Consider the following 162,083-nt stretch of genomic DNA (forward strand, 5'->3'; position numbering starts at 1 on the left):
TGGAGCGTATCGACAGCGGCTACCGGTCGATGATGAGCGTTCAAAGCTCGCTGGTCATGTACCCGATCCACGCCTATGGCAGCGATGAGCAGCGCAAGAAATACCTGCCCGGTCTGGCGGCAGGGACGCTGATCGGCTGTTTCGGCCTGACCGAACCCGACGCCGGATCGGACCCCGGTGGCATGAAGACGGTCGCCAAGAAAACCGAAGGTGGCTACGTCATCAACGGCGCCAAGATGTGGATTTCGAACAGCCCGATTGCGGATGTGTTTGTCGTCTGGGCCAAGTCCGAAGCGCATGACGGCAAGATCCGGGGATTCGTGCTCGAGAAAGGTATGAAAGGTCTGTCGGCGCCAAAGATCAACGGCAAGCTGTCGCTGCGTGCATCGATCACCGGCGAGATCGTGATGAAGGATGTCGAGGTCGGCGAAGACGCGCTTCTGCCCGGTGTCGAAGGCCTGAAAGGTCCGTTCGGCTGTCTCAACCGTGCGCGCTATGGCATTGCGTGGGGCGTGATGGGGGCCGCCGAAGACAGCTGGCACCGCGCGCGTCAGTATGGCTTGGACCGCACGCAGTTTGGCCGCCCGCTGGCGCAGACTCAGCTGTTTCAAAAGAAACTGGCCGACATGCAGACCGAAATCACACTGGGCCTGCACGCCGCGCTTCAGGTCGGTCGGATGCTGGACGCCGGCACCGCAGCACCCGAGGCGATCAGCCTGATCAAACGCAACAATTGCGGCAAGGCGCTCGATATCGCACGGCACGCCCGTGACATGCATGGCGGCAACGGGATCATGGCGGAGTACCACGTCATGCGCCATGCGCAGAACCTTGAAACGGTCAACACCTACGAGGGCACGCACGACGTACACGCCCTGATCCTTGGCCGCGCGCAGACAGGGTTGCAGGCGTTCTTCTGATGTCTGCCCCACTGGAAGGTCTGAAAGTCCTTGAATTGGCCCGCATCCTTGCCGGGCCGATTGTCGGTCAGACATTGGCCGACCTTGGCGCAACCGTCATCAAGGTGGAAAGCACCACGGGCGACGACACCCGCACCTGGGGTCCACCCTTCATCGACCGCGAGGGCGAGGACACGCCGTCAGCGGCGTATTTCTACAGCTGCAACCGGGGGAAATACTCGGTCACGGCCGACCTCACGACCGAGGAAGGCCGCACCTTTGTGCAAGACCTCGCCCGCGATGCGGATGTGCTGATCGAGAACTTCAAGGTTGGCGGCCTGGCGAAATACGGGTTGGATTATTCCAGCCTGTCCGCCGCAAACCCCGGCCTGATCTATTGTTCGATCACAGGTTTTGGCCAGACCGGCCCCTATGCCGACCGTGCCGGGTATGACTATCTCATTCAGGGCATGTCCGGTCTCATGTCGATCACCGGCGACCCGAATGGCGAGCCGCAAAAGGTCGGTGTCGCCGTAACCGACATTTATACCGGCCTCTATTCGGTGATCGCCATTCAGGCGGCTCTGAGCGCGCGCGGCAAGACCGGGCATGGCCAACATATCGACATGAGCCTGTTGGATGCGGGGACGGGAAGTCTTGCCAATCAGGCGATGAACTTTCTGGCGACCGGGAAGTCGCCCAACCGCATGGGGAACCAACATCCCAATATCGTGCCTTACGAAGTGTTTCCGGTATCAGACGGCGACATCATCATCGCATCGGGGAATGACGCGCAATATCAGCGCCTGTGCGGGGTTCTGAATCGGAGTGACCTTGCCGATCATCCGGACTATCTGAGCAATGCCAGCCGGGTGAAGAACCGGGACATCCTTGTGCCGCTTCTCAAGGCCGAAACCGCGAAATGGACCAAGGCCGGGCTTCTGGATGCGTTGAAGGCGGTCAAGGTGCCGTCATCGCCGATCAATACGGTGGGCGAGGTGTTCGCAGACCCGCAGATCATGCACCGCGACATGCAGATCGCCCCTGAAGGTGTCCCTGGTGTCCGCACCCCCATCACCTTCAGCGCATCGACTCTTGCGTTGGACCGCACGGCACCGTCGCTTGGGGCGCATACCGAAAAGGTGCGGGCGTCCGGATGGGCAATCAAGGACTGACCCCCCGGTCTTACCTTGTTCAGGTCAGCCGCAGCCCGCGATCCCAAGCTGTTTCTCTTTGACGAACCTCTGTCCAACCGCGCCGCCACCTGCGCCAGCTTTTTGTCCTGCGTGCCGATGGAGAACATGCACGGGCGGTTGCCCGCATTGATCGCAGGACGCGCCTGATCCCGCCGACATAATCCGCACCAGCGTTTTTTCCAATGTTGGGCTTGATGTGAGGTATATTCCTCGTATCGCCATCTATCCAATGATTTCAAGGGCGAATGGCGGACCGAGGAGGACTTGAGCTATTATTTAAAATCAGCCACTTAAGAGAATAGTTTCCATTTTTGCGCACAAACTAAATCAATGGCTTACAAAGCAGTTTGGAAACCGATTTTGCGCTGAAACCACCTGTGCGACGCATATCCCGTTACCAAAACCGATGAATCCGCCACGACCGTCTCAGGGATTTGTCTTGCCGCTTCATCCAAACTCTGGTCCAGATCCTCTTGCGGTATCCCCATCACTGAGTTGCCATTCTCGACCAGCAGGTGAACCATCATTGGGGTGATCAGTTGGCCGCCAATTCCACTTTCCGTGAGTCTCAGCCAATCTTTCGGACGTAGAGTAACAGCTTGCATAAACCCCTCACACCAATCCATGGCGATCACATGTCCCTCGGGAGCTTGCCAGAAGATGGGTTCCACCTAGGGGGGATCGCTGCTCAATCCCTCGATGATGTTGAGGAAGATGACGGCAATGCTTTCCAGTGCCCAACTGGGGACATCCTCAGGTGCACCACCCAAGGCCACAGGCATCCATTCCTCGGTTGGGATTGGGACAGGAGAACAGGCAATCCCGTGAAGAAAACCATCCAAGTCCGACTGCATCATACAGTCATCTGGGGACTCATCCGATGACAGATAGGCGTCCAGGTCTTCGAGGTCAGTCATTGTCTGGATGATCTGTCAGCGCGTTGCGAGATAGTCGGCAGAGACATAGCCAGAAACAGATGGCGCTTCGACCAGAGACACCCGACACCACAGCTGGCTTGCTTCGGTAATGCAGTCACGGCGAATGAGTTGTGTTCCATCTGGCAGACCCAAGATCACACGAAAGCCAAGTCCCGGACCTGCACGGAGCTTCAGAAGCTCATCAGCCCCGGCACCCACAACCACTGTGCGACTGCCAAGATTGCTGCTACATCCCGCAACCAGAACAAGAACGAGAAATGCGGATGTGACTGTGCTGCGCATCATGTGATCTCACCACTTTAACAGGCTTGGCAAATAGCAGACTGGCTGCCGTAGGTTAAGAAGGAATGTTCAGCCACACGGAATCCATGTGGTCCAGAATATTTGCAAAAATCAAAGCAAGATTCATGGCATGCAGATCATCTGTGGCTAAGGTCGAGGGTACTTCCCTGACGAGCAACATTCAGCAAGACCCGATCCTTTGTTTGACGGAAGACTGACTGCAGATCGGTCTCTTGGGGCCCTGTGCGCGTCTCACAACCCCTCAAACCAGTCCGCCTGAATGCTCACCTCTTCGATCATCCGAGTTTCGACACCCAGGCGATTGTCCTTGAGAAGCTCGCATAGCCGGTCCCCGTCGATCAGGTCAATCGCGATGGCACCGTCTCTCGTCGCCTCATCGGACGCCTGGCTGGTGAAATGACCGGTCGTGATGAACAGGCCCTTGTCGGCACGCCCTTGCAGCGCTCCCCTGAAGTCTCGGATTTCCTTTGATCCCACACTGCCCTTCCAGCGCTTGCACTGGAAATAGACCTGGAACGAAACAAGGTTGACCCTGAGAACGCCGACGCCATCGATGCCACCATCGCCCGACTTGCCACGTACCTCGACCTTGACGAACCCGGCCTCCCGCAAGAGCCTTTGGGACAGCCGTTCAAACGCATCAGGTGGCATTTTGCCCAGAACACCGAGGAGAAGGGATTTCCAATCCTCTTCGTCCTCCGGGCCATCATCCGCCAAGACCTCGATCTCGCTTACCTGAGTGGTCTCGGCCTGCTTGGCGGCAAGCCGTTTCTGACGGGCCCTCTCACGCTCTTCCAGGGTAACCTGGTCATAGATCGCTCGGGTGCCGCCCAAACTCGAAATCGCTGACCCGGCCTCAGTCAAAGCCCAGACCCCACGGGACGAGTTATCCAGAGCATCGCCGCGCTTGAGGTAAGTTCGCGCCCAAGCGAGGTAGTAGTTCACCCGCGTGCGGTTATCATCACGCGGCATGGTGAAGGCTTGTTCAGCTTCTGTCACGCCTTCCAGTTCGATGACCTTCTCATCGAGTTCCTGGATGGTGGCGGAGCCTCCAAGGTCCTTGAGAGCCTCGACGGTAACCAGCATCATGCCGGGTAGGTCCGGAAGGGTCTCAGCATCAATTTCAAAACGTCTGGTCATACCTTGCCTCACGCCGCATAGCGCCCCTCTTCAACCTTCTCGGCCTGTCCAAGGGCAGCAAGGCTGTCGAGCAGTGGTTGCACCGAATTGGTCCGGGCGCGCATGAAGCGGCGGGCGATCTGTTCCGGGGTGGCCTCGCCCATCTCGGACAGCGCTTCTCGGACAGCGGCGATCTGGTCGGGGAGGGTTTTGGGCCAGGGGGCTTTGTCCAACTTGACGACGAGGCCCACATCGAGTTCGGCCTGTTTGCCCTTGCTTGCCTGTGCGCCGGTGGGGTTCTGGTACTCGGGGCGGAGCCAGCGGATGTGGCCCTGCGCCTCTTCTTCGGCGCGTTCCTTGTTCAGGGCGACGAGGCGAAAGAGGATGTCTTCGTCGCTCAGCTCCACGGGCCAGCCATAGGCCTCTGCCACGGCGACGTCGATCTGGTCGTGCAGGTCCTTGAGGATGCCGATGAGGCCTTGATCGTAAATATCGCGGTCCTTGCCCTCGATGGTGTCCCCGGCGCGGAGCTTTTCCAGCACGTTGTACATCTGAGTCAGGGTCAGTTTGGGGTGGGCGGCCTGCTGACGCTTGCGGTGGGCGTCGAGTTCCTCACCCAAGGCGCGGAGGTGGGTGCGCTGGTCGTCGGTGAGGTCGGGGAAAGGGAAAGGGTTGAAGCACTGAGCGTGATTGTAATTTGCATCATTGCCTACGCCTAACCAAGCTCCAGCGGCGATTGACCACGTCACATGAATACGTGACGAGAGGACAGCGATTGTTTCTGCGCTGTCCAAACAAACTGCGATAAGTTTTGCATCGGGAAGGACATCACCTTCTAGGAATCCGAAGACCCGATGCTTGGCGGTCCGACACGTTCCGATGTAGCGCTGCAAACCCGAAAGCGATTGCCTCATCTTGCTTCGCGGTTCCGCGAATATCCAATAGACCTCCTTGTAACTCAGGCGTTTTTGCTCATCTCGCTTTGGCTTCACCAAGTCCATTATCTGCTGAAACAAGTCTGGATGGTTAGCTTTTGCTTCTTGTTGCGAGAGGCCCCAGAAATCAATGATTAAACCGGGTTCAGTAGCCGCCAAAAACTGCTTGCCGTTAATGTACCTTTTTAGCGTACCGTCGCGCAAAGCGTTCTCGTACTTGGCACTCTCGCTTTGTGCGACTCGAAAACCTTCGCCCAATGGAGTGACGCCTTGATATGCAAGGTCGCTGTTAGCCGCGAGAACTGAAGCGCTGGCAACATCGGCACCTATCTGCAAGTTCGTAAAGATCTTGCCTACTCGATGTTCAAACGTGACCGGTGTTCCATCCGCCTCACTGATTTCTCGTTTTCCCTCGATTGCAACAGTCAGCAGTCGCCCCGCCCTGTTGCCCGCCGCTCCCACGGTCATGGCGATCCGCACGGCAGCGCCGAAAAGCGTATCGACCCAAGGGTGATCGGGGATGGCAAACAGGATCGACAAAGGCTTTTTCGGGTCGTTCAGATGCGGCTCCAGCACGCGGCGGTTGAAGGTCTGGCGCAGAGAATTGGTGGTGATCAGGCCAAAGCGGCGGGTGCCCTTACCCTTCTTTGAGTCATATGCCCGCGCGGCCAGCGCCGCCTTTTCCCACCAGAACATCACCAGATCGGCACTTTGCGGCATCTTGGGGTAGGCGTTCCACAGCGCCTCAACATACCCATCACCCAGATTGTCGCGCATTCGCTTGTTCCCAATAAACGGCGGGTTGCCAACGATGAACTCCGCGCTTGGCCAGACCGTCGGCTTAGGCTTGGCATAGTCATAGACCTGCACGCGAGCCTCGGGGTCCGGCACCTCTTCGCCGGTCACGGGATGGCGCTGGGTGGTCACGCCATCCCAGCGCGTGACCGGGTTGCCGTCCGCATCCATGCGAGGGGTCCGGTCGGACCATTCCAGCACCGCATCGGCGTTGCGGATATTCTTGAAGTCTCTGAGCACGGGTTCGGACGGCGCGGCAGTGCCGTGGGTGCGGTAGTGCCATTGCAGGTACCCGATCCACAAGACCAGCTCGGCCACGTTGGCGGCCCACGGGTTCAGCTCGATACCCAGAAACTGGTGTGGATCAATGGTAATGAAATCGATCTGCTCCTCGCCCAACTCTTTGAGGAGGGCTGTCACTTCACCCTCCAGCCGCTTCATCATCTCCAGTGCGACATAGAGGAAGTTGCCTGATCCACAGGCGGGGTCGAGCACGGTGGTCTCGCAGAGCTGATGGTGGAAGTCGCGGACCAGCTTGAGCGCGTCGTCGGGTTTGCCATCCTCGGTCAGGCGTTGAACGGCGGCCTGCACATCGCGCCAATCCGCCCGCAGCGGGTCCATGATGGTCGGCGTGACCAGCCGCTGCACATAGGCACGCGGTGTATAGTGCGCCCCCAGCTTGTGGCGCTGGCGTTTGTCCAGCGCCCGTTCGAGCAGCGTGCCAAAGATCGCCGGTTCGACCTGTTTCCAGTCCGCCTCGGCGGCCTCGATCAGCAGACCCAACTGCAAGGTGTTGAGCGGCAGGGCGTCGGCTTCGCGGAACAGGCCCCCGTTGAAGCGCTTGAGGTCCTGCATGAGCACCTGGGAGAACCCGCCCGTGTTCATGGTCTCCCACAGCCCCCTGAGCGCCGGTTCGGCATGTTCGGGGTGGCCCCGCAGCTTGCGCAGCAGGTCTGTGAAGCTGCCGCGCGGGATCAGGTCCACATCTTCGGCGAACATCGAGAACAGGCAGCGCATGAGGAACCTAGCCACAGCTTCACTGTCGTGGCCCTGACCCTCGAAGCTCTTGCCCAGCTCGGCGAGATGCGCGGCAATGTCGCGTGTGACCTCAGCGGCCTTGAGCGAGGGGTCGAGACTGTGAGGCTCGGTCCAGATGGTGCGCAGAAGGTCGCGGGTTTCCTCCTTGCGCAGGTCTTCAAGGGGAATGCGGTAGCGGTTGCCATCGGGGAACTGGTTGTAGCCCTGACCCTGTTTCGAGAAATCGGCATAAAGCTCGATCACATGGCCCACGTCCACGATCATCAGGAAGGGTGGCCAGCCATCCTCCTTGGCCACCGCACGGGCGTAATTGTCCGCCTGGTTGCGCGCCTTGAGCATCGTATCGTCGAATCCACGTGTTCCCCGCCGCCCGTGTCCCTGTTGCTTGGGTGCCTGGTCGTCGCCCAGCAGAGACAGCTGGTCGCGGTCTTCACGACCGGGCTTGTGGCTGCCTTGCTTGGCCTCCAGAACGAAACACCCACGCCGGTAAAGGTCGATCCGCCCCCGGCGTTCCCGCCCGGTGTGGGTAAAGGTGACAGGCCGCTCGAAACGGTAGTCGTTGTTCTGACCTTCGGCATCGGCGACTTTGACCGGGTCCACACCCAAAAGCTGCACCAACTCGCTGGCAAAGCTCTGGAAATTTGCCATCTCATTGCCGCCGGATGCCTGCCAGCGGGCTACGAACTCATCCAGGTCTGTCGGCGTGACGCTCATCTATGTCCCGAACCCTACAACTTTTGGGAGAAGCCTAGTTTGGTGCCAGACACATCACAACGGTGTTTTGCCACGAAGCGTTGAAAATCAACGAATTGAACAGCCTGCCCGCCCCGACATCACCTGGCGGGGCACTCAACTGTTTCACCCATCCCCACCCACAGGAGCCACACATGCCTCACCCCCCTGACCAAGGGCCGACGCCCCCTGCCCTGCCGAATGGCCACGACCGTCCCTCGCTGCCGCCTGCTATGCCACTCACGGTCGATGACATGTTGATGGGTGGGCTTGCCATCGATGCCTGGTTGAAAGTGTCCCGGTTCGGCATGACCATCGGTGACGATGCCACCATCTTCGACAGCATTCCGGTCGAGCTGCATTTTGCCGAGGTGCAGTATTGCTTTGGTGTCCGGTACGGCAACCCCGCGATCTATTCTCGGAGCTACGATCATGTCACCGACACACGAGGCCGATACTGGCACGAGGTCCTGCGCCTTGCGCGGGAGGTCGATCCGGAGGCAGCCGAGTTCCCCACCGCAGACGTGCCCTTCGTCTCTTGCCGCGCTCTGCGCGACCGCAGAGGGGACCTCTTGGCGGATGAGGGCGATGTCTTGGGCCATTCCATCTCGATCACCGGCTGGAAGTTCTTCCAGAGGTTCCTGCGCACCGCCCAGCGATCCGGGATCGACATCCACGTCGGTGCGGTTCGGCTTGACCTTGGCTTTGAGGCGCAATCCAACCAGAAAGGCGACTGGGGCGTGCTGACCTTCTCAAACATCCAGAGGCTGAAATGACGACATTCGGTCTGATGGGGGATCCCCACCTCGCAAAAAGCTTTGTCCACGGCGTGCCCCTGCATCGTCGGGGCGACCGGGAGGCCATGATCTGGGAGGCCTTCACAGCCAATCTGGAGTCCGCTGAGGCCGATCTGCATGTCTGCACGGGAGATGTGTTCGACCGCGCCATCGTGCCCTACGACGTCCTCCTGAAGGCCGCAGACATTTATCGAAAGGTGGCGTCCGAGAAGCCCCAGACCCGATTCGTCATCCTGCGTGGCAATCACGATCACCTCAAAGACCTGGAGCGGGCTTCGGCCTTTGATCTCTTCGCCCGATTGGTCTCCGATCTGCCCAACATCACCATCGTCACCGACCCGGTGATGATCGAAGGCTCCCTCTTTGTCGGCTATGATCCGATCATCCCCCTGACGGATCGGATCACCGAGGACCATCGCGGCGCAAAGGCCGCCTTCTTCCATGCCGAGACAGAAGGCTATGGCACTGACTTCAACGTGATTCCGTTCGGGAAGCTGGCTGACCTCAATATCCGAGAGGTCTTCAACGGCCACGAACACAAACCTGCGCGGTTCATCAAACAGGGCGTGGGTGTGACGGTTGTCGGCTCCCTCCAGCCATTTTCCCACGGCGAGGAGAGCGATGATGCGCTCTACGTAACCCTGCCCCTGTCTGACCTGGAGACTGCCGGAGACCTGAGCAACAAATCTGTGCGGGTGTTGCTGGAACCCGGTGAAACGCTGGACCAAGAGATCGACTGTCTGCAGCTGACCATAAAGCGCCGGACCGAGGCTGAAGCAGAGCTTGGCGAGGTCACGCTAGGCGAGTTCGACATCGACGCCCTGTTCAAGCAGGCCTTTTCCGAGGCACATGTCTCCGAAGGTCTGACCGACACCATGCTGCATCGCTTCCATGAGCGCCGCCTGGCCGGGGAGGTGTGAGCATGCTGACATCGATCTCTTACTCTGTCAGTTTTGCCACCACGGGCCGAACCCTGGAAGAGGACATCACCTTCCGTCCTGGCTTCGGTATCCTCACCGGGGCCAATGAGACAGGCAAATCCTTCGCCGTCGAGATGATCCGCTGGTGCCTGTTCGGCTCCGCTGCCCTGAGGGGCAAGATCAGCGACTACAAGAAAGCCACGGCCCGTCTGGCCTTCACCCTGAAAGGTGAGGCCTATGTCGTCGAGCGAACAGCGTCCAACGCGACCTTGTATCGTGGAACGGACGAGATTGCGGTTGGCACCAGCCCAGTCAATCGGAAGATGTGCGAACTCTTTGGCTTCGGTCTCGATGTGTTCGACGCCTCCTGCGTGGCCCTGCAAGGCGAGATCGAGGCGCTGGGGCTGATGAAGCCTGCTGAGCGCAAGAGGCTTGTGGATAGCGTCATTGGGCTGGGGGTGATCGAAGAGCTGGCCAAGTCAGCCGGTGACGAGGCCAACGCCCTGAAGCGCCGCGCCCGCGACCTCTCGGAAAACCTGCGCGATCCCGAGCCGCCGGTCCCGCCCGAGGGTTATCGCCCCTTGGCAGAGCTCGATGGGGAGCTGGCAAAGCTGTCTGCTGCGCGAACCCGACTCGATCACTTGCGCGGTCAGACCGCCGAGGTGCGGGACGCACCTGTCCCCCCGGTCGAGACCATCACGACACCGGCTGTCGATCTGGAACGGCAGGCTGATGAACAGGACCAGCTGCGCGCGCGGCTGCGATCTGCAGAGATGGAGCTGAGCGCCCTGCCCGCCCCCTCGCCATATGGCGAGGAAGAGCTCGCAGAGATGGACGCGCAACATGTCTTGTATCAGCGGTGGTTGGAAAAAGACCGCCTGCTGTCCCGCGCCCCCGATCCGGGTGTGACGGTCAAGACCGTGGAGGCCGCCATCGCCTTCCAGGAGGCCCAACATCTGCGACAGCGGATTGCCGATCTGGACGCCAAGGGGGTACATGTCTGTCCGTCCTGCCAGCATGAATGGCCGATGGAGGCCGCAACAATTGACCAGCTGAAGACCGAGCTTGCACCTCTGGCTGATGTCGAGAAGCCTGCAGGTCTTCCACAGGACAGACGGGCACTGGTGTCACTCCTGCGGGCCGCACAGGCCTGGGAGGACATTCAGGCTGACCTGCAACCGCTTGCGGAGGTCACGCCCTGTGACCGCCCTGTCCTCTCTGCAAACGAGATCGAAAGCCATCGTCACCGGAACGGCTTTGCAGTACGCCGGGACGAACTGACAATGGCGGTCGAACACCTTCAGTCAAGCCTGAAAGACGTGCCGGATTACAGGTCGCTCCTGCGGGAGCGCCAGCGGTTCGAGGACCAGCTCGTCTTGTACGAAACGCAGGTCCGGGCACACGCGACGTGGCTACACGCCTATGAGGTCGCAAAGGCCGAGATTGTGGACTTGTCAGACAGGGTAAAGGACTATGCCCACCTTGCGGAGCTGCGGAATGCCGTGGCAATCCATGACACCCTGCGCAGGCGTTACGAGACCGATCTGAAGGCCTATACGGAAAGCATGGACGCGGTGAGCACCATTCTGGACGAGGCAGAGGATTGGGACCGCGCACGCCAAGCATTGGCAAGCCTGAGGTCCATGGTCAAACAGCACTTGATGCCCTCACTCAACACGGTCGCCAGCCAGTACCTGGCCCAGATGACGGGAGGCGAGCGGTCGGTCATCCATGCGGATGAGGACTTCGCCATCACGGTGGATGGACAGGCGCTCAACACGCTGTCTGGCTCCGGCAAGGCCGTGGCCTGTCTGGCGCTGCGTCTTGGACTCGGGCAGGTTCTCACCCAGGGTGTCTTCCCGGTGTTCATCGGGGACGAGATCGACGCCAGCATGGACCAGAACCGCACGGCCAATACAGCTGCCCTGCTCGACAGCCTCAAGAGCCGGTTGGGCCAGATACTCCTGGTGACACACAAAAGGTCCGAGGCAGATTATGTGGTGGAGATGGGGGAGCGGTAGCGATACGGAGCGAACGGACGGGGGCAGCATGACAATCTTGAAACGGCTTTGGTGGCCCCTTACCCTCTTGGGCGTCATCTGGATGGTTCAGGTCGTGAACCTGATCACAGGTTATGCGCTCAACAGGTGGTTTGGCTTGCTCCCTCGGAGCTTCAGCGGGTTGGACGGGATCCTCTTCATGCCCCTTCTTCACGGCTCAGTGGCCCATGCTGCTGCCAACAGCGTGCCTTTGGCCGTTCTGGGCAGCCTGATGGCGACGACAGCCCACCGGGTTGCCTTGGCATCATCCGCCATGATCGTTGGCATTGGAGGGCTTGGCGTGTGGTTCTTTGGCAATACAGCCATCCATATCGGAGCCTCTGGTCTGATCTTTGGATGGTTCGGCTTCCTCCTGGCACGGGGACTCCTTGAAAAAAGGCCGATCCCGCTGTTGATAGCTGTCGGAGTTGCCGTGGTCTATGGAACCATGCTCTGGGGATTACTTCCGGGCCAGCCAGGTGTGAGTTGGGAAGCCCATTTGTTCGGTACCATAGCGGGTGTGGCTGCCGCGCATCAAACGCGGAGCGTCACCCCACGCAGATAGTGCTGGGGATGGTTGGAACGGCCCTTTGCTGCCATTCACTCGATGATCGGCATGCTGCGGCGCGGCCCGTCAGACCGGACATTCGCCACGAGTTTAATTTGTTTGTGTCGCGAGCTCATGATGCAGGCACTTGGAAGGAAGGTCGCCGGCGTGACTTCAGCACCTAATTTAGCTGGAAGGACGCTGCCCGGCACCATATCTTGCAATCATGAGTACAAATTTTTATCTCCCGCGCACACTCCTAGACGACAAACAAAGCTACAGTGAAGCCCAGCTTCTTGCAGGACAGCGCTTTATCGTCGTTTTGGCGGAACCTGGCGGAGGCAAAACGAGCCTGATGGAAAGCTTGGGAAGGCAAATGAAAACGCCTGTCCTAACAGCTAACCGCTTTATCCATACTGGCGTCGCTGGAAAGGGCGCACCACTTGTCATTGATGCTTACGATGAATTGGCAAAGGTTGACGCCAGCGGCATCGACAAGCTGCTTGCAGCCGCGCTTTCCGCAGCCCCTTCAAAGCTACTAGTTTCCAGTAGATCAAGCGAATGGGACAACTCAGCTAATAGCGTCTTTAAGGACTATTTTGGCGAGACGCCCCTTGTTGTGCGGTTGACTGAATTCACTGAAGATGAACAGAAGAGAATCTTTGAGAACTATATTCCAAGCGAAGATTTTGACGCTTTCCAATCCGAAGTTGCGAAATTTGACCTAGAGGCGCTTCTACCCAATCCGCAATTTCTCAAGCTGTTTGCAGACGCATACATTGAGAGTGGTCGTAAATTTTCCGACAAACGATCAATTTTCCAACAAGCGCTGGAAAGACTGGCCAAAGAAGCCAATGCTAGTGTGAGAAAAACTAGCGGTTCTGTGTCTGCCACCCAGAAGGCGCAAGCAGCATCGGAGGTCTTTGCAAAACTGTTAATGTCAGGTGCAGAAGGCGTGACAACCGGTGAGGCAAGCGAAGACGCTCTTTATCCATTCATGGAAACTCTGGTTGCGGACGTAGGCCGCAAGCAAACGATCCTAGCAACCCGTATGTTCAAACCGGGTGAGACTGTCGACAGTCATCGGCCAGTCCACAAGATCATCGCAGAGTATGCGGCAGCGGACTACCTTACAAAACGAATAGCCGACCCAAGTGACGCGCTTACACTTGAGCGATGCTTGCCAATCATAGCCCCAAACTCAACTGTACGTGATGAACTACGAGGACTTGTTGGATGGATGGCTTCGCTTGGAAATAAGCCCACACAAGACGCTGCCATTGACCTCGACGCTTACGCTGTTCTTGCGAACGGTGATCCATCGCAACTGGCCTCAACATCAAAGCGCCGCCTTGTTCGGCGTTTGAAGGACGTTGAGGACCAAGACCCGTATTTTCGTAGAGGTGACTTCTGGAGGCGTTTTAGTATCTCTGGCTTGTTCAATGCAGAAGTCGTTGATGAGGTTAGACCTCACATTTCCCCGCAATTAGACGGACAGTTTCGCGACCTAATTCTTGAAATGCTGGAAGGCTCGCCAGCGACGTCGCAACTGTCTGTTGAGTTGAGTGCGCTTTGTCTTTCGACCGAAGCAAATGAACATACGCGTGTCATGGCGGCTATGCTGTTGCTGGCAACTCCGGGATTTAGCCATGATGCCAACTTGGCTCAGTTGATCTTCCAAGCCGATCCCGTGCCTATGAAGGTAGCTGCAAAGCTAATCCAACAGTTGGGGGTTTCTCAATTTTCGATCAGCTATCTGACGGGCTATCTACGTGTCTTTGCAAACCTGTACCCACGAGCGAGACGGTCCAGTGAACGTGTGATTGGCGCTAGGTACTTTTTACGTAACCTTATCAAAACACTAGACTACAAGCAGACCACAGACTTGCTTGACTCTCTGTCGGCGGAATTGACGTGTAAATGTGGTCAGACAGCCCATGATTGCCACTGTCGAAATGGGACCAGCAAGATCATCGGGTTATTGTTGGATCATTATTGCGAGGTCAGCGACAAACCGTACGACCCAAAGCGTTTCTGGGGTTGGGTAAAGAACCTAAATTTCCATAGCTCTATGTCGCCAGATCGCTCAGCATCTGTCCGATTGCTGAAGGATGACGACGAACTTCGGCAAGGTATCATGCAAGTCGCCTTGGGCCAAGAGACCGATGCGGAAAGCATTCGAGAAATCCGGCTTGAGCAGTTTGAATGGCAATCCCACTCTGGTTTGCATTTCCAACCCAATGACTGGGAGTTCATGGCTGACCTAGCATTCAACAGCGATAATGTTGCACTGTGGAGTGAGTTTCTTGCCACCCACAACCACCATCGTGAACCTGAGCAACGCGGCCCCGATAAACTCCGCAGCAAAATGCGAATGCAAGCCAAAGAAAAAAGGACTTTTCTGGAGGAGTGGACGAAAAGAAATCGGAATTATCGACAAATGATGCGTGAGCATCGTGCTAGAAGATACTGGTCCGAAAGGAGGTGGAGGAGGCGCGATAAGGCCGTTGCAGATGCGAACCAAGCATCGTTGCTTAAAGATAGGGAGCTGATTGAGAACGGCAGGCACTGGTCATGGCTTTATCGGATTGCAAGCCTCTACCTGATCCAGCCAAATGATCTAGAGGAAGAGCTTGGCGGGCATGTCGATCACGAGAAAGCGTTGAGGAATTGCTTTGACTTTCTCGCTGAGTACGTTCCTTCGCTACAAGATGTCGCGCTTGGCAACTGGCACAATGTGGCTCGCGTGTTGCATGCAGCCTGCCTTGCCGAATTTCGAGCAACAGGGAAAATATCCCACATTTCGAAAGACACCCTAGAGATTGTGAAAACTGACCTTGGTAGTTATCAGGGTATCTCCGAAGAGGAAGCGAACGCTTTTGAGACCACAATCGACGTAGAAATTCTTTCGAATATGGCCGATTTGGAAAGCTTCTTGCGTCGATATGTCGAGCCCCAATTGGCGCAAGGAACCAAAGGCCACACCAACTCAAGCTGGCTTGGATACAAAGAGGAGTTCCACCCACTCCGAGCAAAACTGTCTATTGACTGGCTGGCTCGCTATCGAGCGCTTCCCTTCCACACTTTGGATACGCTATTCAACATCGCGGCAGGGTTTGCGGATCGTGAGCGGCTTAAGGAACTTGTTCTCGAACGCTGCGCCGAATTTATGTTTTTCTGGCCAAATAAGACTGAAGACGAAGAACTTGAGCAAAGGCGAGAGTTTTGGTTCCTGCGTGCGCTGTATTTCATCCCTGCGTTACCGGAAGTCTACTTTGATTGGCTTGCAGCAGACAAAGATACGGTTCTCGCAATCTATGAGCGGAGCGGACGAGGCAATCGCATCGACTATGAAGCGTGGCCAAGCCTGACCTCTTGCAAAGTCGAGGCCATTCTTGATGCGTTCATTGGGGTTTGGCCAAAAGTTCCCTTACCCGGCAGCCATGGCTCGGAAAGTCCAAAGGGTGAAAAAGCTTATCGTTGTCTTGCTGAACTGGTGTGGTCAATTTCCAGCGATCATCCTGACGCAGCAATACCCGTGTTAAAACGCATGATCGCTGATAGTCGTTACGCTGATATGGTCAAAGACCTCAAAAGCATACGCACCGCACAGACGAGAAAGAAGTTTCTTGCAGATTTCACCCCACCGACGCCACGGCAAATTGTGGAAATGCTAGACCACGGCGCGGTTGTAACGGTCGATGGGTTGAGAAAGCTCGTGCTGCACGAACTATCGCAACTTCAAGCTGCAATAGACGGTGGAGAGTTCGATACGGCAAAGCTTTTCTACGCTGGAGATAAGAGGCTAGATGAAGAACCGTGCACCAAGATCATTGCTGAACGGCTAGACCTGATACTGAGGCCTCAAAGCATTACAATAACTCCAGAACACCATCTAAAGCATGATAAGCGCTGCGACTTTACGGCTGGAAAGCTCTTAGGCAGCGAAAGACGTCTGCTTGTCACCGAGGTCAAAGGGCAATGGCATTCAAAGCTGTACGAGGCTGCTTCTGAACAATTGAATAACTTGTATGCGATCCACCCAGATGCAGAAAAACAAGGAATCTATCTTGTCCTTTGGTTTGGCGAGAACGAAAAAGTTGCAGGAAAGAAGAGACACGGCATCAAAAACCCGATCGAGCTAAAACGTAACCTAGTAGCCGAAATCCCGCTAGAGCTTCGAGGCTTACTTGATGTTTTCGTTTTGGATATTTCTAGAAAGTAAGAAGCGCATCGATATATTTTTTTGAAACCTTTTTTTGCGACCATGTGCTATCGGAAATACGCTCCAACTTCCTCCCTACCAAGAATCCCGCTAATGTAGGTCAGCTTCTACGGGTGACCAGGACTGCCCACGTAAATGCAGCGAATGGCCACTTCCCGCCCCGATTCGCAGAATAATGCACCCATAGATGCGTGCGGCTCAACCATTAGCTCATAGCTGACTTCAGGCTTTCCATCTCAAGGTCGCAGCCGCGCTCTTCAGTCTAAAACATCCCGCCAAGGATGCTTCGGTTGGAACCCGACCATTTCCTTGGCCTTCTTGTTTGCAAAGAAAGTTTCATGTGGATGGGGATATACCTGCTGGTCCTATGTGCGGTCTGGCGTCCGTAGGATGCTGGCTTTGTGTGTCCTAGAACCTGATGAAGGGGTCCTAGGCCCTGATGAAGGGGTCCTAGGCCCTAAACCGAATTTAACATAACTAGGGTCTAGATACTACATGTTGTGTGTGGTGTTCTGGAAACTAGGGTCTGGGGCCGAGGACCGGGGCGGGTGGGTTTCAGATCAATAATGTATCAAAACCCTGATACATTCGTGTAAAATCGTATAAAAGAAGGTCAAAATTTAACAGATTTGACACAAATGTATCACGCCAGAGGTTGTTTTGGACCACTTGAAGGGCAGTTTACGGGTCCCCATATACCAGTCATGACGGACCGAAAATCACCCCATTTCGTGATTTTTACCAAGATTGGATTCACTTGAAACAATTTTGATCCGAAATCCCCATACTTTAATAGACTTATTTTTTACCCTCTCTCCATTGCGAAGAGGAAAAACCAGAGGAATAAGAGAATAGCTATAAAGAGAAAGTTGATTTTTATTTCTTGTTCCTAAAATCATTTTTGTATCACTCTCCCAACACACGCTCCGCAGTGGCCCCAAGCCTCATTAAGCTATCCTTGTGGCCCACTACCCCAAGATCGCACTCCACGGTGCCTCCCTGGCTCTCGTTTGGGCCTTCTCGTCCCTTCCCCACCACCTCATGTCGACTCCAGACTGATATATGGCCCGAATTGGCCTCAAACTGTCCGACCATGGCCTGCCCACAGTCTCTGGCTGACCACCCCTATATCTAGGGGTAGTGGTCCCGGCCCCAGGTCCCATGTTTCCCCAGGACCGGGGCCTCTGCCTACCTCCCCAGGACCTAGGCTTACCCATCCCTCCAGACGACTGTACTGTGGCTGAATTACAACATTGTAAATCGGCGTTACTCTAGCAGTACCAAGCAGAAACCCCCTTCAAAACCCGCCCGACAGAGAACCATATCAGCGATATGAGACACAATCAGCATTCCCAACAAAGACTCCTTGCCCTCTGCGAGAAAACCGCAGTCGAGAAGCGGGTAACATTCGCCAAGGCTGTAAAGCTCGTGATGGATGATCCCAAGAACTTCGACCTCATGACCCAGGCAGCTGGCCTGCGCTGGAAGGGGGAGAAGATCAAATCCCCCACAGTGAGATACTGGATCGATCCGGTTCGGAAAGGTTACTTGAAGGCCTATCCCAACATCGAACAATACCAGAAAGACCAGATCGTTGCGTTCCTTCCTGTCAGTGACCGGGACCGCAAGGAGGCGATGAAGAAACAGGCCCGTGAACTCCTTCAACTGGGGTACACCATAACCGCAACTGCCAAGGCACTTGGAACCTCTCGTGCCAAGGTCGCCTCGTGGTCGTTAGAACGTGTCATCCCATGGCATGCAGACGCATTGTCATTGCATTACCACAATGTCTCCGGACGTGAAATTGCCCGGAGACTTGCACTCACTCAACGCCAAGTGGCCTATTTCCTGAAAGGCAAGCCACGCGGCCCACTGTATAATAAACAGTAAGGTGGCTCCGTACCGCAGCCACTTTCGGAATATCTAAAGCCCGGCGCTTCTTAGGCAGCGCTGGGCTTCTTCATTTTATCTTCACACCGACCAGAAAAAGGACCGGCCCAATGACGGGGACCGCATCAAGACCTGATGTCTACACTCACGTAACCAATCACATCATAGATGCCATGGAGCGCGCTGGGGACTTCCAGCTTCCCTGGATCAGCGACGGTGGTGCGAGATGCACCAGACCGGTCAATATCGCCTCAAGACGTTCCTACAATGGGGTAAACGTACTGAGCCTCTGGATCACGGCCATATCGCGGGAGTACACCTCTAACCTCTGGGGGACCTATCGCCAATGGCAGGCTGCGGGATGTCAGGTGCGGAAAGGCGAGAAGGCCTCGGTGATCGTGTTCTATCGCAAGCTGGAGACCGAGAATGACCAGGCCGAACGGTTCATCGCAAAGGCCAGTTGGGTCTTCAACGCGGCGCAGGTGGACGGATACTTGGCAGCAGTGACCGATCTGCCCGATGGTCCCTCCTTTGACCCTCTGGCGCAGGCCGAGGCCTTCGTTACGCATACCGGGGCCAAGGTCGAGGAACGCGGAGACCTGGCCTGCTACATCCCCACTCAGGATATGATCCTGATGCCAGAGCGACGGCGGTTCACAGGGACACGCTCTGCAACGCCCTGTGAGGCCTTTTACAGTACGCTTTGCCATGAGCTGGTCCATTGGTCCGGTTCCGAGACCAGGCTTGATCGTGATCTGACCGGCAGGTTCGGCGATCACGCCTACGCCATGGAAGAGCTGGTCGCTGAACTGGGATCAGCCTTCCTCTGTGCCGACCTCGGGATTTCCAGAACGCCGCGTGACGATCACGCCTCTTATATCAAGTCCTGGCTCGTGGTCCTCAAAGAGGACAAGCGGGCGGTCTTCACAGCAGCGTCCAAGGCCGCTCAGGCGGCGGAGTGGCTCCTATCAAAAGGACAAGGCATGAATCACCAGCCAAGTGATCTCGCTGCATGATTAGAGCCTTGCCAATTTACCTGATCGTTGGACCTACCATCCTTTTTGGAGACCAACGGCCACGCCGCAATCGAGTCAATCAAAAAACCGTTTGGCAAACGAGAAACCTTGACCATCGTCCCGTTCAACTTGGGTCAGGACGTGCAGGGATTTGTCGGAAGTAGAGAATGATCGCATCAATATCTTCCGGCGTCATCCGACTGTAGTAGCCGTAGCCCATGGGAGGCATCATCGGCGACCCGTCCGGCCTAGCACCCATGGTGATCATCTGCCTGACCTCCTCATCACTCCACTTGGCAATACCGTCCTCAGGATGCGGCGTCAGGTTAGACGAAACCGATGTCCCCCACGGTCCGTGAAAGGAAAATCCACCTGCGCCAAGCTGGTTGATCCAATCCGGACCCATCGGGCCCATGGGACTATGACACTCAACACAATGCGCCACCGGACCAGCGAGATATTCTCCATATTCGACGGTCACGCCTTCTTCAGGATGCGCAACCTCGCCAATCGGTGGACCATAGGACGGCGGCAGCGGTATGTTGTAAACACTCTCGCCCGGGTCATTGGCAACCGCTGGAACACTGCGCATATACATGACAATCGACATGACGTCGTCGTCTGACAATTGCCGATACAGGGCTATCGGCATGGGCGGTCCGATCACACGGGTTCCACCTGGGGTCACTCCCTCGCGGATCGCGCGAGCAAATTCCGCATCCGTCCATTCCGCAACACGGCCCCCCGGCGTGATGTTCGGAGCAATTGCAGTAAACCCTGGTGTTTGTTCGACAAGACGCCCTGCTTGGTTCATCTCCATGACAGGACCTTCAGGTCCAAGTGGTGTATGGCAATTGCCACAACCCGCTGGCCCTTCAACAAGGTATTTGCCCCGTTCCAAAGACGGCTCGGCCAACACCGTTGTCCCGGAAAGTATGATCGCGAACGCGTAGACACCATGTTTCATGGTATTTCCTCCCCTTGAGGCCCCAATTCTGACACGGATGCGTGAGTCGTCCCAAGCAGTTTGAACGCCACCAAGGGACATCAAGATGCATGCCCATCGGCGTCGGCCCCAAACGACTGCTCAGAAGGTATTTCCATATCTCGAACCAGTCTGGAGCTGAGACTGAAGGCCATCAAAGCTGGAAACACGGCAGCGCCGAGAAACATGGTTTTCACCCCGAAGACATCGGACACGATACCGGCCAGCGCTGGACCCGAAACGCTACCTGCGGCATAGGCCAGGAGCGCGACCGTGAAGGCCATTGAGGGCAGCGACGGAAACAACCGGTCTGACCAAAATGCGAGCACCGCGCTCGTCATCATCACGGCCATGCCCTGCGCTCCGGCCGATGGAATGAGGGCAATCCACACCTCGGGCCAAAGCACGATAAGCACCATCGACATCGCACCGGTCGCCATCAGCGCCCGCAGCAACCCTACCAAGCCGATCCTGTCTCTCACATATCCCGTTGCAAGCCCGGCCAGTCCGAAAACCCCGTAGATGAGAAACAGCGCTGCAGGACCACTGCCCTCCGGCAACCCCGCGACCGGGCCTCGTTGCCGAACATAGTCAGCTGCAAAGGAAATGTAGATTGCGGAGATCGCGCCCAAGACAAATGCGACGGCATATAAAGGAACAGCTTGCCAGTCGAGCAGTAGGCGTCTGTCATCCTCCGAGACATGGGCTGGAGACGGTTCGACTGCGCGCAGATTGGTCCAGTTTGCAATGGCGGCGAAAGCCGCTGCACCGGCGAAACCTATCCAGCAGACCCGCCAGGACAGGTCAGCAGACTGAGCAGCTAGAGCCGCAGCCGCCGCCAAGAGAATACCGATGCTGGTGCCAGTACTGATCAGCGACAATGCGGTCGGACGCGCGGCATTCTGAATCTTGCGATTGACGGCGTCGTTGAAAGGCGTCCATGCAAACCCGGCACTGGACGAGGTGAGAAAGACCCCAATTGCGAGAAGAGCAATGCTCGTGGTCCCCGCGACGATTGCCATGCCGAAGGCGGCCGATGCGAGACCAGTGACGACGGGTGCTTTCGGACCAAGTCGTGTGAGCATTGTCTGCGCGAGGATGAGAGCGGCAAAGAACCCCAGAAAGCCAAATCCGGAGACAAAACCCACAGTCGAGGCTGACATGTCGAACTCGGCTTTCAGTTCTGGAACGAACAATCCAAAGCCCATGCGCCCTGGCCCATAACTTATCGCGGTTGCGATAAAGCCAGCAGCAGAGAGTGTGCGAAAGTACGTCATTGCCTACCCTGTGGGTAAAACAAGACCTCGCGGCTGCAAGTTCCATTTCAAGAGAATCCGCGGTTGCTAAGCTCGATCATATACCAGATGTATTGACGGGCTTTGCGGCGTTGAGATCGATCAACAGTCGCAGCAATTCGCTCCATTAGGTTGTTGGGGCTGTTAGAGCTTTCCCTCAGACAACATGATCAACCATACAATTCCACCAAACACGGCTGCCATAGCTGCGAGACGGAACAGGAAGGGTAGCAGAACCTGTATTGCCCAATTCAGGAGCCACAGAGCGACGCTCACAGCAAAAAAGCCTCCAAGAACGCCACCACCCAACCGCTGCCAGACTGGTACTCCACTATAATCGGGGTGGGAGAAGGCCACCCAAACACCGCCGCAGACACCTACAATGATGCAGGCCCACATGAATATCGCCCCAAATGTCGTCTCAGGTTCAAATGCATTTGCAGTTGACGACGCCTGAGGCTTGGGGGTGCGCATTGTTTTCGACCGCTTGGGTCGAACTGGATTTGCAGTAGACTGTTGTGCTCTTCGGGCCTCGGCACCCAAAGCGCCATAAACTCCAACACTTCCTTGACCATTCAATCCATTAATATAGTCAAACGCGTCCCTGGTTTTTTCCCATTCTGGCTTGGACATATTACCCCCACAAACGTCAGCATTCGTGACCATACCAGAAAGTAATCAAAATGTCAGGAGCGCCGAGCTTTGCCCCCTGTGGAAGACGCAGTTTGCAAACTGTCGTTTGAACGGTCTGCGTGGTAGCCTTAAGCTTTAAGTAGGAGGATCAACCATGTTCAGGTTCGTCATCGCGCTCGGCTTAGGCCTGTGGGCATCTGAGAGCGACGCGCAGAATTGCAAAGAAATCAAATTCGCACGGGGCAGCTCATCCGGTGTCGTGAACGAAATGATCGGTTTCAACGAGTATCACTGCTATACCTTCCGCAGTGGTGCGGGACAGACAGCCAGGTTGACATTATCTGCAAGTCCCTTTGCCTGCTTCACAGTCCGGGACGTCGTCGACTGCCAGGATGAATACACCTTTACAACCCAAGCTCGATCATACGAAATACTCGTGAGCACCTTTGATCGTCGGGCCGCCTACGGGCCATACGCACTGCAGCTTTCGATCCGCTAAACTCCAGACCAACAATCTCGATGTGGCATTATCATTGGGCTCGTCGGGGCGGCAAGATGTACTCGCGTCGTCGTAAGGGCACTTTCCAGTTCCACCAGGGTCGCGTCAGTTCTGGCAAAGCTACTATGATAGCACTCACAAAACTCCTAAATCGCCCCGATTTTGTGTGACCCCATTTGGCGCAAGACCCTGATTTACCACCCAAAAAAGGGTGTACACCTTCCCTCGACCGAGCGGTCTCCTGCCAACAGAGTAGGTCCATCGAGAGGCACAACCCGCCCCTCGGTGGGGCCACCTGAGGCCCACGCGGAACAAACGCTCGCTAGCTCCCTTGATGGGGCGCTCAGGCCATAGCTCTGCCCTGTTGTAGACAGGGTGAAACAAGCCGGATTGGTGGGGATTGGCGTTCCCCCAATGAGACAGTGCCATAAGGCCTGACCTGCGGGGTCAGGGTGGACAGTTCGGCCAGAGAAAGCGAAGAGACAGACCTCCTGTCAGCTTCTGCAGGCATGTTGCCATCGGTTCCTGACGGTCCGAGGTCAGACAGCCTGTGGCGGGCGGGTGAGGTATCGTCTCGCGACCCAAGCGAGCTTGGGTGGGTCTGACACACCTGCGCGTTCAAAGTCCGGTCTCCCCGGCCATCGACACGGCACATGGCACAACAGTCGATGAAATTCTTCAACGGCAACACCCCCGGTCTACGTTCGGCCAACCGAACCTGAGCCCTGAGCTCTGGGACCTCGGGGTGTTGCCTGACATGGGCCACCAGAAGCGTGACCCATGACGGCAACATCCCCCATTGGAGAACCCCCATGACACGTATCAATTTCACCAAGCTTGCGCTTGCCAACAGCGATGACCAGTTCCTTGCAGCGATTGCCTCGATCCAACGTCGAGGTGAGACCGTCCAGCTCGACATTCACCTGTTCTTGGTGGCGGTCGCCTCCCGATGGGCCAGCACGGGCGATGTCCGACCAGCAGTCAAGATGATCAACAAACTGATCGATGCCCTGCCCCAGGGCATCCGGTCCAATGCCATCAAGGCCTGGGTCGAGACCCATCTCGGGTTTCAGTGGGACCAGTCTGGCATGTTCAAACCCGGCGACCTGAAACATTCGGACCTCGCGATCAAGAAACTCGCCAATGTCCGCTGGTGGGAGTTCAAACCAGAGCCCGACTACAAGCCGATGGATTTCACAGCGTCGGTGCTCACGCTGATCAAGAAGGCCGACGACCGGGTTCGCAAGAACGACCCACGGGACGCGATCAACAGCGACATCCTGAGGGCGGTCAAATTCGCGGCCTCCGGCAAGACGCTTGGCGTGGAAGACCTGCTTGGGGCCATACAGGCTCTGGACCCTCAGGATCTGGCACAGCTCCTTGCTCATCTCTCAGCGCCTCAGGAGCAGCGTCTCGCGGCCTGAAGAGACCCTTTCGCTCCGGGTGGAGGGACCCCTTGTCTTCCGTCCACCCGCCAATCCTACCCCATTTCAGATGCGAGGACAGGACATGCTGAACATGTACTCGGACCACTACAAGCTGAAGGCCCATCACGTCGATGTTGCCAGCCGACGGCGGTTTCGGATCAGACCGAAATGGACGACGCGGAAGCCGAACATGACGGGTGAACAAACTGTAGTACCTAAGGACCCGGATCAGCTTCTGGAACTGCTGGCACAGAGCTGCGCTGAGGCTGAGCGTGTTGCTCTGACCACGGGGTTAGAGAGCCATCAAAGACACGCGCAGACAGCGAGAGATCGACTGGTCGCCTTTCAAGGAAGTTGTGGGACGAAAGCACCCAAAAATCATCTCTAATAAACACATTACAATTTACCATTCCTTTCCACACTGGAAGTTGCGATTACAGAATTGACAAATTCTCATTTCTCCTCCTATTTCTCTTTACTTTCCATTTTCCTTTGAAGTCAGTGTTCTATAAACTTCTTACTCTGATAGAATAAAAGGTCTTTTCTCTACTTTGACATTTTCGCAAAATCCTTTCGATTGTCATTAAAATCCAAAATAGGCACAAGTCGACAGTCACTATAGATGTTACCCTGCTAGAATAAACAAAAAATCTACCCTTGGTTGTTTCCAGGATACTAGGACCCTCTTTAGTAGATTTCACCAGAAGGTACGGCTTGATCTTGTGAAGACGCTCCGCGCAGTGGCTCGTCGGCAAAGTGTGCCAACCGATCAAAGCTAAGAATTACTAACCACAAAATGCCTTACACCAGCAGGGTTGGGCAATTGGTGGCTACAAAGTGGTCTTCGCCCCATCTAACTTGGTCATCAGAGAGCACCGCTCTCGTTATTTCCCGTTTTCTTCGGAGTTGACAAATGAGACCACGTGGTTTGACGGCACGTACTTACTACCGTGCTTTCCTCACCCGCCAGATTGAGATTCACGCAGTCGAGAACCGCCTTACCTTTAATACCGCTGCGAAAGAGGTCACTACACGTAGCGACATGTTCGAAGCCGTTACAATGTCCATGGGCAATCACTGGAAAGCCGCACCTTTGACCAATGCCATGATCCGCGGTTTGAGGGACAAAGCCAAACTCGATCTTGCAAAGCTCTTCCCCAACCTCAGCGACGAACAGTTGATCGAAGCGGCCCCCTACTTGAAGGTCAAACAGCGCCCCAAGGCATTGTTGAATGCGAAGAAGGCAAGGGAGTATCTGAAGGGCTGCAAGACTTATGAGTTCGCTGCCTACCGGCTCGGAGTGTCAATACAAACCGTTTATAGAAGAGCGCCAGTCCATGGTGACCGAACATGGGAAGCAAAAGCTTTGGAATTGCTGCAATCACCACAAAAGCCTTCGATCTCAGAGATCGCCCGCGCTCTTAACGTGTCGTATCGAAAGGTCCGCTACTTCTTGCAAGCCAAAGGCAAGGGCGCAAAAGCTGACAACACATAGACATGAGGCGCCAGAACAAACATTCAACTAACGCCCTATACTAACTGAATTTGAAAAGCTGGTTCCGCCTCCCAAGCTCAAATGTACTGAGACACTGAGACACTGAGACAAAAACCAAGGGGAGGCCAAGCCTCCCCTCTCTCTCTGAATCTCCCAAGGGACGTTTGATCAAGCCGCACGGCTCTGTTGATCCCACTGCCGTGCGAGAAATTGCGGATCAGCCCCAACCCACTGCGAGTCCGCTTTTGCCCAGAACCTATGGCGGCCACTCGACGTACGAATCTGATTTTCGGATGCTTGGACATACCCCAACTTAGTCAAAGTCCTTGTGAACTCACGCATTGACCGATTTGCCGGACCAGAAATCCTCTGCTTTACCTCCCACATCAGATCGTCGAGCTGGAAGATCTCTTCGCTCAAAGGCCATTCCTTGTTGGCAACCATCTCCTCGATTGTGCGTGCGACAGCGGGTTTAGATTCGGAGATGATCCGGCGTTTTGCCGCCGTCATCGGCGGCCGCGCCTTGGGTGCATAGCTTGAAATATCCCGGTTGAGCAAAAGGTGGAGAAACGCAGGGGCTTGCGCAATTCCGTCCGCGAAAAGCCGGAGGTAGTAGGCCTGGTCTTGCTCTTCCGCAGGCGAAACAATGAACATAAACCTACGGTCACTCTCCTCAATCTTGATCGGAAGCTCATGGTTTGAATAACCAATAATCAAGCGCGGTGTGGTTGCAACGTATTGAGGTACGTTCTTTTCGTTCACCATGATTTCTTCTTCGGTGATCCATGGCTTCAATTCATTGTAGGTATCGATCTTGTCAGCCACACTGATCTCTTCCAAGACAAGGACCTGGCGATTGCCCATCGGCGCGTTGAAGTCGGAGGTCAGTTCCTTGTTCTTAACGATGCAGACATTATGGTATCCGAATAAGGCCTGAAGCAATTCCGTAAGAAAGCTCTTACCAATTCCTTGTGAACCAATAATAAAGATGGCGTGGTTGATCTTTACCCACGGCTTCTGAACCGAATGGGCAAGCGAGTCCAACAGGTGACTGCGGTCTACCTCGTTCGGAATGATTTCTGCGATGTGGTTGGTGATGATGGAAGCGTCACCCGGCATGGCGACGAGCTCAGACGACCGCCATAGATTAAATGAGGGGCCGGAATCAGCCTCGATCAAAACGTCGATCCGTCCAGGATAATACCCTGCGGTTTCAACCACACGCATCCGTTTGTCTGACAGCAAAGTCGTTGCCGGGCTTTTCATGTAACGCATGTGCTGGTCGTTGACATTCATCTTGGAAAAACTCTCCTTGTCGCTGACCCGAAAGAACCTCTCCCGCTTGGTAGCGAAGACCATAGTGCTCAAAAGCTCAGCTTGTTCAGTCGAGCAGTCGCCAAAGGCAATTGGCGATCCAACATGGCGGTTAGTTGAATGGACACAGGAGGTGCATTGCGTACAGGCAAGGACCTCTTTGAGGTGGTTGCATGAAGTTGGCCCATTCAAGCTCTCAAAGAGCTTCTGAGTCTCGTCGGCATCATAGCGCGGGTCAGCACTTGAGATTTCATGGAATTTGTTTTCGCCATCCTGACAGTGAACCAATGCCGCGCCCACGGCCAGCCACTCATTGTAGCTGTGCTTGTCAGCGCGCTTGACCAGATCGTCGATAGCGGGACAAGCCGTGCGGATTGCCTCGAATGACGCTTCGCCTTCGGCCCGACGTGCATTGTTTTCCCGAGGACGGTATGCCTTTGAGGGCGCGTTTTGGGAGTTCGCGCCAAACCGAACAAATTCTTGTATGGGCAACCGACGTTCTGGGTGATCTTCAACAAGAGAGACCGGCTTTGGCGGATTTGTTTTATGGTTGAGAGTGCCCGGCATGCGTGTGATCCGTGACAAATCGTACACAGGATCAAGCACCCATCCCCGGCTTTTGAATGCCAAGGCGATCTTCTCATGAAAGGCCTTGGACATCACTTCGAAGCGCAAGCGCGATGCTTGGTCCGGGTATAGAAAGGGTTCGTCGAACAAGAACTGGAAGTAAAAGCCATTTCCAGAGTCAATGATCCTCGGGGGACGAGGAAGCTCAAATTCATCGAAGACTTCAAGGACCTCTTCCAAGCTGGACGGACAACGGTCGTCAGCTGCGTGAATCGACTTGTCGCCCTGCCGAATGTCAACATCCAGAAAAACCCCAATAGATGCGGCGAAGTCTTCCGAGCGACCGCGTCCCGACTCAGGCACTTTACCCAAGAGATGGAAGGAATGATAAGCATTCAAATCTTGCGCTTGGGTCAGGGAGTAGGCTGCGGCCGAGGCCAGTTCTTGAGTGGAGAAGAACTTGGTCTCAGAAAACTTCCGTGTAACCGGATCGATCAAATTCACGGAAATGAAGGCATTCTCGACAAGACCGTAAAGCTTAGTGAGTTCGTCCATCTTCTGCCTCCTCAACGGCACTGTTCAGCGGATGTGTTGAAAACTCCGGTCGGCTGTGTCTCATTGGCCTTCAGCCAGTCGTGGATAGCATCGGGGCGATAGAGCACCTTGCGGCCAACCATGATACGCGCCGGACCCTTGCGAATGGTATGCCAGCGAGCGAGCGTCCGCTCGGACACACCCAACATGTGGGCGGTGTCCTTCGGGGACAGGTAGTCATCTTTGAGAGGCATCGAATAATCTCCTTTGGGTGTTCGATGCAGCTGATGTGTGCGCAATTCCGTGGATTACAAACCATGGCATGATTCAAAATGAACCGTTTTGAATCAATGATTTAGTTGTGTTCGAGAGTTGGTGTTCGAATGATCTCTGCCATCGAACCTTGAGCTCTTTCGACGATCCCATCTTGTGCGCAATGGCAAGAAAACGCCGTGTCGCTCAACTGTCTAACAACATCGAGGATACCCTATGAACGCCCCCACACCTGCCGAGTTTGCCCGCGAACTCGCCACACGGTTCGGGCCGAAACCTGATCCGGCGAACCCATTCTTCCAACCCATCGAGATCGCCACCCACCGGCTGCTGATACAGGCTGTCGCTGAGGTCTTCGGCCCCAAGGACCCGTTTGCCTGCTTTGCGCTGGCCTATGAACGGGCTTACCGGTTGATGGTTCCGCTCCATTGGTCACAGGACAAAGCCGTACGCCTTGAGGCCAGTCTGGAGGTCATGCGGGCTGCCTGGGAGGTGATCGAGCGGGACACGATGCTGACGATTGAGGAGATGCGAGAGTAGGTCGGCAGACCCATTCCACACTATCTCACTTAGTCTAGCAGAATGAGAGATTCAGTAGCTGTTCTCAGCTTGGGGCAGGACCTACATTCAGGGCAGATCAAGTTTCCCTTTTCACTTTTCGGCGAGTCAGAACCCTCAACCCCGCTCGGCGTTTGCCGTCCCTTGGAGAGTGGCCGAATGGCAGTATCTCAACATAGCGTCCACGAGGCATTCTGACATGACTGCCCAACTTTCCGTCATACCGCGACTGCTGAAGGTCTCCACCGCTGCGGAGTACCTCGGCATATCGCCAAGCAAACTGAACTCGCTTCCGATCCCCCGTCGCGTGGCTGGCGGAAACCGTCTCTACGACCGGAAGGACCTCGATGAATGGGCAGATGCCCTCCCATACGAACAGAACAATGGACAGAACACATGCGACCAGGCTTTCGGTTGAAATACATCAAAACTGTGACCAAAGACACTGGAAAACAGTACAAGTACCGGAGCGGCGTGACGGGCCTTGTTCCATTACCTGACTTGCCAGAAAATCACCCAGATTTCCTCGCGGCGTATGTTGCAGCGGGGGAGGCAAAGCCCAAGGCAGGTATAACACCCGCCAAGACAGGGACGATAGCCGCTCTCTGTGACGCCTATATCAAGTCGCGCGAGTTCAAAGCTCTGAGCAAGAGCACCCAACAGGTCCGCAGCCGCATCGTCGCCAAAATCAGAGATGAACGTGGGCAAGGTATGCTAAACGACCTGAAAACAGAACACATACGAAAGGACGTACGTGCGTTGACATCTGGCGCAGCCTCGAACCGGCTCAAGGCATGGAGGGGGTTGTTTGGATTTGGGGTCGATGAGGGGCTGATGGAGTTGGACCCGTCTCGTGAGGTGAAAGCTCCAAAGTCAGATGGAGAGGGTCATCGCCAGTGGTCGAAAGATGAAATCGCTAAGTTCCGCGCATTCTGGCCCAACGGCAGTAAGGAGCGGATCGCTTTCGAAGTGATCTATTGGACCGGTGCTCGCTGTAGCGATGCTGCAACTTTAGGTGATACCATGCTCGACGACAGTGGCTGGTTGACCTTCACTCAAGAGAAAACAAACGGCAAAGTCACTATACCCGTTCACGCCAATCTACCAAAATGGGCGCGGTCACTCGCCTCAGATCGAGACCACCTCCTGATGAACCTGCCGTCAGCTGCAGTATGGATTAAATCGCAATTTGGAAAGCCGCGCTCGGTCAAAGGCCTCTCTCAATGGATGAGCGAACGGGCCACCATGGCCAGTCTTGCAGAAGACTGTACGGCCCATGGGTTGCGCAAAGCACGTGCAGCCGCGCTAGCTGAAGCAGGCGCAACAACCCATCAGATTGCTGCCTGGACAGGCCATATCAGTCTATCTGAAGTCAGTCATTACACACGCCAAGCAGACCTACGGACAATTTTGGCGGGGCATCAAGACGACTGAAGTTTGGAAACTAAAGAAACCAGTTTCCAATTCAGACGCCTAAGGGTCTGAAAGTCATGATAAAAATCTTGAGGTGGCGGACCGAGGAGGATTCGAACCCCCGACCCCTTGATTCGTAGTCAAGTACTCTATCCAGCTGAGCTATCGGTCCACGAGGCGTGAGATAGACGCAGTGCCGAAGTGATGCAAGCGCAAATTCCAAGAAATCTTTGCAGGTGCAACGGGCCGTCTCAGGTCATCTCGCCCATCGGCAGTCGAATGCGGAAGGCGGTGCCGGTTTCGTCGGTTTTCAACAGCGACAGTGATCCGCCATGGCCACGCACAAGCTCTTCCGCGATGGCCAGCCCAAGACCGGACCCACCCTTGCGTGCGCCGCCCTGAAAGGGTTGGAACAGGTGCTCCTTGGCTTTGGGCGGCAGCCCCGGCCCGGTGTCGGTCACGTCGATGAACCATGCATCGTCACTGGCGCGCGCGGCAATGTTGATCTCTCCGGACCGCCCGGCACCGATAATGGCCTGACGCGCGTTTCGCACCAGGTTGGACAAAATGCGGTGCATCTGTTCGGGATCGGCCCGCACCATGAGACTGCCGGGCACCTCTTCGCTCAGGCTGAGGTCGAAATCGCCGATGGCCAACCGCTCGCTGTCCAGAACATCCGACACGATCTCGGCCAGATTGACCAAGGTCAGCACCGGTGCGGGTTCCTCGGCGCGTCCGAATGCCAGCGTGCTTTCACACAGGGACACTGCGCGGGTGATCGAATTCACCAGCTTGGGAGCCATGCGTTTGACCGACGGATCTTCGCTCATCTCGATCCGGTCGGTGAACAATTGCGCCGAGGTCAGGATGTTGCGAAGATCGTGACTGACCCGCGCGACCGCGCCGCCCAGCTGCGCCAGACGTTCTTTCTGCTTGAGCGCCTGCGTCAGCTGCGTCTGCAACGATTGCAGCGCCTCTTCCGCTTCGCGCAATTCCGTCACGCGGGCGGTGGGCGTGATGATGCGCCGCGCGTCTTCGGGGGCTTTGGCATAGCTTTGCATATGCCCCACAACCCCTTTGATCGGCTTGACCAGCAACACCCGCACGGCCAGAAACAAAAGCCCCGCAGTGAACACCGAGATCACCGCAGACAGCGCCAGAATGCGCAGCCCGTAATCAATCATCGCCATCCGCAAGTCGTCGGTATCCAGCGTGATTTCGATCAGCAGACCGCCATCGCGAAACGGGTTGCCGATCACGCGGATGGTTTCGTTCTCGGTCTCTATCAGTCGGCTCATGGCGTCCCGGATCAGGGTCAGCGCCGTCGCCTCGCGAAGATCGAACGTCACGTCCACCTCGCCGGGCATGGGCGACGACAGCACCAACTGCCGCAACTCATCACGGCGCAGCACCACGTTGAACACACCTGCGTTCAGAAGAAGCTCGGCTTCCAGCTCGGAATCGATCATGTCATCCGCCAAAAGCGCCAGCGACGCAATCTGCGCGCGCTCAAGCCGGTTGAGAAGAAAATCCTCCCGGTAGCGCGCGATCGACGGCACAAAGATCAACACTTCGGCCAACATCACAAAGACGGTGGTCAAGATCAGAAATCGGCCAGACAGCGAATTCATCATGAAAACACCCTCTGCCCGATCACATCAGGGAAGCCATTTCTGAACAAAACCGACAACTTTCTTCACAAGGTCACTCTCAAACAGTCGTGGAGAGAAATACGATCCCGCAGCGCGTTTGTTAAGCTCTCCAATCGTTGGGTAAGGTGCAACCATGTTTGCAATCTGGCTCATCTTCATCTTGTTGGCGATGACCAACGCCCAGAGGTTGATCAATTCGCCTGCCTGCTCTCCGGCAATCGACGCACCCACCGGACGCCCCTTGACCACCATCACCTTGATCAGACCCCGCGTCTTGCGTTCGGCAATGGCACGATCATTGTGACTGAAGGGAAAGCGCACAACTTCGAGTTTGGTTCCATACTCTTTCCTGGCCTGGGCCTCGGTCAGACCCACCTGCGCCAGTTCCGGCTGTGTATAGGTCGCCCACGGAATATGCCGTGTCGTCGTCTTGGACGGCAACCCGAACAGCATGGACCGGATGATCACACCGGCATGGTATCCGGCCACATGGGTGAACTGAAGCCCACCAGCCACGTCACCGATGGCGTATACCTTCTTGTTTGTGGTGCGCAGGGTGTCATCGACCTTGATCCCGGTCCGTGTGGTCTTGATCCCGGCCTTGTCCAGATCAAGACCATCGGTGTTGGCCTTGCGCCCGACCGCGACAAGGATATGCGTGCCGGTGAAGACACGGCCATCCTCGGTCTCGACCTCGATCGCGCCCGCTTTGCCGCGCACTTCTTTCGCGTTCGATCCTTCGGCAATCTCAAGCCCTTCCTCGCGCAGGCTGTCCAGCACGATTTCGGCCATTTCCGGATCGTCCTTGCCCAGCGCCTGTGCCCCTTCGATCACCGTAACCCTGGACCCAAGCCGCAGATGCGCCTGCGCCATTTCCATTCCGATGGGCCCGCCACCGATGACAAGCAGATGCTCGGGTTGTTCCCGCACGTCCCACAGCGTTTCGTTCGTGATGTAGGGCAGTTGGTCCAATCCTGGGATCGGCGGCACAAAGGGGGATGACCCGGTCGCGATGACAACACGCCGCGCCTCGATCCGGTGCGCTCCGGCCTCAACCACCGTCGGGGACACAAAACGCCCGAATTCCCGAATCACCCGAACCCCCAGCCCTTCGAACCGTTCCTGGCTGTCCATCGGTTCGATCTGGCTGATGACATCCGCCACATGATCCTTCGCCGCTGCGTAATCCACCTGCGGCGTGACAGGTGCGATTCCATAGCGATCCGCGTGAGACATGGCATACGCGGCTTTGGCAGACGCAATCAGCGCCTTGGACGGAACACACCCGTAGTTGAGGCAATCGCCGCCCATCTTGTGCGCTTCCAGCAGAACCACGCTGGCCCCCATCTGCACCGCACCCGCAGCCACGGACAGGCCACCAGAGCCCGCACCAATGACAAGAACGTCCGTCTTGATCGCTTCCATGCTCACAGACCCTTCTTGCCGCGCACGGCCTTCAGCACGATGGGAAGGGCGGCCAGCACACACAGACCCAGGATCGGCAACAGGATTTGCGGCTCGAAGATGATCCCGAGGTTCGGCGTCTCACCACGGGCAAACACCTCGCCCAGACCCGCTCCAACCGACGTATACACAACCCCGCCCGGAATGATCCCAAGCAAGGTTGAGACAAAAAACCGGTACAGCGGAACGCCAACCAGCGCGGGCACGATGTTCGCCACGAAAAACGGCACCGCCGGCACGAGCCGGATCAGGAACAGCATCGACCACTGGTTCTCGTCGATCCCGTCCTTGATCTTGCGCACCGTGCCTTCGCCCGCCTCCATCTTTGCGGCCAGCTTGTCACCCAACCCGTAGCGCGCCGCGAGGAAGATCACCGTCGCCCCCAAGGTCGCCGCCAAGACGTTGAACACCGCTCCGGGAAAAACCCCGAACAGAAAACCACCCGTGAGCGTGGCGATCGTGGCCCCCGGCAGCGAAAACCCGACAATCGCCACATAGGCCAGCATGAACACACCCGCCGTCAGCACATAATTGGCATCCCGAAACGCCGTCAGGGCCTCGCGGTTGGCCGCCAATGTCTCAAAGCTCAGGTAATCGCGCAGGGTGAAGGCGCCAATCAAGGCCACGGCGCCAATCGCAATCAACGGCGCATACCGTTTCCAGGCCGGAATGTCTCGGGTGTCTGTCATATCTGTCATGTCATACAGCCCGGGTGGGCCGCCTCTTTAAGTGTTGCGTGTCGGTTGCCCAAAACATGCCCCCTGACGCGTCGCAGCAACACCCGCCTCACGCCCGCTTGATCGCCGTCCCCATTTGCGTGAGAAATCGTGCGCTTTACGCCTTGGACTGAAACAATCCCTCTGTCTGCAAAAGCAATTTGTTGCAGTCTGTGTCAGCCAGACACGCCGCCGTGTGGCTTTGTTTCAGACGCGCCCCCTCTGGCTCCGCTCCCTCGCCAGCCGCTTCTCTGGTTCAAAAATATCCTGGGGGAGTCGCTCATAGCGCAACGGGGGCAGCGCCCCCAAACCACATTCCCGTTCAGAGCACGGAAAACCTGCAAAAACCGGCACCACAGTGTTTGACAACGCAAACCCACCTGCCTATAGCACGGGCTTCGAATAACCCCGGCGGACGAATCCGCGCCCCCGGATCGACAAGACGGAGTAGGACGCGATGAAACGCACCTTTCAACCCTCGAACCTCGTGCGCAAGCGGCGCCATGGCTTTCGCTCGCGCATGGCAACCAAAGCCGGCCGCAAGATCCTGAACGCGCGCCGCGCCCGTGGCCGCAAGTCGCTGAGCGCGTAAGCGTCCCGCGACCAGACAGGCAGACTGACATGACACCGCCGGAGGCCTCCTTGGACACAAGGGGAACCACGCCTCCGGCGGTGTTGTCATGTCCACCCGTCACGGTGCTGCGCCACCGCCCCGATTTCCTGCGCGCCGCCCGGGCGCTTCGGCGGGGGACCGACGGCATGCTGGTGCAGGCCCGGGATCGCAATGATGGCGATCCGACGATTCGCGTCGGCTACACATGCTCCAAGAAGATCGGCAACGCCGTCGCCCGCAACCGGGCCAAGCGCCGTCTGCGCGCCGTCGTCGCCGAGGCGCTTTTGCCCGGCGCACAACCCGGCTGGGATTATGTGCTGATCGGCCGCCCCGGCGTCACCATCGACAGGCCTTTTGCCGACCTGACGGGCGATCTGGCCTACGCCCTGCGCAAGCTGCACGCCGCGACATGACTCCTCTCGCCTGGACCCTCGCCCTGCCGGTCAAAGCCTACCGCCTGATCTTCAGCCCGTGGGTCGGCCACAATTGCCGCTATCATCCCACCTGTTCGGCCTATGCCCTGGAAGCCTTGCAAAAACACGGCGGCCTCAAGGGTGGCTGGCTTGCCGTGCGCCGCATTGCCCGCTGTCATCCATGGGGCGGCACGGGCATCGACAACGTCCCCTAGGCCGGTATCAGGCCCGCTGCGGGGGCTCCCCCCCGCACCCACTGCAAGCGCTCAAGCCAACAACTCTGCCTGAACAGCGTCATCCCATCCAAGGTAGAACCGGTTCTGATCCCGAATGACCGGACGCGCCATCACCTTGGGCTGTGCCTCAATCTGTGCCTCGGCGTCCGAATTCTTCAACCAGGTGCTCAGCGCCCGATAGTCATTTGTCGTCCGATCCACCAGGCGGTCGCCAAACTCCACAATCAGCTCCGACAATTCCACCTCACTCAAAGGTTCTGCGCGCACGTCGCGAAAAGTGATGTCACGTCCCTGTCCTTCCAACGCCTTGCGCGCCTTCTGGCACGCGGCGCAGGTACTCAATCCGTAAATCACCATGACATACCCTCTTTGTGGCGCGGTTCAGACACCCGTCCGACTCCCGCAAATCCCAGGTTCCGCTGCAACAGGCCCAACCGAACGCAACACCATCAGGTCTTGTCGCGCGCGGCCTTCTCTTCCTTGGTCAGCGTGTTGTTCCAGACATTCTTGCTCAGACCCAACGCACTTGGCAAAGGCTTGGTCTTGCCGACACTGACAGTGCCACCCTTGTTCAGGTACTCCTGAATAAGCGCCTCGTCGGTGGTTTCCTTGGGGATGTGTTTCATACCTGCCTGCTTAACGGCTTGGGAACCTGCGTGTCACGCACCAACTTCTGGCCAGAGCGGTAGACCGCCCGGCCGATCACCGGAAAAGCCACGACTTTCTGGCACACAGCGTCACACCCCAAGGCAATATCGCATGATCGCCTTCTGCGCATGAAGCCGGTTCTCGGCCTCGTCAAAAATCACCGATTGCGGACCATCCATCACGTCCGACGTCACCTCTTCACCACGATGCGCCGGCAGGCAGTGCATGAACAGGGCGTCCGGTTTCGCCTGCGCCATCAGTTCCTCGTTGACCTGATAGGCCCGCAACATGTTGTGCCGACGTTCCTTGGCCGACTGGGCATCATGCATCGAAACCCAGGTATCCGCCACGATCAGGTCAGCGCCCTCAACCGCCCTTGCCGGATCGCGTTCGATCGACACAGACACGCCAGCATTCCGCGCCAGCCCGACAAACTCCATCTCCGGATCAAGCTGCACCGGCCCGGTGAAGGTGAAGTCGAACCCAAACTGTCCCGCCGCATGCAGAAACGAAGAACACACGTTGTTCCCGTCCCCACACCAGACAACCTTCTTGCCCTTGATCGGCCCGCGATGCTCTTCATAGGTCATCACATCGGCCATGATCTGACAGGGATGCGTCCGATCCGTCAAACCGTTGATCACCGGCACGGTTGCGTATTCGGCCATTTCCTCCAGAACGCTCTCGTCAAACGTCCGGATCATGATCAGGTCGACATACCGGCTCAGAACCCGCGCAGTGTCGGCAATGGTTTCGCCGTGCCCCAGTTGCATGTCGGATCCGGAAAGCACCATCGTCTCTCCCCCCATCTGACGCACTCCGACATCGAACGACACCCGCGTCCGCGTCGACGGCTTTTCAAAGATCAGCGCAACCATGTGTCCCGCCAAGGGCAGGTCATCATCCGGCGCACCCTTGGGGCGTCCGCCACGCGCACCCTTCATCGTGATCGCCTGATCGATCACCTGCCGCAGATCGCCCGCGTCGGTTTTATGAATATCGAGAAAATGTTTCATATCCTGGCCCTCAGCCCATCGCCTCGCGGACCGCGTCCGCTGCGAAATCAAGCCGGTTCACGGCTTCTGAAATCTCGTCTTCCGAAATGTTGAGCGGTGGCAGCAAACGCACCACGTTATCCGCCGCAGGCACCGTGATCACACCACATTCGTACCCCGCCTTGACCACGTCGATCGGGGCTACCTTGCACTTGAGACCGATCATCAAACCAGAGCCCCGGACCGCTTCAAACACATCCGGATGCGCCGCGATCAACCCTTCCAGCTTTTGCCGCAGGAACCCGGCGCGTGCATTGACCGTCTCAAGGAAATCAGGCGTCGCCACGATATCCATCAAGGCACAGCCGACTGCACACCCCAGAGGGTTGCCGCCATAGGTCGATCCATGTGTGCCCGCCGTCATGCCCGATGCGGCCGCCTCCGTGGCCAGCACGGCCCCAAGTGGGAAACCGCCGCCGATCCCCTTCGCCACCATCATGATGTCCGGCGTCACACCGGCCCATTCATGCGCAAACAACTTGCCCGTGCGACCCACGCCGCATTGCACCTCGTCAAGGATCAAAAGGATCCCCTTTTCGTCACAAAGCGCGCGCAACCCCTTGAGACAGGCATCGGGAAGCGGACGAATACCACCTTCCCCCTGCACCGGCTCGATCAGGATCGCCCCGACGCTGTCGTCGATGGCCGCATGCAGCGCGTCGTGATCCCCCCAGCCCACATGTTTGAATCCCTCCAGGATCGGCCCGAACCCCTTGGTCATCTTCTCGGACCCCGCGGCTGCGATCCCGGCCGAGGACCGACCATGGAACGATCCCTCGAAAGCGATGATCGTCGTCTTCTCGGGCTGGCCCGCCTCGTACCAATACTTGCGCGCCATCTTCACCGCGAGCTCGCAGGACTCGGTCCCCGAATTGGTAAAGAACACCGTGTCCGCAAAACTCGCCGCGACCAACTTGTCCGCCAACGCCTGTTGTTGCGGGATCTCGTAAAGGTTCGACACATGCCATAGCTTCTGCGCCTGATCTGTCAGCGCCGTCACCAGGGCAGGATGCGCATGGCCCAGCGCGTTCACTGCAATGCCCGAACCCAGGTCCAGAAAGCGTCGCCCGTCCTCTTCGATCAGCCAGGTGCCTTCGCCCTTCACGAAATGAAGCGGCGCACGGGAATAGGTCGGCAGGACAGAGGGGATCATGGGAAACCTCGTTTAAGAAGCTCAAGCCGTGCCAAGCGGCGCGAGCCAAGTCAACGGAAAGGATGGTAAATTCAGACAAAAGGTGACGGATCGCCCACAATCAGGGGCGGCAGGGCAAGATCAAATGTCTCGTCGGATATCGGTCAGGTTTGTCATGGGACATGGCTGTACTTTGAAACATGGCCGGAAAGCAATCCCAGATCTTCTTCTTTTTCCAAATATTGCCGGGGTTTGGGGCAGAGCCCCAAGCAGATTTTTCCAAAAATCTGCGCCCCCGCGATGCGCCTGGCGCAGCGCAATTCCTGTCAGCCTTGAAACGGATCATCAGGATACCCGACCCCCATCAGGAACAATCCCTTCGGTGGACAGACCGGTCCACAGGCCGCACGGTCCCGCGCCTCAAGGGCCCGGCGCACCTCCTCGGGCTCCCAGGCCCCCGCACCGACCCGCTCCAGAGTCCCGACAAAGCTGCGCACCTGGTTGTGCAGAAAGGACCGCGCGCGCAGGCGGAACTGAAACTCGGCGCCCCAATCGGTCCCGATCCGCGAAATCTCAAGCCCATCCAGCGTCTTCACCGGCGACGCGGCCTGGCACATTGTCGACCGGAACGTGGTGAAATCATGCAGCCCGATCAGGTGCCGCGCCGCCTCCTGCATCGGTTCCAGGTCCAGATCGTGTTTGACGTGCCAGACCTGCCCACCTTCAAGCGTCAGCGGCGCGCGACGCGACACCAGTCGAAAAAGATAGCGCCGCTCCATCGCGGAAAACCGCGCGTGCCAATCCTCTGAAACCAGCGCCGCATCCACAATCGCCACGGGCAGCGGTTTCAGATGATGATTGAGCGCCTCGGACAACCGGAACGGCGACCAGTCCTTGACCAGATCGCAATGACAGACCTGCCCACGCGCATGGACCCCTGCATCGGTGCGCCCGGCGGCGGCAATGGTGTGCTCTCCCGGCTCCAGCTTCGCCAACGCGGCCTCGATCGCACCCTGCACCGACGGCTGATCTGCCTGCCTTTGCCAACCGGCAAACGGCGTACCATCATATTCGACTTTCAGGGCAAATCTTGGCATGCGCCTCGCTTATCCTGACGCTTTGCGCCAAACAATCCCCTCTGACGCGCACTGGTATGTCGCGGCCTGCGCCTCTATCTCTTGCACCTGAGCAAAGAAACGAGGCCCCGACTTGGTCATTTCCGCCATCGCCGACACCCTGACCCGCGGCATCGAGAATGTCACAGACACCGTGTCCGGGACATTTTTCGAACCCGTGATCCGTCTTGGCGTGACCGGGTTGGCGCGGTCGGGAAAGACCGTGTTCATCACGTCGCTGGTGGCCAACCTGATGGATCGCGGGCGCATGCCGGGGCTTCTGGCACAGGGCGAAGGGCGCATCCTGTCCGCCTATCTGCAACCGCAGCCCGACGACACGCTGCCGCGCTTCGATTACGAATCCCATCTGGGCGACCTGACCGCGCGGGATCCGCACTGGCCTGACAGCACCCGCACGATCAGCGAACTGCGATTGTCGCTCAAGGTTCGGCCTTCCGGCCTTTTGTCCGGGCTTCAGGGACCACGGACCATACATCTCGACATCGTGGATTATCCCGGTGAGTGGTTGCTTGATCTTGGGTTGCTCGAAAAAACCTATGCCCAATGGTCTGAAGAAACCCTTAAGCGGATCGAAAACCGCGACACCGCGCAGGCATATCTGACTCTGGCGCGCGCCGAAGACGCAACCGCACCGCTGGATGAACCGCGCGCGCAGAAACTCGCGGCCAGTTTCACCGCCTACCTGACCGCCGCGCGGCAGGCCGGGTTTTCCGACTGCACGCCGGGGCGGTTCCTGCTCCCCGGTGATCTCGCCGGCAGCCCGGTCCTGACCTTTGCGCCGCTGCCACCTCACGCAAGTCCGCCCCGCAAATCGCTTGCCCGCGAGATGGAGCGCCGGTTCGAGGCGTATAAATCCCAGGTCGTCAAACCTTTCTTCCGCGATCATTTCGCCAAGATCGACCGTCAACTGGTGTTGGTCGATGCGCTTGGCGCGATCCATGCAGGCCCGCAGGCAGTCGAGGACATGCGACAGGCGATGGCCGACATCCTGAGCGCCTTTCGCCCCGGCCAGAATGCCTTTCTGAGTCAATTGCTTCTGGGAAAACGGGTCGAGAAAATCCTTTTCGCCGCCACCAAGGCCGACCATCTGCACCACACGCAACACGCGCGCCTGACCGCGATCATGGAGGCGCTGACCCGCGATGCCCGCGACCGCGCACAATTCGCCGGTGCCAAGACCAGCGCCATGTCCATCGCGTCCTTGCGCGCCACGGTCGAGGAAATGCGCCCGCATCAGGGCCGAGAACTTGCCTGCGTTCGCGGCACTCTTCTGGACAGCGGCAAACAGGCCGCATTCTACCCCGGCGAACTGCCGCAGGATCCCACGCATCTCCTTGGTCCGGCGCGCGACGGGGCCGAAACTTGGCTGGATCAGGACTATAAGATCATGCGCTTTGCCCCAGCAAAACTCAGCCTGAAACCCGGCGAAGGCCCGCCGCATATCCGGCTGGATCGCGCGGCGCAGTTCCTGATCGGGGATCGGCTGTGACCCTGCTGCGCCCGGCCACCCCGCTGGACGCCGGCCGTGTCGGGGCGATCCTGTCGGCATGGATCGACGAAACCCCGTGGATGCCCCGCGTCCATACCCGAGCCGAGGATATCGCCCATGCCGACATGATGGTCGCGCGGGGCTGGGTCACTGTTTCCGAAAACGAAACAATCACCGGATTTCTGGCCCGCAACGCAGACGACATCCACGCGCTCTACATCGCGCCGACGGCACGCGGCCAGGGGATCGGATCACAACTGCTGGGCGATGCGATGCTTCACGAAGACAAACTGACACTCTGGACGTTTCAGGCCAACACCCGCGCGCAGACCTTCTACAAACGTCACGGGTTCAGCGAAGTCGACCGCTCCGACGGCGCCGCCAATGACGAAGGCCTGCCCGACATCCGCTACCAATGGCAAAGGACGCCGACATGACCAAAGCCAAAGGCCCGGTCCTTTTCGATCTGGACGAAGACGCCCCGGCCCCAACCCCGGCAGACGCACCGCCGGTGCCCGACACGGTGGAACCCGCGTTGCAGGGACAGGCCATGACCACCGCCGCCGCTCTTGCTGCGCGCCCGGTGTCGCGGTTGGCACGCTGGTTCTGGTCGCTTCTGGTGCTCCTGATCACGACGGTCGCCTCGGTTGCCGCGTGGAATTTCGTCACCGATCTGGTCACCCAGAATGTCTATCTCGGCTATGCCGTCGCCGGGCTTTTTGCGCTGTTCCTCTTGGTGGTGCTGCTGATCGTGATCAAGGAACTGTCCGCTTTCGCCCGCCTTGGGCGCATCGACAAGATCCAGCACGCCTCCGAAGCGGCCTTGGTCAGCGAAGATCTGACCGCTGCGCGCGCCGTCGTCAAAGACCTGACCGCGCTTTATGCGTCGCGCGACGACACCCGCTGGGGCCGCGAAAGGCTCAAGGACCGAGAGGCCGACATGTTCGACGCCTCCGCCCTGATCGCGCTGGCGGATCACGAACTGCTTGGCCCGCTCGACGCCGCGGCACGGCGCGAGGTCGAGGCCGCCGCGCGGCAGGTCGCCACTGTCACCGCCCTTGTGCCACTGGCGCTGGCCGATGTCGTGGCGGCGCTTGGCTCAAACATCCGCATGATCCGTCGCATCGCCGAGATCTATGGCGGGCGGTCCGGCACGTTGGGAAGTTGGCGTCTGACCCGCGCGGTCCTGTCTCACCTTGTCGCAACCGGGGCCGTGGCTGTGGGCGACGACATGCTGGAACCGATCCTTGGCGGCAGCCTCCTTGGCAAGCTCTCGCGTCGCTTCGGCGAAGGCCTCGTGAACGGAGCGCTGACCGCCCGCGTCGGTGTCGCCGCGATCGAGGTTTGCCGCCCGCTGCCCTTTGCCAAGGGCAAACGCCCGTCCGTGCGCTCCATCGTCAAGACATCGCTCAGCGGTCTGGTCACTCAAAAGGGCCGTTAAACCCGTCTTTGATCCAGCGCATGGCGCCCCTTGCGGCACTCCCGGAAACTGCACCCCATGGACAAACACCCAGGCGACCACGGTCACACCCAATCAGAGATCGAGGCACGGATCGCTGCGCCGGACGGGCGTGGCTATCTGCGCGACATCATCTACGGCAGCATTGACGGATCGGTCACGACCTTTGCCATCGTGGCAGGCGTCGCAGGTGCGGGCCTGTCGACCTGGGTGATCATCGCGCTGGGAATCGCCAACGTTCTGGCCGACGGGTTTTCGATGGCGGCAGGCAATTATTCCGGCACCAAAGCCGAGCTCGACGATGCCCGCCGCCTTCGCGAGATCGAGGAACGCCACATCCGCAAATACCCCGAAGGCGAACGCAACGAACTGCGCGAAATCCTGCGCCGCAAGGGATTGTCCGGCGACGCCCTGGAAAGCGCGGTGGACCAGATTTCGCAAAACCGCGAGCAATGGGTCCAACTCATGCTCGAAGGCGAATACGGGCTGGCCTCGGTCGATCCGCACCCGCTCAAGGCGGCGTGGGCCACATTCGCCGCGTTTCTTTCTGCAGGCATGATCCCGTTGTTGCCGTTCCTGCTCGGCCTGGACGACGCGTTCCGCATCTCGACCATCCTGACGCTTGCCACCTTCTTCGCCATCGGGGCCTTCAAATCCAGATGGTCGCTCGCCCCGTGGTGGAAATCCGGCCTCGAGACCCTGATCATCGGGGGCACTGCGGCTGCCATCGCGTATTTCGTAGGAACGCTTTTCGACATCTGAGCCGCGTCACGCGCCACCGAATGTGACGCTTGGCAAAGCGGTGTGCCAAAAACATGACCCCACCCAAGAAAGGCGGGGCCATAAGCCGGTGTACAGACGAAAATATTCGGGCGTAACACACCCGGCGTCGGGATCATTCGCCCTGCGCGGGGGCTGCCGGTGTGGTCGACGGGTCAACGCCGCCTGCCGTGCCATCGCTCGGAATCGATTGCGTTGTGCCGCTTTCCAAGCCCGGTGCGACGGCATCGGGGTCACCCCCGGATGGCAGCAGCACGATCAGTGCAATAAACCCCAGGATCACAATAGCGGCGATCAACAAACCCTTGCCCGAACTGCGGCTTGTCGTAACATCCATCGGATGATGCGGACCCCGTGCCATTCCACCTCCCGCTTTGCGGGCGGCGGCTTCCTGGCGACGACTGTGGTCAGTGGACTCGTAGTGCATGACATTTCCTTTCCAGGTTGCTTTGGCGCGTCAAACCAACGGCCATCTACGCCTCATATTAGGACAATGACGCGTGGCACGATCTGGTTCATCACTTGAATGAACAGAGGCAATTTCCGGCTGTAACCAGCCTGAATCATCAAGGCGCATCGGCAGGTTCCGGTCTTTCTTCCCTTGAGTTTCATGACTGGCGGGAACCTGCCCGAGACTTGACGCCCGACGGGCGGTTTTCGGCTTCCTTTGGTGCCACTGGACGTATGGCTTATGCAGCCCTATAAGCCCCCGCATGACGCAAAGCTTCGCGATCATTCTTCGAATTACATGCCCGGCGCTCTGACGATACGAGCCGCCGGGACAAGGCGTATGGACATCCGCGCCGATCCTCTCACAACTCTCTGATCCGAATTTCGAGGACGCCCCAAATGTGCGCCGAAACACCCGACTACAAAGACACTCTGAATCTGCCGAAAACCGATTTTCCGATGCGCGCGGGACTGCCCAAGCGCGAACCCGAATGGCTTGAGAAATGGGCCAGGATCGGGATCTATGACCGGCTTCGCGACAAGGCCGAGGGCCGCAAACCCTTCACGCTCCACGATGGCCCTCCCTATGCCAACGGCCATCTGCATATCGGTCACGCGCTCAACAAGATCCTCAAGGACATGGTCGTCCGCTCGCAGCAGATGATGGGCCGCGACGCGCGGTATATCCCCGGATGGGACTGCCACGGCCTGCCCATCGAATGGAAGATCGAGGAAAAGTACCGCGCCAAGGGGCTCGACAAGGACAAGGTCGACGTTGTCGAATTCCGCCAGGAATGCCGCGAATTCGCTGAAGGCTGGATCGACATCCAGCGCGACGAGTTCAAACGCCTTGGCATCACCGGCACATGGGACAAGCCCTACCTGACGATGGACTACCGCGCCGAGCGGATCATCGCGGAGGAGTTCCAGAAATTCCTGATGACCGGGACGCTGTACCAGGGGTCCAAGCCGGTGATGTGGTCGCCGGTGGAAAAGACCGCCCTGGCCGAGGCCGAGGTCGAGTATCACGACAAGGAAAGCTTTACCGTCTGGGTCAAGTTCCGCGTGGCGAGCTTTGATCTGCCGGACGTGGACCTGTCCGACGAAGAAGCCACCGACGAAGACCGCGAAGCCGTCATGGCGGCCGTGGCCGAGGCACATGCGGACCTGACCGGCGCCTATGTCGTGATCTGGACCACGACGCCGTGGACCATCCCGTCGAACAAGGCGGTCGTCTATGGTGACGATTTCGATTACGGCCTTTACGAAGTCATCGACACGCCCGAGGAAAGCTGGGTCAAGACCGGCGAGCGCTACATCCTCGCCGACAAGCTGGCTGCGCAGACCTTTACCCGTGCGCGGCTGGACGACAGCCAGTGGCGGCGCGTCCGCAGCGTGTCGCAGGCACAATTGGACGGCATGACGCTGACCCACCCGCTGCACGGCGCGGACGGTGCCAACGGCGAATGGGACCAGCCCCGCGATTTCCGCGCCGCCGATTTCGTCACCGACGAGGAAGGCACCGGTTTCGTGCATTGCGCCCCCAGCCACGGGATGGAGGAATACGAGCTTTACCGCGATCTGGGCATGCTCGAACAGGTCATCACCTATAACGTGCTGGATGACGGGTCATTCCGCCAAGATCTGCCTTTCTTCGGTGGCACGAAAATCCTCAAGCCCAACGGCAAGGAGGGCGATGCCAATACCGCGATCATCAACAAGCTGGTCGAGGTTGGCGGGCTGATGGCGCGCGGCAAGATCAAGCACAGCTATCCGCATTCCTGGCGATCCAAGGCGCCGGTGATCTACCGCAACACGCCGCAATGGTTCGCCGCCATCGACCGCGCCGTGGGCGACGGGCAGGACACCTATGGCAAGACGATCCGCGAACGGGCGCTGACCTCGATCGACCAGTTGGTCAAATGGACGCCGCAGACCGGGCGCAACCGCCTGTATTCGATGATCGAAGCCCGCCCTGACTGGGTGCTGTCGCGCCAGCGTGCCTGGGGTGTGCCGTTGACGTGTTTCGTCAGGAAAGGCGCATTGCCGACGGATGACGATTACTTGTTGCGCGACGAAACGGTCAACAAGCGCGTGCTGGAGGCGTTCGAAGCCGAAGGCGCGGATGCGTGGTACAAGCCCGGCGCGAAAGAGCGGTTCCTGGGCAACGACTACGATCCCAGCGAGTGGGAGCAGGTGTTCGACATTCTCGACGTCTGGTTCGACTCCGGCTCCACCCACGCCTTCGTGCTGCGCGACCGCGACGACGGGTCCGAGGACGGTCTGGCCGATCTCTATCTCGAAGGCACCGACCAGCACCGGGGCTGGTTCCATTCCTCGATGCTGCAAGCCTGCGGCACGATGGGCCGCGCGCCGTATCGCGGCGTGCTGACCCACGGGTTCACGCTCGACGAGAAGGGCAACAAGATGTCCAAATCGCTGGGCAACACCGTGGCCCCCGAGGACGTGACCAAACAATACGGCGCGGACATCCTGCGCCTCTGGGTGGCTCAGGCGGATTACACCGCCGACCTGCGGATCGGGCCGGAGATCCTCAAGGGGGTGGCCGATGGCTACCGCCGGTTGCGCAACACGATGCGGTTCCTCTTGGGTGCGCTGTCGCATTTCGAGGAATCGGACCGGGTTGACGTGTCCGACATGCCTGAACTGGAGCGTTACATTCTGCACCGTGTGGCTGAACTCGACGAAGTTGTGCGCAATGGCTACGACGCCTATGACTTCCAAGGCGTGTTCCAGCAATTGTTCAACTTCTGCACCGTGGAATTGAGTGCGTTCTATTTCGACGTGCGCAAGGACGTGTTGTACTGCGATGGCGACACCCAGCGCCGCCGCGCTGCGCGGACTGTCATGGACATCCTGTTCCACCGCCTGACCACTTGGCTGGCCCCGGTTCTGGTGTTCACGATGGAAGATGTGTGGCTTGACCGTTTCCCCGGCGAGGACAGCTCGATCCACCTTCAGGACATCCCCGAGACACCTGCCGACTGGCGCGACGCGGCGCTTGCTGCGAAATGGGTCAAGGTGCGCCGCGCGCGCAGGGCCGTTACTGCCGCGCTCGAAGTGCAGCGGACGGACAAGGTGATTGGTGCCTCGCTCGAAGCGGCTCCGGTGGTGCATATCGACGATGCCGAGATGCTGGCCGCCCTGAAGTCTGTGAATTTCGATGACCTGTGCATCACCTCGGACATCGTCCTGACGGGCGATCCGGCCCCGGCCGAGGCGTTCCGGTTGCCCGAGATTGATGGTGTCGGCGTGGTCTTCGAAAAGGCCGAGGGCGAGAAATGCCAGTGCTGCTGGAAAATCCTGCCCGATGTCGGCACCCACCAGCATCCGGGCACCTGCCAGCGGTGCAATGACGCCCTCGGATAACGCTATCGCGGATGTCCTTCTGGACCTCGCGCATCAGCGCGGGGTCGGGAAAACCTTCTGCCCCTCCGAGGCTGCGCGGCGGCTGGTGGATGACTGGCGGCCGCTGATGCCCGAGGTGCGCCGGGTGGCGGCAACGCTGGACCTAATGACAACACAGAAAGGCACCCCGGTTGATCCTGTGACTGCCAAAGGCCCGATCCGGTTGGGACTGCCGGGATGAGCCGGTTCGAGCAGTCGGTGACATCACCGCTGGGGCCGCTGACCCTGATCGCGGATGCGGTGGGGATCACGGCGCTCGAATGGCGCGATGGACGGCGGGACGGGACAGCCGTTCTGGAACAGGCCGCAACACAGCTCGACGACTATTTCGCAGGGAAACGGCAGGAGTTCACGGTGCCGATCCGGCTGACCTGTTCGGACTTTCAGCGTGCGGTCTGCGCGGCCATGTCTGCGATCCCGTTTGGCGAAACCCGAACCTATGGCGATCTGGCCGAGCAGCTTGGAGTGCCTGCGCAGGCCATCGGACAGGCGTGTGGGGGCAATCCGCTACCGATCCTGATTCCCTGCCATCGGGTGCTGGGAGCAAATGGGTTGGGCGGCTATTCGGGGGAAGGCGGGATCGAGACCAAGGTCTGGCTGCTGCGGCATGAAGGGGCGGCGGGGTTGTTGATTTGAGGGCGGTGCGTGCAAGCACGCAGCTTACGAAAATGTTTCGCGCGCGAAACATTGGGTCCGATGCGGACCTAACTTTGCAAACCCGGTTAAGGGCGGGTTAAACTTTGCAAACCGTTAAGAAATACTGAATCCGCGAGCAACACGAGGCATCGTCTTTACGCAGCGGCGCTTGTGCCTAAGCACGGATGTGCTACTCGGAACGACCTTTGGCAAACCGGACAGGCGCAGAGTGACATGCTTCGCATCGGAATAAATTGAAGCGCGGCATGACAGAACAAAACCGTGCCATCCTTCTCATGATCGCCGCGATCTTCTGCTTTTCGATCATGGACGCGACGGTCAAGGCCTTGGCCCCGAACGTTGGGGTGCTGCCCGCCTTGTGGGCGCGATATGCCGGGCAGATGCTCTTGGTGTTTGTACTGGTGCTGCCGAGGCTCAAAACCGTGGTGCGCACGAAATACCCTGTCTTCCAGTTCCTGCGTTCCATTCTGCTGATGAGCGCCACGGCCTGTTTCTTTACTGGCCTGAGTTTGATTCCGCTCTCAGATGCCGCCGCATTGATGTCCACGAATCCCATGCTCATAACTCTGGGTGCCGCGATGTTTCTTGGCGAAAAACTTGGGATCCGTCGGATTGCCGGCATCGTTGCCGCCATGATCGGCGCTTTGATCATCATTCGGCCCGGCAGCGATGTTTTCAGTGTCGCCGCGTTGTTCCCTCTGGGTGCCGCCGTCTGCTATTCGGCCTATGCCCTGCTCACCCGCCGCGTGGGTGCGGACGAGGATGTCTGGACATCGCTGTTTTACACAGGATTTGTGGGCACTGTGTTGCTGAGCCTTCTCGTGCCGTTTCAATGGCAATCACCAAGTGCAACGGATGTTGGACTCATGGTGATCGTGGCTGTCGCAGGCACCACAGGTCAACTTGCGCTGATACGGGCGTTTTCCCAGGGCGAAGCCGCGATGCTGGCTCCGTATTCCTATACCGGGCTTGCGTTTGCGGCCTTTTGGGGCGTGATCTTTTTCGCCGAGGTTCCGGACTTCTGGACGGTCGTCGGCAGTCTGGTGATTGCTTCAGCAGGCCTTTATGTCTGGCATCGGGAAACCCGCCTCAAGACAGGGTGACTCAACGCCTTTCCCCAGAACAGTGGTCCAGCGCGGGACAAGATCGCGAAGCAGATCTCAATCCCGGCGCGGGTCACGGGGATAGGTGCCGAGGATGTCGAGCATGTCGGTGAAATAATCCAGTTCCTCAAGGGCGCGGTCAACCGCAGGGTCGTCTGGGTGGCCTTCGATGTCCGCGTAGAACTGCGTCGCGGTGAAAGAGCCGTCGACCATGTATGATTCGAGCTTGGTCATGTTGACGCCATTCGTCGCGAATCCGCCCATCGCCTTGTAAAGCGCGGCAGGAATGTTGCGGACCTGGAAAACGAAGGTGGTCATCATGCCGTGATCACCGCGGCGCGTTTCGTCACCCTGCCGGGCCATCAACAGGAAACGGGTGGTGTTGCTGTCGGTGTCTTCGATGTGACGGGCCAGCACATCGAGGCCGTAGATTTCGCCCGCCAGTTCGCTGGCCAACGCGGCGGCGTGTTTTTCGCCCCGTTCGGCAATCTCGCGGGCGGCGCGGGCGTTGTCGGCGTTCACCCGGCCCCGGATGCCGTGCTGCGTCAGAAATGTCGCGCATTGCGGCAACAAGACCACATGCGAATGCGCCTCGGTCACGTCTTTCAGTTCTGCGCCGGGGACGGCGAGCAGGTTGATGTGGACGCGCACGAAGGCTTCGTCGATGATCTTTAGCCCGCTTTTCGGCAACAGGCGGTGGATGTCAGCGACCCGGCCATAGATCGTATTCTCGACCGGCAGCATCGCCAGATCGGCTTTCCCGGTCTGTACGGCGGCGATCACATCTTCGAAGGTGCGACAGGGCAAGGCGTCCATATCGGGGCGGGCGTCGCGGCAGGCCTCGTGTGAATAGGCTCCGAGTTCTCCCTGAAATGCGATGGCGTTGGTCATGCGGACTCCGACACTTCTGGCCCACCGGGCGTTTGGTCGCGGCTTCTACACCTTGCCTTGCACAAGGGGAAGCAATAGATAGCCGCGCGACACAGATGAAAAACTATCGGACGGGTAGGCACACAATGTTGGATACAATGACCTTCACCAAGATCGTCGGCAGCTTTTGTGGCGCGCTTCTGATCTTCCTTCTGGGCAAGTGGGCCGCAGAGACACTTTATCATGTGGGCGGTGCCCATGGGGAAGAGGTCGCGGTCTATGTGATCGAGACCGGCGAAGAGGACGCACCGGAAGAAGTGGTTGCTGAAGTCGACTTCGACACGATGATCGAAACCGCAAGCGCCGATGCGGGTGAGCGGGTATTTGGCAAGTGCCGCGCCTGTCACAAGCTGGAAGCGGGTGAAAACGCGGCGGGACCGTACCTTTATAACGTGGTCGGCCGCGATGTTGGCGCCGCTCAGGGGTTCAACTATTCCGGTGCCCTGTCAGAGGTGGCGGATGTCTGGACACCCGAGAACCTGTACCACTTCCTTGAGAATCCGCGTGGCTACGCGCCGGGAACATCCATGGGTTTTGCCGGTCTGAACAAATCCGAGGACCGTCAGAACGTGATTGCCTACCTCGCGACATTCGCTGATTGATCCTTCGGTCAGACGCAGACATTCAAAGCCGCTGCCCGGTCGGGCGGCGGTTTTTTCTTTTTCACAATTTCGTTTTTGGCTCGGCATTTGCCGCAGGCTCACGCATTCTCGTCTTGAATGTGGGCGAATTCGTTCTTTACCTTACATGGTAGTGCTAAGACCTGCGACATGAGCAACGGAGACCTGAAGATGCCCAATAGACCCGGCTGGCCATTCACCCCTGACATTGACCGTCGTCAAACGCTGAAGCTGTTGGGAGGGAGTGCTGTCGCGGCCACGGCAGGGGCATCAGGATCACTGGCCTTCGCCCAGAGCGACGGTTCCGACAGCGAGATCATTCGGTCGCACGGCTATTCGTATTTCGGCGATCTGAAATATCCCGCAGGGTTCGAGCATTTCAACTATGTAAATCCCAACGCGCCCAAGGGTGGAGAGATCACGCTGAGCGCGCGCGGCACGTTTGATGGCTTCAACCGGTGGGCGTGGCGCGGCAATCCGCAGACCAATTCGGATGTGGTCGGCGAGTCGCTGTTGGCCGGCGATACCTTCGGGACTGCGGTTCCGGCGGATTCCCTGACGGACCAGTACGGCCTTATTGCACGCGAGATTGAATACCCGACGTCGAAGGAATGGTGCGTGTTCCATCTGCGCGATGACGTGGTGTTCCGCAACGGTGCGCCTTTGCGCGCGCAGGATGCCGCGTTTACCTTCAACCTGTTCATCGAACAGGGCATCCGGTCTTTTTCACGGTCGGTCAGCGAACGGATCGAGAGTGTCGAGGTCATCGACGACCTGACGCTGCGCTACAAGTTCGTCGATGGAATCTCGCGTCGGTCGTTGATCAGCCAGGTCGGTGGCATGATCGTGTTGTCCGAGGAGTGGTACAAGGAAACCGGCGAACGGCTGGACGAACCGTCGGTTCTGTCGCCGATGGGGTCCGGTCCGTATCAGGTCGCGGATTACGAGTTCAACCGGTACGTTGTTTACGAACGGAACCCGAATTACTGGGGATGGGATCACCCGGTGAACGTGGGGCGGCACAATTTCGACCGTATCCGGATCGAGTATTTCGCGGATGCCACCGCCGAGTTCGAGGGCTTCAAGGCCGGGGAATACACGTTCCGGTCCGAAGGGTCGAGCAAACGCTGGGCAACCGGATATGACTTCCCGGCGCTTGATGATGGTCATGTCGTCAAGGAGACACTTCCCGATCAGACGGCACCGTTGAATTCGGGCGTGATCTTCAACACGTTGCGCGCGCCGGTCGACAACCGGAATGTGCGTCACGCGCTGTCATTGGCGTTCAACTTTGAATGGACACGCGAGTCGCTGGAATTCGACCTGACGACACAGCGCAATTCCTTTGCCGAAGGTCAGGAGTGGGAGGCCAAAGGCGCACCCGAGGGTGCAGAGCTGGCGTTCCTGCAATCGTTGGGCGATGTCGTTCCATCCGATATGTTGAGCGAACCGGTTGTGATGCCGCACAGTTCGGACAAGGATTCGACCGTGGATCGGCGCAACAAGCGGACCGGGCTGCGCATCCTTGCGGACGAAGGCTGGACCGTGGACGATCAGGGCCGCATGGTCGACGCAAACGGCGATCAGATGACGCTGGATTTCCTTGTGCTTTCCACCTGGGACGACACACGGCAGGCCACGATCGAGACATATGTGAACACGCTTCGTGACTGGGGTATCCAGGTGAATGCGAACGCCGTGGATTCGGCGCAGGGCCAGCAGCGGTTTCTCGACAAGGATTACGACATGATCCAGACGTCGATGCAGACCTTCTCGACTGTCGGCACGGGGTTGAAGCAATTGTTCGGGTCCGAAACCGCCGAGGTGTCATCGTGGAACCCTTCGGCGCTGCGCAGTCCGGTGGTGGATGCGATCATCGAAGCCGCCCTGAACGCGGAATCGCGCGAAGAAGAGATCACGGCGCTGACGGCGCTTGACCGGGCGCTTCGCCATGAACGGGTCATCGCCCATGCCGGATACGTTCCGGAATACTGGATTGCGTATTACGACATGTTCGAGCGCCCGGAAGACCTGCCGACACTGGGATTGGGTATTCTCGATTTCTGGTGGTTCAACGAAGAGAAATACGAGGCCCTCAAGGCCGCTGGCGCGCTGAGGTAATCGACTTTTGGGAGCCTATATACTTCGACGCCTGTTGCTGATCATTCCGACCCTGTTCGGGATCATGATCATCAACTTTGCTTTGACCCAGTTCGTGCCCGGTGGCCCGATCGAACAGACGCTTGCCCGGTTCCAGGGGGAAGGCGACGTGTTCGCCGGGTTCTCGGGGGATGGTGGCGGCAACCAGAATGTCGAGGAAACATTCGGGTCAGACAGCGACTACATCGGCGCGCGGGGACTGCCGAAAGAATTCATCGAAACGCTGGAGATCGAGTTCGGCTTTGCGCGGATCGTGTGTGAGGACGGCTACACCGGGGAACCGGACCTTGAGGATCCTGCCTGCACCAAGGAAAGCATCGGTGGTGTCGAACGCTTTGGCATCATGATGTGGAACTACCTGCGGCTTGATTTCGGAGAGAGCTATTTCCGGTCTATCGGCGTGATGGAGCTGGTTCTGGAAAAGATGCCCGTGTCGATTTCGCTGGGCCTGTGGTCCACGGTGATTGCCTATCTCGTGTCGATCCCCCTAGGCATTCGCAAGGCGGTCAAGGATGGCACGTCTTTTGACACCTGGACATCCGCCGGGATCATCGTGGCCTATGCCATTCCGGGATTCCTGTTTGCGATCCTGTTGCTGGTACTGTTTGCTGGCGGATCGTATTACCAGATTTTCCCGTTGCGCGGGCTGACCTCGGACAATTTCGAGGATCTGTCGCTGCTGGGCAAGGTGGCGGACTATTTCTGGCACATCGCCCTTCCGGTAATTGCCTCGACCATTTCGGCCTTTGCGACGCTGACGCTTTTGACGAAGAACAGTTTTCTGGACGAGATCAAGAAGCAGTATGTCATCACCGCGCGGGCCAAGGGGCTGGCCGAACGGCAGGTGCTTTATGGTCATGTGTTCCGCAACGCGATGCTGATCGTGATCGCGGGGTTTCCAGCCGTGTTCATCGGGGTGTTCTTTTCCGGCTCGCTCATCATCGAAACCATCTTTTCGCTCGACGGGTTGGGACGACTTGGATTCGAAGCAGCGGTGGCGCGGGATTATCCGGTGATTTTCGGCACGCTGTTCGTGTTTGGCCTGATCGGGTTGCTGGTCGGTATCCTGTCGGATCTGATGTATGTGCTGGTTGACCCACGCATCGACTTTGAAAAGCGGGAGGGCTGACGGATGGCCGCCAATCCCGAACCCGAAGACCGTGATATCGTGACGGAACCCAGCCCGGCGGTGCCTGTTGCCCCGGTGCGCAAACGCTTTACCCTGTCACCGCTGAACCAGCGGCGGTGGAACAACTTCAAGCGCAATCGCCGCGCGTTCTGGTCGCTGATCATCTTCTGCGTGCTGTTCGGGCTGTCCCTGCTGGCCGAGTTCATCGCCAACGACAAACCGATCCTCGTGCAGTATCGCGGCGAATTTTACACACCGATCTTCAACTTCTACGCCGAGACCGATTTCGGCGGGGATTTCCGGACCGAAGCCGCCTATCGCGATCCCGAGGTGCAATGCCTGATCCGCACGGGTGGGCTGGAGGAGTGTTTCGACGATCCCGAAGGCCTGATCCAGCAGGTCGATGACGGCATGGTTCTGGATGGCGATTTCCAGAAAGGCTGGTCGATCTGGCCGCCGATTCCCTATGATTTCCAGACCCCGGTGGACCGACCGGGTGCCGCCCCCCTGCCCCCGAACGAGCAAAACTGGCTGGGCACCGACGATACCAAGCGCGATGTGATGGCGCGGGTGATCTATGGCTTCCGGTTGTCGATCCTGTTCACTCTGATCGTCACCGTGCTTGCCAGCGTGGTGGGGATCGTCGCGGGCGCGTTGCAGGGTTATTTCGGCGGCTGGCTTGACCTGATCTTCCAGCGGATCATCGAGATATGGTCCTCGACCCCGTCACTTTACATCATCATCATTCTCTTCGCGATATTGGGGCGCAGTTTCTGGCTTCTTGTGTTTCTCACAGTGCTGTTCGGCTGGACCGCGCTGGTCGGTGTGGTGCGGGCGGAATTCCTGCGCGCGCGGAACCTTGAATATGTGCGTGCGGCCAAGGCGTTGGGGGTGAGCAACACGACGATCATGTTCCGGCACATGCTGCCCAACGCGATGGTGGCGACGCTGACAATGCTGCCCTTCATCGTGACCGGCACCATCAGCACGCTGGCCGGTCTCGACTTTCTCGGCTTCGGCCTGCCCTCTTCAGCCCCCTCGCTGGGGGAGTTGACGCTTCAGGCCAAGCAGAACCTGCAAGCGCCGTGGCTGGGCTTTACCGCGTTCTTCGTTTTTGCGCTGATGCTGTCGCTTCTGGTGTTCATCTTCGAAGGTGTGCGCGACGCGTTTGACCCGAGAAAGACCTTTTCATGAGCAATATCCTTGAGGTCAGCGATCTGAGCGTCGGGTTCCGGCAGGACGGTCAGACAGTACCCGCGGTGCGTGGTGTGTCCTTTCACATCAAACGCGGCGAGACCGTCGCGCTGGTGGGCGAATCCGGGTCGGGCAAGTCGGTGACGGCCCTGTCCACGGTGTCGCTGCTGGGCGATTCCGCGCGGGTGGCGGGGTCTGTGCTTTACAACGGCGAAGAGATGGTCGGCGCGGATGACGCGCAGTTGCGGCGCATCCGGGGCAATGACATCAGCTTTATCTTTCAGGAGCCGATGACATCGCTCAACCCGCTGCACACTTTGGAAAAGCAGTTGGCCGAATCGCTGGCCTTGCACCAGGGTCTTGCCGGTGATGCGGCGCGGGTGCGGATCATTGAATTGCTGAACAAGGTCGGTATCCGCGACCCCGAAAGCCGTCTTGGGGCGTATCCACACCAGTTGTCCGGTGGTCAGAGACAGCGCGTGATGATCGCGATGGCGCTCGCGAACGGGCCGGAATTGTTGATCGCAGACGAGCCGACAACGGCGCTGGACGTGACGATTCAGGCGCAGATTCTGCAATTGCTGTCCGATCTGAAACAGGCCGAGGACATGAGCCTGCTGTTCATCACTCACGACCTTGGAATCGTGCGCAAGATCGCGGACCGCGTCTGTGTGATGAAGGATGGCGAGATCGTCGAGACAGGGCCGACCAAAGAACTGTTCCGCAATCCGCAGCACCCCTACACACAGATGCTGCTGAGCGCGGAATCCACAGGATCGCCCGATCCGGTCAAGGACGACGCGGAAGAGATTGCGCGCACGGACAACCTCAAGATCTGGTTCCCTATTCAGCAGGGTTTCATGAAACGCACCGTCGGCTATGTGAAAGCCGTCAACGACGCGACCATTGCGGTGCGGGCCGGGGAAACCGTGGGAATCGTGGGCGAGTCCGGTTCAGGAAAAACGACGCTGGCGCTTGCGATCATGCGGCTGATCCAATCCGAGGGCGGGATCACCTATCGCGGCGAAAACGTGCGGGATTGGTCGACGCGGCGGTTGCGGCGGTTGCGCAGCGAGATGCAGATCGTGTTTCAGGATCCCTATGGGTCGCTCAGCCCGCGCATGACGTGTGAGCAGATCATTGCAGAGGGACTTGGCGTTCACGGATCGCCAGACGGGCGGTCAGACAGGGAACTGGTGACCGAGGTGATGGTCGAAGTGGGTCTTGATCCGACGACGATGCACCGCTACCCGCACGAATTTTCCGGCGGTCAGCGGCAGCGTATCGCGATTGCCCGCGCAATGGTGCTGCGTCCCAAGCTGGTGGTGCTGGACGAACCGACATCGGCTTTGGACATGACGGTTCAGGTGCAGATCGTGAACCTGCTGCGGGATCTGCAACGCAAATACGATCTGGCCTACCTGTTCATCAGCCACGACCTGAAAGTTGTACGCGCGATGTCACACAAGGTGATCGTCATGAAAGCGGGTGACGTGGTGGAATACGGCTCTGCGGAAGACGTGTTTACGAATCCGCAGACGGAATACACCAAGACCCTAATGGCCGCAGCGTTCGATCTGGCGAGTTAGATCGCGGAGCTATGCCCCGCTGAGGACAGATCATACGCGTCGAAACTGCGCGCGATGATTCTGGTCAGGGGACGCGCACCCGGTGGCACAAAAAGACCGGTGTCATCGACAACGAGAAGGTCCTCGAACGCGCTGTTTGTGCGTTCGAGAATGCCGCGTATCTCGGTTTCGGTGGTGTTGTAGTCCCGCACCAATTCCGACGTATCCACCCGGAAGTCGCACATCAGCATTTCGATCATCCGCGCGCGCAGCTTGTCCTGTTCGCTAAAGCTATGGCCGCGCACGGTCGAAAACGCGTGGGCGCGAATGGCTTTTGTATAGGCAGACGTGGCGGGCGCATTTTGCGCATAGCCCTGCGGGAAGCGCGAGATCGACGACGCGCCAAGCCCGACAAGCACATCCGAGGTGTCGTCGGTATAACCCTGAAAATTGCGCCGCAGCGTTCCGTTGCGCGCGGCGACAGACAGGCCGTCTTCCTTGGTGGCGAAATGGTCGATGCCGATTTCATCGTAATTGTCCCACACGAACAGCTTGCGCGCTGTTTCGAACAGGTCCAGCCGATCATCCGGACGCGGCAGAGCATCCGAGGGAATCATCTGCTGGCGCTTGGCCATCCACGGCACATGTGCATAGCCGTAAAGGGCAACCCGGTCCGGCGAGAGCGACAGGAGCTTCTGCACCGAATCCACGATCTTGCTGCGCGTCTGATGCGGCAGGCCATACAGAATATCGGCATTGAGGCTTTGGATGCCCCGGTCGCGGATCATGTCGACGGCGCGTTTGGTGGTCTCGAAGCTTTGTTCACGACCGATGGTCTTCTGGATCTCGGGATCAAAATCCTGAACCCCGATCGACGCGCGATTCATCCCGGCCTCGAACAGCGCATCAAGGCGCGCGGCATCAATCTCGTTCGGGTCTATCTCGACCGAGAATTCGTAATTGTCTGCGAAATCCGCAACTTCACGCACCGTTGCGGACAAATCCCGCATGTGGTCGGGTGACAGAAGCGTGGGCGTGCCGCCGCCCCAATGCAGCCGGGACAGACGAACACCGCGCGGCAGATGCCGTTTGAGAAGCGACAGTTCATCCTTGAGCGTCTCGACGTAGGCCGTGACCGGTTCGCCGCTGGCCGTGCCTTGCGTCCGGCAGGCACAGAACCAGCAGAGACGGCGACAAAACGGCACATGCAGGTATAGCGATATGTCCGAGTTTTCCGGAATCGCTTGTATCCAATCCGAGAAATTCGTCGGTGTTACGTCGTTTTTGAAGTGTGGAGACGTCGGATAACTCGTATAACGAGGTACCTTCGCGTCGAATAGTCCCAACCGGGAAAGTTGTGTTCTCGCTACCATATGCATACCATTAGAATCGTTGCGAACACGCAGCTTTGATACAGATCAAGACCGGACACATGTTGAAAGAAGACAGCCTCTCCATCACGCAAGATTGCAATGATTGCCCGATCCGCCACCGCGCTGTTTGCGCGAGATGCGAATCGGACGAACTCGATCGGCTTGAAGAGATCAAGTACTACCGTCGGTTCGAGGCTGGTCAGACCGTGATCTGGTCCGGTGACCGGATGGACTTTGTCGGTTCAGTCGTGTCCGGGATCGCAACGCTTACCCAGACGATGGAAGACGGCCGCACGCAGATGGTCGGCCTGTTGCTGCCCAGCGATTTCGTTGGCCGTCCGGGGCGCGCGATGGCGGCCTATGATGTGGTGGCGACCACAGACATGGTGATGTGCTGCTTCCGCAAGGCTCCGTTCGAGGACCTGATGGAGCGTACGCCGCATATTGCACAGCGTTTGTTGCAGATGACTTTGGATGAACTGGATGCCGCGCGGGAGTGGATGCTGGTCTTGGGGCGTAAGACCGCGCGTGAAAAGATTGCATCGCTGTTGTCGATCATCGCAAGACGCGATGCGTCGCTGAACCTTGGTCGGCTGGTGGGCCCGGTCACGTTTGACCTGCCCCTCACCCGCGAGGCGATGGCGGATTACCTTGGACTGACGCTTGAGACCGTGTCTCGGCAGGTGTCGGCGTTGCGCAAGGACGGGATCATCACGCTTGAAGGCAAGCGCCACATCACCGTACCGGACATGAGCGTGCTTCTCGAAGAGGCCGGGGATGACACGGATGGCGGGATGCTCGTCTGACGATTACTGGTTCATCGCCACAACATAACCAACACCTGCAGCGGCAATCAAACCGACAACCACCGCAAATCCGATTTTCCAGGCCGACCACGGGCGTTCGCCCTGCACGGCACCGGTACGCCCGTTGACGACAAAGCGATAGCTTTTGCCACGGTACTTGTAGGCGGCCAGCCAGACCGGCAGCAGAATGTGTTTGAACGTCACATCCGACACTTGGGTGTCGATGCTGTGAATGCGCTGACGGTCGCCGCCGATGTCGAACTTCACATCCCGCGTGATGACACGATCCATGTAGCCGCGCGCTTCGACGAATCCGTCTTTAAGCTCAACGCTGTAGGCTTCTGCGCGAAACCCGGCAAGAAATTCGGGGTGATATGGTTCAAGCGCGGACAGGTCCCACGGTTCAAGCGCATCCGTATAGCGTTTCGGCAGAGACTGCGATGCGAGCACCAGCACGTCATCAAAAAACCGCGCCACACGGCCCGACGCGGGCCGCCACCGGACCTTGGCCACACGGACGGTTTCGGTCTTGCCATTTCTTTGCACGCGCCGGGTTTCGTAGTAAACTGTGCCGTGTTCACCCCGGTAGGACGATTTGGTGTCGGCATCGAAGGTCCAGTAGGGCACATAGATCCCGGTCATCTTGCGGCCCTTGCGGGCATAGTCCTGTAGTCCGTTCGGCGCGAACCACAGGCGGCCAAGCCAGTCGGTCATCGCGTCCCGCGCCGTTGTCTCGTCCAGCGCAAAAGGCAAGAGTCCCTTGGGTTTGATATGCCTGCTGTTGCCGGTGTCGGCCACCACCGGTGTTGCACAGAACGGGCATTCGGCGGCATGCACGCCGGGGTCGAATTCGACCTGCGCGGCGCAGTTCGGGCATTTGGAAATCCGCGTTTCTTCCATCTCTTGCGAGGAAAGGCGGTTTGCGATGGCCGCGTCGAAGTCGATTTCACGGATGCTTTTGCTGCTCCAGGGCCCGGTGCCAGAGATTTCACCGACGTTGCCGCAATGATCGCACAGCAATTGACCGCGTTCCGGGTCAAATCGGAAATCGGCACCGCATTGGTCGCAGGGGAAGCGGTGTTCTTCCACGGGTGCGGTGAGCGTATCCTCGGACAAGGTAACTGTCCCCTGCTTCTTCTTTTTTCAAATATGCAAACTGGTGCAACCGAAGGTCAGGCACCCGGCGGTGGTGGTGGGAGAACCGTGAAGAGCTGTGCCAGTTCCATCACATCCTCGGCCTTTTTCCAGCCGTCCTGACCGGCGGTCCAGACATAGCTTTCGCGAGTCAGGGCGCCTTCTGTGGCCATTCGGCCCATGGCGGCCTTGGAAAACGGCCCCCGTGTTTCGCCATTCTCGGCGACATGCCAGACATGTTCGACGGGCGGCGGCGGTGGCATCTGGCGCGACACGGGTGCCGCCCCCTGAAGCTGTGGTGCGGTCCCCCAGGGGCCTGATTGCGCTGCGGCGGCGTGGCCGATCTGCATTCCGAGGCCGGCGCCCAAGCCTGCCTGAATGGCGGCGGCTCCTGCCCCGTCTTTTCCCAGTGCTTCGGCAGCCTGAAACTGCATGTATTGGTTCAGGTTTCCGATCACCCCCATGGAGGAGCGTTTGTCGAGGACATCTTCGACAGCCGGGGGCAAAGAGATGTTTTCGATATAGAGTTCGGGCAGTTCCAGACCGTAATCCGCCAGCGTCGGCGCGATTTCCTTGGCCAGCAATTGCCCCAGTTCGCGGGTGTTCGCCGCCATGTCGAGAACCGGGATACCGGCCCGCGCGATGGTGCGAGAGAATTCCTGAACAATGATGTTGCGGATCTGGAAGCTGATCTCGTCCATGGTGAATTCGCCGTCAGTGCCGACGATTTCCGACAGGAACCTTGCCGGGTCGGTGACACGGACCGAATATGTCCCGAAGGCGCGCAGACGCACCGGGCCGAATTCCGGGTCGCGGCAGATGATCGGATTCTTGGTGCCCCATTTCAGATCCTGAAAGCGGGTGGTGTTGACGTAATAGACCTCGGACTTGAAGGGCGACCGAAAGCCGTGATCCCAATGCTGAAGGCTGGTCATGATCGGCATGTTGTTGGTTTCAAGCATGTAGAGCCCCGGCGTAAACACATCCGCCAATTGCCCTTCATGCACAAACACCGCCGCCTGCCCTTCGCGCACGGTCAGCTTTGCGCCGTACTTGATTTCGTGGCCTTCGCGTTCAAACCGCCAAACCATGGTATCGCGCGTGTCATCGGTCCAGTGAATGACGTCGATGAATTGGCCGCTCAGGAAATCGAAAATGGGCATCTGTGGTCTCCGTTAAGTCAACTTGGTCCGCCGCCTGTCAATTCCGCAGCTATGGTCTGTATGATGGGTCGGGCCTCATCGGCAGACATGCCGGGGGTGAGACGGGGGTCGTAGAGGATTTTCAAAAGCAATTCGTCATGCGTGGTCAGAAGCGCGAATTCTTCGTCGTCGTTAAAGATCGACGGGCGCGCGTTCGGGTGGTCATTGGCAAGGCCAAGCCCCTGCGCCACTTCTTCATGGAAACAGGCGCGACGGGTCAGATCAGGGTGTTCCGTCCGCACCAATGCAACGGCCTGACGGTAGGCGCTGCTGGCCGAAGTGCCCGAAAAAGCAACGACAAGGCAGTGAATCGGGCGCGGCAGGTTGAGGAAAATCGCGCGACTAGAGGCCTCCATTCCGGGGGCAATGCGGTCAAGCGTTTCGCGAAGCTGTTCCCTGTCATCTTCGCCCATCACGAGAATGTGGAAGTTTGGCAGTGATGAGACCAGCGAAATGGAATGCCCCGAAACACGCGCCAATCGGCGGGTGTATTCATCAAGCGTCTGGCGATCCTGCGCCTGTTTCTCTTTCGACAGGCTATCGCCGAAGGTGACGCCAACGCGCACCGGGGCAACCCATTTCTTGATCTCGCCCAATGCGCCGCTGGAGGGCTGGAGACCTGCCCCACGGGTGTATTCCTCGGCCAGTGCGATCTGCTCGAAGTTTCGCGAGAGCATGACGTCGGTAAACGGAGTATCGACGCCACCGCCATCCACACGCAAGAGGCCGCGGGTCAGAAGGTCTTGTTGCACGCGCGCGTAATAGCGGCGCAGATCGAGCGCCTGGGCAGACGGTTCTGGCGATTCTGGCGTGGCGTCGACCAGTCGATCCGGTCGCGCCTGGGGTTTGGTGTCTGCCGGGATATTGTCCGTCAGAAACGGATCACATGCCGACAGGGCCGCAAGCGCGGCGCAGGACCACAGGATATGAGACCAGCGCCGGAACATGCGGTCACTGGTCCGGCATCGAAGCGGCTGTTGTGTCGCCGATACCGTCCTTGCGCGCCTTGGCCGAAGCCAGCGTGTCGCGCAGATCTGCTTCCATTTTCTTGAGCTCCTGCTCGGCTGCGGCACGTTTTGCCTTGCCTTCGTCTGCGATTTGCAGACTTTCCTGAATGGTGCCGATCAGATCGGCGTTGGCCTGTTTGACGGCTTCGATATCGAACACGCCTCGCTCCATCTCTTCGCGGATCAGCTTGTTGCTGTCGCGCAGGTTCTTGGCGTTCGAGGTCAGCAGTTCGTTGGTCAGGTCGTTGGCGTCGCGCACCGCAGCGGCCGCTTCGGCAGAGCGCTGAATGGTGACGGCCTGCGCCAGTTGCGTTTCCCAAAGCGGCACGGTGTTGACGAGTGTCGAATTGATCTTGGTGACCAGCGACTTGTCGTTTTCCTGAACCAGACGGATCGACGGCAGCGATTGCATCGTCACCTGGCGGGTCAGCTTGAGATCGTGGACCCGGCGTTCCAGATCGTCCCGCGCCGCGCGCAGATCGCGCAGTTCCTGAGCTTTCATCACCTGATCCGCTTCGGCGGCGGCCTGTACCTCGGCATCCTTGGCCGGAATGTCGTTTGCATCCAGTTCCTGAAGTTTTTCTTCACCCGCGGCAATATAAAGCGCCAATTCATCGTAGAATTGCAGCGTCTTGTCATAAAGCAGGTCAAGCGACTTGATATCCTTGAGCAGCGTATGTTCGTGCTTGAGAAGATCGTCCGTGATCCGGTCGATCTGGCCCTGCACCTTTTCGAATTTCGCGGTGAATTTCGCGAAAGGGGCGGTCCGTCCGAGCAGTTTTTCCCACCAGCTGCGTTCGCGGCGCACATCGAGTTCGGAGACCGAGAACCCCCGGATGGTGCTGACGATGCCACGCAGGCTGTCACCTGCCGGGCCCACATCCTTGTTGCGGACATCCGCCAGCATGGCTTGCGAGATTTCCTGCAATTCGGCCTGCGCGTTCGAGCCGAAAGAGACGATGGACTGGGTGTCGCCCATGTCGATCTCTGCCATGCGGGACCGTATCTCTTGACTGACAACCGGATCGGCCTGCGACAAGGGCACAACGGCATCAACCGCCTTGGGTTCTGGCAGAATGACGGCGTTGACTTCTTCAACCATGGCAAGCGTATCTTGCGCTTTGGCGCGGACTGTTTCAGACATCTGGGTTCCCTCTAAAACTCATTTCTAGTCTATTTCAATGCGCGATCAATTCGAACGCCTTCGCGCTGCAATCGGTCGCGCAGAACATCAATTTCAACTGTCAGATCGGATCGGTCATCCAGAAGCATCTTTCGTGTGCGGGCCGAAAAGTTCTTTTCCAGGTCGTCCAGCAGGGATTCGTAATCGGCGCGGGCCTGCGGGTCGTTTGTCCTGGCATAGACATCCGCGAACTTGATCGTCGCATCGCGCGCGCCCATCAGGTAAACGCTCAGGTACTTTTTTGCCCCGGTAAGATCGCGCGGGTCTTCCTCGACGGTGCGAAACAGGTCTTTTGCCGTGGTTTGAAACCGCTCTACCCGTGAGATCATCCGCCGATCCCCGGATCGCGTGATGGCGTCGCGCATGGCGGCAAGATGGGCTTCGGCCTCGTCCACGGCGCGGGCAACGCGATCTTGCTGAAAGGTGTCGATCCCCTCCATCCCCTTGTCGCGCATCGGGTCGATGCCAAACGCGCCAAGATGCAGTGCCGTCGCGGCCAAGCCGAAGATGACTGGTGCAACAAGCCCCGGTTCATTCGCAAACGCCGCAATCCCGACACCTGTTCCAGCCAGCACAGAGGCCGCGATCTTGCGCGGAAATCCGGGGCGACGGGACACCTTGCGCGCGTTGTACGCTGCTTCGGCCGTAAGCCCCCCGCGCAAGAGCCACGCCCCCAAAAGAAGCGTGCCCGCGCCGACCAGGCCGATGGCCATTCCGATGGCCCCTTCATTGAGCGACGTAAAGGCCAGCACGATCGGCGGAATGAACAGGATGTTGGACCGCGCGCCAACCGGGTCAACCGACGCGCCTTTGAACCCTTTCGAGGTGCTGTCATCTGAAGACGGAGAGGACGTTCCGTCGGGGCTATATTTGCCACCAAATCGCTGGGCCATGTCTACAGACCTCCCAGCCAGCCGCTGGTCACCCCGAACAGCACGACAATGAGCAACGCGTAGCAGATTCGCTGCAGGCCGGCACCGGACATGAAAACCCCTTTCCCAAGTGTCGCAAGAAACTTAGGGGATGTGCCAAGGGCTTACTAGGGGGAAGTCGGCACGGATCCGCTCAGGCTGCGCGATTGCGGTTCATCCGATCAAAAAGCAGATCTGTCTGAAGCTCGAAATTATTGCGCCCCCGTGCGATTCCGATTTTTCGCACACGGACTTCGAAGGCATCGACCAGCGCCTGCATCTTGATGTGGAATTTACGGCGCTGGAAGGCGGTGACCTTGCCGTCTGTTCCATCGACAAGCGCGGTCACTTCGGCTTCCATCTTGGTCAGCACCTTGCAGACGGATGGCGCAATTTTCTGCATTGTCGAAGTTTCGAAATCAATTGTGCCCAACAGGCCCAGCACCTTGTTCGCCGCACTGCGCGTGCGTTCGGCCAAATCATCGTCGTGCAGCGCCTCAAGGGTGAACAACAGCCGGTCAAACCGGTCGTCGAAACCCTGATAGATATCCTGACTGACCAGACGCATCCGCGTTGCAGGGTTGTCCATGCCCTTGTCCCGCATCGGATCGAGCCCGAAAGACACAAGACACAGGATAAAGGTCGATATCGCGATCACCAAAGGGATAGCTGGTGTCGCGATTTTCGTGGTCGCCAACAGCCCAACCACCAGAGCCACGATGCAGCTTCCAATCAACTTGAACGGAATCTTGGGTCGGCTCGCCATCTCGGCAGCGTCATAGGCAAGGTGGTGTTTCTGGCCGACCGACAGGCACACAAGCCCGATCGCAAAAAGCATGATGATCAGCAGCGCAGAGGCAAACCCCGCAACGGTCCCGTCCAGAAGCCACAGGATCAGCGGACAGGTTGCCAGAACCATGAAGCCCACGGGAACGTCTTCAACCGGGGCCGTCTGGCCCAAGGCGGCGCTGCGGTTGAAAGCGACGAGACTGTTCATCTGGACGTCCATCACAAGAACCCCAATGCAAAGATCGTGACCCACAACACGGCAAACGCGACCCAGGATGCCATCGCACCCTGAGAACGGAGACGCTGCATCGCGCCACGAAGGGCTTTCGATGTGTCGTCGGCAACGGTGCCAAGGTTCGACAGAACCAAAAGCACTGACGTCACGAGAACAGCGGAAGTGAGAAACGTTATCAACATTCCGCCAATTTCGTCGCGAATCCGGGCGGAAAATGGGCGCTCAGGGGGAAAGATCAGGGAGTCTTTTTAGCCCGATTTGGACGCGGTTTTCTGCGCACCGCATTTCCCTTTGATTTCATTGGCTTACTGGATTCGGCTTCGGGTGCTTTTTCAAGGCCGAGCTGATCGCGCACAACCTTGCGGCGCAGCTCTTCGACGGCGCCTGATTTCAAGGTGCCAAGCTGGAACGGACCATAAGACACCCGGATCAGCCGATTCACCGTCAGTCCAATGTCGGCCACAGCGCGACGAATCTCTCGATTCTTGCCTTCGCGCAGGCCAATCGTCAGCCATGCGTTTGCGCCCTGCTGCCGGTCCAGAGTGACGGTCATGGGTTGAAACCGCTCTCCGTCGATGACCAGACCTTTGCGCAAGGGCTCAAGGCTTTCTTCGGTCGGCTGTCCTTTGACCCGGACACGGTATTTGCGCAGCCAGCCGGTCGAGGGCAGTTCAAGCTTGCGCTTCACACCGCCATCATTGGTCAGCAAAAGCAGCCCTTCGGAGTTCAGGTCAAGCCGCCCAACGCTCATCACACGCGGCATGTCTTCGGGCAGTTTGTCGAAAATCGTATCGCGCCCCTGTTCGTCCTTGGTGGTTGTCACAAGGCCAACCGGCTTGTGATACAGCCAGATCCGTGGTTCGTCCGGGGTGCCGACAACCTTGCCGTTGACGACAACCTTGTCAGCTGGCGTCACATTGAGCGCCGGGCTGTCGATGGTCTTGCCGTTCACGGACACCCTGCCCTGCAGGATCATCTGTTCCGCTTCGCGGCGGCTGGCAAGGCCCGCGCGGGCAATGACTTTGGCGATGCGATCACCGGGGGGCGTGTTCTGTGTCATGTCCAGCGGCTTAGTCCAATTCCCCCACTTGGGAAAGGTGATTGCGCGGGCTATGACGGGCGTATGGTGTTCCGTTCCAATATGTCGCTTGCCATCGAAGAAGCCCGCGAGGCCGCCGCGCGCGGTGAGGTGCCTGTTGGTGCCGTTGTGGTTGCTCCGGATGGAACGATTGTGGCTGCGGCCGGCAATCGGACCCGCGAACTGAACGATCCCACCGCGCATGCGGAAGTGCTGGCGATCCGGGATGCCTGCGCCCTGTTGGGCGTCGAGCGATTGGGCAATCATGACCTTTACGTCACGTTGGAACCTTGCCCGATGTGCGCCGGAGCCATTTCCAACGCGCGCATCAGGCGGCTTTACTATGGAGCACAGGATGCCAAGTCAGGCGGGGTTGCCCACGGCGCACGGGTGTTTTCCCATCCGCAATGCCATCATGCGCCCGAAATCTATGATGGCGTGAATGCAACCGAATCAGAAGCATTGCTGACCGAGTTTTTCGCGGCGATGCGGGGCTCGCAAGAATGACGCGCATTATCCTGTTCAACAAACCGTTCGACGTGTTGTCGCAATTCACCGACACAGGCACCGAAGGCACATCGCGGCGCACCTTGTCCGAGTTCATCGACGTTCCCGGCGTCTATCCCGCCGGGCGTCTGGACAGGGACAGCGAGGGCTTGATGGTCCTGACCGACAATGGAAAGTTGCAGGCCAAGATCAGCAATCCGAAATTCCGATCCCCCAAGACCTACCTTGCGCAGGTCGAAGGGAGTCCCGACGCGGAACAGCTTGACCAGTTGCGCAGGGGTGTCGTTCTCAAGGATGGGCCAACGCGCCCCGCAGAGGTGTCGCTGATCGACCCGCCAGACCTTTGGCCGCGCACGCCGCCGGTGCGATTCCGCAAGACGGTGCCGGACGGATGGATCAGCGTGACCATCACCGAAGGCCGCAACCGACAGGTGCGCCGGATGACAGCACATGTCGGCCTGCCCTGTCTGAGGCTGGTCAGGTGGTCCGTCGGCGAATGGTCTCTGGACGGCATCGCGCCGGGGACGTGGCGGGACGCGTAACCCTTAGAACCACTTGGCCAAAGGCGGCAGGCTCATGAGAACCGCATTGGCGTCATGGCCGGTTTCCAAACCGAACTTGGTGCCCCGGTCATAGACCAGGTTGTATTCGGCATAGAGACCCCGATGCACAAGCTGCGCGTCCTTGTCGGCGTCTGACCAATCCTGCACGCGGCGCTTTTCCACCAGTGGCACATAAGCGGGCAGGAAGGCGCGGCCAATATCCTGCGTCAGGCTGAAATCCGTTTCCCAGTCGCCGGTGTTGTGGTCGTCCATGAAGATGCCGCCGACACCCCGCGCACGGTTGCGGTGCGGGATGTAGAAATACGCGTCCGCCCATTCCTTGAGTCGCGGGTAATAGTCGCCGCCATGCGGGTCGAGATGCGCCTTTTGCGTGGCGTGAAAATGCTGTGTGTCCTCGGCATACTCGATACAGGGGTTCAGATCGGACCCGCCACCGAACCACCAGGCATGTGGGGTCCAGAACATACGGGTGTTCATGTGAACGGCAGGGCAATGCGGGTTTTGCATGTGGGCAACAAGGCTGATGCCCGAGGCCCAGAAGCGCGGGTCGTCCTTCATGCCGGGAATGCCCTTGCGCGCGGCCATCGCGTTTTGCGCACGTTCACCCAGCGTGCCGTAGACGGTCGAGACATTGACGCCGATCTTTTCGAACACCCGGCCGCCGCGCATGACGCTCATCAATCCGCCACCGGCGTCCGATCCGTCATCGGATGTCCGCTTTGTCTCTGTCACTTCGAAGCGTCCGGGCGCCGCATCGTGCAAAGGCCCGGTGTCGTGACTGTCTTCCAGTCCTTCAAAGGATGCCACGATCTGATCGCGCAATTCGCGGAACCAGACAGAGGCGCGGGCTTTTTCGGTGTCAAAACTGTCCGTCATATCACTGTCCTATCTTGCTGGCAGGACACTACAACGCGGCACGGGAATCACAAGTCACTCCAAGGGCTTGGTTGTGGGAAAGACGGCGATCAGTGCGCCGGAGCATTCACCGGATCAAGCAGGGTGCGGCCGCCGTCAATGGTCATGATCTGACCGGTGACAAAGCCCGCACCTTCGCAGGACAGGAATTGCACGGCCTGGGCCAGCTCTGCGGGGCTGGCAATGCGGGAAAGCGGCGTGTTCTCTTCGATCTCTTCGCGAAACCCGTCGTTTTCCTTCAGGGCTTGCTTGAGGCTGGCCGACATCACCGACCCCAACGCGACCGAATTCACCCGGATGCGGTATTCGGCCAGGGACACGGCAAGCGAGCGGGTCAACTGGTCCAGAGCCGCCATCGAAACCGAGAAGGCCAGCAGTTCGGGCTGGGTGACTCGCGCGGCAATGGATGACAGGTTCACAATCGCACCCGCCTGCCCCTCGTCCTTGTCTGCCGACTGTTTGATCATGCGTTTGGCAACCATCTGCGACAGGCGGAACGTGTTGGTCACGTTCTGCATCATCAACGCCTCAAGCGTTGTGTCGTCCAGATCAATTGGGTCCGAGGGCAAGACCTGACGGCTGCCGTTGATCAAGATATCCACCCGGTCAAACGCGTCGATGGTGGCGGACAACAGATTGGCCAAGGTCAACCGTTCGCGCAAATCGCCGGCAAAGTAGCGTATGTTACCCTCGTCCTCGGAAATCTCGCCGCATTCATGTGACAGGCGGGCCTCGTCCATGTCGGCGAACATGACGTTGGCACCCTGATCGACAAAGTGGCGCGCGATGGCCAGACCGACGCCGTTGGCGGCACCGGTGACGATCGCTGTCTTGCCTTCGATAGAGAATGACATGGGATGGGCCTCCTTCAGCGCCGCTTTGCGCGCCCGGGTTTGTCGGACGTTCTCGGCTGATCGGCTTGCAGGATCTTGAACCGCGTGTCGCCGTCCAGTTCTTGCACATGAACAAAGCTTGCGGCCAGAGTTGTTTCGTAAGGAAGGTGCCGGTTTGCCACCATCACAAGCGTGCCTTTCGGCTTTAACAGGCGTGCGGCAGAGCGGATGAAGTCCTGTCCAAGCGATGCGTCCGGTGTCCGACTGGTGTGAAACGGGGGGTTTGTGACCACCCAGTCAAGGCTGCCCGGAACACCCCATTTGCCGGCATCTGCCCAATGCAGGGCGACGCGGTCATCTTTCAGGTTCAGACCGGCACATGTCAGCGCGCGATGATCTGCCTCGACCAGATCAATCTGTGTGACTTTGGGCAGGTCCAGAAGATATCTGGTCAGGTAGCCCCACCCACCCCCAAGATCGGCACCATGGCCCTTGAGCGATTTCGGCAGCGCAGCGGCAAGCGCCATTGATCCGGCATCCGGGCCATCCGCCGAGAACACACCGGGCTGGGTGATCCAGCCATCGGTGACCGGCGCAGGATCCGGCAAGGCGCAATCGGCAAAAGCCGTGCCCGCCTTGAACCAGAAGATCTTGCCATGCGCTTTGGACATCTGGCCGTCGAGAGTGACGCGGGACTTGTCGAATTTCAACATGGCGTCGATGCCATCGGTCTTGGCCCCGTCGACGATCACAAGGCCATTCGGCGCAATGGCTTCCGCCTGCGCAATCAAGCCACGGGCCAATTCGCGACTGCGCGGAAGTGTGACATGAACAACATCGGCAGGACCGGTGGCAGCAGTCGTGACGCGCGCGCCCATTGCATCAAAGTGATCGAATGACGGTTTGAAGTTGTGCTGAACGGTCACGTCCCGCACCGGCAAGACACCCAGATCCACGTCTGGATTCGGTTCTAGAAGCACGACACGCGGGGTGTCCGACAGGTCAAGAACGCCTGTCTCGAGGGCATGGGCAAGTCTGGCTAACGTCATGGGAGACCCGGGCGGACCCGGTTATTCCTTTTCCATGGTGCATTGCAGCGGGTGCTGGTGGCGACGCGCGAAATCCATCACCTGCCCCACCTTGGTCTCGGCGATCTCGTGGCTGAACACGCCGACGACGGCAACGCCTTTTTTGTGAACTGTCAGCATGATTTCAAAGGCTTGGGCATGTGTCATCCCGAAGAACCGTTCCAGCACATGCACCACGAATTCCATCGGGGTGTAATCGTCGTTCAGCAGCATCACCTTGTAGAGCGGCGGACGTTTCGTCTTTGCACGCGTCTCAACAACGACGCCGGTGTCGTCGTCCTCGTTTGACGGAGGTCCCGCCTTGGGGCGGGATGACATGTTGTTGGCCGACAAGTGTAGCATGCTTGGGACTGTACCTCGGGTTCCATATCCTAGATGGCTCTATATAACCTGTCCTGACTGCGAGAAAAGAGGCGCGTGGCAAGGATATGGCCCGAAAGCTGCAAACAATCGGTTTCGACGCGGATGACACCCTTTGGCACAACGAACGCTTCTTCAAACTGACGCAGGCGCGTTTCGAAGAGCTTTTGTCGGATTATTCGGATAAATCGCTTCTGCATGACCGGCTTGTCGCCGCTGAGCGACGCAATATCGGTCATTATGGATTCGGGGTGAAGGGCTTTGTCCTGTCGATGATCGAAACCGCAATTGACGTCACGGACGGCGCGGTTCCCGGCCATGTGATCCGCAACATTCTGGACGCGGGGCAGGACATGCTGGCCCATCCCATCGAACTGTTGCCGCATGCGGAAGCAACCGTGTCCGCCTTGGCGGACACCTATCGGCTTGTTCTGATCACCAAGGGCGACCTGCTGCATCAGGAACGCAAGCTGGCGCAATCGGGTCTGGGCGAGCTGTTCGATGACGTGGCCATCGTGTCGGACAAGACCGTCGCAACCTATCAGACCGTCTTTGCGCCACATCCCGGAGGCGTTGCTGCGGCGATGATGGTTGGCAATTCCATGCGCTCGGACGTGGTGCCTGCGGTAGAGGCTGGAAGCTGGGGTGTGTTTGTCCCGCACGATCTTGAATGGGACCTCGAGAAAGCCGATGCCCCGGATAATCCGCGCTTTCGCGAGATCGCGGATCTTGGCGACTTGCCGCCGTTGGTGGCCGAGATCGGTTGACCGAATCTGCCTTATTCCTGCCACATTGGCCTCACTAGTAAGCGAAATCGTCAGCCCCCCAATATGTTGCGCTGCAATGCCGCAAAAATGTGCGGAAAAGGCATAAAAATAAGGACTTTATTGGCAACTTCTCATGTGCTAGCTTAGCCTTAATAAAAATGCTGACCGAAAAAATTCGGCAGCGAGAGGCAGAGAAGGCGGACATCGTGACGGGACGGCGTAGAAAGCCGGGTCGAGTAGGCCTGTATTTAATCACCGCAATTTGGTTGGCCGTTCTGGTCCCGATTAGCGCGATGGCGGCGCCGTATGCCGCGATGGTGATGGATGCCCGAAACGGCGAAGTCATCCACACAAGCAATGCGGACACGCGTCTTCACCCGGCATCCCTGACCAAGATGATGACCCTCTACATTGTGTTCGAAGCGGTGCAGAACGGCGAAATCAGCATGGACACCAAGGTGCAGATTTCGAAGAAAGCGGCCTCTGAGCCCCCGTCCAAGTTAGGGTTGCGGGCTGGATCGACCATTCAGCTCAGATACCTTGTCCGCGCCGCCGCCGTGAAATCGGCCAACGACGCGGCGACGGCCCTGGCCGAAGCGATTTCCGGGTCTGAGGCTGCCTTTGCGCGTCGGATGAACCGCACCGCAAAAGCTTTGGGCATGGGGCGCACAACCTTCAAGAACGCGCATGGTCTGACCGAAAGCGGGCACATGTCCACCGCGCGCGACATGACGATCCTCGGGCGGCATGTGCTTTATGACTATCCTCAATATTACAACCTGTTCTCGCGCCGCAGCACGGATGCCGGGATCAAGACCGTGGCCCACACAAACCGGCGGTTTCTGGACAGCTATCGCGGAGCGGACGGGATCAAGACCGGGTACACTCGCGCCGCCGGGTTCAACCTGACCGCAACTGCCGAGCGTGGAGGCGAGCGGATCATCGTGACGGTGTTCGGCGGCAACTCTACCGCATCGCGCAACGCGCAGGTCGCCAAACTCATGGACCTGGGTTTCAACAAGGCGCCCGCCCGCATGGCGCTGCGCACGCCGCGCAAGCCGCCTTATCTTGGGCCGGACACATCCACGGCCACCGAAACGGTCATTGCCAATAGCCAGACCCCTTCGACCCAGACCCGTGCGAAATCCATTCGGGTTGTCGCTGCGGCCGTAAAGACAAGCCTGCGCCCGACCGCACGTCCCGTCGCCCAGCCCATTCTGCCCGATGTTCTGGTGGCCGAACTGAAGAACGACATTCAATCCGTTCTGGCCGAAGTGCAGACGGAAGAGGTGCAGGAAGTTGCCGCAACAGCGGCGCAAGTCGCCCTTGCCACAGCCGCACCGGCAACAGCCCCTGCAAGCCTTGCGCCATCTTTGAAAACCGCACCCAGCGCGTCTGTGAAGCCGGTCGGTCGCCCCAGAACCCTGGTTCTTGCATCGGCCACGACACGGCAGGTTGCACCTGCGGAACCCGTTCAGGCGCGCGAAGCCGAGGTTGTCACCCGCATCTCCACGTCTGGTGGACGGCATTGGGGCATCAATGTCGGGCGGTTCCCAAGCCGGTATGCCGCCGAGAAAGCGCTGCTCAAGACCGCATTGGCGGAGATGGCAACGCTTGACGGGTCGCTGCGCAAAGTGGTGAACGGTGCGCGGGGGTTTGATGCAAACTTCATGGGCCTGTCGCGTGAAAGCGCCGACCTTGCCTGCCGCCGTCTTCAGGCCCGCCAGGTCACCTGCTTCATGATCGGACCAAGCTGATCCAACTTGGGTCAGCTTTTGGGATGGTCGTCGTAATCGTCTGACAGGATACGTTCCGCCGCGCCGTCCGGGTCTTCGTACTGTTTGGACTTCACCGTGAACACAAACGCCACCAGCCCGATCCCGCCAAGGATCAGCGATACAGGGATGAGGTAGGCCAGCACGTTCATCGAAAGCTCCGGTTTATCTCAGGCGCAAGGCGTTGAGCGACACAGTAATCGAAGAGCTCGACATCGCCAATGCGGCGATAAGCGGCGAACACAGTCCCGCCACGGCCAAAGGCACGGCGACGATGTTGTACCATGTCGCGATGGTGAAATTCTGGCGAATACGTTTGATCGCTATCCGCGACGTCGCAAGCGCGTCCGAGATCGGTTCAAGCGAATTGCCCAACAGAACCACATCCGACGCCACACGCGCGGCATCGAGGGCTGTCGCTGGAGAGATCGACGCATGGGCACCGGCAAGGGCGGCCGTGTCATTCAAACCATCGCCCACCATCAGAACATGTTTCCCACCCGCCGTCAGGTCAGCCACCTTTGCCGCCTTGTCTTGTGGCAGGGCCTCGGCAATCCATTTGGCAATTCCCAGACGTGCGGCAAAGGCCTCGACTGCCGGGGTGGTGTCGCCGGACATCAGGATCACGTCAAAGCCATCGTCTTGCAGCCTGGCCACAAGCGCCTCTGCCCCGTCGCGGATCTGATCGGCAAAGCGGAACGGGTCCGCCACCGTGTCACCAACGCGCAGCCATGCAGCGGTGTCCTGGCTTTCGCCACCACCAACCCAGCTGGACCGGCCCAGACGCACTGTCTGCCCTTTCCACAAAGCTTCGGTGCCATGGCCGGGGATTTCGGTGATCTGTGTAACCGTTTCTGCCTGAACCCCCGCGTCGCGGATGGCTTTGGCCAGTGATTGCGACAGCGGATGCGACGACCCTTCCGCAAGGGCAAGCGTGATCCCCAGATCGCGGCGCGAATGATCACCAAGGTTCGTGACCTCGGGCGTGCCAGCGGTCAGCGTTCCGGTCTTGTCGAACACAACCGTATCGACCTGCGCCATGCGTTCCAGCGCGGTGGCGTCCTTGATCAGAAGCCCCTTGCGGAACAACCGTCCAGACGCCGCCGTGGTCACGGCAGGGACCGCAAGTCCCAGCGCACAGGGGCAGGTGATGATCAGAACCGCCGCCGCAATATTGAGGGCGGTGCGCAGATCGAAGGTGTAGAAATACCAGCCCAGAAACGCCAGGGCCGACAGGATATGCACGCCGGGCGCGTAAAGCTTGGCCGCCTTGTCGGCAAGCGACGTGTAACGCGAGCGACCGGATTCCGCGATCGCGACAAGGTCCGCCATGCGGTGCAGCGACGTATCACGCCCAACGGCGTTGGCACGGATGGTCAGCGGGCCGGTCAGATTGACCTCCCCCGCGCTGACGACAGATCCGGGGCCAGCATAAATGGGCCGCGTTTCCCCGGTAAGCAGCGACCGGTCCAGTTCGGACTGACCATCGGTGATTTCCCCATCCACCGGCATTCGGCCACCCGGCCGCACAAGGATCAGATCGCCCACGGCCAAGGCGGACATGGCGATCTGTTCTTCGCCGTTTTCGGTGATCCGAGACACGCGCGGGACTTCCAGGGCGGCAAGCTCTTCGGCGGCGGATCGCGCGGCGGATCGCGTGCGGTGGTCCAGATACCGTCCTGCCAGCAGGAAAAAGGTCAGCGTGATCGCGGCGTCGAAATAGGCGTGTTCCCCCGACAGGGACGTTTCCCAAAGCGACGTCGCAACCGCCAGCGCAATGGCAAGCGAGATCGGAACATCCATGTTGAGCCGCCCTGCCCGTAGCGCGGTCCAGGCATGTTTGAAGAAGGGCTGCGCCGAAAACGCGATGGTCGGCAGCGCGATGGCAGCGGAAATCCAGTGGAACATGTCCCGCGTCGGGCCATCGGCCCCTGACCAGACCGCAACGGACAAAAGCATGATGTTCATTGCCGCGAAACCGGCCACGGCCAGCCGCATCAAAAGATCGCGTCCTGCCTTGTCGGTATCGGTGGCGCGCAGGGCCGTGGTGTCAAGCTCATGCGCCTCGTACCCGGCCTTTTCCAGCACCTTGACCAGATCGTCGGCGGTGAGGTCGGGCGTCGCCTCGACCTGGGCGCGCCTGAGCGTAAGGTTCACCCGCGCGCCCTTTACGCCGTCGGTTGCCCCAAGAATGCGCTCTACCCCGGAAATGCACGCCGCACAGTGGATCGACGGCAGGGACAGAACGATATTGACCTCTTTCGGCAACGCCGCTTCGGCCAGGGCCTCTGCCGCAGGCGCTGCGGAACAGGCCGGACACGCGGACAATTGAGGACGCATCGCAACGGTCATGGATCAACTTTCGACGTGAAGGACAACGCGCTGTTCGAACTGGACCCCGTCCAAGGACGTGGCTTTCATCCGGATATTCCAGTTTCCCGGACGCAGGGATTCGCGCGCCACATAAGCCTGCCCGTCAAAGGCAAATTCCGGACTGCGGTCGTCCTGAACGTGGGTTGCACGCCCCAGAACGGCCTCGAGCGACCCCGTCTGTACCGGGCGTCCGTCAGCGTCCTTGATGCTGAGGATCAGCAAACCACCCTTGGACTCGGCATAGACGCTCCAGCCCAGGGATTCCTGTTCGGCGCGGCGTATATCGAACTCTTGCGATGCGACGTAAGAGTTTTTCACTTCAAGCCCGGGAAAGGTTTTCACCGCCGAATAGGCCAGGACCAGATTGACGGAAATGATGACGGCAAACGCCCCCCCAAAGATCGCCAATGCGTGCCAGCCGGTGAGTTTGAATTCCTTGGTCATCAGTTGCTTCTCCCGTTGAAGATGCTGTCGGTGTAGGCGCGGTCGCCGTTGGTGAGGTCTTCAACCCAGAACCGCAGATCACTGCGTTCGTCCTCAGCCGGATCGGATCCGGGTGCGGCCACAACATAGACACGTTGCAGGTAGGTTTCGTTCGCGGGCACATCGACTGTCTCGTACGGCGTCCCTTCGAGTTGAATGCGCAAGGCCGGGTGACCGGTGACGGACATGCGGAACGGTCGATCCTCGCCGTGTTTGTTCAAGAGACGCACGTCATAGGTGTTGCGGATCGACCCGTCGGAAAGCGTCACGAAGGTCGGGTTGCGTACCGGGGCGACCGTCATGTCGATTTCAGGACGAATGAACAGCGCGAAGACAAGGCCAAAACCGACCAGCGCCCAAAGTCCCGTGTACATCATCGTGCGGATACGGAAGATGTGGAACCAAGCCGTGCGGGGTTTTTCCCCGGCGCGTTCGCGCGGCTCGTCCGACAGGGCAAGATAGTCGATCAGACCCCGCGGCTTGCCCACCTTTTCCATGATGTCGTCACAGGCGTCGATGCACAGGCCGCAGGTGATACATTCCATCTGCTGCCCGTCGCGGATGTCGATGCCCGCCGGGCAGACGTTGACGCAGGCCATGCAGTCGATGCAATCGCCCAGCTGTTCGGAACCTTCGGCCTTGCGATGCTTGCCACGCGGTTCACCACGCCATTCGCGGTAAGCCACAGTGAGCGTATCCTCGTCCATCATCGCGGCCTGGATGCGGGGCCACGGGCAAGCATAGTTGCAGATCTGTTCGCGGGCAAAGCCGCCGAAGAAAAACGTGGTCGCCGTGAGAATCAGCATTGTGGTGTACGCGACAGGGTGCGCTTGACCGGTCACCAGATCGCGCAGCAATGTCGGTGCATCGGCAAAGTAGAACACCCACGCACCACCGGTTGCGAGGCCGATAAAGAACCACGACACCCACTTGGTGACGCGCAGGCGCGCCTTGCGGAGATCCATCTTTTCCTGCCGGTGCAAACGCAGTCTCGCGTTGCGGTCGCCTTCGATCCAGCGTTCCACAAGGATGAACAGGTCGGTCCAGACGGTTTGCGGGCAGGCATAGCCGCACCACACCCGGCCCAGTGCCGAGGTAAACAGAAACAGACCCAGGCCCGCCATGATCAGCAGGCCCGCGATAAAATAGAATTCGTGCGGCCAGATCTCGATCCAGAAGAAAAAGAAACGGCGGTTTGCAAGGTCGATCAACACCGCCTGATCCGGCAATTGCGGACCCCGGTCCCACCTGATCCAAGGCGTGACATAGTAGATGCCCAGCGTCACGATCATGATGATCCATTTGAAGCTGCGGAAGTTGCCCTTCACACGCTTCGGAAAGATCGGTTCGCGCGCCGCGTAAAGCTTCGGCGGTGTGGTATTTTCTGCTTGAGACACGAGAAAGTTGGCTCCCAAAGACGGATTGGCTTGATGGTCTTTTCTCAGGCATGCACGCGCCGGACTTTGACTTGCATCAAATACTGTATCTTTAATTCAGGTTTTTACCGCCGCGCGCCGGATCCAGCGCAAAAATGCCTTGAGCGGGGCGCGGTGGACCCCCGGACGTGTCACCAGATGATAGCCCGCATTCAACCGGTCTTCGAAAACGGCAATCAAACGCCCCGCCGCCAGATCCTCGGCCACGGCGATTCGTGTGGACACGGCGACGCCCTGCCCGTTTCGCGCACCATCCAGCATCAGATTTCCCGGCACCTCGGTGCGCGACCGGACGCGGGCATTGATGAGACCTCGTGTCGCGAACCACGAAGTTGATTCCGTTGTCCCCAGTTCTTCCAGCCAGGGAAAATCAATCAGTTCTTTCGGATTTTCCGGTATCTGGCCTTTGAACAGCGACGGCGCGCCCACCACGACAAGCGGCGACTCCATCAGCGGTTCGCTGTCCAGACCCGCCCAGCCCCCGTTGCCATAGCGGATCGCCACGTCGATGGCCCCCGGCGTCGGGTCTGTCAGTGCGGGACTGGGGGTCATGATCATATCAATTCCGGGATGTTCGGCCTGAAAGCCGGCAAGACGCGGCATCAGCCATGCGCTTGCGAATGTCGAGGTGCAGGCAACGTTCAGCGGGCGCTGCGCATCGGCGTTGGTCACGGCCTCGATCCCGCTCGCGATGCGGCCAAACCCGTCCTCGAGCGCGCGGGCCAGATCACGACCATCCGATGTCAATTCCAGCGCTCGACTGGACCGGTCCAACAACGGAGTCCCCAGATGTGTCTCAAGGCTGCGCAATTGCTGCGAGATCGCGGCGTGGCTGACATTCAGCGCCAGCCCGGCATCGGTAACGGACCCGGTCTGCACAAAGGCACAGAACGCCCGAAGCGCAGAAAGAGATGGCAGGCGACCCCAATCAATCATGTAACTTCACCTTACATATTGAATTTATCCCTGAGTCGCATTTTCGGCCCGAAACGGCAAGTATGATCGCACAAACCCGCCAACTCAGGAGAGTCACATGTTCACTGCACTTGCACAAACCTTGTTCCGCGCCAGCGGTGTATCCCCAACCCATGTCCAAAAGGACATCCCGCAATCGTGGTATCGCGAAGACCTGCAATCCACGTCAAAGCCAAAGCGTTGGGAAGATTGGAAATGATTGATCCAGTTGTTTTTCAACCGCCCCACATCTGGCATGGAAAAACAAAAAAAGACCACGCGGGCCGGTGGCCGTGGCGCGGTCGCAGATGGCAATCTGCCTGACAATGACGCCGGTGCTTCGAAACGCGCGAACAGAAAGAAGCACCGGCGCTGTTCCTTTTGGCCCGAAGGCCAAAAGGTGTCTTTGTAAACCTTATTCGGCGGGCGCTTCACCACCGCCAAGCCCGTGGACATAGGTCGCCACAGCGCGGATTTCAGCCTCGCTCAGACGTTCGCTCCATGGGGGCATCACACCAAAGCGCGAATAGGTCACGGTCGCGGTCAGGGTTTCGAAATCCCCGCCGTAAAGCCAGATGGCATCCGTCAGGTTCGGCGCACCCTGCCAGCGATCGCCCGTGCCGTCGTCCATGTGACAGGCCGCGCAATTGTCCAGGAACACGGTTTCACCAGCCGCAACAAGCGCTGCATCCTGCGGTTCACCCGACAGCGACATCACATAGTTGACGACCTGAGTGATCTCTTCGGTCTCAAGCAGGTCGCCAAAGGCCGGCATTTGTGAATACCGCGCGTCAGGGTCTTCCTCGTTCCGGATGCCGTGCGAAATGGTCGTGTGGATCGCTTCGATGTCACCACCCCACAGCCAATCATCGTCAAGCAGGTTCGGATAGCCCTTGGCACCCGCAGCGCCGGAACCGTGGCACTGTGCGCACCATGTCCGGAACACAGCACCACCCGCGTTCTGCGCAAATTGGTTCAGGTTCGGATCCTGGGCGATTTCTGTCAGTTCGACCGAAGCCAGCTGGGTGTTGATGCCAGCGTTGGCCTCTTCAAAGCTGGCAATGTCCGCCGCCACTTCGGCGCGGGTCGAGAACCCAAGCAGACCGGGTGTGGCCGCCTTGATTCCCGGCCATGCCGGATAAGCGATCGAATAAAGCACAGCCCAGACAATCGTGGCGTAGAAGGTCCACAACCACCAGCGCGGCAGAGGTTTGTTGTATTCCTTGATCCCGTCCCACTCGTGACCTGTGGTTTCATAATCAAGGTCGTCGTCTTGCTTCTTGCTCATTGCCTCGCCTCCTTGGATGCGGCGGGTTTGTCTTCGTGACGAAACGGGATGTTGGCTGTATCGCGATGCGTCTTGTTGCTTCCCGGACGAATGGCCCAGAGGATAACTGCAACAAAGAACAGGAACAGAAGCAGCAACATCCAGCTGTCGGCGAATTCCCGGAGGAACGAATAGGTTTCCATTGTGTCCTCCTCAGCGGCTTGCGTCTGGAGTGAAGGTCGAGAAATCGACCATTGTGCCAAGCACCTGAAGATAGGCAATCAGCGCGTCTGCTTCCGAAACGCCTGGCTGGCCATCAAAGTTGCGCACATTCACTGCTTCACCGTACCGTTCCAGCAGGCCGTCAAAGTCGCTGTCCGGATCGGCCTGGGCACGGAAGTCTTCGCGCGCGGCTTCGATCATTTCGGCGGAATACGGCACACCGACAAACGCGTTGGTCCCCATCACGTCGGCGATATGTTCCCCTTCCAGAAGCGTCGCTTCGAGGAAGCCATATTTCGGCATCACCGATTCCGGCACCACGGATTGCGGATCACGCAGGTGATCAACATGCCAATCGTCCGAATAGCGGCCACCGACGCGGGCAAGGTCAGGCCCAGTCCGCTTGGAGCCCCACTGGAACGGGTGGTCATACATCGACTCTGCCGCAAGGCTGTAGTGGCCATACCGTTCGACTTCATCGCGCATCGGGCGGATCATCTGGCTGTGACAGACATAACAGCCTTCACGGACGTAGATGTTGCGCCCTTCCAGCTCGAGTGGGGTGTAGGGACGCATGCCCTCCACCTTTTCGATGGTGTTTTCAAGGTAGAAGAGCGGCACGATCTGCACCAGTCCCCCGATGGTCACGACAAGGAAACTGAGGATCAGCAGCAATGTCGCGTTGGTTTCGATGAGCTTGTGCTTGTCGAGAATACCCATTGTCCAAGCCTCCTTATTCGGCCGCGACGGCTGCTGACGCGCCGGCGGTCTCTTTCGCCGGGCTGCGTGTCGCAGTCATCCACAGGTTGTAGCACATGATGAGGGCACCGGTGAGGTACATCACACCACCAAGGGCACGCACGACGTACATCGGGAACTTTGCGCTTACGGTGTCGGCAAAGCTGTTCACGAGGAACCCGTTTGCATCGACTTCGCGCCACATCAGGCCTTCCATGATCCCCGTGACCCACATCGAGGACGCGTAGAGAATGATGCCGATTGTGGCGAGCCAGAAGTGCCAGCTGACCATGCTGAGGCTGTAAAGCCGCTGACGGTTCCAAAGCTTGGGCACGAGGAAGTACAGAGCGCCGAAGGTGATCATGCCGTTCCAGCCAAGCGCGCCGGAATGGACGTGACCGATGGTCCAGTCCGTGTAGTGCGACAGCGAGTTGACAGCACGGATCGACATCATCGGGCCTTCGAAGGTCGACATGCCGTAAAAGCCAAGCGAAATCACCATCATCCGGATGACCGGGTCGGTGCGCAGCTTGTCCCAGGCACCCGAGAGCGTCATCAGACCGTTGATCATGCCGCCCCATGACGGCATCCACAGAACGATCGAGAACACCATGCCAAGGGTCGAGGCCCAGTCCGGCAGAGCGGTGTAGTGCAGGTGGTGCGGACCGGCCCAGATATAGAGAAAGATCAGCGCCCAGAAGTGGATGATCGACAGTTTATAGCTGAAAACCGGACGTTCGGCCTGTTTCGGCACGAAGTAGTACATCATGCCGAGGAAGCCCGCCGTCAGGAAGAAACCAACGGCGTTGTGGCCGTACCACCACTGAACCATCGCATCCTGAACGCCTGAAAAGACCTGCACGGATTTGGAACCGAAGATCGAAACCGGGATGCTCAGGTTGTTGAACACATGCAGCATCGCAACCGTGACGATAAAGGACAGGAAGAACCAGTTGGCCACATAGATATGCGGCTCTTTACGCTTGATGATCGTGCCGAGGAATACCGCCAGATACGCCAGCCAGACGATGGTCAGCCACAGGTCGATATACCATTCCGGTTCTGCGTATTCCTTGGACTGGGTCGCACCCAGCAGGTAGCCTGTCGCGGCCAGCACGATGAACAGGTTGTAGCCCCAGAACACGAACCAGGCAGTGTTGCCCCCCCAAAGGCGCGCGGCGCTTGTGCGCTGCACCACATAGAAGGATGTCGCGATCAAGGCGTTGCCGCCAAACGCGAAAATCACCGCAGAGGTGTGCAAAGGACGCAACCGTCCAAAGTTCGCATAGCCCTGCGCCCATTCGAAATTCAGCCCCGGAAACGCCAACTGAAACGCGATGAAGGTTCCGACCAGGAACCCCGTTACACCCCAGAAAGCGGTTGCGATCACGCCGTAACGGACCACACCATCCATGTAGCTTGTTTCAAGCACTGCCGCCGGAACCGGTTCATCCGTGTTCCGCAGTGTCCAGAGGAATAGCCCCGCAGATACCGCCATGATGAGGATGGCGTGAACCTGATAGGCCAAATCGCGCGCATAGCTTGCAGCGATCATCGCAAGAAGCGTGATCAAACCAAGCGCGATCAGCTTGATATAGTTCAACATTGTTTGTCCCTTCGTCTTTCCCACACGATTCGGCTGCCGCGTGGGCGGTTTTCAGACTGGGCCCTTAATGCGAGACTTGGCCAAACCTATCCTTGATCTGCATCAATAGAATTGATGGACTTGTTTGATGGGTGTCAAAGCGCAGCACCTGACTTGCGTGGAAGGTGCAGGAAGAGGAATTTAAACCAAGGGAGCCAACAATGTCTTTCAAAACGATTCTGGCCGTTGTCACGGACCAGGCCCACATGTCAGATACACTCGCGCAGGCTGTCACGATGGCAGACGCGTTGGACGCACACCTGAGCGTTGTCTGCATCGGCGTCGACCGCACCCAGACCGGATATTATTACGCCGGAATGAACGCCGCCGTGTTGCAGGAAACAATGAATCATGCACGCGAACAGGCCGCCGAACTGGCAACTGCGGCCAAGAAGCAGATGGAAATGTCGGGATTGCGCTGGGGCGTCTCCGAGGCGGTTTGCCAACTGGCTGACATGTCCCGCTATGTCGCGGCCCATGCCCGGTTTGCAGATCTCGCCATTTTGCCGCGCCCCTACGGAGATGATCGCGGAATCGAACTTGAAGCGGCGACCGAAGGCGCGCTGTTTGAAGGTCAGTCACCGGTCATCGTGCTGCCTGAAGGTGGAGCGGAGTTGAAGATGCCGCAGAAAATTGCGGTTGGCTGGAATGAAAGCGCCGAGGCTCTGCGCGCTGTTCGCAGCGCCCTGCCCTTCCTCATCGCCGCACAATCCGTCCATATCGTGGTGATTGATCCGCCCAAGCACGGCCCCAACCGGTCTGATCCCGGCGGACAATTGTCACAATACCTTGCCCGACACGGTGTGAAGGTCGAGATTGATGTCCTGTCCAAGACCATGCCGCGCGTGTCGGATGTCATGCGCAGGCATGTCTCGGACATGAACGCGGATCTTGTTGTGATGGGCGCCTATGGTCACTCGCGGTTCCGCGAAGCCATTCTTGGCGGCGCCACCCGCAACATGCTGGAAACTTCGGAAGTTCCTGTGTTCATGGCGCATTGACGCACGAACCGGGCGCGTTTTGACCTATCCCGTCAGAAGGCGCAGGCCTTGCGTCACATCCGAACGCACCGCCAATCGAAGGCCGGGTTCATCCCCGGCCTTCAGCGCCGCAATGATCAGACGATGGTACTGCGGCGCTTCAGTGCGTCTCAGCCTCCCATAAAGCGCACGCATCGTCGGTCCAAGCTGCAGCCACACGGTTTCGGCCATCGCCAGCATCGCAGGGGCCTGCGCCCGCAGATACAGGGCGCGGTGGAAATCAAGGTTGGTGCGGATGTAACCCACGGCATCCCGGTTCGAGACAGCATCGGCAATGGTGCCGTTGATGGTCTGCAACCGGTCGATCAGCGCAAGATGCGCCCGTGGCAGGGCGCGGCTGGCAAGTTCGACCTCGATCAGGGCACGCAGCGCGGCCAGTTCCTCGATTCGATCATTGGACAGTTCCGGAGTGGATACCCGACCGGAGGCCGACATCGACAAGGCGCCTTCGGCAACAAGTCTCTGAACCGCCTCGCGGGCAGGGGTCATCGACACGTCGAATTCCCGTCCGATCCCCCGGAGCGTCAACGGATGACCCGGCGTCATCTGGCCAAACATGATCCGGTTGCGCAAGCCGCGATACACGCGGTCATGTGCAGAAAGTGTCGGTTCAGTGGGGCGGATCAGGACGCTCATGCCGAATTGTGATCACAGGCCGTGAACGGGTCAAGCATCAAACCGGAAACGATGCAGCTTTGGGCCGTCATGCCGCAGCCAGGCGCGGGCCTCCTGATGTGGACCATAAAGCTGATGAACCACGCGCCAGAAGTCCGGCGAATGATTCATTTCCTGTAGATGCGCCACCTCATGGGCCGCCACATAATTCAGCACCGCTTTCGGCGCGAGGATCAACCGCCACGAATACATCAACGCTCCTGCCGACGAACACGACCCCCAACGCGACCGCGTGTCCCGCAGGGTCAGTCGTGCATAGGGCCGCCCCAGTTGCCCGGCATAGTGATCCGATGCCCGTGTCAGTTCGGCCCTGGCCTGTTCTTTCAGCCAAGCCAACAGGTGAACGCGCCCCTTTTCAAGCGGCTGCGGCAATTCGATCACGTTGCCTGCAACCCTCAAACGCTTTCCGGCACTGTCCCGCAGGTCGAAATCCGCGCCCGCAACGGTCAGGCGCTGCCCCGGTCCGACAAGCGTCTGGCTGCCTTGCTTTGACAGGTGCCCGCGCACCCAATCCTGCTTTTCCACCGCAAAGGCCAGCGCCTCGCGTTCGGACACACCCCGCGGCACCGTCAAGGTCACAACCCCATCCACCCGCGAAATCCGCAACGTCATGCGCCGCGCTCGGGGGTTTTTCCGCAATTTCAGTGTAATTTCGGGGTTGCCCGGAAGAGTTCTGAAGCCCATATGCCGCTCGATGAGATCCGTGCCGTAAAGCCTTTGACACTGGTTCGGTGTTATGGCAGTTGGCGCAGATTGTCGATATGACCACGCAATTGAAGGGGATCACCCATGCCCAAAGAAGAATGGGGCGTCAAACGCGTTTGCCCGACGACTGGCAAGCGCTTTTATGACCTGAACAACAATCCGATCATCAGCCCTTACACCGGCGAAGTGGTTGAAATTGAAACCGGCAAGACCCGCATGATCGCGGCCGATGCCGAAGACCGTCAGAGCAAGGCCAAATCCGATAACACGGAAGAGTCGGATGCTCTGGAAGATGATGACGTCGATGTGGAACTCGAAGACGATGATGTTCTGGAAGACGACGATGATGATAACGTCTCGCTTGACGATATCGCGGACGTCGCCAGCGACGACGACGATTAATTTCTGCATGTGGGGCGGAATCACGCTTGATCCCGCCCCCGGCATTGCGTAATTGAACGCGCACAATCGGGGCCTTAGCTCAGCTGGGAGAGCGCTTGCATGGCATGCAAGAGGTCAGGGGTTCGATCCCCCTAGGCTCCACCAATTCCCTCCCGACAAATGTTACATTTTTGCCCCCTGCCGTCTTCGGGACCACGCAGAGCAAGACCACTCTGGATTTTGCATCCGTCGCTTCGTAGGATTCCGTTAAGGATAATTAAGAAACAGGCTGTGCGATGTTCGAAGCTCAGAGGCTTTGGAACGACCTTTGGGGCGCTTTTGAAAACACGTTTCGGTATCAGTATGTCCTGTCGCGTGCTGTTGAAAAGCTGAATGGATTCAAGTGTCACACCGGATCTGTCTGGTCGCTGTATTCTGGCCCCGAATTACCGGTCTGCGCCATTTTTGATCGCAACGGCAAGCCGATCGGCGTGGTTGCCGGGATCGCAGTCGGGCCAGACGCCCTCTTGTCAAAGTCATCCTGCACGATCCCGGTCGACACCGGAGCCGCAAATTTCTGGGACCAGTTCGAAACCTATATTGTCGATGTGGCAGGTCGCTATGCCTTCATGATCGAACACGCAGGCCAGACGCGCCTTTACACCGATCCGGTCGGAATGATCGGAGCTGTCTACAGCAAGCTGGATGGCTATGTCGCGTCCTCACCGCTGCTGGCGATCAAACGCCCGCTGACACCGAACCCGAAATTCGATTTCGACACAATCGCGAACAAGGGCGGAAAGCTGACGCTGTTTCACACCGCCGATGCGCATGTGCGGCGATTGAACCCGAACCATTACCTTGATCTTGATTGTTTCGAAGAACACCGCTTCTGGCCAAGGAACGAAACGTTCCAGACCCCACCCGAGCGCGTGTTAAGCACATATGACGACATTTCCAGCCGGGTCAGGTTCAATATCGGCGAGATCGCAAAGTCCTTTCCCTGCGCGATGCCGGTCAGTGGTGGGCAGGACAGCCGATTGCTTCTGGCATTTGCGGGGCCGCACACGGCATCAATCCAGACCTTCTATACCCATATCAACAACTACGCGACGCGGCGCGACGATGCCATCGGCAAGGCCTTGTGCGCGGCAATCGACGTGCCGCACGAAACCCATGACAAACGCGAATTCAGCTTGGAGCGTTGGGATCTCAAGCACTCGCATCAGAAATACAAGCTGACACTCGGCGCGCCGTCCTCGCTTCCCAAGGAATACATCAACGGGGTCGTCACCGGCGTGCCTGATGGGCATGTCATCTTGCGCGGACACCAGACCGATCTGCTGCGCGCCGTCTTTGTCTTTCAACCTCAAGAGCGGTGGCACGAACCGGACTGGCAACTGGAGCGCCTGATTATCGTGCCCCGCGCCGAGTTCACCAAAGAGGTGGCCGACAGGTTCAGGGACGATTTCGTCGCGTGGCAATCCACCTTGCCTGAAAACGCCATGACCAAAGCCGCCGATTTCATGTTCCTTGAAGTCTATTACAATTCGACGGTGGGCGCGACGTTCCCCGCGCTCTGGCGACATTTCTATGTGTCACCCTTCAACAGCAGACGGTTGATTGGCCTCGCACTTGGTTTTGACGAGAAAGAGCGGCGCAAATCGGTGCCCGTTTTCGACATCATCGAACGTCAAAGACCTGAATTGTCCTTGGTCCCTTATGATTTCGAATTGCCCGCCTCCCTGGACACGTTGCAGGACAAGCTCCTGTGCCTTGAACTGACCCAACGGCGCAGACGGCGCACACGCAAGCGCCTTGCGACCTACGCGACACGATCCAGGACCGATGACGTGGCAGTACAAATCCTTGGTACGGACTTGGTCACAGCCTAGGCGCGCTGCAGATCTCCCAGAACGGTGATCTCGGGCGCACGTTTGGACAGGGACTGACACATGAGCGCGGACAAAAGGCGGAATTCGCCTTCGCGCGATGTACCCTTGCGCCAGACCATTCCGATTGTCCGCGATGGCGCGGTGCCCCGAAACGGGCGGGCGACGACAAGGTCCTGATGGGCAACTTCCGATTTCACATAAAGCGTGGGCATCAGGGACACGCCCATCCCCGTGGCCACCATCTGACGGAGGGTATCAAGGCTGGTGCCTTCGTAATCATGCGACAGTTCAACCCCGTAATCGTCCGAAATGGTCCGCACCAGCTCATAAAGTCGGTGACCGGGCTCAAGCGAGAGAACCAGCTCACCCCGAAGCATGACCGGATCGATTTCGGTCTCGCGTGCAAGACGGTGATCGACTGGCATCACCACCTGAATCGGCTCGCGAAACAGCGGTTGCGTTTCCAGTTCGGCCCGGTTCACTGGCAACGGGAAAAACAACAGGTCAAGCGCACCCTCTTCCAGACTGCGCAGCAGCAGGTCCGGTAGTTCTTCGCGAACATAGAGCCCGAGCTTGGGATATTGCTTGTGCAGATCCGGGATGACCAAAGGCAGAAAATAAGATCCGACGGTCTGGACAACGCCAATCCGGATGACCGAAGACAGAACGCTTTGCCGTGACTTTGCGATGACATGAATCTCGGAGACCTCGCGCAGGATACGCCTGCCGCGTTCCGCGATCTCTTTTCCCGTCGGCGTCATGATCACCTTTGATCGACCGCGTTCCACCAAGGTGGCTCCCAAACGCAGTTCAAGTTCCTTGATCTGCGCACTGAGGGTGGGTTGGGTGACGTTGCACGCCTCGGCCGCGCGCCGAAAGTGCAGCTGATCCGCGACCGCCACCAGATACCGCAATTGTTGCAAACTTGGCATGTGACGCACTTTGATAGTTAATTTCTATCAAAGTCGCTCATATTTCCGATTTGGTCAATGAGACGCGCAGCCCTATCTGACCTTTTGGGCAAGAGGGCAGGAAACGTGCAGCGATCCAAGGGAGGTCTTTTCGGGTGCGACAGGCAAAGCGCTGATGACGGGGCGTTGACCCAGTCCTATGGGGCTATTGCGTGTTCTCGACAGCACCAAAACACCGGCGAAGACCCTGAATCCCGTGCCTTCAACGCCAGACCGTCTTGCACAGGAACCACTGTCCATGGGGGGCTTGGCAACCCTGAAACTGGTGCGGGATCGGATCGGGTTTCTGACTGATGGCAGGGGGTTTTCCAAAAGATGTGCGCGGTAACGGATTGACCGGGGTCGTGCCCGTTCTTTTTTCAGCCGCGCTATTCGTCTACTTCGCATCACTGGTTCCGACCATCGCGACACAAGAGGTGATCCGCGCCACGGCACCGTGGGTGCCGTCGCTGGGAATCGAATTTGCGTTTCTGGTCGATGGGCTGAGCCTGACCTTCGCTTTGCTGATCTCGGGCATCGGGACATTGGTGCTACTTTATTCCAACACTTACCTTGCCGGACATCCGCAATACGCGCGGTTCGCCCTGTTCCTGACCGCTTTCATGGTGTCGATGCTGGGTCTTGTTCTGGCCGACGACCTGATCCTGCTATTCGTGTTCTGGGAACTGACCACGATCACCTCGTACATGCTGATCGGATTTTCGCACGAGACCGAGAAAAGCCGCCGCAACGCGTTGCAGGCGCTGTTTGTCACCGGGGCCGGAGGGTTGGCGTTTCTTGCCGGGTTGATCCTGCTGGCTGCCGTGTCGGGCACGACCAGCATCTCGGGGCTTCTGACCATGGGTGACGAATTGCGCGCCCATGCAATGTACCTGCCAATCCTGATCCTGCTGCTGGCGGGCACATTCACCAAATCCGCGCAGGTGCCGTTCCATTTCTGGCTGCCCAACGCGATGGCCGCGCCGACCCCGGTCAGCGCGTTCCTGCATTCGGCCACGATGGTCAAGGCAGGCGTCTATGTCATGGCGCGGATGCACCCGGCGATGTCGGGCACCGATGTCTGGCTCTGGACGCTGACGATCTTCGGCGCGGTCACTGCGGTGTTCTCGAGCCTTCTGGCGCTGCGCCAGACCGACCTCAAACAGGCGCTGGCCTACACGACGCTGATGGCGCTTGGCACGCTGACGCTTTTCCTGGGGCAGGAGTCGGGCTACGCGATGACCGCCTTTGCGACCTTCCTGATCGTGCATTCGCTTTACAAGGCGTCGCTGTTTCTTGTCGTCGGCTGCATCGACCTCTCGACCGGCACCCGCGAGACCGATCAGCTTGGTGGGCTTGGGCGGATCATGCCGATCACTGCCGTTGCGGCAGCCTTGGCCGCGCTGTCGATGGCGGGCTTTCCACCGTTCCTGGGCTTCATCGGCAAGGAATTGAAATACGCCGGTGCGCTGGCCGTCGCGTCCGAGCCGGTCCTGGTGGCAGGCGCTGCGCTGCTGTCCAATGCCCTGATGCTGGCTGTTGCGGGTGTCGTCGCCTTCCGCCCGTTCTGGCGCGGCAGCGTCCCGTCAGGTCAATCCCCCCGCGAGGCGCCTTGGCAGATGTGGGCTGGACCCATCATCCTTGCCAGTTTTGGCGCACTGTTCGGCATTTACCCGGACCTTTTGCAGGTCGCGCTGATCAACCCAACCGTAATTTCCCTCACCGGTGAAGTCGGCGAAGCGAAAGAGCTGAAGCTTTGGGCCGGATTCAACATCCCGCTGATCCTGAGCATCGCGACCTTTGTTCTTGGTCTGCTGATCTACGCTGGCCATGTCAAACTGCGCGCCCTGCTGGTGCGTGGTTTCGGCATTCTTCCCGATCTCGATCTGGGTTGGGACCAGTTCCTTGACGGACTCAAGGGATTTGCAAAGTGGCAAACCCGGATTGTGCAAAACGGCAAACTCTCAAGCTATCTCTTCGGCACCTTCCTGACCATCGCCGCAGGTATCCTGCTCACGCTGATCTACACCGGAATGCCGATGATCGCTGTCGATCTGTCGGACGTGGAATGGAAACACACCTCCATTGCGCTGCTGACGATCTCCGGGGCCATCCTCGCGCTCTTCACCAATTCGCGTATCGCCGGAATCGCGGCTTTGGGTGTGGTCGGCATCGGCATCGCGATGATCTTCATTGTGTTCAGCGCGCCCGACGTGGCGATCACGCAGCTTCTGGTCGAAACGCTGATCGTCGTGCTGGTGGCGGTTGTCATGCTGCGCCTTCCCTTGCTTCCCAAAGCCGAGTTCAGGCTGGGCCATGCGGTGCTGTCGCTTGCCGTCGGGGCCGCCGTGTCCCTGACTCTGATCGCCGTGGTCTCCAGCCCGCTTGATCTGCGCCTGACCGATTATTTCGAGGCGACGAGTTGGCCCGAAGCCTACGGGCGCAACATCGTCAACGTCATCCTCGTGGACTTCCGCGCGCTCGACACGTTCGGAGAGATCGCCGTTGTCGTCATTGCCGCCCTGTCAGCCTACGCGCTGTTGCGCACAACTCGCAAAGGAGACCAGAAATGAATTCCGTCATCCTGCGCGTCGGCACCCGCTACCTCGCCGGGCTTCTGCTGGTCTTTTCGTTCTACATGATGCTGCGCGGCCATAATGAACCCGGCGGCGGCTTTATCGGTGGCCTGACGGGCGCGACCGGCTTTGTACTTTATGCCATCGCCTGTGGCACAACAGACGCCCGCGCGGCGCTGCGTGTGCTGCCGCAAACGATTGCGATCTGGGGGCTGGGCATCGCGCTTGCTGCCGGTCTGTTTGCGGCACTCTTTGGCGATGCGCTCTTCACCGGGCAATGGCTGTTCATCGGCGCGACCGAGGACGACAAGGGCCTGCCCCTGTCGTCGGTGCTGGTCTTCGACATCGGCGTTTATCTCGTGGTGTTCGGGTCGATCCTCACCCTTGTCTTCGCGATGGAAGAGGAAATCTGATGGAGTTCCTGTTCGCCATCACAATCGGGGTTCTGGTCGCATCTTCGGTTTACCTGATGCTGTCCAACCACCTCTTGCGCTTCATCTTCGGGCTTGTCCTGATTTCGAACGCGGCCAACCTGACGATCTTCGTCGCCGGGCGCCTGACCGACGGCGCGCCGCCGCTGATCCGCGAGGGGGCCGAAGCACCGCTGGGAGACGTCGCCAACGCGCTTCCGCAGGCGCTGGTGCTGACCGCCATCGTGATCGGCTTTGGCCTGTTTGCCTTTGCCATCGTTCTGGTCTTCCGCGCCTGGACCACGCTCAATTCCCTGACGCCGGACGACATGCGTCTGGCCGAACCCGAAGAGGCGCATAAGTGAGCTGGCTTCTTGCGCTTCCCATTGTCATTCCGTTCCTGACCGCCGTTCTTGCCTTCCTGACGCGGCAAAACCCGGTGGGACGCTGGATTTCCGTGGCCGGGTCAACCGTGCTTCTGGTCGCCTCCATCGCCCTGATGAACGCGGTTCTGCGCGAAGGGGTGATCGCCGGGCAGATGGGCCAGTGGCCCGCGCCCTTTGGCATCACGCTGGTGGCAGACCTGCTGTCTGCGGTCATGGTGCTGATCACCGCCATCGTTGCTGTTGCCGTGTCGATCTATGCCATCGCGGATGTCGATAAAGGCATGGAGCGGCTAGGCTATCACGCGCTGTTCAACATGCTGATCGCCGGTGTGGTCGGCGCGTTCATCACCGGCGACCTCTTCAACCTCTATGTCTGGTTCGAGGTCATGCTGATTGCGTCCTTCGGCCTGCTGGTGCTGGGCGGACGCCCCGAGCAGATCGACGGCGGCGTGAAATATGTGGCGTTGAACCTTGTGTCGACGATCATGTTCCTGACCGGCATCGGCCTGCTCTATGGCATGACCGGCACGCTCAACATGGCCGATCTGGCAAGGGCCGTGGACAACGCGGACCAGCGGCTGCTGACCATCGTTGCCGTGCTCTTCATGATCGCCTTCGGGGTCAAGGCGGCGGTGTTCCCGCTGTTTTTCTGGCTGCCTGCCTCGTATCACACACCGGCCTTTGCCGTGTCGGCGGTGTTTGCCGGACTGCTGACCAAGGTCGGAGTCTATGCGCTTCTTCGGACCTTCACGCTGATCTTCGACCATGACACCGCGTTCACGCACACGATCCTGCTTTGGGTCGCGGGGTTCACGATGGTGGTCGGCGTTCTTGGCGCTGCGGCACAAAGCGACATGCGCAAGATCCTGTCGTTCCACATCGTCAGCCAGATCGGTTACATGATTCTTGGCCTTGCCCTGCTGACCCCGCTCGCCATCCTGGGGGCCGTGTTCTATCTCGTTCATCACATCATCGTTAAGGCGAACCTGTTCCTGATCGCGGGTGTCGCGCAACGGATCGCGGGCGATACCGAGCTGTCGCGCATCGGCGGCCTTTACAAGTCCGCGCCACTGCTGGCGATCCTGTTCCTCGTCCCTGCCTTCTCGCTTGCCGGGTTCCCGCCACTGTCGGGGTTCTGGGCCAAGTTCCTGCTGGTCAAGGCGGCACTGGACATCGAAGGCTGGATCATCGCCGGGATCGCGCTTGCCGTGGGTCTGCTGACCATCTACTCGATGACCAAGATCTGGGCGCAGGCGTTCTGGGAACCGCATCCCGACGGGATCGAGCCCAAGCTGTCGATGCTGACGACCCGCGACCGCGCGGCGATGCTGGTGCCGATTGCGGGGCTGGCAATGTTGACCGTCATCATCGGCGTCATGCCCGACCCGTTCGTGCGCTTCGCCGAGGCATCCGCAACACAGCTTCTTGACCCAACGGCCTATGTCACGGCAGTGCTGGGGGAACAGCCATGAACGCTTTCGGACTGAACATCATCCTCGCCATTGCATGGGTCGCCTTCACCGGCAGCGTGTCCTTGACCGGCCTGATCACCGGCTTTGCGATCGGTTATGGCGCGCTCTGGCTCATTCAACCGCTGATCGGCACAAGCACCTATTTCCGGCGCGTGACGGCGTGGATCAAGCTGATCATCATGTTCCACTACGAACTGATCGTCTCCAGCCTCCAGGTCGCCTTCGACATCCTGACACCGCGCCACCGCGCCCGGCCCGCACTGATCGAAGTGCCGCTTGACGTGAAATCGGACACCGGCATTCTGCTGGTGACCAACCTCATTTCGCTGACCCCCGGCACGCTGAGCCTGGATGTAAGCGAGGATCGCAAGACGCTGATGGTCCACGCGATGTTCGCCGATGATCCCGACGCCCTACGCAAAAGCCTCAAGGACGGCATGGAGCGCTGGGTGATCGACGCGGTGGAGGGGACATGATGGATGGATTTCTGGACCTCAGCCTCGAGATCGGCTTTCTGTGTGTGGTTGTGTCGGTGGTGCTGGCGTTCTTCCGGCTGGTCAGGGGACCAAGCCTTCAGGACCGCGTTGTGGCGCTTGACTTCATGACTGTCGCCATCGTCGCCTTCTGCGGTCTGGCCGCTGTCCGATACGGAACACCGGCGTTCCTAGACGTGGCACTGGTGCTGGCGCTGGTCGGGTTCCTGGCAACAGTTGCTTTGGCGCGCTTTGCCGAACGCAACACGGTGCGCAACCGAAAGGAGACCGGCGATGAGTGACCTGATTGCTGGCAGCCTGATCATTCTGGGCGGCGTCTTTGCGGTGATCGGCGCGTTGGGGCTGGTCCGGATGCCCGATGTGCTGATCCGGATGCATGCCTCGACCAAGATCGGCACCTTGTCGACCGGGCTCATCCTTGCCGGGAGCGCCGTTGTCTTTGCAAGCCCGGACATCATCATCCGGGTGATAGCCATTGTGCTTTTCATCCTGCTGACCGCCCCCATCGGCGCGCATATGATGGGGCGCTCCGTGCTGTCGACCGGTGTGCCGCTCTGGAAGAACGAGGATATTGCGCAGGACGAAGTCGAGGATGAGTTGCTACAGGCGCATGATGCGCCAGAGGATCGCTGAAACGCAAAAGGCCGCTCGATCGAGCGGCCTTTCAGGTAAGTCCGAAAGTCGGATCAGCCGTTGACGCTGTCCTTCAGCGCCTTCGCAATGGTCATCTTGACCACCTTGTCGGCTTCTTTCTTGAACTGCTCGCCGGTGGCCGGATTGCGCACCATGCGCTCCGGACGTTCGCGGCAGTAGATCTTGCCAACGCCGGGAAGTGTCACAGCGCCGCCGCCGGATACTTCTTTGGTGATGATGCCGGTGACTGCGTCCAGCGCAGCGCCCGCAGTTTTCTTGTCGCTGCCCATTTCTTCGGCCAGAGCGGCCACAAGCTGGGTCTTGGTCATTGGTTTCGCCATTTCGTGGTCTCCTTCACTGCCCGATCTAGGGCCTCGTGTGCAAAAACTAACCGTATATTGAGGAGAAACACAACGGTTGGTAGGCCATTACTCTACGTTTTTCGCGATTTTCCGCGCTTTTCCACAGCTTTCAGGCCACAGGACCGGACGAATACGCCCCTGCAAGCCGAAAACCGAGAATCGCTTATAGAAATGCGGTCTCTTCGAAGCTGCGCAATTTCCGGCTATGGATGCGTTCCAGAGGCATATCCCGCAGGTGTTCCATGGCGTGAATGCCGATCATCAGATGCCGGGACACCTGCGTCTTGTAGAAATCCGATGCCATGCCCGGCAGCTTCAATTCACCATGCAAAGGCTTGTCGCTGACACAAAGCAGCGTGCCATAGGGCACCCGGAACCGGAAACCGTTGGCCGCAATCGTCGCGCTTTCCATATCCAGGGCAATCGCCCGGCTTTGGCTGAGGCGCTGCACCGGTCCGCGCTGGTCGCGCAGTTCCCAGTTGCGGTTGTCGACGCTGGCCACCGTGCCTGTCCGCATGATGCGCTTCAGGTCAAATCCATCAAGCTGGGTCTCGGTCGCCACAGCGCGTTCCAGCGCGATCTGGATTTCCGCCAGCGCCGGGATCGGCACCCAGACCGGAAGGTCATCATCCAGAACGCGGTCTTCGCGCAGATAGGCGTGGGCCAGAACGAAATCCCCAAGGCTTTGCGAATTGCGCAGACCCGCACAATGGCCGACCATCAGCCATGCATGGGGACGCAGAACGGCAATGTGATCTGTTGCGGTTTTCGCATTCGATGGCCCGACCCCGATATTGACCAGCGTGATCCCGGCCCCACCTTTGCGTTTCAGGTGATAGGTCGGCATCTGGGGCATCTTTTCGACCACGGGCAATGGCGCGTCCGCCTCTGAAATCTCGGCATTTCCGGTGCTGACAAAACTCGTGTACCCGCTGTCCGGATTGGCAAGCTGGGCGCGGGCATAGGCCTCGAACTCGGCCACATAGAACTGGTAGTTGGTAAACAGAACGTGGTTCTGGAAATGATGCGGATCGGTCGCGGTGTAATGCGACAGGCGCGCCAGCGAATAATCCACACGCTGTGCCGTGAAAGGCGCCAGCGGTTCGGTGCCGTCCGGGGCAGGTTTGGCCACACCGTTGACGATATCGTCGTTTGTCGTCGCAAGGTCGGGTACATCGAACACATCGCGCAGGATAAACTCTGCCGCACCCTCTTGGGGCACTGTGATCGTGGCGTCGTTCGCCACTGCAAAGTGAACCGGCATCGGTGTATCGGACACCCCGACCTCGACCGGGACACCGTGGTTTTCATGCAGAAGCGTGATCTGCTGTTCCAGGTAATGCCGGAACAGGTCAGGCCGGGTGATGGTCGCCGCATGGGTGCCGGGATGTGACACATGGCCAAAGCTCAGACGACTGTCGACCTTGGCAAAGCTTGTCGTGGTGATCCGAACCTCTGGATAATAGGCGCGAAACCTCACGCCGGGATGGCCCAGTCTCATCGCGGTCTGAAAGCTGTCACACAGAAACCGGATCGAAAGGTCATACAACGCGCACAGCCGATCAACGGCTGCCTTGGGATCATCGAACCGCTCGGGCGCGGGGGCCTCCGGAGTGATAACGTCCAGATTGATCGAACGGTCCTGCATGTACTGCCTTTCTTGCGTCTTCACCTGCTTAGAGTGCAGGTTGACAGGTCAATGACACGGGATCAAGCTGGCCGCAATCGCGCCGGGGGGATTGCAGCCTGATGGATTACGAAACGGTCTCACCCCAAGACTTCGGAGCGAGCCTGCGTGGCATCGGTTTGAACCTGCTGACACGCGATGTGCGGCGCATGGCGCAGCAGCTTGAGGATGTGTTCGCCATGTCGGTGCATCGCCTCTCGGACGACTTTGCGATCATGTGCTATGGGGATCAGGTGTTCCAGCTGCACGCCGACGCAACCTACGGTGAAAACCCCCTGCTGGGCCTGTTGCCAGAAAACCCGCCGCGCGGCGCTGGTCTTGAAATCCGGCTGTACGACACCGACCCGGACACAGCGCATGATCTGGCCAGAAAAGCTGGCTTTGCCGTGTTGCACCCACCCGCCGACAAGCCGCATGGCCTGCGCGAATGCACCCTGCTGTGTGCCGACGGCTATGCGTGGGTGCCGTCCCGCCCGCTCTGACGCTCCTCCAGACAGCACGCGCAATTTGGGATGCCTCGATCCTCAAACGCCAACAGCGCCTCCACGACGGGGCGTCAGGTCTGCAACAGCCGATGTCACTCACGCCTTGACTCTGACCTCTGGACAGCTTGCTTTATGCGCAACAACAGGAGCTTTATATGACCGTCACCCATCTCGCCCGAAACATGGACCATTGGCAGGAACGCGTCGATCTGGCGGCAGCATTTCGGTGGACCGCGCGTCTGAACATGCACGAAGGCGTGGCCAATCATTTCAGCCTGTCGATCAATGATGACGGGACGCGGTTCCTGATGAATCCCAACCAGATGCACTTTGCCCGCATCAAGGCCAGCGACCTGCTTGTCGTGGATGCCAATGATCCGGACACGCTCAACGGCCCGAACGCCCCGGACCCGACGGCTTGGGGGCTGCATGGCGGGTTGCACCGGCACTGCCCGCATGCGCGCTGCGCGATGCATGTGCATTCGATCCACGCCACTGTTCTGGCCTGTCTGCAAGACCCGAGCCTGCCTCCGATCGACCAGAACTGCGCGACCTTCTTCAATCGCACTGTGATCGACACCCATTATGGCGGGTTGGCCTTCGAGGAAGAGGGCGAACGCTGTGCCCAGTTGTTCACCGATCCAAAACAAAAGGTCATGATCATGGGCAATCACGGCGTCATGGTGATTGGCGACAGCGTGGCGGACACGTTCAATCGGCTCTATTACTTTGAACGCGCCGCCGAGACCTATATCCGGGCGTTGCAAACCGGCCAGCCGCTCAAGGTGCTGTCCGACGAAGTGGCCGAAAAAACTGCCCGTGAACTGGAAGGCTACCCAGAGCAGGATGCGCGCCATCTTTCTGAGCTCAAAACTATTTTGGACGCCGAGGGATCCGATTACGCTGCCTGAGCGTTGGTCATGTGGTGACCCTTTTTGGTCCGCTGCTTGTAATTCAAGATTATAGAACCACGTTCGCATTATGGAAAAGACTTTGCTCTCCCTCGGCCACGGTTACAGCGCGGCATACCTTGCCAGGCGCTTGCTGCCGCATGGGTGGCGTATCGCCGGAACCACCCGTGATACGGACCGGTTCGAGGAACTTCATGCGCAGGGCATCACGCCCCTGCTTTGGGACCGTGAGGCGATCCTCCCATGGCTGGAAAACGCCAGCCATGTCCTGGTGTCGGCAGGGCCAACCGAAACGGGTGATCCCGCACTTTCCTTGATGAAAGCGGACATCACCGCGCTGGCCGGCCGTCTGACATGGGTCGGCTACCTGTCCACAACCGGGGTGTATGGCGATGCACATGGCGATTGGGTCGATGAAAGCGCACCGCTGACTCCGGCGACCGAACGCGGCAGACGCCGGGTCAGCGCAGAAGCCGCGTGGGCGTCCATTCCCGACCTGCCCCTTCATATCTTCCGTCTGGCGGGCATCTATGGTCCGGGGCGCGGCCCGTTCGCAAAGGTCCGCGACGGCACAGCGCGCAGGATCATCAAACCGGGTCAGGTCTTCAGCCGCATCCATGTCGAAGACATTGCGCAGGTTCTCGAAGCGTCGATGACACATCCCAAACCGGGAACGGTGTACAACCTCTGCGATGACGATCCGGCCCCGCCACAGGATGTGATTGCACATGCTGCCACGCTTCTTGGCGTTGCGGCACCCCCGGAAATGGCCTTTGACGAGGCTGAAATGTCACCAATGGCGCGAAGTTTCTATTCCGAAAGCAAACGCGTTCGAAACGACCGAATCAAATCCGATCTGGGTGTCACTCTGAAATATCCCGATTACAAGGCTGGTCTCGCTGCAGTCCTGGCCGCAGAAAAGGCCAGACGGTGACAGCCGACCCATCCGCACCAAGATCGCTGACCAGCCTTCTTGATGCGCTTGACCCAGACCAGTCGGTTACCGGTGCAGACCCGCAAAACCGCGATGCGCATGACGGCCTGACCATTCAGGCGATGCTCGACCGGGTTGGCGCGCGCTCTTTTGGCGCTGCTTTGCTGGTGCCGTCTTTGATCCTTGTGTCGCCGCTGTCGATCATCCCGCTGATGCCGACAATTGGCGGGCTGGTGATCCTGACCATCGCCACACAGGCGTTCTTCGGACGCAAGCACCTGTGGCTGCCAGGAATTCTGGCCAATCGCAGGTTGAACGGGCATCAGTTGTCCCGCGCGGTTCAATACCTGCGCAAACCGGCTGCCTGGCTTGACCGGAACAGCCGCGACAGGCTGCGTTTTCTCTCGGGGCCGCCTCTGGACCGGATCGCCATTCTGGCGGTGATGATCGTCGCGGTGACGTGGCCGTTTCTGGAAATCGTGCCGATGTTCACATCCGTCAGCGCGGGTGGCGTGGCGCTTGTGGCCTTCGCGCTCATGGTGCGTGACGGGTTTGTCCTGATCGGAGGGTATTCGGTTCTGGGACTGTCTCTTGCTGTTGTGGCAGCCTTGATCGGCGGCTTGCTCTAGGCTCGCCTTCCAATCGACGCCACGTTCATCACATCCAGCACCTTCTGCACGATATGTTCCGAATTGAGCCCCGCCACATCGTACATGGCCGCAGGGCTTGCCTGATCAATAAAGACATCCGGCAGAACCATGGACCGGTATTTCAGCCCACGGTCGAACACCTCTTCCTCGGCCAGCAATTGCGCCACATGGCTGCCGAAACCACCTATCGCGCCTTCTTCGATGGTGATCAGCGCCTCGTGGTCCGCGGCCAGCTTCAGGATCAACTCCCGGTCCAGTGGCTTGGCAAAACGGGCATCCGCGACGGTCGGGCTGATTCCCTTGGCCTCAAGCGCCTCACAGGCGGTCATCACCTCGCCCAACCGGGTGCCAAAGGACAGAAGCGCAACCTTGCTGCCTTCGCGGATCATGCGTCCTTTACCGATTGGTAAAATTTCGCCGCGTTCCGGCATCTCGACGCCCTGCCCTTCACCGCGTGGATAGCGAAAGGCGATGGGCCCGTCATTATGCGCCACAGCGGTTGCAACCATGTGCTTCAACTCTGCCTCGTCCGCCGCCGCCATGACAACAAACCCCGGCAGGTTGGCGAGGTAGGCAACGTCATAGCTGCCCGCATGGGTCGCGCCATCGGCGCCGACAAGCCCCGCGCGGTCGATGGCAAAACGCACCGGCAGGCGCTGGATCGCCACGTCATGCACCACCTGGTCATAGCCGCGTTGCAGGAACGTCGAATAGATCGTGCAGAACGGCTTCAGCCCCCCGGCCGCAAGACCCGCACAAAACGTCACGCCGTGCTGTTCCGCGATCCCCACGTCGAAGGTGCGCGACGGGTAGCGTTCGGCAAAAAGGTCAAGCCCGGTGCCATCCGGCATCGCCGCCGTCACCGCGCAGATCATCGGATCGTCCGCCGCTTCCCGCATCAGCGCATCGGCAAACACCTTGGTGTAGCTGGGCGCGTTTGACGGCGCTTTTTTCTGTTCGCCGGTCACCACGTCGAACTTGGCGCGCGCATGGCCCCGATCGGCGGATTCCTCGGCCGGCGCATAGCCCTTGCCCTTCTTGGTCACCACATGGATCAGGATCGGCCCGTCTGCACGGTCCTTGACGGTGCGCAAAACCGGCAACAACTGGTCCAGATCATGCCCGTCAATCGGACCGACATAGGAAAAGCCCAGCGCCTCGAACAGTGTCCCGCCAATGGCCATCCCCTTGAGCATGTCTTTTGCCCGCTTCGCCCCTTCGCGGAACGGACCGGGCAAAAGGCTCACCGCGCCTTTGGCAGCGGCCTTGAAGTCCTGAAACGGCGCACCGGCATAAAGCTGCGACAGGTAGGATGACATCGCGCCAACAGGCGGCGCAATGCTCATCTCGTTGTCATTCAGAATGACGATCAGCCGTTTCTTGAGATGGCCGGCGTTGTTCATCGCCTCATACGCCATGCCCGCGCTCATCGCGCCATCTCCGATCACCGCAATCGCATCACCATGACCGGTGTCGCAATTCCCGCCCAGATCCCGCGCCACGGCAAAGCCCAATGCGGCGGAAATCGACGTCGAACTGTGCGCGGCGCCAAACGGATCGTAAGGCGATTCCGACCGCTTGGTGAAACCCGACAGCCCCTTTTCCTGACGCAGCGTGCCCATGCGGTCGCGCCGCCCGGTCAGGATCTTGTGGGGATAACACTGATGCGACACGTCCCAGATGATCTTGTCGCGCGGCGTGTCGAAAATCGAATGCAGTGCCACGGTCAGCTCTATCACACCAAGCCCTGCGCCCAGATGTCCGCCAGTCCGGGACACAGCCGCAATCGTGTCACGGCGCAGCTCGCCTGCCAATTGTTCAAGTTGCGCGTCCGAAAACCGTTTCAAATCAGCTGGTGAAGAGACAGTGTCCAGAAGCGGAGTGTCTGTAGTGTGGGACATGTACCGCGCCTCCGGGTCGCATCAGGTGTCGCGCGAGATAACGAACTGCGCGGCATCATTCAAGGTTTGCGCCCTGTTTCCATAGGGTGACAAGGCATCACAGGCCGCCTCGACCAGTTCCGCTGCACGTTGTTTTGCGCCGTCCAGACCCAGCAAGGACACAAAGGTGGCCTTTCCGCGGTCCGCGTCTTTGCCAACCGCCTTGCCTACGGTGGTTTCATCGCCTTCGACATCCAGAATGTCATCGGCAATCTGAAACGCCAGACCAAGCGCGGTTGCGTAATCCGTCAAGGGCTTGGGATCGACTTTCGCAAGGCGCGCGCCCGCCTCTGCCGACCACACGATCAACGCCCCCGTCTTGCCCGCCTGGAGCGCCGTGATCTGATCAAGGCGCAGCGGTGAATCTGCTTTTTCTGCCGCAATATCAAGCGCCTGCCCCAACACCATCCCGGCGCGGCCAGAGGCACGCGCAAGGCTCAGCGACAAGTCTGCACGCACTGCCGCATCCGGATGGCAGCCCGGATCAAGCACCAGTTCGAATCCGAATGTCTGCAGCGCATCCCCAACCAGAACCGCGACACCATCATCCCACTTTCGATGCACCGTCGGCAGCCCCCGCCGCAGATCATCGTCATCCATGCAGGGCAGATCATCATGCACCAGACTGTAGGCATGGATCGCTTCGATCGCCGCCGCTGGCCAGATCGACTGCTCTTCGGGGATCGCGAACAACCGCGCGCTTTCCATCACCAGAAACCCGCGCAGGCGTTTGCCACCGGACACCGCATAGCGCATGCCCTGATGGACAGGCAAATCCGACGCGTCCCCCAGAACATGAACCAGATGCGCTCCGATCCGGTCAGCATCGCGGCGCAGGGCATCAGCGAACATGGGCTGGCCTCACTCAGGATCGAACGGGGCTGTCCCGGTTGGTTTGCCATCCGCATCCAGCGTGATCGCGGCGACCTTTTCCTGCGCTTCGTTCAGCTTGGCCTCACAGCGCTTTTTCAAGGCCGCCCCGCGTTCGTACAAGGCAATGGATTCCTCCAGCGCCACATCGCCACGCTCCAATTGGCCCACCACGTTCTCAAGCTCGGCCATCGCGGCCTCGAAGCTCATCTCGTCTACCGGTGTGTCGCTCATGACGCGGCCTCCATCAGTTCTTCCACATGCGCGCGCGCACTGATCGCAAGCGCAGACAAATCATACCCGCCCTCAAGTGTCGAGACGACCCGCCCCTCACACAGCTCTGCCGCCAATGCGCAGAGCTCCTTGGTCAACCAGCGGAAATCCTCGGTCGACCATTGCAGTTCCGCCAGGGGATCATCCTGATGTGCATCGAACCCGGCAGAGATGAGGATCAATTCTGGTTTGAACGCCCGCAATCGTGGAAACACCTGCGCCTCATAGGCGGCCCGCATCTCGGCCCCGCCAGATCGCGGCGGCAGCGGGATGTTCAGGACGTTGTCATGCGCCCCCCGCTCTGTTGGATCGCCAGAGCCAGGCCACAGCGGCATCTGCTGGCTGGTGATGGTCAGCGCGCGCGCCTCGTTCCACAAAAGATCCTGTGTCCCGTTGCCGTGATGCACGTCGAAATCGACCACCGCCACACGCAACAGCCCATGCGCCTCAAGCGCGTGTTTCGCCCCGATGGCGGCATTGCCGAACAGGCAGAACCCCATTGGCGTCGCGGTTTCGGCGTGATGTCCAGGTGGGCGGATCGCGCAAAAGGCGTTCCCCACCTCGCCGTCCAGCACCATGTCCACCGCGCGCACCACCGCACCGGCCCCGCGATACGCGGCGTTCAGACTGCCAGGTGACATCCATGTGTCGGCGTCAAGCTGGACAGCCCCCTCGGACGGCTGGGCCGCCGCGATGGCATCCAGATGCGCCTGGGGATGCACATACAAAAGATGCGCCGCGTCCACCAAAGGCGCGCCTTCGCGCTGCAACTCCAATCCCTGCAAGGCATGCAACACATGCTCCAGACGCGCCACACGCTCCGGATGCCCCTCGGGTGTCACATGTTCCAGACAATCGGCATGTGAAATCAACGCGGTTGTCATGTCCCGTCCCCCTGCTTCTTCTTTTTACAAATATGCAAATCCGACCTGTCAGTCAGGTGCAAGCATATACCCTGCACCGCGCACGGTCTGCAAATAGCGCGGCTGCTTGGGATTGTCCTCAAGCTTGCGGCGCAGGCGGGTGATCTGCACATCGACCGCACGTTCCTGGCTCTGACCGCGATCCCGGCCCAGTTCTTCCACCAGTTTCGTCCGACTGAGCGCGATTCCCGGTTTCGCGGCAAAGACCTTCATCAACTGGATCTCGGTCGAGGTCAGCCGGACAAGGGCTTCACCCCGCCACATCTCGGCGCGTTCGGTGTCATACCGGATCGGCCCAAGGTTCAGGTATTTCGGCGAACCGACATCCGCCGCAAGTTCCGGCATCCGGCGCAGGATCGCATTGATCCGTAACAGGAGTTCTTTCGGCTCGAAGGGTTTGGCCAGGTAATCGTCCGCCCCGGCCTCGAGCCCCGCAATCCGGTCCTCGGTTTCGGCCCGCGCCGTCAGAAGCAGGATCGGAGTGGACGACCTTTCCCGAATGTGCCGCGTCAGGCTGATGCCATCTTCGCCGGGCATCATCACATCCAGCACGATCAAATCGAAATCCAGCCCCAGCAATATGCGCCGTGCATGGGCCGCGTCGCGCGCGGCACTCACCAGGAACCCGTTCCGGATCAGGAATTTCTGCAACAGCCCACGGATGCGTTCGTCATCGTCAACGATCAACAGGTGCGCATCAGGATCGGCCATCTCAGCGCCCCTCTCTCAGGGCGAGATAGGCGTGGCGCATGTCCTCGTCCATCATCGCTTCAAGAACGGTTCTGAACCCGGCAACCGCTTCGGGTCCGGCCTTGCGATAGGCGTCGCGCATCCGCACCCGCTGGGCGTCGGACAATTGCTGCTCCAATGCCTGTCCCGCCTCCGTCAGCGTCAAATGCCGCTCCCTCTTGTCGCTCCGCCCCACATGGCTTTCGACAAGACCATCTTCGATCAAGGTGCGCAACACACGGTTCAGCGATTGCTTGGTGACCCCGAGAATGGCAAGAAGATTATTGACCGTGGTTCCCGGCGCGCAGTGAATGAAATGGATGGCGCGATGATGCGCGCGCCCGTAAGACATGCCTTCAAGAATGCGGTCCGGATCGGCGGTGAAACCGCGATAGGCAAAAAACATCGCCTCGATCCCCTGTCGAAGCTGTTCATCTGTCAGATAAAGCAAGGCTTGTCCGCCGATTGTACTGGTGCCTTGACCCTCTGCCATTCCGAACCTCCGGACGTCTTTTCAGTTGGGCGTCAATTTATGTCAGTCTTGTTGACATTCCAAGGATCAAATGGTAGCGAATCTCAGTTTTGGCGCAACAATATGTCCGATGCGGACCTAATTTGCGCAATTTTTGGAAATCCGGGCGAGGAGAATGGAAATGGCCGGAACGTATGATGACCGCGATGGAAAGATCTGGATGGATGGCCAGATGATCGACTGGCGCGAGGCCAATGTCCATATTCTGACCCATGCAATGCACTATGCAAGCTCGGTTTTCGAAGGAGAGCGCGCCTATAACGGCAAGATTTTCAAGTCGCGCCAACATTCGGAACGGCTCAAGCGGTCGGCGGAAATGATCGACTTCGAAATCCCCTACACGGTCGATGAAATCGAGGCGGCCAAGGCGGCGGTGCTGGAAGCCAACGGCAAACCCGACGCCTATGTGCGCGCGGTGGCCTGGCGCGGTGTCGGCGAAGACATGGGCGTCGCCTCGGCGCGCAACCCGGTCCGCATGGCGATCGCAACCTGGGAATGGGGTGCCTATTACGGCGACGCCAAGATGAAAGGCGCAAAGCTCGACATCTCCAAATGGAAACGCCCGTCGCCCGAAACAATCCCCAGCCACGCCAAGGCCGCTGGTCTTTACATGATCTGCACCATGTCCAAACACACCGCCGAGGCCAAAGGCTGTTCCGACGCGATGATGTTCGACTATCGTGGCTACGTTGCCGAAGCGACGGGTGCCAACATCTTCTTCGTCAAGGATGGCGAAGTCCACACACCCGACCCCGATTGCTTCCTCAACGGAATCACCCGCCAGACGGTCATCGGCATGCTGAAAGAGCGTGGCATCACGGTGCATGAACGTCACATCATGCCGGAAGAGCTTGAAGGCTTCGAGCAGTGCTGGCTGACAGGAACCGCCGCCGAGGTGACACCGGTTGGACAGATCGGTGATTACACGTTCGAGGTTGGGGCCCTGACCCGCGACATCTCGGAAAGCTACGAAAAGCTGGTCCGCCTCTGATCGGGTAGGTTTCGCGACGAATCAAAAAAGGCCTTGCATCGCGATGATGCAGGGCCTTTTTCATTTTCGGTGCCAAGAGACTTCGAAGTCTCTTGCAAGCGTTTTCGAGAACGCTTGCGCCCTTATCCCGGCGACATGCCCCGGAGCTTTTCGGAACGCCGCCGCAAAATCTCGACCGTAGTCAGAAGACAGATCGAAATGCCCACAAGAATCGTCGCCGCCGCCAGAATGGTCGGTGAAATCTGCTCGCGCAGACCGGTGAACATCTGCCATGGCAGCGTCTGCAATTCGGCCGACCCGATGAACAGCACCACAACCACTTCGTCAAACGAGGTGATAAAGGCAAACAGACCACCGGAAATCACCCCCGGCAGGATCAACGGCATCTGTACCTTGAAGAAGGTCGTTACCGGGTTTGCCCCCATATTCGCCGCGGCCCGCGTCAGCGATTTGTCAAAGCCGACCAGCGTCGCCGTCACGGTGATGATGACAAAGGGAATGCCCAGCACCGCGTGCGCCAGGACGATCCCCCAATAGGTGCCCACGAGGCCGATCTTGGAATAGAAGAAATACATGCCGGTCGCCGAGATGATCAGCGGCACGATCATCGGCGAAATCAGGATCGCCATGATCGCGCGTTTGCCGGGAACGTGGCTCTGGCTCAGACCGATTGCTGCCAGTGTGCCAAGCGACACCGAGATAATCGTCGCCACAGGGGCCACCATCAGCGAATTCTTCACCGCACTGGTCCATTCCGGGTTGGTCAGGAAGTCGCGGTAGTGCTTCAGCGAATATCCCGCAGGGTCGAAACGCAGCATTTCCGGCGTGAAGGTAAAGAAGTTCTGCGCGTTGAACGACAGCGGCATCACCACGATGATCGGCGTGATCAGAAAGACAAAGATCGCGCCACAGATCACCCGGAACGAATAATGCCACAGCACCTGTCCCCCGGTCAGGTACGGCACCAGATGCGCGCGATACCGCCCCATGCCGACCCAATAGATGAACCAGCCGAAGAACCAGCCGAACAGCCCACCCAGAATAAATCCGGGCAAACCGCTGAACAGGAACCCCGCCACCGCGCCCAGCGCGATCAGCCCCCAGCGCAGCGGCTTTTCCAGGTCTTTGCCAAGAACCTGCATTGCAGCAAACGCAAGGGCTGCCATCAGCACGGCCCCCACGATGATGCCCATGAGCCCAGATCCCTGCGCGGTTCCGATGAACAGCCCCGCAAAGGCACCGGCGGCGGCAAGCACACCTGCTGTGAACCCGATGGGCTTTTTCTCGATTGGTGTGAGAATGGCTTCCGACATGGCTCAGCCCCCCAGTTTCACGTTGTCGATGCCGACGATCCGGTCATACGCCCAGTAGAGCAGCAGAACCACCACCAGCAGGATGGACCCCAATGCGGCCGCAAGACCCCAGTTGAGCGAGCTCGAGATGTGATAGGCGATCCGGTTCGAGATGAAGATACCCGACGTGCCCCCAACGATTTCCGGCGTGATGTAATAGCCGATCGACAGGATGAAGACGAGGATCGACCCCGCACCGATGCCCGGCACGGATTGCGGGAAATAGACCCGCCAGAAGGTTGTCCAGTTGGTGGCTCCCAGCGACTTGGCCGCGCGCACATAGGTGTGCGGGATCGTCGACATCACGGAATACATCGGCAGGATCATGAAGGGCAGCAGGATGTGTGTCATGGCGACAATCGTGCCGAACTGGTTGTTGATCATCACCAATCGGCCATCATCGGCGACCATGCCCAGCCAGACAAGGACGTCGTTTATCACCCCCTGCTGTTGCAGCATCACCTTCCACGCCGAGGTTCGCACCAGAAGCGATGTCCAGAAGGGCAACAGCACAAGGATCATCAGCAAGTTGGCTTTGCTGGCGGGCAGGTTCGACAGCAGATAGGACACAGGATAGCCCAGCAGGATACAGCTGATCGTGATGACCATACTCATGAACATCGTGCGTTGGAAAAGAAGGCCGTAAATGCGTTCGTCTTCGTCGCGCAGTTCCGGACCATCGGCCGACTTCTGCATGTCAACAGAATTCAGAAAATATCCCGATGTGTAGGACGGGCTGTATGTCTTGATGGTCTGCCAGATTTCCGGCGCAACCCAGTCTTCGTCAATCGCTTCAAAGCCGTCACGGAATGCGATGGTTTCGAAATCCGGGCTGTCGACCAAAGCCTTTGCCGCCCGCAGCATGTCCGCGCGCGGGCCGGAATATCCTGACACGTCACCTGCGGAGAGGTCTTGATAAAGCGCGGTGTGAACCACGCTCCAGGGCTCTTCCTCGAGCGGGTTGTCACCTTCCTCGGATTGCATGTAGCGGGCAAAAATCTCGTAGGATTCGGCGGTCCGCGGCAGCAGTTCGGCAATGTCCGAGCGCAACTCGAATTGCGGCATGTCACTTTCGCCATCCCAAGCTTCTTGCGCAGCAATCCAGTCGGGATCGCCCATCAGGTCGGCCCAGGGTCGCGCTTCGTCCCAATCGCTGTTGAGATCTTCGAACTGACCCTGATACACCTCGCCGATGTCATCAATGCCACGGCCGGATTTGCGGAACATCGACGATGCGCCTGTCTGTTCGTAATTCAGACGCGACCCAAGACGGGTGTGCAGCTTGCGCTCTGCGGCGTAGAACACATCGTAATAGGCCGCTTCGAACACCTCGTCTCCGGGCACCTAGCCAGAGCTGGCATCGTAATCGTCCAGCGCCATGACCGTGCGCGGCAGCGTATCGCCGACGATCTGGTTTTCGACCGACCGGAACAGCATGTCCCCGATGGGCGCGATAAAGCTGACCAGCACAAAGATCAAAAGCGGCGCGATCAAGGCCAGCGCCCGCAGTTTCTGCGCCCGCAGCGCCTTGTTCAAAGATCGTTTGAGCGGAGTGCCATCCGCCGCGAGGACCGGACCGTCATCTGCCTTGTCCGCCGCGCGCAGCGCGTTGTCGGGCGTCGGCCCTGTGATCTTGTCAGGTTCGGTTGCTGCGTCCGTCATGGATCAGGTGCCCTCGACTAGAATGATTGTGCTTGTTGCGGTGCGACGGCGTATGTCCGCGACCTCTTGGTAGGCAGGATCGTGATACGCGCGCTTCGCGGTTTCGAAATCATCGAATTCAATAACAACATGGCGGGTTTGGGTGTCGCCTTCCACCGTTTCGGACTGCCCGCCCCTTACGATGAATCTTGCTCCAAAGCTTTCAAGGATCGGCGTGTCGCGCTCGATGTATTCCTTGTAGGCTTCGGGGTCGTTCACCGTGATGTGGCCGATGATATAGCCTTTGGGCATTCTGCTGTCCTTTTGGTGCAGGATGGGCAGCGCTGCCCATCCCTGTCGTGTCAGGATGGGCCGTTTGGCCCACCCCGAACCCGTTTCGGGCTTATTGCGCCAACCAAGCCTGGAACTTCGCGTCGATGTCGTCGCGATAGTCAGCCCAGAACTCGTAGTTGTAGACAAAGGTGTTCTGCGCGTTTTCCGGGTTGGTCGGCATGTGCGGACCCATCGGAATACCCAGCTCGGCGTGATCCCCCACAAGCGGTGCAGAGCTTACGCGCGCCGGACCGTAAGAGATGTAAGCTGCCTGATCCGCCAGACGCTGCGTGTCAGTCGCAAAATTGAGGAAATCAAGCACGCGTGCCAGACGATCCTCGGGCAGATCGGCAGGAATGATCCAACCGTCAAGGTCGAACACCTGCGCGTCCCACATCATCGCAACCGGCTGATCCTGCTCTTCGATCACGCTGAACAGACGGCCGTTATAGGTCGAGCCCATGAAGATTTCGCCATCCGCCAGAAGCTGCGGCGTGTCCGCACCGGCAGACCACCAGATCACGTCGTCCTTGATGGTGCCAAGCTTGGCAAGCGCCTGGTCCTGACCTTCGTCGGTTTCCAGAACGTCGTAGACGTCTTCCTTGGCCACACCGTCGCAGAGCAGTGCCCATTCCATGTTGTTGATCGGACGCTGTTCCAGCGACCGCTTGCCCGGATAGGTTTCCAGATCGAACACGTCGCAGATATCATTCGGCGCCTCGGCACCTTCCGGCACCATGTCGGTGCGATATCCGAACGTGGTCGAGTAGGCGATCTGAGGGATAAAGCAGTCAGACACGATCAGGTCACCGAAATCGTCGGTGGCAGAGGTGCCATCGGGCGCCGCAGCAAGGATCTCGTCGTGATCCACTTCCATCGCCAGGCCTTCGTCGCACAGACGGATGGCATCGGCGGCGACAACGTCAACCAGATCCCAGGTCACGTTGCCCGCTTCGTTCATGGCGCGCAGTTTCGCCACGGCCTCGTTCGAGCTTTCGTCCCAGGACGCAGACACCTCGGGGTGCATTTCCAGATAAGGTTGAACGTAAGCCTGTTGCTGGCTGTTCTGGTACGCACCACCCCAACTGACAAGCGTCATGCTGTCCGCCATGTCCTGAGCGGACGCACCCACGGCTGCAACGGTGAGTGCGCTGGTCGCCAAAAGTGTTTTAGACAGTTTCATTAATATTCTCCCGTTTCGACCCGTTTATGAAACATGGAGCTGGTTGTCGGGCCGACCAACCAACGCCTATAATGACACAGGGCCTCATGAGACGGCCCCGCGACAATTAAACTTAGTTGGACGCGTCAAGCGCGCGACAGTCATCGGGCAACCACCCGATTTCGATCTGCGTCCCAGGTTCGAGCCGCACCTGGTCAGGTGCGTTTCTCGTCTTGATGACAAACTCGTCATTGCCCGCCACGCTGAGACGCGTCCGGAAGATATCGCCCATATACACGAATTCGAGCACTTCCGCCTTGAGCGTGTGCGCGCCTTCCTGAAGACGATCCTTGTTGATCTCGACCCGTTCAGGCCGGATCGACACGCGCGTGCGTTCCCCGACCTTGCTGACGTTGACCGGAACAGCATCAATCAATCCGCCATCATCCAGCTGGACAACGCAGGTGTTTCCCTTGATCTCGCGGACGACGCCTTCCAGCGTGTTGTTCTCGCCGATGAACTGCGCCACGAAACTGTTCTGCGGCTTCTCGTAAAGCTCGTCTGGCGGGGCAAGCTGCTGAATGCGGCCATCGTCGAACACGGCAACCCGGTCCGACATGGTCAACGCCTCGGTCTGGTCGTGGGTCACATAGACCACGGTGATGCCCAGACGGTGCGCCAGATCGGTGATCTCGAACTGCATCTTTTCGCGCAGCTGCTTGTCGAGCGCGCCCAGCGGTTCGTCCATCAGAACCAGCTCTGGTTCAAACACCAACGCACGCGCCAAAGCGATCCGCTGCTGCTGACCACCCGAAAGCTGCGCCGGTCGACGGCCCCCAAAGGCGCCCATCTCGACCATATCCAGCGCCCGCATCACCTTGGCTTCGCGGTCGGACTTGCCGATCTTGCGCACCTCAAGCGGAAAACTGAGGTTCTCCGAGATGGTCATATGCGGGAACAGCGCATAATTCTGAAACACCATGCCAATCCCGCGCTTGTGCGGCGGGATGTTGTTGATGGGTTTGCCATCCAGCCGAATGTCGCCATGGGTCGCGGTTTCGAACCCGGCCAGCATCATAAGGCAGGTGGTCTTACCTGATCCCGAGGGTCCGAGCATCGTCAGAAACTCACCCTTGGGCATCGTCAGGTTAAGGTCTTTCACGACAAGCTGTAGGCCGTCGTAGCTTTTTTGCACTCGTTCGAAAGCGACGAACGCGTCATTGTGCGACGAGTCGGGCAAAAGCGAACTCCCTGTTCTATTCACGGATTGCTTCCGTTTGTATGCTAGGAATAAATAGCGTTGCGTTCAGCTTTGCAACACGGTTGCCCATGTTTTGCGTGAGAAACCCCACCTGCAGGAAATTTGTGCAGTTCTCGGGCGAAAAGTCAGGAAATCCGCCCGCGTGATGGCTTTTCTCAGGTCAAATACGCGGGGTCTCTTTGACGAGTCTTCCCCAAATGCCCCGCAAAAACGCCGTTCTCCAGTGCGCAGAATTACGCGCTGAAACGAACTGATGGCCGATTCGCGACATGAAAACTGTGCGAAAGCGACTTTTTGCTGACGTGAAACCCGGGCTTAAACCCGGACAAGATTCGGGCACATCAGGACCATGTCTCAGCGGGCCGAAAACGGGTCATTGTGGTGCGGTTTCGGCTTTCGGATCAGCACCACACCCTAGAAGCGCCTGCGCGAACCGCCGCCACGCCGGAACGGGCAAAAACGTGACAGGACCTCATTTGCCGCTTCGCACTTGACCTGCGGTGCAGCTAAGCGTCTTTTTTAGGCGACTACATTCAAAATCGCTCAGGTGATCTATTAAGAGGCTCAAATATGGTAAAAGTGATCCTTGGCAGATTGCGCGACAGCGTTTTTCCAACCCTGTCCGTCAGCGATGTCGACACGGGTGATACACTGATCCCGCCGATCAAAGCCGCAGCCATCGAGATCGTTCCGCCCGAAGATCCCATTGAAATGCCCGGTCCACCCGCAGAACCGTTCAAGGCGCGTTTTCCCAAGAGTTCACCATCCGCACCACCGTTCATCAGCCAATCGCTCAGGTGGTCCCCGACCGCACAGGCCATGATCGTCGATCAGCTGAAACTGATGTATTTGCCGATTGCAAAGAACGCCTGCTCTTCAACCAAGCGTCTTGTCGCAAACCTTGGGGGGCTCACTCTGGAACCCGGACAGGACATCCATTTCACCTTGGACAAACAGAATACCGGGCTTCAGTTCAAGGATCGCACCGAAGCCGACCTGCGCGCCGCCTTTGCGTCGCCGGACTGGATGCGCTTCATGATCTTTCGGGATCCCATGGACCGCCTCGTCAGTGCCTATGTCGAAAAATTCGTGAACAACCGCAAGAACCCGGAACAGTGGGCGACCTGTCGAGAGGTCATCAAGACGGTTTTCGGCACGGCCGATCCGACCCCCGAGGATTTCGCGCATGGCATAACCTTCCGCGAGTTTTCAGAGTTCATCCTGTCAAGAAACCCCAAGGATCTCAACAGCCACTGGCAACCGCAGACCTTCTACATGGGGCATGTTCCGCTCACGCACATGTATGATGTCAAAGCGCTTGATCAGCTATCGGTCGATCTCAAGGACCATGTTGGCACGGATATTGATCTTCCACACATCAATATGTCCAGAAGCACGGACCGGAAATTGACCTACCTGAAAACTGCCGTCGATCTGCTTCCCGAAGACCTGCCGAACGCGCATTCCCTGAGCATTGAAAGCTTTTTAGATGAGTCCCTGCATGCACGGCTCAGCGAATACTATGCGGCGGACCTGTCGATCTACCGCCAGATCAGGAAAACGCAGGTGCAAGACGCGATCTCCTGACAAGAGACAATACCAGTATTTTGCTATGGATTGGCCACAATCCAGTCAAACTCGACCTCTAAACCCTTTGGAAACCATACCGTGCAATTCCTGTGCGGATGTGAATTGGGGTTTCGATGCTGGAATTCGACAACGTCAGCAAGTCGTTCTGGACCGGGTCGCACCGCAAGGTGATCCTGGACCGGGCCTCCTTTCGTGTCGAACTGGGTGAATCGCTTGGCATTCTTGCGCCCAACGGCACCGGCAAGACGACCCTGATCAAGATGATGGCGGGTCTGGAGAAACCCGACGAGGGCGAAATTCGCAAGACCAGTCGCGTGTCTTTCCCTCTGGGTTTCATGGGTGGTGTTGTTCCAAAACACACCGCGATGGAGAACTCGCGCTTCATTGCGCGGCTTTACGGAATCGACCCCGATTACGTCGAAGCCTACTGTCGCTGGCTTTGTGATCTGGGCGAATACTTCGATCAGCCCTTGGGCACCTACTCTTCAGGCATGCGCGCCCGGTTCACCTTTGCGCTTATGCTGGCGCTCGATTTCGACATTTACCTCGTGGACGAGGGGATGCCGACCTACACCGACGTGGAATTCAATCGCAAGGCCGGGGATATCCTGGCGGAACGGTTGCGCACCACAACAATGATAATCGTGTCTCACCAACCCGAGACGCTGGCACGTTTTGCCAGCAAGGCGGGCGTCCTCATGGATGGCCAGCTGCATATGTTTGACACCTTGGAAGAAGCGAAACAGCTCTATGACTACGAAACCCAAGGCTAAACGCTTCCGCATCCGTCGCAGCGAACCCACTCCGGGCACCGGCCAGATGGTCGCGGCAGGGCACAGCGCGACATCGTCGGCACAGATGGCGTCCGAAATGCAGCAACCGCGCATTCAGCGCCCGGCAACTGGCGGCGTCGAACAGGCTGTCGCGGCCATTCGCGACGAAGGTCTGACCGGGCGGCAACTGCGCATGGCCCGGCGCATCGCACAAAAACACGGGCTAGATCCGTCTTCCGATTTTGAGGCCGTGTATCTTCTGCGTCTCAAGGGAATCGACCCGTTCCAACGCGAAAACGCGCTTGATCTGATGGTCCCCGACGCATTGACGGCACAGGTGGCCCCGCAAGCCAAACCCAAGGCAACTCCCGGCGCGGAACCGCTTGCGGTACAGCCACAGCTTCCCCAATCGGTCCGACCGAACACCCAGAACCTGCCCGCCACCGACAATCGAAGCCCGGCAGAGCGGCGCGCGCAGGAAATCATGGTCATTCAAAAGGACATGGCCCGCCGTCGCAGACGCCGGATGCGGATGCTGTTTGCCCGCCTCGCCGCCTTTGTTCTGCTGCCGACGCTCATCGCGGGCTGGTACTTTTTCAACATTGCGACACCGATGTACGCGTCCAAATCCGAATTCCTGATCCTCAAGGCCGAAACCGGCGGCGGCGCCATGGGGGGTCTGTTGTCCGGCACCCAATTTGCCACCAATCAGGACGCGATTGCGGTTCAAAGCTATCTGACATCCAAGGATGCGATGCTGCGGCTTGACGCAGACGAAGGGTTCAAGGCCCATTTTTCGCAGCCGGATCTTGATCCGTTGCGTCGTCTCGATGCCGACGCAACGTCCGAGGATATGTTCAAGCTTTACAAGAAATACGTTCAGATCGGCTATGATCCGACAGAAGGCGTGATCCGCATGGAAGTGGCGGCCGCCAACCCGCAGGTGGCCTCTGATTTCTCGACCGCGCTGATCGGCTATGCCGAGGAACGGGTGGACAACCTGTCGGCCCGCAAACGCGAAAACGCCGTGAAGGACGCCCAGCTTGGTCTGGACGACGCCGAACAGGCCCGCCGTGTCGCACAGGAAAAGCTGGTGCGCCTGCAACAGGACAGTGCTGTTCTTGACCCGCGTGCCCGCATCGGATCACTTCAGGCCCGCATCGAAACCGTGGAAACACAGCTTCAGGAAAAGAACCTGCAACTTCAGGCCCTGATGGACAACGCCCGCCCCAATCGAAGCCGCGTCGAAGGAACCGAGGCCGACATCCGCCGTCTCAACGCGCTCAAGGCACAAATCACCGCCGAAATGACCGCCGAAAGCGAAGGCGCCGGGTCGCTCGCGGAAACCGCCGTGCAAATCCAGTTGGCCGAGGCCGATCTGGCAACCCGCGACATGATGCTGGCCGCGGCCCTTGAACGGCTCGACCAGGCACGCCGCGACGCCGACAGCCAGGCGCGGTATCTGACCACCTCGGTCTATCCGCTGGCCTCGCAGGACCCAAGCTATCCACGCGCGTTCGAGAACACGTTGCTGACCTTCCTGATCTTCTCGGGGATCTACCTGCTGATCTCGCTCACCGGCTCGATCCTGCGTGAACAGGTCGCCAACTAGCGCAAGGCCCAGCAGGAAGCTCCGCCGCAAACACGCCCGCGCGTTTTCGCCCCCACCCCCTCCACCGGGTGCAAACTGCCACAGGTGACAACCCGGATCGCGCGCCCTATACGGCGCGCGACTTGATTTTGGCAGAGCAGAGGCCCCCAATGACAACCCTCGTTTTCGGACACAAATCCCCCGACACAGACAGCACCGGAAGCCCGATCATCTGGGCGTGGTACCTCAACCAGATCAAGGGCGAAGACGCAAAGCCTGTGCTCCTCGGTGAACCCAACACCGAAGCCGCCTTTGTGCTCAAGCATTGGGGCCTCGACAAACCCGAGATCATCTCGAACGTGGACGCCGATCAGGCCGTTGTCATCGTCGACACCAACAATCCCGCCGAACTGCCCGCTGCGATCAACAGCGCCGACATCCGCGCCATCATCGACCATCACAAGCTGGTTGGCGGTCTGGAAACCAAGGGGCCCATCGACATCCGCATCGAACCCGTTGCCTGCACTGCGACAATCATGTGGAAGATGATCGGTGACGATCTTGCCCAGGCCCCCAAGGCCCTCAAGGGCGCGATGCTGTCCTGCATCCTGTCCGACACGCTGGAATTCCGCTCGCCCACCACGACGCAGGAAGACACCGCCATCGCGCACGCATTGGCAGACGATCTTGGCGTGTCGATCCCTGACTTTGCCGCCGACATGTTCGCCGCCAAATCCGATGTCTCGGCCTTTTCCGACGCCGAACTGCTGCGCATGGACAGCAAGGAATACCCGGTCGAAGGCACAAAATTCCGCGTTTCCGTCCTTGAGACCACGTCGCCCAAGACCGTGCTTGATCGCAAGGACAGCCTGATGGCCACCATGCCGGACGTGGCGACCGAAGACGGCGTCGATCAGGTGATCCTCTTCGTCGTCGACATTCTGAACGAAGAAGCCACCCTGCTGGTCCCCAACGATCTGGTCAAATCCCTGGCCGAGAAAAGCTTTGGCGCAACAGTGTCTGGCGACACCGTTGTCCTGCCAGGTGTCGTAAGCCGCAAAAAGCAGATCATCCCGAACCTCAAACTCTGAACAACTCTCAGATGACGATGTCACCCATGATCTCATGGGCGATCCTTGGATGCGGGGTCATGGCTTTCGTCAACGGCCTCGCCTTCATGATGTTTCGCATCGACAAGGAACGCGCCATCCAGGGTGAATGGCGTATTTCCGAAACGACGTTGCTGACACTCGCGTTCTTCGGCGGATGGCTTGGCGCAAAAGCGGCGCAACGGCGCTTCCGACACAAGACGCGCAAAGAGCCCTTTCGGACGATGTTGAATGCAATACCGGTGCTGTGGCTCCTGTTGGCCATCGCATGGGCGCATGAAACCCATCTTTTTGATAAGCTTCCCATGGTCGCCTACCAGTGACGAAGTTTGCCGGCCTCGTCTGGCAATCGTCCCCGGTTCAGGCGATATGTTGCACAAACAGTGTCAACCAGGTGCCCCATGACCCAGATCATCACTTCCCTCGCCGACATCGCCAACCGCTATGACGTGTTGCTCGTCGATCTCTGGGGCTGCGTCCACAACGGCGTCACCGCGCATGAAGAGGCGGTTGCGGCGCTGCGCGGATTCAAGCAGGGCGGCGGCACGGTTGTCCTGCTGACCAATGCCCCCCGTTCGCGCCACGAGGTCGCAAGGCAGCTTGTTCGCCTGAACGTGCCGGACGACTGCCATGACAGCATCGCCACCAGCGGCGACAGCGCCCGCGCGGCGATGTTCCGGGGCGCGGTGGGTGAAAAGGTCTGGTTCATGGGACAGCCTTTCGATGAGACGTTCTTTGCCCCGATGGAGCTGATCGTCGATCCGGTCACCATTCAGCGCGTCGAACTGGAAGACGCCGAAGGCATCATCTGCTGTGGTCCGTTCGATCCCTTTGCCGACCCATCCGTGAACCGGCCGCAGTTTCTCTATGCCAAGCAGAAGGGCCTGAAACTGCTCTGCGCCAACCCCGATATCGTGGTCGATCGCGGTGAAACCCGCGAATGGTGCGCCGGTGCTCTCGCGGCGCTTTATACCGAGATGGGGGGCGAAAGCCTCTATTTCGGAAAACCTCATCCGCCGATCTACGATCTGGCCCGCCGCCGCATTGCGGCGCTTGGGGTTGATGTCGATCCGACCCGCATTCTGGCCATCGGCGACGGGGTCCACACCGACATCGACGGCGCCATGGGCGAAGACATCGATTCCCTTTTCATCTCCGGCGGATTGGCGGCGTCGGAAACAAAAACGTCGCATCAGCCCGACCCGGAGGCGCTAAACGCCTATCTTGCAAAGGAAAAAGCGTCCCCGACCTATACCATTGGCCAACTGCGCTGACGCAGATTTTGCTTGCCTTTCTGCGCCTGCAAAGTAATAAAGTTACCACATTGGGCATCTGACTTGGTTTTTTATTACCTTGCCGCCCGAGAGTGGAGTGCAAAATGTTGGACAACCTGCCGCGCGGAACGATCTGCATTGAAGACATCGAGATGGGCATGTCGCGTCACCTGCGCAAAGAGGTGACGGATCAGGATATCGAGATGTTCGCGCAGATCTCCACCGACCGGAACCCGGTTCACCTTGACGACGATTACGCGCAGGACACCATCTTCGAGGGCCGTATCGCCCACGGGATGCTGACCGCAGGACTGATCTCGGCCGTCATCGGCGAACAGCTTCCCGGTCATGGCACGGTCTACATGGGCCAGACGCTCAAGTTCCTGGCCCCCGTGCGCCCCGGCGACATGGTCTATGCCGAGGTCAAGGTGGTCGATATCGACATCGCCAAACGGCGGGTGACGCTGGATTGTCATTGCTCGGTCGATGGCAAGAAGGTGCTGATCGGCGAGGCCAAGGTGCTTGCCCCATCGCGCAAGTTCGACTGACCCTGCCACGGGCGCGGATGCGTCGACGCATCCTTGATTTTCCATCAATGGAAAATCGCACCCGCAAGGCCGGACCGGGGATTGCACTGCCCCAATGCGCCCGCTAGTCCTCTGCCCATGAGAATTGTGCGGGATTATCAGTTCGTCTCTGAAGGCGACAAACGCGCGACGGTTGCCATCGGCAACTTCGACGGCGTGCATCATGGCCATCAGGCGGTGATCAAACTCGCCCGCGATGCCGTGCCCGGTGCGCCTCTGGGTGTACTGACGTTCGAACCGCACCCGCGTGAATACTTCGCCCCCGACGCCCCCCCCTTTCGCCTGATGAACGCCAAGGCACGGGCGACCCGGTTGAAAAAGCTGGGGGTGGATGTGCTTTACGAGCTGAATTTCAACACCCAACTGGCCGAGCTGACTCCGGAAGGTTTCGCGGCGAACGTGATCGCCAACGGGCTTGGCCTGCGCCATGTCGTGGTGGGGGCCGATTTCTGCTTTGGCAAGGGCCGCGCAGGGACCGTCGAAGACCTCAAGACCTTTGGCAAGAACATGGGGTTCGGTGTCACCGTGGCAGACCTGATCACGTCCACCTCCGGCGCGGTCTCATCAACCGCGATCCGCACCGCGCTGAGCGAAGGTGAGCCGCGCAAGGCGGCCGAGATGCTGGGCCACTGGCACCGGATCGAAAGCACGGTGATTGGTGGCGAACAGCGTGGGCGCGAACTGGGCTATCCCACCGCCAACATGTCCATTGACGGGCTGCACCCGCCGAAATTCGGTGTCTACGCGGTGCAGGTCGATGTGCTGGATGGTCCCCATGCCGGATCGTATCACGGCGCGTCGTCGATCGGGGTGCGCCCGATGTTCGGGGAAAACCGCGCCAATCTGGAAACCTTCCTGTTCGATTTCACCGGCGATCTGTACGGCGCCACCGTTTCGGTCGCCCTGGTCGATTTCCTGCGTCCGGAACTGAAATTCGATAGCCTTGAGGCGCTCATCACGCAAATGGACGCCGACTGCGTGCAGGCCCGCTCGATCCTGACGGCGTCATGACCTCTGATCCGATCGACCGCACCGGACTGCCACCCCGTTTTTGGGAACGCAAGACGCTGACCGACCTGAACCCCCAGGAATGGGAAGCGCTGTGCGACGGCTGCGGCAAGTGCTGCCTGAACAAGCTCGAGGACGAAGACACCGGTCATGTCGAACTGACGCGTGTGGCCTGTCGGTTGTTCGACGACAGCACCTGCCGCTGCGGGCAATACGAGACCCGGCACCAGTTTGTGCCGGAATGTATTGTCCTGAAACCGTCGAACATCGACGACCACGCCTATTGGATGCCGCGCACCTGCGCCTACCGCCTGTTGTGGGAGGGCAAGCCGCTGTTTGACTGGCATCCGCTGATCTCGGGCACGCCGGACAGTGTTCACGCGGCGGGTGTTTCGATGCGCAACGCCACAGTGCCCGAATTCGAGGTCCATGAGGACGATTGGGAAGACCACATCATCGAGGAGCCGACCTGATGTTTTTTGCCTCCGACAACGGCGGACCTGTTCCGCAGGCCGTTCTGGACACGCTTGCAGAGGCCAATCAGGGCCACACCTTCAGCTATGGCGCAGACCCCATGATGGACGAGGTGCGCCAGCGCATTCGCGATCTTTTCGAAGCGCCCGACGCGGCGGTCTACCTTGTGGCCACGGGCACTTCGGCCAACGCGCTGGCATTGGCGACGCTGGTCGATCCCTTTGACACGGTGTTCTGTGCGCCCGTGGCGCATATCGAAGAAGACGAATGCAACGCGCCCGAGTTCTTTACCGGCGGCGCAAAGTTGACGCTGGTGCCGGGCAGCGACCGGATGACACCCGAGGCCCTGACCAAATCCATCGAAAGCCAGGGCAATCGCGGCGTGCATGGACCACAACGCGGCGCCGTGTCGATCACGCAGGTCACCGAGATGGGCAATGTCTACACGCTGGCCGAGTTGAAGGCGCTCTGTGACGTGGCGAAGTCCTATGATCTTCCGGTGCATCTGGATGGCGCGCGGTTTGCCAATGCGGCGGTGGCGCTTGGCTGTACCCCGGCCGAGATGTCGTGGAAGCTTGGCGTGGATGTGGTTGTGTTCGGCGGAACCAAGAACGGTCTCATGGGGGCCGAGGCGGTGGTGTTTTTCGATCCGGCCAAGGCATGGGAATTCGAACTGCGCCGCAAACGTGCAGGGCATCTGTTTTCCAAGCACCGCTACCTGTCGGCGCAGATGGCGGCCTATCTGCGGGATGACCTGTGGATCAGCCTTGCCAAAAGCGCCAACGCCAAAGCGGCGCGTCTGTGTGACGGGATCACGCGACGGGGCGATGTCCAGATTCTGAACGACGTCACCGCCAACATGATCTTTTTCACCGCGCCACGCGCCTTGCACCAGATCCTTCAGGCCGCCGGTGCGAAATACGGCATCATGGGTGGCCCGCTTGGCGAAGGTCCGTCAAACGCGCTGCTGCGGGGGCGGCTGGTCTGTGACTGGTCCTTGCCCGATGCCGAGATTGATCGTTTTGTGTCGCTGGTGATCGACGCATAAGAAAAGGGCTCCCGCAGGGGAGCCCTAACTCGTTAACACAACGTGGCAAACTAAGAGAGATCGTTCAGTTGTACTGGAAGTGCAGTTCGTAGCTGCCATCCTCGAACGCGCCGAACAGGTCGGGCACATCCGGGTGTTCGACGGGTTCACCGGAATAATCGGCGATCAGGTTCTGTTCCGAGACGTAGGCGACATAGAAGCTTTGGTCGTTCTCGGCGAGGAGATGGTAGAACGGCTGCTTTTTTGCCGGACGACTGTCCTCGGGGATCGCTGCGTACCATTCGTCGGTGTTGTTGAATTCCGGGTCGACGTCGAAAACCACACCCCGAAAGGGATGTTTGCGGTGGCGTACGACCTGGCCAATGTTGTATTTTGCGCGTTGTCTGATCATGAGTCCTGTCCGTTGACACATACCTGCCTGATTTTCGACAAATTGTCCAATTCCCGCGGCGTTTTTCTCGGAAACAGTCTGTGCAGAGTATCGACACAAGGTTTTCTTGTATGATGGCAAGGCGTTGCCGGCCCGTGCAATTGTGATTTCCCCCAAGTCCACTTTGCGATAAGCTGGTGATAATCCGAAAGACGGAGCAACCGTCTTCGAACAAAAAGCGAGAGGCCCATGAGCAGATTCTTTCGCGCCTTGGTGATTGTTTTGCTGGCAGCCTCTTGCGGAGGCGGCGGCGGCACATCGGCGCCCCGTAACCTCGACAATGCCTGTTCCATCCTGCAACAGCGCCCCGGATATCTTAGGGCGTTTCGCGCGGCCGAACGCAAATGGGGCGTTCCGGTGCATGTGCAGATGGCGTCGATGTACCAGGAAAGCAAGTTCCAGTCCGACATCCGCACCCCGTTCCGCTATACGCTGGGGGTGATCCCGATGGGGCGTCAAAGTTCTGCCTACGGGTACAGCCAGGCGCTCAACGGCACATGGGAAGAGTATCAGGCCGACCAGCGTGCTTTCCGCGCGCGGCGCAATGACATCAATGATGCGGCGGATTTCATGGGTTGGTACATGGCGGAATCGAACCGCCGGCTGGGCATTTCGCTGTTGGATGCGCGCAACCAGTACCTTGCCTATCACGAAGGCCGTACCGGCTTTGCGCGGGGCAGCTACAACAGCAAGTCGTGGCTGTTGCGGGTGTCAGACGAGATCGGGGCGCGGTCGGTGATGTACCAGGGCCAGTTGGCCACCTGCCCGGTCCGCAGGTAGGTCCGAAACGGCCCCATTGTTTCGCGTGCGAAACATTCGGGCAGAGGGGCTGACCCTTTAAGGATTTGTTAAGATTTGGCTTTCCGCACGCCTTGAAGGGTTTGCAATCCGGGCGCGACTGTTACTTCACCTGGATCTTGAGATTGATGCGGATGTTGTTTCTGCCACGGATCAAGAAGGCTGTGCTGTCCTGCCCTTTGGTGCGCCCGGCCGTGTAGTAGACCAGCAGCACGCTGAACCGGCTTCCCTTGCACTTGCCATTTTGCTGCGTGAACTTGCGCTTGGCGGTCCGGTATTTGCCCAGGCTGGGGGCTCTTTCAACGACGAGTTCCGGGTAACCATTGTCCTTGCAGGTCCGTTCATCGTAATTCAGCCATTGGAATTCGATCTGCTTGCCAGCGTCCACAGTGCGGTTGAGGTATCGCAGGCTTTGGGCGTCTGCCGACACTGCCGTCAGGGTCAGCATGGCAGCGGCAAGGCAGAGGGCAATCATTTTGCGCGACCAAGGTGTTTGAAAAATCATCTTACGTCTCCAGTCGTCAATTCAAGGGCTTCAAATCATGCGACCCGACCACAGAAAACTTGACGGTCGACACAAACATCGCATTGCTGATAAAGTCGGAGCGTCTTTGCAAGGTGTCAATAAATATCTGGATTGTTCCCATGAAGAGATATTTCCGCCTGGTGCAGGCAGGTGCATTTGCATGGATGGTCGTGCTGAGCGCGGTTCTTGCAGAGCCTGCCTTCGCGGGGCGTGTGGCGCTTGTGTTGGGCAATTCCGCTTACGAACACACGGTGCCCCTTGCCAATCCGCAAAATGATGCAGAGGCCGTTTCTTCGGCTCTCCGCGATCTGGGGTTTGACGTTTACGACGGCTATGACCTTGGAAGAAGCGACGCAACCGATCTGATCCGCGCCTTTGCGCGGGCCGCGACCGACGCGGATACCGCGCTTTTGTATTATGCCGGGCACGGTCTTGAGGTAGGCGGGATCAATTACCTTGTTCCCGTTGATGCGCAGATCCGGGATGAGGCGGATTTGCAGTTCGAGACCATCAACCTGAACGATATCGTGGCATTGATGGAACGGGACGAGCGCACCAACCTGATCTTTCTCGATGCCTGCCGCGACAATCCCATGGCGGGCAATCTTGCGCGCAACATGGGAACGCGATCATCGGCGATCGGACGTGGACTGGCGCGGCTGGATACCGGGCTTGGGACGCTGATCGCCTATGCCACGCAGCCCGGCAACGTGGCTCTGGATGGCACCGGGCGGCACAGCCCGTTCACCGATGCGCTTTTGCAGCATATCGCGACGCCGGATCTGGATGTCGAACTGATGATGCGCCGGGTCCGCCGCGACGTGATCGACCTGACCGGTGGTCAGCAGGTGCCCTGGAGCAGCTCTTCCTTGACAGGGAGCTTCATGTTCCAGACCCAACCACAGGCGCCCGAGCCGGTGATGGTACCCCTTGAGGAGGGTGCGCCCGCGCCCGCCATCGAGACCGAGATTGCCCCGGTTGCCCCACCAGAGACCGTCGCAGTGCCTGACGCGACCCCGGCGCCCACAGTGACTGCGTCGCTCGAACCTACCGAAGAGCCTGCCGCCGATGCCGAAGACGTCCCGGCCACCCCGCTGGTGCGCGCGGAGACGATGTCGGACGAGCAACTGGCGTTGCGGGTGCAGATGTCGCTGAACCGGCTGGGCTGCGAGGCGGGAACAGAGGATGGCATCTGGGGCCGCAACAGCCGCAACGCCCTGGAGCGGTTGGCAGAACACGCGGATGCCCTGACGCTTGCGTCCCTTGAACCAACAGCACCACTATTGCGCGCGATCGAGGTCTTGGAGGGCCGGATCTGTCCGCTTGTCTGTGGCCCGACCGAAAATCTGGTTGACGATGCCTGCATCCGCAAGACCTGTCCGTCGGGGCAGAACCTGTCTTCCCAAGGCGTGTGTTTCACACCGCAGCCAACGGCGCGACGAAGTACGTCGCCGCAAAGGTCAGGATCAAGCTGTTTCTCGTTCAACGGTCAGACCTTCTGCCAGTGACGGAAGCGATTTCCACCGGTTTGCGAAGTGCAGACGGTTGAGGAAGTCGGGGACGACAGACACCGCCCTACGCAGCGGCTTTCACGCTTGAGCCATATTCCAGCCATGTACGGTCCGTGGGCGACATGTGGGCATTCATCATGTCGTCATAGGCCGCCAATTCAGCCTCTGTCAGCTTGTTTCGCCATTTGCCGCTGGTGGCGCTGTGGAAAAACTCTGCGTCTGATTTGAAGAACCCCTTGCCGCCTGACGGCGCAAAGCGTTCGGCGTTGTCCTTCATGTTGTCGAAGGTTGCGGCCTGAACAAGCTGTTCCATGACAGGTGCGGGATGGGTGATGCCCAGTAGGCCCGCCAGCCTGTCGATTGTCCCCGCGAGATCGCGGGTCATGTCCGCATAGTGAAACAGCGTCACGTTTGGCCGGTCGGCCAGTGCCTTGGCGGCTTCATAGTGTCGAAGGATATGCGCAAGTGGCATCGCGTCCGTATCGAACCCCTCTGCGCCGCCGTCCAGAAAGCGGCGGAACGTGATGCCATCGGTGTCATCCTCGGGATACCACATATCGAACCAGGGCAACGGAATATTGCGAACGTGTTTGCGGTACGAGAAATGCGCGTCCAGAGGGTGACGAAACACGCAGATATAGTGCGCGTGATCATCGAGCGGCAAACCGTCCATCGGCGTATGGCTCTTCATGCTGCGCCGGTGCTGCATGGCGTCAAGCCGGTCGGCCACCTCTGACATCTCGCGGATGCGGATGTCGATCCATGGCATCTTGACGGACAATTCCGTTTCGACCTCGGGATCGCCGGAGAACAGCAAGGCCACGATGGTTTGCATCCAGGTGGTGCCGCACTTCGGCGGGGTCACGACAAACACGTCGTCCGGACGGATGTTGACCATGTCCCATCGCCGGTTGTCGGTCAGGGCCCCGAGATAGAGCTTTCTTTGCGTCACGTCGGATATCTCCTGCATGTGGACCACGTCAGGAGAAGCAGAGTGGGGCCAGAACGCAACGCATAATTGGCGCCGGAACAGGACGGAGAAACGTCAATCCTTGCCTGGAACGGGCGTAGAGGCGGCCTTTCGGCAATCGCCTCACGTTCTTTCTACCGGCTGGCGCGGCGCTCCATCTCGATGTTGAACAGGCGGTTTGCCAGTTGCTTGCGCTCCAGCGCGCCCAGAACAACGGTGGTCTGACCGCCGCCATCATCGGTGATGACCCATTGGCGCAGTTCAACCGGGTTGTCTGTGAACTTGAGCTGAATGCTGCCGTATTCCGGGTTTTCCGGATCCTGCGCGGTTACGGTTGTGGCGGTGCCATCATAGCCATGCGCCACAACCATGTTGGCACGGCCGAGATCGACGTTGCGGGCAAGGATGAGGCCAAGCGGCGTACGATCCAGCGGGTAGGTTTCAGGCTCACCACCCAGTTTGCGGTCGAACACTACCACCGCACCGTTGTTGGCCATGACCAGCGCCTGTTCCGGTGGTTTGTATTCAAAGCGTACCTTGCCGGGGCGGCGAATATAAAGCGTACCGGTCGAGATCGTGCCGTCGGCGTTGATCTGGGTAAAGCTCGCCTCGGCGCTGGTCAACTGGTTGAGGTAGGTCGATAACGTGTTGAGCGGCAATTGCTGGGCTGCGGCAGGCAGCGCCCACATCCATGTCAGGGTGGCCACAAGGGCAAGGAAACGAAGTCGCATAGGGTCTTTGGTCCTGTCTGCTCGGAACGATTGACCTTTATATGGCGAAACGGGTGCCGCTATGCGATAGCAACACCCGTTTTTGTGACTGGATCGGCGGGTCTTTACTGCTCTGGCACCAGGATTTCGCGTTTGCCGACGTGGTTGGCCGCAGACACGACACTTTCGTCTTCCATCTGTTCGACCAGTCGCGCGGCCTTGTTATAGCCGATGGCCAGCTTGCGCTGGATGTAGGAGGTCGAGCATTTGCGGTCGCGCACCACGATGGCGACCGCCTGATCGTAAAGCGCATCCTCGCCATCTGTATTGCCGCCGGTGTTGAGGCCGAGCACCGCGTCTATATTGTCGGCCTTGTCGTCTTCCGGGCCTTGTACCACGCCACCGACATATTCGGGCGGGCCGAACGCCTTGAGATGGGTGACGATTTCCTCGACCTCTTCATCGGATACAAAAGGGCCGTGGCAGCGGGTGATCTTGGCCCCACCGGCCATGTAGAGCATGTCGCCCTGCCCCAGCAATTGTTCGGCGCCCATTTCGCCAAGGATGGTACGGCTGTCGATTTTCGACGTGACCTGGAAGGAAATCCGCGTCGGGAAGTTGGCCTTGATCGTGCCGGTGATGACATCGACCGACGGGCGCTGTGTCGCCATGATGAGGTGGATGCCAGAGGCCCGCGCCATCTGGGCGAGGCGCTGGATGCAGGCCTCGATCTCCTTGCCCGCGACCATCATCAGGTCGGCCATCTCGTCGACGATGACGACAATGTAGGGCATCTTGACCGGCTGCAGTTCCTCGGTCTCGAAGATCGGCTCGCCGGTGTCGTCGTCAAATCCGGTCTGGACGGTGCGTTCGAACATTTCGTTCTTGGACAGCGCATCGGCAACGCGGCTGTTGTAGCCGTCGATATTGCGGACACCCATCTTGGACATCTTGCGATAGCGGTCTTCCATTTCGCCGACGACCCACTTGAGCGCGACAACCGCTTTCTTGGGGTCGGTCACAACCGGCGACAGCAGATGCGGGATGCCGTCATAGACGCTGAGTTCCAGCATCTTGGGGTCGATCATGACAAGGCGCAGATCGGCGGGGGTCAGCTTGTAAAGCAGCGACAGGATCATCGTGTTGATCGCGACGGATTTGCCCGAACCGGTGGTGCCCGCGATCAGCAGGTGGGGCATCTTGGCAAGGTTGGCGACAACGGGATCACCGCCGATATCCTTGCCCAGCGCGAGCGGAAGTTTCTGCGTACCGTCGCCGTAATCGCGGGTGGACAGAATCTCGCGGAAAGAGACCATCTCGCGGTTTTCGTTGGGGAGTTCGATGCCGATGACGCTGCGCCCCGGCACGGTCGAAACACGCGCCGACAGCGCCGACATGGAGCGCGCGATGTCGTCGGCCAGACCGATCACTCGGGATGCCTTGAGGCCCGGCGCGGGTTCGAGTTCGTACATGGTGACAACGGGACCGGGACGGACCGACACGATCTCGCCTTTGACGCCGTAATCATCCAGCACCGCCTCCAACATACGGGCGTTTTCTTCCAGTGCCTCGTCGCTCAGGTGATGACGTTCGATCCCGCTTGGGTCCATGAGAAGGCCAAGCGGCGGCAATTCGTAATCCACCTTGTTGTCTTCAAACTTAAGGCGCGGTTGGGCTTCTTCCTGGGCGCGCTTTGAAGGCTGGAGCGGCTTTCGCTGGGGTTGCTGAACAACCTTCCTTGCCTCCGGCTGCGGTACGGGTGCGGGCGGGATTGGCGCGTAGGCCTGCGCTTCGTCGCCGTAATCGTCCCAATCGGTCATGTCCTCAAAGATGTTGTCTTCGGATTCATCGACATGTGGCTGCGGCTGATACAACACCTGCCTTGAGGCTGTGACCGGGGGTTCTGCGCGCATTTGCGCGGCGGTACGGGCGGTCACGGGGGGTTCCGGGGGCAGGTCTGTAGTTGGCTTGAAGATCAATGGATCGGGACCGCGTCCACGTCCCTTGGTCAGCGGCGCAGCGATGGCCGAGGTCACAGCCGGGTTCTGACGCACGCGGGATTTGATGGCATCGGCGATCTTGGCGCGCACCCGGTCGTCACCGGGCAGCGTTTCGGGCAATTCGCCTGTGGGCCAGGTGTCGATCAGTTCGGGTTCTGGATCAGCGCGGCGCATGAGCGACGGCATCTTGGACAGGAAACCGGTTTTCTGCGGTGCGGGCGCCGGGTCATCGGCAAAGCTGTCCTGTGCCCGCAGCGCCGGGGGCGATGGCGGTGCAACGCGGGTCACGCGGGGTTCTGACGCAATGACCTCCTGTGCGGCGGCCCATTCAGCAGCTTCGGCCTCTTCCTGCGCGCGGATGGCACGGCGTTCGGCGTTCTTGGCCTGCATCTGACGTGCGGCGCCAACGGCACCGGTTGCACCCTTGCCCAGCAATGACAGCAGCGTGGCATAGACCATGATCACGCCGACCAGAAGGAATCGGCCCATGCGCACCAGTTCGACACGGGTGAAGCCAAGAACAAACGCGCCCATCACCAGCACGACACCACCCAGAAGCAGCATCATCAACTTGAGGCCGAAGGCCGTTCCAAGGGGCAGGATCGTCAGGATCGAGCCCATCATCATGTCACCAAACAGACCGCCCAGGCCAAAACTGTGGGTCCAGGCCGTGGTTTCAGGCACACCGGCGGCATAAACAGCCGCGAGGGCCATCCAGATCGGCGCAAAGATCAGGCATGTCACCGCGCGTTCTTCGCCTTTGTGCAAGGCAAATCGCGCGCCCCAGACCAGAAGCACCATCGCCAGACCCCAGCTTGCCCAGCCAACGATCATGAAAAGAGGCGCCGCCACCGACGCACCCGGACGGCCCAGCCAGTTCTGCACCGGCGCATCGGTGGCGGACAGCCAGCTTGGATCCTGCGGCGAGTACGACCAGATCAGCGCGGCGGCCATCGCGCCCAGCGCCATGAGCACAAAGCCACCCAGCTCTTTGCCACGCTTTTCGATCGCAGCCTGCATGTTGCTGTCAAAGAGGGGGTCACGCCCCCGCGCCTGATATGCCATCGTTCGCCTCTTTATTGGTCTTCACCGCCGTAAAGGCAGTCCCTGATCTGCGTCAGGCCGCGTTCGGTTTCGTCTTTCGGGGCCACCATGGCGACCCGGATATAGTGCGTGCCGGGATTTCCGGCCTCGGTGTCCTGCGACAGGTAGGCACCGGGCAGCACGCGCACGCCAGTCTCTTTCCAGAGCTTCAGCGCCGCCGCTTCACCGTCGTCCACCGGCAGCCACAGGAAAAATCCCGCCTGTGGGGATCTGTAGCCCGGAACGTTGCCGAAAATGCGGTCGGCCAGTGCATATTTCTCAGCATAAAGCGCACGGTTTTCGTCGACATGCGCCTCGTCTTTCCAGACCGCCTCGGCCACCGCCTGAAGCGGCAAAGGCAGCGGTGCGCCGGAATAGTTGCGCAATTGCTGGATGCGTCGGATCGTTTCGGGGCCACCTGCGACGAAGCCAGACCGCAAACCGGGCAGGTTTGACCGTTTGGAGAGCGAGTGGAAGATGACCACGCGTTCGGGGTTTGCCCCCATCTCTTGCGCCACCTGCAACGCGCCCACCGGGGGCGTGTCGCGGTAGATCTCGGAATAGCATTCATCCGCGAGGATCTGGAAATCGTGCTTTTCGGCCAGCGTGATCAGCCGTTCCCAATAGTCACGGTCAGCAACGGCCCCCTGTGGGTTGGCGGGCGAACAGATATAGGCCAGCGCGGTGCGGTCCAGTACGTCTTGTGGCAGGCCTTCGAAATCCGGCAGATGGCCGGTCTCTTCGGTGGCATTCACGAAGACCGGCTCTGCCGCGACCGAAATCGCCGAGATCAGGTAGACCTGATAAAACGGGTTGGGCATCAGGACAGCGGGTTTCGCGCCATTCTTGGTTTCCGGGCAAAGCGCCATGCCGACGTTATACAGCCCTTCGCGCGTGCCGTTCAGCGCCATGATCTGCGTGTCGGCATCAAGGGCGACGCCATAGCGCCGTTGCACCCAGTCGCGGATCGCGCCGCGCAGTTCGGGCGTGCCTTCGTTCTGCGGGTACTTGTTGAACCCGGCCATATTCTGCGTGAGGATCTCGGAAATCCAGGCCGGAAACGCGTGTTTCGGCTCTCCGATGGTCATGTGAATCACTGGCCCACCCGGTTCGTGCACATCCAACAGGGCGCGCAGACGCGGGAACGCATAAGCCGGAAGGTTCGAAAACCGCTCGGGAAACATACCTGTACTGCCTCAGAACGAGGGTCATTCACGCCCTCTTTGAGGTCAAATTACATAGGCAAAGGCAGCGCGTCCAGAAAAAGAGCGTGAAGATCAGTCTGTTGTGGCTTTCAGGCCAGAGCCGCTTCGGCCGCCAGTCCCAGACGCAAAAGACGCCGTTCTTCGCGCGGGGCCGCCATAAGCGACACGCCGCAGCCCGGAATGCCCGTCGGAAGCGTCAGCGCGCACAGACCCAGCATGTTGCCGATCCGTGTATTGCGCAACGTGAGCAGGTTTTCCGTGACATAATAGTCACTATCTGTCATCAACCGCGCCACATTTGGAGGCGTGATCGGGCAGGTTGGACAGAGCACCGCATCGAACCCAGCGGTCGCCCGCAGGTAGGTGTCGCAATAAGAGTCAAGCTTGTGCCATGCAGCAACATAATTGGCGGCGGTGAAATCCTTGCCGGACCGGAACCGCGCGAGGATCTCGGCGAACATGGCGTCCGGATTGGCCTCGATCACCTCTTTCCAGGTGCCGTACGCTTCGGAGCCGTAGAGAATCGGCGCGAAGGTGATGGCCTGTGCCACCTCGGGAATCGCGATTTCCTCGATCTCGGCGCCGGCATCCTTGAAACGTTGCAGCGCGCCTTCGAAAGCAATGCGCGGACCCTCGCGCAGATCGTCCAGCGCCACGGTGGTCAGAACGGCAAGCCGCGTGCCGCGCAGCGATGCCGGTGTCAGGTCAATGGCAGGTTCGCCTTTCATCGCCGCAAAAAGCAGCGCCGCATCCTCGACCGATTTGCACAGTGGGCCGACGGTGTCGAATTTCGCGGCCAGCGGCACCGCACCCTTGAGGCTGAGCACACCGGAGGTGGTCTTGAGACCGACAAGGTCGTTCCACGCGGCGGGCACCCGGACCGACCCACCCGTGTCCGACCCGATGGCGGCAGGCGCAATACCGAAGGCAACCGAGGTTGCAGCACCCGAGGACGATCCACCCGGCGCGTTTTCGGGGTCATGGATATTGGGCGCGGTGGCGGTTTTGGGGTTCAGGCCAAGACCAGAGAAGGCCAGTTCGCTGAGATGCGTCTTGCCCAGGCAGACAAGACCTTGGTGGGTGGCCGCTTGCAGCACCTCGGCATCGGCGTCGGGTGTGCGCCCTTCGAGCAGTTTCGACCCGGCTTCGGTCACGACTCCGGCGGTGTCGAACAGGTCTTTCCAGCTGATCGGCACGCCATCGAGGGGCGAGCGGCGGAGTTTCAAGCGCGCCCGTTCCTGCGCGGCGGTCGCTTCGGCCAAAGCGCGGTCCGGGGTCAGGCGGGCATAGATGCGATCCCGGTATTCATGCGCGTCAATGGCATCGAGGAAGGTCTGGGCCAGCTCGACCGGATCAACCTCGCCCTTGTCGATACCACGCCCCAGATCGGCGGCTGTCATGCCCTGCCAGTCGTTCATGTGCTGTCTCCCTGCCCTGACGTTCGGCGCGACGGTAGCGGCACAGAAGCGCATGGACAATCCCGCCAGCGCTTCCATATTTCGCATCATGAACACATCCTCAGATATCCTGATTGTCGGCGGCGGTCTGAACGGTCCGACGCTCGCCCTTGCCGCCGCCAAGTCCGGCCTTAGCAGCACCGTCATAGATGCCCGCCCCGAAGGCACGCGGCGCAGCGACAATTTCGACGGGCGGTCCTATGCGCTGGCGCTTGCGTCGGTACGGATGCTCAACGCGCTGGGGCTTTGGGAGGGACTGAAGGCCAACGCGCAGCCGATGACCGAGATCAAGGTCAGCGACGGACGCGCGGGGGATGCCGAGGTGTTTCTGGGCCTGCATTTCAACAGTGCCGAGATCGAGGAAGGGCCGATGGGCCACATGCTCGAAGACCGGTATCTGCGGCGCGCATTGCTGGAAGCGATGGCGGCGGAGCCTTTGGTGACGCATCTTGCGGGAGAGACCGTCGTGGATCAGGCGGTGAGCGCGTCGGGGGCGTCTGTGACGCTGGCCTCGGGCGAGGAGTTGACCGGGCGGTTGATCGTCGGGGCGGATGGACGCCAAAGCGGCACGGGCCAGCGTGCCGGGATCAGGCGCACCGCATGGGACTACAACCAGACCGCGCTGGTCTGTGCGATTGCGCATGAGAAACCACATGGCGGCGTAGCGCATCAGCTATTCATGCCTGCCGGACCGCTGGCAATCCTGCCGCTGACCGGCAACCGGTCGTCGATTGTCTGGAGCGAGCGCAAGGGGCTGGCCGAAGAGATCAACGCCCTGCCCGAAGACGACTACCTGACGGTGCTGCGGCCACGTTTCGGGGATTTCCTTGGGGAAATTTCACTGGCGGGTGAACGGTTCACCTATCCGCTGGGCCTGACCATGGCGAACCGGTTCATCGGAAATCGGCTGGCGCTGGTGGGCGATGCGGCGCACGGGATGCACCCGATTGCGGGGCAAGGGCTGAACGCCGGGCTGCGCGATGTGGCGGCTTTGGCGCATGTGATCGGGCATGCCGTGCGGCGCGGTGAGGATTTCGCGAGCCCGCTGGTTCTGGCGCGTTATGAACAATGGCGGCGGTTCGACACGGCGACGCTACTGGCCGCGACGGATGTGTTCAACCGGCTGTTTTCGAACGACAATCCGATCCTGCGCGCGGGGCGCGACCTGGGCATGGCGGCGATCAACGCGATCCCCGGTGCCCGGCGGACGTTCATCCGTGAAGCCGCCGGGCTGAACGGGGATCTGCCGGATCTGATGGCGGGATAAGGCGGGCGGGCCCAAGACCCACCCGACGTTTTCACTGAATCCGCATTCCGTTCGCCAGAACATGCCCCTCATCGTTGATTTGCAGCGACGATTTCAGGCTGTCCGGACCGTCTCCCGGAGTCGCGAACATGCTCATCATCATGCGCGCGCCCATGGCGTCTTCGTTGGTGAGCAGGCCCATCGCAATCAGCTTGTCGATCAGCGTGTTGGCCCCGTCAAGCGTCAGGTCTACCCCACCGCTGGGGCGCGGGAAGCCGCCAAAGGTCTGCAGATCGTCATTGTCAAAGGTGAATGACCCGCTGCCATTCAACTTTGCGCCCGCCGCCTCGACGGTGAGATCGTTCAGCGTCAGCGCGTTCAATTCCCCCGGAGCCTGTCCGGTTGAGTCGATGCGGGCCATTTCTGTCGGGTCGAACAGGTTGACGAACGGTGTCACCTTGCCGGTGAGATCAAGCGCAATCGTCGCCGGATCACGCGGCAACGCGGCCCCCGGATCAACGATATTCCACAGCAGGTCCGACATCTCGAATCCCCGCAGTGTCAGCCCAAAGGCCATGTCCTGCGGGTCTTCTGCCGCAGCAATCGGTGCGGTGACGTTAAAGGCGCTGGCGGCCATGCTGACTTCCACCGGTACAGGCAAATCAGGGCCAGACAGCGTTAACGCCTGTTCGGTGGCATTCACGTCATACCGAAGTGCGGCGCCATCCATCGCAAATTCGACATTCACCGATCCGGTGCGTGTCGTGCCGGACGTGGTGCCATCCCCTTCGCTGGCGGCGAACTGCATCTGGCCGCCGGTATAGCCCATCGCCCCACTGGCCAGGAATCCCCCGGCGGCAAGGCTTTCGGGATTGGAGGTGTCGAACCCTTCGGGCAGTGTTGCGGCGCTTGAGATGAAGAGCGCGTTCATCGACCCGGAGACCAGCGCCGTGTCATCACTTTCGGGATCGTTGAACGCGATGTCATAGCTGGCCGATCCGGCCTCTATGTTCTGGGTGATCTGCGTGCCATCCGCCGTTGCCGTGGCGGTTGTGCCCGAAACATCATCCATCACGAATTCGAACCGCCCTTCGTCACGGGCAATCGTCTTTCCGTCCACGGTCAAATCCGTCAGGGTGATCGCCAGTTGATTGGCGCTGTAGACGTAGGTCATGTTCCCCGGATCGCCGGACACCACCATTTCAAGCCCGTCATTGGCGTAATCAAGCACCATGTTCACCACGTCTTCACCATCGGGAGCGGCATCAATCGTGATCGGGATCGAGGCGGGAAAGGTCATCGACACGGACCCGTCGCCGTTTTCGACAAGATTGATCGTGCCCATCGCCACTTCGAACGAGGTGTTGTCCTCGGGCACGGAAAACCGCATCACGACATCACTGACCTCAAGCGCGCCGGAGGCCGGGGTTTCGGTCGAGCTGACCGAGTAGCCGAACCCCTGCATGGCGGATTCAAGGCCGTTCCAAACCTGCTGCGCGGTGAGGTCTGCAAAGGCGGGGCCTGTGGCAAGGCCAAGGGCCAGCGCGGAACAGGTAGAGAGGCGGGCAATGCGAGGCATGTCTCATTCCTTTTGGTCAAATTCCCGGTGACAGCTTCCGACGCCTGTTCGACAGGGTCAAGTGGGTGGACCCCGCGCGCAGACCGAAGTAGCAGTGCTGTGAACACGAAGGAGGCCTTTGCATGATGGATTTAACAGGACGCACCGTGCTGATCACCGGTGCCAGCCGGGGGATCGGGGCCGAGTCTGCGCGGGTTTTCGCCAAAGCCGGGGCCAATGTCGCCCTTTTGGCTCGCTCGGCTGACAGGATTGCCGATCTGACGGGCGAGATTGGCGACAAAGCCGTCGCGATCCCGTGTGATATCAGCCGCTACTGGGAAGTGGCCCAGGCGGTCGAAAACTGTGTCACGGCCTTTGGTGGCCTGGATATCCTGATCAACAATGCCGGCGTGATCGAACCGATCGCCCGGATGGACGAGGCTGATCCGGAAGACTGGGGTCAGGTGATAGATATCAACCTCAAAGGCGTGTTTCATGGCATGCGCGCTGCCTTGCCAGTGATGGAAGCGGCGGGTGGTGGCACGATCCTGACGGTGAGTTCGGGGGCCGCACATGGCCCGGTCGAAGCGTGGTCGCATTATTGTGCCTCCAAGGCAGGGGCGGCGATGCTGACCATGTGCCTGCACAAGGAAATGGCCGAAAAGGGCATCCGCGCAATGGGCCTGTCACCGGGCACCGTGGCGACCCAGATGCAACGCGAGATCAAGGCCAGCGGCATCAACCCGATCAGCCAGCTGGACTGGTCGGATCATATTCCAGCCGATTGGCCTGCCAGGGCGCTGCTCTGGATGTGTGGCCCCGAGGCGGATGGCCATCTGGGCGAAGAGCTTTCGCTGCGCGACGAGAGCCTGCGCCAAAAGGTCGGCCTGACGTGATCGACAGTCAGAACGATGGCACGCTGTGTGTCCTGACCATCAATCGGCCGGACAAGGCCAATTCGTTGACGGCAGAGATGCTGGAAGCGCTCTGTGTCGGTGTCGAAGAGGCCCGCACGGCGCGCGCCATCCTTTTGACGGGTGTCGGCAAGGTGTTTTCGGCCGGGGCCGATCTGGAGGCGGCCAAGGCAGGGCTGGCGACCAGCCCGCTGTGGGAACGGCTGTCCGGGGCCATCGCGCGCCATCCGGGTCTAACCGTCGCAGCGCTCAATGGTACTGTGGCGGGGGGTGCGATGGGCATGGTTCTGGCCAGCGACCTGCGCATCGCGGTGCCGGGGACAAAGGTGTTCTATCCGGTGATGAAGCTGGGCTTTCTGCCACAACCGTCAGACCCTGCGCGTTTGTCGGCGCTTGTCGGGCCGTCTCGTGCCAAGATGATCCTGATGGCGGGGAAGAAAATCCCGACCGATGATGCCCTCGCGTGGGGACTGATTGACGAGATCACGCCCACTGACATGCTGATGGAGCGCGCGACAGAGTTGGCACAGGACGTTTGTGCCGCGTCCGGTGATCATGCCCGCGCCATCAAGAGCCTGATCGCACACCGCCTGATGTAATCACCTTGACCCGCCAACACAGCTTCTTAGGTTGGCCACACCGCAGCAAAGAAGGAGCGCCCCATGGCCCAGCATCTGCATATCGTCTTCGGCGGAGAACTGGTGACACCTTCCGAAAACGTCTTCAAGGATCCTGATGCCATCCACATTGTCGGCATCTTCCCGGATCGCAAATCTGCCCATGACGCCTGGAAAACCGAAGCACAGCGCACGGTGGACAACGCGCATATGCGCTATTTCGTCGGTGACTTGCAGCAATTGATCGAGGCAAGCACCTCGGACTCCGAGGCGCAGGACTGACCATTTGGCGCGCAGGCCGTTCAGTCTTACCGCCTATCTGGCGCTGGCGCGGGGGCAGGACCGCCTGATCACCGAAGCGGCGCATTGGCCCGAGCGCCCTTCGGGACCGGTGCTGTGGTTGCACAGCGACACGCGCACCCGCCTCGACACCCTGATGACATTGGTCAAGCGCCTGCGCCTGCAGCGCGGGGATTTTTCGCTTCTGTTGACCAGCGACTCGGCACAGGGCGAAACACTGGATGCCGATGGACACCAGATAAGCCCGCCCCCGTCCGAGACCCTGAGCGATGTGCAACGCTTTCTTGACCATTGGCGGCCCGATATTCTGGTCTGGGCGGGCAATGGGCTACGTCCTGCCCTGATCCACGAAACCGCCGTCTTGGGGACTCATATGCTTTTGGTGGATGCGGCGGACGCGACTTGGCGTCAACCTGCCAAGCGGTTCCTGCCCGACGCCTCGGCAGGGGCGCTGAGCCTGTTTCACCAGATTCTGGCACAGGACAAGAAATCCGCCGCCCGGATGCGTCGGCTTGGCGTTCTCGATGACCGGATCGACGTTGCTTCGCCCCTCGAACCCGAGATTTTCCCGCTGGCGAGCCATGATGGCCTGCACGAAGAACTCACGGCTGCGTTGGCAGGACGTCCGGTCTGGCTTGCCGCGAACATCCAGCAAGACGAAGCGGATGCCATCCTGCGCGCCCAAAGGCGGACGGTGCGGTTGGCGCATCGGCTGTTGCTGGTGGTTGTGCCGGCACAATCGGATGATGAACCTGTCATGGCCGAGCAGTGTCACAGCCTTGGCTTGCGACTGGCGCGGTGGGAGAATGGCGAAATGCCGGATGAGAACACGCAAGTTCTTCTGGCTGCGGACGACAGTGAACTGGGCCTGTGGTATCGGCTGGCCCCGTTGTGTTTCCTTGGCGGATCGCTGGCGGGCAAGATCGGCGGGCAGTCTCCGATGATGGCGGCGGCCTTGGGGTCGGCCATTCTTTACGGTCCGAATGTCGGACGCCACCTTGATGCCTATTCCAGACTTGTCGCCGCCGGGGCCGCGCGCATCGTGAAGGACATGGATTCGCTAAGCGCGGCTGTCTCTCATCTGATTGCCCCCGACCGTGCGGCAGCCATGGCACATGCAGGATGGAACGTCGTGTCGGCAGGGGCGGAAACGGCCGATCTTGTGCTCGCGCAGGTCAATGAATGGCTGGACGCGATGGAGGGCAAACCATGAGGCCGCCGGTGTTCTGGGACGCCCCCCCACACGCCCCCGGTTTGCGCGCACGGCTGTTGTCGCCTCTGGGCGCGCTCTATGCTGCGCTGACGGCGCGACGCTTGCGCAGCGGGGTGTCGTTCAAAGCCGACGTCCCCGTGATCTGCGTGGGGAATGTGAACGCGGGCGGCACCGGAAAAACGCCGACGGTGATTGCGCTGATGCAAATGCTGGACGGCATGGGGCATCGCGCGCATGTCGTGTCACGCGGCTATGGCGGCTCTCTGGCAGGCCCGGTTCAGGTCGACCCGCGCCGCCACAGTGCGCAGGACGTGGGTGATGAGCCGCTCTTGCTGGCCGCGTTCGGCACGGTCTGGGTGGCCCGAAACCGTGCAGAAGGGGCCCGCACCGCCATCGCCGCTGGCGCAGAGGTGATCCTGCTGGACGACGGGTTGCAAAACCCCAGCCTTGTCAAAGACCTGTCGCTGATCGTGGTCGATGCGACGCGCGGCTTTGGCAATGGGCGGTGCATTCCGGCCGGTCCGTTGCGCGAACCTGTCGATACGGCGATGAAGCGGGCGGACCTTGTGCTGTCGATCGGATCGGATGCGGTGCAGGCACAGTTCACCAAGACCTGGGGGGGACATATCCCGGTGCCGCATATCACCGGCCATCTGGCTCCGCTGCAAACCGGGATGGATTGGGACGGGCTGCGCTGCCTAGCCTTTGCCGGGATCGGACACCCGGACAAGTTCTTCCGCACGCTTGTGGATCTGGGGGTGGAGTTGGTCGAGACCCGCGCGCTCGAGGATCATCAGCCGCTGACCCCTGCCCTGCTCACCCGGCTGGAGAAAGACGCAAAAGCGGCCCGTGCCCAGCTTGTCACCACCGAAAAAGACGCGGTGCGCCTGCCGCAAAGTTACCGCACGAAGGTGCTGACGGTTCCCGTGCGCCTGATCCTGTCGGATGATACCACGCTGAAACAGGCCTTGGCCGCGCTGTTTGATTGAGGTGTCATTCGGCGGCCAGCGGCATGTCCTCGGCCTGACCCGTTGCGGCGATTTCGGCAATCACGCTGCGCAAGAGCTTGCGGAAGTTGTGGAAATTGGCGTTCGGGCGCACGGTTCGCTCGTCCATATATATGGAGCGGTCGATCTCGATCTGGACCGCGTGCTGGTTGCGTGACGGGCGTCCGTAGGCCTGTGTCATGTAGGCGCCGGCAAAAGGTGTGTTTCGCGCCACCACAAGCCCTGCATCGGTAAAGGCGGCTTCGATCTGGTCGACAACCGTTTGACTGGCCGAGGCCCCAAAACGGTCTCCCAGCACAATCTGCGGGCGCCGGGCCGAGGCCTTGGCGACGCCGTCCAACGCTTCATGCGGCATCGAATGACAGTCGACCAGAATCGCCTCGCCAAATCGCACATGGGCCTGAAGCATCAACTTGCGCAGTTGTGCGTGGTAGGGATGCCAGAATTGGGAGATGCGTCGCTCTGCTTCGGCCATCGGCAGCTTGCCCCGGTAGATCGGTCGCCCATTTGCCACAACACGCGGCACCACCCCAAGACCCGACGCCACACGGGGGTTATGCGTCTGCCGCCTGACCCCTTCGATCAATGCCGGGTCCAGCTCTTCTGAAGATCGATTCAGGTCAATATAGGCGCGTGGCGCACCTGCCTTGATGAACGGCGCGCCGAATTGCGGGGCGCAATCGAACAGGCGATCAACAAACGCATCCTCGGATGAGCGGATCGTCACCTCGTCCAAAGCTGTGTACCGCATGAAATTCCAGCTGTAATCGCGGCCGGAATGCGGGGACGCGAACACAACACGCGAGGTGTGGGCTTCTGGCTGGACAAGGTGATAAGCGACTTTTGGCATAAGCACTCCGTATGTCGCAACATAGACTGATTTTTTCTGTTACCAAAAGCCCTTGATCCCCGTTCCGACTCCTTTTATAGACCGCTCCACCGGCGCGGCTTGACGCGCCCCTTTTATTTGGGGTGTGTGAATCGCAAAGGTTCAAAGGGCGATTAGCTCAGTGGTAGAGCACTTCGTTGACATCGAAGGGGTCACAAGTTCGAACCTTGTATCGCCCACCATTGAATTCGCCGTCTCGGGCCAAGGCTCGGGGCACCCGCAACCAACCAGGCGCTCGCGCGCCGCGATAAGAGGAGAGACCACATGAAGGTCAAGAACTCGCTTCGTTCGCTGAAGAACCGCCATCGCGACTGCCGCGTTGTGCGCCGTAAGGGCCGCGTTTACGTCATCAACAAGACGCAGCGCCGGTTCAAAGCCCGTCAGGGCTAAGCGAACCCCGCAGATTTTGCGAGAAAGCCGTCCCATGTGGGCGGCTTTTTTGTTTTTGATGAGGTGTGTTTGTCTGCCGTAATACGATAGCTTGCTGGCAACACCGAAACCTGCGGAAATGGTCACACAGTATGATTGCTTACGTCACCGTTGGTGCTGATGACATCGCCCGTGCGAAACGGTTTTACGCGGCATTCCTGCCCGCCCTTGGTTATGCGCTGACCGAGGGTCCAGAGGGCCTGAGCTTCGTTCTGCCCGTAGAACCCGCCGAATCCCCTGTTCTGCCGGATTTCTATGTCAAACCAACCTTCGATGGGCGCCCCGCTTCGGCCGGGAATGGCACGATGGTCGCCTTCGAATCGCGCAGCCAAAGGCAGGTGCGCGACCTTCACGCCGCCGCTCTTGCCGCCGGCGGCACGGACGAAGGCCAGCCGGGGTTTCGTGACTCCTACGGACCGCATTTTTACGTCGGCTATCTGCGCGACCCCCAAGGCAACAAGATCGCCCTGTTTTCCAGCGATCCCAACGAGCCCAAGAGAGACGATTGAGACCGCTTGATCGCGTCGCGGTCGGGATCTTGCAAGTCATACAAGATTCCGGTCTTTATCTTGACGGTCGCGACTCTACAGTGGACCCGAAGCGGGTTAGCGCTTCTTTGCAAAACGCGATACACTTGACGCATCACAAGCGACACGGAAGGCCCGCCGCGATGTCATCTTCTGACGAAGACAAGGTTTCTGGCCGTCTGAACGGTGAACAGACCGAGCCGGACAAAACCGACAGCCTGCTTGAACGGCTGCTTTACATGATCCTGATCGCCATCATGATCTCGGTTGCGCAGACGGTTCTTGGCGTGATTACGGTTATTCAATTTGTCATCATGCTGGTGAACAACAAGCATCCAAATGACCGGCTGGCCGAGTTTGGAACCGACCTTGGCATCTGGATCGCCAAGGCGGCCCGCTATCAGACGGCGGCCAGCAATGTGAAGCCCTGGCCCTGGACCGAACTGGACTGAGCCACGGAAAAACGCCGCCCGGTTCGAGCGGCGTTTCCAGTACTGGACCTAGCGCAGGATGCTATCGGCCATCAGTCGCACCACGGTGGATTGATCAAGATAGCCTGACACCCGCAGTTTGCGTGCGTCCTGATAGCGGCGGATCGCACGACGGGCATCTTCGTCGAAGGTTCCGTCAACCGCACCGGGTTCAAGGCCCAGTTCGTTCAAGCGGGCTTCGGCCAGCCGTCGCGCCGCCTCGTTCAACCCAAGGGCCGCCTCTTCTGCCTGCGCCTGGGGCTGCACGGCGATCTGTTCGGAATTGTTGTTGAAGTAGTCGATCCGCGCGCGGGCTTCTTCCACAAATGCCCCGTTTGGACGTTCAGCAAGATAGGCGCGATAGCCTGCTTCGGTGTCCGTGTCCCGAGCCTCCTGCCAGCGGAGACGATCCTCGTCTTCTGCCTGTGCGCGGCGTTGCTCTTCGATGGAGTCAAGCTGACCTTGCGCTTCTTCGGCGTAAATCCCGTCCGGGAACCGCTTGAGATAGGCGCGGAACCCCGCCTCATCGCCCTGTGCGCCGGTTTCGGACCAGAAAGTGCGGTCCTGGCGTTCCAGTTCGGCCTGACGCTGACGCGCTTCTTCCTCCAATTCCGCCGCACGGCGTTCGGCCTGCGCATCAAGCCGCGCGATCTGGTCAGAGGTCAGGTATCCTGACGCGCCCTGTTCGTTCTCGTTCTGCCACGCCGTAACAGCGCCCCGTGTGCCACGACCAAAGATGCCGTCAATGCCGCGTGTGTTGTACCCAAGCAGCGACAAATCACGCTGGATTTCGCGACGCGAATCGCGCGACAGGGCCAGGTCTTCTTCGGCCTGCTTTTCACGGTAGAATGGTTCGGACTGAATCGCTGTCAGACGTTCTTGGGCGTCACTGGCGTTCTGGCCTTCGGGAAATGCCGCGAGATAGGTCTCGTAGGCGGCTTCGGTGTCAGCAGCCAGAGCCTTTTCCCATGCCGACGTGTCAGCAGCAGAGCGGTCCTGATCCTGCGTGTCAGGTTCGACCTGCGGTAGCGCGGTATCTTCACCAAGGAACAGGGGCAGCTCCCGAGGGACAAACCCTTGCAGGCTCAACCCTGCCGTTTGCGCAAGCGGCAGCACGTCTTCGCCGGTGGCATCGGACAGCTCATTCACAAAGCGCGCGGCGTCGCCTGCGGGGCCAATGGCGACGGTCACACCCTGCGGGATGTCGCGCAGCGGCAGCGCCACAGACAGCCCGGCAGGCAAGGTCTCATCGGTTTCGGTCTCGCCCAGAACGACAAGCGCACGTCCGGGATACTGCGCCGCCACGGCATAGACCGAATCCAGCGCGAACCCCTCTGTCAGCACCTGTGCAAGGCTCAATGGCCCAGAGGTTTCGGCAGGCAACAGATAACTGCCCGCAATGGTCGATACGAACCGACCGGTAAGCACGATTCCCACATCGTCCGTGGTTGCATCCAACCCGTCGGTGAATGCCCGGAACGCCTGTCGCATCGACTCTGCGTCAGCGCCGGTGGCAAGACTGACCTCGGCCCCGCGCTCCTGAAAGGCGGTTTGCACGTCGCTCAGATCGCCGTTTCCGATCAAACGTTGCAACACGCTTGGGTCACTGTTCCCGATGATCAGCAAATCGCTGGTATCAGCCCAGGCAGGGCTGGCCAATGCCACCGCCGTAGACATGGATAGGGCCAGTCGTTTCATAGTTCAGTCCTCCGTCATTACGCGGGAGTAACGCACGAAACGCCAAAGTTATCCAATAACGTGTAAATTAATCGTAGCTGCGCGCGTCTTCGATCACCAAACCGTCACGCGGCAACGCCCCCGGCGGAACCAGTTCGACCCGGCCCTTGAGCTTGAGTGTTTCCACGATGCTTGGCTCGAACCGGGCGGCATCGTCCGCTGCGGTTTCGATGCGCACGGTCATCACGTCCATTTCGCCATCGCGGCTGGCCACGACGCGGGCGCGGTCGATCTCGGCATGTTTGGCGACCAATGCGGCCACCTGTTCGGGGCGCACGAACATGCCCTTGATCTTGGTGGTCTGATCGGCACGGCCCATCCAGCCCTTGATGCGCATGTTGGTGCGCCCGCAGGGACTTTGACCCGGCATCATCGCGCTCAGGTCGCCCGTCGCAAAGCGCACCAGCGGGTAATCAGGGTTGAGCGACGTGACCAGCACTTCTCCCACCTCGCCCATCGCAACCGGGTCACCAGTGCCGGGAGTGACGATTTCCACGATCACGCCTTCGTCGATCACCATGCCCTCCATCGCCGGGGTCTCGTAGGCGATATGGCCGACATCGGCGGTGGCATAACATTGCAGGCAAGTGATGCCGCGATCTGCGTACCAGTCCCGCAAAGACGGAAACAAAGCCCCTCCCGAGACCGCCGCCTTGACGATGCCAAGCTGCACACCCATTTCGTCGGCCTTTTCGAGGATCACCTTGAGGTAATCCGGCGTGCCCGCATAAGCCGTGACAGCCACATCATGCGCCGCCTGCACCTGAAGCTCGGTCTGGCCCGTACCTGCAGGCAGGACAACCGCACCCACGGTGCGTGCGCCGTTTTCAAAGATCATGCCGGCCGGGGTCAGGTGATAGCCGAAACAGTTCTGCACGATGTCGGTTGTGCCAAACCCCGCCGCGTGCAGGAAACGCCCCATGCGCCACCAGTCACGAGTCACACCGCCGGGTTCATAGATCGGCCCCGGTGACTGGAAGATATGCGCGAGGTTTGACACCGGCAGCCCGCCAAAGGGCGGCTTGTCCTTCTGCCGCTGGCTCAGGTCCGACTTTCGCAGCACCGGAAGCGCCGCCAGTTCGGATAGGTCCGTCAACGGATCAACCCCGTGCGCCGGCAAGAGCGCGTTCAGCGCCGCAAGCTGTTCTGCAGCGCGTTGGTCTGCACTGCGGGTTTCCAGTTCATCAAAATAGGTGGTCATGGCAATAAAGCCCTGTGTGTTCGGTTCAGGAAAAGCGGCGGGCGTCAGGCCAGCCACCGCTTGCGGCGGCGGTAGGACCGCACATTGCGGAAGGATTTGCGGCCCTCGTCCGACACGCCCAGATAGAATTCCTTCACATCCGCGTTCTCGCGCAGCTCTGCCGCAGGGCCATCCATCACGACGCGCCCGTTTTCAAGGATGTAGCCTTCATGCGCATAGCGCAGGGCCACGTTGGTGTTCTGTTCGGCCAGAAGGAAAGACACGCCTTCGTTCTCGTTCACCGATTTCACGATCTCGAAGATCTGTTCCACAAGCTGCGGAGCCAGCCCCATGGAGGGTTCGTCAAGCAAGATCGTCTGGGGCCGTGACATCAGCGCCCGGCCAATCGCCGTCATTTGCTGTTCGCCTCCCGAAGTATAACCCGCCTGGCTCTTGCGGCGTTCCTTGAGGCGCGGAAAATAGTCGTAGACCATCTGCAAATCCGCCTCGACCGCGCCTTTGCCATCCTTGCGCGTATAGGCGCCGGTCAGCAGGTTTTCCTCGACCGTGAGGTGGCCAAAACAATGCCGCCCCTCCATCACCTGAATGACACCGCGCTTGACCAGCGCCGCCGGGTCCAGATCCTGCACCCGCTCGCCCTGGTAAATGATCGACCCCTTGGTGACCTCTCCCCGCTCGGAATGCAGCAGGTTTGAGATCGCCTTGAGTGTCGTGGTCTTGCCCGCGCCATTGCCCCCGAGAAGAGCGGTGATCCCGCCTTTCTTGACCGACAGGCTCACGCCTTTCAACACGAGGATCACATGGTTGTAGATCACCTCGATATTGTTGACCTCAAGCAGGGTCTCGTCTGTGCGTCCGGCGTCCAGCATCGTATTTCTTCTTGTTCCAAATACTCAAAAAATCCTCCGGCGACGCATCGCCGCCGGAGGATCGCAAAGCCTTAGTTGGTGGCCGAGCACTCTTCGTTCATCTCCCACGGCGCGTTGGAGTCTGCGTATTCCGCCGCCGCCGATTCGATCAGACCGGCATAGCTGTCGACATTGGCGGTCAGCAGGTCAGAGGCCTTGACGAACTTGGACCCGTCCCATTCCAGCATCCACCCACCAGAGTGACCGGTGTGGTTGGCGCAGGAGGTCGAGAACGGCGGCACCATGCCTTCCATGCCAAGCTCGACGATACGCTCTTCGGTAAGGTTGATGTTCTCAAGACCCCAGCGAAGCTGCGACGGGTCGATGTCCGCGGTGCCGAAGTTCTCTTGCGCGCCGCGGATCGCCTCGGACAGGATCGCCGACATGACAAGACCGCGACCGTAAAAGACGCCCTGCATCTCTTCTTCGTTGGTCTGGCTCAGGCCCGCATCAAAGACCATTTCCTTGATCTCTTTCATCACCGGTGCATCCGGGTTCGGGAAGGACCAGGAAATCGACTTGTAGCCCTTGCCGTCTTCACCGACGAGCTTGAGATCCGCATCGTGGCCAGCCCACCAGACACCGACGAAGTTTTCCATCGGAAACTTGGTCTTGACCGCTTCGGTGATGGCCCCGGCGTTCATCGCGCCCCAGCCCCACATCACGACATAATCGGGACGTTCACGACGGATTTGCAGCCACTGTGCCGACTGGTTCTGCATTTCCTTGAGACCGACCGGGATCGGCAATAGCTCGAAACCCTTTTCCTCGGCCTTCATTTCCAGAACCGGGATCGGTTCCTTGCCGAACGGGTGATCGAGGTGCAGGAACGCGATCTTCTTGCCATCCAGCGATCCACCTTCGTTCTCGAGATACTGGATGATCATGTCGGCCGCATCCCAATACCCTGCGGGCATGTTGAACGCCCACTGGAACACCTTGCCATCCGCCATCGGCGAAAAGCCATAACCGGGGGCGAGGATCGGGATCTCGTCGACATTCGCCTTTGGCAGCACCTGAAGCGTGATGCCTGTCGACCAGGGCTGGGTCACAATCGCCGCACCTTTGGTCTTTTCGTAACATTCCACACCCTTCTCGGTGGAATAGCCGGTCTCGCATTCCTCAAAATCGACCGTCACTCCGCCGATGCCGCCATCGCGTTCATTCAACAGGGTCATGTAATCCGCCTGACCGTTCATAAGCGGAATGCCGGTCGCCGCGAATGGGCCGGTCCGATAGGCAAGGTTCGGCGTGTAAAGCTCTTGTGCAATGGCGGCCGTGCCCATCACGGTGCCCAGCGCTGCCGCAACAGCCAGTTTCGTAAAGTGTCTCATGGATTTCCTCCCATTGGATATATCATGTGTTTCTTGGTCTTTTTGGGCCTGCCCTAATGCGGGAACGGCCAGATTATCAGTTTCTCTCGAATGAGCCGCCACAGCTGGTTCAGCCCGTGTGGCTCGATGATCAGGAAAAAGATGATCAGCGCTCCGACGATCATCACGTTGATATGCTCGATCAAGGCGGATTCGATGCGAAAGCCCGACAATTGCGCATAGCCGTAGACCAACGTCACAATGCCAAAGCCAAGCGCCGCACCGACCCCCCAGAGGTTGCGCGCCACCCAGAACAGGAACGTCGCGCCAACAACCAAGGCCACCAGAAAAAGCGCCGCACCGGTTGAAATCTGGAACACCTGCGTGCCCGCCACCACGTTCAGAACCACAGGCAGGCCGACGATCAGGATCGCCCCCAGGTAGTTTCCCATGATCGACCCAAGCCCACCGATGATGGCGATGAACAACACCTGAAATGACAGCGGAATGTCGAACACGTTCGGCTCGGCAGCACCTTTCCACATGAAGACGTAAAGCGCACCCGCCACGCCGACGACATAAGACGACACGGCAAAGGCGGTCAGCTTGGATTTCATCAGGTTGATGCCGATGAGTTCCGCCGCGATGTCCATGTCGCGCGTCGCCTTCCACGTTCGGCCCAGATTGCCCCGCGTGAGGTTGATGCACAGCAGCGTCAGCAGGGTGACGACGAACAGAACAATGTAATATTCGGTGACCGACGCCGCCTGCGGGCCGGACACGAAGACGCCGAACATCTCGAGATTGGGCACCTGAATCGCGCCCGAGGCGTTGTAATTGTAAAGCCACGACCATTTCTCGAACAGCCAGACAAGAAAGAACTGCGCCGCCAGCGTGGCAATGGCGAGGTAAAATCCCTTGATCCGCAGGCTTGGAATGCCAAAGGCCACCCCGATTCCGGCGCTGAACACACCTGACAGCAGGATCGCGATGATCGGGTTCATCCAAGGAAACAACGTGACCATCTTGTAGCACGCATAAGCCCCGACCCCCATGAACGCCCCGGTGCCAAGCGACAGCTGCCCGGCAAATCCGGTGAGTATGTTCAACCCCATCGCCGCAAGCGCATAGATCAGGATCGGAATCAGCAGCGTCTGGAAAGTGAATTCCGACGCGGTCAGCGGAAAGATCACCCAGCCAAAGATCACGATGACCATCAGCAGGATCGCATCCTGACGCACCGGAAACAGCGCCTGATCCGCGACATAGCTGGTCTTGAACTGTCCTGCCGTTCTGTAAAGCATCCTGGTCTTTCCCTTGTCACCCCTGACGGGCACGTCTCTTCTTCTTGTTCCAAATACGCACCGCCACGCCGGGGTTTTCACCCGTTCTGGGCAATGGCGCGCCCTATGTGACGGCGTCTTCTTCGATCACCACTCGATTGCGTGGCTTGGCATATCCAGTCACTTCCGAATGACGGATCAGCCAGAAATAGGCCCACAGGCCCAAGGCTCCGCCGACGGCCGCCAGCAGGATCGCCACAACTGTCTGGCTGCCGGCCTCGGACCCGCTCGACAGCGCGAGATAGCCGAAAGCCCAGAACCCGGACCAGGCGATGACGTTCAGAAGTGCGATCAGTTTGGCCATGTTTTTCTTTCTCATAGGGTGCGTGGTCCTCACGCACCGATGCTTGTCGATAGTAAACAGCGCGCCCCGCGCTGCGTCAGACTCGCTCGATGATCCGTTCCCCGAACAACCCTTGTGGCCGGAACAAGAGAACGAACAGCGCCAGCACAAAGGCGAACCATGTCTCGGTGTTGCCGCCCAGAAGCGGCTGGCCCCAGTAAATCTCGAACAGCTTTTCAAGAATGCCGATCATCAGCCCACCAACGATGGCCCCGGTGATCGATTCAAGCCCGCCCAGCATGAGAACCGGCAGCGCCTTGTAGGCGATCACCTCGAGCGCAAAGCTGACCCCGGCCCGCGCGCCCCAGGCAATCCCCGTGACCAGCGCAATGATCCCGGCGATAAACCAGACCAGCACCCAGATCGTCTGAAGGCTGATCCCCACCGACAACGCCGCCTGATGGTCGTCGCCCAGAGCGCGGATGGCGCGACCCATCTGCGTGTAGTTGAGGAAAGCCAGCAGAGCGAGCACCAGAAGCGTCGCCACGATCACCACTGTGATGTCGAGGTGTTGAAGGATCAGCAGACCGCCAAATGGCTCCAGCACCGTGTCGCCGGTGGGGATGCCCAGTTCCTCGGTGATCATCACCTTGTTTTCGCCGCCAAAGATCGTCTCGCCCAGCCCGATCAGGAACAGCGTGATGCCGATGGTGGCCATGAAGAGGATGATGTCTGGCTGTCCCACCAAGGGTCGCAGCACCACCCGTTCGATCACGACCGCAAGTACGAACATCACACCCAGCGTTAGCCCGACACTGATCCAGGCGGGCACGCCCATGGCGAAAAGCCCCACCAGCGTCAGCGCGGCGAAGACCACCATGATGCCCTGGGCAAAGTTGAAGATGCGCGAAGATCGGAAGATCAACACAAATCCCAGCGCGATCAGCGCATAGAGAATGCCGGAAACCAGTCCTTCCCAAAGCACCTGCATGAGGAAATCCGGTGCTTCGACCATGTCCACAAATGGCGCGATGAAGATGTCGTTCAGCATGTCTGCTCCCTCAATGCGGGACGCCAAGATAGGCGTCGATCACATCCTGATTGTTGCGCACCTCGTCCGGGGTGCCGTCGCCGATCTTCTTGCCGTAATCCATGACGACAACGCGGTCGGACAGGTCCATCACCACACCCATGTCATGTTCGATCAGGCAAATCGTCGTTCCGAATTCGTCGTTCACGTCCAGAATAAAGCGGCTCATGTCCTCTTTCTCTTCGACGTTCATCCCGGCCATCGGTTCGTCCAGCAGCAAGAGCGATGGCTCTGCCGCGAGCGCGCGGGCCAGTTCGACCCGCTTTTTCAGACCGTAGGGCAGACGGCCCACCGGCGTTTTGCGGATGTTCTGAATCTCGAGGAAATCAATGACCCGCTCGACCTTTTCGCGGTTCTCCATTTCCTCGCTTCGCGCCTTGCCCCACCAGAGCGCCTGGCTGACGATCCCGGCATTCATATGGGTCAGACGCCCGGTCATCACGTTGTCCAGAACCGTCATGCCTTCGAACAGCGCGATGTTCTGAAATGTCCGCGCGACACCTTGGCGGGCCACCTCGAATGGCTTCATCGGTGGACGCTTGGACCCCTTGTACCAGACCTCCCCCTCGGAAGGGATGTAGAATCCGGAAATCACGTTGAGCATCGACGACTTTCCCGCGCCGTTGGGTCCGATGATGGCGCGCACTTCGCCTTCGTGGATGTCGAACGAGATGTCTTGAATCGCCACCACACCGCCGAAGCGCAGAGTGATGTTCTTCATCTCCATCAGCGTGCCGCCGATCTGGCGGCCATCGGCTGTGACGTAGCCTTCGGTGTCCTTCACAGACAACCCTCCCCTGTGGCGCAAAGAATTTTCGTACGAAAATTCTCCGCCCGCATAATCTTCGTACGAAGATTATGTGTCCGTCCCATCATTCCGCCGCCATCTTCTGCGGCGTCACCGGCACCACCTTGGCATCCCGGATTTCGAGCGTTGCCTTGATCTTGCCCTTGCGCCCGTCTTCGTAGGTCACCTCGGTTTCCGTGTAGATCGTCGGTGATCCATCATAGAGCGCCGTCACCAGATCCTCGAACTTTTCGCCGATGATCTTGCGGCGGACCTTGCGGGTGCGGGTCAGCTCGCCATCATCCGCATCCAGTTCCTTGTGCAGCACCAGAAAGCGATGCACCTGGCAGCCGGACAGCATCGGATCCTGCGCCACACTGGTGTTGACCTCTTCGATGTGGTCCTGGATCTGGTCCAGAACCTGTGTGTGACCGGCCAGCTCCTGATAAGAGGCATAGGCGATGTTGTTGCGTTCCGCCCAATTGCCAACCGCGGCCAGGTCGATATTGATGAACGCGGTACAGCGGTCCCGCCCGGCACCGAACACCACGGCCTCAAGGATGTTGGGATAGAACTTCAGTTTGTTCTCGACATATTTCGGCGCAAACATCGCGCCGTCCGCCATTGCGGCAACGTCTTTGGCCCGGTCGATGATGCGCAGATGGCCGGTGTCCTCCTCGATGAACCCCGCATCGCCGGTCGCGACCCAGCCTTCGGGGTCCTTGGTATCGGCGGTCGACTCGGCGTTCTTGTAATATTCCACAAACACGCCCGGAGAGCGGTAGTAGACCTCGCCGTTCTCGGCGATGCGGATTTCCACACCGGGCGACGGCACGCCAACCGTGTCCGAGCGCACTTCGCCATCGGGTTGTTGCGTGATGAACACCGACGCCTCGGTCTGGCCGTAGAGCTGCTTCAGGTTGATCCCCAAAGCGCGGTAGAAATCAAAGATTTCCGGCCCGATGGCCTCACCGGCTGTATAGCCGACACGCACATTGGAAAAGCCCAGCGCGTTCTTGAGCGGCCCATAGACCATGATTTCGCCCAGACGATATTTCAGGCGGTCAAACGTGTTCACATTATGCCCGTCCAGAATATCCGGCCCCACCTTGCGGGCATGGGCCATGAAGTAATCAAACGTTTTTTTCTTGAACGTGCCCGCGTCCTCCATCCGGATCATGATCTGGGTCAGCTGCGTCTCGAACACCCGCGGCGGCGCAAAATAGTAGGACGGCGCGATTTCGCGCAGATCCGTCATCATGGTTTCGGGGCTCTCGGGGCAATTCACGCAGAACCCCGACCAATAGGCCTGCCCGATCGAAAAGATGAAATCGCCGACCCAGGCCATCGGCAGATAGGCCAGCACCTCGTCCTCCACCTTGAGGTGATCGAATTCCGACGACGCCTTCGCGGTCTCGATGATGTTGCGGTTCGACAGGACCACACCTTTGGGTTTTCCCGTCGTTCCCGAGGTGTACAGCATCACACAGGTGCTGTCGTAATCCAGCTTTGCCGTGCGACGCCGAAGTTCGGTGATGAATTCCTCGCGCGCCGCGCGGCCCTGATCCTGCACATGGCTGAACTGGTGCAGATGGGAATGGTCGTATTTCCGCAAGCCGCGCGGATCGAGATAGATCGAATGTTCGAACTGATGCAGGTCTTCCTGCACTTCGATGACCTTGTCGACCTGTTCCTGATCATTGACGATGACAAAACGGGCGCCGCAATGGGACAGCACATATTCCATCTCTTCGGCCACAGCATCCTGGTAAAGCGGAACGGGAATTGCGCCCACCGATTGCGCGGCAACCATCGACCAGTACATGTAGGGACGGTTGCGTCCGATGATGGCGATGAAATCGCCTTCGTTCACGCCAAGGTTCAGCAGCCCCAAAGCAAGCGCTTCCACCTGTTCGGCCGTTTCAGCCCAGGTCCAGCTTTGCCAAATGCCATATTCCTTTTCGCGATAGGCAGGCGAACCGCCGTATTGCGAAACATTGCGCGCCAATAACGCCGGAACCGAGCGCAGTCCCTCTGCGCCCTCGGTCATATATGCCAAAGCTTATCCTCCCATTGCCCGGGTTACCCCGAACGGATCGCTTTTCGCGACTCTGTCCCAAGATTGGACAGAAGGCAGGTTGGGGGTCAACTTTTTCCTGAAGTTTTCTCAATCCCTACGAATTGTAACAACGCCTCAGTCGGTCTTTGCGTCGCGGCGTTGCAGTGCTAGCAGACATGGACAACTGCACATCCGGGCACACCCCATGCAAACCGACGCACTCATTCAGGCCGGATTGAACCTGATTGGACAGGCCCTGTCGATCTACGACAGTGATCTGAAGCTGGCCGCGTGCAACGCGCGCTTTGCTGAAATGTTCGGTTTGCCCGAGGCGTTGACCAAACCCGGCGCCGATTTCGAAGCGACCATCCGCAACCTCGCAGAGCGCGGCGAATACGGCGAGATCGATGATTTCGAAACCTTCATCAAGACCCGTGTCGACCAGGCCCGCGCGTTTCAGCCCCACTACATGGAGCGCACCCGCGCCAATGGCCGCACGATCAGCGTCGAAGGTGCGCCGCTGCCGCAGGGTGGCTGGGTCACCGTCTATACCGACATCACCGCCACAAAGTCGCAGGAACAGCTTTTGCGCACGCGCTCAGAGCTGTTGTCGGAAGAAGTGCTGGCCCGCTCCGAAGAACTTGCCGCGACCAACCGCAAGCTGGCCGCCACCGTGTCCGCCCTTGAAGAGGCGCAGCGCGAACTGACCGAGATGGAGGCGCGCACCCGTCTTACCACCGAAATGATGCCGGCCCATATCGCCCATGTGGACAGCGGCGGGCGCTACACGTTTTCCAACCGCCGCCTGTCCACCGTGATGCCGGGGCGCCCGTCCCAAATCGTCGGCCTGCACATATCCGAAGCATTGGGCAACGATGCCTATGCCCGCGTCCTGCCCCATCTGCAGATGGCACTTGCAGGCAACCCTTCGACCTTTGAATTCACCGACACCGGCAGTTCGCGCCGCATCCGCGTGGCCTTTACTCCGGACGAAACCGAAAATGGCGTCTACATCCTGTCGATGGACGTGACCGAGGAAACCCAGGCACGCGCAGCCCTTCAGCAGACCCGCCGCCGCGAGATGGCGGCGCAGCTGACCTCGGGCTTGGCGCATGATTTCTCGAACCTGCTGACGATCATCCTTGGCATGCAGTCGAAACTGGCACGGATGGACCTGCCCCATGATGCGGACCCTCTGATCACCGCGACGCTTCAGGCCGCGCGGCGCGGTGGCGATCTGCTCAACCGGATCGCCGACATCACCGCGCACCGGGCATGGCGGCCTGAACCCCTTGATGTGTCCGCGTTTCTGGCGGACCTGCACACGCTGGCGTCACCATCCCTGCCCGACACCATCGGCCTGCATGTCACGACCGACGTCACAAAACGCGCTCTGCTGGATCCGGGTCAGCTTCAGGACAGCCTGCTGAACCTCATCCTGAACGCCCGCGATGCCTGCGGCACAGACGGCCAGATCGGCCTCACCGCAACCGAGGTGCGCGACACATGGATCGACTTCACTGTCGAAGACACCGGCGCGGGATTTACGCAAGACGCCCTTCAACACGCGCTTGATCCGTTCTTCACCACCAAGGGGGACGGCGGGTCGGGTCTTGGCCTGTCGATGGTCTATGACACGGCCAAGCTCGCGGGGGGGCAGCTTCAGGTCGGCAACCAGACCACCGGGGCCCGCGTCACCCTGCGCCTGCCCCTGCGCCACGCCGCCAAACACCTGGCCAGCGAACTGGTGCTGCTTGTCGAAGACAGCCCGGATCTGCGCATCACCATCCGCGACATGCTCACCAATCTTGGTCATAGCGTGATCGAAGCCGCGTCGGTGGATGAAGCCCTCGCGCTTGCGCACGGCGTGCCGGACATCGCCTTTGTCCTGTCGGACATTTCCCTTGAAGGGGATGAACTCGGGACCGAACTGGTGACGGCCCTGCCCGACAAACCGGTCTACCTGACCACCTCGCTGCCCCTTTCCGACCCGCGCCACTTGGACGCCGCGTCCAAGACTGCCGTATTGCCGAAACCCTTTACGCAATCAGACCTTGCGACGTTTCTCGGCCATCAGGAGCCGACACCATGACCAAACCGCTTATCACCATTCTTGACGACGAACCCGCGATCCGCACGATGCTGTCCGAGGCGTTGCAGGACGCAGGATATGACACGCTCACCTTCGCCCGCGCCGCTGAATTTGAATCCGCTCTGCGCCGCACCACCCCCGATGTGTGCCTTGTCGATCTGGGCCTGCCCGACCGCGACGGGCTGAGCCTTGTGCATCGGCTGGCGTTGGAACAGGGCGCTACGGTCATCATCATCTCGGGACGCGCGCAGGTGCAGGACAAGATCACCGGTCTGGAACTGGGCGCGGACGATTACATCATCAAACCTTTCGATCCCGCCGAGGTCGTCGCCCGCGTGCGCGCCCGCCTGCGCACCCGCGCAACCCCGACCCCCGCAGGCCAAACCGCCCGCTTCAACGGCTGGATCGCCCATTTCGACCGCTATTCCCTTGAAGACGACAGCGGCACCGAAACCCCCTTTTCACATGCCGAAGGCGAGGTTCTGCGCCTCTTCCTGGAAAGCCCGAACCGGCTGATCACCCGCGACTACATGCAGGACACGCTGGGCGGCGCCGCTGGCGACAGCTTTGATCGCGCCATGGATGTGCGCATCTCGCGACTGCGGACAAAGCTGCGGGAAGACCCGAGAAACCCCCGCCTGATCAAGACGATCTACGGCGCGGGTTACATTTTTCTGGGCGACGTGGCGTGGACCTGACGGCACGCAGACTCCGCCACGTCGATCCCCTATTGCAAGTCTGTCTTGCACGACAACTGCCCGGTCGGGGTCACATGCCGACCATACCCCGCAGGGATGGCAGGACCGATGCAGCAATGATGCCGACCGTCGCCCCGATGCCAAACCGCACAAAGGGCTGACCAAGCCGCGGCGCGGCCCAACTCAAAATGCCGCACACAATGGCGTAAAATCCCAAAGCCGTGACATCCATGCCTTGCCCCTTTTCCCAAATGAAACCAGTCAGGTAGATCGCCCCAGCTTATCCCAAAGCGTCAACCGCACCCGCCAGCACCCGCAGCCCGGTCACCAGATCCGCCTCTTCCGTATCTTCACCAAATGCATGGCTGATCCCGCCAATCGACGGCACGAACAGCATCGCCACCGGCATCATCTTCGACACGTTTGTCGCATCATGCAGCGCCCCGGACGGCATCACCCGCCAGCGCTCCGGCACCTCTGCCGCTGCCGAAGCCTCAAGCGCCCCGCGCAGCCGGTCGTCCATCATCACTGGCTCCAACCCGAGCAAGGGGCCATAGCTCAGCTCGAACCCGCCAGAGGCTGCAACCTCCTGTGCCGTCTCGCGAATGATGCGTTCCATCCGGTCCAATCGATCCGTATCCCCGTCGCGCCACTGCATCGAAAACGTGACCCGGCCGGGCACAATTGACGACGCATTCGGATGCAATGTGACATGTCCAATCGTCCACACGGTACGCGGCGTGACCACGTTGGCGAACCGTTCCGCCAACACCGTGTTGAACTTTGACAAGGCCTGAAACGCATCCCGCCGCCCCTGCATCGGCGTGGTGCCTGCATGGTTTTGTTCACCTTCAAAGGTGACCTTCATGTCGCGAATACCGACGATGGCGTCCACAACCCCAATCGCCTCTTTTTCGCGGTCAAGCACCGGACCCTGTTCGATATGCATTTCGAAAAACCCGCTGAACCGCGCCGGATCAACAAACTGCCCAGACCGTCCCGGCATGCGCGCTCTGGCCGCGCCAAAGCTTTCCCCGTCCCGATCGCGCAACCCGTCCGCTGTTTCCAGGGGAAGATGTCCGGACCAAACCGCACTGCCGGTGGTCACTCCGAACCGGCCCTCTTCATCCTGAAACGACACAACCGACACCGGCGGTCCACCCGCCTCGACCGCTGCCCGTGCGACCTCCAAAGCCGCAATCACTCCCAGCGCCCCGTCAAGCCATCCACCCTCGGGTTGACTGTCGGAATGCGACCCGAGCAACAGCGATTGTCCATCAGCCAGCCCGAATACCGACCCCACCGGATCGACATGTACCGACAACCCCGCCTCTGTCATCCGGTCGGCCAGCCACCCGCGCGCGGCGATATCCGCATCGCTAAAGGCGGGTCGCATGACACCTTTGCCAACCCCAGCCGCGCCGAAGGCACGCAACGCATGCAAATCCGCCAAAAAACGCTCCGGGTTTACAGGCAACATGACATCCTCGCTTCTTTGGGCTTCAAATACCTAATCCCACAAGCTTAACCATCGTACCGCCCGAGGAAAAGCACCTCCTCCCCAAGGGCGGCCCGAGGCCAAAGGGCGCAAGCCCGACGCCGAGAAAAAAAAGAGCGTGCCCTGCAAAGGGCACGCCCATTGTTCTTGTCCTGTTGCGCATTATTCGTCGAACGGTTGCAGCGCTTCCAGCTGATCAACGGTCATCTTGCTCACATAATGTGACCCCGACCAGGTCAGCGCCCCGAGCGGCACACTCACATCGGAATCGCCCAGGTCAAGAAACCCGCCGATCTCAAGCAGAAAGCCCGCAGGGACACCGTTCTGGTCGATCAGAATTTCCTCGACCTCGCCAATCTTGTCGCCATCAGCCGTGCGCACATCCATGTCGTCAACCGATTGCAGATACGTCCCGTCCCGCGTTTCGATCGGTCCCGCCGATCCGTCCTCGGCATCCTGCGCAAGAACCGGCGCGGCGCAGAGGGTCAGTGCAAGTGTCACAATATGTTTCATGGTTGTCTCCCGAGTGATTCACCCGGACAACCCAAAAACACCCCTTGTGGTTCCCAGCCTTATTCCGCCGCAACGGCCTCTGAATCCGCCGCTTCGACCCGCACCGCCGAGAACTTGAACTCGGGAATCTTGCCATAGGGGTCCAGCGCCGAATTGGTCAGGATGTTCGCCGCCGCCTCGACGAAAGCGAACGGCAGGAACACCATATCCGGTGCCACGGCCCGGTCGGCGCGCGCCATCACCACAACCGACCCACGCTTGGTGGTCAGGCGCACATGCCCGCCGGGTTCGACCTTCATCTTGCGCAACGTGCTGGGATGCAACGAACAATTCGCCTCCGGTTCGACCGCATCAAGCACCGCCGACCGCCGTGTCATCGACCCGGTGTGCCAATGCTCAAGCTGCCGACCCGTGGTCAGGATCATCGGGTATTCGGCATCCGGCACATCATCCGGCGCGATCACGCTTGCAGGTGTGAACCGTGCGCGACCCTGCGGGCGGGGAAAGCCATCCCCGAACACAATCGCCTGTCCGGGATCTTCCGGCGACAGAGATGGATAGGTCACCGCGTTCTCACGCACCAGACGGTCCCAGGTGATGTTCTCCAGCGACCGCATGTTCAGCTTCATTTCCGCGAACACATCCGCCGGGCTGTCATAGTGCCAATCCATGCCACAGCGCCGCGCCAGTTCGACCTCGATCTGCCAATCCTCGCGCGCCTCTCCGGGGGGCGTCACCGCGGCACGGCCCATCTGAACCTGTCGGTTGGTGTTGGTCACGGTCCCGGTCTTTTCGGCAAAGGCGCTCGCCGGAAGGATCACATCGGCGTAGTTCGCTGTCTCGGTCAGAAAGATATCCTGCACCACCAGGTGATCGAGCTTGGCCAGCGCATCGCGGGCATGTTCGACATCCGGGTCCGACATCGCGGGGTTCTCGCCAAGGATATACATCGCCTTGATGTCGCCGGTATGCACTGCATCCATGATCTCGGTCACGGTCAGGCCTTTCTGGCTGGAAAAGTCCTCGGACCCCCAGACCTCGGTGAAGGCCGACCTGACGCCATCCTCCATCACCGACTGGTAATCCGGCAGGAACATCGGCACCAGACCGGCATCTGACGCGCCTTGCACGTTGTTCTGTCCGCGCAGCGGGTGCAGACCGGCGCCGGGACGCCCCACTTGTCCGGTCATCAGCGCCAACGAGATGAGGCAGCGCGAATTGTCCGTTCCGTGAATATGTTGGGAAATTCCCATTCCCCAAAAGATCATGCCCGCCTTGCCACCGGCAAAATCACGCGCCACGGCACGCAGGGTCTCGGCATCAATGCCACAAATACCGGCCATCTTTTCGGGCGCAAAGTCTGCCAGATGCGCCTTCTCGGCCTCCCAGTTCTCGGTATAGGCTTCGATATACTGGCGATCGTACAGGTTTTCCTCGACGATCACATGCATGATCGCGTTGAGCATCGACACATCCGCGCCGGGACGGAATTGCAGCATGTGCGTCGCGTGCCGCTTGAGCGCCTGACCACGCGGATCCATCACGATGAGCTTGCCACCGCGTTTGGTGAACTGCTTGAAATAGGTGGCGGCAACGGGGTGATTCTCAATCGGGTTCGCGCCGATCACGATGGCCACATCGGCGTTCTCGATCTCGTTGAAGGTGGCCGTCACAGCACCCGAACCGACGTTTTCAAGCAAGGCCGCCACCGACGAGGCATGGCACAGCCGCGTGCAGTGATCGACGTTATTGTGGCCAAAACCCTGACGGATGAACTTCTGGAACAGATACGCCTCTTCGTTTGTACACTTGGCCGACCCGAAACCAGCCACCTCGCGTCCCCGGCCCTTCAGCCCCTTGGCGGCAAAATCCAACGCCTCGTCCCAAGTCGCCTCGCGGAACACTTCTTGCCAGTTGTCCGGATCGACGTTCAGCCCCTTGGCGGGTGCATCCTCGCGTCGAATCAGCGGCTTGGTGAGGCGGTGCGAATGGTGGATGTAGTCGAACCCAAAGCGCCCCTTGACGCAAAGGCGGCCTTCATTGGCAGGCCCATTGATCCCTTCGACATAGACAACCTTGTTGTCCTTGACCTTGAGCGACACCTGACAGCCCACACCGCAGAACGGGCAAACGCTGTCAATCTCGCTGTCATAGGCCTTGCTGTCGCCGATCTGCTGGTCATCCAGCACGGTCGCCGGCATCAGCGCCCCCGTCGGACACGCCTGCACACATTCGCCGCAGGCGACACAGGTGGATTCGCCCATCGGATCATCGAAATCGAACACCGGGTAGGCATCATGCCCGCGCCCCGCCATGCCGATCACATCGTTCACCTGAACCTCGCGGCAGGCGCGCACGCACAGACCACACTGGATGCAGGCATCGAGGTTCACGCGCATCGCGACATGGCTGTCATCGAGCAGCGGAATACGCTCGACCTCGAGCGTCGGCAGACGGCTTTCGGTCACGCCGTTGGCGTCTGCCATGTCCCAAAGGTGCGAAGACTTGTCATGCGCCGCATCACGTTCCGGCTGATCGGCCAACAGCATTTCCACGACCATCTTGCGCGCAGAGGTCGCACGACCCGAGTCGGTCGTGACCACCATCCCCTCTTGCGGTTCACGGATGCACGAGGCCGCCAGAACCCGCTCGCCCTCGATCTCGACCATGCAGGCCCGGCAATTGCCATCGGGGCGGTAGCCGGGCGCAGGCTTGTGACACAGATGCGGAATCACCAGGCCGCGGCCATTGGCAACCTCCCAGATGGTCTCGCCTCGTTGGGCCTCGACCTCTGTTCCGTCCAGAGTAAAGCGGATCGTGTCAGTCATCGCGGTCTCCCTTGTCGCGGTCACTCTAACCGCATTACGGGGGTTGCATGGATCAACAATCCCGACAGTTTGGCGCGGATTTGCGGCTGCAGGGTTTCCGATGCGAACAATTCTTCCATCAAAGAACGCGACAAGCCATTTCGAAAGCCCTTCGGCTCAAAGCGCCGCCGCGCGCTCGAACGCCGGACGTGTCCGCAACCGCCGCAGATACTCCACGAGCGCCTCTGGCGCATCCGGGAAGCCCGCGTTCCGCGCCCAACCCAGACAATGCGCCAAAAGGAAATCAGGCACCGTCGGATCATCCCCGGCAAGACAGTCCGAACCCAACTCCCCTGCGATACGTTCAATATTTTGCGCAAACTCCGCCTTCAGGCTCTCCCTCACCTCTGGCACGCGCTGATCTTCCGGCAGGATGAAGCTGTGCCGCGCCGCAGTCCACAGAAGCGCATCCACCTCGTCCAGAACGCGAAAGGTCCACGCGTCCTGCCGGGCCCGCGCCACCGTTCCCGCCGGATGGGTAAACGCGCCATGCTTGTCCGCGAGATAGGTCAGGATCGCCGTCGAATCGGCAATGACATCCTCTCCATCCACCAGCACAGGCACCTTGCCCAACGGGCTGAGCGCACGAACCTCGTCCGAACGCGGCGCAGCGGGTACATGTTCGTAGGGTACACCCAGTTCTTCCAGAAGCCACAAGGGCCGAAACGCCCGTGTCGCCCGATTGCCCACCAGTTTGTACATGTTCGTCCTCCCAAAACCGGGGCACTGCCCGGCAAACCCTATCGCCGCCCCAACATCGCCAGACGGATGAACGCCCGTTCCACAATCGCCAGCGCAGGTCCGTGTTGCCCCGCAGACCGCAGCGACAGGTCGGTCTCCAGCAACATCTGCAACCCCTGTTCCAGCCGGTACATGCCCCAGCCCGAGGCCTGCCGCGACATGCGATCCCGGCGTGGCCCAAAGACCGGCGGGCGCAGCCGCCCCATGCCTTGCCCGACCCCACCGGGATCAGACGCCGCCGTGTGCAGCGCCCGGAAATGCCGCGTCGCCATGATCAGCAGCGTCACCGCCGCCGTCCCCTGCGCCTCCAGACGTGACATCACCGGGCCGATCTCGCCGGTGCGCCCCTCGGCCACGATGTTCAGCACATCATCCAGATCGGCTTCGGTTGATCCCGGCGCGCACAATGTCACCTCGTCAGGTGTCAGCGGCGCATCATCTCCCAGCTTGTAAAGCGCGATTTTCTCAAGCGTCTGGCGAAAATCCCCCGGATCGATCTCGCGCGACAGGGCCGTCAGCATCTCCATCGCCGCGCCGTCCGGTCGCGCCAACCCTGCGCGGGTCAGTTCCGCTTCGATCTCGGCGCGGCTGGGCGGATCGTTGTACAGTGCCGCAGCAAAGGCGTTTGGATGCCCCTCGAACAGCTTGCGCAGTGCCGACTTGGCGGGCAACTGACCCGCAGTGACAACAATCTGTGCATCGCCCGGCTGCCAATCCTCGACCGCTGCCGCAATGTGCTTGAGCACCGTGTCGTTTGCGTCTTCGACAAAGGCCACGCGCGGACCGGGAAAAAATCCCACCGACTTGATCGCATCCCCCAGAAGGGCGGGCTCCTTGCGCAACTCCGCCGCTGGAATGCGGGTCAGACGCATTTCGCCTTCACCCTCTGGCCCGATCAGCGCCGCAATCAATTCCTGCCGCTTCAGGGCAACGCGCATCGCGTCTTCGCCAAAGATCAGAATGCCGGTCTTGCCGGGGTCAGGGCGGGCAAAGTATCCCGACGCCTCGCGCGGGGACAGTTTCATGCGGGCAAACCGTCTGCCGAAATCACCAGTCGGTCCACGATCTGATCCGCCAGAATCACCATCAGGCGCGCCGTCGCATCACGTTCCGCCGCAAGCGTCGCCACCGTCGATCCGGTGGTCGAAAAGCCGGTGAAATCGGTCACACGTCCCTGCCGCACAACCGTATCCGTCTCAAGATCCCGAAGCGCGAAGTCGGCGCGACCGGTCAGCTGAAACCGGTTTGTCGTGCCTTCGACCGAGGTGGCCAACCCTTCGCGCTGGATCGTCGGCGTGACCGTCAACACATAGCGCCCGGCGTCATTGCGTCCCAGGCGGTCTTCCAGTCGCTGCGAAATCAGGAAGCCGTCCCGCCGTTCGGGCGCAGACACCCGAAGGTTGTCCTGCAACACCGAAGCGCCGCCGCCGGGGCCATAAGCGGGCGTGAACCCGCAGGCCGCCCCCGCGACAAGCGCACACAGCGCAAAAAGCGTATGGCGTCTATGCAACCACATTCACAATCCGACCCGGCACAACGATCACCTTCTTGGGGCTTGCGCCATCCAGCGCACGTTTCACACCATCGGTCGCCAGCGCCAGCTTTTCAACCTCGGCCTTGTCCATGTCCTTGGGCACGGTGATCTCGTCCCGGCGCTTGCCGTTCACCTGTATGGGCAGGGTCACGGTATCCTCGACCATCATCGCAGGATCAGCCACTGGCCAAGGCGCGTTCGCGACAAGACCTTCGCCGCCCAGAAGCGCCCAGATTTCTTCGGACACATGCGGCGTCATCGGGGACATGAGCTGTGCCAGTGTCTTGGCGGCCTGGCGTTTCGCATCGGACCCGGCCTTGGATTTCGACAATGCGTTGGTGAAGGCGTAAAGCCGCGCAATGGACGCGTTGAAACCAAAGCTTTCGACACCCAGCGTCACGTCATGGATCGCCTTGTGCATCTCGCGCAGGAGGGCTTCATCCTCCCCTGTGGGAGAGTCTTCAGCTTCTGCCACCTCTGCCGCGATGCGGAAGACCCGGCCCAGATGGCGCGCAGCCGCTTCGGCACCGCTGGCCGTCCATTCCACATCCCGTTCGGGGGGCGAATCCGACAGCACGAACCAGCGCGCGGTGTCGGCGCCGTATTGCTGGATGATGGCGACCGGATCGACCACGTTGTTCTTCGATTTCGACATCTTGGCCGAGGGGATGACTTCCACAACACCTTCAGAATGCGGGAAATTCAAATAACCTCTCGCGATTGATATCCTAAGCGTCTCATCACCCGAATAGTAATTATGCTTGTCGAGTACTGTCCTCAGGACGAAGATGCTCTCTATTCCGTCCGAAATTTTTTCGACTGTCTCGGGATAGTGGTACACCGGACGACCGTCCGTGCCATTTGTCTGGTAAATCGCATGCGTCACCATCCCTTGGGTGAACAGCGCATCAAACGGCTCCTTGCACCGCTCCGGCAAATGCCCCGTGATGTGCATGGCCCGCGCAAAGAAGCGCGAATAGAGCAAGTGCAGGATCGCGTGCTCGATGCCGCCGATATACTGGTCCACGTTCATCCAGTAGTCGGCATCCGCCATATCCGTCGGTGTGTCGGCCCGCGGCGCGGTGAAGCGGGCAAAATACCACGACGAATCGACAAACGTGTCCATCGTGTCGGTCTCGCGCGTGGCGGGCTGACCGCAGGACGGGCACGGGCAATTGCGCCAGCTTGGGTGCCGGTCAAGCGGATTGCCCGGAACGCTGAAATCAATTGGTGTGCCGTCCTCGTCATAGGGCAAGGCAATCGGCAGGTTCTCTTTCTTCTCGGGCACCACGCCGCAGGCATCGCAATGCACCACGGGGATCGGGCAGCCCCAGTAGCGTTGCCGCGACAGACCCCAGTCGCGCAGGCGGAACTTGGTCACGCCATGGCCGAC

Annotated in this window: 156 protein-coding genes, 3 tRNA genes and 2 pseudogenes; 77 read left to right on the forward strand and 84 right to left on the reverse strand. The window is 59.5% G+C overall.

Annotated elements, in window-relative coordinates:
• The 3 genes from ACTIEN_RS02830 to ACTIEN_RS02840 form a co-directional block, all read left to right on the forward strand.
• A partial coding sequence (locus tag ACTIEN_RS02830; protein ID WP_439521597.1) for an acyl-CoA dehydrogenase family protein occupies nucleotides 1-920 on the forward strand: 920 nt, incomplete at its 5' end.
• Nucleotides 920-2,074: a CaiB/BaiF CoA transferase family protein gene (locus ACTIEN_RS02835; protein WP_439521598.1), complete on the forward strand. Its 1,155-nt coding sequence runs from the start codon at nucleotides 920-922 to the stop codon at nucleotides 2,072-2,074. The genes ACTIEN_RS02830 and ACTIEN_RS02835, both read left to right, overlap by 1 nt.
• A 15-nt stretch (nucleotides 2,075-2,089) precedes the next feature.
• Nucleotides 2,090-2,242: a hypothetical protein gene (locus ACTIEN_RS02840; RefSeq protein WP_439521599.1), complete on the forward strand. Its 153-nt coding sequence runs from the start codon at nucleotides 2,090-2,092 to the stop codon at nucleotides 2,240-2,242.
• Nucleotides 2,243-2,430: 188 nt separating this feature from the next.
• Here ACTIEN_RS02840 and ACTIEN_RS02845 read toward each other — a convergent pair.
• The 4 genes and pseudogenes from ACTIEN_RS02845 to ACTIEN_RS02860 form a co-directional block, all read right to left on the reverse strand.
• Nucleotides 2,431-3,012 (reverse strand): annotated as a pseudogene (locus tag ACTIEN_RS02845) (YecA family protein).
• A gap of 15 nt (nucleotides 3,013-3,027) precedes the next feature.
• A complete protein-coding gene (locus tag ACTIEN_RS02850) occupies nucleotides 3,028-3,315 on the reverse strand; it encodes an SH3 domain-containing protein (protein ID WP_439521815.1) in 288 nt (95 codons plus the stop codon).
• A gap of 252 nt (nucleotides 3,316-3,567) precedes the next feature.
• Nucleotides 3,568-4,476 carry a restriction endonuclease gene (locus ACTIEN_RS02855; RefSeq protein WP_439521600.1) on the reverse strand — a complete coding sequence of 303 codons (909 nt, stop codon included), beginning with the start codon at nucleotides 4,474-4,476 and terminating at the stop codon, nucleotides 3,568-3,570.
• Nucleotides 4,477-4,484: 8 nt separating this feature from the next.
• Nucleotides 4,485-7,937, reverse strand: a complete 3,453-nt coding sequence (locus ACTIEN_RS02860) for a class I SAM-dependent DNA methyltransferase (protein WP_439521601.1) — start codon at nucleotides 7,935-7,937, stop codon at nucleotides 4,485-4,487.
• A 173-nt stretch (nucleotides 7,938-8,110) separates the two neighbouring features.
• On the opposite strand from ACTIEN_RS02860, the gene ACTIEN_RS02865 reads away from it, so the two are divergent.
• From ACTIEN_RS02865 to ACTIEN_RS02895, 7 genes are all read left to right on the forward strand, one after another.
• Nucleotides 8,111-8,731, forward strand: a complete 621-nt coding sequence (locus tag ACTIEN_RS02865; RefSeq protein ID WP_439521602.1) for a hypothetical protein — start codon at nucleotides 8,111-8,113, stop codon at nucleotides 8,729-8,731.
• A complete protein-coding gene (locus tag ACTIEN_RS02870) occupies nucleotides 8,728-9,672 on the forward strand; it encodes a metallophosphoesterase (RefSeq protein WP_439521603.1) in 945 nt (314 codons plus the stop codon). Before ACTIEN_RS02865 ends, ACTIEN_RS02870 begins: the two co-directional genes overlap by 4 nt.
• Nucleotides 9,673-9,674: 2 nt before the next feature.
• Nucleotides 9,675-11,693 carry an ATP-binding protein gene (locus ACTIEN_RS02875; protein ID WP_439521604.1) on the forward strand — a complete coding sequence of 673 codons (2,019 nt, stop codon included), beginning with the start codon at nucleotides 9,675-9,677 and terminating at the stop codon, nucleotides 11,691-11,693.
• A 28-nt stretch (nucleotides 11,694-11,721) separates the two neighbouring features.
• Nucleotides 11,722-12,276, forward strand: coding sequence for a rhomboid family intramembrane serine protease (locus tag ACTIEN_RS02880; RefSeq protein WP_439521605.1), 555 nt, complete (start codon nucleotides 11,722-11,724; stop codon nucleotides 12,274-12,276).
• A 208-nt stretch (nucleotides 12,277-12,484) separates the two neighbouring features.
• The gene (locus ACTIEN_RS02885) at nucleotides 12,485-16,483 is read left to right on the forward strand and encodes a hypothetical protein (protein WP_439521606.1); all 3,999 of its coding nucleotides are present in this window, start codon (nucleotides 12,485-12,487) and stop codon (nucleotides 16,481-16,483) included.
• Nucleotides 16,484-17,914: 1,431 nt separating this feature from the next.
• Nucleotides 17,915-18,373 carry a hypothetical protein gene (locus ACTIEN_RS02890; protein WP_439521607.1) on the forward strand — a complete coding sequence of 153 codons (459 nt, stop codon included), beginning with the start codon at nucleotides 17,915-17,917 and terminating at the stop codon, nucleotides 18,371-18,373.
• Nucleotides 18,374-18,483: 110 nt separating this feature from the next.
• Complete coding sequence (locus tag ACTIEN_RS02895; protein ID WP_439521608.1) at nucleotides 18,484-19,389, forward strand: ArdC family protein; 906 nt, start codon at nucleotides 18,484-18,486, stop codon at nucleotides 19,387-19,389.
• A 124-nt stretch (nucleotides 19,390-19,513) separates the two neighbouring features.
• Here ACTIEN_RS02895 and ACTIEN_RS02900 read toward each other — a convergent pair whose 3' ends face one another.
• The 3 genes from ACTIEN_RS02900 to ACTIEN_RS02910 form a co-directional block, all read right to left on the reverse strand.
• Nucleotides 19,514-20,356 (reverse strand): c-type cytochrome, encoded by an 843-nt coding sequence (locus tag ACTIEN_RS02900; protein WP_439521609.1) that lies wholly within the window; start codon nucleotides 20,354-20,356, stop codon nucleotides 19,514-19,516.
• Nucleotides 20,357-20,436: 80 nt separating this feature from the next.
• Nucleotides 20,437-21,651: an MFS transporter gene (locus tag ACTIEN_RS02905; protein WP_439521610.1), complete on the reverse strand. Its 1,215-nt coding sequence runs from the start codon at nucleotides 21,649-21,651 to the stop codon at nucleotides 20,437-20,439.
• A 162-nt stretch (nucleotides 21,652-21,813) separates the two neighbouring features.
• Complete coding sequence (locus tag ACTIEN_RS02910; protein WP_439521611.1) at nucleotides 21,814-22,302, reverse strand: hypothetical protein; 489 nt, start codon at nucleotides 22,300-22,302, stop codon at nucleotides 21,814-21,816.
• A gap of 154 nt (nucleotides 22,303-22,456) precedes the next feature.
• Between ACTIEN_RS02910 and ACTIEN_RS02915 the strand changes: the two genes are divergently transcribed.
• The 3 genes from ACTIEN_RS02915 (at nucleotide 22,457) to ACTIEN_RS02925 (ending at nucleotide 25,723) form a co-directional block, all read left to right on the forward strand.
• A complete protein-coding gene (locus ACTIEN_RS02915) occupies nucleotides 22,457-22,801 on the forward strand; it encodes a hypothetical protein (RefSeq protein WP_439521612.1) in 345 nt (114 codons plus the stop codon).
• A gap of 812 nt (nucleotides 22,802-23,613) precedes the next feature.
• Nucleotides 23,614-24,225 (forward strand): hypothetical protein, encoded by a 612-nt coding sequence (locus ACTIEN_RS02920; protein WP_439521613.1) that lies wholly within the window; start codon nucleotides 23,614-23,616, stop codon nucleotides 24,223-24,225.
• Between the two features lie 916 nt (nucleotides 24,226-25,141).
• A complete protein-coding gene (locus ACTIEN_RS02925; RefSeq protein ID WP_439521614.1) occupies nucleotides 25,142-25,723 on the forward strand; it encodes a hypothetical protein in 582 nt (193 codons plus the stop codon).
• Nucleotides 25,724-25,891: 168 nt separating this feature from the next.
• On the opposite strand, the gene ACTIEN_RS02930 is transcribed toward ACTIEN_RS02925, so the two are convergent.
• A complete protein-coding gene (locus ACTIEN_RS02930; RefSeq protein ID WP_439521615.1) occupies nucleotides 25,892-28,159 on the reverse strand; it encodes a DUF5906 domain-containing protein in 2,268 nt (755 codons plus the stop codon).
• An 11-nt stretch (nucleotides 28,160-28,170) separates the two neighbouring features.
• Complete coding sequence (locus tag ACTIEN_RS02935; RefSeq protein ID WP_439521616.1) at nucleotides 28,171-28,392, reverse strand: helix-turn-helix domain-containing protein; 222 nt, start codon at nucleotides 28,390-28,392, stop codon at nucleotides 28,171-28,173.
• 235 nt (nucleotides 28,393-28,627) lie between these two features.
• On the opposite strand from ACTIEN_RS02935, the gene ACTIEN_RS02940 reads away from it, so the two are divergent.
• Both ACTIEN_RS02940 and ACTIEN_RS02945 read left to right on the forward strand, forming a co-directional pair.
• Nucleotides 28,628-28,951 (forward strand): hypothetical protein, encoded by a 324-nt coding sequence (locus ACTIEN_RS02940; protein WP_439521617.1) that lies wholly within the window; start codon nucleotides 28,628-28,630, stop codon nucleotides 28,949-28,951.
• Nucleotides 28,952-29,383: 432 nt separating this feature from the next.
• Nucleotides 29,384-30,403: a site-specific integrase gene (locus ACTIEN_RS02945; protein WP_439521618.1), complete on the forward strand. Its 1,020-nt coding sequence runs from the start codon at nucleotides 29,384-29,386 to the stop codon at nucleotides 30,401-30,403.
• 74 nt (nucleotides 30,404-30,477) lie between these two features.
• Here the strand turns inward: ACTIEN_RS02945 and ACTIEN_RS02950 are convergent.
• The 4 genes from ACTIEN_RS02950 to ACTIEN_RS02965 form a co-directional block, all read right to left on the reverse strand.
• A tRNA-Arg gene (locus ACTIEN_RS02950) sits at nucleotides 30,478-30,554 on the reverse strand.
• Between the two features lie 79 nt (nucleotides 30,555-30,633).
• Nucleotides 30,634-32,016, reverse strand: coding sequence for a sensor histidine kinase (locus ACTIEN_RS02955; RefSeq protein ID WP_439521619.1), 1,383 nt, complete (start codon nucleotides 32,014-32,016; stop codon nucleotides 30,634-30,636).
• Between the two features lie 24 nt (nucleotides 32,017-32,040).
• The gene (locus ACTIEN_RS02960; RefSeq protein WP_439521620.1) at nucleotides 32,041-33,459 is read right to left on the reverse strand and encodes a dihydrolipoyl dehydrogenase family protein; all 1,419 of its coding nucleotides are present in this window, start codon (nucleotides 33,457-33,459) and stop codon (nucleotides 32,041-32,043) included.
• Between the two features lie 2 nt (nucleotides 33,460-33,461).
• Entirely contained in the window at nucleotides 33,462-34,196 is a 735-nt protein-coding gene (locus tag ACTIEN_RS02965) for a TVP38/TMEM64 family protein (protein ID WP_439521621.1), read from the reverse strand.
• 475 nt (nucleotides 34,197-34,671) lie between these two features.
• Between ACTIEN_RS02965 and rpmH the strand changes: the two genes are divergently transcribed.
• From rpmH to yidD, 3 genes are read left to right on the forward strand one after another with little or no spacing between them, the layout of a single operon-like run.
• Nucleotides 34,672-34,806 carry a 50S ribosomal protein L34 gene (gene rpmH / locus ACTIEN_RS02970; RefSeq protein ID WP_072775959.1) on the forward strand — a complete coding sequence of 45 codons (135 nt, stop codon included), beginning with the start codon at nucleotides 34,672-34,674 and terminating at the stop codon, nucleotides 34,804-34,806.
• Between the two features lie 29 nt (nucleotides 34,807-34,835).
• Nucleotides 34,836-35,240 (forward strand): ribonuclease P protein component, encoded by a 405-nt coding sequence (gene rnpA / locus ACTIEN_RS02975; protein ID WP_439521622.1) that lies wholly within the window; start codon nucleotides 34,836-34,838, stop codon nucleotides 35,238-35,240.
• On the forward strand, nucleotides 35,237-35,455 hold the full coding sequence (yidD, locus tag ACTIEN_RS02980) for a membrane protein insertion efficiency factor YidD (protein ID WP_439521623.1): 219 nt from the start codon (nucleotides 35,237-35,239) through the stop codon (nucleotides 35,453-35,455). Before rnpA ends, yidD begins: the two co-directional genes overlap by 4 nt.
• Nucleotides 35,456-35,506: 51 nt before the next feature.
• On the opposite strand, the gene ACTIEN_RS02985 is transcribed toward yidD, so the two are convergent.
• The 5 genes from ACTIEN_RS02985 to truA form a co-directional block, all read right to left on the reverse strand.
• Nucleotides 35,507-35,833 (reverse strand): arsenate reductase family protein, encoded by a 327-nt coding sequence (locus ACTIEN_RS02985; RefSeq protein WP_439521624.1) that lies wholly within the window; start codon nucleotides 35,831-35,833, stop codon nucleotides 35,507-35,509.
• 92 nt (nucleotides 35,834-35,925) lie between these two features.
• A complete protein-coding gene (locus ACTIEN_RS02990) occupies nucleotides 35,926-36,102 on the reverse strand; it encodes a hypothetical protein (protein ID WP_439521625.1) in 177 nt (58 codons plus the stop codon).
• Between the two features lie 111 nt (nucleotides 36,103-36,213).
• Nucleotides 36,214-37,140 (reverse strand): ornithine carbamoyltransferase, encoded by a 927-nt coding sequence (gene argF, locus ACTIEN_RS02995; RefSeq protein ID WP_439521626.1) that lies wholly within the window; start codon nucleotides 37,138-37,140, stop codon nucleotides 36,214-36,216.
• 10 nt (nucleotides 37,141-37,150) lie between these two features.
• Nucleotides 37,151-38,332, reverse strand: coding sequence for an aspartate aminotransferase family protein (locus ACTIEN_RS03000; RefSeq protein ID WP_439521627.1), 1,182 nt, complete (start codon nucleotides 38,330-38,332; stop codon nucleotides 37,151-37,153).
• Nucleotides 38,333-38,637: 305 nt separating this feature from the next.
• The gene (gene truA, locus ACTIEN_RS03005; RefSeq protein WP_439521628.1) at nucleotides 38,638-39,408 is read right to left on the reverse strand and encodes a tRNA pseudouridine(38-40) synthase TruA; all 771 of its coding nucleotides are present in this window, start codon (nucleotides 39,406-39,408) and stop codon (nucleotides 38,638-38,640) included.
• 112 nt (nucleotides 39,409-39,520) lie between these two features.
• Between truA and ACTIEN_RS03010 the strand changes: the two genes are divergently transcribed.
• From ACTIEN_RS03010 to ACTIEN_RS03025, 4 genes are read left to right on the forward strand one after another with little or no spacing between them, the layout of a single operon-like run.
• Nucleotides 39,521-40,936 (forward strand): YcjX family protein, encoded by a 1,416-nt coding sequence (locus tag ACTIEN_RS03010; RefSeq protein WP_439521629.1) that lies wholly within the window; start codon nucleotides 39,521-39,523, stop codon nucleotides 40,934-40,936.
• The gene (locus ACTIEN_RS03015) at nucleotides 40,933-41,373 is read left to right on the forward strand and encodes a GNAT family N-acetyltransferase (protein WP_439521630.1); all 441 of its coding nucleotides are present in this window, start codon (nucleotides 40,933-40,935) and stop codon (nucleotides 41,371-41,373) included. Before ACTIEN_RS03010 ends, ACTIEN_RS03015 begins: the two co-directional genes overlap by 4 nt.
• Nucleotides 41,370-42,377 (forward strand): YcjF family protein, encoded by a 1,008-nt coding sequence (locus tag ACTIEN_RS03020; RefSeq protein WP_439521631.1) that lies wholly within the window; start codon nucleotides 41,370-41,372, stop codon nucleotides 42,375-42,377. Before ACTIEN_RS03015 ends, ACTIEN_RS03020 begins: the two co-directional genes overlap by 4 nt.
• A 57-nt stretch (nucleotides 42,378-42,434) precedes the next feature.
• Nucleotides 42,435-43,157 carry a VIT1/CCC1 transporter family protein gene (locus tag ACTIEN_RS03025; RefSeq protein ID WP_439521632.1) on the forward strand — a complete coding sequence of 241 codons (723 nt, stop codon included), beginning with the start codon at nucleotides 42,435-42,437 and terminating at the stop codon, nucleotides 43,155-43,157.
• Nucleotides 43,158-43,290: 133 nt separating this feature from the next.
• On the opposite strand, the gene ACTIEN_RS03030 is transcribed toward ACTIEN_RS03025, so the two are convergent.
• Nucleotides 43,291-43,602 (reverse strand): hypothetical protein, encoded by a 312-nt coding sequence (locus ACTIEN_RS03030; RefSeq protein WP_439521633.1) that lies wholly within the window; start codon nucleotides 43,600-43,602, stop codon nucleotides 43,291-43,293.
• 422 nt (nucleotides 43,603-44,024) lie between these two features.
• Between ACTIEN_RS03030 and ileS the strand changes: the two genes are divergently transcribed.
• The 4 genes from ileS (at nucleotide 44,025) to ACTIEN_RS03050 (ending at nucleotide 48,814) form a co-directional block, all read left to right on the forward strand.
• Nucleotides 44,025-47,015 (forward strand): isoleucine--tRNA ligase, encoded by a 2,991-nt coding sequence (ileS, locus tag ACTIEN_RS03035; protein WP_439521634.1) that lies wholly within the window; start codon nucleotides 44,025-44,027, stop codon nucleotides 47,013-47,015.
• Entirely contained in the window at nucleotides 46,999-47,235 is a 237-nt protein-coding gene (locus ACTIEN_RS03040; RefSeq protein ID WP_439521635.1) for a DUF3253 domain-containing protein, read from the forward strand. The genes ileS and ACTIEN_RS03040 overlap by 17 nt, the downstream gene beginning before the upstream one ends.
• The gene (locus tag ACTIEN_RS03045; RefSeq protein ID WP_439521636.1) at nucleotides 47,232-47,690 is read left to right on the forward strand and encodes a methylated-DNA--[protein]-cysteine S-methyltransferase; all 459 of its coding nucleotides are present in this window, start codon (nucleotides 47,232-47,234) and stop codon (nucleotides 47,688-47,690) included. The genes ACTIEN_RS03040 and ACTIEN_RS03045 overlap by 4 nt, the downstream gene beginning before the upstream one ends.
• Nucleotides 47,691-47,956: 266 nt before the next feature.
• Entirely contained in the window at nucleotides 47,957-48,814 is an 858-nt protein-coding gene (locus ACTIEN_RS03050; protein WP_439521637.1) for a DMT family transporter, read from the forward strand.
• Nucleotides 48,815-48,871: 57 nt separating this feature from the next.
• On the opposite strand, the gene ACTIEN_RS03055 is transcribed toward ACTIEN_RS03050, so the two are convergent.
• Nucleotides 48,872-49,705: a prephenate dehydratase gene (locus ACTIEN_RS03055; RefSeq protein WP_439521638.1), complete on the reverse strand. Its 834-nt coding sequence runs from the start codon at nucleotides 49,703-49,705 to the stop codon at nucleotides 48,872-48,874.
• Nucleotides 49,706-49,830: 125 nt separating this feature from the next.
• Here ACTIEN_RS03055 and ACTIEN_RS03060 point away from each other — a divergent pair, with 125 nt between their 5' ends.
• The 5 genes from ACTIEN_RS03060 (at nucleotide 49,831) to ACTIEN_RS03080 (ending at nucleotide 56,436) form a co-directional block, all read left to right on the forward strand.
• Nucleotides 49,831-50,346 (forward strand): c-type cytochrome, encoded by a 516-nt coding sequence (locus ACTIEN_RS03060; RefSeq protein ID WP_439521639.1) that lies wholly within the window; start codon nucleotides 49,831-49,833, stop codon nucleotides 50,344-50,346.
• A 168-nt stretch (nucleotides 50,347-50,514) separates the two neighbouring features.
• Nucleotides 50,515-52,485 (forward strand): extracellular solute-binding protein, encoded by a 1,971-nt coding sequence (locus ACTIEN_RS03065; protein ID WP_439521640.1) that lies wholly within the window; start codon nucleotides 50,515-50,517, stop codon nucleotides 52,483-52,485.
• Between the two features lie 7 nt (nucleotides 52,486-52,492).
• The gene (locus tag ACTIEN_RS03070; protein WP_439521641.1) at nucleotides 52,493-53,653 is read left to right on the forward strand and encodes a microcin C ABC transporter permease YejB; all 1,161 of its coding nucleotides are present in this window, start codon (nucleotides 52,493-52,495) and stop codon (nucleotides 53,651-53,653) included.
• A 3-nt stretch (nucleotides 53,654-53,656) separates the two neighbouring features.
• A complete protein-coding gene (locus ACTIEN_RS03075) occupies nucleotides 53,657-54,847 on the forward strand; it encodes an ABC transporter permease (protein ID WP_439521642.1) in 1,191 nt (396 codons plus the stop codon).
• Complete coding sequence (locus ACTIEN_RS03080) at nucleotides 54,844-56,436, forward strand: ABC transporter ATP-binding protein (protein WP_439521643.1); 1,593 nt, start codon at nucleotides 54,844-54,846, stop codon at nucleotides 56,434-56,436. Before ACTIEN_RS03075 ends, ACTIEN_RS03080 begins: the two co-directional genes overlap by 4 nt.
• Here ACTIEN_RS03080 and hemN read toward each other — a convergent pair.
• On the reverse strand, nucleotides 56,433-57,788 hold the full coding sequence (hemN, locus tag ACTIEN_RS03085; RefSeq protein WP_439521644.1) for an oxygen-independent coproporphyrinogen III oxidase: 1,356 nt from the start codon (nucleotides 57,786-57,788) through the stop codon (nucleotides 56,433-56,435). The genes ACTIEN_RS03080 and hemN overlap by 4 nt on opposite strands.
• 59 nt (nucleotides 57,789-57,847) lie before the next feature.
• Between hemN and fnrL the strand changes: the two genes are divergently transcribed.
• Complete coding sequence (gene fnrL / locus ACTIEN_RS03090; RefSeq protein WP_439521645.1) at nucleotides 57,848-58,594, forward strand: transcriptional regulator FnrL; 747 nt, start codon at nucleotides 57,848-57,850, stop codon at nucleotides 58,592-58,594.
• Nucleotides 58,595-58,597: 3 nt separating this feature from the next.
• Here the strand turns inward: fnrL and ACTIEN_RS03095 are convergent, their stop codons facing one another.
• The 8 genes from ACTIEN_RS03095 to ACTIEN_RS03130 form a co-directional block, all read right to left on the reverse strand.
• Nucleotides 58,598-59,710: a primosomal protein N' (replication factor Y) - superfamily II helicase gene (locus ACTIEN_RS03095; RefSeq protein WP_439521646.1), complete on the reverse strand. Its 1,113-nt coding sequence runs from the start codon at nucleotides 59,708-59,710 to the stop codon at nucleotides 58,598-58,600.
• Between the two features lie 56 nt (nucleotides 59,711-59,766).
• A complete protein-coding gene (locus ACTIEN_RS03100; protein WP_439521647.1) occupies nucleotides 59,767-60,891 on the reverse strand; it encodes an SPFH domain-containing protein in 1,125 nt (374 codons plus the stop codon).
• 17 nt (nucleotides 60,892-60,908) lie between these two features.
• Entirely contained in the window at nucleotides 60,909-61,877 is a 969-nt protein-coding gene (locus tag ACTIEN_RS03105) for a DUF2927 domain-containing protein (RefSeq protein ID WP_439521648.1), read from the reverse strand.
• A gap of 4 nt (nucleotides 61,878-61,881) precedes the next feature.
• Entirely contained in the window at nucleotides 61,882-63,081 is a 1,200-nt protein-coding gene (locus tag ACTIEN_RS03110) for a toxic anion resistance protein (RefSeq protein WP_439521649.1), read from the reverse strand.
• Nucleotides 63,082-63,110: 29 nt separating this feature from the next.
• A complete protein-coding gene (locus ACTIEN_RS03115) occupies nucleotides 63,111-64,013 on the reverse strand; it encodes a 5-bromo-4-chloroindolyl phosphate hydrolysis family protein (protein WP_439521650.1) in 903 nt (300 codons plus the stop codon).
• Nucleotides 64,014-64,185: 172 nt separating this feature from the next.
• Nucleotides 64,186-65,028, reverse strand: coding sequence for a hypothetical protein (locus ACTIEN_RS03120; protein WP_439521651.1), 843 nt, complete (start codon nucleotides 65,026-65,028; stop codon nucleotides 64,186-64,188).
• A gap of 11 nt (nucleotides 65,029-65,039) precedes the next feature.
• Nucleotides 65,040-65,237 (reverse strand): hypothetical protein, encoded by a 198-nt coding sequence (locus ACTIEN_RS03125; protein ID WP_439521652.1) that lies wholly within the window; start codon nucleotides 65,235-65,237, stop codon nucleotides 65,040-65,042.
• A 53-nt stretch (nucleotides 65,238-65,290) separates the two neighbouring features.
• Nucleotides 65,291-66,115: a pseudouridine synthase gene (locus ACTIEN_RS03130; protein ID WP_439521653.1), complete on the reverse strand. Its 825-nt coding sequence runs from the start codon at nucleotides 66,113-66,115 to the stop codon at nucleotides 65,291-65,293.
• A 63-nt stretch (nucleotides 66,116-66,178) separates the two neighbouring features.
• Here ACTIEN_RS03130 and ACTIEN_RS03135 point away from each other — a divergent pair, with 63 nt between their 5' ends.
• Together ACTIEN_RS03135 and ACTIEN_RS03140 are read left to right on the forward strand one after the other, a co-directional pair.
• Nucleotides 66,179-66,640, forward strand: a complete 462-nt coding sequence (locus ACTIEN_RS03135; protein WP_439521654.1) for a nucleoside deaminase — start codon at nucleotides 66,179-66,181, stop codon at nucleotides 66,638-66,640.
• On the forward strand, nucleotides 66,637-67,182 hold the full coding sequence (locus tag ACTIEN_RS03140) for a pseudouridine synthase (protein WP_439521655.1): 546 nt from the start codon (nucleotides 66,637-66,639) through the stop codon (nucleotides 67,180-67,182). Before ACTIEN_RS03135 ends, ACTIEN_RS03140 begins: the two co-directional genes overlap by 4 nt.
• 3 nt (nucleotides 67,183-67,185) lie before the next feature.
• Here the strand turns inward: ACTIEN_RS03140 and hemF are convergent, their stop codons facing one another.
• From hemF to clpS, 4 genes are all read right to left on the reverse strand, one after another.
• Nucleotides 67,186-68,079 carry an oxygen-dependent coproporphyrinogen oxidase gene (gene hemF / locus ACTIEN_RS03145; protein ID WP_439521656.1) on the reverse strand — a complete coding sequence of 298 codons (894 nt, stop codon included), beginning with the start codon at nucleotides 68,077-68,079 and terminating at the stop codon, nucleotides 67,186-67,188.
• A gap of 89 nt (nucleotides 68,080-68,168) precedes the next feature.
• Nucleotides 68,169-68,972, reverse strand: a complete 804-nt coding sequence (locus ACTIEN_RS03150; protein ID WP_439521657.1) for an SDR family NAD(P)-dependent oxidoreductase — start codon at nucleotides 68,970-68,972, stop codon at nucleotides 68,169-68,171.
• Between the two features lie 14 nt (nucleotides 68,973-68,986).
• Nucleotides 68,987-70,000: a class I SAM-dependent methyltransferase gene (locus ACTIEN_RS03155; protein WP_439521658.1), complete on the reverse strand. Its 1,014-nt coding sequence runs from the start codon at nucleotides 69,998-70,000 to the stop codon at nucleotides 68,987-68,989.
• A 21-nt stretch (nucleotides 70,001-70,021) separates the two neighbouring features.
• The gene (clpS, locus tag ACTIEN_RS03160; protein WP_439521659.1) at nucleotides 70,022-70,357 is read right to left on the reverse strand and encodes an ATP-dependent Clp protease adapter ClpS; all 336 of its coding nucleotides are present in this window, start codon (nucleotides 70,355-70,357) and stop codon (nucleotides 70,022-70,024) included.
• 110 nt (nucleotides 70,358-70,467) lie between these two features.
• Here clpS and ACTIEN_RS03165 point away from each other — a divergent pair, with 110 nt between their 5' ends.
• Complete coding sequence (locus ACTIEN_RS03165) at nucleotides 70,468-71,166, forward strand: HAD family hydrolase (protein ID WP_439521660.1); 699 nt, start codon at nucleotides 70,468-70,470, stop codon at nucleotides 71,164-71,166.
• Nucleotides 71,167-71,459: 293 nt separating this feature from the next.
• A complete protein-coding gene (locus ACTIEN_RS03170; protein WP_439521661.1) occupies nucleotides 71,460-72,923 on the forward strand; it encodes a D-alanyl-D-alanine carboxypeptidase family protein in 1,464 nt (487 codons plus the stop codon).
• Nucleotides 72,924-72,934: 11 nt separating this feature from the next.
• On the opposite strand, the gene ccoS is transcribed toward ACTIEN_RS03170, so the two are convergent.
• The 5 genes from ccoS to ACTIEN_RS03195 all read right to left on the reverse strand — a co-directional run bounded on the left by ccoS (nucleotide 72,935) and on the right by ACTIEN_RS03195 (nucleotide 78,169).
• The gene (ccoS, locus tag ACTIEN_RS03175; protein WP_439521662.1) at nucleotides 72,935-73,093 is read right to left on the reverse strand and encodes a cbb3-type cytochrome oxidase assembly protein CcoS; all 159 of its coding nucleotides are present in this window, start codon (nucleotides 73,091-73,093) and stop codon (nucleotides 72,935-72,937) included.
• A gap of 13 nt (nucleotides 73,094-73,106) precedes the next feature.
• The gene (locus ACTIEN_RS03180) at nucleotides 73,107-75,293 is read right to left on the reverse strand and encodes a heavy metal translocating P-type ATPase (RefSeq protein WP_439521663.1); all 2,187 of its coding nucleotides are present in this window, start codon (nucleotides 75,291-75,293) and stop codon (nucleotides 73,107-73,109) included.
• 3 nt (nucleotides 75,294-75,296) lie between these two features.
• Entirely contained in the window at nucleotides 75,297-75,758 is a 462-nt protein-coding gene (locus ACTIEN_RS03185; protein WP_439521664.1) for a FixH family protein, read from the reverse strand.
• Nucleotides 75,758-77,194 (reverse strand): cytochrome c oxidase accessory protein CcoG, encoded by a 1,437-nt coding sequence (gene ccoG / locus ACTIEN_RS03190; protein ID WP_439521665.1) that lies wholly within the window; start codon nucleotides 77,192-77,194, stop codon nucleotides 75,758-75,760. Before ccoG ends, ACTIEN_RS03185 begins: the two co-directional genes overlap by 1 nt.
• Before the next feature lie 96 nt (nucleotides 77,195-77,290).
• Nucleotides 77,291-78,169 (reverse strand): LysR family transcriptional regulator, encoded by an 879-nt coding sequence (locus ACTIEN_RS03195; RefSeq protein ID WP_439521666.1) that lies wholly within the window; start codon nucleotides 78,167-78,169, stop codon nucleotides 77,291-77,293.
• Nucleotides 78,170-78,266: 97 nt separating this feature from the next.
• Here ACTIEN_RS03195 and ACTIEN_RS03200 point away from each other — a divergent pair, with 97 nt between their 5' ends.
• A complete protein-coding gene (locus ACTIEN_RS03200) occupies nucleotides 78,267-78,407 on the forward strand; it encodes a hypothetical protein (protein WP_439521667.1) in 141 nt (46 codons plus the stop codon).
• A 195-nt stretch (nucleotides 78,408-78,602) separates the two neighbouring features.
• On the opposite strand, the gene ccoP is transcribed toward ACTIEN_RS03200, so the two are convergent.
• Genes ccoP through ccoN form a run of 4 tightly spaced genes read right to left on the reverse strand, consistent with a single transcriptional unit; the run spans nucleotide 78,603 to nucleotide 82,020 of the window.
• Nucleotides 78,603-79,475, reverse strand: coding sequence for a cytochrome-c oxidase, cbb3-type subunit III (ccoP, locus tag ACTIEN_RS03205; RefSeq protein WP_439521668.1), 873 nt, complete (start codon nucleotides 79,473-79,475; stop codon nucleotides 78,603-78,605).
• Nucleotides 79,472-79,657: a cbb3-type cytochrome c oxidase subunit 3 gene (locus tag ACTIEN_RS03210; RefSeq protein ID WP_439521669.1), complete on the reverse strand. Its 186-nt coding sequence runs from the start codon at nucleotides 79,655-79,657 to the stop codon at nucleotides 79,472-79,474. Before ACTIEN_RS03210 ends, ccoP begins: the two co-directional genes overlap by 4 nt.
• A 10-nt stretch (nucleotides 79,658-79,667) precedes the next feature.
• Entirely contained in the window at nucleotides 79,668-80,396 is a 729-nt protein-coding gene (ccoO, locus tag ACTIEN_RS03215) for a cytochrome-c oxidase, cbb3-type subunit II (RefSeq protein ID WP_439521670.1), read from the reverse strand.
• Nucleotides 80,397-80,409: 13 nt separating this feature from the next.
• Nucleotides 80,410-82,020 (reverse strand): cytochrome-c oxidase, cbb3-type subunit I, encoded by a 1,611-nt coding sequence (gene ccoN / locus ACTIEN_RS03220; RefSeq protein WP_439521671.1) that lies wholly within the window; start codon nucleotides 82,018-82,020, stop codon nucleotides 80,410-80,412.
• Nucleotides 82,021-82,220: 200 nt separating this feature from the next.
• On the opposite strand from ccoN, the gene ACTIEN_RS03225 reads away from it, so the two are divergent.
• Nucleotides 82,221-83,060 carry a universal stress protein gene (locus tag ACTIEN_RS03225; protein ID WP_439521672.1) on the forward strand — a complete coding sequence of 280 codons (840 nt, stop codon included), beginning with the start codon at nucleotides 82,221-82,223 and terminating at the stop codon, nucleotides 83,058-83,060.
• Between the two features lie 24 nt (nucleotides 83,061-83,084).
• On the opposite strand, the gene ACTIEN_RS03230 is transcribed toward ACTIEN_RS03225, so the two are convergent.
• Both ACTIEN_RS03230 and ACTIEN_RS03235 read right to left on the reverse strand, forming a co-directional pair.
• On the reverse strand, nucleotides 83,085-83,735 hold the full coding sequence (locus ACTIEN_RS03230; protein WP_439521673.1) for a GntR family transcriptional regulator: 651 nt from the start codon (nucleotides 83,733-83,735) through the stop codon (nucleotides 83,085-83,087).
• 30 nt (nucleotides 83,736-83,765) lie between these two features.
• Complete coding sequence (locus ACTIEN_RS03235; protein ID WP_439521674.1) at nucleotides 83,766-84,386, reverse strand: M48 family metallopeptidase; 621 nt, start codon at nucleotides 84,384-84,386, stop codon at nucleotides 83,766-83,768.
• 177 nt (nucleotides 84,387-84,563) lie between these two features.
• Here ACTIEN_RS03235 and ACTIEN_RS03240 point away from each other — a divergent pair, with 177 nt between their 5' ends.
• From ACTIEN_RS03240 to ACTIEN_RS03250, 3 genes are all read left to right on the forward strand, one after another.
• Nucleotides 84,564-84,881 (forward strand): TIGR02300 family protein, encoded by a 318-nt coding sequence (locus tag ACTIEN_RS03240; protein WP_439521675.1) that lies wholly within the window; start codon nucleotides 84,564-84,566, stop codon nucleotides 84,879-84,881.
• Nucleotides 84,882-84,949: 68 nt separating this feature from the next.
• A tRNA-Ala gene (locus tag ACTIEN_RS03245) sits at nucleotides 84,950-85,025 on the forward strand.
• A gap of 131 nt (nucleotides 85,026-85,156) precedes the next feature.
• On the forward strand, nucleotides 85,157-86,755 hold the full coding sequence (locus tag ACTIEN_RS03250) for a hypothetical protein (RefSeq protein WP_439521676.1): 1,599 nt from the start codon (nucleotides 85,157-85,159) through the stop codon (nucleotides 86,753-86,755).
• On the opposite strand, the gene ACTIEN_RS03255 is transcribed toward ACTIEN_RS03250, so the two are convergent.
• Nucleotides 86,752-87,687: a hydrogen peroxide-inducible genes activator gene (locus ACTIEN_RS03255; protein ID WP_439521677.1), complete on the reverse strand. Its 936-nt coding sequence runs from the start codon at nucleotides 87,685-87,687 to the stop codon at nucleotides 86,752-86,754. The two genes, ACTIEN_RS03250 and ACTIEN_RS03255, sit on opposite strands and share 4 nt — an antisense overlap.
• A gap of 332 nt (nucleotides 87,688-88,019) precedes the next feature.
• On the opposite strand from ACTIEN_RS03255, the gene ACTIEN_RS03260 reads away from it, so the two are divergent.
• Genes ACTIEN_RS03260 through mnhG form a run of 7 tightly spaced genes read left to right on the forward strand, consistent with a single transcriptional unit; the run spans nucleotide 88,020 to nucleotide 93,676 of the window.
• Nucleotides 88,020-90,278 (forward strand): putative monovalent cation/H+ antiporter subunit A, encoded by a 2,259-nt coding sequence (locus ACTIEN_RS03260; protein ID WP_439521678.1) that lies wholly within the window; start codon nucleotides 88,020-88,022, stop codon nucleotides 90,276-90,278.
• The gene (locus ACTIEN_RS03265) at nucleotides 90,275-90,694 is read left to right on the forward strand and encodes an MnhB domain-containing protein (protein WP_439521679.1); all 420 of its coding nucleotides are present in this window, start codon (nucleotides 90,275-90,277) and stop codon (nucleotides 90,692-90,694) included. The genes ACTIEN_RS03260 and ACTIEN_RS03265 overlap by 4 nt, the downstream gene beginning before the upstream one ends.
• On the forward strand, nucleotides 90,694-91,056 hold the full coding sequence (locus ACTIEN_RS03270; protein ID WP_439521680.1) for a Na+/H+ antiporter subunit C: 363 nt from the start codon (nucleotides 90,694-90,696) through the stop codon (nucleotides 91,054-91,056). Before ACTIEN_RS03265 ends, ACTIEN_RS03270 begins: the two co-directional genes overlap by 1 nt.
• The gene (locus tag ACTIEN_RS03275; protein ID WP_439521681.1) at nucleotides 91,053-92,549 is read left to right on the forward strand and encodes a Na+/H+ antiporter subunit D; all 1,497 of its coding nucleotides are present in this window, start codon (nucleotides 91,053-91,055) and stop codon (nucleotides 92,547-92,549) included. Before ACTIEN_RS03270 ends, ACTIEN_RS03275 begins: the two co-directional genes overlap by 4 nt.
• Nucleotides 92,546-93,025: a Na+/H+ antiporter subunit E gene (locus ACTIEN_RS03280; protein ID WP_439521682.1), complete on the forward strand. Its 480-nt coding sequence runs from the start codon at nucleotides 92,546-92,548 to the stop codon at nucleotides 93,023-93,025. The genes ACTIEN_RS03275 and ACTIEN_RS03280 overlap by 4 nt, the downstream gene beginning before the upstream one ends.
• The gene (locus tag ACTIEN_RS03285) at nucleotides 93,022-93,324 is read left to right on the forward strand and encodes a monovalent cation/H+ antiporter complex subunit F (protein WP_439521683.1); all 303 of its coding nucleotides are present in this window, start codon (nucleotides 93,022-93,024) and stop codon (nucleotides 93,322-93,324) included. Before ACTIEN_RS03280 ends, ACTIEN_RS03285 begins: the two co-directional genes overlap by 4 nt.
• Nucleotides 93,317-93,676, forward strand: a complete 360-nt coding sequence (mnhG, locus tag ACTIEN_RS03290) for a monovalent cation/H(+) antiporter subunit G (RefSeq protein ID WP_439521684.1) — start codon at nucleotides 93,317-93,319, stop codon at nucleotides 93,674-93,676. The genes ACTIEN_RS03285 and mnhG overlap by 8 nt, the downstream gene beginning before the upstream one ends.
• Before the next feature lie 53 nt (nucleotides 93,677-93,729).
• On the opposite strand, the gene ACTIEN_RS03295 is transcribed toward mnhG, so the two are convergent.
• Together ACTIEN_RS03295 and ACTIEN_RS03300 are read right to left on the reverse strand one after the other, a co-directional pair.
• Entirely contained in the window at nucleotides 93,730-94,017 is a 288-nt protein-coding gene (locus tag ACTIEN_RS03295; protein ID WP_439521685.1) for an HU family DNA-binding protein, read from the reverse strand.
• Nucleotides 94,018-94,201: 184 nt separating this feature from the next.
• Nucleotides 94,202-95,686 (reverse strand): AMP nucleosidase, encoded by a 1,485-nt coding sequence (locus ACTIEN_RS03300; RefSeq protein ID WP_439521686.1) that lies wholly within the window; start codon nucleotides 95,684-95,686, stop codon nucleotides 94,202-94,204.
• Nucleotides 95,687-95,787: 101 nt separating this feature from the next.
• Between ACTIEN_RS03300 and ACTIEN_RS03305 the strand changes: the two genes are divergently transcribed.
• The 4 genes from ACTIEN_RS03305 (at nucleotide 95,788) to ACTIEN_RS03320 (ending at nucleotide 98,684) form a co-directional block, all read left to right on the forward strand.
• A complete protein-coding gene (locus ACTIEN_RS03305) occupies nucleotides 95,788-96,207 on the forward strand; it encodes a glyoxalase (protein ID WP_439521687.1) in 420 nt (139 codons plus the stop codon).
• 158 nt (nucleotides 96,208-96,365) lie between these two features.
• Nucleotides 96,366-97,121 carry a class II aldolase and adducin N-terminal domain-containing protein gene (locus ACTIEN_RS03310; protein WP_439521688.1) on the forward strand — a complete coding sequence of 252 codons (756 nt, stop codon included), beginning with the start codon at nucleotides 96,366-96,368 and terminating at the stop codon, nucleotides 97,119-97,121.
• Nucleotides 97,122-97,191: 70 nt separating this feature from the next.
• The gene (locus tag ACTIEN_RS03315; RefSeq protein ID WP_439521689.1) at nucleotides 97,192-98,055 is read left to right on the forward strand and encodes an SDR family oxidoreductase; all 864 of its coding nucleotides are present in this window, start codon (nucleotides 97,192-97,194) and stop codon (nucleotides 98,053-98,055) included.
• Nucleotides 98,052-98,684, forward strand: coding sequence for an exopolysaccharide biosynthesis protein (locus ACTIEN_RS03320; protein ID WP_439521690.1), 633 nt, complete (start codon nucleotides 98,052-98,054; stop codon nucleotides 98,682-98,684). Before ACTIEN_RS03315 ends, ACTIEN_RS03320 begins: the two co-directional genes overlap by 4 nt.
• Here the strand turns inward: ACTIEN_RS03320 and dxs are convergent.
• Genes dxs through ACTIEN_RS03350 form a run of 6 tightly spaced genes read right to left on the reverse strand, consistent with a single transcriptional unit; the run spans nucleotide 98,681 to nucleotide 103,933 of the window.
• Nucleotides 98,681-100,606: a 1-deoxy-D-xylulose-5-phosphate synthase gene (dxs, locus tag ACTIEN_RS03325; RefSeq protein ID WP_439521691.1), complete on the reverse strand. Its 1,926-nt coding sequence runs from the start codon at nucleotides 100,604-100,606 to the stop codon at nucleotides 98,681-98,683. The two genes, ACTIEN_RS03320 and dxs, sit on opposite strands and share 4 nt — an antisense overlap.
• Before the next feature lie 21 nt (nucleotides 100,607-100,627).
• The gene (locus ACTIEN_RS03330) at nucleotides 100,628-101,497 is read right to left on the reverse strand and encodes a polyprenyl synthetase family protein (RefSeq protein ID WP_439521692.1); all 870 of its coding nucleotides are present in this window, start codon (nucleotides 101,495-101,497) and stop codon (nucleotides 100,628-100,630) included.
• Between the two features lie 9 nt (nucleotides 101,498-101,506).
• Nucleotides 101,507-101,749 (reverse strand): exodeoxyribonuclease VII small subunit, encoded by a 243-nt coding sequence (locus tag ACTIEN_RS03335; protein ID WP_439521693.1) that lies wholly within the window; start codon nucleotides 101,747-101,749, stop codon nucleotides 101,507-101,509.
• Entirely contained in the window at nucleotides 101,746-102,672 is a 927-nt protein-coding gene (locus ACTIEN_RS03340; protein WP_439521694.1) for a histone deacetylase family protein, read from the reverse strand. The genes ACTIEN_RS03335 and ACTIEN_RS03340 overlap by 4 nt, the downstream gene beginning before the upstream one ends.
• 48 nt (nucleotides 102,673-102,720) lie before the next feature.
• Complete coding sequence (locus ACTIEN_RS03345) at nucleotides 102,721-103,422, reverse strand: response regulator (protein ID WP_439521695.1); 702 nt, start codon at nucleotides 103,420-103,422, stop codon at nucleotides 102,721-102,723.
• A gap of 1 nt (nucleotide 103,423) precedes the next feature.
• A complete protein-coding gene (locus ACTIEN_RS03350) occupies nucleotides 103,424-103,933 on the reverse strand; it encodes a MarR family winged helix-turn-helix transcriptional regulator (protein ID WP_439521696.1) in 510 nt (169 codons plus the stop codon).
• A 160-nt stretch (nucleotides 103,934-104,093) separates the two neighbouring features.
• On the opposite strand from ACTIEN_RS03350, the gene ACTIEN_RS03355 reads away from it, so the two are divergent.
• A complete protein-coding gene (locus tag ACTIEN_RS03355; protein ID WP_439521697.1) occupies nucleotides 104,094-104,963 on the forward strand; it encodes a branched-chain amino acid aminotransferase in 870 nt (289 codons plus the stop codon).
• A gap of 122 nt (nucleotides 104,964-105,085) precedes the next feature.
• On the opposite strand, the gene ACTIEN_RS03360 is transcribed toward ACTIEN_RS03355, so the two are convergent.
• The 5 genes and pseudogenes from ACTIEN_RS03360 to ACTIEN_RS03380 all read right to left on the reverse strand — a co-directional run bounded on the left by ACTIEN_RS03360 (nucleotide 105,086) and on the right by ACTIEN_RS03380 (nucleotide 110,691).
• Entirely contained in the window at nucleotides 105,086-106,276 is a 1,191-nt protein-coding gene (locus ACTIEN_RS03360; RefSeq protein ID WP_439521698.1) for an ABC transporter permease, read from the reverse strand.
• Nucleotides 106,277-106,279: 3 nt separating this feature from the next.
• Nucleotides 106,280-107,977, reverse strand: a pseudogene (locus ACTIEN_RS03365) (ABC transporter permease).
• 3 nt (nucleotides 107,978-107,980) lie between these two features.
• The gene (locus ACTIEN_RS03370) at nucleotides 107,981-108,268 is read right to left on the reverse strand and encodes a DUF1330 domain-containing protein (protein WP_439521699.1); all 288 of its coding nucleotides are present in this window, start codon (nucleotides 108,266-108,268) and stop codon (nucleotides 107,981-107,983) included.
• Nucleotides 108,269-108,359: 91 nt separating this feature from the next.
• Nucleotides 108,360-109,472 (reverse strand): extracellular solute-binding protein, encoded by a 1,113-nt coding sequence (locus ACTIEN_RS03375; RefSeq protein WP_439521700.1) that lies wholly within the window; start codon nucleotides 109,470-109,472, stop codon nucleotides 108,360-108,362.
• 112 nt (nucleotides 109,473-109,584) lie between these two features.
• A complete protein-coding gene (locus tag ACTIEN_RS03380; protein WP_439521816.1) occupies nucleotides 109,585-110,691 on the reverse strand; it encodes an ABC transporter ATP-binding protein in 1,107 nt (368 codons plus the stop codon).
• Between the two features lie 591 nt (nucleotides 110,692-111,282).
• Between ACTIEN_RS03380 and ACTIEN_RS03385 the strand changes: the two genes are divergently transcribed.
• From ACTIEN_RS03385 to ACTIEN_RS03430, 10 genes are all read left to right on the forward strand, one after another.
• Nucleotides 111,283-112,299: a sulfotransferase family 2 domain-containing protein gene (locus tag ACTIEN_RS03385; protein ID WP_439521701.1), complete on the forward strand. Its 1,017-nt coding sequence runs from the start codon at nucleotides 111,283-111,285 to the stop codon at nucleotides 112,297-112,299.
• 116 nt (nucleotides 112,300-112,415) lie between these two features.
• On the forward strand, nucleotides 112,416-113,075 hold the full coding sequence (locus ACTIEN_RS03390; protein ID WP_439521702.1) for an ABC transporter ATP-binding protein: 660 nt from the start codon (nucleotides 112,416-112,418) through the stop codon (nucleotides 113,073-113,075).
• Nucleotides 113,053-114,687 (forward strand): capsule biosynthesis protein, encoded by a 1,635-nt coding sequence (locus tag ACTIEN_RS03395; protein ID WP_439521703.1) that lies wholly within the window; start codon nucleotides 113,053-113,055, stop codon nucleotides 114,685-114,687. The genes ACTIEN_RS03390 and ACTIEN_RS03395 overlap by 23 nt, the downstream gene beginning before the upstream one ends.
• Nucleotides 114,688-114,836: 149 nt before the next feature.
• Nucleotides 114,837-115,757, forward strand: a complete 921-nt coding sequence (locus ACTIEN_RS03400) for a manganese-dependent inorganic pyrophosphatase (RefSeq protein WP_439521704.1) — start codon at nucleotides 114,837-114,839, stop codon at nucleotides 115,755-115,757.
• A 59-nt stretch (nucleotides 115,758-115,816) separates the two neighbouring features.
• On the forward strand, nucleotides 115,817-116,098 hold the full coding sequence (locus ACTIEN_RS03405; RefSeq protein ID WP_439521705.1) for a DUF1294 domain-containing protein: 282 nt from the start codon (nucleotides 115,817-115,819) through the stop codon (nucleotides 116,096-116,098).
• A gap of 78 nt (nucleotides 116,099-116,176) precedes the next feature.
• Nucleotides 116,177-117,049, forward strand: coding sequence for a TIGR01459 family HAD-type hydrolase (locus tag ACTIEN_RS03410; RefSeq protein WP_439521706.1), 873 nt, complete (start codon nucleotides 116,177-116,179; stop codon nucleotides 117,047-117,049).
• 104 nt (nucleotides 117,050-117,153) lie between these two features.
• Nucleotides 117,154-117,597 (forward strand): MaoC family dehydratase, encoded by a 444-nt coding sequence (locus ACTIEN_RS03415; RefSeq protein WP_439521707.1) that lies wholly within the window; start codon nucleotides 117,154-117,156, stop codon nucleotides 117,595-117,597.
• Nucleotides 117,598-117,714: 117 nt separating this feature from the next.
• Nucleotides 117,715-118,647: a bifunctional riboflavin kinase/FAD synthetase gene (locus tag ACTIEN_RS03420; protein ID WP_439521708.1), complete on the forward strand. Its 933-nt coding sequence runs from the start codon at nucleotides 117,715-117,717 to the stop codon at nucleotides 118,645-118,647.
• Entirely contained in the window at nucleotides 118,644-119,117 is a 474-nt protein-coding gene (locus ACTIEN_RS03425; RefSeq protein WP_439521709.1) for a YcgN family cysteine cluster protein, read from the forward strand. Before ACTIEN_RS03420 ends, ACTIEN_RS03425 begins: the two co-directional genes overlap by 4 nt.
• Entirely contained in the window at nucleotides 119,117-120,166 is a 1,050-nt protein-coding gene (locus ACTIEN_RS03430; RefSeq protein ID WP_439521710.1) for a threonine aldolase family protein, read from the forward strand. The genes ACTIEN_RS03425 and ACTIEN_RS03430 overlap by 1 nt, the downstream gene beginning before the upstream one ends.
• A gap of 64 nt (nucleotides 120,167-120,230) precedes the next feature.
• Here the strand turns inward: ACTIEN_RS03430 and hspQ are convergent, their stop codons facing one another.
• Nucleotides 120,231-120,557 carry a heat shock protein HspQ gene (hspQ, locus tag ACTIEN_RS03435; RefSeq protein WP_439521711.1) on the reverse strand — a complete coding sequence of 109 codons (327 nt, stop codon included), beginning with the start codon at nucleotides 120,555-120,557 and terminating at the stop codon, nucleotides 120,231-120,233.
• Nucleotides 120,558-120,785: 228 nt separating this feature from the next.
• On the opposite strand from hspQ, the gene ACTIEN_RS03440 reads away from it, so the two are divergent.
• Nucleotides 120,786-121,376: a lytic transglycosylase gene (locus ACTIEN_RS03440; RefSeq protein ID WP_439521712.1), complete on the forward strand. Its 591-nt coding sequence runs from the start codon at nucleotides 120,786-120,788 to the stop codon at nucleotides 121,374-121,376.
• Between the two features lie 121 nt (nucleotides 121,377-121,497).
• Here ACTIEN_RS03440 and ACTIEN_RS03445 read toward each other — a convergent pair whose 3' ends face one another.
• The gene (locus ACTIEN_RS03445; RefSeq protein ID WP_439521713.1) at nucleotides 121,498-121,899 is read right to left on the reverse strand and encodes a hypothetical protein; all 402 of its coding nucleotides are present in this window, start codon (nucleotides 121,897-121,899) and stop codon (nucleotides 121,498-121,500) included.
• Between the two features lie 140 nt (nucleotides 121,900-122,039).
• Between ACTIEN_RS03445 and ACTIEN_RS03450 the strand changes: the two genes are divergently transcribed.
• Nucleotides 122,040-123,428 carry a caspase family protein gene (locus tag ACTIEN_RS03450; protein ID WP_439521714.1) on the forward strand — a complete coding sequence of 463 codons (1,389 nt, stop codon included), beginning with the start codon at nucleotides 122,040-122,042 and terminating at the stop codon, nucleotides 123,426-123,428.
• A 67-nt stretch (nucleotides 123,429-123,495) separates the two neighbouring features.
• Here ACTIEN_RS03450 and ACTIEN_RS03455 read toward each other — a convergent pair whose 3' ends face one another.
• From ACTIEN_RS03455 to ACTIEN_RS03475, 5 genes are all read right to left on the reverse strand, one after another.
• Nucleotides 123,496-124,401 (reverse strand): sulfotransferase domain-containing protein, encoded by a 906-nt coding sequence (locus ACTIEN_RS03455; RefSeq protein WP_439521715.1) that lies wholly within the window; start codon nucleotides 124,399-124,401, stop codon nucleotides 123,496-123,498.
• Between the two features lie 134 nt (nucleotides 124,402-124,535).
• Entirely contained in the window at nucleotides 124,536-125,132 is a 597-nt protein-coding gene (locus ACTIEN_RS03460; RefSeq protein ID WP_439521716.1) for a LolA family protein, read from the reverse strand.
• A gap of 104 nt (nucleotides 125,133-125,236) precedes the next feature.
• Nucleotides 125,237-128,176 (reverse strand): DNA translocase FtsK, encoded by a 2,940-nt coding sequence (locus ACTIEN_RS03465; RefSeq protein ID WP_439521717.1) that lies wholly within the window; start codon nucleotides 128,174-128,176, stop codon nucleotides 125,237-125,239.
• A gap of 11 nt (nucleotides 128,177-128,187) precedes the next feature.
• On the reverse strand, nucleotides 128,188-129,378 hold the full coding sequence (locus ACTIEN_RS03470; RefSeq protein WP_439521718.1) for an aminotransferase class I/II-fold pyridoxal phosphate-dependent enzyme: 1,191 nt from the start codon (nucleotides 129,376-129,378) through the stop codon (nucleotides 128,188-128,190).
• Between the two features lie 110 nt (nucleotides 129,379-129,488).
• Nucleotides 129,489-130,817, reverse strand: a complete 1,329-nt coding sequence (locus ACTIEN_RS03475) for an amidase (protein ID WP_439521817.1) — start codon at nucleotides 130,815-130,817, stop codon at nucleotides 129,489-129,491.
• 88 nt (nucleotides 130,818-130,905) lie between these two features.
• On the opposite strand from ACTIEN_RS03475, the gene ACTIEN_RS03480 reads away from it, so the two are divergent.
• Nucleotides 130,906-132,123 (forward strand): UbiH/UbiF/VisC/COQ6 family ubiquinone biosynthesis hydroxylase, encoded by a 1,218-nt coding sequence (locus ACTIEN_RS03480; RefSeq protein ID WP_439521719.1) that lies wholly within the window; start codon nucleotides 130,906-130,908, stop codon nucleotides 132,121-132,123.
• A 31-nt stretch (nucleotides 132,124-132,154) separates the two neighbouring features.
• On the opposite strand, the gene ACTIEN_RS03485 is transcribed toward ACTIEN_RS03480, so the two are convergent.
• A complete protein-coding gene (locus tag ACTIEN_RS03485; protein ID WP_439521720.1) occupies nucleotides 132,155-133,681 on the reverse strand; it encodes a DUF2125 domain-containing protein in 1,527 nt (508 codons plus the stop codon).
• 125 nt (nucleotides 133,682-133,806) lie between these two features.
• Between ACTIEN_RS03485 and ACTIEN_RS03490 the strand changes: the two genes are divergently transcribed.
• The 5 genes from ACTIEN_RS03490 (at nucleotide 133,807) to lpxK (ending at nucleotide 137,693) form a co-directional block, all read left to right on the forward strand.
• Nucleotides 133,807-134,556 (forward strand): SDR family oxidoreductase, encoded by a 750-nt coding sequence (locus ACTIEN_RS03490; protein WP_439521818.1) that lies wholly within the window; start codon nucleotides 133,807-133,809, stop codon nucleotides 134,554-134,556.
• Nucleotides 134,553-135,173, forward strand: a complete 621-nt coding sequence (locus ACTIEN_RS03495) for an enoyl-CoA hydratase/isomerase family protein (protein ID WP_439521721.1) — start codon at nucleotides 134,553-134,555, stop codon at nucleotides 135,171-135,173. Before ACTIEN_RS03490 ends, ACTIEN_RS03495 begins: the two co-directional genes overlap by 4 nt.
• A 63-nt stretch (nucleotides 135,174-135,236) precedes the next feature.
• Entirely contained in the window at nucleotides 135,237-135,473 is a 237-nt protein-coding gene (locus ACTIEN_RS03500; protein WP_439521722.1) for a DUF4170 domain-containing protein, read from the forward strand.
• A 4-nt stretch (nucleotides 135,474-135,477) separates the two neighbouring features.
• A complete protein-coding gene (locus ACTIEN_RS03505) occupies nucleotides 135,478-136,704 on the forward strand; it encodes a 3-deoxy-D-manno-octulosonic acid transferase (RefSeq protein ID WP_439521723.1) in 1,227 nt (408 codons plus the stop codon).
• On the forward strand, nucleotides 136,701-137,693 hold the full coding sequence (gene lpxK / locus ACTIEN_RS03510; RefSeq protein ID WP_439521724.1) for a tetraacyldisaccharide 4'-kinase: 993 nt from the start codon (nucleotides 136,701-136,703) through the stop codon (nucleotides 137,691-137,693). Before ACTIEN_RS03505 ends, lpxK begins: the two co-directional genes overlap by 4 nt.
• Before the next feature lie 4 nt (nucleotides 137,694-137,697).
• On the opposite strand, the gene ACTIEN_RS03515 is transcribed toward lpxK, so the two are convergent.
• On the reverse strand, nucleotides 137,698-138,561 hold the full coding sequence (locus ACTIEN_RS03515) for an N-formylglutamate amidohydrolase (RefSeq protein WP_439521725.1): 864 nt from the start codon (nucleotides 138,559-138,561) through the stop codon (nucleotides 137,698-137,700).
• A 146-nt stretch (nucleotides 138,562-138,707) separates the two neighbouring features.
• Between ACTIEN_RS03515 and ACTIEN_RS03520 the strand changes: the two genes are divergently transcribed.
• The 4 genes from ACTIEN_RS03520 (at nucleotide 138,708) to ACTIEN_RS03535 (ending at nucleotide 140,008) form a co-directional block, all read left to right on the forward strand.
• Nucleotides 138,708-138,782: transfer RNA gene (locus ACTIEN_RS03520), tRNA-Val, on the forward strand.
• A gap of 82 nt (nucleotides 138,783-138,864) precedes the next feature.
• Nucleotides 138,865-138,990: a type B 50S ribosomal protein L36 gene (gene ykgO / locus ACTIEN_RS03525; RefSeq protein WP_008562923.1), complete on the forward strand. Its 126-nt coding sequence runs from the start codon at nucleotides 138,865-138,867 to the stop codon at nucleotides 138,988-138,990.
• A 131-nt stretch (nucleotides 138,991-139,121) separates the two neighbouring features.
• On the forward strand, nucleotides 139,122-139,538 hold the full coding sequence (locus ACTIEN_RS03530; RefSeq protein ID WP_439521726.1) for a VOC family protein: 417 nt from the start codon (nucleotides 139,122-139,124) through the stop codon (nucleotides 139,536-139,538).
• 161 nt (nucleotides 139,539-139,699) lie between these two features.
• The gene (locus ACTIEN_RS03535; RefSeq protein WP_439521727.1) at nucleotides 139,700-140,008 is read left to right on the forward strand and encodes a DUF4389 domain-containing protein; all 309 of its coding nucleotides are present in this window, start codon (nucleotides 139,700-139,702) and stop codon (nucleotides 140,006-140,008) included.
• 48 nt (nucleotides 140,009-140,056) lie between these two features.
• On the opposite strand, the gene ACTIEN_RS03540 is transcribed toward ACTIEN_RS03535, so the two are convergent.
• The 9 genes from ACTIEN_RS03540 to ACTIEN_RS03580 form a co-directional block, all read right to left on the reverse strand.
• The gene (locus tag ACTIEN_RS03540; protein WP_439521728.1) at nucleotides 140,057-141,724 is read right to left on the reverse strand and encodes a peptidoglycan-binding domain-containing protein; all 1,668 of its coding nucleotides are present in this window, start codon (nucleotides 141,722-141,724) and stop codon (nucleotides 140,057-140,059) included.
• Between the two features lie 67 nt (nucleotides 141,725-141,791).
• Nucleotides 141,792-142,964: a phenylacetate--CoA ligase family protein gene (locus ACTIEN_RS03545; RefSeq protein ID WP_439521729.1), complete on the reverse strand. Its 1,173-nt coding sequence runs from the start codon at nucleotides 142,962-142,964 to the stop codon at nucleotides 141,792-141,794.
• Between the two features lie 44 nt (nucleotides 142,965-143,008).
• Entirely contained in the window at nucleotides 143,009-143,833 is an 825-nt protein-coding gene (locus ACTIEN_RS03550) for an ABC transporter ATP-binding protein (protein WP_439521730.1), read from the reverse strand.
• 71 nt (nucleotides 143,834-143,904) lie between these two features.
• On the reverse strand, nucleotides 143,905-145,206 hold the full coding sequence (locus ACTIEN_RS03555; RefSeq protein WP_439521731.1) for an ABC transporter substrate-binding protein: 1,302 nt from the start codon (nucleotides 145,204-145,206) through the stop codon (nucleotides 143,905-143,907).
• 53 nt (nucleotides 145,207-145,259) lie between these two features.
• Nucleotides 145,260-146,489: a branched-chain amino acid ABC transporter permease gene (locus ACTIEN_RS03560; protein ID WP_439521732.1), complete on the reverse strand. Its 1,230-nt coding sequence runs from the start codon at nucleotides 146,487-146,489 to the stop codon at nucleotides 145,260-145,262.
• A 103-nt stretch (nucleotides 146,490-146,592) separates the two neighbouring features.
• Nucleotides 146,593-146,832, reverse strand: a complete 240-nt coding sequence (locus tag ACTIEN_RS03565) for a hypothetical protein (RefSeq protein ID WP_439521733.1) — start codon at nucleotides 146,830-146,832, stop codon at nucleotides 146,593-146,595.
• 76 nt (nucleotides 146,833-146,908) lie between these two features.
• A complete protein-coding gene (locus ACTIEN_RS03570; protein ID WP_439521734.1) occupies nucleotides 146,909-147,862 on the reverse strand; it encodes a branched-chain amino acid ABC transporter permease in 954 nt (317 codons plus the stop codon).
• A 10-nt stretch (nucleotides 147,863-147,872) separates the two neighbouring features.
• Nucleotides 147,873-148,628: an ABC transporter ATP-binding protein gene (locus ACTIEN_RS03575; RefSeq protein ID WP_439521819.1), complete on the reverse strand. Its 756-nt coding sequence runs from the start codon at nucleotides 148,626-148,628 to the stop codon at nucleotides 147,873-147,875.
• 145 nt (nucleotides 148,629-148,773) lie between these two features.
• Complete coding sequence (locus tag ACTIEN_RS03580) at nucleotides 148,774-150,738, reverse strand: AMP-binding protein (protein WP_439521820.1); 1,965 nt, start codon at nucleotides 150,736-150,738, stop codon at nucleotides 148,774-148,776.
• A 214-nt stretch (nucleotides 150,739-150,952) separates the two neighbouring features.
• Here ACTIEN_RS03580 and ACTIEN_RS03585 point away from each other — a divergent pair, with 214 nt between their 5' ends.
• A complete protein-coding gene (locus ACTIEN_RS03585) occupies nucleotides 150,953-152,839 on the forward strand; it encodes a PAS-domain containing protein (RefSeq protein WP_439521735.1) in 1,887 nt (628 codons plus the stop codon).
• Nucleotides 152,836-153,537, forward strand: a complete 702-nt coding sequence (locus ACTIEN_RS03590) for a response regulator transcription factor (protein ID WP_439521736.1) — start codon at nucleotides 152,836-152,838, stop codon at nucleotides 153,535-153,537. Before ACTIEN_RS03585 ends, ACTIEN_RS03590 begins: the two co-directional genes overlap by 4 nt.
• Nucleotides 153,538-153,607: 70 nt before the next feature.
• On the opposite strand, the gene ACTIEN_RS03595 is transcribed toward ACTIEN_RS03590, so the two are convergent.
• From ACTIEN_RS03595 to ACTIEN_RS03630, 8 genes are all read right to left on the reverse strand, one after another.
• Complete coding sequence (locus tag ACTIEN_RS03595) at nucleotides 153,608-153,769, reverse strand: hypothetical protein (RefSeq protein ID WP_439521737.1); 162 nt, start codon at nucleotides 153,767-153,769, stop codon at nucleotides 153,608-153,610.
• A gap of 48 nt (nucleotides 153,770-153,817) precedes the next feature.
• Nucleotides 153,818-155,017, reverse strand: coding sequence for a hydantoinase/carbamoylase family amidase (locus ACTIEN_RS03600; RefSeq protein ID WP_439521738.1), 1,200 nt, complete (start codon nucleotides 155,015-155,017; stop codon nucleotides 153,818-153,820).
• 180 nt (nucleotides 155,018-155,197) lie between these two features.
• Nucleotides 155,198-155,548 (reverse strand): PRC-barrel domain-containing protein, encoded by a 351-nt coding sequence (locus ACTIEN_RS03605; protein WP_439521739.1) that lies wholly within the window; start codon nucleotides 155,546-155,548, stop codon nucleotides 155,198-155,200.
• A gap of 59 nt (nucleotides 155,549-155,607) precedes the next feature.
• Entirely contained in the window at nucleotides 155,608-158,376 is a 2,769-nt protein-coding gene (gene fdhF, locus ACTIEN_RS03610; protein ID WP_439521740.1) for a formate dehydrogenase subunit alpha, read from the reverse strand.
• A 156-nt stretch (nucleotides 158,377-158,532) separates the two neighbouring features.
• Nucleotides 158,533-159,117: a glutathione S-transferase family protein gene (locus tag ACTIEN_RS03615; RefSeq protein WP_439521741.1), complete on the reverse strand. Its 585-nt coding sequence runs from the start codon at nucleotides 159,115-159,117 to the stop codon at nucleotides 158,533-158,535.
• Between the two features lie 38 nt (nucleotides 159,118-159,155).
• Nucleotides 159,156-160,181 (reverse strand): DNA polymerase III subunit delta, encoded by a 1,026-nt coding sequence (holA, locus tag ACTIEN_RS03620; protein ID WP_439521742.1) that lies wholly within the window; start codon nucleotides 160,179-160,181, stop codon nucleotides 159,156-159,158.
• Complete coding sequence (gene lptE / locus ACTIEN_RS03625) at nucleotides 160,178-160,672, reverse strand: LPS assembly lipoprotein LptE (protein WP_439521743.1); 495 nt, start codon at nucleotides 160,670-160,672, stop codon at nucleotides 160,178-160,180. Before lptE ends, holA begins: the two co-directional genes overlap by 4 nt.
• Nucleotides 160,659-162,083: class I tRNA ligase family protein (locus ACTIEN_RS03630; RefSeq protein WP_439521744.1), on the reverse strand; the 1,425-nt coding region annotated here is incomplete at its 5' end. The genes lptE and ACTIEN_RS03630, both read right to left, overlap by 14 nt.

It is taken from the genome of Marivita sp. (genome assembly GCF_051859345.1).
Classification (GTDB): domain Bacteria; phylum Pseudomonadota; class Alphaproteobacteria; order Rhodobacterales; family Rhodobacteraceae; genus Marivita.

Bases quoted from the DNA above. Each gene is read 5' to 3' on its own strand.
- ACTIEN_RS02835 (WP_439521598.1), top strand. From the start codon at position 920: ATGTCTGCCCCACTGGAAGGTCTGAAAGTCCTTGAATTGGCCCGCATC.
- ACTIEN_RS02850 (WP_439521815.1), bottom strand. From the start codon at position 3,315: ATGCGCAGCACAGTCACATCCGCATTTCTCGTTCTTGTTCTGGTTGCG.
- ACTIEN_RS02855 (WP_439521600.1), bottom strand. From the start codon at position 4,476: ATGACCAGACGTTTTGAAATTGATGCTGAGACCCTTCCGGACCTACCC.
- ACTIEN_RS02860 (WP_439521601.1), bottom strand. From the start codon at position 7,937: ATGAGCGTCACGCCGACAGACCTGGATGAGTTCGTAGCCCGCTGGCAG.
- ACTIEN_RS02865 (WP_439521602.1), top strand. From the start codon at position 8,111: ATGCCTCACCCCCCTGACCAAGGGCCGACGCCCCCTGCCCTGCCGAAT.
- ACTIEN_RS02870 (WP_439521603.1), top strand. From the start codon at position 8,728: ATGACGACATTCGGTCTGATGGGGGATCCCCACCTCGCAAAAAGCTTT.
- ACTIEN_RS02875 (WP_439521604.1), top strand. From the start codon at position 9,675: ATGCTGACATCGATCTCTTACTCTGTCAGTTTTGCCACCACGGGCCGA.
- ACTIEN_RS02880 (WP_439521605.1), top strand. From the start codon at position 11,722: ATGACAATCTTGAAACGGCTTTGGTGGCCCCTTACCCTCTTGGGCGTC.
- ACTIEN_RS02885 (WP_439521606.1), top strand. From the start codon at position 12,485: ATGAGTACAAATTTTTATCTCCCGCGCACACTCCTAGACGACAAACAA.
- ACTIEN_RS02890 (WP_439521607.1), top strand. From the start codon at position 17,915: ATGGATGATCCCAAGAACTTCGACCTCATGACCCAGGCAGCTGGCCTG.
- ACTIEN_RS02895 (WP_439521608.1), top strand. From the start codon at position 18,484: ATGACGGGGACCGCATCAAGACCTGATGTCTACACTCACGTAACCAAT.
- ACTIEN_RS02900 (WP_439521609.1), bottom strand. From the start codon at position 20,356: ATGAAACATGGTGTCTACGCGTTCGCGATCATACTTTCCGGGACAACG.
- ACTIEN_RS02905 (WP_439521610.1), bottom strand. From the start codon at position 21,651: ATGACGTACTTTCGCACACTCTCTGCTGCTGGCTTTATCGCAACCGCG.
- ACTIEN_RS02910 (WP_439521611.1), bottom strand. From the start codon at position 22,302: ATGTCCAAGCCAGAATGGGAAAAAACCAGGGACGCGTTTGACTATATT.
- ACTIEN_RS02915 (WP_439521612.1), top strand. From the start codon at position 22,457: ATGTTCAGGTTCGTCATCGCGCTCGGCTTAGGCCTGTGGGCATCTGAG.
- ACTIEN_RS02920 (WP_439521613.1), top strand. From the start codon at position 23,614: ATGACACGTATCAATTTCACCAAGCTTGCGCTTGCCAACAGCGATGAC.
- ACTIEN_RS02925 (WP_439521614.1), top strand. From the start codon at position 25,142: ATGAGACCACGTGGTTTGACGGCACGTACTTACTACCGTGCTTTCCTC.
- ACTIEN_RS02930 (WP_439521615.1), bottom strand. From the start codon at position 28,159: ATGGACGAACTCACTAAGCTTTACGGTCTTGTCGAGAATGCCTTCATT.
- ACTIEN_RS02935 (WP_439521616.1), bottom strand. From the start codon at position 28,392: ATGCCTCTCAAAGATGACTACCTGTCCCCGAAGGACACCGCCCACATG.
- ACTIEN_RS02940 (WP_439521617.1), top strand. From the start codon at position 28,628: ATGAACGCCCCCACACCTGCCGAGTTTGCCCGCGAACTCGCCACACGG.
- ACTIEN_RS02955 (WP_439521619.1), bottom strand. From the start codon at position 32,016: ATGATGAATTCGCTGTCTGGCCGATTTCTGATCTTGACCACCGTCTTT.
- ACTIEN_RS02960 (WP_439521620.1), bottom strand. From the start codon at position 33,459: ATGGAAGCGATCAAGACGGACGTTCTTGTCATTGGTGCGGGCTCTGGT.
- ACTIEN_RS02965 (WP_439521621.1), bottom strand. From the start codon at position 34,196: ATGACAGATATGACAGACACCCGAGACATTCCGGCCTGGAAACGGTAT.
- rpmH (WP_072775959.1), top strand. From the start codon at position 34,672: ATGAAACGCACCTTTCAACCCTCGAACCTCGTGCGCAAGCGGCGCCAT.
- rnpA (WP_439521622.1), top strand. From the start codon at position 34,836: ATGACACCGCCGGAGGCCTCCTTGGACACAAGGGGAACCACGCCTCCG.
- yidD (WP_439521623.1), top strand. From the start codon at position 35,237: ATGACTCCTCTCGCCTGGACCCTCGCCCTGCCGGTCAAAGCCTACCGC.
- ACTIEN_RS02985 (WP_439521624.1), bottom strand. From the start codon at position 35,833: ATGGTGATTTACGGATTGAGTACCTGCGCCGCGTGCCAGAAGGCGCGC.
- ACTIEN_RS02990 (WP_439521625.1), bottom strand. From the start codon at position 36,102: ATGAAACACATCCCCAAGGAAACCACCGACGAGGCGCTTATTCAGGAG.
- argF (WP_439521626.1), bottom strand. From the start codon at position 37,140: ATGAAACATTTTCTCGATATTCATAAAACCGACGCGGGCGATCTGCGG.
- ACTIEN_RS03000 (WP_439521627.1), bottom strand. From the start codon at position 38,332: ATGATCCCCTCTGTCCTGCCGACCTATTCCCGTGCGCCGCTTCATTTC.
- truA (WP_439521628.1), bottom strand. From the start codon at position 39,408: ATGCCAAGATTTGCCCTGAAAGTCGAATATGATGGTACGCCGTTTGCC.
- ACTIEN_RS03020 (WP_439521631.1), top strand. From the start codon at position 41,370: ATGACCAAAGCCAAAGGCCCGGTCCTTTTCGATCTGGACGAAGACGCC.
- ACTIEN_RS03025 (WP_439521632.1), top strand. From the start codon at position 42,435: ATGGACAAACACCCAGGCGACCACGGTCACACCCAATCAGAGATCGAG.
- ACTIEN_RS03030 (WP_439521633.1), bottom strand. From the start codon at position 43,602: ATGCACTACGAGTCCACTGACCACAGTCGTCGCCAGGAAGCCGCCGCC.
- ileS (WP_439521634.1), top strand. From the start codon at position 44,025: ATGTGCGCCGAAACACCCGACTACAAAGACACTCTGAATCTGCCGAAA.
- ACTIEN_RS03040 (WP_439521635.1), top strand. From the start codon at position 46,999: ATGACGCCCTCGGATAACGCTATCGCGGATGTCCTTCTGGACCTCGCG.
- ACTIEN_RS03045 (WP_439521636.1), top strand. From the start codon at position 47,232: ATGAGCCGGTTCGAGCAGTCGGTGACATCACCGCTGGGGCCGCTGACC.
- ACTIEN_RS03050 (WP_439521637.1), top strand. From the start codon at position 47,957: ATGACAGAACAAAACCGTGCCATCCTTCTCATGATCGCCGCGATCTTC.
- ACTIEN_RS03055 (WP_439521638.1), bottom strand. From the start codon at position 49,705: ATGACCAACGCCATCGCATTTCAGGGAGAACTCGGAGCCTATTCACAC.
- ACTIEN_RS03060 (WP_439521639.1), top strand. From the start codon at position 49,831: ATGTTGGATACAATGACCTTCACCAAGATCGTCGGCAGCTTTTGTGGC.
- ACTIEN_RS03065 (WP_439521640.1), top strand. From the start codon at position 50,515: ATGAGCAACGGAGACCTGAAGATGCCCAATAGACCCGGCTGGCCATTC.
- ACTIEN_RS03075 (WP_439521642.1), top strand. From the start codon at position 53,657: ATGGCCGCCAATCCCGAACCCGAAGACCGTGATATCGTGACGGAACCC.
- ACTIEN_RS03080 (WP_439521643.1), top strand. From the start codon at position 54,844: ATGAGCAATATCCTTGAGGTCAGCGATCTGAGCGTCGGGTTCCGGCAG.
- hemN (WP_439521644.1), bottom strand. From the start codon at position 57,788: ATGGTAGCGAGAACACAACTTTCCCGGTTGGGACTATTCGACGCGAAG.
- fnrL (WP_439521645.1), top strand. From the start codon at position 57,848: ATGTTGAAAGAAGACAGCCTCTCCATCACGCAAGATTGCAATGATTGC.
- ACTIEN_RS03100 (WP_439521647.1), bottom strand. From the start codon at position 60,891: ATGCCCATTTTCGATTTCCTGAGCGGCCAATTCATCGACGTCATTCAC.
- ACTIEN_RS03105 (WP_439521648.1), bottom strand. From the start codon at position 61,877: ATGTTCCGGCGCTGGTCTCATATCCTGTGGTCCTGCGCCGCGCTTGCG.
- ACTIEN_RS03110 (WP_439521649.1), bottom strand. From the start codon at position 63,081: ATGTCTGAAACAGTCCGCGCCAAAGCGCAAGATACGCTTGCCATGGTT.
- ACTIEN_RS03115 (WP_439521650.1), bottom strand. From the start codon at position 64,013: ATGGCCCAGCGATTTGGTGGCAAATATAGCCCCGACGGAACGTCCTCT.
- ACTIEN_RS03120 (WP_439521651.1), bottom strand. From the start codon at position 65,028: ATGAACAGTCTCGTCGCTTTCAACCGCAGCGCCGCCTTGGGCCAGACG.
- ACTIEN_RS03125 (WP_439521652.1), bottom strand. From the start codon at position 65,237: ATGTTGATAACGTTTCTCACTTCCGCTGTTCTCGTGACGTCAGTGCTT.
- ACTIEN_RS03130 (WP_439521653.1), bottom strand. From the start codon at position 66,115: ATGACACAGAACACGCCCCCCGGTGATCGCATCGCCAAAGTCATTGCC.
- ACTIEN_RS03135 (WP_439521654.1), top strand. From the start codon at position 66,179: ATGGTGTTCCGTTCCAATATGTCGCTTGCCATCGAAGAAGCCCGCGAG.
- ACTIEN_RS03140 (WP_439521655.1), top strand. From the start codon at position 66,637: ATGACGCGCATTATCCTGTTCAACAAACCGTTCGACGTGTTGTCGCAA.
- hemF (WP_439521656.1), bottom strand. From the start codon at position 68,079: ATGACGGACAGTTTTGACACCGAAAAAGCCCGCGCCTCTGTCTGGTTC.
- ACTIEN_RS03150 (WP_439521657.1), bottom strand. From the start codon at position 68,972: ATGTCATTCTCTATCGAAGGCAAGACAGCGATCGTCACCGGTGCCGCC.
- ACTIEN_RS03155 (WP_439521658.1), bottom strand. From the start codon at position 70,000: ATGACGTTAGCCAGACTTGCCCATGCCCTCGAGACAGGCGTTCTTGAC.
- clpS (WP_439521659.1), bottom strand. From the start codon at position 70,357: ATGTCATCCCGCCCCAAGGCGGGACCTCCGTCAAACGAGGACGACGAC.
- ACTIEN_RS03165 (WP_439521660.1), top strand. From the start codon at position 70,468: ATGGCCCGAAAGCTGCAAACAATCGGTTTCGACGCGGATGACACCCTT.
- ACTIEN_RS03170 (WP_439521661.1), top strand. From the start codon at position 71,460: ATGGCGGCGCCGTATGCCGCGATGGTGATGGATGCCCGAAACGGCGAA.
- ccoS (WP_439521662.1), bottom strand. From the start codon at position 73,093: ATGAACGTGCTGGCCTACCTCATCCCTGTATCGCTGATCCTTGGCGGG.
- ACTIEN_RS03180 (WP_439521663.1), bottom strand. From the start codon at position 75,293: ATGACCGTTGCGATGCGTCCTCAATTGTCCGCGTGTCCGGCCTGTTCC.
- ACTIEN_RS03185 (WP_439521664.1), bottom strand. From the start codon at position 75,758: ATGACCAAGGAATTCAAACTCACCGGCTGGCACGCATTGGCGATCTTT.
- ACTIEN_RS03195 (WP_439521666.1), bottom strand. From the start codon at position 78,169: ATGATTGATTGGGGTCGCCTGCCATCTCTTTCTGCGCTTCGGGCGTTC.
- ACTIEN_RS03200 (WP_439521667.1), top strand. From the start codon at position 78,267: ATGTTCACTGCACTTGCACAAACCTTGTTCCGCGCCAGCGGTGTATCC.
- ccoP (WP_439521668.1), bottom strand. From the start codon at position 79,475: ATGAGCAAGAAGCAAGACGACGACCTTGATTATGAAACCACAGGTCAC.
- ACTIEN_RS03210 (WP_439521669.1), bottom strand. From the start codon at position 79,657: ATGGAAACCTATTCGTTCCTCCGGGAATTCGCCGACAGCTGGATGTTG.
- ccoO (WP_439521670.1), bottom strand. From the start codon at position 80,396: ATGGGTATTCTCGACAAGCACAAGCTCATCGAAACCAACGCGACATTG.
- ccoN (WP_439521671.1), bottom strand. From the start codon at position 82,020: ATGTTGAACTATATCAAGCTGATCGCGCTTGGTTTGATCACGCTTCTT.
- ACTIEN_RS03225 (WP_439521672.1), top strand. From the start codon at position 82,221: ATGTCTTTCAAAACGATTCTGGCCGTTGTCACGGACCAGGCCCACATG.
- ACTIEN_RS03230 (WP_439521673.1), bottom strand. From the start codon at position 83,735: ATGAGCGTCCTGATCCGCCCCACTGAACCGACACTTTCTGCACATGAC.
- ACTIEN_RS03235 (WP_439521674.1), bottom strand. From the start codon at position 84,386: ATGACGTTGCGGATTTCGCGGGTGGATGGGGTTGTGACCTTGACGGTG.
- ACTIEN_RS03240 (WP_439521675.1), top strand. From the start codon at position 84,564: ATGCCCAAAGAAGAATGGGGCGTCAAACGCGTTTGCCCGACGACTGGC.
- ACTIEN_RS03250 (WP_439521676.1), top strand. From the start codon at position 85,157: ATGTTCGAAGCTCAGAGGCTTTGGAACGACCTTTGGGGCGCTTTTGAA.
- ACTIEN_RS03255 (WP_439521677.1), bottom strand. From the start codon at position 87,687: ATGCCAAGTTTGCAACAATTGCGGTATCTGGTGGCGGTCGCGGATCAG.
- ACTIEN_RS03260 (WP_439521678.1), top strand. From the start codon at position 88,020: ATGGCAGGGGGTTTTCCAAAAGATGTGCGCGGTAACGGATTGACCGGG.
- ACTIEN_RS03265 (WP_439521679.1), top strand. From the start codon at position 90,275: ATGAATTCCGTCATCCTGCGCGTCGGCACCCGCTACCTCGCCGGGCTT.
- ACTIEN_RS03270 (WP_439521680.1), top strand. From the start codon at position 90,694: ATGGAGTTCCTGTTCGCCATCACAATCGGGGTTCTGGTCGCATCTTCG.
- ACTIEN_RS03280 (WP_439521682.1), top strand. From the start codon at position 92,546: ATGAACGCTTTCGGACTGAACATCATCCTCGCCATTGCATGGGTCGCC.
- ACTIEN_RS03285 (WP_439521683.1), top strand. From the start codon at position 93,022: ATGATGGATGGATTTCTGGACCTCAGCCTCGAGATCGGCTTTCTGTGT.
- mnhG (WP_439521684.1), top strand. From the start codon at position 93,317: ATGAGTGACCTGATTGCTGGCAGCCTGATCATTCTGGGCGGCGTCTTT.
- ACTIEN_RS03295 (WP_439521685.1), bottom strand. From the start codon at position 94,017: ATGGCGAAACCAATGACCAAGACCCAGCTTGTGGCCGCTCTGGCCGAA.
- ACTIEN_RS03300 (WP_439521686.1), bottom strand. From the start codon at position 95,686: ATGCAGGACCGTTCGATCAATCTGGACGTTATCACTCCGGAGGCCCCC.
- ACTIEN_RS03305 (WP_439521687.1), top strand. From the start codon at position 95,788: ATGGATTACGAAACGGTCTCACCCCAAGACTTCGGAGCGAGCCTGCGT.
- ACTIEN_RS03310 (WP_439521688.1), top strand. From the start codon at position 96,366: ATGACCGTCACCCATCTCGCCCGAAACATGGACCATTGGCAGGAACGC.
- ACTIEN_RS03315 (WP_439521689.1), top strand. From the start codon at position 97,192: ATGGAAAAGACTTTGCTCTCCCTCGGCCACGGTTACAGCGCGGCATAC.
- dxs (WP_439521691.1), bottom strand. From the start codon at position 100,606: ATGTCCCACACTACAGACACTCCGCTTCTGGACACTGTCTCTTCACCA.
- ACTIEN_RS03330 (WP_439521692.1), bottom strand. From the start codon at position 101,497: ATGTTCGCTGATGCCCTGCGCCGCGATGCTGACCGGATCGGAGCGCAT.
- ACTIEN_RS03335 (WP_439521693.1), bottom strand. From the start codon at position 101,749: ATGAGCGACACACCGGTAGACGAGATGAGCTTCGAGGCCGCGATGGCC.
- ACTIEN_RS03340 (WP_439521694.1), bottom strand. From the start codon at position 102,672: ATGACAACCGCGTTGATTTCACATGCCGATTGTCTGGAACATGTGACA.
- ACTIEN_RS03345 (WP_439521695.1), bottom strand. From the start codon at position 103,422: ATGGCCGATCCTGATGCGCACCTGTTGATCGTTGACGATGACGAACGC.
- ACTIEN_RS03350 (WP_439521696.1), bottom strand. From the start codon at position 103,933: ATGGCAGAGGGTCAAGGCACCAGTACAATCGGCGGACAAGCCTTGCTT.
- ACTIEN_RS03355 (WP_439521697.1), top strand. From the start codon at position 104,094: ATGGCCGGAACGTATGATGACCGCGATGGAAAGATCTGGATGGATGGC.
- ACTIEN_RS03360 (WP_439521698.1), bottom strand. From the start codon at position 106,276: ATGTCGGAAGCCATTCTCACACCAATCGAGAAAAAGCCCATCGGGTTC.
- ACTIEN_RS03370 (WP_439521699.1), bottom strand. From the start codon at position 108,268: ATGCCCAAAGGCTATATCATCGGCCACATCACGGTGAACGACCCCGAA.
- ACTIEN_RS03375 (WP_439521700.1), bottom strand. From the start codon at position 109,472: ATGAAACTGTCTAAAACACTTTTGGCGACCAGCGCACTCACCGTTGCA.
- ACTIEN_RS03385 (WP_439521701.1), top strand. From the start codon at position 111,283: ATGGTAAAAGTGATCCTTGGCAGATTGCGCGACAGCGTTTTTCCAACC.
- ACTIEN_RS03390 (WP_439521702.1), top strand. From the start codon at position 112,416: ATGCTGGAATTCGACAACGTCAGCAAGTCGTTCTGGACCGGGTCGCAC.
- ACTIEN_RS03395 (WP_439521703.1), top strand. From the start codon at position 113,053: ATGACTACGAAACCCAAGGCTAAACGCTTCCGCATCCGTCGCAGCGAA.
- ACTIEN_RS03400 (WP_439521704.1), top strand. From the start codon at position 114,837: ATGACAACCCTCGTTTTCGGACACAAATCCCCCGACACAGACAGCACC.
- ACTIEN_RS03405 (WP_439521705.1), top strand. From the start codon at position 115,817: ATGGCTTTCGTCAACGGCCTCGCCTTCATGATGTTTCGCATCGACAAG.
- ACTIEN_RS03410 (WP_439521706.1), top strand. From the start codon at position 116,177: ATGACCCAGATCATCACTTCCCTCGCCGACATCGCCAACCGCTATGAC.
- ACTIEN_RS03415 (WP_439521707.1), top strand. From the start codon at position 117,154: ATGTTGGACAACCTGCCGCGCGGAACGATCTGCATTGAAGACATCGAG.
- ACTIEN_RS03420 (WP_439521708.1), top strand. From the start codon at position 117,715: ATGAGAATTGTGCGGGATTATCAGTTCGTCTCTGAAGGCGACAAACGC.
- ACTIEN_RS03425 (WP_439521709.1), top strand. From the start codon at position 118,644: ATGACCTCTGATCCGATCGACCGCACCGGACTGCCACCCCGTTTTTGG.
- ACTIEN_RS03430 (WP_439521710.1), top strand. From the start codon at position 119,117: ATGTTTTTTGCCTCCGACAACGGCGGACCTGTTCCGCAGGCCGTTCTG.
- hspQ (WP_439521711.1), bottom strand. From the start codon at position 120,557: ATGATCAGACAACGCGCAAAATACAACATTGGCCAGGTCGTACGCCAC.
- ACTIEN_RS03440 (WP_439521712.1), top strand. From the start codon at position 120,786: ATGAGCAGATTCTTTCGCGCCTTGGTGATTGTTTTGCTGGCAGCCTCT.
- ACTIEN_RS03445 (WP_439521713.1), bottom strand. From the start codon at position 121,899: ATGATTTTTCAAACACCTTGGTCGCGCAAAATGATTGCCCTCTGCCTT.
- ACTIEN_RS03450 (WP_439521714.1), top strand. From the start codon at position 122,040: ATGAAGAGATATTTCCGCCTGGTGCAGGCAGGTGCATTTGCATGGATG.
- ACTIEN_RS03455 (WP_439521715.1), bottom strand. From the start codon at position 124,401: ATGCAGGAGATATCCGACGTGACGCAAAGAAAGCTCTATCTCGGGGCC.
- ACTIEN_RS03460 (WP_439521716.1), bottom strand. From the start codon at position 125,132: ATGCGACTTCGTTTCCTTGCCCTTGTGGCCACCCTGACATGGATGTGG.
- ACTIEN_RS03465 (WP_439521717.1), bottom strand. From the start codon at position 128,176: ATGGCATATCAGGCGCGGGGGCGTGACCCCCTCTTTGACAGCAACATG.
- ACTIEN_RS03470 (WP_439521718.1), bottom strand. From the start codon at position 129,378: ATGTTTCCCGAGCGGTTTTCGAACCTTCCGGCTTATGCGTTCCCGCGT.
- ACTIEN_RS03475 (WP_439521817.1), bottom strand. From the start codon at position 130,817: ATGAACGACTGGCAGGGCATGACAGCCGCCGATCTGGGGCGTGGTATC.
- ACTIEN_RS03480 (WP_439521719.1), top strand. From the start codon at position 130,906: ATGAACACATCCTCAGATATCCTGATTGTCGGCGGCGGTCTGAACGGT.
- ACTIEN_RS03485 (WP_439521720.1), bottom strand. From the start codon at position 133,681: ATGCCTCGCATTGCCCGCCTCTCTACCTGTTCCGCGCTGGCCCTTGGC.
- ACTIEN_RS03490 (WP_439521818.1), top strand. From the start codon at position 133,807: ATGGATTTAACAGGACGCACCGTGCTGATCACCGGTGCCAGCCGGGGG.
- ACTIEN_RS03500 (WP_439521722.1), top strand. From the start codon at position 135,237: ATGGCCCAGCATCTGCATATCGTCTTCGGCGGAGAACTGGTGACACCT.
- lpxK (WP_439521724.1), top strand. From the start codon at position 136,701: ATGAGGCCGCCGGTGTTCTGGGACGCCCCCCCACACGCCCCCGGTTTG.
- ACTIEN_RS03515 (WP_439521725.1), bottom strand. From the start codon at position 138,561: ATGCCAAAAGTCGCTTATCACCTTGTCCAGCCAGAAGCCCACACCTCG.
- ykgO (WP_008562923.1), top strand. From the start codon at position 138,865: ATGAAGGTCAAGAACTCGCTTCGTTCGCTGAAGAACCGCCATCGCGAC.
- ACTIEN_RS03530 (WP_439521726.1), top strand. From the start codon at position 139,122: ATGATTGCTTACGTCACCGTTGGTGCTGATGACATCGCCCGTGCGAAA.
- ACTIEN_RS03535 (WP_439521727.1), top strand. From the start codon at position 139,700: ATGTCATCTTCTGACGAAGACAAGGTTTCTGGCCGTCTGAACGGTGAA.
- ACTIEN_RS03540 (WP_439521728.1), bottom strand. From the start codon at position 141,724: ATGAAACGACTGGCCCTATCCATGTCTACGGCGGTGGCATTGGCCAGC.
- ACTIEN_RS03545 (WP_439521729.1), bottom strand. From the start codon at position 142,964: ATGACCACCTATTTTGATGAACTGGAAACCCGCAGTGCAGACCAACGC.
- ACTIEN_RS03550 (WP_439521730.1), bottom strand. From the start codon at position 143,833: ATGCTGGACGCCGGACGCACAGACGAGACCCTGCTTGAGGTCAACAAT.
- ACTIEN_RS03555 (WP_439521731.1), bottom strand. From the start codon at position 145,206: ATGAGACACTTTACGAAACTGGCTGTTGCGGCAGCGCTGGGCACCGTG.
- ACTIEN_RS03560 (WP_439521732.1), bottom strand. From the start codon at position 146,489: ATGCTTTACAGAACGGCAGGACAGTTCAAGACCAGCTATGTCGCGGAT.
- ACTIEN_RS03565 (WP_439521733.1), bottom strand. From the start codon at position 146,832: ATGGCCAAACTGATCGCACTTCTGAACGTCATCGCCTGGTCCGGGTTC.
- ACTIEN_RS03570 (WP_439521734.1), bottom strand. From the start codon at position 147,862: ATGCTGAACGACATCTTCATCGCGCCATTTGTGGACATGGTCGAAGCA.
- ACTIEN_RS03575 (WP_439521819.1), bottom strand. From the start codon at position 148,628: ATGGAGATGAAGAACATCACTCTGCGCTTCGGCGGTGTGGTGGCGATT.
- ACTIEN_RS03580 (WP_439521820.1), bottom strand. From the start codon at position 150,738: ATGACCGAGGGCGCAGAGGGACTGCGCTCGGTTCCGGCGTTATTGGCG.
- ACTIEN_RS03585 (WP_439521735.1), top strand. From the start codon at position 150,953: ATGCAAACCGACGCACTCATTCAGGCCGGATTGAACCTGATTGGACAG.
- ACTIEN_RS03590 (WP_439521736.1), top strand. From the start codon at position 152,836: ATGACCAAACCGCTTATCACCATTCTTGACGACGAACCCGCGATCCGC.
- ACTIEN_RS03595 (WP_439521737.1), bottom strand. From the start codon at position 153,769: ATGGATGTCACGGCTTTGGGATTTTACGCCATTGTGTGCGGCATTTTG.
- ACTIEN_RS03600 (WP_439521738.1), bottom strand. From the start codon at position 155,017: ATGTTGCCTGTAAACCCGGAGCGTTTTTTGGCGGATTTGCATGCGTTG.
- ACTIEN_RS03605 (WP_439521739.1), bottom strand. From the start codon at position 155,548: ATGAAACATATTGTGACACTTGCACTGACCCTCTGCGCCGCGCCGGTT.
- fdhF (WP_439521740.1), bottom strand. From the start codon at position 158,376: ATGACTGACACGATCCGCTTTACTCTGGACGGAACAGAGGTCGAGGCC.
- ACTIEN_RS03615 (WP_439521741.1), bottom strand. From the start codon at position 159,117: ATGTACAAACTGGTGGGCAATCGGGCGACACGGGCGTTTCGGCCCTTG.
- holA (WP_439521742.1), bottom strand. From the start codon at position 160,181: ATGAAACTGTCCCCGCGCGAGGCGTCGGGATACTTTGCCCGCCCTGAC.
- lptE (WP_439521743.1), bottom strand. From the start codon at position 160,672: ATGTGGTTGCATAGACGCCATACGCTTTTTGCGCTGTGTGCGCTTGTC.